The organism is Pseudomonas sp. NPDC090233 (assembly GCF_044772285.1).
Classification (GTDB): Bacteria; Pseudomonadota; Gammaproteobacteria; order Pseudomonadales; family Pseudomonadaceae; genus Aquipseudomonas.
Map to the genome: position 1 here is coordinate 453074 of NZ_JBIVYQ010000002.1, position 230686 is coordinate 683759.

Annotated in this window: 207 protein-coding genes, 1 tRNA gene, 2 pseudogenes and 2 riboswitches (2 of these 212 cut by a window edge); of the genes and pseudogenes, 132 read left to right on the top strand and 78 right to left on the bottom strand. The window is 62.1% G+C overall.

Annotation, left to right across the window (positions count from 1 at the left end; translation table 11 throughout):
* Together cobF and ACIQUF_RS06530 are read right to left on the bottom strand one after the other, a co-directional pair.
* A protein-coding gene (gene cobF, locus ACIQUF_RS06525; RefSeq protein ID WP_403129606.1) for a precorrin-6A synthase (deacetylating) crosses the window boundary here: on the bottom strand, positions 1-574 show its 5' portion. The gene continues 176 nt to the left of window position 1, outside the view; the window shows 574 of its 750 coding nt (coding positions 1-574); it begins with the start codon at positions 572-574; the stop codon falls past the left edge of the window.
* Between the two features lie 20 nt (positions 575-594).
* The gene (locus tag ACIQUF_RS06530; protein WP_403129609.1) at positions 595-1884 is read right to left on the bottom strand and encodes an OprD family porin; all 1290 of its coding nucleotides are present in this window, start codon (positions 1882-1884) and stop codon (positions 595-597) included.
* Positions 1885-2240: 356 nt separating this feature from the next.
* Here ACIQUF_RS06530 and ACIQUF_RS06535 point away from each other — a divergent pair, with 356 nt between their 5' ends.
* The 3 genes from ACIQUF_RS06535 to ACIQUF_RS06545 all read left to right on the top strand — a co-directional run bounded on the left by ACIQUF_RS06535 (position 2241) and on the right by ACIQUF_RS06545 (position 3687).
* Positions 2241-2600, top strand: a complete 360-nt coding sequence (locus ACIQUF_RS06535) for a histone-like nucleoid-structuring protein, MvaT/MvaU family (protein WP_403130307.1) — start codon at positions 2241-2243, stop codon at positions 2598-2600.
* Between the two features lie 222 nt (positions 2601-2822).
* Positions 2823-3350, top strand: a complete 528-nt coding sequence (gene gloA / locus ACIQUF_RS06540; RefSeq protein ID WP_403129611.1) for a lactoylglutathione lyase — start codon at positions 2823-2825, stop codon at positions 3348-3350.
* 94 nt (positions 3351-3444) lie between these two features.
* Positions 3445-3687 (top strand): hypothetical protein, encoded by a 243-nt coding sequence (locus ACIQUF_RS06545; protein ID WP_403129613.1) that lies wholly within the window; start codon positions 3445-3447, stop codon positions 3685-3687.
* Between the two features lie 44 nt (positions 3688-3731).
* Here ACIQUF_RS06545 and ACIQUF_RS06550 read toward each other — a convergent pair whose 3' ends face one another.
* The gene (locus ACIQUF_RS06550) at positions 3732-4553 is read right to left on the bottom strand and encodes a shikimate 5-dehydrogenase (protein WP_403129615.1); all 822 of its coding nucleotides are present in this window, start codon (positions 4551-4553) and stop codon (positions 3732-3734) included.
* Positions 4554-4808: 255 nt separating this feature from the next.
* Here ACIQUF_RS06550 and ACIQUF_RS06555 point away from each other — a divergent pair, with 255 nt between their 5' ends.
* Positions 4809-4991 (top strand): hypothetical protein, encoded by a 183-nt coding sequence (locus ACIQUF_RS06555; protein ID WP_403129618.1) that lies wholly within the window; start codon positions 4809-4811, stop codon positions 4989-4991.
* 242 nt (positions 4992-5233) lie between these two features.
* Positions 5234-6160, top strand: a complete 927-nt coding sequence (gene pbpG, locus ACIQUF_RS06560) for a D-alanyl-D-alanine endopeptidase (RefSeq protein ID WP_403129620.1) — start codon at positions 5234-5236, stop codon at positions 6158-6160.
* A 49-nt stretch (positions 6161-6209) separates the two neighbouring features.
* On the opposite strand, the gene ACIQUF_RS06565 is transcribed toward pbpG, so the two are convergent.
* Complete coding sequence (locus tag ACIQUF_RS06565; protein ID WP_403130309.1) at positions 6210-6656, bottom strand: hypothetical protein; 447 nt, start codon at positions 6654-6656, stop codon at positions 6210-6212.
* Between the two features lie 188 nt (positions 6657-6844).
* On the opposite strand from ACIQUF_RS06565, the gene ACIQUF_RS06570 reads away from it, so the two are divergent.
* The 9 genes from ACIQUF_RS06570 (at position 6845) to ACIQUF_RS06610 (ending at position 14411) form a co-directional block, all read left to right on the top strand.
* Positions 6845-8179, top strand: coding sequence for a lysine N(6)-hydroxylase/L-ornithine N(5)-oxygenase family protein (locus tag ACIQUF_RS06570; protein WP_403129621.1), 1335 nt, complete (start codon positions 6845-6847; stop codon positions 8177-8179).
* Positions 8180-8355: 176 nt separating this feature from the next.
* A complete protein-coding gene (locus ACIQUF_RS06575; protein WP_403129623.1) occupies positions 8356-9549 on the top strand; it encodes a PepSY-associated TM helix domain-containing protein in 1194 nt (397 codons plus the stop codon).
* Positions 9546-10085, top strand: coding sequence for a thiamine pyrophosphate-binding protein (locus tag ACIQUF_RS06580; RefSeq protein ID WP_403129625.1), 540 nt, complete (start codon positions 9546-9548; stop codon positions 10083-10085). The genes ACIQUF_RS06575 and ACIQUF_RS06580 overlap by 4 nt, the downstream gene beginning before the upstream one ends.
* Positions 10082-10402 (top strand): hypothetical protein, encoded by a 321-nt coding sequence (locus tag ACIQUF_RS06585; protein ID WP_403129626.1) that lies wholly within the window; start codon positions 10082-10084, stop codon positions 10400-10402. Before ACIQUF_RS06580 ends, ACIQUF_RS06585 begins: the two co-directional genes overlap by 4 nt.
* On the top strand, positions 10399-10983 hold the full coding sequence (locus ACIQUF_RS06590) for a DUF6162 family protein (RefSeq protein WP_400802212.1): 585 nt from the start codon (positions 10399-10401) through the stop codon (positions 10981-10983). Before ACIQUF_RS06585 ends, ACIQUF_RS06590 begins: the two co-directional genes overlap by 4 nt.
* Positions 10984-11000: 17 nt before the next feature.
* The gene (locus tag ACIQUF_RS06595; RefSeq protein ID WP_400802211.1) at positions 11001-11903 is read left to right on the top strand and encodes a metal ABC transporter substrate-binding protein; all 903 of its coding nucleotides are present in this window, start codon (positions 11001-11003) and stop codon (positions 11901-11903) included.
* The gene (locus tag ACIQUF_RS06600) at positions 11900-12646 is read left to right on the top strand and encodes a metal ABC transporter ATP-binding protein (RefSeq protein WP_403129627.1); all 747 of its coding nucleotides are present in this window, start codon (positions 11900-11902) and stop codon (positions 12644-12646) included. The genes ACIQUF_RS06595 and ACIQUF_RS06600 overlap by 4 nt, the downstream gene beginning before the upstream one ends.
* Positions 12646-13545 carry a metal ABC transporter permease gene (locus tag ACIQUF_RS06605; protein WP_403129628.1) on the top strand — a complete coding sequence of 300 codons (900 nt, stop codon included), beginning with the start codon at positions 12646-12648 and terminating at the stop codon, positions 13543-13545. The genes ACIQUF_RS06600 and ACIQUF_RS06605 overlap by 1 nt, the downstream gene beginning before the upstream one ends.
* Positions 13542-14411, top strand: a complete 870-nt coding sequence (locus ACIQUF_RS06610; protein WP_403129630.1) for a metal ABC transporter substrate-binding protein — start codon at positions 13542-13544, stop codon at positions 14409-14411. The genes ACIQUF_RS06605 and ACIQUF_RS06610 overlap by 4 nt, the downstream gene beginning before the upstream one ends.
* A gap of 105 nt (positions 14412-14516) precedes the next feature.
* Here the strand turns inward: ACIQUF_RS06610 and ACIQUF_RS06615 are convergent, their stop codons facing one another.
* The 5 genes from ACIQUF_RS06615 to ACIQUF_RS06635 all read right to left on the bottom strand — a co-directional run bounded on the left by ACIQUF_RS06615 (position 14517) and on the right by ACIQUF_RS06635 (position 17656).
* Positions 14517-15569 carry a DUF1615 domain-containing protein gene (locus tag ACIQUF_RS06615; RefSeq protein WP_403129632.1) on the bottom strand — a complete coding sequence of 351 codons (1053 nt, stop codon included), beginning with the start codon at positions 15567-15569 and terminating at the stop codon, positions 14517-14519.
* Between the two features lie 26 nt (positions 15570-15595).
* Positions 15596-16147 (bottom strand): hydrolase, encoded by a 552-nt coding sequence (locus ACIQUF_RS06620; RefSeq protein WP_403129634.1) that lies wholly within the window; start codon positions 16145-16147, stop codon positions 15596-15598.
* 57 nt (positions 16148-16204) lie between these two features.
* Positions 16205-16924, bottom strand: coding sequence for a thioesterase II family protein (locus ACIQUF_RS06625; RefSeq protein WP_403129636.1), 720 nt, complete (start codon positions 16922-16924; stop codon positions 16205-16207).
* A complete protein-coding gene (locus ACIQUF_RS06630) occupies positions 16921-17142 on the bottom strand; it encodes an MbtH family protein (protein ID WP_012313972.1) in 222 nt (73 codons plus the stop codon). The genes ACIQUF_RS06625 and ACIQUF_RS06630 overlap by 4 nt, the downstream gene beginning before the upstream one ends.
* A 112-nt stretch (positions 17143-17254) precedes the next feature.
* On the bottom strand, positions 17255-17656 hold the full coding sequence (locus ACIQUF_RS06635) for a hypothetical protein (RefSeq protein WP_403129639.1): 402 nt from the start codon (positions 17654-17656) through the stop codon (positions 17255-17257).
* A 206-nt stretch (positions 17657-17862) separates the two neighbouring features.
* Between ACIQUF_RS06635 and purU the strand changes: the two genes are divergently transcribed.
* The 6 genes from purU to ACIQUF_RS06665 are packed head-to-tail and all read left to right on the top strand — an operon-like array spanning position 17863 to position 24656.
* Entirely contained in the window at positions 17863-18729 is an 867-nt protein-coding gene (gene purU / locus ACIQUF_RS06640) for a formyltetrahydrofolate deformylase (protein WP_403129641.1), read from the top strand.
* Complete coding sequence (gene folD, locus ACIQUF_RS06645) at positions 18726-19637, top strand: bifunctional methylenetetrahydrofolate dehydrogenase/methenyltetrahydrofolate cyclohydrolase FolD (RefSeq protein ID WP_403129652.1); 912 nt, start codon at positions 18726-18728, stop codon at positions 19635-19637. The genes purU and folD overlap by 4 nt, the downstream gene beginning before the upstream one ends.
* Positions 19619-20860: an FAD-dependent oxidoreductase gene (locus ACIQUF_RS06650; protein ID WP_403129654.1), complete on the top strand. Its 1242-nt coding sequence runs from the start codon at positions 19619-19621 to the stop codon at positions 20858-20860. The genes folD and ACIQUF_RS06650 overlap by 19 nt, the downstream gene beginning before the upstream one ends.
* A gap of 11 nt (positions 20861-20871) precedes the next feature.
* Positions 20872-21177, top strand: coding sequence for a sarcosine oxidase subunit delta (locus ACIQUF_RS06655; RefSeq protein ID WP_403129656.1), 306 nt, complete (start codon positions 20872-20874; stop codon positions 21175-21177).
* Complete coding sequence (locus ACIQUF_RS06660) at positions 21174-24077, top strand: 2Fe-2S iron-sulfur cluster-binding protein (protein WP_403129658.1); 2904 nt, start codon at positions 21174-21176, stop codon at positions 24075-24077. The genes ACIQUF_RS06655 and ACIQUF_RS06660 overlap by 4 nt, the downstream gene beginning before the upstream one ends.
* 3 nt (positions 24078-24080) lie before the next feature.
* Positions 24081-24656: a sarcosine oxidase gene (locus ACIQUF_RS06665; RefSeq protein ID WP_403129659.1), complete on the top strand. Its 576-nt coding sequence runs from the start codon at positions 24081-24083 to the stop codon at positions 24654-24656.
* Here ACIQUF_RS06665 and ACIQUF_RS06670 read toward each other — a convergent pair.
* On the bottom strand, positions 24653-25537 hold the full coding sequence (locus ACIQUF_RS06670) for a LysR family transcriptional regulator (protein WP_403129661.1): 885 nt from the start codon (positions 25535-25537) through the stop codon (positions 24653-24655). The genes ACIQUF_RS06665 and ACIQUF_RS06670 overlap by 4 nt on opposite strands.
* 146 nt (positions 25538-25683) lie before the next feature.
* Here ACIQUF_RS06670 and ACIQUF_RS06675 point away from each other — a divergent pair, with 146 nt between their 5' ends.
* Positions 25684-26703 (top strand): alpha/beta hydrolase, encoded by a 1020-nt coding sequence (locus tag ACIQUF_RS06675; protein ID WP_403129663.1) that lies wholly within the window; start codon positions 25684-25686, stop codon positions 26701-26703.
* A gap of 40 nt (positions 26704-26743) precedes the next feature.
* Here the strand turns inward: ACIQUF_RS06675 and ACIQUF_RS06680 are convergent, their stop codons facing one another.
* The gene (locus tag ACIQUF_RS06680; protein ID WP_403129664.1) at positions 26744-27145 is read right to left on the bottom strand and encodes a hypothetical protein; all 402 of its coding nucleotides are present in this window, start codon (positions 27143-27145) and stop codon (positions 26744-26746) included.
* Between the two features lie 313 nt (positions 27146-27458).
* Between ACIQUF_RS06680 and ACIQUF_RS06685 the strand changes: the two genes are divergently transcribed.
* The gene (locus tag ACIQUF_RS06685) at positions 27459-28181 is read left to right on the top strand and encodes a pirin family protein (RefSeq protein ID WP_403129666.1); all 723 of its coding nucleotides are present in this window, start codon (positions 27459-27461) and stop codon (positions 28179-28181) included.
* Between the two features lie 118 nt (positions 28182-28299).
* On the opposite strand, the gene ACIQUF_RS06690 is transcribed toward ACIQUF_RS06685, so the two are convergent.
* The gene (locus tag ACIQUF_RS06690) at positions 28300-28593 is read right to left on the bottom strand and encodes a DUF1330 domain-containing protein (RefSeq protein ID WP_403129668.1); all 294 of its coding nucleotides are present in this window, start codon (positions 28591-28593) and stop codon (positions 28300-28302) included.
* Positions 28594-28671: 78 nt separating this feature from the next.
* Here ACIQUF_RS06690 and ribBA point away from each other — a divergent pair, with 78 nt between their 5' ends.
* From ribBA to ACIQUF_RS06750, 12 genes are all read left to right on the top strand, one after another.
* Positions 28672-29793, top strand: coding sequence for a bifunctional 3,4-dihydroxy-2-butanone-4-phosphate synthase/GTP cyclohydrolase II (ribBA, locus tag ACIQUF_RS06695; RefSeq protein ID WP_403129669.1), 1122 nt, complete (start codon positions 28672-28674; stop codon positions 29791-29793).
* Positions 29794-29986: 193 nt separating this feature from the next.
* Positions 29987-31012: a polyamine ABC transporter substrate-binding protein gene (locus ACIQUF_RS06700; RefSeq protein ID WP_403129671.1), complete on the top strand. Its 1026-nt coding sequence runs from the start codon at positions 29987-29989 to the stop codon at positions 31010-31012.
* A complete protein-coding gene (locus tag ACIQUF_RS06705) occupies positions 31009-31926 on the top strand; it encodes an ABC transporter permease (protein WP_403129673.1) in 918 nt (305 codons plus the stop codon). The genes ACIQUF_RS06700 and ACIQUF_RS06705 overlap by 4 nt, the downstream gene beginning before the upstream one ends.
* A 6-nt stretch (positions 31927-31932) precedes the next feature.
* Positions 31933-32742, top strand: coding sequence for an ABC transporter permease (locus ACIQUF_RS06710; RefSeq protein WP_387528195.1), 810 nt, complete (start codon positions 31933-31935; stop codon positions 32740-32742).
* Positions 32743-32761: 19 nt separating this feature from the next.
* On the top strand, positions 32762-33910 hold the full coding sequence (locus ACIQUF_RS06715; protein ID WP_400802188.1) for an ABC transporter ATP-binding protein: 1149 nt from the start codon (positions 32762-32764) through the stop codon (positions 33908-33910).
* A gap of 45 nt (positions 33911-33955) precedes the next feature.
* Positions 33956-34162: riboswitch (cobalamin riboswitch) on the top strand.
* Between the two features lie 110 nt (positions 34163-34272).
* Positions 34273-36399: a TonB-dependent receptor gene (locus tag ACIQUF_RS06720; RefSeq protein ID WP_403129676.1), complete on the top strand. Its 2127-nt coding sequence runs from the start codon at positions 34273-34275 to the stop codon at positions 36397-36399.
* Positions 36400-36597: 198 nt separating this feature from the next.
* Positions 36598-37764, top strand: coding sequence for a DUF1624 domain-containing protein (locus tag ACIQUF_RS06725; protein WP_403129678.1), 1167 nt, complete (start codon positions 36598-36600; stop codon positions 37762-37764).
* Between the two features lie 28 nt (positions 37765-37792).
* Positions 37793-37990: riboswitch (cobalamin riboswitch) on the top strand.
* Positions 37991-38099: 109 nt separating this feature from the next.
* Positions 38100-39110, top strand: coding sequence for an ABC transporter substrate-binding protein (locus tag ACIQUF_RS06730; RefSeq protein WP_403129680.1), 1011 nt, complete (start codon positions 38100-38102; stop codon positions 39108-39110).
* Positions 39110-40126: a FecCD family ABC transporter permease gene (locus ACIQUF_RS06735; RefSeq protein WP_403129681.1), complete on the top strand. Its 1017-nt coding sequence runs from the start codon at positions 39110-39112 to the stop codon at positions 40124-40126. The genes ACIQUF_RS06730 and ACIQUF_RS06735 overlap by 1 nt, the downstream gene beginning before the upstream one ends.
* Positions 40123-40911, top strand: a complete 789-nt coding sequence (locus ACIQUF_RS06740) for an ABC transporter ATP-binding protein (protein ID WP_403129683.1) — start codon at positions 40123-40125, stop codon at positions 40909-40911. Before ACIQUF_RS06735 ends, ACIQUF_RS06740 begins: the two co-directional genes overlap by 4 nt.
* A gap of 17 nt (positions 40912-40928) precedes the next feature.
* Positions 40929-41363 carry a pseudoazurin gene (locus tag ACIQUF_RS06745; RefSeq protein ID WP_403129685.1) on the top strand — a complete coding sequence of 145 codons (435 nt, stop codon included), beginning with the start codon at positions 40929-40931 and terminating at the stop codon, positions 41361-41363.
* Positions 41360-42697 (top strand): OprD family porin, encoded by a 1338-nt coding sequence (locus tag ACIQUF_RS06750; protein WP_403129687.1) that lies wholly within the window; start codon positions 41360-41362, stop codon positions 42695-42697. The genes ACIQUF_RS06745 and ACIQUF_RS06750 overlap by 4 nt, the downstream gene beginning before the upstream one ends.
* A 126-nt stretch (positions 42698-42823) precedes the next feature.
* Here the strand turns inward: ACIQUF_RS06750 and ACIQUF_RS06755 are convergent, their stop codons facing one another.
* Entirely contained in the window at positions 42824-43126 is a 303-nt protein-coding gene (locus tag ACIQUF_RS06755) for a hypothetical protein (RefSeq protein WP_403129689.1), read from the bottom strand.
* A 105-nt stretch (positions 43127-43231) separates the two neighbouring features.
* Positions 43232-43732 carry a GNAT family N-acetyltransferase gene (locus tag ACIQUF_RS06760; protein ID WP_403129691.1) on the bottom strand — a complete coding sequence of 167 codons (501 nt, stop codon included), beginning with the start codon at positions 43730-43732 and terminating at the stop codon, positions 43232-43234.
* Positions 43733-43863: 131 nt separating this feature from the next.
* Between ACIQUF_RS06760 and ACIQUF_RS06765 the strand changes: the two genes are divergently transcribed.
* The 9 genes from ACIQUF_RS06765 (at position 43864) to ACIQUF_RS06805 (ending at position 55100) form a co-directional block, all read left to right on the top strand.
* Positions 43864-44343: a hypothetical protein gene (locus ACIQUF_RS06765; protein ID WP_403129694.1), complete on the top strand. Its 480-nt coding sequence runs from the start codon at positions 43864-43866 to the stop codon at positions 44341-44343.
* An 87-nt stretch (positions 44344-44430) separates the two neighbouring features.
* A complete protein-coding gene (locus ACIQUF_RS06770) occupies positions 44431-46011 on the top strand; it encodes a diguanylate cyclase (RefSeq protein ID WP_403129696.1) in 1581 nt (526 codons plus the stop codon).
* A 52-nt stretch (positions 46012-46063) separates the two neighbouring features.
* Positions 46064-47086: a UV DNA damage repair endonuclease UvsE gene (gene uvsE, locus ACIQUF_RS06775; RefSeq protein WP_403129698.1), complete on the top strand. Its 1023-nt coding sequence runs from the start codon at positions 46064-46066 to the stop codon at positions 47084-47086.
* 105 nt (positions 47087-47191) lie between these two features.
* Entirely contained in the window at positions 47192-47968 is a 777-nt protein-coding gene (locus ACIQUF_RS06780) for a ParA family protein (protein WP_403129700.1), read from the top strand.
* Positions 47969-48045: 77 nt separating this feature from the next.
* On the top strand, positions 48046-48456 hold the full coding sequence (locus ACIQUF_RS06785; RefSeq protein ID WP_403129702.1) for a DUF2946 family protein: 411 nt from the start codon (positions 48046-48048) through the stop codon (positions 48454-48456).
* Between the two features lie 62 nt (positions 48457-48518).
* Positions 48519-50669, top strand: a complete 2151-nt coding sequence (locus tag ACIQUF_RS06790; RefSeq protein WP_403129704.1) for a TonB-dependent receptor — start codon at positions 48519-48521, stop codon at positions 50667-50669.
* A 158-nt stretch (positions 50670-50827) separates the two neighbouring features.
* The gene (locus ACIQUF_RS06795) at positions 50828-52627 is read left to right on the top strand and encodes a hypothetical protein (RefSeq protein WP_403129706.1); all 1800 of its coding nucleotides are present in this window, start codon (positions 50828-50830) and stop codon (positions 52625-52627) included.
* A gap of 199 nt (positions 52628-52826) precedes the next feature.
* Positions 52827-53585 carry a hypothetical protein gene (locus ACIQUF_RS06800; protein WP_403129708.1) on the top strand — a complete coding sequence of 253 codons (759 nt, stop codon included), beginning with the start codon at positions 52827-52829 and terminating at the stop codon, positions 53583-53585.
* Between the two features lie 177 nt (positions 53586-53762).
* Positions 53763-55100 carry an MFS transporter gene (locus ACIQUF_RS06805; protein WP_403129710.1) on the top strand — a complete coding sequence of 446 codons (1338 nt, stop codon included), beginning with the start codon at positions 53763-53765 and terminating at the stop codon, positions 55098-55100.
* A 32-nt stretch (positions 55101-55132) separates the two neighbouring features.
* Here the strand turns inward: ACIQUF_RS06805 and ACIQUF_RS06810 are convergent, their stop codons facing one another.
* Genes ACIQUF_RS06810 through ACIQUF_RS06820 form a run of 3 tightly spaced genes read right to left on the bottom strand, consistent with a single transcriptional unit; the run spans position 55133 to position 60738 of the window.
* The gene (locus ACIQUF_RS06810) at positions 55133-58279 is read right to left on the bottom strand and encodes an efflux RND transporter permease subunit (protein WP_403129713.1); all 3147 of its coding nucleotides are present in this window, start codon (positions 58277-58279) and stop codon (positions 55133-55135) included.
* 16 nt (positions 58280-58295) lie between these two features.
* Entirely contained in the window at positions 58296-59492 is a 1197-nt protein-coding gene (locus tag ACIQUF_RS06815; RefSeq protein ID WP_403129715.1) for an efflux RND transporter periplasmic adaptor subunit, read from the bottom strand.
* Positions 59485-60738, bottom strand: a complete 1254-nt coding sequence (locus tag ACIQUF_RS06820; protein WP_403129716.1) for a TolC family protein — start codon at positions 60736-60738, stop codon at positions 59485-59487. The genes ACIQUF_RS06815 and ACIQUF_RS06820 overlap by 8 nt, the downstream gene beginning before the upstream one ends.
* A 199-nt stretch (positions 60739-60937) precedes the next feature.
* Between ACIQUF_RS06820 and aroQ the strand changes: the two genes are divergently transcribed.
* Together aroQ and ACIQUF_RS06830 are read left to right on the top strand one after the other, a co-directional pair.
* Complete coding sequence (gene aroQ / locus ACIQUF_RS06825) at positions 60938-61387, top strand: type II 3-dehydroquinate dehydratase (RefSeq protein ID WP_403129718.1); 450 nt, start codon at positions 60938-60940, stop codon at positions 61385-61387.
* Positions 61384-62232: a shikimate dehydrogenase gene (locus ACIQUF_RS06830; protein WP_403129720.1), complete on the top strand. Its 849-nt coding sequence runs from the start codon at positions 61384-61386 to the stop codon at positions 62230-62232. Before aroQ ends, ACIQUF_RS06830 begins: the two co-directional genes overlap by 4 nt.
* A 52-nt stretch (positions 62233-62284) precedes the next feature.
* On the opposite strand, the gene ACIQUF_RS06835 is transcribed toward ACIQUF_RS06830, so the two are convergent.
* Positions 62285-62821, bottom strand: coding sequence for a thioredoxin family protein (locus ACIQUF_RS06835; protein ID WP_403129721.1), 537 nt, complete (start codon positions 62819-62821; stop codon positions 62285-62287).
* On the bottom strand, positions 62811-63086 hold the full coding sequence (locus ACIQUF_RS06840; protein WP_403129723.1) for a DUF2790 domain-containing protein: 276 nt from the start codon (positions 63084-63086) through the stop codon (positions 62811-62813). Before ACIQUF_RS06840 ends, ACIQUF_RS06835 begins: the two co-directional genes overlap by 11 nt.
* A gap of 217 nt (positions 63087-63303) precedes the next feature.
* Here ACIQUF_RS06840 and ACIQUF_RS06845 point away from each other — a divergent pair, with 217 nt between their 5' ends.
* From ACIQUF_RS06845 to ACIQUF_RS06855, 3 genes are all read left to right on the top strand, one after another.
* A complete protein-coding gene (locus ACIQUF_RS06845; protein WP_201207473.1) occupies positions 63304-64044 on the top strand; it encodes a response regulator in 741 nt (246 codons plus the stop codon).
* Complete coding sequence (locus ACIQUF_RS06850) at positions 64041-65327, top strand: sensor histidine kinase (protein ID WP_403129724.1); 1287 nt, start codon at positions 64041-64043, stop codon at positions 65325-65327. Before ACIQUF_RS06845 ends, ACIQUF_RS06850 begins: the two co-directional genes overlap by 4 nt.
* A 158-nt stretch (positions 65328-65485) precedes the next feature.
* Positions 65486-65980 carry a DoxX family protein gene (locus tag ACIQUF_RS06855; RefSeq protein ID WP_403129726.1) on the top strand — a complete coding sequence of 165 codons (495 nt, stop codon included), beginning with the start codon at positions 65486-65488 and terminating at the stop codon, positions 65978-65980.
* A gap of 55 nt (positions 65981-66035) precedes the next feature.
* Here the strand turns inward: ACIQUF_RS06855 and ACIQUF_RS06860 are convergent, their stop codons facing one another.
* The 7 genes and pseudogenes from ACIQUF_RS06860 to ACIQUF_RS06890 form a co-directional block, all read right to left on the bottom strand.
* A complete protein-coding gene (locus ACIQUF_RS06860; protein ID WP_403129728.1) occupies positions 66036-66734 on the bottom strand; it encodes a DUF2063 domain-containing protein in 699 nt (232 codons plus the stop codon).
* Positions 66715-67551 carry a DUF692 domain-containing protein gene (locus ACIQUF_RS06865; protein WP_403129729.1) on the bottom strand — a complete coding sequence of 279 codons (837 nt, stop codon included), beginning with the start codon at positions 67549-67551 and terminating at the stop codon, positions 66715-66717. Before ACIQUF_RS06865 ends, ACIQUF_RS06860 begins: the two co-directional genes overlap by 20 nt.
* Before the next feature lie 159 nt (positions 67552-67710).
* Positions 67711-67926 (bottom strand): annotated as a pseudogene (locus ACIQUF_RS06870) (hypothetical protein); the annotation flags it as partial.
* 155 nt (positions 67927-68081) lie between these two features.
* The gene (locus tag ACIQUF_RS06875) at positions 68082-68633 is read right to left on the bottom strand and encodes a DUF4174 domain-containing protein (RefSeq protein ID WP_403129730.1); all 552 of its coding nucleotides are present in this window, start codon (positions 68631-68633) and stop codon (positions 68082-68084) included.
* Positions 68634-68840: 207 nt separating this feature from the next.
* On the bottom strand, positions 68841-73355 hold the full coding sequence (locus ACIQUF_RS06880) for an NEL-type E3 ubiquitin ligase domain-containing protein (protein WP_403129732.1): 4515 nt from the start codon (positions 73353-73355) through the stop codon (positions 68841-68843).
* A gap of 79 nt (positions 73356-73434) precedes the next feature.
* Positions 73435-75795, bottom strand: coding sequence for a DNA polymerase II (locus ACIQUF_RS06885; protein WP_403129734.1), 2361 nt, complete (start codon positions 75793-75795; stop codon positions 73435-73437).
* Between the two features lie 60 nt (positions 75796-75855).
* Complete coding sequence (locus tag ACIQUF_RS06890) at positions 75856-76776, bottom strand: LysR substrate-binding domain-containing protein (protein WP_403129736.1); 921 nt, start codon at positions 76774-76776, stop codon at positions 75856-75858.
* A 161-nt stretch (positions 76777-76937) separates the two neighbouring features.
* Between ACIQUF_RS06890 and ACIQUF_RS06895 the strand changes: the two genes are divergently transcribed.
* From ACIQUF_RS06895 to ACIQUF_RS06930, 8 genes are all read left to right on the top strand, one after another.
* Entirely contained in the window at positions 76938-77720 is a 783-nt protein-coding gene (locus ACIQUF_RS06895; RefSeq protein WP_403129738.1) for a YqcI/YcgG family protein, read from the top strand.
* Between the two features lie 2 nt (positions 77721-77722).
* Positions 77723-78349, top strand: a complete 627-nt coding sequence (locus ACIQUF_RS06900; RefSeq protein WP_403129740.1) for a LysE family translocator — start codon at positions 77723-77725, stop codon at positions 78347-78349.
* A gap of 46 nt (positions 78350-78395) precedes the next feature.
* Positions 78396-79490: a hypothetical protein gene (locus ACIQUF_RS06905; protein ID WP_403129742.1), complete on the top strand. Its 1095-nt coding sequence runs from the start codon at positions 78396-78398 to the stop codon at positions 79488-79490.
* Positions 79491-79646: 156 nt separating this feature from the next.
* A complete protein-coding gene (locus ACIQUF_RS06910; RefSeq protein WP_403129744.1) occupies positions 79647-80342 on the top strand; it encodes a sel1 repeat family protein in 696 nt (231 codons plus the stop codon).
* 97 nt (positions 80343-80439) lie between these two features.
* Positions 80440-81141 (top strand): AzlC family ABC transporter permease, encoded by a 702-nt coding sequence (locus tag ACIQUF_RS06915; protein WP_403129746.1) that lies wholly within the window; start codon positions 80440-80442, stop codon positions 81139-81141.
* A complete protein-coding gene (locus ACIQUF_RS06920; RefSeq protein ID WP_403129748.1) occupies positions 81138-81452 on the top strand; it encodes an AzlD domain-containing protein in 315 nt (104 codons plus the stop codon). Before ACIQUF_RS06915 ends, ACIQUF_RS06920 begins: the two co-directional genes overlap by 4 nt.
* Positions 81449-82282 carry an AraC family transcriptional regulator gene (locus tag ACIQUF_RS06925; RefSeq protein WP_403129750.1) on the top strand — a complete coding sequence of 278 codons (834 nt, stop codon included), beginning with the start codon at positions 81449-81451 and terminating at the stop codon, positions 82280-82282. Before ACIQUF_RS06920 ends, ACIQUF_RS06925 begins: the two co-directional genes overlap by 4 nt.
* Positions 82283-82340: 58 nt before the next feature.
* On the top strand, positions 82341-82568 hold the full coding sequence (locus tag ACIQUF_RS06930) for a hypothetical protein (protein WP_012313790.1): 228 nt from the start codon (positions 82341-82343) through the stop codon (positions 82566-82568).
* A gap of 46 nt (positions 82569-82614) precedes the next feature.
* Here ACIQUF_RS06930 and ACIQUF_RS06935 read toward each other — a convergent pair whose 3' ends face one another.
* The 5 genes from ACIQUF_RS06935 to ACIQUF_RS06955 all read right to left on the bottom strand — a co-directional run bounded on the left by ACIQUF_RS06935 (position 82615) and on the right by ACIQUF_RS06955 (position 87998).
* The gene (locus ACIQUF_RS06935; protein ID WP_403129752.1) at positions 82615-83103 is read right to left on the bottom strand and encodes a copper chaperone PCu(A)C; all 489 of its coding nucleotides are present in this window, start codon (positions 83101-83103) and stop codon (positions 82615-82617) included.
* The gene (locus ACIQUF_RS06940) at positions 83103-83711 is read right to left on the bottom strand and encodes an SCO family protein (protein ID WP_403129754.1); all 609 of its coding nucleotides are present in this window, start codon (positions 83709-83711) and stop codon (positions 83103-83105) included. Before ACIQUF_RS06940 ends, ACIQUF_RS06935 begins: the two co-directional genes overlap by 1 nt.
* A 199-nt stretch (positions 83712-83910) precedes the next feature.
* Positions 83911-84495 (bottom strand): Fe-S biogenesis protein NfuA, encoded by a 585-nt coding sequence (nfuA, locus tag ACIQUF_RS06945; RefSeq protein ID WP_400687035.1) that lies wholly within the window; start codon positions 84493-84495, stop codon positions 83911-83913.
* Between the two features lie 58 nt (positions 84496-84553).
* Positions 84554-85588 (bottom strand): acyltransferase family protein, encoded by a 1035-nt coding sequence (locus ACIQUF_RS06950; protein WP_403129756.1) that lies wholly within the window; start codon positions 85586-85588, stop codon positions 84554-84556.
* A gap of 109 nt (positions 85589-85697) precedes the next feature.
* Positions 85698-87998, bottom strand: coding sequence for a fatty acid cis/trans isomerase (locus ACIQUF_RS06955; RefSeq protein WP_403130310.1), 2301 nt, complete (start codon positions 87996-87998; stop codon positions 85698-85700).
* A 166-nt stretch (positions 87999-88164) separates the two neighbouring features.
* On the opposite strand from ACIQUF_RS06955, the gene metH reads away from it, so the two are divergent.
* Together metH and ACIQUF_RS06965 are read left to right on the top strand one after the other, a co-directional pair.
* Positions 88165-91872 carry a methionine synthase gene (metH, locus tag ACIQUF_RS06960; RefSeq protein ID WP_403129758.1) on the top strand — a complete coding sequence of 1236 codons (3708 nt, stop codon included), beginning with the start codon at positions 88165-88167 and terminating at the stop codon, positions 91870-91872.
* A gap of 151 nt (positions 91873-92023) precedes the next feature.
* Positions 92024-92242, top strand: a complete 219-nt coding sequence (locus ACIQUF_RS06965) for a DUF2970 domain-containing protein (RefSeq protein ID WP_400802111.1) — start codon at positions 92024-92026, stop codon at positions 92240-92242.
* 269 nt (positions 92243-92511) lie between these two features.
* Here the strand turns inward: ACIQUF_RS06965 and ACIQUF_RS06970 are convergent, their stop codons facing one another.
* On the bottom strand, positions 92512-93588 hold the full coding sequence (locus tag ACIQUF_RS06970) for an ABC transporter substrate-binding protein (protein WP_403129760.1): 1077 nt from the start codon (positions 93586-93588) through the stop codon (positions 92512-92514).
* A gap of 215 nt (positions 93589-93803) precedes the next feature.
* Here ACIQUF_RS06970 and ACIQUF_RS06975 point away from each other — a divergent pair, with 215 nt between their 5' ends.
* From ACIQUF_RS06975 to ACIQUF_RS07005, 7 genes are all read left to right on the top strand, one after another.
* A complete protein-coding gene (locus tag ACIQUF_RS06975) occupies positions 93804-95456 on the top strand; it encodes a nitrite/sulfite reductase (protein ID WP_403129762.1) in 1653 nt (550 codons plus the stop codon).
* Positions 95440-95934, top strand: coding sequence for a DUF934 domain-containing protein (locus ACIQUF_RS06980; protein ID WP_400802107.1), 495 nt, complete (start codon positions 95440-95442; stop codon positions 95932-95934). The genes ACIQUF_RS06975 and ACIQUF_RS06980 overlap by 17 nt, the downstream gene beginning before the upstream one ends.
* A 103-nt stretch (positions 95935-96037) precedes the next feature.
* Entirely contained in the window at positions 96038-97615 is a 1578-nt protein-coding gene (locus tag ACIQUF_RS06985; RefSeq protein WP_403129765.1) for a hypothetical protein, read from the top strand.
* A 184-nt stretch (positions 97616-97799) separates the two neighbouring features.
* Positions 97800-98603, top strand: coding sequence for a 2,5-didehydrogluconate reductase DkgB (gene dkgB / locus ACIQUF_RS06990; RefSeq protein ID WP_403129768.1), 804 nt, complete (start codon positions 97800-97802; stop codon positions 98601-98603).
* Positions 98604-98728: 125 nt separating this feature from the next.
* Entirely contained in the window at positions 98729-99097 is a 369-nt protein-coding gene (locus tag ACIQUF_RS06995; protein ID WP_403129771.1) for a hypothetical protein, read from the top strand.
* On the top strand, positions 99084-99815 hold the full coding sequence (locus ACIQUF_RS07000; RefSeq protein WP_403129773.1) for a zeta toxin family protein: 732 nt from the start codon (positions 99084-99086) through the stop codon (positions 99813-99815). The genes ACIQUF_RS06995 and ACIQUF_RS07000 overlap by 14 nt, the downstream gene beginning before the upstream one ends.
* 135 nt (positions 99816-99950) lie before the next feature.
* On the top strand, positions 99951-100415 hold the full coding sequence (locus ACIQUF_RS07005) for a DUF1348 family protein (RefSeq protein ID WP_403129776.1): 465 nt from the start codon (positions 99951-99953) through the stop codon (positions 100413-100415).
* Here the strand turns inward: ACIQUF_RS07005 and ACIQUF_RS07010 are convergent, their stop codons facing one another.
* Positions 100416-101771, bottom strand: a complete 1356-nt coding sequence (locus tag ACIQUF_RS07010) for an ATP-binding protein (RefSeq protein WP_403129779.1) — start codon at positions 101769-101771, stop codon at positions 100416-100418. It lies immediately after the preceding gene.
* Positions 101768-102478, bottom strand: a complete 711-nt coding sequence (locus tag ACIQUF_RS07015) for a response regulator (RefSeq protein WP_403129782.1) — start codon at positions 102476-102478, stop codon at positions 101768-101770. Before ACIQUF_RS07015 ends, ACIQUF_RS07010 begins: the two co-directional genes overlap by 4 nt.
* A gap of 170 nt (positions 102479-102648) precedes the next feature.
* On the opposite strand from ACIQUF_RS07015, the gene ACIQUF_RS07020 reads away from it, so the two are divergent.
* From ACIQUF_RS07020 to mtlD, 6 genes are all read left to right on the top strand, one after another.
* On the top strand, positions 102649-103428 hold the full coding sequence (locus ACIQUF_RS07020; protein WP_403129785.1) for a VacJ family lipoprotein: 780 nt from the start codon (positions 102649-102651) through the stop codon (positions 103426-103428).
* The gene (locus ACIQUF_RS07025) at positions 103421-103669 is read left to right on the top strand and encodes a hypothetical protein (protein ID WP_403129788.1); all 249 of its coding nucleotides are present in this window, start codon (positions 103421-103423) and stop codon (positions 103667-103669) included. Before ACIQUF_RS07020 ends, ACIQUF_RS07025 begins: the two co-directional genes overlap by 8 nt.
* A gap of 91 nt (positions 103670-103760) precedes the next feature.
* Positions 103761-104996, top strand: a complete 1236-nt coding sequence (locus ACIQUF_RS07030; protein ID WP_403129790.1) for an MFS transporter — start codon at positions 103761-103763, stop codon at positions 104994-104996.
* A 36-nt stretch (positions 104997-105032) separates the two neighbouring features.
* The gene (locus tag ACIQUF_RS07035) at positions 105033-105806 is read left to right on the top strand and encodes an AraC family transcriptional regulator (protein WP_403129792.1); all 774 of its coding nucleotides are present in this window, start codon (positions 105033-105035) and stop codon (positions 105804-105806) included.
* 137 nt (positions 105807-105943) lie between these two features.
* Positions 105944-107857, top strand: a complete 1914-nt coding sequence (locus tag ACIQUF_RS07040; RefSeq protein WP_403129794.1) for a tyrosine-protein phosphatase — start codon at positions 105944-105946, stop codon at positions 107855-107857.
* Between the two features lie 372 nt (positions 107858-108229).
* Complete coding sequence (gene mtlD / locus ACIQUF_RS07045; protein ID WP_403129798.1) at positions 108230-110395, top strand: bifunctional mannitol-1-phosphate dehydrogenase/phosphatase; 2166 nt, start codon at positions 108230-108232, stop codon at positions 110393-110395.
* 25 nt (positions 110396-110420) lie between these two features.
* Here the strand turns inward: mtlD and ACIQUF_RS07050 are convergent, their stop codons facing one another.
* The 4 genes from ACIQUF_RS07050 to vasI form a co-directional block, all read right to left on the bottom strand.
* A complete protein-coding gene (locus tag ACIQUF_RS07050) occupies positions 110421-111395 on the bottom strand; it encodes an AraC family transcriptional regulator (RefSeq protein WP_403129801.1) in 975 nt (324 codons plus the stop codon).
* Between the two features lie 72 nt (positions 111396-111467).
* Positions 111468-115100, bottom strand: coding sequence for a type VI secretion system membrane subunit TssM (tssM, locus tag ACIQUF_RS07055; protein WP_403129803.1), 3633 nt, complete (start codon positions 115098-115100; stop codon positions 111468-111470).
* Positions 115097-116557 carry a type VI secretion system protein TssA gene (tssA, locus tag ACIQUF_RS07060; protein ID WP_403130313.1) on the bottom strand — a complete coding sequence of 487 codons (1461 nt, stop codon included), beginning with the start codon at positions 116555-116557 and terminating at the stop codon, positions 115097-115099. The genes tssM (ACIQUF_RS07055) and tssA (ACIQUF_RS07060) overlap by 4 nt, the downstream gene beginning before the upstream one ends.
* The gene (gene vasI, locus ACIQUF_RS07065; RefSeq protein ID WP_403129806.1) at positions 116545-117195 is read right to left on the bottom strand and encodes a type VI secretion system-associated protein VasI; all 651 of its coding nucleotides are present in this window, start codon (positions 117193-117195) and stop codon (positions 116545-116547) included. The genes tssA (ACIQUF_RS07060) and vasI overlap by 13 nt, the downstream gene beginning before the upstream one ends.
* 289 nt (positions 117196-117484) lie before the next feature.
* On the opposite strand from vasI, the gene tssB (ACIQUF_RS07070) reads away from it, so the two are divergent.
* From tssB (ACIQUF_RS07070) to ACIQUF_RS07150, 17 genes and pseudogenes are all read left to right on the top strand, one after another.
* Complete coding sequence (tssB, locus tag ACIQUF_RS07070; RefSeq protein ID WP_403129809.1) at positions 117485-117988, top strand: type VI secretion system contractile sheath small subunit; 504 nt, start codon at positions 117485-117487, stop codon at positions 117986-117988.
* Positions 117989-118005: 17 nt separating this feature from the next.
* Positions 118006-119496 (top strand): type VI secretion system contractile sheath large subunit, encoded by a 1491-nt coding sequence (tssC, locus tag ACIQUF_RS07075; protein WP_403129811.1) that lies wholly within the window; start codon positions 118006-118008, stop codon positions 119494-119496.
* On the top strand, positions 119493-119903 hold the full coding sequence (tssE, locus tag ACIQUF_RS07080; RefSeq protein ID WP_403129813.1) for a type VI secretion system baseplate subunit TssE: 411 nt from the start codon (positions 119493-119495) through the stop codon (positions 119901-119903). The genes tssC (ACIQUF_RS07075) and tssE (ACIQUF_RS07080) overlap by 4 nt, the downstream gene beginning before the upstream one ends.
* Positions 119904-119906: 3 nt before the next feature.
* Positions 119907-121673: a type VI secretion system baseplate subunit TssF gene (gene tssF, locus ACIQUF_RS07085; protein WP_403129816.1), complete on the top strand. Its 1767-nt coding sequence runs from the start codon at positions 119907-119909 to the stop codon at positions 121671-121673.
* Positions 121637-122653 carry a type VI secretion system baseplate subunit TssG gene (gene tssG, locus ACIQUF_RS07090; protein WP_403129819.1) on the top strand — a complete coding sequence of 339 codons (1017 nt, stop codon included), beginning with the start codon at positions 121637-121639 and terminating at the stop codon, positions 122651-122653. The genes tssF (ACIQUF_RS07085) and tssG (ACIQUF_RS07090) overlap by 37 nt, the downstream gene beginning before the upstream one ends.
* The gene (locus ACIQUF_RS07095; protein ID WP_403129822.1) at positions 122650-123219 is read left to right on the top strand and encodes an FHA domain-containing protein; all 570 of its coding nucleotides are present in this window, start codon (positions 122650-122652) and stop codon (positions 123217-123219) included. The genes tssG (ACIQUF_RS07090) and ACIQUF_RS07095 overlap by 4 nt, the downstream gene beginning before the upstream one ends.
* Positions 123216-124013: a type VI secretion system lipoprotein TssJ gene (gene tssJ, locus ACIQUF_RS07100; RefSeq protein ID WP_403129825.1), complete on the top strand. Its 798-nt coding sequence runs from the start codon at positions 123216-123218 to the stop codon at positions 124011-124013. The genes ACIQUF_RS07095 and tssJ overlap by 4 nt, the downstream gene beginning before the upstream one ends.
* 49 nt (positions 124014-124062) lie before the next feature.
* Positions 124063-125400: a type VI secretion system baseplate subunit TssK gene (gene tssK / locus ACIQUF_RS07105; protein WP_403129827.1), complete on the top strand. Its 1338-nt coding sequence runs from the start codon at positions 124063-124065 to the stop codon at positions 125398-125400.
* A 1-nt stretch (position 125401) separates the two neighbouring features.
* Complete coding sequence (gene icmH, locus ACIQUF_RS07110; RefSeq protein WP_403129830.1) at positions 125402-126262, top strand: type IVB secretion system protein IcmH/DotU; 861 nt, start codon at positions 125402-125404, stop codon at positions 126260-126262.
* A 133-nt stretch (positions 126263-126395) separates the two neighbouring features.
* On the top strand, positions 126396-126911 hold the full coding sequence (locus ACIQUF_RS07115) for an Hcp family type VI secretion system effector (protein ID WP_403129833.1): 516 nt from the start codon (positions 126396-126398) through the stop codon (positions 126909-126911).
* 74 nt (positions 126912-126985) lie between these two features.
* A pseudogene (locus tag ACIQUF_RS07120) lies at positions 126986-129141 on the top strand (type VI secretion system Vgr family protein).
* Positions 129142-129215: 74 nt separating this feature from the next.
* Entirely contained in the window at positions 129216-130070 is an 855-nt protein-coding gene (locus tag ACIQUF_RS07125) for a DUF4123 domain-containing protein (protein ID WP_403130314.1), read from the top strand.
* Complete coding sequence (locus tag ACIQUF_RS07130) at positions 130063-133047, top strand: T6SS effector BTH_I2691 family protein (protein WP_403129835.1); 2985 nt, start codon at positions 130063-130065, stop codon at positions 133045-133047. The genes ACIQUF_RS07125 and ACIQUF_RS07130 overlap by 8 nt, the downstream gene beginning before the upstream one ends.
* A 3-nt stretch (positions 133048-133050) precedes the next feature.
* Positions 133051-133944: a hypothetical protein gene (locus tag ACIQUF_RS07135; RefSeq protein WP_403129838.1), complete on the top strand. Its 894-nt coding sequence runs from the start codon at positions 133051-133053 to the stop codon at positions 133942-133944.
* A 49-nt stretch (positions 133945-133993) separates the two neighbouring features.
* Positions 133994-134179: a hypothetical protein gene (locus ACIQUF_RS07140; RefSeq protein ID WP_403129840.1), complete on the top strand. Its 186-nt coding sequence runs from the start codon at positions 133994-133996 to the stop codon at positions 134177-134179.
* Positions 134180-134247: 68 nt separating this feature from the next.
* Entirely contained in the window at positions 134248-134643 is a 396-nt protein-coding gene (locus ACIQUF_RS07145; RefSeq protein ID WP_403129843.1) for a hypothetical protein, read from the top strand.
* Positions 134644-134722: 79 nt separating this feature from the next.
* Positions 134723-134980 carry a PAAR domain-containing protein gene (locus ACIQUF_RS07150; protein ID WP_403129846.1) on the top strand — a complete coding sequence of 86 codons (258 nt, stop codon included), beginning with the start codon at positions 134723-134725 and terminating at the stop codon, positions 134978-134980.
* Positions 134981-134996: 16 nt separating this feature from the next.
* Here ACIQUF_RS07150 and ACIQUF_RS07155 read toward each other — a convergent pair whose 3' ends face one another.
* Together ACIQUF_RS07155 and ACIQUF_RS07160 are read right to left on the bottom strand one after the other, a co-directional pair.
* Positions 134997-136742 carry an MOSC domain-containing protein gene (locus ACIQUF_RS07155; RefSeq protein ID WP_403129850.1) on the bottom strand — a complete coding sequence of 582 codons (1746 nt, stop codon included), beginning with the start codon at positions 136740-136742 and terminating at the stop codon, positions 134997-134999.
* 128 nt (positions 136743-136870) lie between these two features.
* Positions 136871-138421 carry a sensor histidine kinase gene (locus tag ACIQUF_RS07160; RefSeq protein ID WP_403129853.1) on the bottom strand — a complete coding sequence of 517 codons (1551 nt, stop codon included), beginning with the start codon at positions 138419-138421 and terminating at the stop codon, positions 136871-136873.
* A gap of 185 nt (positions 138422-138606) precedes the next feature.
* Between ACIQUF_RS07160 and ACIQUF_RS07165 the strand changes: the two genes are divergently transcribed.
* Positions 138607-138984, top strand: coding sequence for a response regulator (locus tag ACIQUF_RS07165; RefSeq protein ID WP_403129857.1), 378 nt, complete (start codon positions 138607-138609; stop codon positions 138982-138984).
* 41 nt (positions 138985-139025) lie between these two features.
* On the opposite strand, the gene ACIQUF_RS07170 is transcribed toward ACIQUF_RS07165, so the two are convergent.
* Together ACIQUF_RS07170 and ACIQUF_RS07175 are read right to left on the bottom strand one after the other, a co-directional pair.
* Positions 139026-139595: a S8/S53 family peptidase gene (locus ACIQUF_RS07170; RefSeq protein ID WP_403129862.1), complete on the bottom strand. Its 570-nt coding sequence runs from the start codon at positions 139593-139595 to the stop codon at positions 139026-139028.
* On the bottom strand, positions 139568-140782 hold the full coding sequence (locus tag ACIQUF_RS07175; RefSeq protein ID WP_403129864.1) for a S8/S53 family peptidase: 1215 nt from the start codon (positions 140780-140782) through the stop codon (positions 139568-139570). The genes ACIQUF_RS07170 and ACIQUF_RS07175 overlap by 28 nt, the downstream gene beginning before the upstream one ends.
* A 465-nt stretch (positions 140783-141247) precedes the next feature.
* On the opposite strand from ACIQUF_RS07175, the gene ACIQUF_RS07180 reads away from it, so the two are divergent.
* Positions 141248-141568 carry a hypothetical protein gene (locus ACIQUF_RS07180; protein WP_403129867.1) on the top strand — a complete coding sequence of 107 codons (321 nt, stop codon included), beginning with the start codon at positions 141248-141250 and terminating at the stop codon, positions 141566-141568.
* Positions 141568-142059 carry a hypothetical protein gene (locus ACIQUF_RS07185; protein ID WP_403129869.1) on the top strand — a complete coding sequence of 164 codons (492 nt, stop codon included), beginning with the start codon at positions 141568-141570 and terminating at the stop codon, positions 142057-142059. Before ACIQUF_RS07180 ends, ACIQUF_RS07185 begins: the two co-directional genes overlap by 1 nt.
* Positions 142060-142404: 345 nt before the next feature.
* Here the strand turns inward: ACIQUF_RS07185 and ACIQUF_RS07190 are convergent.
* A tRNA-Ser gene (locus tag ACIQUF_RS07190) sits at positions 142405-142492 on the bottom strand.
* A 134-nt stretch (positions 142493-142626) separates the two neighbouring features.
* On the opposite strand from ACIQUF_RS07190, the gene ACIQUF_RS07195 reads away from it, so the two are divergent.
* The 8 genes from ACIQUF_RS07195 (at position 142627) to ACIQUF_RS07230 (ending at position 148378) form a co-directional block, all read left to right on the top strand.
* Entirely contained in the window at positions 142627-143298 is a 672-nt protein-coding gene (locus ACIQUF_RS07195; RefSeq protein ID WP_176513620.1) for a Bax inhibitor-1/YccA family protein, read from the top strand.
* A gap of 184 nt (positions 143299-143482) precedes the next feature.
* Positions 143483-144862, top strand: a complete 1380-nt coding sequence (locus ACIQUF_RS07200) for a nucleobase:cation symporter-2 family protein (protein WP_403129871.1) — start codon at positions 143483-143485, stop codon at positions 144860-144862.
* 85 nt (positions 144863-144947) lie between these two features.
* Positions 144948-145340 carry a sulfurtransferase complex subunit TusD gene (gene tusD, locus ACIQUF_RS07205; protein WP_403129873.1) on the top strand — a complete coding sequence of 131 codons (393 nt, stop codon included), beginning with the start codon at positions 144948-144950 and terminating at the stop codon, positions 145338-145340.
* On the top strand, positions 145341-145700 hold the full coding sequence (gene tusC, locus ACIQUF_RS07210; protein WP_403129876.1) for a sulfurtransferase complex subunit TusC: 360 nt from the start codon (positions 145341-145343) through the stop codon (positions 145698-145700).
* Positions 145700-145996, top strand: coding sequence for a sulfurtransferase complex subunit TusB (gene tusB, locus ACIQUF_RS07215; RefSeq protein ID WP_403129878.1), 297 nt, complete (start codon positions 145700-145702; stop codon positions 145994-145996). The genes tusC and tusB overlap by 1 nt, the downstream gene beginning before the upstream one ends.
* Positions 145993-146328 carry a TusE/DsrC/DsvC family sulfur relay protein gene (locus ACIQUF_RS07220; protein ID WP_403129881.1) on the top strand — a complete coding sequence of 112 codons (336 nt, stop codon included), beginning with the start codon at positions 145993-145995 and terminating at the stop codon, positions 146326-146328. Before tusB ends, ACIQUF_RS07220 begins: the two co-directional genes overlap by 4 nt.
* A complete protein-coding gene (locus ACIQUF_RS07225; RefSeq protein ID WP_403129883.1) occupies positions 146325-147329 on the top strand; it encodes a glycosyl transferase family protein in 1005 nt (334 codons plus the stop codon). Before ACIQUF_RS07220 ends, ACIQUF_RS07225 begins: the two co-directional genes overlap by 4 nt.
* Positions 147330-147421: 92 nt before the next feature.
* Positions 147422-148378, top strand: coding sequence for a glutathione S-transferase family protein (locus tag ACIQUF_RS07230; protein WP_403129885.1), 957 nt, complete (start codon positions 147422-147424; stop codon positions 148376-148378).
* Between the two features lie 34 nt (positions 148379-148412).
* Here ACIQUF_RS07230 and cysG read toward each other — a convergent pair whose 3' ends face one another.
* From cysG to ACIQUF_RS07260, 6 genes are all read right to left on the bottom strand, one after another.
* A complete protein-coding gene (gene cysG / locus ACIQUF_RS07235) occupies positions 148413-149804 on the bottom strand; it encodes a siroheme synthase CysG (RefSeq protein ID WP_403129887.1) in 1392 nt (463 codons plus the stop codon).
* Positions 149805-151085: a serine--tRNA ligase gene (gene serS / locus ACIQUF_RS07240; protein WP_403129890.1), complete on the bottom strand. Its 1281-nt coding sequence runs from the start codon at positions 151083-151085 to the stop codon at positions 149805-149807.
* Positions 151086-151115: 30 nt separating this feature from the next.
* Entirely contained in the window at positions 151116-151490 is a 375-nt protein-coding gene (crcB, locus tag ACIQUF_RS07245) for a fluoride efflux transporter CrcB (RefSeq protein WP_403129893.1), read from the bottom strand.
* Positions 151487-152812 (bottom strand): replication-associated recombination protein A, encoded by a 1326-nt coding sequence (locus ACIQUF_RS07250; protein ID WP_403129896.1) that lies wholly within the window; start codon positions 152810-152812, stop codon positions 151487-151489. Before ACIQUF_RS07250 ends, crcB begins: the two co-directional genes overlap by 4 nt.
* 12 nt (positions 152813-152824) lie before the next feature.
* Entirely contained in the window at positions 152825-153448 is a 624-nt protein-coding gene (gene lolA / locus ACIQUF_RS07255) for an outer membrane lipoprotein chaperone LolA (RefSeq protein WP_403129899.1), read from the bottom strand.
* Between the two features lie 62 nt (positions 153449-153510).
* Positions 153511-156036, bottom strand: a complete 2526-nt coding sequence (locus ACIQUF_RS07260; RefSeq protein ID WP_403130317.1) for a DNA translocase FtsK — start codon at positions 156034-156036, stop codon at positions 153511-153513.
* 312 nt (positions 156037-156348) lie between these two features.
* Between ACIQUF_RS07260 and aat the strand changes: the two genes are divergently transcribed.
* The 3 genes from aat to infA all read left to right on the top strand — a co-directional run bounded on the left by aat (position 156349) and on the right by infA (position 158114).
* A complete protein-coding gene (gene aat, locus ACIQUF_RS07265; RefSeq protein WP_403129901.1) occupies positions 156349-157029 on the top strand; it encodes a leucyl/phenylalanyl-tRNA--protein transferase in 681 nt (226 codons plus the stop codon).
* A 56-nt stretch (positions 157030-157085) separates the two neighbouring features.
* Positions 157086-157793 (top strand): arginyltransferase, encoded by a 708-nt coding sequence (locus tag ACIQUF_RS07270; RefSeq protein WP_403129904.1) that lies wholly within the window; start codon positions 157086-157088, stop codon positions 157791-157793.
* Positions 157794-157895: 102 nt separating this feature from the next.
* Entirely contained in the window at positions 157896-158114 is a 219-nt protein-coding gene (infA, locus tag ACIQUF_RS07275) for a translation initiation factor IF-1 (protein WP_002553999.1), read from the top strand.
* A gap of 152 nt (positions 158115-158266) precedes the next feature.
* Here infA and clpA read toward each other — a convergent pair whose 3' ends face one another.
* Both clpA and clpS read right to left on the bottom strand, forming a co-directional pair.
* On the bottom strand, positions 158267-160537 hold the full coding sequence (clpA, locus tag ACIQUF_RS07280; protein WP_400794318.1) for an ATP-dependent Clp protease ATP-binding subunit ClpA: 2271 nt from the start codon (positions 160535-160537) through the stop codon (positions 158267-158269).
* A 30-nt stretch (positions 160538-160567) separates the two neighbouring features.
* Entirely contained in the window at positions 160568-160930 is a 363-nt protein-coding gene (gene clpS, locus ACIQUF_RS07285) for an ATP-dependent Clp protease adapter ClpS (RefSeq protein ID WP_012315251.1), read from the bottom strand.
* 230 nt (positions 160931-161160) lie between these two features.
* Between clpS and cspD the strand changes: the two genes are divergently transcribed.
* Complete coding sequence (gene cspD, locus ACIQUF_RS07290) at positions 161161-161427, top strand: cold shock domain-containing protein CspD (protein ID WP_403129907.1); 267 nt, start codon at positions 161161-161163, stop codon at positions 161425-161427.
* Between the two features lie 68 nt (positions 161428-161495).
* Here cspD and icd read toward each other — a convergent pair whose 3' ends face one another.
* Entirely contained in the window at positions 161496-162752 is a 1257-nt protein-coding gene (gene icd / locus ACIQUF_RS07295) for an NADP-dependent isocitrate dehydrogenase (RefSeq protein WP_400794314.1), read from the bottom strand.
* A gap of 415 nt (positions 162753-163167) precedes the next feature.
* Between icd and ACIQUF_RS07300 the strand changes: the two genes are divergently transcribed.
* The 8 genes from ACIQUF_RS07300 (at position 163168) to ACIQUF_RS07335 (ending at position 173094) form a co-directional block, all read left to right on the top strand.
* On the top strand, positions 163168-165393 hold the full coding sequence (locus tag ACIQUF_RS07300; RefSeq protein ID WP_403129909.1) for an NADP-dependent isocitrate dehydrogenase: 2226 nt from the start codon (positions 163168-163170) through the stop codon (positions 165391-165393).
* A gap of 191 nt (positions 165394-165584) precedes the next feature.
* Positions 165585-166025: an NUDIX hydrolase gene (locus tag ACIQUF_RS07305; protein ID WP_403129911.1), complete on the top strand. Its 441-nt coding sequence runs from the start codon at positions 165585-165587 to the stop codon at positions 166023-166025.
* Positions 166026-166084: 59 nt separating this feature from the next.
* Complete coding sequence (mnmA, locus tag ACIQUF_RS07310; protein ID WP_403129914.1) at positions 166085-167209, top strand: tRNA 2-thiouridine(34) synthase MnmA; 1125 nt, start codon at positions 166085-166087, stop codon at positions 167207-167209.
* Positions 167206-167832, top strand: a complete 627-nt coding sequence (gene hflD / locus ACIQUF_RS07315; RefSeq protein ID WP_403129916.1) for a high frequency lysogenization protein HflD — start codon at positions 167206-167208, stop codon at positions 167830-167832. The genes mnmA and hflD overlap by 4 nt, the downstream gene beginning before the upstream one ends.
* Before the next feature lie 119 nt (positions 167833-167951).
* Complete coding sequence (gene purB / locus ACIQUF_RS07320) at positions 167952-169322, top strand: adenylosuccinate lyase (RefSeq protein ID WP_403129918.1); 1371 nt, start codon at positions 167952-167954, stop codon at positions 169320-169322.
* A gap of 81 nt (positions 169323-169403) precedes the next feature.
* Complete coding sequence (locus tag ACIQUF_RS07325) at positions 169404-170570, top strand: JmjC domain-containing protein (protein WP_403129920.1); 1167 nt, start codon at positions 169404-169406, stop codon at positions 170568-170570.
* Positions 170563-170997 carry a GNAT family N-acetyltransferase gene (locus tag ACIQUF_RS07330; RefSeq protein ID WP_403129923.1) on the top strand — a complete coding sequence of 145 codons (435 nt, stop codon included), beginning with the start codon at positions 170563-170565 and terminating at the stop codon, positions 170995-170997. Before ACIQUF_RS07325 ends, ACIQUF_RS07330 begins: the two co-directional genes overlap by 8 nt.
* A gap of 150 nt (positions 170998-171147) precedes the next feature.
* Entirely contained in the window at positions 171148-173094 is a 1947-nt protein-coding gene (locus ACIQUF_RS07335; RefSeq protein ID WP_403129925.1) for a DNA topoisomerase III, read from the top strand.
* 114 nt (positions 173095-173208) lie between these two features.
* On the opposite strand, the gene ACIQUF_RS07340 is transcribed toward ACIQUF_RS07335, so the two are convergent.
* From ACIQUF_RS07340 to ACIQUF_RS07350, 3 genes are all read right to left on the bottom strand, one after another.
* Entirely contained in the window at positions 173209-174306 is a 1098-nt protein-coding gene (locus ACIQUF_RS07340) for an extracellular solute-binding protein (RefSeq protein ID WP_403129927.1), read from the bottom strand.
* Positions 174306-175415 carry an agmatine deiminase gene (gene aguA / locus ACIQUF_RS07345; RefSeq protein WP_403129929.1) on the bottom strand — a complete coding sequence of 370 codons (1110 nt, stop codon included), beginning with the start codon at positions 175413-175415 and terminating at the stop codon, positions 174306-174308. Before aguA ends, ACIQUF_RS07340 begins: the two co-directional genes overlap by 1 nt.
* A gap of 93 nt (positions 175416-175508) precedes the next feature.
* Positions 175509-176396 (bottom strand): LysR substrate-binding domain-containing protein, encoded by an 888-nt coding sequence (locus ACIQUF_RS07350; protein ID WP_403129932.1) that lies wholly within the window; start codon positions 176394-176396, stop codon positions 175509-175511.
* Between the two features lie 123 nt (positions 176397-176519).
* Here ACIQUF_RS07350 and ACIQUF_RS07355 point away from each other — a divergent pair, with 123 nt between their 5' ends.
* The 5 genes from ACIQUF_RS07355 (at position 176520) to ACIQUF_RS07375 (ending at position 181495) form a co-directional block, all read left to right on the top strand.
* The gene (locus tag ACIQUF_RS07355; protein WP_403129934.1) at positions 176520-177809 is read left to right on the top strand and encodes an NAD(P)/FAD-dependent oxidoreductase; all 1290 of its coding nucleotides are present in this window, start codon (positions 176520-176522) and stop codon (positions 177807-177809) included.
* Positions 177802-178353, top strand: a complete 552-nt coding sequence (locus tag ACIQUF_RS07360; RefSeq protein ID WP_403129936.1) for a helix-turn-helix domain-containing protein — start codon at positions 177802-177804, stop codon at positions 178351-178353. Before ACIQUF_RS07355 ends, ACIQUF_RS07360 begins: the two co-directional genes overlap by 8 nt.
* A 9-nt stretch (positions 178354-178362) precedes the next feature.
* Entirely contained in the window at positions 178363-179718 is a 1356-nt protein-coding gene (locus ACIQUF_RS07365; RefSeq protein WP_403129938.1) for a glutamine synthetase family protein, read from the top strand.
* Positions 179719-179790: 72 nt separating this feature from the next.
* Complete coding sequence (locus tag ACIQUF_RS07370; RefSeq protein ID WP_403129941.1) at positions 179791-180621, top strand: alpha/beta fold hydrolase; 831 nt, start codon at positions 179791-179793, stop codon at positions 180619-180621.
* Between the two features lie 94 nt (positions 180622-180715).
* The gene (locus ACIQUF_RS07375) at positions 180716-181495 is read left to right on the top strand and encodes a TSUP family transporter (RefSeq protein WP_403129944.1); all 780 of its coding nucleotides are present in this window, start codon (positions 180716-180718) and stop codon (positions 181493-181495) included.
* Here the strand turns inward: ACIQUF_RS07375 and nudC are convergent.
* Together nudC and ACIQUF_RS07385 are read right to left on the bottom strand one after the other, a co-directional pair.
* Positions 181463-182293 (bottom strand): NAD(+) diphosphatase, encoded by an 831-nt coding sequence (nudC, locus tag ACIQUF_RS07380; RefSeq protein WP_403129947.1) that lies wholly within the window; start codon positions 182291-182293, stop codon positions 181463-181465. The genes ACIQUF_RS07375 and nudC overlap by 33 nt on opposite strands.
* Before the next feature lie 34 nt (positions 182294-182327).
* Entirely contained in the window at positions 182328-183140 is an 813-nt protein-coding gene (locus tag ACIQUF_RS07385) for a crotonase/enoyl-CoA hydratase family protein (protein ID WP_403129949.1), read from the bottom strand.
* A gap of 154 nt (positions 183141-183294) precedes the next feature.
* Here ACIQUF_RS07385 and ACIQUF_RS07390 point away from each other — a divergent pair, with 154 nt between their 5' ends.
* From ACIQUF_RS07390 to ACIQUF_RS07405, 4 genes are all read left to right on the top strand, one after another.
* Positions 183295-183858 (top strand): lipocalin family protein, encoded by a 564-nt coding sequence (locus tag ACIQUF_RS07390; protein ID WP_403129952.1) that lies wholly within the window; start codon positions 183295-183297, stop codon positions 183856-183858.
* Between the two features lie 62 nt (positions 183859-183920).
* Positions 183921-184880 (top strand): ribonuclease Z, encoded by a 960-nt coding sequence (locus ACIQUF_RS07395; protein WP_403129955.1) that lies wholly within the window; start codon positions 183921-183923, stop codon positions 184878-184880.
* A gap of 151 nt (positions 184881-185031) precedes the next feature.
* Positions 185032-185922: a DUF3365 domain-containing protein gene (locus ACIQUF_RS07400; RefSeq protein ID WP_403129958.1), complete on the top strand. Its 891-nt coding sequence runs from the start codon at positions 185032-185034 to the stop codon at positions 185920-185922.
* Positions 185915-187018 (top strand): serine/threonine-protein kinase, encoded by a 1104-nt coding sequence (locus ACIQUF_RS07405; protein ID WP_403129961.1) that lies wholly within the window; start codon positions 185915-185917, stop codon positions 187016-187018. Before ACIQUF_RS07400 ends, ACIQUF_RS07405 begins: the two co-directional genes overlap by 8 nt.
* 33 nt (positions 187019-187051) lie before the next feature.
* On the opposite strand, the gene tssM (ACIQUF_RS07410) is transcribed toward ACIQUF_RS07405, so the two are convergent.
* The 13 genes from tssM (ACIQUF_RS07410) to tssA (ACIQUF_RS07470) form a co-directional block, all read right to left on the bottom strand.
* Positions 187052-190477 (bottom strand): type VI secretion system membrane subunit TssM, encoded by a 3426-nt coding sequence (gene tssM, locus ACIQUF_RS07410; RefSeq protein ID WP_403129964.1) that lies wholly within the window; start codon positions 190475-190477, stop codon positions 187052-187054.
* Between the two features lie 10 nt (positions 190478-190487).
* Positions 190488-191774, bottom strand: a complete 1287-nt coding sequence (gene icmH / locus ACIQUF_RS07415; RefSeq protein WP_403129967.1) for a type IVB secretion system protein IcmH/DotU — start codon at positions 191772-191774, stop codon at positions 190488-190490.
* Between the two features lie 22 nt (positions 191775-191796).
* A complete protein-coding gene (gene tssK / locus ACIQUF_RS07420; RefSeq protein WP_403129970.1) occupies positions 191797-193128 on the bottom strand; it encodes a type VI secretion system baseplate subunit TssK in 1332 nt (443 codons plus the stop codon).
* Between the two features lie 32 nt (positions 193129-193160).
* Complete coding sequence (gene tagH / locus ACIQUF_RS07425) at positions 193161-194522, bottom strand: type VI secretion system-associated FHA domain protein TagH (protein ID WP_403129973.1); 1362 nt, start codon at positions 194520-194522, stop codon at positions 193161-193163.
* 34 nt (positions 194523-194556) lie between these two features.
* A complete protein-coding gene (locus tag ACIQUF_RS07430; RefSeq protein ID WP_403129977.1) occupies positions 194557-196518 on the bottom strand; it encodes a type VI secretion system Vgr family protein in 1962 nt (653 codons plus the stop codon).
* A 93-nt stretch (positions 196519-196611) separates the two neighbouring features.
* Positions 196612-199254: a type VI secretion system ATPase TssH gene (gene tssH, locus ACIQUF_RS07435; RefSeq protein ID WP_403129979.1), complete on the bottom strand. Its 2643-nt coding sequence runs from the start codon at positions 199252-199254 to the stop codon at positions 196612-196614.
* Positions 199247-200290, bottom strand: coding sequence for a type VI secretion system baseplate subunit TssG (tssG, locus tag ACIQUF_RS07440; RefSeq protein ID WP_403129982.1), 1044 nt, complete (start codon positions 200288-200290; stop codon positions 199247-199249). The genes tssH and tssG (ACIQUF_RS07440) overlap by 8 nt, the downstream gene beginning before the upstream one ends.
* The gene (gene tssF / locus ACIQUF_RS07445) at positions 200275-202149 is read right to left on the bottom strand and encodes a type VI secretion system baseplate subunit TssF (RefSeq protein ID WP_403129985.1); all 1875 of its coding nucleotides are present in this window, start codon (positions 202147-202149) and stop codon (positions 200275-200277) included. Before tssF (ACIQUF_RS07445) ends, tssG (ACIQUF_RS07440) begins: the two co-directional genes overlap by 16 nt.
* The gene (tssE, locus tag ACIQUF_RS07450) at positions 202146-202664 is read right to left on the bottom strand and encodes a type VI secretion system baseplate subunit TssE (RefSeq protein WP_403129988.1); all 519 of its coding nucleotides are present in this window, start codon (positions 202662-202664) and stop codon (positions 202146-202148) included. Before tssE (ACIQUF_RS07450) ends, tssF (ACIQUF_RS07445) begins: the two co-directional genes overlap by 4 nt.
* 99 nt (positions 202665-202763) lie before the next feature.
* Positions 202764-203246, bottom strand: a complete 483-nt coding sequence (locus ACIQUF_RS07455) for an Hcp family type VI secretion system effector (RefSeq protein WP_403129991.1) — start codon at positions 203244-203246, stop codon at positions 202764-202766.
* A gap of 49 nt (positions 203247-203295) precedes the next feature.
* A complete protein-coding gene (gene tssC, locus ACIQUF_RS07460) occupies positions 203296-204792 on the bottom strand; it encodes a type VI secretion system contractile sheath large subunit (RefSeq protein ID WP_403129994.1) in 1497 nt (498 codons plus the stop codon).
* Positions 204793-204882: 90 nt separating this feature from the next.
* The gene (gene tssB / locus ACIQUF_RS07465; protein ID WP_403129996.1) at positions 204883-205392 is read right to left on the bottom strand and encodes a type VI secretion system contractile sheath small subunit; all 510 of its coding nucleotides are present in this window, start codon (positions 205390-205392) and stop codon (positions 204883-204885) included.
* Between the two features lie 59 nt (positions 205393-205451).
* Entirely contained in the window at positions 205452-206465 is a 1014-nt protein-coding gene (gene tssA, locus ACIQUF_RS07470) for a type VI secretion system protein TssA (protein ID WP_403130000.1), read from the bottom strand.
* 261 nt (positions 206466-206726) lie between these two features.
* Between tssA (ACIQUF_RS07470) and ACIQUF_RS07475 the strand changes: the two genes are divergently transcribed.
* Positions 206727-207260: an RNA polymerase sigma factor gene (locus tag ACIQUF_RS07475; protein ID WP_403130003.1), complete on the top strand. Its 534-nt coding sequence runs from the start codon at positions 206727-206729 to the stop codon at positions 207258-207260.
* A gap of 35 nt (positions 207261-207295) precedes the next feature.
* On the opposite strand, the gene ACIQUF_RS07480 is transcribed toward ACIQUF_RS07475, so the two are convergent.
* Both ACIQUF_RS07480 and ACIQUF_RS07485 read right to left on the bottom strand, forming a co-directional pair.
* Positions 207296-208579, bottom strand: coding sequence for a Zn-dependent hydrolase (locus ACIQUF_RS07480; RefSeq protein ID WP_403130007.1), 1284 nt, complete (start codon positions 208577-208579; stop codon positions 207296-207298).
* 13 nt (positions 208580-208592) lie between these two features.
* Entirely contained in the window at positions 208593-210095 is a 1503-nt protein-coding gene (locus ACIQUF_RS07485) for an NCS1 family nucleobase:cation symporter-1 (protein ID WP_403130012.1), read from the bottom strand.
* Positions 210096-210445: 350 nt separating this feature from the next.
* On the opposite strand from ACIQUF_RS07485, the gene hydA reads away from it, so the two are divergent.
* The 3 genes from hydA to preA all read left to right on the top strand — a co-directional run bounded on the left by hydA (position 210446) and on the right by preA (position 214623).
* A complete protein-coding gene (hydA, locus tag ACIQUF_RS07490) occupies positions 210446-211885 on the top strand; it encodes a dihydropyrimidinase (RefSeq protein ID WP_403130015.1) in 1440 nt (479 codons plus the stop codon).
* A 95-nt stretch (positions 211886-211980) separates the two neighbouring features.
* Positions 211981-213348, top strand: coding sequence for an NAD(P)-dependent oxidoreductase (locus tag ACIQUF_RS07495; RefSeq protein ID WP_403130017.1), 1368 nt, complete (start codon positions 211981-211983; stop codon positions 213346-213348).
* Positions 213349-214623 (top strand): NAD-dependent dihydropyrimidine dehydrogenase subunit PreA, encoded by a 1275-nt coding sequence (gene preA, locus ACIQUF_RS07500; RefSeq protein ID WP_403130019.1) that lies wholly within the window; start codon positions 213349-213351, stop codon positions 214621-214623. It abuts the gene before it with no gap.
* Positions 214624-214791: 168 nt separating this feature from the next.
* Here preA and ACIQUF_RS07505 read toward each other — a convergent pair whose 3' ends face one another.
* The 6 genes from ACIQUF_RS07505 to gnd form a co-directional block, all read right to left on the bottom strand.
* Entirely contained in the window at positions 214792-215412 is a 621-nt protein-coding gene (locus ACIQUF_RS07505; protein ID WP_403130022.1) for a TetR/AcrR family transcriptional regulator, read from the bottom strand.
* 31 nt (positions 215413-215443) lie between these two features.
* A complete protein-coding gene (locus tag ACIQUF_RS07510) occupies positions 215444-215731 on the bottom strand; it encodes a HigA family addiction module antitoxin (protein ID WP_403130025.1) in 288 nt (95 codons plus the stop codon).
* 15 nt (positions 215732-215746) lie between these two features.
* Positions 215747-216025, bottom strand: a complete 279-nt coding sequence (locus ACIQUF_RS07515; RefSeq protein ID WP_403130028.1) for a type II toxin-antitoxin system RelE/ParE family toxin — start codon at positions 216023-216025, stop codon at positions 215747-215749.
* 107 nt (positions 216026-216132) lie between these two features.
* The gene (locus ACIQUF_RS07520) at positions 216133-217929 is read right to left on the bottom strand and encodes a glycoside hydrolase family 15 protein (RefSeq protein WP_403130031.1); all 1797 of its coding nucleotides are present in this window, start codon (positions 217927-217929) and stop codon (positions 216133-216135) included.
* A gap of 26 nt (positions 217930-217955) precedes the next feature.
* Positions 217956-219461, bottom strand: coding sequence for a glucose-6-phosphate dehydrogenase (gene zwf, locus ACIQUF_RS07525; protein ID WP_403130034.1), 1506 nt, complete (start codon positions 219459-219461; stop codon positions 217956-217958).
* A complete protein-coding gene (gene gnd / locus ACIQUF_RS07530; protein ID WP_403130037.1) occupies positions 219458-220441 on the bottom strand; it encodes a phosphogluconate dehydrogenase (NAD(+)-dependent, decarboxylating) in 984 nt (327 codons plus the stop codon). Before gnd ends, zwf begins: the two co-directional genes overlap by 4 nt.
* A 202-nt stretch (positions 220442-220643) precedes the next feature.
* Between gnd and ACIQUF_RS07535 the strand changes: the two genes are divergently transcribed.
* The 8 genes from ACIQUF_RS07535 to glgX form a co-directional block, all read left to right on the top strand.
* Positions 220644-220811 (top strand): DUF6026 family protein, encoded by a 168-nt coding sequence (locus tag ACIQUF_RS07535; RefSeq protein ID WP_403130040.1) that lies wholly within the window; start codon positions 220644-220646, stop codon positions 220809-220811.
* Positions 220812-220902: 91 nt separating this feature from the next.
* Positions 220903-221361 carry an SgcJ/EcaC family oxidoreductase gene (locus ACIQUF_RS07540; RefSeq protein WP_403130042.1) on the top strand — a complete coding sequence of 153 codons (459 nt, stop codon included), beginning with the start codon at positions 220903-220905 and terminating at the stop codon, positions 221359-221361.
* 476 nt (positions 221362-221837) lie between these two features.
* Entirely contained in the window at positions 221838-223397 is a 1560-nt protein-coding gene (gene glgA / locus ACIQUF_RS07545) for a glycogen synthase GlgA (RefSeq protein WP_403130044.1), read from the top strand.
* 14 nt (positions 223398-223411) lie between these two features.
* The gene (treZ, locus tag ACIQUF_RS07550; RefSeq protein WP_403130047.1) at positions 223412-225154 is read left to right on the top strand and encodes a malto-oligosyltrehalose trehalohydrolase; all 1743 of its coding nucleotides are present in this window, start codon (positions 223412-223414) and stop codon (positions 225152-225154) included.
* Entirely contained in the window at positions 225151-227220 is a 2070-nt protein-coding gene (malQ, locus tag ACIQUF_RS07555) for a 4-alpha-glucanotransferase (protein ID WP_403130049.1), read from the top strand. The genes treZ and malQ overlap by 4 nt, the downstream gene beginning before the upstream one ends.
* Positions 227217-229991 (top strand): malto-oligosyltrehalose synthase, encoded by a 2775-nt coding sequence (locus ACIQUF_RS07560; protein WP_403130052.1) that lies wholly within the window; start codon positions 227217-227219, stop codon positions 229989-229991. The genes malQ and ACIQUF_RS07560 overlap by 4 nt, the downstream gene beginning before the upstream one ends.
* 14 nt (positions 229992-230005) lie before the next feature.
* Positions 230006-230272 carry a DUF2934 domain-containing protein gene (locus ACIQUF_RS07565; RefSeq protein WP_403130055.1) on the top strand — a complete coding sequence of 89 codons (267 nt, stop codon included), beginning with the start codon at positions 230006-230008 and terminating at the stop codon, positions 230270-230272.
* A 134-nt stretch (positions 230273-230406) separates the two neighbouring features.
* Positions 230407-230686, top strand: the 5' end (the start) of a protein-coding gene (gene glgX / locus ACIQUF_RS07570) for a glycogen debranching protein GlgX (RefSeq protein ID WP_403130058.1). Its footprint extends 1874 nt past the window's final position; the window shows 280 of its 2154 coding nt (coding positions 1-280); the start codon lies at positions 230407-230409; the stop codon falls past the right edge of the window.

A 230686-nucleotide genomic window follows, 5' to 3' on the forward strand; every position in this document is an offset into this window, starting at 1 on the left:
CGGCGAATGCGCACTGCCCATCGAGCATTACCACCACGTTGTCTATCCTGCCCTGCTCCGCCAGGCGGCGGCCTGGCAGCACCCGTAGAGGCTCGCCGATGCGGTTGAGTGGCACCTGGTGTCGAGCTGCCAGGGCCTGGACACTGCTGATACCGGGGATGACCTCCAGGTGCAGCGAGACGCCACGCTCGCGGACCAACTGGAGAACGCGCAGGGTGCTGTCATACAGCCCCGGCTCGCCCCACAACAGAAACGCGCCGATGTCCTCGCCGCCCAGCTCATCAAGGATGAACCGGGCATAGAGCGCTGCTCGCTGGCGGTGCCAGTCCTGGACCGCGGCCACATAATCGCTGGCCTCGCCATCGCGCGGCGGGTCCGCTACCTGTACCAGGCGATAGCCGCCTTCGGGCCGGTAGCGGTCAATGATGGCTTTGCGCAGGCGTATCAGCTCATCCTTGCCCGAGCCCTTGTCGAGAACGAAAATCACCGTGGCGCGGCGCAGCGCTTCGACTGCTTCATAGGTGACCTGACGAGGATCACCCGGGCCGATGCCTATCAGCAGCAAATGTTTCATGGCACCGTCCGGCGTGTCGGTTAAAGAATAGAGAAGTTATAGCTGACGATGACCCGGGTCTCGTCCATGTCCCTTGCCCATTTCTCGTAGTTGCTGCGGTACGTGGAATTGCGCAGGCGCACGCTGACATCCTTGAACGTGCCGCTTTGCACCTGGTACTTGAACTCGGTGTCGCGTTCCCATTCCTTGCCTTCAGCGCTGCTGCCTGGAACCTTGACGTGGTCGCCGTTGATGTACCGGGTGAAGAAGGTCAGGCCGGGCAGGCCGAGAGCCTTGAAGTCATAGTCGTAACGCAGTTGCCAGGAGCGTTCCTGGGCGGCGGCAAAGTCGTTGACCTGGGCATAGTTGACCAGGTACGGGTTGCTGCCATCGAGGTACGGCATGGCGCTCTCGCCGTACATGCGCTGCCAGCCGGCGCTGAGCTTGTGGCCAGCCTGGCTGTAGCCAAGCATGCCGCTGAAGGCGCGGTGGTCGATTTCGCCGGCTCGGGCGTTGCCGATGTCGTCACTCTTGATCAGGCGCAAATCGGCCGACAGGCTGCCGACCGACAGGGGCTGGCTGGCTACCAGGCCGAAGAAGTGCTGGCGATAGATGTTTTCCAGCTTGGCCACTTGATACTGGGCACTGAGCCGGTCATTGAAGCGGTAGTCGAGCCCGGCCAGGTCGAAGTGGTCGGCTTCGATATCGCAGGCATAGCGTTTGTTCTTGCAGTGCACGCGAATGTCCTGGCGATCGGTGGAATCGCGCGCGGTGTACTTGTTCAGCCGAGCCAGGGTGAACTTCAGGTCACGCACTTCTTCGGAGGTGAGCATGGCGCCGTGAAACATGGTCGGCAGCAGACGGCCATCGTTGTATTTCACCAAGGGCAGGTCCGGCATCATCGAACCGTACTTGAGCACGGTGCTGGACACCTTGACCTTGGCCGCCACGCCCATCTTGGCGTACTGGTCGGCAGAATGCCGCGGATCATGGCCTGAAGACGGCAGCAAACCGCTGTTGCTGTCTGCTGGGCTGGAGTCGAGTTTGAATCCGAACATGCCGAGCGCATCTACGCCAACACCGACCGGACCCTGAGTAAAACCGGACTGCACATTGAGAATGAAGCCTTGAGCCCACTCTTCTCGCTTGGACGCGCCCTGGCTGGAACTGCTGTGGCCGTCACGAAAATCCCGGTTGAAATAAACATTGCGTGCTTCGACCTTGGCACTGCTGTCTTCAAAAAAACCGGCGGCCTGGACTTGTGCACCGGCGCACAACAGCAACAGGCCGGCAACACGGCGCCCGGGGGCGAGAGGAAAGGGGGCAAACATGCGAGGGAACATCCAAAGAAAGGCGAATAAACAAGGCGTGGCGACTCAATGCCATGCGCAGATGACGCGGCCGAACAACACCCGACCATCATCTGAAATGATCGCTCAAAGGCTCTGGCACAGGCCATAGGACCTTGGTCTAGCGGTGCGGAAATGCGCCACTCAAAACGCTCGAAATTACCGCTCGGAAAACTTGCAAAGTTCCCGTCTTACTTGGAAAAGTTTGCAGTTTACCCGACTGCGACTAATGTCTACACTCGATATCAGCGAACAGTTTCACCCACCCGCGTGGCCGGCGTTATTTGCCTTCAATGTTCGTCACGCCCCGCCACGGATGACGTACAGGAGTGATTACAGTGTCCAGACTTGCAGAGTTTCGTGCTGCCGAAAAAGCGCTCCAGGAACAGATGGCTCAACTGGAGGCGCTGAAAAAGGATGCCGGCCTAAAACGCGAAATCGAATTCGAGCAGAAACTAGTCGGCCTGATGAAAAGCTATGACAAAAGTCTGCGCGATATCATCGCCATTCTCGACCCCAAAGCCGCGACCCGAGGCGCTGCCAGCGCACCGAAACAGCAGCGCCGCCCACGCGTGGTCAAGGTGTACGAGAACCCGCATACCGGCGAGTTGATCGAGACCAAAGGGGGGAACCATCGCGGCCTCAAGGCATGGAAAGAACAGTATGGGGCCGGCACCGTGGAAAGTTGGCTGCGCTGATGAAACGTCAACGCATGCTTCACACTTTTTTCACAAGGGCTGGCTCAGTATCGAGACAGCTAAAGGACTAGCGACCCCATCACGCGCCCGCACATGCGGGCCTCTCTTCCAGCGCCCTGCCTCGTGCAGGGCGCTTTCATTTGCGCAATCGCTTCACTGCCGTATCATGGCTCGCCTGTCTTTTCTGCTGGCCCCGGTGCCAGCCTCGACTCTGGAGTACCCATGAGCCTGCACGATCTGCAAACCCTGCCAGGCGTCACTGCACAGCCTGACGTTGCCACCGCCAATTTCGTCTTCAACCACACCATGCTGCGGGTCAAGGACATCGAGAAATCGCTGGATTTCTACACCCGCGTCCTGGGCTTCCGCCTGGTCGACAAGCGTGATTTCCCGGAAGCGGCCTTCAGCCTGTACTTCCTGGCCCTGGTCGACCCGGCGCAGATTCCCGCGAACGACGCCGAACGCCACCAGTGGATGAAGTCCATCCCGGGCGTGCTGGAGCTGACCCATAACCACGGCACCGAGAAAGACCCGGAATTCGCCTACCACAACGGCAACACTGACCCACGCGGTTTTGGCCATATCTGCATTTCCGTACCGGACGTGCGCGTTGCCTGCGCACGCTTCGAAGAACTGAACGTGCCGTTCCAGAAGCGTCTGGCCGATGGCCGCATGAACCACCTGGCCTTCGTCAAAGACCCGGACGGTTACTGGGTCGAAGTGATCCAGCCGGCTGAACTCAAAGGCTGATTGATCGGCACGCGCTCGTCGGGCCGGGAACTCCCGGCCCCTTGCTGTGGTATATGAAGGTAAGCGCTTCACTAGCCACAGCGAGGTAAGGACGATGCAATCTCTTCACTGTGAATACCGCGACCACACCATCACCGCCAGTGTGATGCCCCATCCCGACTGCCCCCTCCCTTATGCCGCCGGCTGCCTGATCACTGATCCGCAGGGCCACACCAGCAAGCGGATTTCGATGCCGATGAAGTTCTTCTCTGACCTTGAGAATGCGCAGCATGTTTCATTGGCCCATGGCCGCGCCCTGGTGGATGAACAGCTGGACAAGGGGCATAAAGCGTTTTGACGTGTTGTCAGTGCCGGCCTCTTCGCGGGGCCGGTACTATCAGCCTAGATATCGCGTGCGTACGCCACTGCAGCGTCAACCTGCTCTTGCGTAGGCCGCACCCCGGTATAGAGCACGAACTGCTCCAGAGCCTGCAACGCAATCACCTCCAGCCCGGTGATCACCGACTTCTCCAGTGCCTGCGCCCGGCGAATCAGCGGCGTCTGCGCCGGCATCGCCACCACGTCGAATACCCATTCGGCCGCTGCAATGGCGTTTTCCGTGAATGCCAGCTGATCGGCATCTGGCCCTCCCGCCATGCCAATCGGCGTCACGTTCACCAGCATCGGCGGGCACAGGTCTCCCAAATCGTCGACCCAGCGATAACCACATGTATCCGCCAGTTGTCGCCCCGCCTGCTCGTTGCGTGCGACGATGATGCCCTCTCTGAATCCGGCATCGCGCAGCGCACTGGCTACCGCCTTGGCCATGCCGCCACTGCCGCGCAACGCGAAAGCGGTGGCCGGATCGACCTGATGTCGTTCGAGCAACTGCCGTACCGCCAGGTAATCGGTGTTATAGGCCTTCAGATGACCACCACGATTGACCAGCGTGTTGACCGACTCGATGGCAGCAGCTGACGGGTCCACCTCGTCCACCAGCGCCATGCAAGCTTCCTTGTAGGGCATCGATACCCCACACCCGCGAATGCCCAGCGCACGAATCCCCGCCACAGCGGCTGGCAAGTCATCGGTGCTCATCGCCTTGTAGTAGAAATCCAGACCCAACTGCTGGTACAGGTGGTTATGGAAGCGCACGCCGAAGGTCCCTGGCCGGCCGGCCAGGGAAATGCACAGTACCGTGTCTCTGCTGGGAGTTACCAACATAACTTGCTCCTGAACCACAACTGAATCGTTTATTCAGCGTATCAGACCTCTCCGCTTGTCGCCCCTTACACAACCTTTACCCTTTGCCTGCGCTCAGCTGACAGAGACCGGCGTCATAGTAGTTAGGCCCCAAACGCGGGGTACGCCCCACCGCGCTGGTGACCGTTGATAAAGCTAATGAGCACTATTGAGCGAGTTGATTTCAAAGCAAGCTGGCTGCTGCGTAAGGTAGGGCCATGTTTACAGGAGGTCCCCATGGCCACTATCCAGATCATGTCCGTCATCGGCAGCGCTGTTCCCTCTACCCTGCGTGAAAAAGGTTTGCTGGCTTGCTGGTACCTGATGCGCAACGGCGAACCAGTGAGCGGCCCGCTGTCAACCCGAGCCTCTGCCCAGGCACTTGCCGAGCAATTGCAAGATGATCGCCTGATCGCCTGACCGAATTTGTTGTGCGTTGCTCCCTAAGCGTGTTCTGACCCGCCCTTTGGCGGGTCTTTTTTTGCCTGCACCAACCGACGAACGGGGCGGGAATAACCGATACAGCATTAATCTTTTTTCATTTCGAAGGGCATGCACAACGAGCAATCGACAGCCGTTCAGCCATACTCCAGAATGCGAGCGGTTTTAAGGGGGAAACCCTTGCACAGCCAACGACATACCAACTTTTAGTGAGCCTCAACGTGAAAACATCCCTGTCCATCCTCAGCCTGCTGCTGTTGCTCACAGGTACAGCGACCCTACCGTCGACCGCTGCTGCACAACCCCCAGCCCAGATTCAACGCGACCCTTCCAAGCTGCATCTGGCTTCCGGCAGCGCCCTGCTGATCGACCTGAACACCAATCAGGAGCTGTATTCGAGCCACGCCGACCGGGTAGTGCCAATCGCTTCGGTGACCAAGCTGATGACGGCGATGGTCGTGCTCGACGCCAAGCTGCCCATGGACGAGATGCTCACCATGACCATCGCCAACAACCCGGACATGAAGGGCGTGTATTCGCGCGTGCGCCTGGGCAGCGAACTCAACCGCCGCGAGACCTTGCTGATCACTTTGATGTCGTCGGAAAACCGCGCCGCCACCACCCTGGCCAACCACTACCCTGGCGGCTATCCGGCATTCATCAAGGCGATGAACGCCAAGGCCCGCAGCCTGGGCATGGCGCATACCCGCTATGTCGAACCGACTGGCTTGTCGACCCAGAACGTGTCCAACGCTCGCGACCTAGCCAAATTGCTGTTGGCGTCGCGCAAGTACCCGATGCTGAGCGAGCTGTCGACCACCCGCGAAAAAACCGTGGCGTTCCGCAAACCCAACTACACGCTGGGCTTCCGTAATACCGACCACCTGGTGAACAAGAGCAACTGGGACATCAAGCTGACCAAGACCGGGTTCACCAACGAGGCCGGCCATTGCCTGGTGCTGCTGACGCGCATGGACAACCGGCCGGTGGCCATGGTGATCCTCGACGCATTCGGCAAGTACACCCATTTTGCCGATGCCAGCCGCATGCGTCAGTGGCTGGAGACCGGTGCGGCCAAGCCGGCACCGGCCGTGGCGATGCAGTACAAGTCTGACCGGCAGAACAAGAGCCGCCTGGCTTCGGAATAACCTGATCAGCCCCTTCGCGGCTCACCCGCGAAGGGGCCAGGCAGGCAACTCAAGCCTGCGTGCTGACCATCCCGCCAGCGCTGCTACCGCCGGTCTTCTGCAAGGCTTGGAGCAACTCTGCGGTAGCCTGCATGATTTCGCCATTGAGCGTGGCGATGCTCGCCTGCTTGGCACTCACGGCCGCCACCTTGGCCGTTTCTTCCATTTTCTGCGCCATCAGGCTGCTCAGTTGTTTCTGTTCCTCGGCCAACTGCTGCTGCAGCTTCTTGATCATCTCGCGCAGCTGTTGAATGTGCGCAGGCTCTGAACTTTCCTCGCTTTGCTGCGCCCCCTGGGCGCCGCCGCCTGCCCGGGCCTTGCCGGATTCTGTAGCAGCGCTCGACGCCCCGCTCTTCTGCGCCTCGTCGGTCTTTTCCGTTTCGCTGCTGGCAGCCTGTGCGGTGCCCATTGCCTGCGCGGATACGTTGTTGATGGTAATTGCCGCGATACCGGTCATGTTCTTGTCCCTGTCTTGAAAATGGGTCCATGCGTTGACCTGCCTATCGGCCGTCTTGCGCGAAGCTTTAACGCCCAGCACCGAACTTCAGTAAATTCCCCACAACGTGGCTCGTTCCAACCAATGTACTCGCGCAGGAGCCGGAGCACCGGTAGGCGCCCACATTCGACCATTATGGAATCGCAGCCATGAGCCAGTCTTCAAACCCGGAAACCATCAAGGATCTGATCGGCGTGGGCTTCGGCCCATCCAACCTGGCCTTGGCCATCGCCCTGGAAGAACTCGCCCAGACCAACGGCCACGCCCTCGATGCACTGTTCATCGACAAGCAGAAAGACTACCGCTGGCATGGCGAAACCCTGGCCACCCAGAGTGAGCTGCAGATTTCGTTCCTCAAGGACCTGGTCTCGCTGCGCAACCCCACCAGCCCGTACAGCTTCGTCAACTACCTGCACCAGAAACAGCGGCTGGCCGATTTCATCAACCTCGGCACCTTCTACCCCTGCCGTCTGGAGTACAACGATTACCTGCGCTGGGCCGCCGAGCATTTCGCCACTCAGTCCGTTTACGGTGAGGAAGTGCTGCGCATCGAACCTGAGTTGAAAGCCGGCCGTGTCGAGCATCTGCGCCTGGTGTCGCGCGACACCCAGGGCCGTGAATACAGCCGGCGTACCCGCTCGGTCGTGGTCGGCAGCGGCGGTACCCCGAAAATTCCTGAAAAGTTCGGGGCGTTCAAGGATGACCCGCGTGTTTTCCACCATTCCCAGTACCTGAGCAGCCTGAACAAGCTGCCGTGCTCCGAAGGCAAGCCGATGCGCATTGCGGTGATTGGCTCTGGCCAGAGCGCCGCCGAAGCGTTCATCGACCTCAACGACAGCTACCCATCGGTCAAGGTCGACATGGTGCTGCGCGGATCCGCGCTCAAGCCGGCCGACGACAGCCCGTTCGTCAATGAGATCTTCTCGCCGGACTACACCGATCTGGTTTACAACGAGCCGGCCGATCAACGCTCCAAGCTGCTCGGTGAGTACCACAACACCAACTACTCGGTGGTCGACCTCGACCTGATCGAGCGCATTTACGGCATTCTCTATCGCCAGAAGGTCTCGCACCAATTCCGCCACAACGTGCTGTGTCGTCGCCAGGTAGAAGCGGTCGTCGCCACCCGCGACGGTATCGAGCTGACCCTGCGCGACCTGGCCACCGACCAGCACCAGACCCACCGTTACGATGCGATCATCCTCGCCACCGGCTATGAACGCCGCTCGCACCGCGACCTGCTGGCACCGCTCGCCGGCTACCTGGAAGACTTCGCCGTCGACCGCAACTACCGGGTTCTGGCCAGCCCCGAGCTGCAGGCCTCGGTCTATCTGCAAGGCTTCTGCGAAAACAGCCACGGGCTGAGCGACACCCTGCTGTCGGTGTTGCCATCCCGCGCCGCCGAGATTGGCCAGGCGCTCTATCACGACTTGGCCCGCCAACATGGCAACGTGCAACCGGCCGTCGCCTTGACCAGCGCCTGAGCCCTCCCCCACTCCAACCCAAGCCGGCAGGACGCCAAGCGCGCCCTGTCGGCTTTTGGTTTTCTGAAACATTTGCTTGCATTTAAATTGGCAGGATTTCCATTCTCATTCGTCTTTATCAATGCAGCCACCATGGTTGGGCTTATGCTCGACCCTCATTTTCAGAAGACCGACCGATGGCAAAATCACCCAAAAAATCCAAGTCCAAACTGTGGTTCCTCGTACACAGCTGGCTCGCCCTGCCGATCTGGTTCTTCGTGCTGATCGTCTGCTTTACCGGCATGCTCGCTGTGGTCAGCCAGGAAATCGTCTGGCTGGCCAACCCAGATGTGCGCGCCAGCCAGCCCAACGACAGCGCAGAACGCCTGAGTTTCCAGCAAGTGCTGACTGCCCTGAACAAGGCAGAGCCCGAGATGGTCGTGCGCTCCCTGAGCCAACCGGACGGGGACCACTTTGCCCTCAACGCGCGTGTCACCCTGCCAGACGGCACTACCCCGACACTCTTCGTAAACCCTTACACGGGTGCGATACAGGGCAAGGCACCCGACTTCAACTTCGAAGGCTTTACCCGCGCCCTGCACGGTTGGTGGCTGGTACCGTTCACCAGTGGATTCAGCTGGGGCTGGTACCTGGTATCGCTGCTGGGGCTGCCGATGCTGGCGTCGCTGGTCACCGGCCTGGTGGTGTACAAGAAATTCTGGAAAGGCTTTTTCAAACCCATCCGCACAGGCCACGGTTCGCGCATCTTCTGGGGCGATCTGCATCGCCTGGCCGGCGTCTGGTCTATCTGGTTCATCGCCGTCATCTCGATTACCGGCACCTGGTTCCTGATCCAGGCGATCCTGTTCGATAACCACATCACCATCTCCAGCGAGCCCATCGTGCCGGTCATCGCCCGTGAACAGGTGCCGCTGAGCGAAGATGGCAGCCCGGTACCGCGCATCGACCTGGACGAGGCCGCGCGCATCGCCGGGCTGGCCATTCCAGGCCTGGACATCAGCTTCGTGTCGCTGCCGGCCACGGCCTATAGCCACATCGACATGGGCGGGCGCGGCTGGTACCCGCTGATGTTCCAAAGTGCAGCGGTCAACCCCTACACCAGCAAGGTGGACAGCCAGTTCCTGCTCAGCGACCGCAGTGCCCTGGAATTCGTCACCGAATCGATGCGCCCCTTGCATACCGGCGACTTTGGCGGTTTGCCGATCAAGCTGATCTGGTTCTTCTTCGGCCTGGTCCTGACCCTGATGGTATTCAGCGGCTTGCTGATCTGGACCAAACGTACTGCCCAGGCCACCGCGGCGGCACTCAAGCGCAGTGAACGTGCCCCTCGCGTGCGGGCCAGCGAAACCCCTGCGGAGATTCAACCATGAGCCAGGCTCACGCTGTGCCCGCCACCCCGCTCAAGCAGTGGTGGCTAAAGTGGCGCTTCCACCTCAATATCCTGCTGATCCTCATCCCGCTGGGCTTCATGCCCAAGTATTTTGCCGACGCCAAGCTGTTTCGCGGCGACGCCGGGCTGGGCGTGAACCCGATCAGCAATATCCAGGTCGGCCCCTACAGCCTCGACCTGGCCGAAGTCAGGGATCAGGCCCCTCTGGCCGATGGCCCTGCGGGCTACTTCAAGAGCTTTAACGCCGCGCTGTGCAAGGCCTGCGTCAATGAGGTCAAGGCCGTCTACCTGCGGATCGGAAAACCCCGCAGCCTGCGTGCTGCCGGCACCATCTTCTTCGGCGCGCCTTACCGCATGGCCACCAACCTGCCGATTCCGCCGCGCACCGCGCCGGACGCGCAGATCTGGATCACTATCGAAGGCTGGGACGGCAGCATGCACCAGGCATCGGTCCCCCTCGCCAACGCTTCGCCGGCCACCCTGGCCTGGCTCGAGAAACAAGGAGGCAAACAATGAAGCACCTGATGCGCAGGCTCGCCCTGCCTTTACTGGTACTGGCCGCGAGCCCTGCCCTGGCGCATAACCCGATGTGCGAATGTGAAGAAGTCGATGGCGGCCAGGTGAAATGCACCGGTGGCTTTTCGGACGGGAGCGGCGCCCCCGGCGTAACCCTGGACGTGATCGGTTACGACGAGCAGGTCCTGGTCGGTGGCAAGCTTGGCCAGGACTCGACCCTCACCTTCAAGCGCCCAGACGGTGAGTTCTACGTCCTGTTCGACGCAGGCCCCGGCCACGTGGTCGAAGTCGACTACGCCGACATCGCGAAACCATGAGCAGCCAGGCCCACAGCCGCACCCAGGTGGTGCGCCCCGCCGGTGCCGGGCACGAAACCCTCTACGTACTGCTGGTCAGCCTGCTGATCGTCATCGTCGCCGCCACGGTGGTGCTGCTGCGCGGTGAGCGTGAAGACGAACAGACCATCGCCAGCCACCAGATCGACGCCCGTCGCGACCTGACGGCCGCCGAACAGGGCATCTTCACCGACTTGCGCGTAGCGTTCGACGAGATCCAGCTGCTGCGCGAAGAAGCCGCCGCCGTGCCCGACGTGCAAGCCCTGGCCGATGAAGGCCTGCCACCCTTCGTGGTCGATGCCGGCAGCCAGAGCCGTGGCAACCACCAGTGGCAGTGGCTACCGGCCGGCGCCTATCTGGGCCGCAGCCAGGCACCAGAGGTCGCGGGCAGTTTCCTGCTGATCCTGCCAGGCGACAGCAGCGGCGAGGCCGACGTCTGGCTGCGCCGCGACAGCGCCGCCGTAGTGCCGGACGATCTCGGCCAAACCGCCCTGGTCGCCGCCGGTTGGCAGCAAGTGGTCAGCCATTACGACGCCGGGGTTACCCGCGAACACCGTCACTGAATCCAAGGAAATTTTCCATGTTCCGTTCCGCCTTCGCCCTGCTTTTGGCCCTCGCCCTGCCGGCCCTGGCCGTGGCCGACAGCGGCAAACCGCTGCGCATCGGCATCACCCTGCACCCTTATTACAGCTATGTGACCAACATCGTCGGCGACAAGGCCGAAGTGGTGCCGCTGATTCCGGCAGGTTTCAACCCGCATGCCTATGAACCACGCGCCGAGGACATCAAGCGCATCGGCAGCCTGGACGTGGTGGTGCTCAATGGCGTCGGCCATGACGATTTCGCCGACCGCATGATCGCCGCCAGCGAAAAACCCGACATCAAGACCATCGAAGCCAACCAGAACGTGCCACTGCTTGCCGCCACCGGCATCGCGGCGCGCGGCGCCGGCAAGGTGGTCAACCCGCACACGTTCCTGTCGATCAGCACCACCATCGCCCAGGTCAACAACATCGCCCGCGAACTGGGCAAGCTCGACCCGGACAACGCCAAGTTCTACACCCAGAACGCCCGCGCCTATGCCAAGCGCCTGCGCACTTTGCGTGCCGAGGCCCTGGCCAAGGTCACCGAGGCCCCCGGCGCCAACTTCCGTGTCGCGACCATCCACGCCGCCTACGACTACCTGGTCCGCGACTTCGGCCTGGAAGTCACCGCCGTGGTCGAGCCGGCCCACGGCATCGAGCCAAGCCCCGCGCAACTGAAGAAGACCATCGACCAGCTCAAGGCCCTGGACGTCAAGGTGATATTCTCGGAAATGGACTTCCCGTCGGCGTACGTCGAAACCATCCAGCGCGAGTCCGGCGTGCGCCTGTATCCGCTGACCCACATTTCCTATGGCGAATACACCAAGGAAAAATACGAAGTGGAAATGAAGCGCAACCTCGACACCGTGGTCCGCGCCATCCAGGAGAACCGCGCATGACCGCCGCCGCCAACCTCGTGGTGGCCGGCGGCCCGCGCATCGAATTCGCCGGCATCGACCTGACGCTTGGCCGCACACGCATCCTTGAAGGGGTCGAATTCAACGTTGCCGCCGGCAGCGTGCACGCCATCGTCGGGCCCAATGGTGGCGGCAAGAGCTCGCTGATCAAGACCCTGCTGGGGCAGATGCCGCACCAGGGCCAACTGACCCTGCACTGGCCGGGCGAACAGCAGGTGATCGGCTATGTACCGCAGGCGCTGGAGTTTGACCGTGGCCTGCCAATGACCGTGGACGACTTCATGGCCGCGATGTGCCAACGGCGCCCGGCCTTCCTCGGCTTGTCACGCCGCGTGCAGCCGGAAATCGACGCGGCGCTGGCCCGGGTCGGCATGCTCGACAAGCGCAAGCGGCGCATGGGCGCACTCTCCGGCGGTGAACGCCAGCGCGTGCTGCTGGCCCAGGGCTTGATCCCTGAGCCTCAACTGCTGGTGCTCGATGAACCCATGTCGGCACTCGACGAAGCCGGCATCCAGGTGTTCGAGCAACTGCTGCACGGTTGGCGCCAGGCCGGGACCACCGTGCTGTGGATCGAACACGACCTGCAAGCCGTGCTGCGTCTGGCCGACCGGGTCACCGGCCTGAGCCGCCAGGTGCTGTTCGACGCCCCACCGGCCCAGGCCCTGACCCCGGAGCGCCTGCTCAGCCTGTTCTCCGTCCACCCGCGCAGCGAGAGCCTCGCCTGATGAGCTATGAAGCATTCCGCCAACTGGTCCAGGAATGGGCTAGCGCTGGCTATCTGCCGGAGGCGCTGGCCTACGGTTTCGTGATCAATGCGCTGATTGCCGGCCTGATGATCGGCCCGGTGCTCGGCGGCCTGGGCACCCTGGTGGTGGTCAAGCGTTTTGCCTTCTTCTCCGAAGCCGTCGGCCATGCCGCCCTGACCGGTGTAGCCATCGGTATCCTGCTCGGCGAACCCTATACCGGCCCTTATGGCAGCCTGTTCGGCTACTGCCTGTTGTTCGGCATACTGCTCAACTTCCTGCGCAATCGCACCGGGCTGTCACCCGATACCTTGATTGGTGTGTTTCTGTCGGTGTCTTTGGCGCTGGGTGCGAGCCTGTTGCTGATGCTGGCGGGCAAGATCAACGTGCATATTCTCGAAAACGTGCTGTTCGGTTCAGTGCTGACCGTCAGCGCGCATGATCTGGTGGTGCTTGGGGTCGTCGCCACGCTGGTGCTGGCGCTGGCCCTACCGCTTTACAACCGCATCATGCTGGCCAGTTTCAACCCTCAGTTGGCAGCGGTACGAGGCGTTGCGGTGAAGACGCTCGACTACCTGTTCGTCGGGCTCGTGACCTTGGTCACCGTAGCCTCGGTGAAGGTAATCGGGGCCATCCTGGTTGGCGCACTGTTGGTGATTCCAGCCGCTGCCGCACGCCTGGTCAGCCAGTCGCTCAAAGGCTTTTTCTTCATCTCGGTGCTGATCGCCACGCTGAGCACGCTGCTGGGCATTCTGCTGCCGATCGTCTTCGACCTGCCGGTGCCGTCGGGTGCCGCAATCATCCTGGTCGCCGGCATCTGCTTCGCCCTCGCCGCCCTGGCCCGCGCCCTCATCCCACGCCTGCAAGGAAACCCGGCATGAACCTGAAACAGCTGACACTGGCATTGGCTATCGCAGGCCTGCCTTCGCTTTCATCTGCCACCGAAGTGTTGACCACCCTGCCGGTCACCCACAGCCTGGCCACGGCCTTGCTCGACGGCACTTCCGTGCAGCTCAAGCGGGCTGCTCCGGCCAACTTGCCGGCCAGCCGCCAGCCCGCCTATTTCAGCAGCCGAGGCGGCGCCAGCCTGGCGAAAGCCGCGCAACAGGCAGATGCGGTGATCGGTGTGCGCTCGATCTGGCGCGACGACCCGCTGTATCCAATGGCTCGGCGCAGCAATATCCGTATCGTCGAAATCGATGCCGCACGGCCGGTGGACGGCGCGCTGCCGGGTATCGCAGTCAGCGGCGACGACGCCTACGCCGCCTACCCTTGGCTGAACCCGACCAACTTCGGGCGCATGGCCGATGTGCTGGCCAACGACCTGGAGCGCCTGGCGCCTGCCGACAAGGCGAAGATCCAGGGCAACCTGGCGGGGCTCAAGCGCCAGCTGCTGGAATTGACGGCCAACAGCCAGACGCAGCTGGCCAAGGCCGATAATTTGAGCGTGGTCAGCCTGTCCGAGCGCCTGGGCTACCTGGCCAGCGGCCTGAATCTGGATGTTGTGGAGCAGGCGCTTCCAGCCGATGGCAAGTGGGATCAGGCGGCGCTCAAGGCGCTGGGTGAAAACCTCAAGGAGCAGGATGTGGCGCTGGTGCTGGACCATCGCCAGCCGGATGCTGCCGTGGCCGAGGTGATCAAGGCCTCGGGGGCCAAGTTGTTGGTTGTGGAAAGTGACCCTGAAGATGTCGTGGCCGGGCTCAAGGCCAGTGTCGATCAGGTGGTTGGGGCATTGAGCAAAGGGTGATGCTGCCTGTTCCGGCCTCATCGCGGCTGAAGCCGCTCCTACGGGTTGCGCTGTACCCGTAGGAGCGGCTTCAGCCGCGATGAGGCCAGACCAAACAGCAAATTTCTAACGCTTCATGCACCGTTGATACCGCTCATCCACCCGCCCCGCAAACCACGCTGTAGTCAGCTTGCGAGTAATCTTCGGGCTCTTCAGCTCGATCCCCGGCAATCGCGCCCGCGCCACCGGCTTACCCGCCGCCGCATCAGCCAGGGCGAACACCCCGCTATACAGCTTGCTGTCCTCGAACGCCAGGCTGTCGCCCAGCGCCAGTTGGCTGCGGATCTGCGGGTTGCGCAGCCCCAGCTTCACCCCCAACTTGCGCGCCGCCTGTTCGGTAGCGCCGGGCATGATCGCGCCTGGGGCGATCAGGTCGCCATCGAGCGCCAATGCCACCCCCGTTACCTCGCTCAGCGCAGCCTGGAACGCAGCGTTACGGCTGGCGTACCAACCGGCGTTGAAGTCAGCAAAACGGTAGAGCTGGCGCTCGTAATGCGCGGGGTAGCCCAACAGATGGCCAATGCCGAAGTACATGCCACCCCGGCGGCTGAACACTTCCTGGCGAATTGTGCCGTCGTAGGTGTAGGGGTAATCCTTGGCATGTTGCTCGGCGAACTCGACACTGACCTGCATCGGCCCACCGGTATGCACCGGGTTGAGCCCACCGAGCAACGTCTTGCCCAGCGGCAGGCGGGCGATGAACTCGTCGTACAGCGCGCTCAGCTGCCTCTCGCTGCGCACTGCGAGCAGCCGTTGCTGGTAGGTCTGGCCATTGCCCGAGGGCGTGTTCAGCGCGCCATCGACCAGCAAACGCGGAACGTGAAGGCTTGCCGCGCGGCGGTCGATCTCGGCGCGGGCGATGCGCCCCAGGTTGGGCACTTGCGGGTCGGCATTGAAGGTCGACTCCTGCTCGGTCACCGCCAGTACCGCACACAGGTTGCGCTTGCTCGGCGCGATGCGCTGGGCCTCGAACGCTACCTGGATATCCTTGGCCCACCCCGCACGGTCCTTGGCCTGGGCAGGCAACAGCCGCATGAGCTGGGCGCGCACCTTGGCGGGGTCGGCCTCGGGCTCTTCCTCGCGGCGCCCTGCGCAACCTTGCAGCAGTGCCAAGGCCATCAACCCGGTCGCCAATAGCCGAGCGTTCAGGGCTGATCTCCGACGAGGTAGGTTTTGCTGATATGGCGGAACTGCGGATGGCTGGCGCTGCCCATCAGCTCGAACAGGACCATCTCTCGCGTGACGATATGCGCACCGGCCTGGCGCATGCGCGCAAGCCCTGCTGCCTTGTTCGCCGGTGTGCGGCTGTCGCAGGCATCCTCGACCACGAACACCTGCTTGCCCAGGCTCAGCAGGCCGAGCACGGTCTGCAACACGCATACGTGGGTTTCCATGCCGCAGACGATCACCTGCTCGCGGGCCATCAGGCTGGCGGGCAGGCACTGCGCCGCCACGCAGGAAAAATGATTCTTTTCCACCACCTCGGCCGCCGGTGCCGCAGCGATCAGCTCAGGCAGGGTATGGCCCAGGCCTTTGGGGTACTGCTCGGAAATCACCACCGGCAACTCCAGCTCGGCACTGGCGGCCAGCAACCAACGCGCACGGGCGCGAGTGCCCTCGGGGTCGCTCATTGCACCAATGAGTTTTTCCTGGATGTCGACGGCCAGCAGCGTGGCCTTGAGAGGATCGATCAGCATGGTCTGACTCTTGCCTGGGAAAAGGCCTAGCCTCCCCCAGGCAAGCGGAGACGTCAATCAGGCGCAGAGGCGATGGGGCTCCAGCGACTCAGCCAGTGCAGCGAGAACGCGGTCTTCCTGCTCATGGATGAAGAAGTGGCTGCCAGGGAACATGCGCAAGGTGAATGCGTCCTGGGTTTCCTTGCCCCAGGCCAACAGCTGCCCCTCGTTGGCCCGGTCGTCTTCACCCCCGAATACGTGCAGCGGGCACGCCAAGGCTGGCCGTTGGCGATAGGCATAACGGCCACACAGCAGAAAGTCGGCACGCAGAATCGGCAAGGTCAGGCTCATCAGCTCTTCATTGGCCAGCACCTCTTCCGGGGTGCCGTTGAGCTCGCGCAACTCGAGCTTCAGCTCGTGGTCGGTCTTGGGGTCGCGCCAGTTCTTGCCGTCGTAGTCTTCACGCCGGGTGGGCGCTGCGGTACCACAGGCAATCAGCGCCAGCGGAGGCGGGCAGCCCAGCGCCTGCAGCTCGTGGGCGAGCTCGAAGGCCAGCAGCGCGCCCAGGCTATGGCCCAGCAATGCATACGGCGTAGCAGCTGCGAGGCGCTGCTCTGCCGCCAGTTGCCGAGCCAGGGCCTGCATGTCGGTCTGCAGCGGCTCGCCCATGCGCGCGCCGCGCCCCGGCAGCTCGACCGGGCGCACCTGCAGCCAGCCTGGCAGCTTGCGCCGCCAGCGGCTGTAGACCATGGCACTGGCCCCGGAATACGGAAGGCACAGCAGGTTGATTGCGGTCACTGTGCGGCAGCGTCGGCCATCTTCTGACGCAGGCTGAGCGGGCGCATGTCGGTCCAGACCTCATCGATGTAAGCCAGGCAGTCCTTCTTCAGGCCGCTTTTGCCCACGGCGCGCCAGCCGTTGGGGATCGCCTTGTAGTCGGGCCAGATGGAATATTGCTCTTCGTGGTTGACCACTACCTGGAACTGGATATCGTCGCGGTCGAAAACGGAAGTCATTGCCTGTCTCCTTGAATGAGGGATGCCGCTACGCGCTTGGCGCAGGGCGGCTCTCAAGTAGACGTGGGAAACTTCCGAAAAATTAGGGGTCGCTTGCGTGAGACTTAAAGCGTCAGGCATCCCTCAGCAGATCATGCGCATCCAGCAGGCGAAACGCCACCTGCGGATTGCGCTCCAGACCCCGTCGAATAGCCGCTGGGATCGCTTGTCGGGTCTTGCGACATAAACCGGGTTGGGCGTCGAGTTCAATGACGATGCCGCGCATGGTGCGCACCTCGTTGTAACCGGGGGCAACGTGCACGCGGATGCCGAGGTTCTCGAACATCCTTGTTTGCAGACGCTGCAGGTCTTCCAGGTCCTTGAGGTTTTCCAGGCGCTCGAGCAGGCGCTTTTCCTCCTGACGATTTAGCAAGAGGATGCGCTGCGCCGCCGGCGAGTGCTCAGCCAGCTGTTCGCGGCCGCAATCACAAGCGCCAGGGGGGCAAGGTTGGCGAAGGGCAGGTGGTGTGCTCATGGGCCAAGCATAGCCCGAAGCGGGACGTTTGCGGACCCTCCCGCCCCCGCAAGAAAGTTTCCTGACAGGATAAAAAATTTCACAAAACGCTAGACCGTGACCCCGCTCTTCGCCTATAAATCGCCAAAAGGAAATTTATATTCCTAACAAGAAACATCATTTCGCCCTTGTGCCCGACCTGCCCCACTCCATCACGAGGCCCCGACATGCATCCCGCTCCCGATCACTTCATCCTGCGCGTCAGTTGCCCGGCCGTGTCCGGGATCGTCGCTGCGGTGACCACCTACCTGGCCGAGCACGGTTGCTACATCAGCGAGATGGCGCAGTTCGATGACGAGGACAATGGCCGTTTCTTCATGCGTGCAGTGTTCCGCTACAACACCGGCGTCAGCGCTGACACCGCCCAGCTGCAAGCGGGCTTTGACGATGTCGCCCAGCGCTTCGAAATGGACTGGAGCCTGCACAGCAGCGCCCGGCCGATGCGCGTCCTGTTGATGGTCAGCAAGTTCGACCACTGCCTGTCCGACCTCCTCTACCGCCACGCCAAGGGCGAGTTGGACATGCACATCACCGCCGTGGTCTCCAACCACCTGGACCTGCGCCCCATGGCAGAGCGCCAGGGCATCCGCTTCGTCTACCTGCCGGTGACCCAGGACACCAAGGCCGAGCAAGAGGCTGCGTTGATGCGCATCGTCGAGGACAGCGACACCGAACTGGTGGTGCTGGCGCGCTACATGCAGATCCTCTCCGACGACCTGTGCCGCCAGCTGTCAGGCCGGGCGATCAACATCCACCACTCGTTCCTGCCAGGGTTCAAGGGCGCCAAGCCCTATCACCAGGCCTACCAGCGCGGGGTCAAGCTGATCGGCGCCACCGCCCATTACGTCACCAGCGACCTCGACGAGGGGCCGATCATCGAGCAGGAAGTGCAGCGCGTCGATCACGCCTACGCCCCCGAAAACCTGGTGGCGATTGGCCGGGACACGGAAACCATCGCGCTGTCGCGCGCTGTCAAGTACCACCTCGAACACCGGGTGTTCCTCAACCATGACCGCACGGTGATCTTCAAATGAACGCCATCCCAACCATCAAGCTGATCGACGGCAGGGCTGCCGCAGCGCGGGTGCTGGCCGAGGTCCGTGAACAGGTGCAGACCTTGCGCCACGCCGGCGTGCAGCCGGGCCTGGCGGTGGTGCTGGTGGGCGCCGACGCAGCCAGCCAGGTGTATGTGCGCAACAAGGTGCTGCGCGCCGAGGAAGTGGGCATCCGCTCCGTGGTGCATCGCCTCCCCGCCGAGACCAGCCAAGCCCACTTGCTGACCCTGATCGACCGCCTCAACCGCGACAGTGCAGTCAACGGCATCCTCGTGCAGTTGCCGTTGCCGGCGCATATCGACGAACACTGCGTGCTGCAGGCCATCAGCCCGCTCAAGGACGTGGATGGCTTTCACAGCGAAAACGTCGGCGGGCTGGCCCAGGGCCGCGACGTCCTCACCCCGTGCACGCCCAGTGGCTGCATGCGCCTGCTGCGCGATGCCTGCGGCGAGCTGCGCGGCAAGCATGCAGTGGTGATCGGCCGCTCGAACATCGTTGGCAAGCCCATGGCAGCGCTGCTGCTACAAGCCGACTGCACGGTGACCGTGGTGCACTCGCGTAGCCAGGACTTGCCGGCGCTCTGCCGCCAGGCCGACATTCTGGTGGCGGCAGTCGGCAAGCCACGCCTTATCGGTGCCGACTGGCTCAAGCCCGGCGCGGTGGTGATCGATGTCGGCATCAACCGAATCGATGAGGATGGCCGCAGTCGTCTGGTCGGCGACGTCGACTTTACTGCTGCGCTGCCGCAGGTCGCTGCCATCACGCCAGTCCCCGGTGGGGTCGGGCCGATGACCATCGCCTACCTGATGAAAAACACCCTGCTCGCCCTCGACCTGCAGCAGCAGGCCGCCCAACAGGAGCGCACCGCATGCCTTTCGCCCTGCTGAAATACGGCCTGAGCGCCGACTACCCGGTGGACGTCGACCTGCCCCCGCCGTGCGAACTCAAGCCGCGCTATGACGTGGTGATCATCGGCGGCGGCGGCCACGGCCTGGCCATCGCCTACTACCTGGCCAAGTACCACGGCATCACCAACGTCGCGGTGCTGGAAAAGGCCTACCTGGGCGGCGGCAATACCGCACGAAACACGGCGGTGATCCGCTCCAACTACCTCACCAGCGAAGGCGTGCGCTTTTACGCAGAGTCGGTGCGGATGTTCCAGAACCTGTCCAACGAATTCGACTTCAACATCATGTACTCCGAGCGCGGCCAGCTGACCCTGGCGCACACCGACGCCACCGTGCGCGCATTCCGCCAGCGCGCCGAGGTCAACAAGCACTTCGGCGGACGCACCGAGATGCTCGACCGCCAGCAGATTCGCGAGCTGGTACCCAGCCTGAACCTCGACCCCGGCCACCTGCCGGTGCTGGCCGGCCTGTGGCACATCGACGGCGCCACCGCGCGCCACGACGCCGTGGCCTGGGGTTACGCCAAACAGGCGGCCAAGCGCGGTGTGGAAATCCATCAGTTGACCGAGGTGCAGGACCTGCTGATCCGCAATGGCCGCATAGAGGCGGTCAAGACCAACCGTGGCACCGTGCAGTGCGGTTGCGTGGTGCAGGCGGTGGCCGGCGCCAGCTCGCAGCTGTTAGCCAAGGCTGGCATCCGCGCGCCCATCCACACCTACCCGCTGCAGGCCATGGTCACCCAGCCGTTCAAGCCGTTTCTCGATCCACTGGTCAGCTCCTCCGCGCTGCACTGCTACGTGCAGCAGACCAGCCGAGGCGAGATCGTCTTCGGTGGCGGCTCCGACCCCTACCCGCTGTACAACACCCGCTCCACCCTCGACCTCAAGGAAAGCCTGCTGGCCCACGCCATCGAGATGTTCCCGTTCATGGCCAACGCCAAGCTGATGCGCCAGTGGGCCGGGATCACCGACATGACCCCGGATTACAGCCCGATCATGGGCCTGTCGCCAGTCGACAACTATTACCTGGACGCCGGCTGGGGCACCTGGGGCTTCAAGGCTACGCCCATCTGCGGCAAGACCATGGCCGAGCTGGTCGCCAGCGGCGGCAAGGTACCGCCGATGATCGCGCCCTTCGCCCTGGAGCGCTTCAGCCGCTTCCAGCAAGTCAACGAAATGGGCGCCACTGCGGCCAGCCACTAGAGGAACGCACGATGAAGATCCTGACCTGCCCCTTGAACGGCCCGCGCAACATCAGCGAGTTCACCTACGGCGGCGAGTTCAAGCCGATGCCCGACCCGGCCGCCTGCAGCGACGCCGAATGGGCCGACTACGTGTTCAACAGCGACAACCACGCCGGTGTGGTCACCGAGTGGTGGCTGCACAACGCCTCCAGTTACTGGTTTTTGGCCGAGCGTCACACGGTCAGCGACCAGGTGCTGCGCACCTTCGACCCTAAAGCCGTGTTCGACCGCCGGGTCGACTTTACCCCCGCCGCCACCCCGGAGATCGCCGGATGAACAGCCTCACTCGCCTCCCCGCGCCCATGGGCCTGCTGATCGACCGTGAGCGGCCGCTGCGTTTCATCTTCGATGGCCAGGCCTGCCAGGGCTTCGCCGGTGACAGCATCGCCAGTGCCCTGCTCGGCGAAGGCCGCTGGCTGCTGTCGCGCTCGTTCAAGTGCCACCGCCCACGCGGGCCGCTGAGCCTCGCCGGACAGGATGCCAACACCCTGGTGCAACTGCCCGACGAGCCTAACGTGCTGGCCGACATGCATGCCGCCTGCGACGGGCTGGTGGTCGAAGGACAGAACTTCAATGGCAGCCTGGAGCACGACCGGGATGCTTACCTGGGCAAGTTTTCGCGGTTCATGCCGGTCGGCTTCTACTACCGCTCGTTCTATAAGCCCAAAGGAATGTGGAAGGTCTGGGAACCACTGATCCGCAAGAAGGCCGGCCTCGGCGTGCTCGATCAAAGCTTCAAGCCGCAGTATCACGACAAGGCCTATCTGTTCGTTGACCTGGCCGTGATCGGCGGCGGTCCGGCGGGCCTGCGCGCGGCGTTGGACGCCGCCAATGCCGGGGCCAGGGTGCTGCTGATCGAGCAACAACCGGTATTGGGCGGCTCGCTCACCTACGCCCGCTTCGACATCGAAGGTACCCGCGCGGCCAGCCTGCGCCAGGAGCTGCTCGGCGCCGTCGAAGGCCACCCGAACATCCAGGTACTGCTCCAAGCCACCTGCAACGGTTGGTTCACCGACAACTATCTGCCGGTGATCCAGCACCGCCGCATGTACAAGGTTCGCGCCACGCGCTGCCTGGTGGCTGCAGGTTCGTTCGACCAGCCAGTGGTGTTCCGCAACAATGACCTGCCTGGCGTTTTGCTGACCAGCGCCGCGCAGCGGCTGATGAAGCTGTACGCGGTCAAGCCGGGGCAGCGGGCAGTGATTCTCACCGGCCACGACGACGGCTACCTGGCCGCCTTCGACCTGCAGGAGCAAGGCGTGGCCATCGCCGCCCTGGTGGACATGCGCGCCGCGCCCACCGAGGCCGCGCTGGCCAGCGAGCTCAAGCGCCGTGACATTCCCCTGCACCTGGGCAGTACGGTTTATGAAGCCCTGCACGACAAGGGGATGCGCCATGTCAGCGGCGTCGACATCCGCCCGATCACCGGCCTTGGCAAGGTCGGCGAGCATGGTTTACGCCTGGCCTGCGACCTGCTGTGCATGTCGGCCGGCTACATGCCGGTGTATCAACTGCTGTGCCAGGCGGGCGGCAAGCTGGCGTATGACGTCAACCGCGACGAGTTCGCCCTCAGCAACCTGCCGGCTGGGCTGGATATCGCAGGCTCGGTGAACGGCCGACATCGCCTGGAGAATGTGCTGGCCGATGCCACCCGAGGCGCCGCCGAGGCCGTCGCGGCGCTCGGCCTGCAAGCCCCGGCGGCGGTGACGTTCAGCCCCGAGGCCAGGGTCAATTTCCCCTGGCCGATCTTCCCGCACCCAAAGGGCAAGGATTTCGTCGATTTTGACGAGGACCTGCAAGTGCGCGACATCGTCAACGCCACCCGCAGCGGCTATCGCGACGTGCAACTGGTGAAGCGCTTTTCCACGGTCGGCATGGGCCCGTCCCAAGGCCGTCACTCGGCCCTGCCGACTGCACGCCTGGTGGCACAGGCCACGGGGCGCAGCATCAGCGAGACTGGCGTAACCACCGCGCGGCCACCCTTCGTGGCGGAAAAGCTGGCCCATGTGGCAGGCCGCGCCTTCGACCCGTACCGGCAGACGCCGATGCATCGCCGCCATCTGGAAGCGGGCGCGAAAATGATGCCCGCCGGCATTTGGCAGCGCCCTGCTTTTTATGGCAAGCCGGAGCACCGCGACCATTGCATGCAAGAGGAAGCCCGCCATGTGCGCGAGAAAGTCGGGCTGATCGATGTCTCCACCCTGGGCGGCCTGGACGTGCGCGGCCCCGACGCCGCCGAACTGCTCGAACGCCTGTACACCTTCGGCTTCGCCAAGCTGGCCATCGGCCGCACGCGCTATGCGCTGATGACCAACGAGCACGGTGTGGTGATCGACGATGGGGTTTGCGCCCGCCTAGCCGAACAGCACTTCTATGTCACGGCCACCACCAGTGGCGTCGACCGTATCTACCAACAGATGCTCAAGTGGAATGCGCAGTGGCGTCTGGACGTCGACATCACCAACGTCACGGCTGCGCTGGCTGCCGTCAATCTTGCCGGCCCCTTGTCCCGCCAGGTGCTGGCCAATGCTTGCGAGGATGTGGACGTATCGGCCGAAGCGTTCCCCTACCTGGGTGCACGCCTTGGCACGGTGGCCGGCATCCCCGCGCGCATCCTGCGTGTCGGCTTCGTCGGCGAGCTGGGCTTTGAGGTGCATGTGCCGGCACGCCATGCCGAACGCCTGTGGGACGCGTTGATGCAGGCCGGCGCCGGGATGGGTATCCGCCCATTCGGCGTCGAGACCCAGCGCCTGCTGCGCCTGGAAAAAGGCCACGTGATCATCAGCCAGGACACCGACGGCATGACCCACCCGGCCGAGATCGACATGCAATGGGCGATCGGCCGCAAGAAGCCGTTCTTCGTCGGCAAACGTTCGATCGAGATTCTCGAAGCGCAACCGCTCAAGCGCAAGCTGGTCGGTTTCACCCTGCCCAAGGGCAGTCCGCAACCTTTGGAAGGTCATTTGGTGCTGGACGGACCGGACATCAGTGGCAACGTCACTTCCTGCGAGTACTCGCAGACCCTCAGGCAGATCATCGGCCTGGCCTACGCTGGCGCCCACCAAGCCACGCCGGGCATGCATATTCCAATCCGCGTCGAGGGTGGCGTGATGGTCAATGCCAAGGTGGTGCAACTGCCCTTCCATGATCCCGACAACCTGCGCCAGGAGCTTTGAGCCATGACCAGCCTGAAGACACAAGCTTTCCTCACACCCGCCCCTCAGGCCGAGCGCTGCGCGTTGGCCGACCTGACCGACCTGCCGCGGGTGGGTTTCCGGGGCGGCGACAGTGCGGCCTACCTGCAAGCGCGTGGCTACCGTTTGCCCTCACAGCCCAACCAGGCACTGCGCCAGGACGATGGGGGGTGGGTGGCGCGGTTGTCGGCCACCGAATACCTGCTGCTGGGAAGCCTCAGTGACCAAGGCGCGAGGGTTGCCGCCGAAGAAGCAGACTGGACGCAGGACGCCCAGCGCAATTACCTGTTGCCGCGTGAAGACAGCCATGCCTGGCTGCAATTGTCCGGCGAACAGTACAGTGCGGTGATGGCCAAGCTGTGCGGGGTTGACCTGCGCGCCGAGGCGTTCCCGGTCGGGGCCGTGGCGCAAACCTCGGCGGCGCGGATCAATGTGATCGTGGTGAATGTCGGGAGTGGGTTGCAGATCCTGTTTGATCGGCCTTCATTGGCCTATTTCCGAGAAGCCATGCTGGATGCCATGGCGGAATTCGAGGGTGGGATGGTTAGCTTGGATAATTAAAGCTGCGCCAACCGCTCGCGCAAGAACTCGACAAACCCCTGCACCGGCCTGGCCACTTGCCGGTGCTGCGGGTACACCGCCGACAGTTGCAGCGCTGGCGGCGTCCAGTCTTCCAGCACACTCACCAAGCGCCCATCCGCCAAGGCCTGCCCGACAATGAAGGTCGGCAGGTAGGTCACCCCCATCCCGGCAATCGCCGCGTCTCGCAGCAGCTCGCCATTGTTGGCGCGCATCCGCCCGGTCACCGCAATGGCCTGCGCCTTGCCACCTTGCTTGAACTGCCACTGCACCTGCCGTGAATGCCCATAGGGCAGGCAATCATGCTCGGCAAGTAGCTCGGGCCGCTGTGGCACGCCACGCACTTCAAGATACCCAGGGCTGGCGCAATACACCCGTTCGACGCTGGCGATCCGCCGCGCAATCAAGCTGGAATCCTCCAGCGCACCAATGCGCAGGGCCAGGTCATAGCCTTCGCCGATCAGGTCCACGGCGCGGTCGCTGAGGTCCACCTCCACATCCACCTGCGGATGCAGGCGCAGAAACTCGGTCAGCAGACAGCCCAGGTGCGATATGGCGAACGACAACGGCGCACTCAGGCGCAAGGTGCCGCGCAACCCCTGGGTCTGGCCGCTGATGTCGTGCTCTACCTGGTGCACTTCGCCCAGCAGGCGCAGCGCCGACTGGTAGTAATGCTGGCCCAGCGGCGTGGCGTCCAGGCGGCGAGTGGAGCGGTTGAGCAGGCGTACGCCGAGGCGCTCTTCGAGCTGCATCAGGCGCCGGCTGACCGATTGCTTGGACATGCCCAGGCGGTCGGCGGCAGCAGTGAAGCTACCGGCTTCCATGACCTGGGCAAAGATACGCATGTCTTCGTACGGGTTCATTGTCTCGCTCTTGGTGACAGTCAAACGCTTTATAGCCGCTTTTTCCCGCCAGTGCATCTGCTTAATCTACACACAGGTCGCAGCGATGGCCCTGAAGGCCAGGCAAGACGCCCATTACCCACACTTGCACAGAAAAGGATTCGCTCATGAACATTGTCCACAAGACCCTTACCGCTTCCCTCCTCGCCCTGTCCGTGTCCAGCGCCTTCGCCGCTGGCAGCCCAGGCGTCGAACAGCACACCCAGGCCTTCCTCGAAGCCTTGGAAAAAGGCGGCGGCAAACCGCTGGAACAGCTCAGCCCAAAAGACGCCCGCGCCGTGCTGACCGGTGCCCAGGCCTCGGTCAAGGTCGACCTGTCCGGCATCGAGGTGAAGGAACGCACCATCCAGGCCGACGGCCAGTCGATCAAGCTGCAGGTGGTGCGTCCGGCCAACGTCAAAGGTGAATTGCCGGTGTTCATGTTCTTCCACGGCGGCGGCTGGGTGCTGGGCGACTTCCCGACTCACCAGCGGCTGATCCGCGATCTGGTGGTCGGCTCCGGCGCAGTGGCGGTCTACGTGGACTACACCCCATCGCCTGAAGCGCACTACCCCACCGCGATCAACCAGGCCTATGCCGCGACCCGCTGGGTGGCCGAGCATGGCAAGGAAATCGGCGTAGACGGCAAGCGCCTGGCCGTGGCTGGCAACAGCGTCGGCGGCAACATGGCGGCGGTGGTGGCGCTCAAGGCCAAAGAGGCCGGTACGCCGAAGCTGCGCTTCCAGCTGCTGCTGTGGCCGGTGACCGATGCCAACTTCGAGACTGGCTCGTACAAACAGTTCGCCGAGAGACACTTCCTCACCACTGGCATGATGAAGTGGTTCTGGGACAACTACACCACCGATGCCAAGGCACGGGAACAGATCTACGCCTCGCCGCTGCGCGCCAGCAGCGAACAGCTCAAGGGCCTGCCGCCAGCACTGGTACAGACGGCTGAGTTCGATGTGCTGCGGGACGAGGGTGAGGCGTATGCACGCAAGCTGAATGCGGCTGGCGTGACGGTGACGTCGGTGCGCTACAACGGCATGATCCATGACTATGGTTTGCTCAACCCGCTGAGCCAGGTGCCTGAGGTGAAGGCTGCGATGAGGCAGGCGGGCGCCGAACTTAAAGTGCATCTGCAGTAAGTCGATGAGCAGAAGACCCGCCTAGGCGGGTCTTTTGCTTCTATTGCGGAAATGACCCGCAGGCTTCAATGAATCTGCCATCGGTGCGGCTATCTATTGCACCGTCTGCACCGAGGTAGATGTCAATACTTGGCCATCTGGGTTTGACACGGATGCAGTGCGATTTCCCACGGTGGTTCCAATCAAACTCCATGAAAAATTGGTCGTTCGGGAAAATGTGGCCGGCGCCGCCGGTGGCTTCACCCGGGTAGATCTCGCCTTTTGATATGTCGTGCTGGACATTCAAGATGTAGCCGAGTCGTCCTCGGCCTTTGTCAGAAAAATGAAAACTCACCTGAGGTGTGGCGACATACCAAAAGATGATAGGCGAAAGCATTATCAACACTACCCAGCGCCAGATATGCCGTTTCGGTTTATTTGCAGGCGTGATCACGTATGCCATCCCCCCCGCTTGAACGTGGCAAAGCTGACACTTCAGCCATGGGCATTTTTGCTGCCTGTCCTTTGCCATATATCGATATGCGTGTCATGAGCAACTCCCTGTATGGAAATCCCGACGCTATCACCAGCAAAACAGACAGAGACCAGGCGAAGGAAAATTTAGAAGTGTCCTACAAAAACTTGAATCAACTGTCACTCCTGGAAAGACAGTCAATCCATCAAGACACTATTTTTTAAAGTTATTGGTGACAGTAAAGTTATCTCCATCGACAGCACGGCGGCCCTCCCGGCCCCGGCATTCAAGGAGAATCACCATGCTCACTGTCCGTAACGCCCAAGACCGCGGCTTGGCCTTCCATGGCTGGCTGAAATCCTTCCACACCTTTTCCTTCGGCCATTACCGCAACCCCGACGAGCAGGGTTTTTCCGACCTGCTGGTGATCAACGACGACCGGGTCATCGCCGGCAAGGGCTTCGGCGAACACCCGCACCGGGACATGGAAATCTTCTCCTACGTGCTCGAAGGGGCGCTGGAGCACAAGGACACCCTGGGCACGGGTTCGGTGATCCGCCCTGGCGACGTGCAACTGATGAGTGCCGGGCACGGTGTGGCGCACAGCGAGTTCAACCACAGCCAGGCGCAGCCGGTGCATTTTCTGCAGATCTGGATCGTGCCTAACGTGAAAGGCGCTACGCCGCGTTATCAGCAGCAGCACTTCAGTGCCGAGGAGAAGCGCGGGAAGTTACGCCTGATCATTTCTCCGGACGGTGCTGAGGGGTCGTTACAGGTACGGCAGAACGCGCGGGTGTATGCCGGGCTATTCGATGGCGCGGAGCGGGCGAGCCTGACCTTGCCGGACAATCGCCACGGTTATGTGCATGTGGCGCGCGGCAGTATCGAGCTCAATGGGCAGGTGCTGAATGAGGGGGATGGTGTGCGGGTGCGGCAGGAACAGGTGCTTGAGCTGAGCAATGGTCAGGATGCGGAGGTGCTGGTGTTTGACTTGCGGCCGCATGAATTGCCGGGTATGCCATGAGCAGGACCGGCCTCTTCGCGGGGCGAGCCCGCTCCCACAGGTGCACCACTGCTCTTGAAGCCAGCGGGTGTACCTGTGGGAGCGGGCTTGCCCCGCGAAAGGGCCGGCATTGATCAGCTCAAGGCTCGAACCCTTCAACAATGATGACCTCAGCCTTCGCCACACCCTGGCGATGACTGCAGGCCTCCTGATACAGATCGGACCGATAACAGGCCACCGCCTGGTCATACGATTCGAACTCGATCACCACACTGCGCTGCGGGGTCGGCCGCCCCTCCATCGCCTCGCTGCGCCCGCCCCGCGCCAGAACGCGCCCGCCAAATGCCACGAAGGCAGCAGGTGCCCGCTGGGTGTACTGCTGATACTGCTCCGGGTCGGTCACGTCGACGTGGGCGATCCAATACGCTTTCATCCGCTGCTCTCCTGTTGCCGAATTATTTATGTATGATGGTATACCATAATAATCACCCCATCACAGTGAGCGTGCAACATGGCCTTCAACAGCATCGAAGAACTCCTCGAGGACTACCGGCAAGGCAAGATGGTCCTGCTGGTGGACGACGAAGATCGGGAAAACGAAGGCGACCTGCTGATCGCCGCCGAGTGCTGTGACGCCCAGGCCATCAACTTCATGGCCCGCGAAGCGCGCGGCCTGATCTGCCTGACCCTGACCGACGAGCACTGTCAGCGCCTGGGCCTGGAGCAGATGGTACCGTCCAACGGCAGCGTGTTCAGCACCGCCTTCACCGTGTCGATCGAGGCCGCCACCGGCGTCACCACCGGCATTTCCGCCGCCGACCGGGCGCGCACCGTGGCGGCGGCGATGGCGGCTGACGCCCGCCCCGAAGACCTGGTGCAACCCGGCCACATCTTCCCCCTGCGCGCCCGCGAAGGCGGTGTGCTGACCCGCGCCGGCCACACCGAAGCGGGTTGCGACCTGGCGCGCCTGGCTGGCTTCGCCCCGGCCTCGGTGATCGTCGAGGTGCTCAACGACGACGGCACCATGGCCCGCCGCCCGGATCTGGAAGTCTTCGCCGCCGCCCACGGCATCAAGATCGGCACCATCGCCGACCTGATTCACTACCGCCTGAGCACCGAACAGACCATCAAGCGCATCGGTGAGCGCGAGTTGCCGACGGTGCATGGCAGCTTCCGCCTGGTCACCTACGAGGACCGTATCGAAGGCGGTGTGCACATGGCCATGGTCATGGGCGACATCCGCCGCGAGCAACCCACCCTGGTGCGTGTGCATGTGATCGACCCTCTGCGCGACCTGGTCGGCGCCGAATATGCCGGGCCGACCAACTGGACGCTGTGGGCGGCGCTGCAGCGGGTTGCCGATGAAGGCGCCGGGGTGGTGGTGATCCTGGCCAACCACGAATCGTCCCAGGCGCTGCTGGAACGGGTGCCGCAGCTGACTCAGCCCGTGCGGCCTTACCAGCGCGGACAGTCGAAGGTGTACTCGGAGGTCGGTACCGGCGCGCAAATTCTTCAGGACCTGGGCGTGGGCAAGCTGCGTCACCTGGGGCCGCCGCTCAAGTATGCAGGGTTGGCGGGGTATGAGCTGGAGGTGGTGCAAAGCATCCCGTTCGAGTCGGTTGCCACTGAGTGATGGCCGGTCGCCTTATCCTCTTGCCAAAAACTTGGAATACCATAATATGATATCCCGTAGACCTTAAAATCGCAGGCCGGCACCTACACTTAAAAACGGCCACTGACACTTTGTTTTAGCTGCTCCCCGAATACTGTTGGCGGGCGCACCAAAAAGCCCCGCCTCGAATAACAAAAGCAACGAGGGCGTAACCATGCTGTTGAGCAAACGTGTAACCGCAGTGCTGTCCGCCAGCCTGCTGACCCTGGCCTGTCAGGCCGTGCAGGCCGCCGACAGCCTGAATTTCGTCAGCTGGGGTGGGACCACCCAGGACGCCCAGAAAGAAGCATGGGCCGTACCCTTCACCAAATCGACCGTTATAAAAGTCGTCCAGGACGGCCCGACCGACTATGGCAAGCTCAAGGCCATGGTCGAGAGCGGCAACGTGCAGTGGGACGTGGTCGACGTGGAAGCCGACTTTGCCCTGCGTGCCGCCAGCGAAGGCCTGCTCGAACCCCTCGATTTCAATCAGATCAAACGCGACAAGATCGACCCACGCTTCGTCAGCGACCACGGCGTCGGCTCGTTCTTCTTCTCGTTCGTGCTCGGCTACAACGAAGGCAAGCTCGGCGCCAACAAGCCGGTGGACTGGACCGCGTTGTTCGACACCAAGACCTACCCCGGCAAACGCGCCCTGTACAAATGGCCAAGCCCCGGCGTGCTGGAACTGGCCCTGCTGGCCGACGGCGTCGCGCCCGACAAGCTCTACCCGCTGGACCTGGATCGCGCCTTCAAGAAGCTCGACACCATCAAGAAAGACATCGTCTGGTGGGGCGGTGGCGCCCAGTCGCAGCAACTGCTGGCCTCCGGTGAAGCCTCGCTCGGGCAGTTCTGGAACGGCCGCGTCTACGCCCTGCAGCAAGATGGCGCACCGGTGGGCGTGAGCTGGAAGCAGAACCTGGTCATGGCCGACTTCCTGGTCATCCCCAAAGGCGCCAAGAACAAGGACGCGGCCATGAAGTTCCTGGCCAACGCCAGCAGTGCCGAAGGCCAGGCCGAGTTCGCCAACAAGACCGCCTACGCCCCGGTCAACGTCGACAGCGTTGCCAAGCTCGACAAGGACCTGGCGAAGAACCTGCCGACCGCCTACGCCCAGGATCAGGTCACGCTGGACTTCGCCTACTGGGCCAAGAACGGCCAAGCCATCGCCGCGCGCTGGAATGAGTGGTTGGTCAAATGAAAGTCGCCATCAACGCCCTGCACAATGCGCAAGGTGCCCCCACGGGCACCGGCGCCCCGCAAACCGCACCCCAGCGCGAACCCATGAGCCGGCGCTGGAAAGGCAGCCGTAATCTGCTGCCGGCCCTGCTGTTCCTTGGCCTGTTCTTCTTCGCCCCGCTGATCGGCCTGCTGCTGCGCGGGGTGCTGGAGCCGGTGCCGGGGCTGGGCAACTACGAGCAGCTGTTCGCCAACTCGGCCTATGCACGGGTGCTGTTCAACACCTTCTCGGTGGCCGGTGTGGTCACCCTGATCAGCGTGCTGCTGGGCTTCCCGCTGGCCTGGGCGATCACCTTGGTGCCCAACGGTTGGGGCCGCTGGCTGTTGAACATCGTGCTGCTGTCGATGTGGACCAGCCTGCTGGCGCGCACCTACTCGTGGCTGGTACTGCTGCAGAGCTCGGGGGTGATCAACAAGGCGTTGATGGCGATGGGCATCATCGATGCGCCGCTGGAAATGGTGCACAACCTGACCGGCGTGGTGATCGGCATGAGCTACATCATGATCCCGTTCATCGTGCTGCCGCTGCAGGCGACCATGCACGCCATCGACCCGATGGTGTTGCAGGCCGGCTCGATCTGCGGCGCCAGCCCCTGGACCAACTTCTGGAAGGTGTTCCTGCCACTGTGCCGCTCGGGCCTGTTCTCCGGTGCGCTGATGGTGTTCGTGATGTCGCTCGGTTACTACGTCACCCCGGCCCTGCTCGGCGGTGCGCAGAACATGATGCTGCCCGAATTCATCATCCAGCAGGTGCAGTCGTTCCTCAACTGGGGCCTGGCCAGCGCCGCCGCCGCACTGCTGGTGGTGATCACCCTGGTGCTCTTCTACCTGTACCTGAAGCTGCAGCCGGAATCCCCGGTCGGCAACGCGAGGTAATCCGCCATGCTTCTGTCTCCCAATGCCATGGGCCGCCCGCTGCGCACGGGCCTGTACCTGACCACCGGGGTCATCGCGGCGTTCCTGCTGCTGCCGGTGGTGTTCATCATCCTGTTGTCGTTCGGTTCGTCGCAGTGGCTGGTGTTCCCGCCTCCGGGCTGGACCTTCAAGTGGTATGTGCAGTTCTTCGCCAACCCGGAGTGGATGGATGCTGCGCTGGCCAGCCTCAAGGTGGCCGTGCTGACGACCATCGCCGCCGTGCTGCTGGGCCTGCCCACCGCGTTTGCCCTGGTACGTGGACGTTTCCCCGGCCGCGAGATGCTCTACGGGCTGTTCACCATGCCGATGATCGTGCCGCTGGTGATTATCGCCGTGGCGGTGTACGCGCTGTTTCTCAAGCTGGGCTACACCGGCACGCTGTTCGCCTTCGTGGTCAGCCATGTGATCGTCGCCCTGCCCTTCACCATCATCTCGATCATCAACTCGCTGAAGCTGTTCGACCAATCGATCGAGGATGCCGCCGTGATTTGCGGGGCCTCGCGCCTGCAGGCGATCTTCAAGGTGACCTTCCCGGCGATTCGCCCCGGGATGATCGCCGGCGGTCTGTTCGCCTTCCTGGTGTCATGGGACGAGGTGGTGCTCAGCGTGATGATGGCCAGCCCCGACCTGCAGACGTTGCCCGTGAAAATGTGGACCACCTTGCGCCAGGACCTGAGCCCGGTGATCGCCGTCGCCTCGACGCTGCTGATCGGCCTGTCGCTGCTGGTCATGGTCATCGCCGCCGCCTTGCGCCGGCGCACCGAAGTCAACGCTTGATTGCGCGGAGAAAACAACAATGAGTGCAGTGATCAAAGACAACGCGCACAACAAGACCCTGGTCAGCCTGCGCGGCCTGAACAAGCATTACGGCGACTTCACCGCCGTGGACAATTTGGACCTTGAAATCCAGGACGGCGAGTTCCTCACCTTCCTTGGTTCCAGTGGCTCGGGCAAGTCCACCACCCTGTCGATGCTGGCCGGTTTTGAAACCCCCAGCAGCGGCGAGATCCTGGTCGACGGCCAGTCGCTGGTGAACGTGCCACCGCACAAGCGCGACATCGGCATGGTGTTCCAGCGCTACTCGCTGTTCCCGCACCTGAACGTACGCGACAACATCGCCTTCCCGCTGGCCATCCGCAAGCTCGGCGCTGCCGAGATCAACAAGCGGGTCGACGCCATGCTCAAGCTGGTGCAACTGGAGAAGTTCGCCCACCGCAAGCCTTCGCAGATGTCCGGTGGCCAACAGCAGCGCGTGGCGATTGCCCGGGCGCTGGTGTACGAGCCGCGCATCCTGTTGATGGACGAGCCGCTCGGCGCGCTGGACAAGAAGCTGCGCGAAGACCTACAGGACGAACTGCGCCAGCTGCACCGCCGGCTGGGCATCACCATCGTCTACGTGACCCACGACCAGGAAGAAGCCATGCGCCTGTCCCAGCGCATCGCGATCTTCAGCCACGGCAAGATCGTTGGCCTGGGCACCGGTTACGATCTGTACCAGAACCCACCGAATGCCTTCGTCGCCTCGTTCCTGGGCAACTCGAACTTCCTGCGCATCAAGGCCAGCAGTCATGGTGCCGGCAGCTTCGAAGGCCAACCGGTGGCGATCCGCCTGACCCCTGGCCTGGCGGCCGGGCAGGACGCGCTGATCATGGTGCGTCCGGAAAAAGCCCTGGCCCTGACCACCGAGCAGGCTGCGCGCGAACCGTTGCCCGCAGGCTGGAACGAGGTCGATGCAAAAGTCGGCGAAGTACTGTTCCTCGGCGAAAGCCAGACCTGCCATGTGATGACACCGGGCGGCACAGAACTGACGGTAAAGGCCCTGTCGGCTGCCGGCATGCCAATGCAACCGGGCGATACCGTGAAGGTGCGCTGGGCGGTGGCCGATGCCTGCATCTACACCGAATGGGCCGAAAGCGACCTGAGCAAGTCGGCCGGCGCACACTGACCGCCTTGGCAGGTAAATGATTGACGCGCGCCCCGACCAGTGGTCAGATGCGCGCCAGTTTCAGGTGTCCTGCGCCGCCGTGCGCAGGGTGAAACGGGAAGCCGGTGCGTCGTGGTCCACGACAAGTCCGGCGCTGCCCCCGCAACGGTAAGCGAGTGAGGCCTTCGACACACCACTGTGCGCATGCATGGGAAGGTGAAGGCGTCATGACCCTCGCAAGCCCGGAGACCGGCCTGAAGCTTCACTTGGCAACCCGCGGTGGGCGGGCGCAGGCCGGTATCCGCGTGTGCGCCTGCGTGCGCGGTTGTGCCTTTGCGTGTTTTCCACCGGGATCCATTCATTCCTGCAGTCAGTGGAAAGACATGTCCCGTTTCTTCAAGCTTCAGCCGCTGGCGGCCTGCCTGGCCGTCGCCCTGCCAGCCCTGGCCGATGACCACGACAACGCCGTCCTGGCGCTACCCTCCACAGCCATCACCGACACCCGCGACGAACAGCACGTCGACCTTGCCACGCCGACCCAGGCCGGCTCACGGCTGAACCTCAGCGCCCTGGAAACCCCGGCCAGCACCAGCACCCTCACCGCCGAAGAGATCCAGCAACGCAACAACCTCACCGTGCAGGACGCCGTGACCCGCTCGCCGGGCATCACCTTCGTCGGCAGCCCCGGCGATGGCGGCACCGGCCTCTCGGCCCGTGGCTTTACCGGCCACGGCTCGGTGATGACGCTGTTCGACGGCGCGCGCTTGTATACCGGTGCCGGCACCCAGACCTTCCCGGTCGACCCGTGGATGGTCGAGCGCATCGACGTGATTCGGGGCCCGGCCTCGGTGCTGTATGGCGAAGGCGCCACCGGTGCGGTAATCAACGTGATCCCGAAAAAGCCCTTCAGCGGCGACATCCGCAACCACCTGCGCCTGGGCTACGGCTCCTGGGACCGCCAGCAACTGGGCCTGGACAGCGGCGGCAGCCTCAGCGAACGCCTGAGCTATCGCCTTACCCTCAACCAGCAGTCCGGCAACGGCTGGGTCGACCGCACCGACTCGCGCAGCCTGGCCCTCAGCGCCGCGCTGCGTTTCGACGCCAGCGACGACCTGAGCTTCACCCTGGCCCATGAGCGTGGCGACGCCGAGCCTGCCAACTACTACGGCACGCCGCTGATCGACGGCCACTATCGCAGCAGCCTGCGCAAGAAGAACTACAACATCCAGAATGACCAGCAGCGCTACCACGACGAGTGGACCCGCTTCACCACCGACTGGACCATCAACGACCAGCTCAGCGCCAGCAACCAGCTCTACTACATCAAGAGCCGCCGCCACTGGCGCAACGCCGAGGACTACAGCTGGGACGCCGACCGCGAGCAGCTGCTGCGCCAGAGCTACCTGGAGATCAAACACAACCAGGAGCAGATCGGCGACCGCCAGACCTTCACCTTCGACCATTCGCTGTTCGGCCTGGCGAGCAAGACCGTGGTCGGCACCGAGTACAACAAGGTGCGCTTCAACGTCGACAGCAACTCGCCGTACAACGATGTGGGTGGCGACTACGTCGACCCGTGGCAGCCGGCGCCCGGGTATTTCCACAGCGACTCGCCCACACGCCCACAAACCCTGTCCACCACCCACACCTTCGCCCTGTTCGCCGAAAACCGCCTGCAACTGACCGAGCGCCTGTCGTTGGTGACCGGCGTGCGTCGCGACCAGAACCACATCGACCGCGACAACCTCACCAACGACACCCGCAGTGACCGCAGCCTGAACGGCGGCAACTGGCGCGCCGGGCTGGTGTTCGCGGCCACCGACAACCTGTCGCTGTACGGCCAGTATTCGACGAGCGAGGACGGGGTGAACAACCTGATCAGCCTCAGCCCGACGCAGATGAACTATGACCTGACCGAGTCGAAACAGACCGAGCTGGGCCTCAAGCAGCGATTCTGGGACGGTCGCGGCGAGTGGACACTGGCCGCCTTCCATATCGTCAAGAAAAAACTGCTGGTGGATGACCCGCTGACCCACGAAAAACAGCAAGCCGGGCAGCAGACTTCCGATGGCCTGGAAGCGACCCTGGAGCTGGACTTGCCGCAACAGTGGCAGGTGTCGGCCAATGCCTCGCTGGTGCGCGCCAAGTATGACGACTTCGACGAACTGGTCGGCGGCGTGCCCCAGGACCGCGCCGGCAACCGCCCGGCCAACGTACCACGGCGTACGGCCAACCTGTGGTTGAGCAAGGACTTTGGCCAGCAGGTCGAGGCTGGCATGGGCGCGCGCTATGTGGACGAGCGTTATGCCAACACCGCCAACACCCAGAGTGCACCGGGATACACCGTGGTCGATGCCAATATCGGCTGGCAGGCGCTGCCGGATGTGCGCTTGGGGTTGCAGGTGAACAACTTGTTCGACCGCGAGTATGTGGCGTCGGCGTTCAGTGGTACGCAGTGGATCATGGGCGTGCCGCGGTCGTATTTTGCGACGGTGGATTACAGCTTCTGATCTGAGTAGGCAGGTCTGGCCTCTTCGCGGCTAAAGCCGCTCCCACGGGTTCTCCAAAATCGGTGGTGTACCTGTGGGAGCGGCTTTAGCCGCGAAGAGGCCAGCAAGGACACCCAAAAAATCACTTCCAGGCTTGAATGAAATAGTTATAAGATAACGTTTCATTTGACATCCATTCCTGCCTGCGACCCACCTCCAATGACAAGCGCCGCCGCCACCCCAACCCTGCTCACCCAGCGCCTGCAGAGCATCGACGCCCTGCGCGGCCTGGTAATCCTCTTCATGCTGCTCGACCACGTCCGCGAGACGTTCTTCCTGCACCGCCAGGTCGGCGACCCGATGGCCATCGACGCCACCGACCCAACACTGTTCGCCAGCCGCACCCTGGCCCACCTGTGCGCGCCGGTGTTCGTGCTGCTGACCGGCCTGTCGGCCTGGCTGTACGGCGAGAAGTACCAGGGCCGCAGCGATGTCTCGGCGTTCCTGTTCAAGCGCGGCCTGTTCCTGGTGGTGCTGGAGTTCACCCTGGTCAACTTCGCCTGGACCTTCCAGCTGCCGCCCAGCGTGATCTACCTGCAAGTGATCTGGGCCATCGGCGTGAGCATGATCGCCCTGTCGCTGCTGGTGTGGCTGCCGCGCCCTGTCCTGCTGGCCGTCGGGGCCGTGATCATCGCGGGCCACAACCTGCTTGATGGCCTGCACTTCGGCGTGGAGTCGGCCATGCATGTGCCATGGGCGATCCTGCATGATCGGGGCTGGCTGGAATTCTCCGATAGCCTGCGCCTGCGTACTTCCTACCCGGTGCTGCCTTGGATCGGCGTGATCGCCCTGGGCTATGGCCTTGGCCCGTGGTTTGCCCGTGGCACGGATGCGCAAAAACGCCAAAATCGACTGCTGCTGGCCGGCGTGATCGCGTTGCTGGGCTTCGTCGTGCTGCGCATGCTCAACGGCTATGGCGAAGCGCCGTGGAGCGGCTACCCGACCTTCACGCAGACGCTGATGAGCTTCTTCAACATCACCAAATACCCGCCTTCGCTGCTGTTCCTCACCCTGACTCTGGGCTGCGGTCTGCTGTTGCTGCGCGCCTTCGAGCGCGCCGTGCAGGCCCGCTGGATCAGCGCCTTGGCGGTATTCGGCGCGGCGCCGATGTTCTTCTACTTGCTGCACCTGTACGTGTTGAAACTGCTGTACCTGGCCAGCGTCGCCTTGTTCGGCCTGAACCACGGTGCCTACTTCGGCTTCGATGGCATCGGCGCGGTGTGGCTGAGCGCGGTGCTGCTGGCGCTGGCGCTGTACCTGCCGGTGCAATGGTTCGCCCGGCTCAAGGCCCGCCGTCGCGACATCACCTGGCTCAAGTACTTCTGATTTAGCGTTTTCACCCGGCGCCTGATGGTCTACCATGCGGGCCGCCGGTTTCCACCACGGAAATAATAGGGAATCCCAGGCCGCCCAGGCGCGCCAAAGGGAACTGCCCCCGCAACTGTAGGTGCCGAGTTCGCTCCATCGATGCCACTGGACCATAGGTCCGGGAAGGCCGGAGCCGAACGACGACGCACCAGTCAGGAGACCTGCCGGCCTACATTCACCAACCGGCGGGGTGTCCGGGATTGGCCATCAGTGTTGCCCCTGCCAGCTGCAGGGGCTCGGCGATGCCTGTCCGTGCGTTCTTCCGTGAACTGTCCGATAGGAGATCGCCCCGCATGCTGCCTCGTTTCGCCACCCTGCTCGCCGGCCTGAGCCTCACCGGTGTGGCCCATGCCGCCGCCACCCACTACCCGCTCACCGTGGACAACTGCGGCGCGCCGCAAACCTTCGCCCACGCCCCCGAGCGCGCGGTGACCATCGGCCAGGCCGGTACCGAAATGCTTTATGCGCTGGGTCTTGGCGAAAAGCTGGCCGGTACCTCGTTGTGGTTCAACAACGTGTTGCCCGAGTACAAGGCGCTGAACGACCAGGTGCCGCGCCTTGCCGACAACGACCCAAGCTTCGAAGCGGTGGTCGGCAAGCGTCCGCAGTTGGTGGCCGTGCAGTTCGAATGGATGGTCGGCGCCCAGGGCGTGGTCGCCACCCGCGAACAATTCAACGAACTGAAAATTCCCACCTACCTGCTGCCCTCGGACTGCGAAGGCAAGGACAACCTGGTCGGTGCCGACGGCACGCGCCTGCAGGCCTTCCAGGTCGACAGCATCTATAAAAGCGTCAGCCAGCTGGCTGAAATCTTCGACGTGCAGGACCGTGGCGCAGCACTGAACGCCGACCTCAAAGCTCGTCTGGACGCTGCCAAGCAGCAACTGGACGGCAAGGACCTGAGCACTACCTCAGCGCTGTTCTGGTTCTCCAGCGCCGACCTGGACATCGACCCCTACGTCGCCGGCCAACAGGGTGTCGCCGATTTCATGCTGCGCACCCTGGGCGTGCGCAACGTGGTCGAGTCCACCGAAGAATGGCCGACCGTGGGCTGGGAAACCCTCGCCAAGGCCAATCCGACCTGGCTGATCATCGCCCGTATGGACCGCCGCCGCTTCCCGGCCGACGACTACCAGAAGAAACTCGAATTCCTCCACAACGACCCGGTCACCCAACACATGGATGCGGTGAAGAACAACCGCATCATCATCCTCGACGCCGACGCCATGCAGGCGGGCATCCGCTTGTTCCGTGGCCTGCAGACCCTGTCGACGGCCTTCGCCAGCGGTAAAGCGGCCCAGTGATGAAGCGTCTGCTGCCCTGCACCGCCCTGGCCCTGGTCGCCCTGCTCGCCGCCTTGCTGGCAGGCACGGCGATTGGCGAAACCACGGTGTCGCTGCGCGTTGTTTACCAGGTGCTGGCCAATCATCTTTGGCAGGCCGGTTACCCGGTCGACCCGATCGACGCCGGCATCATCTGGAACTACCGCCTGACCCGCACCCTGGTCGCTGCGGCCTGTGGCGCAGGGCTGGCGACCTGTGGAGTGATCCTGCAGGCGTTACTGCGCAACCCACTGGCTGAACCCTACTTGCTGGGCTTGTCGGCCGGGGCTTCGACCGGCGCCGTGCTGGTCGGTCTGCTGGGCCTGGGCAGCGCGGCGCTGAGCATGTCCGGTGGCGCGTTCGTTGGCGCTGTGGCGGCCTTCGGCCTGGTGCTGCTGCTGGCCCGGGCGGCTGGCCCGAGCAGCAACAACGCCCAGGTGATTCTGGCTGGCATCGCCGGTTCGCAACTGTTCAATGCCCTGACCGCCTTCCTTATCACCAAGTCGGCCACCGCCGAGCAGGCGCGCGGCATTATGTTCTGGCTGCTCGGCAACCTCAGCGGCGTGCGTTGGCCGTCGGTGTGGCTGGCAGTGCCGGTGGCGCTGTTCGGGCTGGTGGTGTGCTTGCTGCATCGCCGTACGCTGGACGCCTTCACCTTCGGCGCCGATTCGGCGGCATCGCTGGGCATCGCGGTGCGCCGCAGCCAGTTGCTGCTGATCAGCTGCGCGGCGTTGGTGACGGCGGTGATGGTGTCCATCGTTGGCGCCATTGGTTTTGTCGGGCTGGTGATTCCGCATGCCCTGCGCCTGCTGCTGGGTCCCGGCCATAGCCGCCTGCTGCCGGCCAGCGCCCTGGGCGGTGCGTTGTTCCTGATCGCTGCCGACATGCTGTCGCGCACGCTGATACCCGGCCAGGTGATCCCGGTGGGCGTGGTCACTGCATTGATCGGCGCACCGGTGTTCGCCTTGATTCTGGTAAGCCGCAGGGGGCGGACATGACGGTCATGGCTTCCCTGCACGTCGCCCCACTCGCCTGCCAGGGTTTGAGCCTGAAACTGTCGGGCAGTAGCGTGCTGTGCGATATCGACCTGTCCGTCGTTGCCGGTGAAACCCTTGGCATCGTCGGCCCGAACGGCTCGGGCAAATCCTCCCTGCTCAAGCTGCTGGCTGGTTTGCGCACGCCGCACAGCGGCAGCGTACAGCTGCTTGGCGAACCCCTCGCTCGCCTGCCACGTCGACGTATTGCCCAGGCTTTGGCGCTGGTCGAACAACAGGCCGACACCCTCGACGCGATCAGCGTATTCGACGCGGTAGCCCTCGGCCGCACGCCGTGGTTGTCGGCCCTGGCACCGTTTTGCAAAGACGACCACGCCATCGTCGAGCAGGCCCTGGCCGACCTCGATGCCGCGCACCTGCGCACGCGCATCTGGAGTTCGCTGTCCGGCGGAGAACGCCAGCGTGTACACATCGCCCGCGCCCTGGCCCAACGCCCGCAAGTATTGCTGCTGGACGAGCCGACCAACCACCTCGACATCCAGCACCAGCTGAGCCTGCTGCAGCAAGTGCAGGCGCTGCCGGTGACCACCCTGGTGGCCTTGCACGACCTGAACCAGGCGCTGACCTGCGACCGCGTGGCGGTGCTCGATCAAGGCCGCCTGGTGGCGCTCGGCAAGCCCCTGGAAGTCCTCACTCCCGAACGCCTGCTAAGCACCTTCGGCGTGCACGCCCGCTACCTCACCGACCCCTTCGACGGCGCGCGCATCCTGCGCTTTCGCGCCCCTTGAAACTGGAAGTCACCGCCATGCTGTTGCGCTCCACCGCCCTGCTGCTCGCCAGCACCCTGCTGCCCTTCGCCGCCCAGGCCGAAGTGCATGAAGTGAAGATGCTCAACCGCGGAACGGCCGGCGCCATGGTCTATGAGCCGGACCACCTGCGCATCGCAGCGGGCGACACCGTTCGCTTCCTGCCGACCCAGAGCGGCCATAACGCGGCCAGCGTGCCTGGGTTGCTGCCAACCGGCGCCGAGGCGTTCAAGAGCAAGCTGAACCAGCCGTTCGAGCAGACCTTCACGGTGCCAGGGCTGTACGGCATCCAGTGCATTCCGCACCTGGCGATGGGCATGGTGATGCTGATTCAGGTAGGCGATACCGATTCGACCGCACTACCTGCGGGGTTGCCGGCACGTGCACAGGCGCGCTTCGCGACCCAGCTGCAGCAGCTGGAGGCCGGACAATGAGTCGCTTTCTGCTGGCCCTGCCGTTGCTTAGCCTCGCACCCTTGGCGCTCGCCGAATCGGCACAATCACAAAGCAATGGCCTGATCGAAGACAGCACCTGGAGCATCCTCAACCGCACGGTGTTCGACCAGCGCGATTACAAGCATGGCGGGCGCAACAGCGCTGCGCGCAATGCCTACAAACCGCGCAGCGAACGCAACGGCCTGGCGGAAGAATGGGCCTACGGCTTGATGGGCACCTTCCAGTCGGGATTTACCCAGGGCCTGATCGGAGTGGGTGTGGATGCCCACGCCTACCTTGGCGTACAGCTCGACAGTGGCGGCGGCCGCGCAGGCAAGGCGCGCTTGCTCGGCGTGGACAACGACGGCCACCCGAAGAACGAATACAGCCGCGGTGGCGCGGCGTTGAAGCTGCGCCTGTCCAACACTGTGCTGTCTTATGGTGAGCAGCGGGTGAAGACACCGGTGTTCAGCTCGTCCGACAGCCGCCTGCTACCTGAAACCGCGACGGGGTTCTTCCTCACCAGCAACGAAATCGACAAGCTCAAACTGGTGGTCGGGCACTTCAACGAAAGCACCGACCGCAACGCTTCGAGCCACGACCAAGGCTTCGTGGTCAACTACTCCAACGGCCGTCAGGGCAACACCTTCGACCTCGCCGGCGTGGTATGGAACCCCAGCGCCGCCTTCAGTGGCAGCCTGTACACCTCGCGCTACGAAGACACCTGGAACCAGCACTACCTCGGCAGCACGATTACCCACGCCCTCGACGACCGCCGCAGCCTGAGCCTGGACCTTAACCTGTACCGCACCACCGACACCGGCAAGGCCCTGTCAGGGCGCATCGACAACACCACCTGGAGCCTGGTATCGCGCTACAGCCAAGGCCCGCACAGTTTCAGCCTCGGCTGGCAGCAGGTGAATGGCAACACGCCGTTCGACTACGTGACGCGTGGCGCGATCTTCATTGGTAACGCGGTGCAGATGTCCGACTTCAACGCGCCGAACGAGAAGTCCTGGCAGGCGCGGTATGATCTGAACATGGGCGCGTACGGTGTGCCTGGCCTGAACCTGACGGCGCTGTATGTGCGCGGGTTCGATATCGATGGGACGCATGTGGACCCCACTGGCGGGTATGCGTACCTGGGGTACGGCAAGGATGGCAAGCACTGGGAGCGGGACCTTGAGGCAAGGTATGTGGTGCAGAGTGGCAAGGCCAAGGGGACCACGTTCTCGATGAGGCATAACGTGCATCGCGGGGATACGGCGCAGGCGGAACTGGATGGGGATCAGATTCGATTGGCGGTGGAGTGGCCGTTGACGGGCGGTTTCTAAGGCGAAGAAAAACCCGTAGGAGCGGCTTCAGCCGCGATCACCGGCAAAGCCGGTGCCAATCACCGCGTCGCTCGCTTCGCGGCTGAAGACGCTCCCACAGGTCAAGTCAGGCCAGGCATTTAAGTACTAAGCCACCCCCCACTCCCGCCGCTCCTGATCACTCATCGCCGCCACCACATCAGCAAAGGTATCGTTGAACTCCGAGCTGACATTCCCATGCACTTGATAGTTGGTCAGCAGGTACCGCTTAACCGTCTTCGGCCACTGACCCTCGTTGTGCGCCGCATTGATGATGCCCTTGGCATCGTGGTAAGAGGACTTGGGCCATAACTCGCTCAGTCGCTGTTCGAAATCGCCGAAGCTCCAGCTGTCGGTTCGGCGCTCGAACTCCTCGAGCAGTTGCACTTTGTACTGCGCCAGATGGGCCATGTGGTTTCCTTCTTCGTCATCGTCAGAGACCCGAAGGTAAGGAAATGGCTGGCTGTTGGAAATGAACCGTGTGTCCACGCCAGCGGCTGAAAACCAGGAAAAATCCTACGCAACCATCCAATGTTCCATGTGCGTAGTCCGCCACACCGGATCATCCTCAACATCGGTCACCACGAACCCCTGCCGCTCCCAAAACCGGATAGCCCCAGGCAGAAATGGGTGCGTGTGCAGGTACAGGCATTCGATGCCGGCCTCGATCGCATGCTCACGCAACGCCGCAAACAGTGCAGCGGCCAAGCCGTGGCGACGGAACTCGGGAAGCACGAACAGACGCACGATTTCGACTACGCGCTTGCCGTGGTAATCGAGTTGGCCAAAGCGATGGTCGTACGGCAGGTATCCGATGGCAGCCACCAACCGGCCTTGAACACGGGCTTCGAGAAAGTGCCCTTCGCCATCCAGATAGGTTGCCTCGAAATGGCTCAAATCTTTGGGTAACGCCGAGTTGGCGAGCAAGGGGAAAAGCACTCGGCGGGCGCTGTCGACGAAGTTTACGACTTCGGTTACGGCCTCACGGTGGGGCGATTGGATGATCCAGTTCGGCATGGAGCTGTCAGCATGGCGTAGGCAAAGGGGCCCCTACCCTACAGCACATTCCTCAGTGCTGGTATGGCTCGCGGGCATCGGCTCGACCTCGCTATAATCCCCCACCTGAACCGCGCGCCCAAGGCCACCCCATGCCCCGCATCCCGAAGTTGCTGCTGCCCCTGCTGTTCACCGCCGCCCTCACCGCCTGCGACCAGAAACCCACCCGCGAAGAGCAGATCCTGGCCAACCTGCCCTTGCAGGAAGCCTACGAGCACAACATCGAACGCATGGCGTCACTGCTCACCCGCACCCACCCGCAACTGTCCGAGGACACCATCCGCAGCATGCTGCGCAAGCACCTCACGGTCGAGGACCAGCGCCAGGACCTGTTCAAGCTCTATAGCGAAAAGAACTTCAGCGACACCGAGTTCGCCACCATTGTCGAGGTCACCCGCGACCCGGCCAAGGCCAAGGCGCTGGAAGAGACCGAAGACGGACAACGCTTGAGTGAGAAACTCACCCGTCTGATGCGCGAGACCGCGCGTGATGAAAAGGCCCAGGCATTGGCCAAGCAGCGCCTGCAGCAGGTGGAAGACGAACTGAACGCGCTGGAAGACGCCGGTTCCTGACGCTTTGCGACAGCAACAGACGCCGCCCGTAGCCGTGCATACCCATAGAGAGTAAGGTTATTCCCTTTTGCGCCAGTGAGGTCAGGATTGCCACACGCCAAGCATGGATTGCGCATGGATCTGCGCACGCTGATCTTGATCCTCTGCGCGCTCACCGCCTTGGTGATGCTCTGCGCCAGCTACTTCGCCAGCTACCGCGTGCAACGCCAGCTTTTGATCGACCACGCCCTTGAAGCCAACCGGGTGTACGCCGCGAAGCTGGCGTCGATCACCGAGACCTTCATCAGCAATGCCTTGCAACAGCTGTCGTTCAGCGCGGGCGTGCAGGGCCGGCAACTGACGGACGCCATTGCCCTGGCAGCAGAAACCGACCGGCTGCTGCAGCAAAGCATGGCGTTCAATTCCACCTTCGTGGTCGATGCCGACGGCATACTGCGGGCGGCTTCACCTGCGCAATTGCGTCATTACATCGGCAACAAGGTGCAAACACCCGGTACGCTGGAAGCCCTGCGCGAAAAACGCACGCAGGTCTCAACGCCCTACCTGTCGGCGGCCAACAACCTGGTGGTGGTGCTGTCACAGCCGATCTTCGACAGCAGTGGCCGATACCTGGGCTATGCCGGGGGCAGCCTGTACCTGCGCGAACGCAATATCCTCAACAGCCTGCTGGGCGAACATTACTACCAGGATGGCTCGTACCTCTACGTGGTCGATCGCAATCGCCGCCTGCTCTATCACCCTGACAGCGAGCGGGTCGGCTCCGTGGTTGAAGGTAATCCCTTGATCGACCAGCTGGCCGGACTTCAAAGCGGGACACGCCAGTTGGTCAACAGCCAGGGCGTGCCGATGCTCGCGGGTTACGCGACAGTACCCAGCACCGGCTGGGGCGTGGTAGCGCAGCAGCCGCTGGCACAGACGACGGCACCGTTAAACCACCTGATCCTCAATGTGGTGGGCATCTCGGCGCCGCTGGCGCTGTTCGGCAGCCTGGTGCTGTGGTGGCTGGCGCTGATCATCGCCAGGCCGCTCTGGCAACTGGCTGCCGGTGCTCGCTCGATGGATCGCGCAGGCACTGCCGAACGCCTGCACCAGGTGCGCGCCTGGTACTTCGAAGCGGCCGAGCTGAAACGGGCGCTATTGTTTGGCCTGAACTTGCTGCAGGAGCGCATTGGCCGCCTCAACCGCGATGCCCAGACCGACCCGCTGACCGGGCTGGGTAACCGCCGCAGCCTGGACTTCAAACTCTCGCTGCTGGAAGCCGAGGGGCAGGCATTTTCGGCAATCGTGCTCGATATAGACCATTTCAAACGAATTAACGATGGTCACGGCCATGACGGCGGGGACCAGGTGCTGCAGCGTCTGGCCAACTTGATGCGCGGGTGTTGTCGGGAGGGTGACCTGTTGTGCCGAACCGGTGGCGAGGAATTCCTGATGCTATTGCCGGGTGCCAGCCTGGCCGTGGCGATCGCAGTGGCCGAACGGCTGCGGCTGACGGTGCAGAACACGCCTGTGGAGCCGGTGGGTGCTGTGACCGTTTCGCTGGGTGTAGCGCATTGGCAAACCGACATGGGCATCGAGCCAGGCGATGCCTTGAGCCAGGCGGATCGGGCCTTGTACCGGGCCAAGCAGGCCGGGCGCAATCGGGTATGCGTGGCAGGCATTGATTGATCGTTCTGTAGCCCGCGTAGTCCAACGCTCATACCCGCACCTGGAGACCACCATGCCCCGCCTGGGCTTTGCCTGCATGTACCGCCACCCGCACCGTAGCCTGTCGATCAAGGCGCTGGAAAACATCGAGCGCACGTTCAACCCGCGCACCACGACGCTGCGCTGGTTGACCGGAGCAAGCCCGGAAGCCGCCCGCGCCAAGCTGTTCGAACTGGTACAGCACAACCTTGATGCCCAACTGCGCCTGCTGGAATATGTTGCCGAGCTTCCCGCCATGTTGTGCATGGTGCGCCTGAGCAGCGACCTGCTGCCGCTGTACAGCCACCCCAGCATCGCGCCTGTCTATCGCGACAGCGAATTTCAAGCGCTGATGATCAAAGGCTTTGCTGCCATCGGCGACCTGGCCCGCAGCGCGGACATCCGCCTGTCGATGCACCCGGGCCAATACTGTGTACTCGGCTCAGACCGCCCTGTGGTCGTGGAAAACAGCCTGGCCGAGTTCGAATACCACGCCGACATGATCCGCATGATGGGCTTCGGCCAACGCTTCCAGGACTTCAAGTGCAACATCCACATCGCCGGGCGCCTGGGCGCGCAAGGTATTCGCCATGTGTGGCCACGGCTGTCGCAGGTGGCGCGCAATGTGATCACCTTTGAAAACGACGAAAAGACCTATGGCGTCGATGACTGCCTGGCCTTGGCGGACCTGGCGCCGGTAGTGCTGGATATCCACCACTGCTGGATTCACGAAGGTGACTACATCGACCCGAACGACCCTCGCGTAGCCAGGGTCATCGACAGTTGGCGCGGTATACGCCCGACCATGCACTACTCGCAGCCACCGGAGCACCTGCAGGCACTGGGCTTCGAGGCCGAAACCAAGCTGACCATCCCCGCCCTGCTGGAGAAAGTGAACAAGTGCGACCTGTACGCGCACAGCGCGCAGATGTGGAACGACTGGACCAACCGCTATGCGCTACAGTTCACCGACCGCTTCGACATCATGTTCGAGGCCAAGGACAAGAACCTCGCCACGCTGGATTTCTACGAGCGCTACATCAAACAGCCGTGCTAGAGGGCCAAAAAGCAGTTTGTAACAAGCCTTGTCATAAAACTGTCGTCTTTCGGTCATAGGATTGACCCCAACCTGACATTTCCCTTCTTCATGGATGAGCGTCTCATGCGTCGTGTGGTTTTCAATCAGAAAGGTGGCGTCGGCAAATCGAGCATCGCTTGCAACCTGGCCGCCGCCAGTGCCGCCGAGGGCTATCGCACGCTGCTGGTCGACCTCGACCCGCAAGCCAATGCCACTTATTACCTCACCGGCCTGACCCACGACGCCATTCCCGCCGGCATCGCCGACTTCTTCCGCCAGACACTGTCGCCGGTCACCGCCTCAGGCAAGAAACACCGCGTGGCCATCACCGAAACCCGCTACAGCAACCTGCACCTGATCACCGCCAGCCCCGACCTCAGCGACCTGCAGAGCAAGCTGGAAAGCAAGTTCAAGATCAACAAGCTGCGCAAGCTGCTGGTGGAGCTGGAAGAGGACTACGAGCGGATCTACATCGACACGCCGCCTGCGCTCAATTTCTACACTTTCAGCGCACTGGTGGCCGCGCAGCGCCTGCTGATCCCGTTCGACTGCGACAGCTTCTCGCGCCAGGCACTGCACAGCGTGATGGCCGAAGTCGAGGAGCTGCGCCAAGACCACAACCCGACGCTGCAGGTGGAAGGCGTGGTGGTGAATCAGTTCGCCGGGCGCACGGCGTTGCACCAGACTCTGGTCGATCAGTTGCGCGTCGAGGGCATGCCGGTGCTGCCGGTGTACCTGAGCAGCTCGATCAAGATGCGCGAATCGCACCAGGCGTCGGTTCCCTTGGTGCACCTGGCGCCAAAGCACAAACTGGCCCTGGAATTCGTCGACCTGCTGGACGTGCTGGAACGCGCCGCCTGACCTGCGACAACCTGTCGCGGAGCAGGTAATCAGAGAGCGACTACCCGACCGTCCATCCGGGTGGTAGATTCGCCGCCATGAAAATCACCCGGCACACTCGCTCGCTGACTGCCTGGACGCTCTATGCCAGCGTTCTGTTCAGCCTGTTGCTGTGCGGTTTGCACCATGGCCAGATGGGCGGCCTGCGCCTGGCCGGCCTGGAAGGTGGTTTTTGCTCGATCAACAGCGAGCACGGCGTGGCCATCGACCTGGATGGCGCCGGCGGCGACCAGCACATGGCCCAGCTCGACTGCCCGGTGTGTTCATCGTTTGGCATGGCGGTGCCGCTGAGCAGCGGCGGCTGGTCGTTCGCACCCGTTCAAACCATCGCCACTTCGCCCATCGTCGTGCGCAGCTGGGCGCAACCGCCCCCACGCTATCAACGCCCTGCCCTCAACCCCCGCGCCTCCCCCGCCACCCTCCCCGCAGTTGCCGATCATTTCGCCTGACCCGTCGCGCCTGCCTGCGTGCGCGTGGTCAGCCATGACCTTTGCGTGGAAGACACAACAACATGCTTCGCAATACCTCCCTGGTGCTCCTGATGAGCACCTGCACTTACGCCTGGGCGGACGACACCGCCGTTGAACTCACCGCCACCACCATTGATGGCCAGCGCGAGGCGCCCTCCGGCGTGCAGCTGGACGAGCCGATCCGCACCGGTTCGCGCCTGGGCCTGAGCGCCCGCGAAACACCCGCGTCGGTGAGCGTTTCCGACCGCCGCGTCATCGAAGAACGCGGCGCCAAGGACAGCCAGGACGTGATCAATGCCATGACGGGCGTGAACGCCTCGGCCAACCCCGGCTACGGCGGCTTCGTCAGCTACCGCGGCTTTACCCAGAACCAGGTGACCCAGCTGTACAACGGCATCAACCTTGGCTACAGCAGCGCCACCCGGCCCATCGACGCCTGGGTGCTGGACCGGGTCGAGCTGATCGGCGGGCCGTCCTCGTTCCTGTATGGCGCAGGCGCGGTCGGTGGCTCGATCAACTACATCACCAAGCTCGCCAGCCGCGATCAGCAGATCATCGATGGGCGCATTCGCTATGGCAGCTTCGACGATTCGGAAGTGGCCTTCGGCATCAACCAGGCCCTGGCCAGCAACCCGGCCGATGCTCGCCATTTCATGCGCCTGGATTACAGCCACGGCCAGGGCAACGGCTACATCGACCGCAATGAACGCCAAACCGACAGCCTGGCGTTTTCTATCCTCAGCGACCTGACGCCAGACCTCACCCACACCGTGGCGCTGGAGTACCAGGAAGACAGCGAAGACAGCCCCTACTGGGGCTCGCCGATCCTGCCGGGGCGCAGCACCATGAAGATCGACAACAGCCGCCGCTTCGAAAACTACAACGTCGCCGACGGCCGATACGAGCAGCGCGTGCGCTGGTTGCGCTCGATCCTCGACTACCGGATCAGCGACAGCACCAGCGTGCAGAACACCCTCTACCACTACAACGCCCAGCGCGATTACCGCAACGTCGAGCGCTACAGCTACACCAGCGACGGCAATGTGCTGCGCGCCAGCCCCTACCTGCAGCGCCACGACCAGAACGTGCTGGGCGACCGCATCGAACTGCGCCACGACAATCAGCTGTTCGGCCTGGCCAGCCAGTGGTCGCTGGGCCTGGACTACTCGCGCATGCGCCAGACGCTGTATCCGACGTCAGGCAGCTGGAGTGACGTGGTCGACCCTGACCACTTCGACCCCGGCAGCTTCGATGACATTCCGGGTGTGAACGCTGGTCTTACCAAGCAGCGCCGCCATGAAGTGACCAATCGCGCCGTATTCGCCGAGAACCGCCTTCAGCTTACCGATCGACTGGCCTTGCTCACGGCCCTGCGTTACGACTACCTGGACATGCAAGTGACCAATTACGGCACGGTCACGCCTACTTCACCGGCCTATTTCGAACGGCGCTGGGAGCCGCTGTCAGGGCGTATCGGCCTGACCTATGAGTTGACGCCGTCGGCCAGCATCTATGCACAGTACAGCAACTCCGCCGACTTGCCCGCCGGCTCCCTGGCCGCGGCGACCTACTCCAACGTGGGTCTGTTCGACCTGTCCAAGGGCGAGCAATGGGAGGTCGGCAGCAAGTTCGACTTCCTCGATGGCCGCGGCGCCGCGACTCTGGCGCTGTACCAGATCGTGCGCAAGGACTTTGCCGTGCGCGATTCGAACAACCCCAACCTGACGGTACAGGCCGGCCAGCAGACCTCGCGTGGTATCGAACTGTCAGGGCGCCTGCAGGTCACTTCGAAGCTGCTGGCCGAGGTCAATTATGCGTATGTCGATGCCGAGTACGATGAGTTCAACGAGGCGGTCAACGGCGTGTCGGTGTCGCGCAAAGGCAACGCGCCGGTCAACGTGCCCGCCAATGTCGGCAACCTGTGGCTGACTTACAGCTTTACCCCGGCGTGGTCGGCGGGGGTGGATGGGCGCTATGTGGGGTCGGTGTACGCGGATAACGCCAACACGCTGAAAGCGCCGGCCTATACCCTGTTCGGTGCTTTTGCCCGTTACCGCCTGGATGAACACACCACGGTCACCGGGCGGGTGCGCAATTTGACGGACGAGGTGTATGCCAAGCAGGCGTATGGGTTGCAGTACTACATGGGGGCGCCGAGGACATTCGAAGTGGCAGTGGATATGCGCTTCTGATAACGCCCCTTAAGACGGTGTTGCACCTGCATAGATCAGAACTACCGTCCTCAGTCTGAACCGCTTCGGCTTGCGTCGCTACTGATAAAACTGTCAGTAGCTGGCGCTTCGCTGGATATTCGATAATTGCTGATATCTCCCCGCTCCGGATGATGATCATGCAAAATAACCCACTTAGAACCCTGCTTTGTTTCACGCTGGTGTTCACGCTTCAAGGCCTTGAGGCGTTGGCTTCGACCGAAGTTCTGCAAGCTGGCGAACGTCAGGAGCAGGGACAAGATAACCCGATCGAACCCGCAAAAGCTGTGATATTCGATGCGGTTACCCATGAGCAAGTAGAGGCACTCAAAAAAATCCCCGACTTGGTCCAGAGGCTAAACGAACGCTACAAGAGCGTCGTCGAAGACTGTGGAGAAGGAATATCTGCATTGGGATGTTCTGGATTACGCCTGCGCCGCGTCAAATCCGGCAGCACATTCCCGTTCTGGTCTTACAGACCAGCGGCAAAGGCAATCGAGTCAGTTACCTTCTCTTACCTTCGAGCCGACTCACTCAACAACAGCGCTGACATTAGTAGTGGCTACATCCTCATGGACGATGCAACGGCGATAAGCAAGGGCAAATCCATGCCACCGGCACGTTGCATTTACCCGTTCATGGCCGGCACCCAGAACCAGGGACGCAGTTTGCACGGTTGCGGCTTCCCACAGAGCAAGGCGCAGGCTCGGGACGATGAAAGCACGTGCATGACACCCGAGATGAACATCACTGATAAAGAAGCATGGGTCAACCATTTCAAGGCCGCCAAACAAGATAGGTTGAAGCAGTGCTCTTTCAGCACCAAAGTTCCTGAGCAACTGATCGCTGCTTTACAGGCACGAAAAATGGTGCCGGCCGTTGCAGCGAGCTTTGGCAATGAGCTATTGCTCAAGGCCTGGGATGAAGACAATCCCTCTGCTCTGCCCATTGAAACACTTTTCTTCAATGCGGCGAACGCTGGGTCATTCGACACTGCATTGGAAATGCGCAAAGCCTACTATGCGAAGACCAATGTGCTGCTGCCCATTGTCCGTTTGGATTTCTCTGCGCCAGAGAACAACATTGTCACTGCCTTGAGCCAAGATGAATCACGCCAACTGCATAGAGATGAAGAGGGCCGACAGGTCAGCGATGCGCTGAACCTGCGCTATGCCAATGTCAGTAAACAAAGCTGTGACGGCAAGGCAGCCCTTTATTGCTCTGGCGTGATTCTTCGAACCACAACTTACGGGTCGAACTACCACGTCTGGGACCCAAGTGACAGATCCGTGCAAAGCAAAACGGTTTCGTTCTCTTATGTGCGGCAAGATACCGGTATTAAGGAATTGGCGTGGGATACACTTTACCAAGGGCTGATTTTCAAGCAGCTGGATAGCGTCAGCGCACCTGGGATGTACCCCCTCAAGCCTTTGTGCATCTACCCCACCGATGCCGCCACCTGGCTACGCAAGAGCCAAGGTTGCGGAGCGCATCAGGATTTTGCCAGCCAAAGCGGACCGTGTCAGGTACAGAACATCACCACACTGGCTGAATTCAAGCATCACTTCAGGTTAGTGGCTGATAACAACGCCCAATTCACCAATCGCAACAAGCACCAGTGCAGCTTGGCCATGACACCCGAGGCATTCGAACAGAGTTTGCTGGCACGCAGCCTCGACACCCTCAACCCGGCACAACGCGCTCATCACAACGAACTGATGATTGAGGCTTGGCCACAGAACATACCCAAGCAACTTCCGCTTGAAGCGTTTTTCTGGCAGAACCCTGGCAACAACACATCAGGGCGCGATCAGGCGAAATTGATGCAGCGCGACTTGCTGAACACTGCTGGCATGTGGATTCCGGTGATACGGCTTAACCTCAAGGCTGCCAATGCTGCTGAAGTTTTCACCTATGCCCCTGAAGACCAAGCAAACTGACGCCAAGTGCAATTGAACGCCGCAAGCACCCACAGGTAGCCCCTGTGGGTGCCGGCTCGTCGGCAATATGGGCAGCATCGTCTACAGAAACTTCCTATGTACTGATCGCCCAAATCCTAAACTGTTTTCAGTGATAATCTGCGCTCACACATCTGCCGGCACATGACGCTCCGGCTATAGCTTTATCAAGGAAGTCAACGTGTTCAAATCGCTGTCCCCCGCACTATTTGCCACTGCTTTCATCACCCTGGCCGGCTGCCAGTCAGCGCCTGTATCCAAGGAGGATGAACAAGCGCGTCAAACCTTCATCAACGACATGCAACGAACGCTGATGCACAGCATGGCAACGGCCGATACGGGCGAGCAGATCGGTGCGGTGCTGCTCGAAGTGAAACTGGATCGGCAATCTGCTCCAACCCGTTGCAAGGCCGTACGCGCGCCCGTCAAATACCAGATGGCGCTGCCGACCGGCGTCATGGCAACCGACATCAATGCCTTGACCCGCATGGTCGAAGCGCAATGCTGGAAAACCATCTATCCCGTAGCGCCCGCCGCCATGCGCGAAGAAGATGGCACCGTGGATGTGCTCGCACCGCTGTACATCGTGCTGCCGGGTGCAGAGCAGGCGCCCGATACCCTGCGGCGCAAGGCGTATGCTCAACGCGACTTTTTCTGGCAGCACCTGCTGCGCGATCAGCCTGTGACCAGCATTGGCACCGCGTCGCTGTACTATCAGGCCGACGCCCAGGGCAAGGTCGAAGGCTGCCTGGTACAGTTGTACCCACATCCGCTGCGCAAGGATGCCTTCAAACTTGATGGCAACCTGCAAGCGCAATTGAACAGCCGCTGCATGGCACTGGATCTGAGCAAGCTGCCCGGCTTCGAGCTAGACGAGCAGGGACTGGCAACGGGTTACAGCGAAATGAACTATGCGCCGTGGCGGGTCAACCGCCCCTGAACAACTGTATCTGCCCCACAGGGTAGGCACAGCGGTCGAAACAGATATCCCGATGTCGCCCACGTAGAAGCGCGGAGTTCTACCTGCCGGTCTACTGCCTGGAACAAAAAATGATGACGCGGCATGGACCGCGTCACATTCCCTCCAGGCTGCCTATGGAAACCGGAGCGTTCCCACATGTCCGCAACTCATGAGGTATCCCCCGCCACCCTGCGTCGGGTCATCGCCGCCTCGGCCATCGGCAACTTCGTCGAATGGTTCGACTTTGCCGTCTACGGCTTTCTCGCCACGCTCATCGCCAGCCAGTTCTTTGCCAGCGGTGATCCCAGCGTAGCCTTGCTAAAGACATTTGCGGTGTTCGCCGTGGCCTTCGCCTTGCGGCCGCTGGGCGGGATCGTGTTCGGTGCGCTGGGTGACCGGCTCGGGCGCAAACGCATCCTGTCGCTGACCATCCTGTTGATGGCCGGCTCCACCACGCTGATCGGCCTGCTGCCGACCTACGCCAGCATCGGCCTTGCCGCGCCTGCGCTGCTGACCCTGGCGCGCTGCCTGCAGGGCTTCTCGGCCGGTGGGGAATATGCCGGGGCCTGTGCGTATCTGATGGAACACGCACCATACAACAAGCGCGCGTTCTACGGCAGCTTCGTGCCGGTTTCGACCTTCTCGGCCTTCGCCTGCGCAGCGGTGATCGCCTATAGCCTGGAAGCGAGCCTGTCCGCCGAAGCGATGGCGGCCTGGGGCTGGCGCATCCCGTTCCTGATCGCGGCGCCGCTAGGCCTGGTGGGGCTGTACCTGCGCTGGCGCATGGAGGAAACACCGGCATTCCGTGAAGCCATTGCCCAAGGCAAAGTGCATGAACACTCACCGCTCAAGGACACTCTGCGCAATCATGGCCGGGCCATTCGCAACCTGGGGGCATTCATTTCGCTCACGGCGCTGTCGTTCTATATGTTCACCACCTACTTCGCCACCTACCTGCAAATGGTGGGCAACCTGACCCGCGCCCAGTCGTTGCTGGTGACCACCGTGGCGCTGCTGTTCGCCGCCATCGGTTGTCCCCTGGCGGGGGCATTTTCAGATCGGGTCGGGCGGCGCAAAACCATTGGCTTTACCTGCCTGTGGGTGATGATCTGCGTATTCCCGGCGTACTGGCTGGCCAGTTCCGGCTCGATGTCCGGCGCGCTGTTGGGGGTGATTCTGTTGGCGGTAGGGGCGCTGTGCAGTGGCGTGGTGACGGCCGCGTTGCTGTCTGAGAGTTTCCCGACCCGCACGCGCTATACCGCATCGGCGATTACCTACAACGTGGCCTACACCCTGTTCGGCGGTACCGCGCCGTTGGTGGCGACCTGGCTGATCGGGCAGACCGGCAGCAGCCTGGCGCCGGCGTTTTACCTGGTGGTGATTGCCTTGGTGGCGTTGGTCGGGGGGTTGGCGTTGCCGGAAACTTCGCGGATTTCGTTGCATGAAGAGCCGGCTGTGGATGCTGAGGGGCAAGCAGTCCGCAGCGTGGGCTAGGTTGATGGGGCCGCAAAGCGGCCCCGGCAATCTCAACCTTCCTCAGCCTCTTCCCGCCGGTACGCCCACTGATACAGCGCCGGCAACACCAGCAACGTCAGCGCCGTCGACGATAGAATCCCGCCAATCACCACGGTCGCCAGCGGCCGTTGCACCTCAGCCCCGGTCCCGGTGGCCAGCGCCATCGGGATAAACCCGAGCGACGCCACCAACGCCGTCATCAGCACCGGCCGCAAGCGCGTCAAGGCACCCTCCTCGACCGCCACGCGCAAACTGCGACCCTCTTCGCGCAGGCTGCGGATGAAGGCGATCATCACCAACCCGTTGAGCACCGCAACGCCGGACAACGCGATAAAGCCTACCCCCGCCGAAATCGACAAGGGAATGTCACGCAGCCACAGCGCCAGCACGCCGCCGGTCAAGGCAAAGGGAATGCCGGTGAACACCAGCAGGCCATCCCTGAGGTTGTTGAACATCATCAGCAGCAAGCCCATCACCAGCAGCAACGCCACCGGCACCACCACTTGCAGGCGCTCGGCCGCCGATTGCAACTGCTCGAACTGGCCACCCCAGCGGGTCCAGTAGCCTGGCGGAACCTGCACTTGCTGCAGCAGGGTCTGCTCGGCCTCCTTGACGAACGAGCCCAGGTCACGCCCGCGCACGTTGGCGCTGACCACCACCACGCGCTTGCCATCCTCGCGGCTGACCTGGTTTGGCCCCAGTTGCAAGTTCAGTGTCGCGACTTGCGAAAGGGGGATGAAGCCGATCTGGGCTGCGCCGTCTGCCGCGTTCGCCGGCACCGGAATCAGCAGGCTGGACAAGCCGTCGACATCGGTGCGCAGGGTTTCGGCAAGGCGCACCACCATGTCGAAGCGGCGATCGCCTTCGTACAGCGTACCCGCCGTGCGCCCGCCCACGGCAATGGCAATGGCGTCCTGCACATCGCCCACGTTCAAGCCATGGCGGGCGGCCTTGTCGCGGTCGATATCGATGGTCAGCACCGGCAGGCCGGTGGTCTGCTCAACCTTCACTTCCGAGGCGCCCGGCACCTGCTGCAGGCTGCTGGCGATTTGCGCGGCGGTGCGGTTGAGCACGTCCATGTCGTCACCGAACACTTTCACTGCCACATCGCTGCGCACACCGGAAATCAGCTCGTTGAAACGCAGTTGAATCGGTTGCGACATCTCGTAGTTGCTGCCCGGCACGCTGGCGGCGGCCCGCTGCACCTCGGCGATCAGTGCCTCGCGGGGCTTGCTCGGGTCAGCCCATTGCTCGCGTGGGTGCAGCATCACGTAGGCGTCGGAAATATTCGGCGGCATCGGGTCGGAAGCAATCTCGGCAGTGCCAGTGCGGGCAAAAACCCGCTGCACTTCCGGCACCTTGGCGATGATCGCCTTCTCCAGGCGCTGCTGCATGTCCACCGATTGCGACAGGCTGGTACCCGGCACGCGCAAGGCCTGCAAGGCAAAGTCACCCTCGCTGAGGCTGGGGATGAACTCGCTGCCCATGCGGCTGGCCATACCTGCCGACAACAGCACCAGCAGCGTAGCGCCAGCAAAGGCCAGCTTGCGGCGGCGCAGTACCCAGGCCAGCACCGGGGCATAGCGCTTGCGTGCGGCACGCATCACCACTCCCTCTTCCTCCTTGACCTTGCCGGTGACGAACAGCGCGATGGCTGCCGGCACGAAGGTCACCGAAAGGATCATGGCACCGAGCAACGCCATCACCACGGTAAAGGCCATGGGGTGGAACATCTTGCCCTCAACTCCGGTCAGGGCAAAGATCGGCAGGTACACCACCATGATGATCAGCTGCCCGTAGATCAGCGGCCGACGCGCTTCGCGGGCGGCAGCGAACACTTCGTGGAAGCGCTCGGCGCGGGTCAGCATGCGGCCATGCCGCTGTTGGGCGTGGGCCAGGCGGCGGATGGCGTTCTCGACGATCACCACGGCGCCGTCGACGATGATGCCGAAATCCAGGGCACCGAGGCTCATGAGGTTGGCACTGACCTTGTTGCTGAACATGCCGGTGAAGGTGAACAGCATCGACAGCGGGATGACCATGGCCGTGATCAGCGCCGCGCGGATATTGCCCAGGAACAGGAAGAGAACAGCGATCACCAGGATTGCGCCCTCGATGAGGTTCTTCTTGACCGTGGCGATGGCCTTCTCGACCAGGTTGGTGCGGTCATACACCGTCACCGCGACTACCCCCTTGGGCAGGTTGCGGTTGATCTCGACGAGCTTGGCGGCCACGGCCTGGGAAACCGTGCGACTGTTTTCGCCAATCAGCATGAACACTGTGCCCAGCACCACTTCACGGCCGTTTTCGGTAGCCGCGCCAGAGCGCAGTTCCTGGCCAAGGCCGACCTGGGCGACATGGCTGACGCGGATCGGCGCGCCATCGGCGCTGGAGATGACGATATTGGCGATGTCCTCGGCCGAGGCCAGCTGCCCCGGTGCGCGGATCAACAACTGCTCGCCGTTGCGCTCGACATAGCCTGCGCCGACGTTGGCGTTATTGCGTTCCAGGGCCGCGATCAGGTCGTTGAGGGTGAGCTTGTAGGCCGCCAGGCGCTTGGGCTCGGGGGCGATCAGGTATTGCTTGGCATGGCCGCCGATGCTGTTGACCTCAGCCACCCCCGGCACATTGCGCAACTGCGGCTTGATGATCCAGTCCTGGATTACCCGCAAGTCGGTGGCGGTGTACGGCGTGCCGTCGTCCTTGAGCGCGCCCTCCTCGGCTTCGACCGTCCACAGGAAGATTTCACCAAGGCCCGTGGAAATCGGCCCCATGCCGGCCTCGATACCGGCCGGCAATTGCGCGCGGGCCACCTGCAGGCGCTCGTTGACCAGCTGCCGGGCAAAGAAGATGTCGGTGCCATCGTCGAAGATCACCGTCACCTGTGACAGTCCCGAGCGCGACAGCGAGCGAGTCTGCTTGAGCCCAGGCAGGCCGGCCATGGCCGTTTCGATGGCGAAGGTGATGCGCTGCTCGGTTTCCAGCGGTGAGTAGCCGGGGGCAGCGGTGTTGATCTGCACCTGGACATTGGTGATGTCGGGTACCGCGTCGATGGGCAGCTTCTGGTAGCTGTGGATACCCACAGCGGCCATCAGTACCACGGCGAGCATCACCACCAGGCGCTGCTCGATGGCAAATTGGATCAGGCGTTCAAACATGCAAGCGTCCCCGTGATCAATGACTGTGCTCGGCGGAGCCCTTGCCGAGCTCCGATTTGAGGACGAAACTGCCGGCGGCAGCCACCTGGGTTCCGGCGGTCAGGCCGTCGGTGATTTCCACTTGCCCCGCATCGCGCCGGCCAGCCTTCACCGGGCGTGCCTCGAAACCTTCTTCGGTGCGGGCGAACACCACGGCCTGGTCTTCCCAGGTCTGCAGGGCGCTTTCGGGCACTACCACGGCGGCGTTGAAGCGCTCGACACTGACTGCGATATTGACGAACAGCCCGGGGCGCCAGGCGCCGTTGGGGTTGGCCAGGGTGGCGCGGACGGTGGCGGCGCGGTTCTGCTCGCCAAGCAAGCTGCCGACATAATTGACCTTGCCCTCGACCTCGGCGCCCAGGTCCGGAGCGCTGACGGTAACGCTGCGGCCAGTGGTGACTTTGGTCAGATCGCGTGGGGCCACGGCGAACGTGGCCCACACCCGGCTCAGGTCCGAGAGGGTGAAGGCATTGCTGGTCTCACCCACCACCTCGCCCACAGTCAGGTGTTTCTCCACCACCACCGCGTCGAACGGCGCTCGCAGCTCGTAACGGTTGCCCGCACCGGCCGGGCCGACGGCGGCGACCTTCTGCCGGGCATTGGCCAAGGCGATCTCGGCCTCTTGCAAGGCCTGACGGGCCAGCTGGTAGTCCTGCTCGGCACTGATGCGTTCCTGCCACAGCTGCTGCTCGCGCTGGAAGGTCAGGCGCGCCAGTTCGAGGCGGCGCTGGGCGGCCTGCTGCTCGCTGCGCAGGTCGGAAATCTGCTGGCTGGCGATCACCGCCAGGACCTGGCCACGCTTGACCGCCTGGCCGAGGTCGGCGTGCACCGCCTCGACCACGCCCGGTACGCGCGGCACCACGTGCGCGGTGCGGTCTTCGTCGAAGCGGATCTCGCCGGGAAAGCTGATGGCGGTGCCCAGCTCGCGCGGCGCGGCGGTGGCCAGCTGGATGCCGGCGGCCTTGATCTGCTCAGCGCTCAGGTGCAACTGCCCTTCTTCTTCCTCGTGCGCCTCGCCGCCTTCTTCACCGTGGCCGTGGCTGTCTTCACCATGCTCGTCGTGATGGGCCTCACCACTGCTGGCCTGGCCGAGGTTGCCGGTCCAGGCCAGGCCGCCGAGGCCGAGCACGGCGATGGCGGCAGCCAGGAGGGCTAGCTTGCGGGGGTTATTCATGGGTGCTCCTGCTGCTCGATTGTGTGTTCAAACCGTCAAGGTCGCCGTAGAGGCGCTCGACCTGCGCGCGGGCATTGGTTGCCGTGGCCAGTGCGTCGAGGTACAGCCCGCGCGCCTCGATCAACGTGCGCTGGGCATCGAGCACATCGAGAAAAGCGAACTTGCCCATCTCGAAGCCACGGGTGGCGGTATCCACGGCCTGCTGCGCCGACGGCAGGATGGCGCGGTCATAGGCGTCCACCTCCTGCATTGCCGTGCGCCACTGGCTGACGGCGCTGCGGGTTTCGCTGCGCAGGCGCAATTCGACGGCGTTGCGCAGGTCGCGTGCCTGGTCGGCGCGGCGGGCCGCGGCCAGCACGTTGCCCTGGTTGCGGTCGAACAGCGGCAAGGGCATGGACAAGCCCACCACGTTGACCCGCTCGCGGTCCTCGCGGCTGTACTGGCTGCCGACGCTGACGGTCAGATTAGGGATGCGCTGGGCTTTCTCCGAGCCCAGGGAGGCCTCGCCGCGCTCGATCTGGGCGGCTGCCAGGCGCCAGTCGGCAGTCTGTTCAACCTTGTCGAGCAGGCTGTCGGTATCGGGCGCCGCGCCGGGTGACAACTCGGTAGCAGGCAGCTGGTTGAAGGTCGCCAACGGGCTGCCGGTCAACCGTGCCAATGCCTGGTAGGCCACCGTCTGCTGGGTTTGCGCGCGACGCACTTCGGCTTGCGCCTGGGCCAGTTGCACCTGGGCACGGGTCGCTTCCACTGGCGACGACTGCCCCGCGCTGACGCGCCCCTGGGCCACGCGCAGGCCGCGCTCGGTCAGCGCCTGCGACTGCTGCGCCAGCTCCACTGCGGTCTGCGCGCGCAGGGCGGCGTGGAATGCCTGAACCACGTCAGCGCGCAAGGCATTGCGTTGGCGCTCCAGTTCAAGCTGGGCGATGGCCTGGCCACTGCCTGCCACGGCAATGCGTGCACCACGCTTGCCGCCCAACTCCAAGGGTTGGCTGAGGGTGACGGTGGTGGTGCTGGTGTCGCGGCGGGTGTCTTCGACTTCCCAGGACAGTTCGGGGTTGGGGATCAGTCCAGCCTGGCGGCGCTCGCCCTCGGCAATGCCGATCTCGCGGCCGGCGGCGGCCAGTTCGGGGTTGTTGGCAAAGGCAGCGGCGAGCGCTTCGGGCAGGCTCGGGCCCTGCTCAGCCTGGGCACTGACGCTGGCCGCCAGCAACAGGCAGAGCATGACGATCTTGCGGGGGGTGGGCACTTCGGAAGTCCTCGTCGGCAAGCGGTGGCGAGGGACTGTAGGGAGGGCTGGATATCGAGGCGGTGGCGTCAACATTACAATTTTGTAATCAGGTTCGATAATCGCCCACTATCCCCCGTGCGGCGGCTTGTCCAATTGACTAAACTAACCAGGCGGTACAAACATAAGCGCATCCAACAACAACAAAGCGATGCCCGCCATGAAGCCCCTCATCCTTGTGCTCAACGGCCCTAACCTGAATATGCTGGGCACCCGCGAGCCCACCCAATACGGTCACGAAACCCTTGCCGACCTGGCCCAGAGCTGCGCCGACACCGCACACGCCCTCGGCCTTGAAATCGAATTCCGCCAGACCAACCATGAAGGCGAACTGATCGACTGGATCCACGCCGCCCGTGGCCGCTGCAGCGGTGTAGTCATCAACCCGGGTGCCTGGACCCACACCTCGGTGGCCATTCGCGACGCGCTTGTGGCCTGCGAACTACCGGTGATCGAAGTCCACCTGTCCAACGTGCACAAGCGTGAGCCGTTCCGCCACCTGTCGTTCGTCTCATCGATCGCCGTAGGTGTGATCTGCGGCCTCGGCAGCCAGGGTTACCGCATGGCCCTGAGCCACTTCGCCGAACGGTTCCAGGAGCAGGCCGCATGACTCAGCCAGCCATTCTCGCCGGCCTGATCGGCCGCGGCATCCAACTGTCGCGCACCCCAGCCCTGCATGAACACGAAGGCGATGCCCAGGCACTGCGCTACCTCTATCGCCTGATCGATGCCGACCAGTTGCAACTGGACGACAGCGCCTTGGCGCAGCTGCTCGACGCCGCCCAGCACACCGGCTTTACCGGGCTCAACATCACCTACCCGTTCAAGCAGGCAATTCTGCCGCTGCTTGACGAACTTTCCGATGAGGCCAGAGGGATTGGCGCCGTGAACACGGTGGTGCTCAAGGACGGCAAGCGCGTGGGCCATAACACCGACTGCCTCGGTTTTGCCGAGGGCTTGCGCCGAGGCCTGCCGGATGTGGCACGGCGCCAAGTGGTGCAGATGGGTGCGGGTGGCGCCGGCTCGGCAGTGGCCCATGCGCTGTTGGGCGAAGGGGTCGAGCGGTTGGTGCTGTTCGAAGTGGATGCGACGCGGGCGCAGACGCTGGTCGACAACCTCAACGGCCATTTTGGCGCGGGTCGTGCGGTAGTCGGCACGGACTTGGCGGGGGAGCTTGCCGAAGCAGACGGATTGGTCAACACCACGCCGGTCGGCATGGCCAAACTGCCAGGAACGCCACTGCCAGTAGAACTGCTGCATGCACGGCTGTGGGTGGCAGAGATCATCTACTTCCCGCTGCAGACCGAACTGCTGCGGGCCGCGCGGGCGTTGGGTTGCCGGACGCTGGATGGCAGCAACATGGCGGTTTTCCAGGCGGTGAAAGCGTTTGAGCTGTTCAGTGGGCGCGAGGCGGATGCAGCGCGGATGCAGGCGCATTTCGCCAGTTTCAGTTGAGCCAGAAACGGCCTCTTCGCGGGCTCGCCCGCGAAAGGGCCAGTCTGACACCTCAACCTTCTTCATCCAGCAACGCCTTTATCACCTGCTCCTGCCCGTCATAATCGCCTTCACCAAAGTGCACATGCCGCACTTGTCCCTGGCGATCGACGAAGTAGTGGGCGGGCCAGAACTGATTGCCCCAGGCATTCCACACCTGGTGATCGTTATCCACCGCCACCGGATACCCAATGCCCAGGCTGGCCACTTTGCTTTTCAGCACCCCGACATCGTGTTCATAGTCGTACTCCGGTGTATGCACCCCCACCACCACCAGCCCCTGGTCGGCATAGCGCCGAGCCCAGTCGTTCACATGCGGCATACTGCGCTGGCAGTTGATGCAATCCCAGGTCCAGAAGTCCACCAGCACCACCTTGCCCTTTAGCGCCGGGGCATCCAGTGGCGGCGAGTTGAGCCAGGCGTTGGCCCCCGACAGCGAGGGCATGGCGCCGTAGCTGTCGCGGGCCATCAGATGGCCGGCCAGGCCCAGGCCGAGCAGTGCCAGGGCCACGCCACCCACTTTCAACAACACGCGGCGATCAGTTGTCATGGCAACCGCTCGTGGCGTAGGTACGGTATTGGACGCTTTCTGGCTGGCCCTTGGAGTTGAGGTAGTCCATGCGGGTATTGACCAGGCCACAACCGTTGCTCTGGTCATCCTTCACCGACAAGACTTTCTTCACATCCAGGTGATCGCCGTAGTGGTACTGCATGACGCCGGCATCGGTCATGGGCATCGTCGACGCCTGGGCGGCCAGGGTGCCGAGGCTGAGCACGGCGAACAGGCTGGCGCTGGCGAGGGTTTTGACGTTCATGGTGTGGCTCCTGTGCATCTTCGAAGGGTGGGGAGTGTTGCTCCCCGGTCGAGAGCCATTTCACCCTTGCCAGGTATCGGGCATGTGTCGCAGAACCTGTGATGTGCTTCCTGCTGTATCTGTACAGCGGCCAGATACACTGCAATACAAACCCCTGCAGGCAAGCCCTCGCCTGCTCGGTACACTGCGCCCACTCCCCTTGCACAGGACTCCAGCGATGGAACATGTCGATCACATCCTGATCGTCGACGACGACCGCGAAATCCGCGAACTGGTCGGCAACTACCTGAAAAAGAACGGCTTGCGCACGAGCATCGTTGCCGATGGTCGGCAGATGCGCGCCTTCCTCGAAGCCAACAGCGTCGACCTGATCGTCCTCGACATCATGATGCCGGGCGATGACGGCCTGCTGCTGTGCCGCGAACTGCGCGCCGGCAAGCACCGCAACACACCGGTGCTGATGCTGACCGCACGCAACGACGAGACCGACCGCATCATCGGCCTGGAGATGGGCGCCGACGACTACCTGACCAAGCCGTTCTCCGCCCGCGAACTGCTGGCCCGCATCAACGCCGTGCTGCGCCGCACGCGCATGCTGCCGCCCAACCTGACCATCAGCGAAAGTAGCCGCCTTCTCGCCTTCGGCCAATGGCGCCTGGACACCACCGCGCGCCATCTGCTGGACAGCGAAGGTACCCTGGTGGCGCTCAGCGGCGCCGAATACCGACTGTTGCGGGTATTCCTCGACCACCCGCAACGGGTGCTCAGCCGCGAACAGCTGCTCAACCTGACCCAGGGGCGCGAGGCCGACATTTTCGACCGTTCCATCGACCTGCTGGTCAGCCGCTTGCGCCAGCGCCTGGGAGACGATGCCCGCGAACCCAGTTGCATCAAGACTGTACGCAGTGAAGGGTATGTGTTCTCGTTGCCAGTACAGCTGCTCGAGTCACCGTCATGAAGTGGCCCCGTACCCTGGCCTCGCGCCTGGCGCTCATATTCTTCACCGGCCTGGTGCTGGCCTATGGGCTGTCATTCAGCCTGCAGGCCTATGAACGCTACATCAGCAGCCGCTCGATGATGCTCAGCAACCTGGAACTGGACGTCGTCACCTCGGTGGCCATTCTCGACCGCCTGCCTGCGTCCGAACGCGCCGCCTGGTTGCCACGCCTGGAGCGGCGCACCTACCGCTATCGGCTGGATGAGGGCCTGGCAGGTCAGGCAATGCCAAGCAGCGATCCACCGATGGCGGCCGAATCGATCGTCAAGGCCATCGGTAACCAATACGCCCTCACCTTCCAGGACATTCCCGGGCCGAACGCACACTTCCAGGTCCACTTGCGCCTGGCGGACGGTGCTCCACTGACCATCGATGTCACTCCGGCGCCGGTACCTGTGGCCAAATGGTTGCCGCTGGTGCTGTTGATCCAGCTTGCCGTGCTGTTGTTCTGTACCTGGCTGGCCGTGCGCCTGGCCATCGGCCCGCTGACCCGCCTGATCCAGGCCTTGGACGACCTCGACCCGGACAAGCCTGGTATGTTCCTGGACGAGAGCGGCCCGCGCGAAGTGAAGTACGCCGCCGTCGCCTTCAACGCCCTGCAAGCGCGTATCGCCGCGTACCTGAAAGAGCGCATGCAGTTGCTGGCGGCAATTTCCCATGACCTGCAAACCCCCATCACGCGCATGAAACTGCGCGTCGAGGTGATGGACGAAAGCGTCGAAAAGGAAAAGCTGTGGCATGACCTGGATGCCATGGAGCACCTGGTTCGCGAAGGCGTGGCCTATGCCCGCAGCATGGATATCAACACCGAGCCGCCCTGCCGGATCAACCTCGACGCGTTTCTCGACAGCGTCGTGTTCGACTACCAGGACAGTGGCGCCCAGGTCGAACGCTGCGGGCGGACCGACAGCTTGCTCGAAACCCGCCCACACGCATTGCGCAGGGTGCTGGTGAACCTGTTGGACAACGCCTTAAAGTTCGCCGGCAAGGCGCAGCTGGAAGTCAGCCGGGAACAAGGCCGAACGCTGATCCGTGTGCTGGACGAAGGCCCCGGGATCCCGGAAAAAGAACTCAATGAAGTGCTCAAACCCTTCTATCGCGTGGAAAGCTCGCGCAACCGCAGCACCGGCGGCACCGGGCTGGGGCTGGCCATTGCTCAGCAGCTGACACAGGCCATGGGGGGGCGCTTGACCCTCAGCAACCGTCCGAGCGGTGGGCTGTGCGCCCAGATCGAGTTGAAGTGAACATGCACCTTACGCGACCGCGGCACGGTTATCCCACCCCTTGGCCTACACAAGCGGTCGCTACAGTCCGATACACAAAGCAGCCTGTGCTGACACACTGCAGATAACACTTCCCTCCACACTCCCGATCACATAACGACATTACGGGAGAAATTCCTATGCAACCCTTAGCTCGCACCCTCACCACCGTCGACCGCTTCGGCAACTGGAGCGCCGACTTGCCATTGCGGCTGTTCCTGGCCTGGGAGTTCTTCGAATCCGGCCTGGAGAAATTCAATGGCAGCAATTGGTTCGCCGATATACAAGGGAGCTTCCCATTTCCCTTCAACGTGTTGCCGCCCGACTTGAATTGGCAGCTGTCGATGTGGGCCGAATTGCTGCTGCCACTGCTGCTGTTGCTGGGGCTTGGTACCCGGCTGGCATCAGCAGGCTTGATGGTGATCACCGTGGTGGCAATAGCAGCAGTTCACTGGCCGTCGCAATGGTCCGGCCTGGCAGAGCTGGCACAGGGATACACCATCACTGACCGTGGCTTTGGCAATTTCAAGTTGCCGCTGATCTACCTGGTGGCCTTGCTGCCACTGCTGCTCAAAGGTGCCGGCCGCCTGAGCCTTGACCACTGGATCAAAGCACGCATCGCTGCACGCGCCTGATCATCTCGCACACGTGAACGGGCTCGATGCCAGTTGGCACAAGCCCGCCTTCAACTCACCGGGTACCAATGACAATGCCTTGCGCGCGCAGGCTCTCCAGCATCGCCAGGCCCTCGTCCCGGTCAGCCCCCAACCTCTCCAAGCGTTCACGACCATTACCACGCATCTCTGCCAGCAAGCGATAGGCCAAGGGGGCAAGGCGCGCAAAACGCACCTGCAATTCGGCATCGCGATACACCAGCAGCAACGTAGGCCGCTCAGGCGGCTGCTCGGGCTGGTAATCGGGGCCAATACACTCGACCGGCCAACGGTAAGCCAGCACTCTCGCGCTACACGACAACAGAGGCTCACCCTGCAACAGATCACCCTGGGGATCATGGGGCGGGTCTTGGGCATCGCTCAGATAGAGCTGCGCCTCGATCCACTCGTAGTGGGCAAGCTCCAACTGCCACGGTGCATCGGCTTCGATGTCGTGAAGATAATCGATGAATGCCTCGGCGATCTCGGTGAACAGCGGCGTCTGGCTACGGTAATTGGCATAGAAATCGCGGACCCGCGCCTGCCAGCGCCGCTCACCCAGCGTTTGGCACATCACAGGAAAGCTACTGGCCAGCAAGCCCTCGATGCCACTGTAGAACAGCTCGCGGTAGATTTTCAGGCGGCGTTCTTCTATGCCGGGCGGCGGGGCATGCCGGGCCGGATCTCGCACATACCGGGCCAGCCGGAACTGCTGTTCACGCAACGTCTGGCACATGCGATACCTCCTGCTGGACCGCACGAATGCGGGCGGTCTCATCAAGCAACTCGGCCAACGGTGGGTAGTTGAAATCCCGTTCGAGCACCGTCGGCTGCGCGCCGAAGCGTTCGCAGGCCAGGGCGAACAAAGCCCAGACATCCTCGTTCACCGAAGCACCGTGGGTATCGATCTTGAGATCAGGCGCTTCATCGTAGTGCCCGGCTACATGCATGCCGACCACCCGTGCGACCGGCAGCCCCTGGAGAAAGGCTTGCGCGTGGTAACCGTGATTGCAGGCATTGACGAATACATTGTTGACGTCCAGCAGCAGATCGCAGTCGGCCTCGTCGAGCACTGCGCGGATGAAATCCAGCTCACTCAGCGCCTGGTAGGGCGCGGCGTAGTAGCTGATGTTCTCCACCGCGATGCGACGCTGCAAATGATCCTGGGCCTGGCGGATCCTGCCAGCTACGTGATGCACGGCTTCGTCTGTGAAGGGGATTGGCATCAAGTCGTAGAGATGGCCGTCATCGCTGCAGTAGCTCAGGTGTTCGCTATACAGCGGTACCCGATGATGATCGAGAAACTGCCGGGTCTGGTCCAGAAAGGCCCGATCCAACGGCTCGCTGCCACCCAGCGACAAGGACAAGCCATGACAGGTCAGCGCAAAGCGCTCCGTCAACTGCGACAGGCCTTTGCCAAAGGCGCCACCGACGCCGATCCAGTTTTCCGGCGCACATTCGAGGAAGTCCACCCTGCCCTCTTCGAGGGTCAGCAGTTCGGACATCAGGCCGCGGCGCAGGCCGAGCCCTGCGAACATGTGGGGTGTGTTCATCGTTAGGTCTCCACAGCACGCAAAACGCCCCGCCTGACCAGCAGGAGGGGCGTTTCGCAACTTCAAAAGTCAAAGTCAAAGCTTGGCTCAGGCCTTGGGTTTCTCACCGCATTTGCCTTCACCGCACTTGCCTTCGGCTTTTTTGGCCTTGTCATCGCCGCCACATTTGCCTTCACCACACTTGCCTTCAGCTTTCTTGGCCTTGGCATCACCGCCGCACTTGCCTTCGCCACACTTGCCCTCGCCTTCCGCCTTGGCGGCGGCGAGGTGATAGCCCTGTGAAAGGGGCTCGACAGCAAAGGCGCTGGTGCTGAAAGCTACGCTACCGACAAGGGCGGCGCCGAGCAGGCTGAGTTTTTTACGTGCATGAGTCATGATGATGTAGCTCCACTGCGGTTGATAGTGGAGCCATTAGGCCTTGGGCAAGCAACTTGGAAACATCACCGCAGTCGGCACTCCTTGTAGGAGGCGACCCTTGAATGCGTTCAGAATTCTAACCCGCCCCTACAAGCAGAAGCGGGTCAGCACGGTCAGTCTTCCAGCGGCTTGGGGGGCGCCGCGGGCTTGGCCGGTTTGACGGGCTTGCTGTCCTTGGCCTTGGGTTCCGGTACTGCCGCAACGGGCTCTGGTGCAGCGACTGCCTTCTCGCTCGCCGGCAGTTCATCGACCGCCTTGAGGATGGCCTGCGGGTCGATCTTCTCGCCCGACTCGTCATCCTTGAGCATATGCCGCTCGCCATCCTTGCCCACCAGGATCACCTTGGTCCCCTTGCTTGCGCCAAGCTTGAGTTCACGGATCAGGGCCATGGTGGTCTGCTGCTCGAGGTTCTTGTCCTCGCGTTTGCCCATCATGTTGGCGACGCTGTACACCACCAGGCCGCGCTCTTTGAAGGCCGCCTGAGTGGCGGGGTCCTTCAGCGCCTCGTTCAAGCCGCGCAATGTCGGGTCGGCCGAACTCGGGGCGATGATCACCAAAGGTCGTGCCTTGCCCACTTCCTTTGCCAGCGGCGCGTCGCTGTCGGCGGCGAACGAAGGTGCAGTGAAGGCGAACAAGGTGGCGAGGGTCAGTGACCGGACGAGCATACGCATCTCCTTATATTCCGATAAACCAAAGACTACAGATCACGGAGAAAAATCCGACCCGGAGCCTAAACTACTTCGCGCATCAAAGGGCCAGGGAAAAGTAACTGGCAGTTTCCGGTGCTGCGTCAGCTTGGCATGACAACCTTGAAGCAAACGGCCGTCACCCTGACTGAGCATAGTCCAAAGCCATTGGCGGCAACGCCGGTATCAACGTACGTCGATAGACTGATCTGCAGGCCCGGTTTCCAGGGCTTCCAGGGTCAAGTCGAGCATCAGCCCACGCCGCGCTGCACGCTGCTCGCCGAGGATGGCATCCGAGTGCGCCGAGCGGACCTGGTCACTCAGTGACTGATCATCCAGCACTGCACTGAGCCTGCGCTGAAATGGCCCATCCACCTGCGAGAAGCGGCTGGGATGGGTGCGCTCAAGATAGGCCTGCCAAAACGACCGATCCACCAGCGAGCGGGCCACTGTTTCCTGGATTTCCGCCCTTCTGACAGCCGCTTCTGCGCGCTCCAGGCTCAGTTCATTGACCCCGGCGAGCGGACGAAAACTCATGCTGCCTACCGCGATGGGCAGGTCCAGACGCACACGTAACCCCAGCCGATAGGCCAGCCCTACCTCACTTTCGTCCGGATTGCCGCCGCGATCGAGGATATCCCGCAAGGCAATACGGTCGACTTCATCCAGGCGCCACAAGCGCCGCCCCAGCCTGAGCAGCGCCTGCTCAGAGTTGGCCTGGCCTTCGGCACGTGCCCGCCAGACCAGGACATTCACTTCAAGGTTGCTCAAACACCAGGTAGCGCCATCCTGGCATCCCCACTCATCATTGGCCACGCTCAGCAATTGCTCGCGCAAGGCTGGCTCTTCACCCATCGCTTGCAGCAAGGCCAGCACCCGAGAGGCCAGGGCTTCAGCGTTGATGCGAAAATCCGCCGACAACAGCAGTTGTCGCAAGACCCGGAAAAAACGATTGGACGACTCGCCTACATCCACCGTTTCCCACGTCGCAATCAGCAGGCCACGATTGCGCGGCCCCACTGCATCTCCCCAAACCTCCCGGACATGACCGAGCCGCTCCCTCATCAAGGCCTCATGCACCATCTCGGGAGGCCGCATCAAGGACGCGTGCAACCTCAGGCGCTCATCCCCCGGCAAAGGATTTCCGGCCAGCCGGACTCGCCGGCGGAAACCGACGGGCGCTTGATAGAACCACTGTGGAACCTGGTGGATCCGGTTCTCGCGCATATCCATGTAGAGCAACCCCAGGCGGTCGTTCAGGCCATGGGGAAAGTTGTCGATGCCTGTATTACGCAGGCTTAACCAGCGTAACGAAGTCAACCCGCTTAGCGTGAAGGTGCGCCCCAACGGGTTGTGGGACAGATCGATGTACTCAAGGGAAGCGGCACTTGCCAGCGTGGCGGCCTGGCTGGTAGTCAGCACGATTTCGTTGCTGGTCAAGGTGAGTTGACGTAGCTGGGGCATCTGCAGCAAGGGCTCAGGTAACCGGGTGAGCCTATTACCCCCCAGGTCCAGTACCCGCAAACGCGGGAAGGCAAGGAGAAAGCTTTGGGGAATGCTCGACAACCCCATACGCAAGAATGACAGGTCGGAGACATGGGTGAAGCTCACCTGCGCAGGCAGCTCAGGCAGCGTTTGCGGCCGAGTGTTGTAGATGACCAGGCGGTAGTTTTCTTCCGTACTGGCAAGCTGGTCCCCCGCACTGGTTACCCGCTGCCAACAGTCGAGCAATGTCCGGCGCACGCTGCTTCGGTCTTCCCGCAACTCGCCCCTGGCCTCGCCCACCCAGGCATTGAGCCGGGCACGCAATGCGGTGAGCTGTTCATTCAGCGCCGAGAGTACCGCGTCGACCCGCTGCCCCGAGCCCACGACGTTTTCCGTCCACGCAGCCAATTGCCCGTCGCTGAAAGACGGATAGAGGTCTCTCAGGGTGGCTGGCAGCGATTGAGTGGAGCGCCTGAATCCGCCTGTGTTCTGACCGCCCAGGGGATAGCCGAGCCTGCCATCGGGAAGGCGCTGCGGCGGGCGAAAAGCACCAGGCTGCCGCAGGCCGAGCAGTTGGTCGAGCTCGGAACGACGCTGCCGGGCTTCGCGTGCGAGCAGTACTCGGAGGTTGTGCGCGAAGGGATCGCCAACCGCCATGGCTTCACGCTGATCCGGTGCATAGACCGCAGCCATCGCTTCAAACAACTCCCCCGCTTCACCCTGCTGAGCACCCTGGGCATCGAGCACCTGGAAGCTGCCGTCCCTATGCACCAGATCGAAAACCTGCGCGCCCTCCTCCAGGGATACCAATAACGGCCCGTTGATATTCCCTTCAAACAGCCGCCAGCGCACGCCTTGGTCAGCACCCGGCAGATGCTTGAGCAAACCCAGTACGACACGCGCCAGGTCGGCATTTTGTGGCGTGTCCAAGTACATCGCCTCAAGCACCCGCGCCTTGCGAATAGCCATGCTACTGTGCCTGGCGGCTTCGGCCAGGCTCAACGGCACCCGCCCGTGTTGCAGCAGGCGCAGTCGGTCGTCAGCACTGGCTGCCTCCAGCAAGGCGCGTGCGGCACGCTGGTGCAAGCCAGGGAACACCCTCCTCAGCATGCGGCTTCCAGGACTGTCGCTTGGCTGCAACGCGTCATACAGCTGCCCAAGCAACACTCGCCGCTGCGTCCATGCCAGTTCGGCCAGTGCTGGGTCTGACAAACCGACTGCACCGGGTAGCCGCTGGGCACACTCAAGCGCAGCAAGGTCCTCGACCGGTTCACCACTGCGCAAGCGGCTGATCATCTGGCGAATACGTCGATCCAGCCTGGAGCGTTCGGCGCTGTCGAGCATCCCGGGCTCCGGCGCGCGGGCATAGACATGCAACGCACGCAGGTGGTCTGCGTCGAGGCCGTGGAAACCCAATACGTCATCGATCTGCTCGTCGCTCATGCCCTGCAAAGGTTCCCCGAGACGGCGGAACATGCGCTGGGTGTCGTCCCAGTCTGCGGGTTGCTCGCTCCACAGGCGCCATGCGCCGGCCCCGTTGTTACGCAGCGCAGGGCCATGCCCGTCACGTGGACGGAGCTGCCACTGGCCGACGCCGGCCGGCTCGACCACCGCATAGTGGTGGCCGTCCATTTCGACCCAAGCGTCTTCATTCAGGCGCCGGACCCCTGATGCATCCGGCGGTGCCGCTGCGTCGGGGACCCGGCTGCGATAGAGTGCAAGGTCTTGCTGCCAGAGTTTGTTGCTGCCGTCCTCCAGCCGCGCCGGCAGCATGTCATCGACCACAGCGGAGCGCGTCCAGAAACGCCGTGCCACCGTGGCGCCCGCCGCCGTGGCTGCGAGCACGGCAAGGTCGGTGGCGACATGGGTCAAGTGATCGAGCGCCTCCTGATGATCGCCGTCCCGCCAAGCCTCTATGCCGTGGTAGACCTCGTCCAGCAACTCCCACGCGGCCACCGCCAGCAGCGCCAGCCCAATGCCCGGTACAAACAGGCCGGCAAGATTGAGCAGCGTCCAGCCCTCGGCGGCAAGCCGCTGGTCATGGGCGCGCTGCAGGTCACGGTCGAGCCGCGCCACCGGCATCACGACCATCACCGCGTCCTCCTTGATCTGGCGGATGCGCGCCTGTGCAAGGCTGTCGAACAGCGGCTCGGGATAGCGTTTCAAGTGCGGCTTGAGTTCGTAGAACGCCCACTTCGGAAGGTCGTCGAATACCGGTACCACCGTGGAAAAGAATGCCTGGCTGTCTTTGCGCAGCACGAACCGGCTGAAGAAGCGTTGGTAGGTCTTGATGCGCAGGCGATGACCCAGCGCACGGTCGAGGTCGCTTAGGCTCTGGAACGCACTCCAGGGCTCCACCGGGTCACCGGGCACGTACAGCAACAGGCGCCGCGTGTTATCGAACAAGGTGCCCTGCTCGATCACCTCGAATACCACCACCTGCTCAATCGTGTACCCCAGCAGGGTCATGCCCTTGGCCACCACTCGATCACCCGCCAGCGGCAGTAGTTGACCTTCCACGCACAGGGCTCTGATAAATGCCAGCTCGCTGGCGTCCAGCTTGTTGCTCACGCTGGCCTTGTAGGCATCCACGAGCATGGCGTAGCGGTAGCCGTCAGCCAGCAGAGCGGCCACGCGCGACGCATCGTGTGCAGGGAGCAGAATCGCATCGAGATGGCGCTGGTAGCCCTCCCCAAGGTCCAGCGTTCGGCACAACTGGGCAAATTCGATGGCGGTCGGCGGCTTGACCGACCCCTGCCGTGGCAGCAGCAGGCGATTGCCTGCCGGCTGCCCACCTGGCCTGGCTTCATCGGCGGTAAAGTTGCGCAGCACCACATCGAGCAGCGGCTTTTCGGTGTACACCACTTCCGTGAGGTGAGCTCCCACGGGTTGGCCGTTGATGACCGGCTCGCGGTGGCCATCGAGAAACTTCACTCGCCGCACGTTACCGCTGAGGCCGTAACGCTGTGCCAGTGCATCCTCCAGTGCCCGCGTCACGAAGTCTTCGATACCTTCGATGCGCGCCAACAACGCGGCCAGGTGCAGGCGAAACTCAAGGTTCTTGGCCAGTGCATGACTCAGCGCAGGCATCTGCGCGACGGGGACCTTGCGCAGCCATTGCGGCAAGCGCTCGGCAATGATGCCATCCTGAAATGCCTCGCTGGCCAGCCGCAATTTCTGGTGGCGGTGTTGCGCCGACGATAGTTCATTACCCATGCTCGATGCCTCTTGAAATCAAAGAGGCCAGCGTAGGCAGGGCACGGTTGTTAAGGCGCTAGATAGCTAACGCCCGCGCTCAGAACAAGAGCAGTTGGCGGTCGGTCAACGCCGCGAAGTCATCACCGACGAAGGGCAGAATGGCATCGGCCACCGGCTGCAGCTGGCGGCTGAGGTAATGTTCGTAGTCGATGGGCGACTGCAGGTTTTCCAGCGGTTCCGGGCCGGCCGTGGTGATGACGTAGCTGATCCAACCGCCATTCTGGTACTGCCGCGCGCGCCCCAGGCGGGTGTTGAATTCATCGGCCAGGCGTGCAGCGCGTACATGGGGCGGAACGTTGCGTTGGTATTCGGCCAACGGACGGCGCAGGCGCTTGCGGTAAACAAGCAGTTCGTCCAGCTCACCGGCCAGCGTCTGCTGCACGAAACCGCGCACATAGTCACGGTACGGCTGGCCGCGAAAAACGCGACCGTACAACGCCTGTTGGAACTGCCGGGCTAACGGCGACCAGTCCGTTCGCACCGATTCCAGGCCCTTGTAGACCATGTCCTCGCTGCCATCGGCGCGCTGCACCAGGCCGGCATAGCGCTTCTTGCTGCCTTCGTCGGCTCCCCGAATGGTCGGCATCAGGAAGCGTCGGTAATGGGTTTCGAATTGCAGCTCCAGGGCGCTTTCCAGGCCCACGGTTTCGCGCAGATGCTCACGCCACCACTGGTTGACCTCAAGCACCAGCTCGCGGCCGATGCGCGCAGCAGCCTCTTCGCCATGTGCGCCCTTGAGCCAGACAAAGGTGGAGTCGGTGTCACCGTAGATCACGTCGTAACCCCGCGCCTCGATCAGCGCGCGGGTCTGGCGCATGATCTGATGACCGCGCATGGTGATCGAGGATGCCAGACGCGGGTCGAAGAAGCGGCAACCGCTGGAACCGAGCACGCCGTAGAAGGCATTCATGATGATCTTCAGCGCTTGCGACAACGGCGCATTGCCCTCACGTTTGGCGGCTTCCCGGCCCTGCCACACGCGCTCGACGATGGCCGGCAGGCAATGCACGCGGCGCGAGAAGCGGCCACCACGAAAGCCCTCGACCGAGTGCGCGTCTTCCGGCTGGCGCAAACCTTCGACCAGGCCCACAGGGTCAATGAGAAAGGTGCGAATGATCGAGGGGTACAGGCTTTTGTAGTCAAGCACCAGCACCGAGTCATACAGGCCCGGGCGCGAGTCCATGACAAAACCTCCGGGGCTGGCCTCATCCGGGCGGCTGCCCAGATTAGGGGCGACGAAGCCCAGCCGATGCATCTGCGGCATGTACAGGTGACAGAACGCGGCCACCGAACCGCCGCTGCGATCCACCGCCAACCCGGTAACGGATGAACGTTCGAGCAGAAACTCCAGCAGCCGGGTATGGGCGAAGATCCGCGTCACCAGCTCGCAGTCTTTGAGGTTATAACGGGCCAGCGCGGGCTTGTCCTCGGCGAACATGCGGTTGATCTCGTCCATGCGCTGGTACGGCGTGTCGATCGCCTTGCCCTCCCCCAGCAGCGTCTGGGCAACGTTCTCCAGGCTGAACGAGGAGAAACTCCAGGTCGCCGAACGCAACGCCTCGATGCCGTCGATCAGCAGCCGGCCGGGCGCATCGGCGAACACATGCCCACGGCTGGCCTGGGCACGCAGGGTCATGGCGGCGCCGTTACGCCCCAAGGCTAACGGAACCTGCAATTGCTTGGCGTGTTCATGCAGCAGGCGCAGGTCGAACTGCACCAGGTTCCAGCCGATGATCGCATCGGGGTCGTGTTCGGCCATCCACTGGTTGAGGCAGTGCAACAACTCCGCGCGATCGTTGCAGTACTGCAGGTCGAAATCCACGTCGGCGGCCTGGCCATCGGCAGCGCCGAGCATGAACACCTGGCGCTGGCCACAGCCCTCAAGGGCAATGCTGTAGAGTTCACCCCGCTCGCTGGTCTCGATATCCAGTGACACCAGGCGCAGCGGTGGACGGTAGTGCGGCGAAGGTTTGAGCTGGGCAGCGCAGATCACCCCTTGAGCATCCGGCTGGCCGACGAACTGCACCCCTGCGGTGATGAACCGCTCCATCAGGTAGCGTTCCGGCGGGCGGACATCGGCTTCGAACACTTCGACGCCGGCACTGCGCAGACGCTGCTCCAGTTGCATCAGTTGGCGGTGCTGACGGCAATAGACGCCCAGCACCGGTCGATGCTCGAAATCGCGCAGGCGCAGGGGCTTGAGTTCGACGCCGGCTTCCCCAGCCAGTAAAAGCCGCGCGTGTTCCGCCTGCGCCTGCAGGATGAACATCACCGAGTCTTGCGCGGCCAGGCGTACCAGACGCGGCCCGTGATCGGTGGCCAGCCAGAACTCCACGCAGGTGCCTTCGGGCGTGTCATGCCAATGTCGGGTCAGGACAAAGCCCTGCTGCAACTCCACTGCGTTGTCCTCGGTATGGCCGATGGTTCGGATGGGCCAATTCTACCGCTGTGCGGGCCATCAACCGTACAGGTAGTTGATGTCCTTGTAAGCCAGGGGCGGCACCTGGCCGACCAGGAAGTCACGCAGCTTCTGCATCTGCCGTGCCTTGGGGCTGGACTTGAGCCAGGTCATGTAATACCCGTCGCCGGTCGCCACCGCATGTTTGAACGGCGTCACCAGGCGCCCTGCGCCCAGGTCGGCGCTGGCCAGCACCAGATCCACCACCGAGATGCCCAGGCCTTGCTGGGCCGCAGAAATCCCCTGATCAAGGGTATCGAACACCTGGCCCTGGTCGATGCTGATGTCCTGTGCGTCCATGCGCGCCAACCAACGCCGCCAGTCGCGCCGGTCCGCCGAAGGGTGCAGCAGTTCACACTGGCGCAAATCGCCCAGCGCTGGCTGCTCATGCTTCATGTAGTCGGGATGGCACACCGGTATCAGCCACTCATCGAACAGCTTGAAGCTCTCGACATCGGTGGCAAAGCGGCCATTGGACAGAAGAAAGGCGCAATCGTAGGGCTCGGAGTAAAAATCCACCGAATCAATGTCCATCCACACGCTCGACAGCTGAACGCTGCAGCTGTCGTCGATCTTCTTGAACGCATCCAGTGCCCGCAGCAGCCAACGCACGGTGAGCGTCGAGGGCGCCTTGAGGCGTAGCCCGTAACGGTCCTGACGCAGGAGCGCGCAGGCGTTTTCGATAATTTTGAAACCGACCTTGAGCTCCTGGGACAGCAGCCGACCGTGCTCGGTGAGGCTCAGCTTGGGGCCGCGGCGTTCGAACAGGTCGCAGCCGAACAGGCCTTCCAGGGTCTTGATGTGGTGGCTGACTGCGCCTTGTGTCAGCGCCAGCTCTTCGGCCGCACGGGTGAACGACCCGTAACGCGAGGCGACTTCGAAGGCACGTAGCGCGTGCAAGGCCTGAATCCGTTCTGACATGAAGCCCCCGAAGCATGAGTGAGGCTAATAGTAGGTCATAGTTCCACGCGTTTTACAACGTTAACTGCGTCTCAGAAAATGCAGGTAAATAACAACGATATGTCAAAAACCTGCCTGCATGTGCCTGCATCTTTCTGCTGAATAAACGCCTGGGGAAATACATGTTTACGGGTTATGGAAACTGCTATCGCCTGGATGCGCTAGAGCTGGCCGCTGGACATGAGCGAAATACGCAACATTGGACGCACACCACCCTACAACATTTTCGCAACATCCTCGCCAATCCCGACTTTCCGTGCCTGTTCGGGCGCAAGGCGGTGGCCGGCGAATCCTGCCATATCCTCTTCGCCCGTGCCGAGCAGTTGGCCGATGACATCGCCCAAGGGCTGGCCGACTACATCCGCACCATCACACCCATTCCGATCAAGCAACGCATCGGCAGCCCGCTGGTCGTGTTTCTCGAAACCATTGCCGGTAGCACCCTCGCCGAACAGCAGGCACTGGCCTGGAAAGTATTGCGCGGCGTACATGCCCGCGACCCGCATCCGTGGCCCCAGGCGATCCCGAGTGACCCTCAGGACAGCGGTTGGTCGTTCTGCTATGCCGGCATGCCGCTGTTCATCAACATGAACTTCCCCGGCCACCAGCAGATGAAAAGCCGCAACCTGGGCAACCACATCACCTTCGTCATCAACCCACGGGAAAACTTCGACGAAGTGGCCAACGCTGCCACCGAAAGCGGCCAACGTATCCGCGCGCGCATCCGCGAACGGGTGCGCCACTACAACGACGGCGTGATGCCCGACACCCTGGGCTTCTTCGGCCAGGACGACAACTTCGAATGGAAGCAATACCAACTGCAGGAAGCAGGCTCGCTGCAACCGTCGCGCTGCCCCTTTCATGCCAACGTCCACGCCACACCCGACACACTGATCGAGAACTGACCGTGAATACCGCACTGACTGCTACCTATGCACTGACCGTCCTGCTGTTGATAGCCACGCCCGGGCCCGTGGTGGCATTGATCGTCAACACCGCCGCCGCGTCTGGCTCACGCAAGGCCATGTTCACCGCCGTCGGCACCAACTGGGCATCGCTGGTGCTGATCGGCGCCGCTGCCTGGGTCATCCTCACCAGCGCGGCCATCGACAAGGCCTGGCTCAGTGGCATGAGCCTGCTTGGTTGCCTGTTCATCGGCTATATCGCCGTTGGCACCCTGCGCGAGAGCCTGCAGGCGCCTGCCGCTCACGCCGAGGTACAACCACCGAAAGCCGGGCGCGGTGGCTTGTGGCAAGGCTTCATGGTGGGTATTTCCAACCCCAAGGACATCATTTTCTTCATCGCCTTCTTCCCACAGTTCATCCAGATCACCGAGTCGTTCGGCAAAAGCATGGTAGTGCTGTCGCTGCTGTGGGTGGTCATCGATTTCGCCGTGCTCAGCCTGTACATCTTCGCCATCGGCAAGATCGCCTCGCAACGCAGCAATCGCATGATTTCCTTGGCCTCGGGAGCCGCCCTATTGCTGATCGCGGTTGGCGGGCTGGCTTACAACTTCAAGGAGCTGGCGGGCTGACGCCGGCTTCTGCTACGACTCGCCAGGCCAGACGACAAGGAGCACCATGACGCCGTCCACCACCGCAACGCTAGGCCAGGGCTTGCCATCGCCACTGCCACAGGACTACCAGCACTTTCTGCAACTGGGCAGCCGCCGTGCCCCCCATACGCTGCATGTCCACGAGCGTGGCTACCGCTCCGGCACCATCAACACCGATGCACTCGGCCTGCGATACAGTCATAGCGCTGGCAAGCGCTTCTCGGCCGGCGAACGGGGCAGTGGGCAGCGGGTCAACCTGCTGGTCGGCGGCTCGACCGCGTTGGGTATCGGTGCCAGTTGCGATGAGCATACCGTGGCCTCGCACCTGTCGACGCTGACCGGGGAGGTGTGGTTGAACCTCGCGGGGTGCGGACTCAATGCAAGCCAGGAGTTATTGTTGTTCCTCACCCACCAGCATCGCCTCGGCGAGATCGGCCATGTGGTGGTTCTCAGCGGCATCAACACCGTGGCCCACCAGGCCCTCGGCGATGTACTGGCCGGCGCGCAGGGCCAGGAGCAGTTTCAGGTACAGCAAGATTTTCTCAACAGCTTCAACGAGGGTATGCCACCCACCCGCCCAGTGCGCCGAAAATCTTTGTGGCAACGGCTAAGCCAGGCGTTGGCCCCACGTCGCCAGGCACCCGCACCCGCCTGGCCGCTGCCCCCGGCCGAGAAGCGCCTGGCCGGGGCTGCCGATAACATCGGCCGAACCTTGCTGCAGTGGGAGCGCATGCTGGCTGACAGCCATGCCACCCTCACCTTCATCCTGCAACCGCTGTTGCCTTGGTGCCGCGAGTCCCTGCCTGCTGGCGAACAGGCCATGTTGGCGGCACTGGAGCGACAACCGGCAAACTTCGACCGCCTGCTCGATGGTGTATTCGACAGCCAGCTGCACACAGCGTTTTTCAGGCGCATCAAGAACCAGGCAGACCCTGTGCCTTGCTACGACATGAACAGCATGCTCAGCAGCTCTCCGGTGTTCGGCGCCGACCTGTTCATCGACCGCCTGCACCTTAACGACCTGGGCAACAATGCACTGGCCAAGGTGATCACCGCCAAACTTGGCTTGGCACAGGAAAAACACGCCCAGCGCAAGGTCACGCCGATCAAGCTCGTCTGAAGGTTGGGCGCCGCCCTTTCGGTAGCCCCCCACGCTTGGCTAGAATAGGGCGTCGTTCCGATTCGCCTGAGGCGCACGCGTACCTGTGATGAACATTCCTGCCGTCCTCCCGTACTTGGCTGCCAGCCCTGCACGCGTCGCTTGCGAGGCGCGCCCATGAGTCGCGCTGCCCTTGTGCCTGTGCTGCTCGCCACGCTGGCTCCATTTGCCGCGCAAGCACTCGAGGTGCGCATCGACCCACACGCCGACCTGCTCTACCGCCAAGCCCTGCCGCTGCTGGAGCAGGCCGATAATCAGGACGATAGCGGCAGCACGCTGCGTACGGCCATTGGTGACGATCCAGAGCTCAACCGCCAGGGGCAAGCCATGGCCCGCACTCTGCCAACAGCGGTGGCCTTGCTGAAAAAATCGGTGGAGCTCGGCCACCCCGTCGCCCAATATCGCCTGGCGCTGTACTACACGACCTACCTGCCCGCAGCGCAAATTCCCGCCGCTGCTTGCCCATTGCTGGAGGCAAGCCTGCAACAAGGCTTCGCCCCGCCTGCTACGGCGATTGCCACCTGGTGCTCGCCTTACAATGCCAGCCGTCGTTATCGCGAAGCGCTCGAAGCGATTCCCGGCATGGCGACGCTGTACGCGCCCTACTACCCGCAGCCCGCCGCACGCCTGGCCTGCGCCCGCAGTCAGCCACAAGGGTTGCAGATGCAGTGGGGGCGTCAACGCGACTATCAGGCTGAGGTGTACCGGTTGCTGGGCGACCTAGACCCGCAACGCCGCCAGGACCTGCTGCACAAAGCCGTGGAAATCAATGGTTGCGTCGCCGCGCAACAAAGGCTGACCAGCCAGCGCTGACAGTGATAGCGCCTGCGGCAAACCAGCAAGATCGTTCAAGCCAGCCGCCTGCGCCGTCTGGCATGCTGCTCTACCAAACAACAGTGTCGCAGCCATCATGTCCACCAGCCCTGCCATTGCCCGCCAAGCGTTTCTGCACGGCGCCGTCGCCATCGTTCCGTTGTCCCTGGCCGTAGCGCCCTGGGGCCTGCTCGCAGGCTCAATGGCCATCGAGGCCAATCTCAGCCCCTGGGAGGGCCAGGGCTTGTCGGCGATCGTCTTTGCTGGCGCAGCGCAACTGGTGGCCATCGGCATGCTCAAGGGTGGTGCCAACCTGATGTCGATCCTGCTGACCACCCTGCTGCTGACGTCACAGCACTTGCTCTACGGGCTGTCCATGCGCCCCGTGCTGTCGAATCAGCCGCTGCGCTGGCGGCTTGGCCTGGGCTTCCTGTTGACCGATGAGTTCTTCGCCCTGACCAGCCATTACGACCAACAGCAGTTCAACCGCTGGTACGCACTGGGGGTCGGCCTGACGTTCTACGTCGCCTGGAACCTGTTCACCTTGGCCGGCATCGTGCTGGGTCAGAACATCCCGCACCTGGACCAACTGGGTCTGGACTTTTCCATCGTCGCCACCTTTGTCGCGCTGATCGCGCCGCTGGTACGCAACCTCCCTACCGTGGTGTGCGTGGCGGTCTCGCTGTTCTGCTCCGTGCTGTTCAGCTACTGGCACTGGGAAACCGCGCTGGTGGCTGCCGGCCTGCTGGGCATGGCTGCCGGCTTCATCTGCCAGAAATTTTCCGGAGCACGCACATGACCTGGTTGCTGATCTTCGCCATGGGCGCTGTGGTGTTCCTCAACCGCTACGCCTTCCTGGAACCGCGCCTGCCTCTGCGCCTGAGCTCCAATGCTCGGCAGTTCCTCGGCTTCGCCGTGCCGGGCATGCTGACCGCGATCTGCGGGCCGATCATCTTCCTGCCTGGCCACCAGCTCGACCTCAGCCCGCTAAACCCCTACCTGCTTGGCGCCGTGGTGGCCATCGCCCTGGTGCTGTTGACCCGCAGCGTATTGCTGAGCATGCTGGTGAGCATGTTGATCTTCTTCCTGCTGCGCAGCTGGCTGGCATGAGCACGCCCCTGCGCGAACAGACCCACCTTTGGCAGGCGCCCGCCCTCGGCGACGTCGAGATGCTGCATGCACGTTATTTCCAGCAACGCTTTGCCCCGCACGTGCATGAGGGCTATGTGTTCACCGTGATCGAGTCCGGCGCCCAGCGCTTCTGGCACCGTGGTAGCGAGCACCTGGCGCCGGTCGGCAGCATGGTGCTGATCAACCCGGATGAACTGCATACGGGGGCTACTGCGCATGAGGCAGGCTGGCGCTACCGCGGTTTCTACCCAGAGCATGAGCGGGTGACCGGGGTGCTGGATGAATTGGAGCTGGGGCATCACGGCATGCCGCTGTTCAAGGACAGTGTCATCAACGACCCCGCCCTGGCGCAGGCCTTCAGCCAGTTGCACCAGCTATCGGAGGCCGGCGCCAGCGCCCTGGAGCAACAGACCGCCTGGCGCCAGGCTGTGCTGGCGTTGGTCCAACGCCACGGCCACTGCCGCGCACCCAGCGCCCCCGGCAACGAGCCACTGGCCGTGGCTCGCGCCCGAGAGTTGCTTGAAAGCACGTTGACGGATCCACCCTCGCTGGAAGCGCTGGCGTCGGCGGTCAACCTCTCGCCGTTCCACTTCGCTCGCGTGTTCCGCCAGGCCACTGGCCTGCCGCCCCACGCCTGGCTCAAGCAGCGCCGCCTGGTCCGCGCCCGGGAGCTGCTGAAGAGCGGCCAGGCGGCAACCGACGTCGCGTTCAACCTGGGGTTCGCAGACCAGAGCCACCTCAGCCGGCAGTTCAAGCAAGCCTATGGCGTTACGCCAGGCGCTTACCGCACCGCCTGCCTGCACGGCTAGCCTCAGGCAATTACGCCGGCCACTGCTACACTGAGGGGGCTAAACGGAGGATCCTGCCATGTCTGAAAGAGAGCTCACCACCCTCATATCGCTGATGAACCAGCGTCAGGCCTGCCTGAGCAGCGCCTGCAAGGAGATTGCCGACTGGATCGACCGGCAGGGCGATGTGCCCGCCGCCGGCAAGATCCGCGCAAGCCTCAAGGCCCTGGAGGCCGACGAAGCCCAGGTACGCAAGACCTTGACCTCGCTGACCCTCGAAAGGCCGCTGCCCCGCTTCCGTAGCTGAAGCATCGCAGCATGAAAAAGGGCCGCTGATGCGGCCCTTTCGTCGGTCAGTGGTTCATGTGCATGTGGTCATGCCCGCCGCCAGCCTCGGCGTTGAGCGCTCGGACCTCTGCCTGCACTTGCAGGGTTTCCTTTGCGCCCTTGGCATCTTCAACGGTAAGGGTCAGTGGCACTTTCTCGCCTTCCTTCACCTGCTGAGTAAGCCCCATCAGCATCACGTGATAGCCGTTCGGGTCCAGGCTCACCGGCTTGCCGGCAGGCAGCGCGACGGCCTCGACTTGCTTCATGCCCATCACATCACCGTTCATGGTCATCTCGTGCACTTGCACACTCTTGGCCACGGGCGTTGCCACGCCTACCAGCTTGCTGTCGCTGCTGGCGGTCAGGGTCATGAACGCGCCGGTCGACTGCTGGTGCGGGACGCTGGCACGCACCCAGGCATCGCTCACGGTGGTCTGTGCCAGGGCTGGCAAGGCCAGGCCCAACAGGGCGACGGCGGCCAGGCCACGCTTGATCGGTTGCAGTGATACAGCCATTAGCAGATCTCCATCAGTGTAAGCAGGTCTTCCGCGCATTCCTTGGCATTCAGCGAATGGCCCAGGCTCAGGCGCAGGGTGCCACGTGTATCGTAGACGTAGCTGGTGGACGAGTGAGAGATGGTGTAGGTGTCACCGGCCGAGACTTTCTCGTAGAACACCTTGAATTCCCGGGCCACCTCGGCAATTTCTTCCGGTGTACCGGTCAGCGCCTCGAACGTCGGGTCGAAAGCCTTGACGTAGGCGTCGAGCACTTCGGGGGTGTCGCGTTCCGGGTCGAGGGTGATAAACACCACGCGGAACAACTCGCGGTCACGGCCTTTGAGCAATTTCCTGATTTGCGCCGCCCGCGCCAGCGTGGTCGGGCAGACCGCCGGGCACTGGGTGAAGCCGAAGAAGATCATCGGCATGCTGCCGTAGAAGCTCGACAGGGTGACGTCGTTGCCCTGGGTATCCTTGAGGCGGAACTTGCGCCCGAGGATTTCGTTGCTCATGTTCTTGCCGTACTTGAACTCAAGCCCCCGGGCCGGGTTGCAGCCTGCCAGCAGGCCAAGCCCGAGAACGCCCATCCCGGCGACAACTGCGCGCCGGGTCAACAGATCATTCATGGAACCATCCTTTACAGGGAAGGTGCCGGCCCTCGGGACGGGCCGGCCGAAAAACCGGGGCATTCTGGCATGACACCCCCGGTGCTTCTACCCAACGAAGGCGATGATGGCCTGCAGCCCTTTAAACACGGGCTGCGGCCTGTTGTCGCAGGGGTTGAATCCGTAACAGTTTGTTGCTAGGAGCGCGAACTGCAACCGATCAGTAGTAGGCGTTTTCTTTCTGAGTGTGGTCGGTCACGTCACGCACACCCTTGAGTTCCGGAATGCGCTCGAGCAGGGTGCGCTCGATACCTTCCTTCAAGGTGACGTCGGCCTGGCCACAGCCCTGGCAACCGCCACCGAACTGCAGCACGGCAATGCCGTCGTCGACCACGTCGACCAGGCTCACCTGGCCGCCGTGGCTGGCCAGGCCCGGGTTGATCTCGGTCTGCAGGTAATAGTTGATGCGCTCGTTGATCGGGCTGTCTTCGTTGACCATCGGCACTTTGGCGTTAGGTGCCTTGATGGTCAGCTGGCCGCCCATGCGGTCGGTGGCGTAGTCGACCAGCGCGTCTTCCAGGAAGGGTACACTGACCGCATCCAGGTAGGCGGTGAAGCTTTTCAGGCCGACCGGTTCGTCGTCGGGCTTCTCTTCACCCGGTTTGCAGTAGGCGATGCACGTCTCGGCGTACTGGGTGCCCGGCTGGGTGATGAAAACGCGGATGCCAATGCCAGGCGTGTTCTGCTTGGAGAGCAGATCGGCCAGGTAATCATGGGCGGCGTCAGTAATGGTTATAGCGCTCATGGAAGTTCCTCACAGACTTGCGGCCAAGTGTACGCCAACCTGGCCTTTGAACAAAGTCCTAGCATTTGACTCGGGAAAGCGCAAATGCCGGTGTTTGCTCCCGCGATGCCGCCACCCAGGCCTGCATGCGCCGGTACAGGCCGCGCTCCAGCCACTGGTAGCTGAACCACGACATTAGTCCAATGGACGGCACGCACAGGGCGAAGACCAGGTACGGATTCAGGTGCAGGCGCTGGCTGGCGAACCAGCCGGCATACAGCACCAGCACGTGGATCAGGTAGACCGAATACGAACAATCGCCCAGCGCCTTGAGGATCCGGTTGCCCTGGAAGTACGGCTCCAGGGAAACGAACGCGAGCACTACCAGGGCACTCGGCACGCCCCAGTGCAGCAGCCGGTTGGACGCGTCCAGGTGATAGATCGCATAGCCCGCCAAGCCCAGCACCACCAACGGCAACCACAGGCCCTCACGCACCAGACCACGGCGGTACAGCACGCCGATACCGATACCCAGCAGAAACTCGTAGATGATGTCGTTGTTGTAGAAGCGGCTGAGCACACCCAAACGGCCCAGCACTTCGCTGACCAGCAACAACGCCGCCGTCACCAGCAGCAGGTGATGGCGCTGGCGAACTAGGAATGCCAGGCCGAAAAGCAGGTAGAAGAACATCTCGAAGTTCAACGTCCAGCCCACGTTCAACGTTGGGTACAGGCCATAGCCGCCGGGGTTCTCGGCCGGGATGAACAGCAGTGACAGGAGCAAATGACGCCAGTCGAATTCCTGGTGCGGCATCCATTGGCTGAACGCAAGCAACAGCGCCGCCATGAGCGCGGTATAGAACCAATAGGCAGGGACGATACGCAGCGCGCGATTAAGCAGAAATTGCCGTGGTTCGATGGCTTTGTCACGGGTCGACAGGTAGATCACCAACCCGCTGATGACGAAGAAGATGTCGACACCCACGGCGCCGCGATCGGTAAGAAATTGGCCAATGGGCCCGGTGGCATGGAAGTCGAAGAAGATCTGCATGAAGTGGTGACAAACCACCACCCAGGCGGCGAACGCCCGCAGTGCCTGAAGCGAATACAGCATGAAATACCCTGCGCTTGCCGGTGCATTGAGGCCCTTGCCAGCGCAGTTGCTGGCAAGGGCCACCCACCGATTCCGACCGCAGGTGTGCCGGAAAGGTCAGCTCAACCGATCAGAGGTTCTCGTAGCGGTTCATGTCCAGCACCCCCGCCTCCACCGGATCAGTTTCCTGGATGAAGGTGGTCAGGTCATGGAAGTAGCGCCAGAACTCCGGGTGGCTGCGGCGCACGCCCCAGCGCATGACAATGCGTTCGAACTTGGCCGCATCGTCACGTGCGTACTCCATGTCCTCGACAAACTCCGGCACATCCGCCGCTGGAATGTTGAAGATGAAGTTGGGATAGCTGCTGAGCACCCCTGGGTACAAGGTCAGGGTATCCAGCCCCGGCTGGTAGCGTGATGCCTCGCCCAGCAGGAACGCGACGTTGCTGTGCGCACGGTTGCGCAGCAGGCTGTAGACCTGGCGCTGGCCGCCCTGCCCTTCGATGCGCAGCATGGTCGCCTCGGGCAGTTGATTGATCACTTTCAGACCCGCGGCCGGGCGAGAGACCAGGCGGCTCAGCGACTGCTCGACGTTGCGGAATTCCTCGTTCATCTGCGGCCGTGAGCAGTAGGCGCCCTGGCAGCGGTTGATCGGGTCGGGCGCGGCATTCAGGCTACCGGTGCGCTGCAGCAGTTTGAGGCCGAAGTCGCGTTTGGCATCGCGTGGGTCGAGCTTGATGCCGCTGGGCGTGTCGGTGTCGATGTCTTCGTAATCGAGCCACATCTTCACCTTGCCGCCGCTCTGGTACCAGTCGCTGAGGATTGCGCCGCGCTGGTCGGCCGGCATCAGGCGCAGGAAATTGACCTCGGCGCCATTGCGGATCAGGTCGAAGTACAGGCGCGTCTGCAACTGGTGCGAGACATTGCCGAACACGTCGAAGTTGACTGCCAGCTGGTAATAGGTGCGCTCGAAGAGTGGGTAGTCGAACAGCCACATGGTCAGCGGCACGTCGCCGACCAGGCCCTTGGTCACCGCCGCACTGTCGAAGTGGCGGAAGATGCTCAGCAGCGCGTTGTCGTTGCCGGCCCACAGGGTCGCCCAGCCCGGTGCCGGCATGTCGGCGTAGGCTTCGCGACGCAGTTTTTCATATTCGTTGCGCTTGTCGCGGTAGGCGTGCCACAACGACAACACACTGCCGACGTCGTCGATCTGCCCCGGCATTGCCAGCAGCGGCGTGGCTTCACCCCGGTATTTGGCATCGGTGATGTAGCGGTCGTGGGCCGGCTCCTGGAACAACGCCCAGAAGTTGTCGCGGATCACGTCGGTGGCGATCTGCCCCCGGCACACCGGGCCACGGATGAAGGTGCGCACGAAGTATTCGGCGTTATCCAGCATGAACTGGTAGCGCGCCACGGCCGGGATCGCCTCGAAGGTCTCGAACGGGTTGGCCCGGTGCCGTGGGCCATAGCCCGGCAGCGCGGCGGCATGCCAGTCGCCGGCGTAGAACAGCTGCTTCACCCGCTTGAGCTTCTGCGGCCCCATCGGGTAAGTGATGTGGGTCTTGTGCACGATCACGCCCTGCACCGGGATCAGCCGGTAATAAAAGTCGGTACCAGGCGGGTCGTTGGGGCGGCGCGTGGCGATGATGTCGGCCGGCTGCCCACTGGGCGTGCGCGAGCGTACCCATTGGAAGAAGTGACCTTGCTCGCCGCCAACGAAATAGATGTGCGCCAGGAACAGGTGCTCGTACAGCCAACGGCCGACCAGTGCCTCGGTGGAACCCGGGCGGTTGAGCAGCTCTTCCCAATCGGCGATCTGCCTGGCTTCGGCCGCACTTGGCTGAACCGGCTGGTACTCGACCGGCGCGCCGGCTGCCAGCCAACGCTGCATCGTGGCGTATTCCTTGTCGGTCAACCCGGTGACCGCCAGCGGCATGCCCTCCTTGGGGTGAGCACCGGCGTAGGCGTCGAACTCATGGGGCAGCGGGCACATGTTGTTGCGGTTCAGCCCCAGGACGATCTCTTCGGGCAACTTGGCATTAGGGGTGAGCGGCGTCTTGTGCCCCAGTTCGAGCATGCGCGCCATCAGCGCGGCCTGGCTGCCCTGGTTGTCGAGAACCGAATAGAAGCCCTTCCTGCGCCACGCCTCTTCGCTGTGGGCGTCGTAGAACAGCCGCGTGGTGGGCACCGCCTTGCTCCGCTCGCCCTGGTACACCGGCACCTTGGTGGCGCCGCGTACCGCGCCTTCCGGGCTTTCCAGCTTGAGCTGGCAGGCAGCGTCGTTGCAGGCGTGGCAGGCCACGCACTTCTCGGTGAAGATCGGCTGGATATCCCGGGTGTAGGAAATTGCCGGGCTCGATTGGGGGGCTTGCCCGAATGCCACGCCGCTGATCAGCAGGGCGAAGGCGGCAGCCATAAAGCGATGCACCATGTGCCGAAAGTCCTGGTTCTTGAAAGCCATCACGATTGCCTGGTCGTCCTTGGGTGCTCTGTGGCTCAACATGAATAGAATTCATGAAAATGGCCGATGCGCCTAAAAACCGCGCAGTTTGATAAGATTGCGCACCTTCTGATATTTGCCCGACCAGGTAGTTCCTATGTCTGACCGCAGCGCTCGTCTCCAAGCACTCCAGCACGCACTCAAAGAGCGCATTCTGATCCTCGACGGCGGCATGGGTACTATGATCCAAAGTTACCGCCTTGAGGAACACGACTATCGTGGCACGCGCTTCGCCGATTGGCCAAGCGACGTCAAGGGTAACAACGATTTACTGCTGCTCAGCCGCCCCGATGTCATCGCCGCCATCGAGAAGGCGTACCTGGACGCCGGTGCCGATATCCTCGAAACCAACACTTTCAACGCCACGCAGATTTCCCAGGCCGACTACGGCATGGAGTCGCTGGTTTACGAGCTGAACGTCGAGGGCGCGCGCATCGCCCGCCAGGTAGCCGATGCCAAGACCCTGGAAACCCCGGACAAGCCGCGTTTCGTCGCTGGCGTGCTCGGCCCGACCAGCCGCACCTGCTCGATTTCCCCGGACGTCAACGACCCCGGCTACCGCAACGTCACCTTCGACGAGCTGGTGGAAAACTACATCGAGGCCACTCGCGGCCTGATCGAGGGCGGCGCCGATCTGATCCTGATCGAAACCATTTTCGACACCCTCAACGCCAAGGCAGCGATCTTCGCCGTTCAGCAAGTGTTCGAGGACGACGGCATCGAACTGCCGATCATGATCTCCGGCACCATCACCGACGCCTCGGGCCGCACCCTGTCGGGCCAGACCACCGAAGCCTTCTGGAACTCGGTGCGCCATGCCAAGCCGATTTCCGTGGGTCTGAACTGCGCCCTCGGCGCCAAGGACCTGCGCCCTTACCTCGAAGAGCTGTCGACCAAGGCCGACACCCACGTTTCGGCGCACCCCAACGCCGGCCTGCCGAACGCCTTCGGTGAATATGACGAGACCCCTGCCGAAATGGCCGCTGTGGTCGAGGAATTTGCCGCCAGCGGCTTCCTCAACATCATTGGCGGTTGCTGCGGCACAACCCCAGGCCACATCCAGGCCATCGCCGAAGCCGTGGCCAAGTACAAGCCACGGGAAATCCCGGAAATCGCCAAGGCCTGCCGCCTCTCGGGCCTGGAGCCGTTCACCATCGACCGCCAGTCGTTGTTCGTCAACGTCGGCGAGCGCACCAACATCACCGGCTCCGCCAAGTTCGCCCGGCTGATCCGCGAAGAGAACTACACCGAAGCGCTGGAAGTCGCCCTGCAGCAGGTCGAAGCCGGCGCCCAGGTCATCGACATCAACATGGACGAAGGGATGCTCGACTCCCAGGCTGCCATGGTCCGCTTCCTCAACATGATTGCTGGCGAGCCGGATATCTCCCGCGTGCCGATCATGATCGACTCCTCCAAATGGGAAGTAATCGAGGCTGGCCTCAAGTGCATCCAGGGCAAGGGCATCGTCAACTCGATCTCGATGAAGGAAGGCGTCGAGCAGTTCAAGCACCACGCGCGCCTGTGCAAGCGCTATGGCGCCGCCGTCGTGGTGATGGCCTTCGACGAGGTCGGCCAGGCCGACACCGCCGCTCGCAAGAAAGAAATTTGCCAGCGCAGCTACGACATCCTGGTCAACGAAGTGGGCTTCCCGCCGGAAGACATCATCTTCGACCCGAACATCTTCGCCGTCGCCACTGGCATCGAAGAGCACAACAACTACGCCGTCGACTTTATCGAGGCCTGTGCCTACATCCGTGATCACCTTCCCCATGCGCTGAGCTCGGGCGGTGTGTCCAACGTGTCGTTCTCGTTCCGCGGCAACAACCCGGTGCGTGAAGCCATCCACTCGGTGTTCCTGTTCCACGCCATCCGCAATGGCCTGACTATGGGTATCGTCAACGCCGGCCAACTGGAGATCTACGACGAGATCCCGGCCGAGCTGCGCGAGAAGGTCGAGGACGTGGTGCTCAACCGCACGCCGGAAGGTACCGACGCCCTGCTGGCCATCGCCGACGACTACAAGGGCGGCGGTGCCACCAAGGAAGTCGAGAACGAAGCCTGGCGTTCGCTGCCGGTCGGCAAGCGCCTGGAGCATGCCCTGGTCAAGGGCATCACCGCGCACATCGTCGAAGACACCGAGGAGTGTCGCCAGCAATGTGCGCGCCCCATCGAGGTCATCGAAGGCCCGCTGATGAGCGGCATGAACGTAGTCGGCGACCTGTTCGGTGCCGGCAAGATGTTCCTGCCCCAGGTGGTCAAGTCGGCGCGCGTGATGAAACAGGCCGTTGCCCACCTGATCCCGTTCATCGAAGCCGAGAAAGGCGACAAGCCGGAAGCCAAGGGCAAGATCCTGATGGCCACGGTCAAAGGCGACGTGCACGACATTGGCAAGAACATCGTCGGCGTGGTGCTGGGCTGCAACGGCTATGACATCGTCGACCTCGGCGTGATGGTGCCGGCGGAGAAGATCCTGCAGACCGCCCGCGACGAGAAATGCGACATCATCGGCCTGTCCGGCCTGATCACCCCGTCGCTCGACGAGATGGTCCACGTCGCCCGCGAGATGCAGCGCCAAGGCTTCGAGCTACCGCTGATGATCGGTGGTGCCACTACCTCCAAGGCACACACTGCGGTCAAGATCGAACCGAAGTACAACAACGACGCAGTGATCTACGTCACCGACGCTTCGCGTGCCGTGGGTGTGGCCACCCAGTTGCTGTCCAAGGAACTCAAGCCAGGCTTCGTCGAAAAGACCCGCCAGGACTATGTCGAAGTGCGCGAGCGCACCGCCAACCGCAGTGCCCGCACCGAACGCCTGAGCTACGCGCAGGCCGTGGCGGCCAAGCCCAAATACGACTGGGCCGGCTACCAGCCAGCCGTGCCTTCCTTTACCGGCGTCAAGGTGCTGGACGATATCGACCTGCGCACGCTGGCCGAATACATCGACTGGACCCCGTTCTTCATTTCCTGGGACCTGGCCGGCAAATTCCCACGCATCCTCACCGACGAAGTGGTCGGCGAAGCGGCCACGTCGCTGTACAACGACGCCCGCGAAATGCTCGACAAGCTGATCGACGAGAAGCTGATCAGCGCCCGTGCAGTATTCGGCTTCTGGCCGGCCAACCAGGTGGGCGATGACGACATCGAGGTCTACGGCGACAATGGCCAGCCCCTGGCCACCCTGCACCACCTGCGCCAGCAGACCATCAAGCCGGATGGCAAGCCGAATTTCTCGTTGGCTGACTTCGTCGCGCCGAAAGAAAGCGGTGTCACCGACTACGTGGGCGGCTTCATCACCACCGCTGGCATCGGCGCCGAGGAAGTGGCCAAGGCCTATCAGGACAAAGGTGACGACTACAGCTCGATCATGGTCAAGGCCCTGGCCGATCGCCTGGCCGAAGCCTGCGCCGAGTGGCTGCACGAGCAGGTTCGCAAGGAGCACTGGGGTTATGCCCGTGATGAGCACCTGGACAACGAGGCGCTGATCAAGGAGCAATACAGCGGTATTCGCCCTGCCCCAGGATATCCGGCCTGCCCGGACCACACCGAAAAGGAAACCCTGTTCCGCCTGCTCGATGGCACGGCGATTGGCGAAACCGGCCCGAGCGGCGTGTTCCTGACCGAGCACTTTGCGATGTTCCCGGCGGCGGCGGTCAGTGGCTGGTACTTTGCCCACCCGCAGGCGCAGTATTTTGCCGTGGGCAAGGTCGACAAGGACCAGATCGACAGCTACAGCGTGCGCAAGGGCCAGGACGTCAGTGTGAGTGAGCGTTGGTTGGCGCCGAATCTCGGGTACGACAGCTAAACGGTTCTGGCCTCATCGCGGCTGAAGCCGCTCCTACAGGAATCCCATAACCTCTGTAGGAGCGGCTTCAGCCGCGATGAGGCCGGCACAGGCAACATCTATCCCATTGCCTACACTGTCCCTGATTGCCTCCGATTACCCAGGAGCCAGCATGGACGACTCAAGCCAAGGCAAGCCCCCCACCTTCTGGCAGATGCTGCACAGCATCCTCGCCGCCGCCTTTGGCGTGCAGAGCGGAAAAAACCGCGCGCGCGACTTCACCCATGGCAAGGCCAGCCACTTCATTGCCCTGGGTACGCTGTTCACCCTGGTGTTCATCCTGGTGCTGGTGGGCCTGGTACAACTGGCCATGCACCTGACTGCCCGCTGAAACGCAAGCCGCCCGCGCAATTCCCTTGCGCGGGCGGTTCAGGTTGCTTCACGGTCTGCAGGTAATGGCCCTACTGATGGCTGACCCAATACACGGCGGTGACCACCACCAGGACGATCAGGCAGAGGATCGCCCAGGCATCGACACTGCTGTCAGCTTTGCGGACCTTGGTAGAGTTTCCCATTGCATTGCCTCTTGTAGTGGTTATGGGAATGCACTTCACACTCAGCAGTTAAGACGAGCAATGCCCTTTCCTCAAGCAGGGTCTTTCAATAATCCACAGGTGCCGTCAGAAAGGGGTAGCGGTAAGCCGCCGGCTGTCCTTCAGCGCTGTAACGCCGAAAATCGACACCATGATCGTCCTGTTCGATCAGCTTGAGCCAACGCTTGGCCTTTGCCTGGTCGACGGACTGGAGCACAGGCACTACATGTTCGCTCAAACCATCACGTTCAATCTGAACGCCACGGGCATCGTCATGCAGCATGACCATAGCCCAGCCCCCCAGGCTGAAGTGCCCGCCCATCAACACCCCGAGTCGCCCATCAATTCGGGCGCGCAATGCTTCAGGTGAACTGTTGACCGCACTGAACACCACATCCCGCCCCGGCTTGCGCCCAGCCGCCTCGAACGCCTGCATGGCGCCAAAAGCCATTTCATCGTTGGCCGACCACACCAGTTTGGTCTGCGGGTAACGCTCCAACAGCTGCTGCGCCTGCTCGAAGGCGCGCTGTCGATTCCACCCGCCGTAGACCACCTGGCGCAAGCGTACCTGTGGGAAATCGGCCAGGGCCCGGCGCATGCCCTGCTCGCGCAATTGCGAAGCCGGCGTGGTCTTGACCCCGGCAAATGCCACCAGGTCGACCGGCTCGTTGCTGCGCGGCAACAAGGCAACCATCTGGTGCAGCATGAGGTAACCGGCCTGCTCGTCATTGCCGGTCAAGGTACCCAGCAACTGGGCATACTTGCCCGGTTGCGCCTGGATGCTGCTTTGCTGGCTTGGCGTCAGGCCGTTATTGACCATGAACAGTTTGACCCCGGTCCCCTTCGACAGGCGGATGATTTCCGGCGCTACGTACTGCTCATTGACCAGCACCAGGTAATCCGGCCGCTGCGGCGCTTTGAGGATGGCCCGCGCCTGGGTAAGCGCCAACTCGGCGTTGCGTCCGCTGTACTCCACGCGCAAGGTCATGCCCAGATCATCCGCAGCCGCCTGCATGAACCGCGAATAGTCGGCCCAGAAAGTCTCATTGGTTTGGCCCGGGTTGAGAAATACCACCGAAGCGGCCTGCGCCGTCGCTGCCAATGGCAGGCTCAGGCACAAGCTTTGGCACAGTGCCTTGAGCATGCGGTCACAACCCTCGCGATAAACCGGCGAGTATAAACCTGCGCCAGCACATCCCAAACAAATGCCAGTCAGTCTCACTTAGTTCGTTTGGTTCTTTTCATATGCAAAAACATCACTTTAGCGCATAAACCCAACCTGATATCGTTCCCCGGCTCCGAACCGGAGTGCGCGGCCGTGCGCGCGAATAGCTGCATGCAGCCTGAGACAGGACTTTTATGTACGTATACGACGAGTACGATCAGCGGATCATCGAGGACCGCGTCAAGCAGTTCCGTGATCAGACCCGCCGCTACCTGGCCGGTGAGCTGAGCGAAGAAGAATTCCGCCCTCTGCGCCTGCAGAACGGCCTCTATATCCAACGTTTCGCGCCGATGCTGCGTGTCGCCGTGCCGTACGGCCAGCTGAACGCCCGCCAGGTCCGCACACTGGCCAAGATCGCGCGCGACTACGACAAGGGCTACGCCCACATTTCCACCCGCCAGAACGTGCAGTACAACTGGCCGGCGCTGGAAGACATCCCGGACATCCTCGCTGAACTGGCCACCGTGCAGATGCACGCCATCCAGACCAGCGGCAACTGCCTGCGCAACACCACCACCGACCAGTTCGCCGGTGTCGCCGCCGATGAAATCATCGACCCGCGCCCCTGGTGCGAGATCGTCCGCCAGTGGACCACCTTCCACCCGGAATTCGCCTACCTGCCACGCAAGTTCAAGATTGCGATCAACGGCTCGAAGGAAGACCGCGCGGCCATCGAAGTGCACGATATCGGCCTGGAGCCGGTGCGCAACGCAGCCGGCGAGCTGGGCTTCCGCGTGCTGGTCGGCGGTGGCCTGGGCCGCACCCCGGTGGTCGGCTCGTTCATCAACGAGTTCCTGCCCTGGCAGGACCTGATCAGCTACCTGGACGCCATCCTGCGCGTGTATAACCGTTACGGTCGCCGTGACAACAAGTACAAGGCGCGGATCAAGATCCTGGTCAAGGCGCTGACCCCGGAAGTGTTCGCCGAGAAGGTCGAGGCCGAAATGGCCCACCTGCGTGGCGGCAGCACCACCCTGACCGAGGACGAAGTGCAGCGCGTTTCGCGCCACTTCGTCGACCCCGAGTACCTGGCTCTCGACAACGTCGACTACAGCGCCCAGGACGCCGAAGCCCCAGGCTTCGCCCGCTGGCGTTCGCGCAACACCCGCGCCCACAAGCGCCCTGGCTACGTCGCCGTGACCCTGTCGCTCAAGCCCACCGGCGTTGCCCCCGGCGACCTGACCGACAAGCAGCTGGACGCCGTGGCAGACCTGGCCGAGCGCTACAGCTTCGGCTTCCTGCGCACCTCGCACGAGCAGAACATCATCCTCGCCGACGTCGAGCAGCGCCAGCTGCAGGCCCTGTGGCTGGAACTGCGCGAATGTGGCTTCGCCACGCCGAACATCGGCCTGCTGACCGACATCATCTGCTGCCCGGGTGGTGACTACTGCTCGCTGGCCAACGCCAAGTCGATCCCGATCGCCGAATCCATCCAGCGCCGTTTCGACGACCTGGACTACCTGTTCGATATCGGCGAAATCGACCTGAACATCTCCGGTTGCATGAACGCCTGCGGCCACCACCACGTCGGCCACATCGGCATCCTCGGCGTGGACAAGAAGGGCGAAGAGTTCTACCAGGTGTCCCTGGGCGGCAATGCCGCGCGCGACGCGAGCCTGGGCAAGATCCTCGGCCCGTCCTTCGCCCAGGAGGCCATGGCCGACGTGATCGAAAAGCTGATCGCCGTGTACGTGGAACAACGTACCGAGGAAGAACGCTTCATCGACACCTACCAGCGTATCGGCATCGACCCCTTCAAGGAACGCGTCTATGCAGCGAATCATTAAGAACAACCAGATCGTCGACGAAACCTGGCACCTGCTGCCCAAGGAAACCACCCTCGACGAGCTTACCAACTGCGACGATTACATCGTCCCGCTGCACCTGTGGCGCGACCACGCCCACGTGCTCAAGGCCCGCGACGGCGGCCTGGGCGTGTGGCTGGACAGCGACGAAGAAGCGGAAGAAATCGGTGAAGACGTGCAGCACTTCCAGGTCATCGCCCTGAACTTCCCAGCCTTCACCGACGGGCGCAACTACTCCAATGCGCGCCTGCTACGCGACCGCTACCAGTACAAGGGCGAGCTGCGCGCCATTGGCGACGTGTTGCGCGACCAGCTGTTCTACCTGGCCCGCTGCGGTTTCGATGCCTTCGCCATCCGTGCCGACAAAGATCCGGAAGACGCCCTGCAAGGGCTGAAGGACTTCTCGGTGACCTACCAGGCCGCCACTGACGAACCGCTGCCGCTGTTCCGCCGCCGCTGATCGTTGCCAGCAAGGGCAAGCGCAAACCTGAACCGACATTCAGGTTTGCGTCTGCCCTGCCGATAACCTGGACTACTCCTGCAGTCCAGTAAGGAAGCTGGCAATGACCACAATTACTTCAGCGGTACGCCTGACGCCAGTCGCTCACATCAGTACCCATGTGCCTAAGGTCGCAACCGCCAGCGCGCCCCAGGCCTCCTCTTCGCGCCCCAGCACCGTGGTCAGCCTCGGCCAGCCAATCGCCAGTGTCGATACCCGGACCTATACCGCCAAGGGCACCACCAACCCGACGCAAAGCCAGTATGTGTGGGAACGCAACGGCCTCGACAAGCTCAGCATGTACATGGCGAGCGCGGTCCAGTCGTCCTCCGCCAGTGCGCGCTTCCAAGGGCTTGGCGCGGCGCTGTTGGAACAATTGTCCGCCAATGGCGGCCAACGCATCTCTCAGTCAGGCCTGATGATCAGCGACAGCACCACGACCGATCCGCTGTTGCTGAGCCTGCAACAAGCACGGTTGCGCGAACATGCAACCAATACCGTAACCTTCAACCTCACCAGCGCATCAGGGGCCACCGTGACCCTGGGCTTGTACAGCAGCGCCGCAGGCCTGGCAGTAGACGCCGACGTGCAGGGGGGGACGTTGACCAGCCAGGAGCTCCAGGGCCTGGCAGCGCTGGCGGACAGTTTCCAGTCCGCCCTCAACGGCTTGACCCAGGAACCGCCCCGCCTGCAGCTGGGCGCGCTGGTCAAGCTCGACCCGAGCCTGTTCACCGGTCTGCAATTGAATGCCAGGCTGGACACCGCCAGCGGCGTACAGCAAACCTTCGACCTGCAACTGGACCAAGATACCCGCAGCCTCAAACTGCAAGGCCCAAGCGGCGAAGTGAAAATGAACCTGGACACCCAGGGCGGCGCCTTGCTCGGCAGCCAGGCACAGCGCCAGGCTGCGGTTGCCAACTATCTGACCCAGTTCGATGCCGCCCAGAAGCGCGGTCAGGGGGATGAGCAACTGATGGCACTGTTCAAGGATGCCTTCAGACAACTCAACAGTGTTGACGACATCAGCCCCCGCCCTGCCACCCATGACACCGCGCAAAACACAATCAGCCGCCTGCTGCTGAGCGGCCTGGCGGATTTCGATGCCTCGATCACCCAGGTCGTGCAGAAGATCAATCCGCTGCGGCCCGAGGAAGTCGACCACTTCGATTACAAGGTTTCCCAGTCGACAACCCGCAAGGGCAGCGCCGCGAATCTGACGCTGCAACAGGACCAGCAGGCCAACCTGAAGGCAGCCTGGCACAAGGGCCCCAACCCCCTGGTCGACTTGGTGCTGACCCGTGACAGTGAATCGCAGAACTACCGCTATCACGAGGTCGAGGACTATTCACGCAGCACCACCCGCCTGGGGTTCTCCAACCACGCACTGGTGGAAGCAAGCGCCACCCAGGAAGCCAGCCAGCAGGAACGCGTGCGGACCTATCAGAAGGGTGTGCTGCAAACGGATGTGACCAACCGCGCATCAGCGGACCAGTCGCGCGACCTGCTGAACATGCTCGAAGCCTTGCTTGACCAGGATCGGGCGGCACGCCGCGCAGGCGCGGCGTCCACGCTGGACAACCAACTGCAGGGGTTGCGCCACCTGTGGCTGCTGCAATCGGTTCCAGGGCAAATTACGGCGTAACCTGCGTTGCTGTGCCTGAAATCACGAGCCAACCCTTGACTCGTGATTCCAGGTCAAAGGACATTGGCCTCACTCGCCCTTAATCAAAGCCTGAGAAACCCTCACACTGCTCCGCACTCGAACGAGTCTGGACCAAGCGCACCTAAGTGTTTGTTCCCCTCAATCATTCAGCAGGAGCATCCCCATGAGCATTCCATCCTTCGGCCTCGGCACCTTCCGCCTTACCGGCCAGGTCGTCATCGACTCGGTCAAGTCCGCCCTGGCCCTGGGCTACCGGGTCATCGATACTGCGCAGATCTACAAGAACGAAGCCGACGTCGGCCAAGCCATCGCCGAAAGCGGCATCCCGCGCAGCGAGCTGTTCATCACCACCAAGATCTGGGTCGACAACTACGCTGCTGACAAATTGATCCCCAGCCTGCGCGAGAGCCTGGTCAAACTGCGCACCGACCATGTCGACCTGCTGCTGATTCACTGGCCGGCGCCGGGCAATGGCATTGAGCTCAGCGAATACATGACAGCCTTGGCTGAAGCCAAAAAACTCGGCCTGACCCGCCAGATCGGCGTGTCCAACTTCAACATCGAGTTGACCCGCCAAGCCATCGACGTAGTCGGCAAAGGTGAGATCGCCACCAACCAGATCGAACTCAGCCCCTATCTGCAGAACGCCAAACTGGCATCCTTCCTCAAGGAACAAGGCATCACCGTCACCTCCTACATGACCCTGGCCTACGGCAAAGTGCTGAAGGACCCGCTGCTGGCCGAGATCGCCGCCAAGCACAAGGCCACGGTTGCCCAGGTGGCGCTGGCCTGGGCCATGCAATTGGGCTACGCAGTGATCCCGTCCTCGACCCAGCGCGAGAATCTGGCCAGCAACCTGCTCGCCCGCGACCTGCACCTGGATGCCGACGACATGGCGCGAATCGCCACACTCGAGCGCAATGGCCGTGAAGTCAGCCCGGATGGCCTGGCGCCGGTTTGGGACTGAAGATCCAGCGCCGCACTCTCCATCCTGGGGGGGAGCAAGGTCAGAAATGGACTACAAGCCATGGTGAAACCACGCCAGGGCCTTTGTGCCAGACTGTTCTGCAACCCCCTCAGCGGATGACCTCGATGGACCTCACTGATGTCTTTTTACCCTGCCGGCGCTATGATGCCTCCAATGCCTGTAACTTGTTACAGGTTGTGCGGAGATATTCACCCATGGCTAAAAAGGTCAAGAGCAGCGCGGAAAGTGACATCGATGCGCTGGAACAAGAAGTCCCTCGCTGGGCAAGCGAGGCCACTCACTCCGCCTACCTGCGCGCATTGCTGGTGAGCCAAATGGGCGTACTTCATACTGATGACGGCAATCTCGTTCGCGTCTCTCCTGACGGCGTCAAGACCATCGTAGCCAGGGCCAAGCCACGCCGTAAGGTCAAGGTTGGCGAAGTGATTACCGTGCGCAAGGCCAAGGAGAAGCCGGCCGGTGAAGGTGCCTAGGCTCCGTGTTTTCGCAGGCCCGAATGGTTCCGGCAAAAGCACCATCAAAGCAGACATTCCACCGGCGTTGACCAGAGTGTTCGTCAACGCCGACGAACTGGAGAAAGAGGCTAAGGCTACGGGTTTCATAGATCTGTCGCCCTTCGGCATCGAAGTCACGCTGCCCGAGCTGGTCGATTTCCACGTCGAGCACTACCTGATCAGACAAAAAAATCTGACCGAATCCGTCAGAAAACTGGGGCTGCAAGGCACCAGAGTCGATTACCGGGCCATCGACATCGACTCCTATTTGGCTTCGGTCGTTTCAGACTTTATTCGACAGCACCTGTTGGACAAGTGCGTCAGCTTCAGTTTTGAAACCGTAATGTCACACCCGAGCAAAGTTGCATTCATGCAGCAAGCTCAAGCCCGCGGCTACCGTACCTACCTGTACTTCGTGTCGACTGAAAATCCGACGATCAATATCGACCGCGTGGCGATCCGTGTTCGGGAAGGTGGGCACCCGGTGAGGGCTGATCTGGTGCGCCAGCGTTATGCCAGAGCACTGGATCTCTTGCCAGACGCCATTGCTGTCAGCAACCGCGCTTATGTCTTCGACAACTCGGGGAAGAGTGCCGTCTGGCTAGCAGAGATCACCGAAGGGACACAGCTTGAGTACCGTACTGAGGAGATCCCAGACTGGTTCTTCGACGCCTATGTCGATGAAGTAGAGCCCTGAGCACTACTACTCGCCTGTGGTATTGCGCCGGCATTGTTCCGCTGGCCGCAACTATGAAGTGTCGCGCACATCCATTCTCAACGCACCGTCGCAGTACTACTCTCCTTCTTGCCCACTAAGCCTGAGGAGTTACCCATGCCCCGCCCCCCTTTGCCACCCTTCACCCGCGAAAGCGCCATCGAGAAAGTCCGCCTGGCCGAAGATGGCTGGAACAGCCGCGACGCTGCCAAGGTGGCGCTTGCCTACACCGCCGATACCGTCTGGCGCAACCGCGTGGAGTTTCCCCGTGGTCGTGAGGAAGTGCAGGCGTTTCTGAGCCGCAAATGGGACCATGAACTGGAATACCGGCTGATCAAGGAGCTCTGGGCATTCACCGGCAACCGCATTGCCGTGCGCTATGCCTACGAGTACCACGACGACAGCGGTCAGTGGTTCCGCGCCTATGGCAACGAGAACTGGGAATTTGCCGAAGACGGCCTGATGCAGAACCGCCATTCGAGCATCAACGAGCACCCCATCGCCGAGGCAGACCGCAAGTTCCACTGGCCCCTGGGCCGCCGCCCGGACGACCATCCTGGGCTAAGTGAACTGGGGCTCTGATCAACCGACAGGCAGCGTGACCTTGACCTCCAGCCCGCCTCCCTGGCGATTGCGCAAGGTCACGCTACCGCCCTGCTCCAAGACGATGGCCCGCGCCGCAGGCAGGCCTAGCCCGACCCCGCCGGTGTCCCTGTTGCGCGAGCCTTCGATGCGGTAGAACGGCTCGAAAACACGCTCCTGCAGTGGCTCCGGGATACCCGGACCACGGTCCAGGACACGCATGACGAGCTGTTCGGCAGCGACCTCCAGCTGCACCGTTGGCTCAGCGCCATACTTGACCGCATTCTCGATCAGGTTGACCACCACCCGCTTGATACCAACGGGCCGACCTACATAGACACAGCGGTGTGGCCCACTGAGGCGGATGGTTACCCCCGCATCCTTGAAGTCATCAACCACGGTCAACAACAACTCGCCCAAGTCGAACGCCGTGGTCGGCTCCAGCCGCGCGTCATCGCGGAAGAACTGCAAGGCCGCATCGACCATTGCCTGCATTTCGTCCACGTCCTTGAACAGCTTGGCCTGAAGTTCAGCATCTTCGATGAATTCGCCTCGCAAACGCATACGCGTCAACGGCGCACGCAGGTCATGGGAGATCGCCGCCAGCATCTGCGTGCGGTCTTCGAGGAAGTGCTTGAGCTGGGCCTGGGTGGCGTTGAACGCAAGAATTGCCTGACGAAGATCGTAAGGGCCGACCACCGGAATCGGTGGTGCATTGAAGTCCTTGCCAAACCGCCGCGCCCCCTCGGCGAAGCGCTCCAGTGGGCGGGCGAGATAGCGTGTGGCGAACAGCGCAACGGCCAGGCTGGAAATGATCATCAGCACCAGGATGATCAGGTTGCGCGCCAACTCGTCCAACCCCCAACTGCGGTCGGTGGCGCGATACAGCAGCCACGACTTGTCCGTCAATTCGACCAGCAGGGCGTAACCGCGGTCCTGCGCCTGGGCAGCCAGATCGGCAGGCTCGAACACCTCGATTTGCGCATCCGGACGATTCAACAAAGCGCGCATCCTAAGCGCGCCCTCGCTAAATTCGCTATCGATCAGCCGTGGCAAACCCGAGTCCTCATGCCGGTGCAGCCATTGCACGCTGTACGATGCGTCCCCTGCCGCACTGGCGAGGCTTGGTCGCTGCGCCACGGGGGCGGCATCGAGGATGCGAGCGACCGCAGCGGTTTTCTCGATCAGGCCACTCTCCAGCAAGGGCGGCTGCGCCCACACGCTCAGCAACGAACTGAACAGCCATTTGAGCAGCAATAGACTAAGCATGGCCGCGAGGGTGGTGAGCGCGATCCACCGGGCGAGGGTGACGCGGGGCCGTGGCAAGGCCTTGCGCGCCCAGGCGAGCAGGCTCATCGCCGGTTCACGGTGGCGGTGAACAGATAACCGATATTGCGCAAGGTGCGGATCAGCGGTTCAGTGCCGTCATCGGCTTCCAGTTTGCGACGCAACCGGCTCACCTGCACATCGATACTGCGGTCATAGGCTTCGTGCGCTTCGCCACGCGCCAGGTCCAGCAGCTGCTGGCGGCTGAGCACACGCCGGGGGTGCTCGGCAAATACCAGCAGCAGCTCGAATTCGCCGTTGGACAAGGGGATCATCACACCTTCGGGAGAACGCAATTCACGCCGTGCCACTTCCAATTGCCAACCCGAGAATTCAAGGATCGACCGAGGGCTGGCGACCTCGGCACTTGCCGCCTCGCCAGCCCGCCGCAGCACCGCACGCACCCGGGCCAGCAGCTCACGGGCGGCGAAGGGTTTGGTGAGGTAGTCGTCCGCACCCAACTCCAGCCCGACCACACGGTCGCTCAGTTCACCCATCGCCGTCAGCATGATCACCGCCACCGAGAACTCGGCGCGCAAGCGCTGGCAGAGCACCAGGCCGCTGTCGCCGGGCAGCATCACGTCAAGGATCACCAGGTCCGGCACGCGCCGTTCAAGGGCCTGCCAAAGCCCTTTTCCGTCACTGGCCACATCGACTTCGTAGCCGTGCTGACGGAGAAATTTCTGCAACAGGTCAAGGACTTCGACATCATCGTCGACGATCAGCAAATGGCTCACACCGGGATACCGCGTACTAAGGCTCAATTAGCGCTAACTGTAAGTCTATTCCTAGGTTGCAGTCATATATTTCAACCCGGAAACAAAGTGTCAGCCGCGAAGCAAACCGGACATTTCCAGGCAAACAAGCACCGGCACCATCGGCGCCAGTTCTTGTCAGGAATGTGCCCATGTCCACCCCACCCTTTGCCTGGTGCTCCGCCCGCAACGCACTGCTCGCCCTCTCATTGCTCGCGGCCGGAGGTTGCAGCCAGCGGCCACCTGCCAGCGCCTGTGGCCCAGTGGCTTATCAGGTCAGCGACCCGGCCGAACCCGCCAACCGCGCCGTGTTCGCCTTCAACCGCAGCGTCGACGACTACTTGCTCGCGCCGGTCGCGCGGGGCTATAGCGCATTGCCTGATTTCGCGCGCCAAGGTGTACACAATTTCGCCGCCAACTTCGACGAACCGAAAGTCTTCGTCAACGACGTGCTGCAGGGCAATGGCGAGCGGGCGATGACCAGCCTGACGCGCTTTATGTTCAACACGACCCTGGGGGTGGCAGGGCTGTTCGATGTTTCCGGGAAGATGGGCCTGGCCCGGCACACCTCGGACTTCGGCCAGACCTTCGCCGTGTGGAACGTTGCCGATGGCCCGATCGTCGAGCTGCCGCTACTGGGCAGCCACAACCTGCGCGATGCCGGTGGCACGCTGCTGGGCATGGCGCTCAACCCGTTCGGCGACAACAGCGATACCGTCGACACCCTGGGCAACGTGGCCACCGCCGGCGGCGTGGTGGATAGCCGAGCCGAAGCGCTGCCGATCACCGACAGGCTGCGCACACAGCCCGATTACTACCGGGCCGTGCGCAACTTCACTGCGCAGCAGCGTGCGGAGCGGGTAGCCGAGGGCGAGGCTGGCGCGCCAGGCAAGCGGCCGACAAGCTGCCCGGGAGCGCACGCGAATGAATGACGCCCAAGCCCCGGTCGTGCTGTTCAGGCGGTTGGTGCGTGACGCGCGTGAACAGTTGCTGCACGAACTTGAGGCCCGTGTCTCGGAAGATGGCCAGCACCTGATCGTCAGCCGGTATCGTGAAAGGTCTGGCGACGGCAATCGCCGGCAGCGTCACGAAGTGCACCGCCGGGTCCCCATCGCAATGCTGCTGAAGTGGATGGCAAGGGAAAGTACGCGACGAATGTCCGAATCGCGCTAGTGGGTGCCTGTTCGACGTGAGACAGGCAAAAGCACCGCTGGATATCCTCCAGCGGCAATGCCTTGCTACCACTCGAAAAAGAGCCTCGCTTATGACGACTTCTGCCGCCACCTTGGCCACGCCCACCACGCCCGCCGATCAACCCCAGGGGTTCCTGGTCCGCATCGTCGGCGCCGCTGCTTTCGCTCACCTGCTCAACGACCTGATCCAGGCCGTGCTGCCGTCGATCTATCCGATGCTGAAAAGCGACTTTTCGCTCAGCTTCGCCCAGATCGGCTGGATCGCTCTGATCTACCAGGTGACCGCCTCCCTGCTGCAGCCGTGGGTAGGCATGTACACCGACAAACACCCTCAACCTTATCTGCTGCCCGCTGGCATGCTGGTGACGCTGGTCGGTATCGCGTTGCTCGCCTTTGCCGGCAGCTACGAAATGCTGCTGGTTGCTGCGGCAGTGGTGGGTGTCGGCTCCGCCACCTTCCACCCCGAAGCCTCACGGGTGGCGCGGATGGCCTCCGGCGGGCGTTTCGGCACCGCGCAATCGACTTTCCAGGTGGGTGGTAACACCGGCTCGGCTATCGGCCCCTTGTTGACCGCGGCCATCGTCATCCCCCACGGCCAGTCGGCGATCGCCTGGTTCATGCTGGTAGCGGCGCTTGCGGTCTGCGTACTGCTGCGTGTGACTGGCTGGACCGTCCGGCATGGCCATACCCAGCTCAAGGGGTTTGCCGGGCAACAGGCACCGGGTCTGTCCAAAAAAGCGATGTGGCGGGCGGTGGGCGTCATTTCCGTGCTGATGTTCGCCAAGTTCGTCTATATCGCATCGTTCACCAATTACTTCACCTTCTACCTGATCGAGCATTTCGGCCTGAGCGTGCAGCAAAGCCAGCTGTACCTGTTCGTGTTCCTCGCCGCCGTGGCGCTGGGCACCTTCGCCGGCGGACCGGTGGGCGACCGTATTGGGCGCAAGGCGGTGATCTGGGTCTCCTTTCTCGGCGTCGCGCCCTTCGCCCTCGCCCTGCCCTACGCTGATCTGTTCTGGACGGCGGTGCTGGCGGTGGCCATCGGCCTGGTGATGTCTTCGGCGTTCGCCGCGCTGGTTGTGTATGCCCAGGAAGCTGTGCCAGGCCGCGTCGGCATGGTCTCCGGGGTGATGTTCGGGCTGATGTTCGGCATCAGCGGCATCGGCGCCGCTGGGTTGGGCGAGCTGGCCGACCTGCACGGCATCGAATGGGTGTACCAGGTGATTTCGTTCCTGCCGCTGCTCGGGCTGGCCACCGCGCTGCTGCCCGCAACCCGCTCGAACGCACGCCCAGCCACCTGCTGCTAAGATGGCCGCGCTGGAATGCAGCGACACGAGGGCACCATGTTCAAGCCACTGAACGACATGCTGATGGAGGTTGATGAATGGCCTTGGGAGGTCGGTAGCCGCGCCACCGACTACCCGCCCGACTGGTTCATCGCCCCGCACTCGCATGCCAAACATCAGCTGATCTACGCCATCAAGGGGCTGATGATCGTCGAGTCCCAGGCCGAGCGCTGGACGGTGCCGACCAGCCGCGGCATCTGGATGCCATGCGGCCAAGTGCACGCCATTCGTTGCGTCGGCGACGTGAAGATGCGCAGCGTGTTCGTGCGCCCGGATGCCACCGCAAACCTGCCGCAACAGAGCAAGGCGATCAGCATTTCGCCGCTGCTCAGCGAACTGATCAAGGCCTCGGTAGACTTCACCGGGCCGTTCGCCAATGACTCGCGCGAGGCGCGCATCATGCGCCTGATCCTCGACGAAATCAGCGTGCTGCCGACCTTGCCGCTGAAGCTGCTGCACCCCAACGACCCGCGACTGCTGGCCATCTGTTCCGCCCTGCAGCAACGGCCGGACGACCCCTCCACCGTTGCCGATTGGGGCCAGCACCTGGGCATCGACGAGAAGACCATCCAGCGCCTGTTCCGTCGGGAAACCGGCATGACCTTCGGCCAGTGGCGTCAGCAGGCGCGGCTGATGCAGGCGCTCGAACGTATCGCCATGGGTGAGCGCATCATCGATGTGGCCGGCACGCTGGGATACGACAGCCCCAGCGCCTTTGCCAGCATGTTCAAGCGCCAGTTCGGCACCACGCCGAGCCAATTCTTCAAATAGCGTCTTTGCAGGAGACAGAAAACGCAGCCAGCGGACAATTCCCGCTGGCTTTTGAGCCGCACCTGGATTTGTAACATTCAGTTTCATATTGCCCTTGGAGAGTAGCCAGACCAACGCACTTCACCGAGGCCATTTCCGTGCTGCAACGTCTGTTCTGCTCCCTGCCCCTGCTCACCCTCGCCATCTCCGCCGCCCATGCCGCCGACGCGCTCGACACCCCGCGCCTGGCCGGGATGGATAACTTCCGCGACATCGCCGGCACCACCACCGTCTACACCACCCGCCACGACGGCGTGATGCGTGCTGGGGTGTTCTATCGCGCCAATGCCCTGACCCCGACGGCCAACGACCTGGCCGTGCTCAACGGCCTAGGCATCAGCGATGTCTACGACCTGCGCACGCCAAGCGAGATCGCCGCGACGCCCGACACCCTGCCAGCCGGTGCCAGCTACAGCAACATCGACATCATCGGCAGCACCACCTCGGGCTCGAACATCACCAGCATCTCGTTCTCCAGCGCCGCCCAGGCGCGGGCCATGATGCAGGAAACCAACCGCGCCTTCGTCAGCGATGCCGGCATGCGCGGGCAGTTTTCGCTATTGTTCAACGAGCTGGCCAGCGCCGACGGCGCCGCCCTGTTCCACTGCACCGCCGGCAAGGACCGCACCGGCTGGACGGCCGCCGTGCTGCTGAGCATCGCCGGCGTCGACGACGCGACGATCATGAGCAACTACCTGGCCACCAACGACTACACCGCCGCCCGCGTGGCCGCGACTCTGGCCGCCATGCCGGCGAGCATGGCCGAGGTTTACGCCCCGCTGCTGGGCGTGGAAGCGAGCTACCTGCAGGCCGGCCTGGACGAGGTCACAGCCGAATATGGCAGCATGGACAACTACCTCAAGCAAGGCCTGGGGCTGAGCCAGGAAACGATCTACGTGCTGCGTGGAAAGATGGTGCGCTACGCTACGCTGCCAGGCGAATCCGGCCTCGTGGGCAACGCCGCCGGCGGTGCACAACTGCTGCGGCAATTGCAGGACACTTCGCTGTCGGGCACCTACAGCGCCTACAACTACTACCTGCAATCGGCCATCGACGCCGGCACCTTGGGTGGCTTGGAGTCGACCGTCGGCGGCCAGGTGCATGCCGACGCCGCCAGCTATCTGCTGCGCCAGGGCGAGATGATCGAACGCGCTGCCGCCCCCTTCACCGACGGCAGCGACCTCAAGGTCGGCCAGTCGCGCGTGTGGAGCACCGCGTTGGCCGGCTACCTGGGCACCGATGGCTCGCCCCACGCCGCCAGCAGCAACGAGCACAGCCAAGGTTTGATGATCGGCATGACCCAGCGCTTATCCGAACAGTTCAGCGCCCATGCCGGCATCGGTTACAGCAACGGCAACGTCGGTGGCGCAGGCGGCGAAGCAGACACCGACCTGACCTTCCTTAGCCTCGGCGCCCGCTTCGCCCCCGGCAGCCTGGAACAGGGCCTGTTCATCGATGCCGATGCCAGTGCCGGTTACCTCGACTACAGCAGTAAACGCGAACTCGGTGGTGGGCTGGGCACCGCAAAGGGCGACAGCCACGGCACCCTGGCCGGTGCCAGCCTGGCGCTAGGCTATCGCCTGAACACAAGGGGTGTCGTGGTTGAGCCGAGCCTAGGCGTGCGGGTCAGCCGTGTCGACCTGTCCGGGTTCACCGAAAAAGGCAGCGAATTGGCGCTGCAGGTGGACGACCTTCAGGAAACCCGGCGCAGCGCGGTGGCCAACCTCAAGGCCTCGTTCGCCCCGCTCGCCATGGGCAGTTGGCAGCTGGTGCCGGGTGTCGAAGTGGGCTACGAGCATACCCTGGGCGACCATCAGGTCGACAGCGAGGGCCACTTGCTGGGGCTGGACGTCGAACAGCGCGCGGCCTTCGACAACCGCGACCAGTTCAATGCCGGCGTGAACCTGATGGCCAACCTCGGCGCGCTGAGTGTCGGCGCTGAAGTGGCCGCCTTGAGTGGCGGCGACAGCCATGGCGTGAGCGGCAGCCTCAAGGCCAGCTACGCCTTCTGATCCATAACAGGGCCTTGCATGTCATCACGCATACATGCAAGGCTGAAAAAGAACTACCCGTTACTGAACAGGAAGCACTTCACCTCATGCCAGGAATCACACGTATCCATCGCTACTTGCGCTCACTGCCTGCAAATCGAACTGCAGCCAGTGGGCGTGAAATCAAAGCCAAAGCCCGCCTCGCAGCAAAGCTTGCTGCCCTCCTCTGTAAACCCCGCTCCGTCCCGCCCTACCTCTGCGTCACCCCTGAGCGCCCCCCTGTCGATCGTGTCCCTCCCACCTGACGGACCTCACTGCAGTTTTCCGTAGTCATTGCTTGTGCCCATTGGCAAAGCGGCAGGGTTCACACGATAAAAGGGACAACCACACCTCATGATTTTCTTTCAGGGCAAACGTATTTTCAGTGCCATCTTCGACATGGACGGCACCCTGTTCGACACCGAACGCTTACGTTTCAAAACGCTGAAACAAGCCTCCACGGAAATTTTCGGCAAAACGTTGAGCGAAGAGACGTTGATAGGCTCGCTGGGCCTCAGCGCGAAAAAGGCCGAGGCACTGGCCAAGGCGCACAACGGTGAAGACTTCCCCTATGCGCAAATTCGCCAGCGTGCAGACCAGCTTGAGCTGGAGTACGTACGCAATCACGGCGTCCCGATCAAGGCCGGTTTATTGGAGGTGCTGGAGCGCCTGCGCAAGTCGGGCCTGACGATGGCTGTCGCCACCTCCAGCCGCCGAGCCATTGCCGAGGAATACCTGATCAACGCCAACGTGCTCAAATACTTCGACGTCACTGTCTGTGGCGACGAAGTCAGCCAAGGCAAACCCCACCCCGAAATATTCCTGCGTGCGGCCAATGCGCTCAATACCGAGCCGAGCAAATGCTTCATGGTCGAAGACTCGGAGAACGGCCTGCTCTCGGCGATACGTGCCGAAGGGCAAGCAATTCTGATCGAAGACATCAAGCCGCCCGCAGCTGAGGTCAAGGCGGATGCGTTCAAGGCCTACCGCAGCATGAACGAATTCCTCGCCGATTTGAGCGAATGCGTTCCGCACCTGGGCACTCCAGCGGTGAATGAGCCTTTCCCTGCCTCACTCAATCAGTTCCGCGTCGGTATCCATGGGTTCGGGGCCATTGGTGGAGGTTACCTGACCCAGGTGTTCTCCCACTGGGATGGTTACACCCGGCCTTGCGAGATTATCGCCGCCACCCGCTCGCGCATGCTCAGGGAAACCGTCAGTGCCTTTGGCAGCTACAGCGTGCGCTACGGGGCCACCTCGTTCGACCAGACCATCGAAAATGTGCGCATGATCGACATGGACGACGACGATGCGCTGATCGAGATGTACACCGCCGCTGAAATCATCGGGTTGAGCTTGCCTGAGCAGGCCATCCGCAAACAGGCCAAGGTCATCGCCATGGGGCTGCTGCGCCGCTTTGAACGCCGTGGCCGCGCACTGACCATTCTGACTGTGCTGAACAAGATCGGCGGCGCCGCGTTCGTGCGCCTGCACGTGCAAGCGGAGCTTGAATTGCTGTGCCCGCAGGCGATCAGCCAACAGATTCTGGAAAAGACCCACTTCGCTGAAACCGTGGTCAGCCGGATCGTTTCTAAGATCAGCCACGACGCGTTGCTCAGGCAGCTGCGCATCAAGTCGCAGATGTTCCGGAACAGCCTTGAAGGCGAACTTGAAAATGCCAACAAGCCCGCTGCACCGGTGCCGGAATACGAACGACTGATCGGGCGATTCAGGCCCTTTGCGCAATCCAGTAACGCGATGAACCAATTGCACCTGATCCTGTTCAACAGCGAGCCCGACATGCCGCTGTACGTCGAGCGCGGCAGTGACCTGCTGGAACGCCTGCGCCAGGTGAAAACCGTCGCCGACATCGCGCTGATCCAGCAGATCAAGAACCGGCTGTGGAATGGCCCGCACGCTATCATCGCCTGGTACGCGAGCCTGTTGGGGTACGCCTATGTAGGCCAGGGCATGGGCGATACCCGGGTGGCTGCGTTGGCCGAGCGCTTGATCAACCAGGAGGTCGCGCCGGCCCTGACGGCGGAAAACCCACAAATGACGGATGTCATCAACGGGTTTGCAGCAACCTTTCTGGAACGCTGCAAAACCTCGTTCAAGGACCCGTGCACCCGAGTGGGGCGCGACCCGCTGCGCAAGCTTCAGCGCAACGAGCGTATCTTCAGCAGCATCGACCTGGCGCGCAGGCATGGCATTCAAACGCCTGCCCTGGCGTTCGGCGCAGCCCTTGCCGTTCACTACGCGCTTGCTTGCGCTGACGGCAAGGACCTGGAAGCGCAGCGGATAAAGCGGCTGTACAACGACAGCGAAGGCAGTGTCGAAGCGGTGCTGACCTATTCGGGCGACTACAACGGCAAGCCTTACCCCGGCATGGACTCGACGGCTGACGCAGCACTGCTCGAAGCGGTCTCCACGCATTTCCGCCAATTGCAGCAATTGGCGTCGCGCGATTGGGCATTAGCGCCTGCAAAACGCGAAGCCAGCGTGGTGGTTGCCTGCTAGTTGCACAGGGTTGTTTGTTTAAACGTTAACGGGGGCCCCGCCGCACATCGGCGGGGTTCAACCCAAATGCGTGCTGAAAGTACTGAGCAAATCGCCCGGCATTGCTGAACCCATGCTGCAAAGCCACTTCGGCCACCGAGCCACCCTCACCATTGGCCAGCACCTGCCGCGCCTGCTCCAGGCGTACCTGGCGCTGATACCCGACAATCGAAGTACCGGCAAACCGCCGAAAGCCGTCCTGCAGCGCACGCAAGCTGACATTCACCCGCTCGGCCAGCTCGCTGCCACTGATCACGCTGAGGGGCTGGTCACGAATGTGAGCCATCGCCGCCTTGACATGCCTCGGTGCAATCGAAGGTACGGGGCTGCGCAAGGCCTCGCTGTAATTGTGCGGCCAGGTTTCCAGTACGGCGTCGACCAACATCTCCTGCAGCCGCACTGGCATCAGCACGCCGCTATTGATCAGTTGGTCGAACTCGGCGCCGGTGGCCATTTCGAGCAGGGCGCGGATACCTTGAAAGGCCGCCACATTGAGGTCCACCACCGGGGCAAAGCGGATCGGCGCTGCCAACGGTCGCCCCAGCAATGCCGACAGACGCTCGGCAAACAATCCCCGTCGGATCGACATGCCGCATTGGGCATGGCCCTCGGCAAAGCGCACCGAGCGGACGTCCAGCTTGTCGACCGCCAGTCCGACCTGCGCCCCACCAACCGACTCGCCACGGTGATCGAAGATGATCTTGCCCGCCGTGGGCAGCACGAAGGTGATTTCATCCTGTGGCGTGGGCAAGGCGATGGTGAAATCGCCCTGATAATGCATGCGCCGTACGCTCATGCCATCGAAACGGCCGTAGACACCGCCAATGACGATGCCCTCGCCCAGCTTCGGCATGTCGGCGTAGAGGTTGCCGTGCAGTTGGGTGAACAACGCAGCGAAATCGTCGCTGCGCATGTTGTCGGAACGGAGCATGAAGGGTTTGCGGGTGGGGCTGGGGTACACCTTATTGCACACCTTGTGCGGGGAAATGGAGCACGGACGGTAGCAGCTGGGCGTGACAGACGCGTGACGTCATCAACGAACAGAAGATGCGTGCGAGGTCAGATGCCCGGCGTGATCAATATTGAATGAATGCTGTAACAAACCTCGCGGTAACCGGAAGCCTTTGAACGGTTGTTGAGTAATGGGGTTGAAGGCCTTTTCCGCGTTCAGCCGGTAACGCATCACACCGTCACCGGCCCGGAAGCTCAGGTCTACGCTGGTGGCCGTTCGGCCATTGAGCGCCCCGCGACTAAGCAGGCGGAACATCGACCACGGACCTCGGTACTCCAGGCTGCTGCTGTTGCCGTTCTGCCTGAGCAGGGTGAGGTTGCTGCGCACGTGCTGTCCCAAGGTATTGGGCCAGACGATGCCGATGATCTGGCTGGGGCCGTGAGTGTAGGAAATCAGCTGGCCGTCCAAGTCCAACAAGCTGGTGCGTTGATTGGCACTGAGCCCTAACGGCTCGATGCTGAACTGCACACTGAGGTTGCCGCGCTGGTCGAAAAAGGTTTCGCGAATGCGGTCTGCCAGCTCCAACTGCTCGATCACATCGCTTCGGATCAACGAACGCCCCTGCGAACCCGACTGCAAAGCTTCCAGGTTGTCCTGCAGGAAGAGCTTCAGGTATTGATCCTGAAATTGCTGCAGTCGTCCTTTTGGTCCGAAGAACGCTTCAAAGTCTTCCAGCGAAGCATCAGGTGCTCTGACTACAAATGGGTAGCGCCCGGCCAGACGTTGCTGGAAGAAGCTGTAGACTTCAGCATCCCAGCGTCGCTCCAGCTCGCGCAGCGCCTCAACGTTCAGTACTTGCGCTGTTTGATCTGCAACCTTTCTGACCTGATGATTGATCGGCTCCGGCAAGCCTGTGGCTACGCGCTGCAAGGTTCCGATGGGGTCGTCCCCGGTCATTGAAAAGCGCTGATGCACCGCGTGCAATGCGGCTTTGCCTCGATCAGGACTGTCTTGCACCGCCTTGGCATAGTCATGTACTGCAGCTATGGCGGCGTGCGTTTCATGGTAGTAACTCGGCTTTTCACCAGCGGCGTGCAGCATGGCGCTCAGGCCTGCGAACGCCCGCTGGATCGCCAGCGCCTGTTGTTGCTCGGGCTTGCTGGTGAGCGAAGCAAGCGAGGCGGCCTCATCCGCGCCAACGCTCACCGATGATGACAGCGAACTGTTGTCGCGGACCGTCTCCAACAAGCGGTGCAACGGCGCCGCTGGCCCCGTCAACTGTTCCAGGATCGTAACGCCGTGATCCAAATCTCGGAAATCCGCCACGGAAAATGCATTCAAGGCACGGCGCCAACTGTCGATGTAGTCTGCGCTGTACAGGTTGCGCAGGCGGTCGGTCAACGCCGCCTGGTCGGCATCTGAGTAATCCAGCTGAGCACGCTCGCCAAGTGCCCACTGGTCGATCATTGCCATTTCGGCGAAGCGCTGACTGCGCGGTTCAAAGTATTCCTTGAATCCTTTGGCGGTCAGCATCGGGGCCAACAGGATGCCACTGTCTCCTTGGTTTGATTCGGAAGACGTCTGGTATACGACATCGAAAGCAGGGCCGACCTGGTGACGTAGATCCAAGCCCGTGTGCAGTTGTTCCTCGGCCTGCTGCTTGAGGCCCGCATACACCCGCTGTGGCAACGGCACCTCGCGCAGCGTCTGCTGCACATCGCTGACACGCTGGCGGTACTGCGGCAGATCGGCATCGGCATAGGCCAAGGCGTATTTCAGGTGCTGCATGAGGTCCCGCTGCAGCCGCCCTTGGCCGGGAAACGCCTGCTGCCACTGCCGCGCCATCCACTCCTCGACCCATTCCGGGCGGCGGTTCTGGCGATCTTCAAGCATTCGGTAAACCCGCAGCGCTGCCATTTGCTGCTCGCTGCCCGCAGGTGCCGCATTCATGGCATCGACTAAGCCGCTGGCCAGGGCGGGCAAGAAGCGCTTTGACAACAAGCTCAGGTACGCTTGATCCACCGTTGGGCCGATGGCGCGCCCCTGGTACAGGCCCAGATCAGCAACACCCGGCCAGGCGGCGCGGTAGTCGCCAAACACTGCGACCGCATCGCGGATCTGGTCCAGCGGCTCTAGCAAGTTGCGCCCGGTCGGGTCCAGACGTTGGTCCACTTCGTGATGGCTGTACTCCCGGCTCTTGGCAAGCACGCCGGCTGACTTGACGCCATTGATGTCGAAGTAACGATGCCAACTGGCGATGGCCACGCAGAAGGCCAGGACGCCGACAGAAGAGCCTACCCACAGCAATTGGCGCTTGCTACGGGCGACCCTGACATTGTCACCCGCAAGGCCGGCCTCTTTGTAGATGACCCGCCCAAAGACTTGCTGACTGAAATAGGCCAACGCCTTGCCTTGCGCCTTGCCTTCAAGCAAGGGAGGTTTGGTCTTGTAAGGTTGTGCAGCCTCGCGGACAAAAGCATTGCGCATGTCACCTTGCTGTAGGACTGACGACCAATACACGCCGCGCATAAGCGCCGGGGTGGTGAAAGGGTCACTTGCCAAGGTCTCACGCAGGAAGTTAAGCAGTATCGGACGCAACCCGAGCAACTGCCCATGCAGTGAGCAGAGACGCGAACGCGGCGCATGGCTACTCTGCCCGCTTAACTGATCGATCACCTGCTCGAATAAATGATTCAGCAACCGATCGTAATGTTCACCGTACTCGTCTAGCCAAGCGTCGAAGGTGTCGACCGCATCCAGCTTGAACGTGAATCCCAACAGGCTGTCACGCTTGGCGGGTGAGAGCTTGGCGTAGAACTGGTCGAAGCCATCCAGCAGATCGAATTTGCTCAACACGACATACAGCGGCAAGCGCGAGCCCAGTTGGCGGCTCGCCTCGTAAAGACGTGTCCGCAGCACATGGGCAAGTGCTGTGCGTTGCTCAACGGTACCGTGCAGCAGCGCAGGCAGGTCGACAACCAGCAACAGCCCATTGAGGGTTCGCTGACCTCGATTGCGCTCTAGCCAATTCAACAGATGCTGCCACAGTTTGCCATGGGTTCCGGGTGGTAGGCAGGGTTCAGCATCAGGTGAGTGACTGGTTGGCGAGCCTTCCGGGGCGTCTTGGCTGATAAAGGCACCGGGCGTGTCGATGATCACCGCATCATTGCTGATCCACCACCCCACTGGGTAGGCAAGCGCCAGGGCTTGCCTACCTCGTGTCTGGACCTTGTCGATACGGGTCAGGGAAAAGCTTTGATCGGTGCAGTCGACAAAGCTGCTCTTGCCGGCCTGCTTATCGCCCACCACCAGATACCATGGCAGTCGGTACAAAGCCCGACGTCCACCAGCATGGTCGAGATACCGTGCGAGCCCTTGGTTCAATGCCTTCTCTTGTGCATGAACGAACGGCAGCGCGGGGTCCATCTCGGCGGCCGCTGCCTGCTGACGTTCCGCTTGCAAGCGACGAAAGCGCGCTCGCAAAACAACCAGCCAGCACAACAGCGGCATCAGCACGAGCACCAGGCTCACTACACTGCGATGCGCCACACTGGCCAGTGGCTGCTGCCCGCGCCACGTCCACTGCGGGCCGAGCCACCAGATGGCAACCAGCATCAGCACAGCACCTAGCCCGAGCAGCAGTGGCATCGCCAGACCGATACGGGTCATCAGCGGCCAACCCCAATGTTTGAGGTACTTCCAGAGTTGATTCATCGAGGCTCCTGCTCCTTGTTCCGATCAGCCAGTGCATGGGATGACGCGTATTGCTGAAGCCGCTGAAATACCTCGGGCTCCCAGTCGCTGGCGGTGGTTTGCTGCATCGTTCGCGCGACTCCAGCGCACAGGTCCTGGGCTAACCAGGAAACGCCCCGTGCAGCCAGCAGGTCAGCCGCGATGACTGTGGTATGGCAGCGCTCGCGGGGAGCACGAAAGTCCGCCTGCATCCCTTGCAGCCTTAGCAAAACCGGTTCTACGCCGCCGGTTTCCAGTTGGCTGACCAGCTCTTCGCGCAGGCTGGCAAACTCCTGGGAAGCTGCGCTTTGTTCGGATTGCCCGTCAGCCCCTTTGAGCCAGGCCAGGCATTGGTCGTCGACAAACACCCTGCCGTCGCTGAAACACAACTGCTGCAGCGCTGGCATGCGCTGCACGAACCGAGCAGTCGCCGCACGTATGGCTTCAGCCACTTCGCCCATCGCCAACCGCGAGGCGGCAGTGGCTGCGAGGAAGCTGCCGCGAATCCAGTAGGGGCAGGCGGTCACACTTTTTTCGATACGCTGGAGCAGCGCCGCATCAATCACCGTGCCGGCGATGGCGTCCTCGTAGTCAGAGGCAATATCCCGTGGCACCGCCATCAATTCTGTACGGTTGCCCTGCTGGGTTTGCGGTGCGGCTTGAATGTGGGCCCACAAACCGAAGCGACGTAGTTGATAACCGGTCGGGTCGTAGGGATCCTGCTGGTTGATCAGTTCGGCCATGCTCATTACGGCCCGACGCGTCTCGCGTTCGTTACCGATTAAAACGTGCGGCTTGGGCGAGGCGATGACATCCGCCAGCGGCGCAGGCTTGATGGTCGTTTCTTTAGGTGAGGAAGGCTCGCCAACGCCATTGGCAAGATCTGTGTGTTTGCGCAGCAGACGCTCAAGTTCATTCAGAACTGCCGCGTCAAGCTGGGCGGCTTCCTGCTGATGTGCCAAACGAACTAACGCACTTTGCGCCGCTACGGCATGTGCGGGTGTATACGTGAAACGATCAAGACGTGGCAGCGCATCGATCAAGCGATTGAGCACCAGGCCAACGAGCTTGCGCTTGGCCAGGAAGCCTTTCGGGCCAGGCTTGGGATGAGCGGCTTCCCAATAGCCTTCGATCATTCCGCCCAGCAGCGCCAAGGTGAACCCCCAACGCTCCCAGCAATCACTGCGCAGCCACGCGACACTCAGGTGCGCGACGATTCGCAAGTGCTTGCACTGCTGGCCCAGGTACTGGCGAGACGCTTCTTCGATATAGCTCCAGTCGATTGAAGCCTCCTGCAACCCACCCAGCTTGACCATCTCCTGGTCAATGGCCTGGTAGGTTTCGTCCTCGACGTCGAACAGGCCGGCAGGAGCCGCCGGGTCAATCGGTGCGAGCAGCCGATTGATTTCTTCCCCTGACACCTGCGCTACCACCGGCAGGTACCTCGTGCCTGGCGGATCAACAGGTCCAGGCCCTGGGCATCGAACGTCAGGCCATCAACCTCGGGGCTGTCGCTGACCACCTGTATGCGCTGAGCGCCGATCAGTTTCTTGATTTGCTCGATCGCTGGCAGGCCGCGCCCAGCGTCCAGTACTTGGCCGTTCTCCATCACCTGCCAGGGAGTTTGGCTGGTAGAACCGCCCTCCCCCGTCAACCGTACGTTAACCCAGCTCGCGTCGATGGGCCGACTGGCAATCAATTGCAAGCGAGAGATGTTCTGTATGCAACTGATTGCCAGGTAGGCACGATCGTCGACTGAAGCGATGGCGGGTGCCGAAATCACAAGGTCATGTGTAGCTGCACTGCCGTCACCTCGACTGCCGATGCGAAAGGTCAGATCATCAGCCGCCCGTGCGGCCTCATTGGACATTACGCGCAGCACTGTTGGCGCGTCCTGCTCCTGCGCTGACCACTGACGTCTCTTCGCATGCGCTGGAGTGCCCGCAGCCTGATCGAAGCATGCCAAGCGCACTAGATTCGACTCAATTTTCGAGCAGTCCTGGCCAGCGTTCGCGGATATCGGCAGACAGCAGAACATCAGCGATAGTCCTACGCAATACGTATTTCTACCCATCATCGCTTGTAAGTTTCCATTCAATATTCCACAGACTTTCAATACCAACAGGCATCTGATCGCCGAAATCCGGCAAGAGACTAGTCCATTAAAATCAAAAATAACAAATAAATATTTTATTACACTTTCGCACTCGACTATTTAACACCACTCAATGCATGGTTTTTAGGAAACCCCAAGCAGACCAACAACTTGTAATAAGTCGCACACACTTTAGAGAAAAGTCCTACAAGTGCAACTTACAAACTAGATCAACCAATGGATATTTCCTACAACAGGGAGACATTTTTCGATGTCAAAGAGCACAGGTTCTGTCGCGCCAAAAGAGCGTATAAACATCAAATATGTGCCCGCCACCGGTGACGAGCAGGCCGAAGTAGAGCTGCCGCACAAGATGCTGGTGTTGGGCGACTTTGGCCTTGATGACAGCCGCTCCCTCGAAGACCGCCAAGTCATGCGCATTGATAAACACACCTTCAACAACGTGTTGAACGACGCCGATGTCAGCCTGGGCATGTCGGTGCCTTCCGCGCTAAGCGCGACCCCGGATGCCGAGCTGGCAGTCAACCTGCAATTCAAGTCCATCCAGGATTTCGGGCCGGATCGCATCGCCCGTCAGGTGCCCGAGCTGAACAAGCTACTGGAGCTGCGTGAGGCGCTGGTCGCCCTGAAAGGCCCGCTGGGCAACGTGCCCGCCTTCCGCAAGCAGCTACAACATCTCTTGAACGACGAGCATACCCGCAAGCAACTCGCCCAAGAGCTGGACTTGGTGCTTGAAGCGCCCAAAGAAGACTGAGACAACGGAGCGTCCCCATGCCAAAGCCAAGCAGCACAACCGTTACTGTCGAAACAACGTCCCAAAAATTGAGCAATGCCACCTTGCTCGATCAGATCATGGCGGAAACCAAATTGGTTCCCGCACAAGAGGGTTACCAAGTTGCTCGGCAGGGGGTATCCGCCTTCATTGCCGAAATTCTCAAAAGCAATGATCCAGATCAACTCATCAATAAGCACCGCGTCGATCAGATGATCGCCGAGCTGGATCGGGTACTGAGCAAACAGATGGATGCGATCCTGCATCAACCCGAATTCCAGCAACTCGAATCTTCGTGGCGCAGCCTCAAACTTCTGGTCGACCGCACGGACTTTCGCGAGAACATCAAGCTTGAAGTCTTGCATGTCAGCAAAGAAGATTTGCTCGACGACTTCGAGAACGCGGCAGATATCACGTGCAGCGGAATTTACAAACATGTCTACACCGCCGGTTACGGCCAATTTGGTGGCGAGCCCGTTGCCGCCATGGTTGGCAACTACAACTTCGGGCCCTCGTCGCCTGATATAAAACTGTTGAGCTACATGGCATCTGTGGGCGCCATGTCACATGCCCCGTTCATTGCGGCACCTTCCCCGGAGTTCTTCAACCTGAGCAGCTTTGAAGAGCTGCCCAATCTGAAAGAAATCAAAGACATTTTTGCAGGCCCCCGGCATGCCAAGTGGCGCGCGTTCCGCGAGAGCGAAGATTCCCGCCACACCGCGCTGACCGGGCCGCGCTTCATGCTGCGCTCCGCCTACCACCACCAGGAACAGCCGATCAGCAGCTTCAATTACGATGAGAACATCGACGGTCGGCACGACAACTACTTGTGGGGTAGCTCCGCCTTCCTGTTGGCCAGCTGCATCAACGAGAGCTTTGCCCGCTACCGCTGGTGCCCGAACATCATCGGCCCGCAATCCGGTGGTGCCGTTGAAGACCTGCCGGTGCATCTGTACGAATCCCTGGGCCAACTGCAGGCCAAGATTCCTACCGAGGTGCTGATTTCCGACCGCAAGGAGTTCGAGCTGGCCGAAGAGGGCTTCATTGCCCTGACCATGCGAAAGGACAGCGACAACGCGGCGTTCTTCTCCGCCAACTCGGTACAAAAGCCAAAGAACTTCCCCAAGACCCCCGAAGGCCTGCAAGCACAGACCAACTACAAGCTAGGCACCCAGCTGCCTTACCTGTTCATCGTCAACCGCCTGGCCCACTACATCAAGGTGCTGCAGCGCGAGCAGATCGGCAGCTGGAAGGAACGACGCGACCTTGAGTCCGAACTCAACAAATGGATCAAGCAATACGTCGCCGATCAGGAAAACCCCTCAGCCGATGTCCGCAGCCGTCGGCCGCTGCGTGCTGCCAAGGTTGAGGTCTCGGACGTTGCCGGTGATCCGGGCTGGTACCAGGTCTCGCTCGCCGTGCGCCCGCACTTCAAGTACATGGGCGCGAACTTCGAGATCTCGCTGGTAGGTCGGCTCGATACGCAATGAGTGGTTTCTTTGATCGCTTGATGGCGGACCAGTCCGTCATCCGGGAACCGTCTCGTCAAGAGAACGCTTCGCACAAGTTCGCCGCCATCAAGCGCCACCTCGAAACGTTGCTGAACGCCCGCCAAGGTTGCTCCCAGAGCAGCCCTGAGCTGGGCCTGCGCGACTTCAACGGGCATGACGTGAGCAGCGGCGAGCTGCTGCAGCAAGTGAGCGCCGATATCCGCCGCACCCTTCAGCGCTTCGAGCCACGCATCCACGTGCGTGCGCTCAAAGCGGTACCCGATAGCCACGCTCCGCTGGAGTTGCATTTCCATCTGGACTGCCACGTGCAGGTCAACAACCACGCGGAGCAGTTGCAGCTGGATCTGCTGGTCAACGGGCACAACCGCTATACCCGAGTGAGATGAACCATGTCACTAAAGGACAGATTCAGCGAAGAACTGCGTTACCTGCACGAGTTGGGAAACGACTTCGCCAAGGACAACCCACAACTTGCCCGACTGCTGGGCAAAGGGGGAAGCGATCCCGATGTCGAGCGGCTGATGGAAGCCTTTGCGTTTCTGACGGCCAAGCTTCGGCTGAAACTGGAAGATGACCTGCCGGAACTGACGCACCCCATGTTGCAGATACTGTGGCCCAACTACCTGCGGCCGCTTCCCAGTGCCACGATCATACAGTTCACGCCACGCCAACAATCGCTCAGCCAATCACAGCGCATCCCCCAAGGTTCAAGGTTGTTCTCCAAACCCGTGGACGGTGTGCCCTGCGAGTTTCGCACCTGCACAGCAGTGAACATTCATCCGTTCGAAATCGAAGCCGTGAGTGCAACCCAGACACTTGACAGTTCGGTGGTTCGCATCGGCTTGCAAACTTTGGTCGAGCGGCCACTGAACACCTTGGGGTGCTCCAGCCTGGACTTTCACCTGAGCGGCGATAACCGCACCGCTCGCACGCTTTATCTATGGATTTCCCAGTACCTCAAACACATCAGCGTGACTATAGAGGGTGAGGTGCGCCGGCTACCGGCCAGCAGCGTCGCCTTCCCAGGTTTCAGCCCTGACGAAGCCTTGCTCCCCTACCCGCAGAACGTCTTTGATGGCTACCGGATTCTGCAGGAATACTTCGTGTTCCCGAAGCGCTTTCACTTCTTCAGCGTTACGGGCCTGGAAAAGCTCTGGCCGGCAAAAGACTGCCAGCAAGTGGGCATCGAACTCCATTTCACGCGCCAATTGCCAGAACCGCTGCGCGTTGGCACGGAAGATTTCAGCCTTTTCTGCACCCCGGCCGTCAACCTGTTCAAGCACAGTGCCGAGCCCATCGACCTGGCCAGCGAGGCTGCGCAGGTAGAGCTCAAGCCCAGAAGCGAAGAGCAGTTCGCCTACGAAATCTTCAGTGTCGATGAAGTGATCAGCACCCGAACGACCACGGACGGAAGTACCGGGGAGCACCTGCGAACTTTCCGCCCGTTTGAGTCATTCGCCCACGAAATCGAGCATGTCCAGGGCCGCACGGCACTCTACTACCGTTACCAGCTCGAAGAGTCCTTGCGCGGCGATGGCGTCACCCACCGCATCGCCTTCGTGCGCGCCGATGCCAACAGCTACATAGGCGAGCTGGAAACAGCGTCCATCGAACTGACCTGCACCAATAGGGACCTGCCGCTGGCGTTGGGGGTGGATGACATCAACATCCTCACTGAAGTCACCCCACCCCTGGCGACCTATACCAACATCTGTGCGCCTACTCGCCCCTATCGCCCCGTGCTGGACGGCCAGTTGCAGTGGGCCCTGATCTCCAACATGTCGCTCAACTACCTGTCGCTGCTTTCGATCGAGCCGCTCAAGGCGGTGATTCGCGCTTACGACTTCGCCGCCTTGCACGACATCCAGCAAGCGCGCACCACCCGCAAACGCCTCGACGGTATCCGCGAGCTACAGACACAACCCATGGACTGGCTCATTAAGGGGCAACCCATTCGTGGCCTGCACACCCAGCTGAAGCTGGATCAGACGGCCTTCCTCTGCGAGGGCGACCTGTACCTGTTCGGCTGCGTGCTCGCGCACTTCTTCGCCCTGTACGCCAGCATCAATTCCTTCCATCAACTGGAAGTGATCAACACCACCAACAACGAGCATTACACATGGCCCATCCAGACCGGCAAGCAACCGCTGATCTAGCCGACAAGCTGATGGCCAACGCCCACCAGTACAACTTCTTCCAGTTGCTGGAGCGGCTGCATGGCCTACATGGCGATGACCTGGAACCGCGCTGGCCGGATGAGGCCACCCGGCTGCGCGTGCGGCTGGCAAGCGACCCGCGGCTGACCTTTCCCGTCTCGGATGTGTACAAAGCCGAGCGTATGCCTGGGGAGGACGAGCGCTATCGCGTGTGCACCACATTCATGGGCTTGCACGGCACCGACTCGCCATTGCCCACCTACTACCTGGAGCAGGTGGCTTATGAGCATGCCCAGGGGGTTGGCGTGCGGCCAGCCTTCTTCGATTTCTTCAACCATTACGTGCTCAGCCTGCTGCACCGGATCTGGCGCAAGTACCGCTACTACATCCGCTTTCAATCGGGTGCAAGCGATGGCTTCTCCCAGTACATGTTTGGCCTGCTCGGGCTGAACGACAAGCAGCTGCGCGGCGACACGACACTGCCCTGGAGCCGACTGCTCAGCTTCGCCGGCGTTATCGCCAGCCGCAGCCGCGCGCCGGGTACCGTCGCCGGCATCATCGCCCACTGCTTCGACCTGACGCACGTGCGGATCCGCGAATTCGAAACGCGCTCGGTGCCCACTAAAGGCAAACAGCTGGTAAGCCTTGGGCGCAGCAACGGCGAGCTGGGCAGCACCTTCATGGTCGGCAGCCGCACCCGTACCCGCAGCAGCAAGTTCACCATCGTCATCAGCGAACTTGACCAGGTGCAACTGCGTGACTTGCTGCCCAGTGGCATCAACTTTGGCCGCTTGCGGGCGTTAATCAACTTTCTGCTGCGCGATGGCCTGGCCTACGACCTGAAACTGCACCTGAAACAAAACGCGCTGTCGCCGTTCTGCCTGCACCGCAGCCAAGGCGCCTACCTGGGCTGGACCAGCTTTATCGATGACCGGCATGGCGAGATCAGTCCGGTCGTTCGGTTCAGGGGGCGTTCATGAGCACATTGACCTTGAGCATCATCAATCTGGACCAGGTGCAGCACTCCGTCACCCTGCGTCATTGTTTTGATCGCACGGGCGGCACCATCGGCAGCGAGGACGCCAGTTGGGTGATCAATGACCGGGATCATAGCGTTGCGCCAGTCCACTGCGAAATTCGCTGGATCGAGGGCAGCTACTGCGTGATCGATCACTGTCACCGTACCTTTGTAAACGATGGGGTTGATTGCCTGGGGTCGCTACCACCTCGGCGTCTGTTGGAAGGCGACCGACTGAGCATCGGTGCGTATCGACTGCTGGCCCAATACGCGCATGAGCACGCTGACCTGCGTTCACTGGAAGACCTGTTCAACCCAGACAACAGGGTACTCGACCGCCTGATCGCCGATGTGCCGGCACAGGCTTGGCAGCACAGTTCGTCTGGATCCGAACCTGCTACCGAAATCTGCTCGATCTTCGAGCCGGGCATGGGCAAAGACCCTCTGGCGGTCTTCGATGCACTGGCTGATGCAGCGCCATCAACTGCGGATCCGCTGCAACAGCTGACGGCGGGAGAACGGCTATGAAGCGTCTAACTTTCTTGATTGCTCCACTGCTGATCATGCTGCTTGGGCTTTCCGGCTGTACCTCTTGGAACAGAGCCAGCCAAGTGATCAGAGATCACTCGTTACCGATCGGGCCGCCGAAGGATCATCCGACTCAGGTCGCTTTCAGCATCAATGTCAGCCCGACGCTCAACGGTAATCCGAACAGTGTCGACGTAGCGGCCATTCCTGAGAGCACCCTGGAACCCAGCCCTTACGCGGTCACCTTGAGCGCTGGCGACCCGCACGCGCTGACCGACAAAGTCGGAACGCTCTTCGAATACCTGCAAGCGCAATTCCCCGCGATGTCCAACGTGGAAACAGGCGAAGAAGACGAAAGTGAATGGGCTCGCTCCCCGATGGAAGAAAGCTCGCCCGGCAGCTATGACGACCCCACGGTGGTACTCACGCTGCCGGGCAGCACGACGGTAGCCAGCGGTGCTACGGCAACACCGATTGCGATCAAGATCCTGCAGCTGCGCGATGACTCGCTGCTGCGCAGCAGCGTGTACCAAATGCTTGACGCTGACCCCGCCACGGCCCTGCGCAGTACCTATATCCGCGATGACGATTACCTGCTGAACCCAGGCCAGTTCAAGTTCATTCCGCTTGAGCCCATCGAGCCCGAAACCCGCTTCGTCGCGGTGATTGGCGATTACAGAAACCAGCAAAACGCGACCTGGCAGCAGGTGCTGCGAATTCCGCCACGCGGCCACCAGATCATTCTTTCAGTGCTGGTCAACGACGCGCAGATCCTGCTCAAGGAGGAGGAATGACAGCGCCTCTGCACCCTTCCCCACTTACTCACGCTGACACGGAGCGCTCATGAGTTCACGTAATCCCGTCCTGTGGCCCGAAGGCCTGTTCGTCAAGCCTCAGCATTTTCAACAAGCTGCGCGGGCCAGTGAAGCGGCCTTGCATCAACGCCTTGGCAGCCTCAACGCGGCGTTCTACGGCTTCAGCGAGCTGCAGTTGAACGATGAATACCTGAGCCTGGGCAAGATCGCCATCACCAAAGCGCGCGGCATCATGCCCGATGGCACGGTGTTCGATATTCCCGCCGATCTGCCACCACCACCGCCACTGGAAATCGAGGACGACGGTTCGAAAGACAGCGAGGTGTTCCTGTGCCTGCCGCTGCGTACCGAGGGGGGCCGAGAAGTCAGCTGGCCCGACAATGCCGCCAACTTCCGCTACAACGCCCAGGCGGAGGAAATCAAGGATACCCACAGCGCCGACGGCGATCTGGTGCAGGTTGACCTGGCCGTACCCAACTTGCAGCTCAAACGCAAAACCGAGGACAGCAGCGCCTACACCCGCCTGGCCCTGGCACGCATCCTGGAACGACGCCCCGACGGCAGCCTGCAACTGGACGAAACGTTCTACCCCACCAGCGTCTCGGTGCGAGCGGTGCCCGCCCTGCAGCGTTTCCTTGAAGAAATAACCAACACCCTGCGCGAGCGGGCGCGCAATCTTGCCGCACGCATTGGCGCATCGAACCAGTCCGGTATCGCCGACATCCGCGACTTCAACCTGCTGCAGGCCATGAACCGCTGGTGGCCTTGCTTCAACCACCTGGCCAGGCAAGGGCAAACGCATCCTGAGCAGCTGTACCTGTCCATGAGCCAGGCCTGCGGTGAATTCGTCACCTTTACCGACGAGAACCGACTGCCGCAGGAGTACCCGGCCTATCACCACACTGCCCTGCGTACCTCGTTCAAGCCCCTGGAAGACACCCTGCGCCGGGCACTGAGCACGGTCCTGCAACCACGCGCGGTGTCGTTGCCGCTGGAGACGCTGGACTACGGCGTGATGAAGACCACGCTGGATGACCGCCGCCTGATCGACGAAGCCGACTTCATCGTCGCCGTGCGTGCCAACCTTCCGCCGCAGACGTTGCGTCAGATGTTCATTCAGAAAGCCAAGGTCACCTCACTTGAGTCATTGAATGACCTGGTGCCATTGCAACTGCCTGGTATCCCGCTGTTGCCCCTGCCTGTCGCACCCCGCGACCTGCCCTTCCATGCGGGCTTCAGCTATTTCGAGCTGGACAAGCGCGATCCGGCCTGGGGGTGCATGAAGTCGGCCAACGGCTTCGGCTTCCATGTTGCGGGTGAATTCCCAGGGCTTGAACTGCAGTTCTGGGCGATCAGGGGTGAGTGATATGGATCAGAACAAAACAGGGCTAACCGATGCTCAGAGTGCTGGGACCCGACCGTTGAACTCGACGCTTCGTGGAAAAGCACCCAACGCGGCCGCACCGTCTGGAGAGCCCGCAGATAAGTCAGAGCCTGCGCCCCTGTATGAAGGTTACCCAGCTGATCCAGAATTCCAAATGCGAGGCGGCTACGCCAACCTGATGCTGGATGCTGCAATGCCGCTTTTCGGTTTGGTCATGCGCCTGCGCACATTGGATGCGCTGCCCAACATCAAGGACGTGCATCAGCAAGTACGTATTCAGATCGACAACATCCGCGAAGAAATACGCCAACACGGTTATGAGCCCGCTCAATTTTTGGCGTACTCCTACGGCCTGTGCCTGTACATCGATGAAGCGGTCATGGAACGGCCCTGGGGCAAGAACAGTTGCTGGAGCCATGAACCCCTGCTCAGCACCTTCCACGATGAAACCTGGGGTGGTGAGAAATTCTTCACCGTGCTTTCTCGGCTGATGCAGGAGCCCAAGCGGTACCAGGACGTGCTGGAATTCATGTACTTCGCGCTGTGCCTGGGCTTGAAGGGCAAGTACGCCATAGCCCCCAAGGGCGAAGAGTCCCTGAATGCACTGATCCACCAGCTTCACGGGATCATCCGTGAACTTCGCGGCCCCACGCCCGAAGAAGTCTGCGACCCCTATACCAACGTCGCCCCGCGCAACTACCGCGTGACTCGGATATGGCCTTGGTGGAGCCCGTTAGTCATATCAGCCATCGCCATGGCGGTTGCCTACGGGATCTACAGCTACCGCCTGCACCTGCTTACCACCGAGGTGCTGGAGTCGCTCAACGTCATCTTGCAGCAATAAACAGCCCACACCGGGTACCACTGGATTCAACGAATTATCGAGGTTAACGCCTCGCTAACAAGCCCATCGCTTCCGATGGCCACGCCACCTGTGGTGCGCGTGTTTTTCCCACATGGACGCAGGAGTAACTGCAATGCCAACACCCGCTTACATCAAGATCGAAGGCCAGACCCAAGGCAACATCACCGCTGGTGCCTTCACCTCCGACTCGGTCGGCAACGTGTTTGTCGAAGGCCATGAAGACGAAATCCTGGTGCAGGAAGTCAAGCACCAGGTCACCGTCCCGACCGACCCGCAAAGCGGCCAACCGGCCGGGCAACGGGTGCACAAGCCCTTCATTTTCACCAGCTCGCTGAACAAGGCCACGCCGCTGATGTACCAAGCGCTGGCCAGCGGCGAAATGTTGCCGACCGTTGAAGTCAACTGGTATCGCACCTCGGTAGAGGGCAAGCAAGAGCACTTCTTCACCACCAAGCTCGAAGACGCCACCATCGTCGATATCAACACCGTCCTGCCCCACGCTCAGAATGCGAAGAACGCGAACTACACGCAACTGGTCGAGGTGGCAATGTCGTACCGCAAGATCTCCTGGACCCACGTGACTGCGGGTACCGAGGGCTCTGACGACTGGCGTAAACCGATCGCCTGATCTAACTGAAATGCCCAGGCAGGCGTGCTCTGCCTGGGCTTTTCGAATATCCAGGCGGCGGACAGGGATCTTTTATGCCTAGCCAATCTGATCTGCGTTACAGCTTTCAACCGCTCGTGGGCAACGCTCAGTTTGAAGTCGTGTCGTTCACGCTCAAGGAAGGGATCAGCACACCTTTCGAACTGGACCTGAAGCTGATCAGCTTCGAGAACAATGTCGACTTCGGCCATCTGCTCGACAAACCTGTGCTGTTCACCCTCTGGGAGGGCGAGCGTCCGGTGCGTTATGTACACGGCTTGGTCAGCAGCTTCAGCCAAGCCGAAAGCGGCTTCTACCGCACCTATTACCACGCCGTGGTCGAACCACAACTGGCCCGCGCAAAGCTGCGTTCGAACTGGCGCATCTTCCAGCACAAGACCGTGCCGCAAATAATCGAGCTGATGCTCAAGCGCCAAGGCATCACCCAGTTTGAACTGCGCGCCAGCATGGACCACCAGGTCCGCGAGTTCTGCGTGCAAGCCGGCGAGACAGACCTGGAATTCATCTCCCGTCTGGCTGCCGAAGAGGGTTTCATCTACCGCTTCGAACACAATGAAAAGCGCCACAAACTGATCATCACTGACCGACTGCAATCTTTCGGCCTGATCAGCCAAGGTGCTATCAAAACCGAGGATGAAGACGAGGTATTTTTCGATGCTGACGAGCTGATCGGCCCCAACAACGTCCTATATCAGGCCAACAGCGGAGGCGACCAGGCCAGATGCTGCTTGTGGCGTTTGCGCTACAGCGAGCAGGTGCGTACTGCATGGCAAGTTCAGCGCGACCATACCTTCACCAACCCGGCTTACCGCCAGGAGCACAGAGCCTCGGGTCCGCATTTAGAGCACCAATCCAAAGACTACGAACGCTTCGACTACCCTGGCCGCTACAAACGTGATGCCGTGGGCAAGCCGTTCACCGAAAACCGAATTACCGCTCTGCGCCATGATGCGCGTATCGCCGAGGTCAAGGGGGATGATATCCGTCTGCAACCTGGGCTCAGCTTCACGCTTGTAGGTCACCCTAGAGATGACCTCAATGTGCATTGGCGAGTGAATACGGTTACTCACGAAGGCAGCCAATTCACCAGCCTGCAAGAGGAAGCCGCTGGCGTCGACCAGAGCACTCGTTACACCCAGACCTCACAACTCGTACCCGGCAGAATGGAGTGGCGCCCTGCGCCTTTGGCAAAGCCACGCGTCGATGGGCCGCACATGGCTACCGTTGTCGGCCCACCGGGTGAAGAGATTTATTGCGACGAGTGGGGCAGGGTCAAGGTCAGTTTCCCCTGGGACCGCGAGAGCCAGAACAACGAGTTCAGCTCTTGCTGGTTGCGGGTATCGCAGGGCTGGGCAGGTGGAAGCTGGGGCTCGATGGCCATCCCTCGTATTGGTCAGGACGTGATCATCCAGTATGTCAACGGTGACCCCGATCAACCGATGATTACCGGGCGCACCTATTGCGGCAACCAACTGCCGCCCTACGACCTGCCTGAGCACAAGACGCGGATGACTATCAAGAGCCAGACCCACAAGGGCAATGGTTTCAATGAGCTGCGTTTTGAGGATGAACTGGGCAGGCAGGAGGTGTTTATCCACGCCGAGCGAGACCAGAACAATGTGGTCAAGCACGATGAGACCACACAGGTTGGCAATGATCGCAGTGAAAACGTCGATCATGACGAGACGATCACCATCGGTCACGACCGCACGGAAACGGTCGGCAACGATGAACGGGTCACTATCGGCCAGGACGCATTTCTCAACGTGGGGCGTAACCAGACACTCCACATAGCCAAGGACCGCGTCGAGACGGTAGGCAACCATCGCCAGGATCAGATTACCGCCAATCACTCGATAACGATTGGCGGAAACCTGGAACAGCAAGTCGAAGGCCACGCAACGCTGGAAGCTCGCGCACAGATCCGCAGGCGCATCTTCGCGTCGCAGACGCGCTGGTCATCCAAGGGCCTGGAGGATCCATCCGCATCGATAAGACCGGCATCACCCTTGACGGCTCGACTATCCGCATCAATGGCGACTTGCTCAAGAATGCGGACGGAGCAGGCAACCCCTTCACTATCAATAGCGCACCTATCTGCGGCGAACCATTGGATCGTCTCTGCGGACGCCGTTCCGATGGCACCTGCGCCTTGGCTGATTGTCGCTGCCTGCGAGGGCGTGAGTCATGAATGTGGACGGATCGACACCTGCCAGCCAACACTGGCCGCCCAGTGCGTTGTACCAGACTCGCTTTCTCTTGCTGATGGCCCGCGAAATCGAACACTGGGCATTCCGACCGATACCACAGGGAGGTCATCCGGTACCCGCCTATGCCCCTTCTCTGCTTGAACTCATGGATGAGGTTACTGGCAGGATTGAACATGCGTGGGTGTGGAAAGACACAGCCATGGATGGCGACTATGAGTTCGGTCCCTTGCTGGTAGATGTCAGCAACGCTCCCGATCTTCAGCGCCACGCCCTGACGAATTGGGCGCCCATCGGAGCGGTCATTGCGCTGGATGCCGATGTCAGCCTTGCAGCGCTATCCGAGCACTTCACCAGCTTGTTGGAAGTCACCCTAGAGGATCAACAGCCAGCGACCCATCAGCTCAAACCTGATCACCTTGGCGCGTGGCTGGACGCACTCGATGAAGCCCATCGCACAGCCTGGCTTGGGCCGGTGTCGCGGCTGATATGGCGTGTCAATTGGGGGCCTGCCCATGAGTGGCAGCAGCTTGAGCGCAGCCCGACCGTGCTTCGTTCAAGGTCGGACGCACCACTCGCTCTTCAACAGGATGAAATTAGCCGGCTGCAAGTCGGCATACATGAGCACTTCGTACTCAGGCTAACCCATGAGGTGTTGGCCATGCCCCAACATAACGGACGGAATCTGGCTGAAATCCGTCAATGGATCGAGGAACTACTGCCCCAACTGAAAACGCTCAACTTCCATGACGAAGAGGTCGCAGGGCAATTCATTCTGCTGGCGGCAGAACACATGTGGCTGATGAGCAGTGAGGAGGCGGGGACTATCTACACCAACCTCCAAACTTCGCCACAAAGCAGACTTCGTGATTTGCAAGCACTGATCGACAGCAAGGAATTCTCCCATGACTGACGCCTCCGTGAGCCGCGCCACCTCCATCCCTGCCTGCAGTGCCCGCGTACCCATCCTGCCGATCCGCTACGCCATCGTGCCGCGCCTGGCCGATGCGCCGGCCTGCCGCTACGCCGACTCGGGCTTCGACCTGGAACAAGGCTTCTCCCCGCTGCAGCACTCGTCCTACACCTTGCGTGCCCTGCGCCCAGGTTACGTCTACGTGTTCATGCAAGGCACCCACGGTGAAAAGCTGGTCATTCACGAGCACGACGGCGAAGGCCGCTACAAGCAATTGCGCTACCGGGGGCTTGAGAACTACCAGCAGCGCGACGGCTACCTGTCCGGCCCGTCGATGGGCTGGGTCTGGGCCGACACCTGCGCGGACACTGCCCAGGAAGTCTGGATCGGCTACAGCCCGCATTTGTGGACCAATGCCATGACCGCCCGCATCACCGCCTCCGCCGCGCTGCGCCAGCGGCATATGCGCCGGCTCGACATGGCCGAACTGGTGGCCGGCAACCAGGCACCCTCCTCCCAGCCCCATGTACTGCCGGTCAGCGCCTTGAAGACCTGGGTCGAGGACTTCAAACCGGAACATCAGCGCATGTCGCTGGCCTGGAGTAGCCAGCCGCGTACCGAGATATTGCCAATCGGCAGGCTTGGCGCCATGGCGCGGCATTACCCCAGCACCCAGCCGAAAATCCCTGCCGTGGTGGTGCTCAGCGACGCCGAAGGCATGGCCCTGGACCTCAGCCTGTCGGTCTCGGCTTACCAGCATCAGCTGCGCGACCTGATACCCGCCGAGCAACTGGAACACACCAAGCCGCTGCAAAGTACCGAGCAGGCCGAGGTGCCCATGTGCTACGGGCTGGATGTGCAACAACTGAGCCCCAAGAGCCGCGATTTCCACCACCGCAACCTGGTGGCCATGCTGATCAACAAAACCTTGGAAAGCCTCTATCCCACGGACGCTCGCCCATTGGGCCAGGCGGCGCAACGCCTGAGCATGCCTACTGGCAGCCCGATGCTGTCCCCGGCTGCGGCACGCTTCCGAGCACTCACCCATGAATACTATTCCCCCAACGGCGCACGCCTGGGGCAGCGGCTCGATAAGGCCAAGTACTTACAGTTTCTCGAGGAGCGCGAGGCGCTGGAAAAACGCATCGCCGCCCTGCGCGTGCTTGCTCTGCAAGCCAGCAACGATCACGACGCCTGGCTGGCCACTGCCGAAAACCAGCACATCGATGACCCCTACAGCCTGGCGGCAGCGCTGGCCTGCTATGACCGTGACGACTGCACCTCGGCCCGTGGCCTGGAAATATCCCTGGCCCTGCTTATTCACCCCATGGGCCAGCCGGCGCCCGGCACCGAAGACGACGACCACCGCCTCCAGCGCCTGGAACAGTGGCTGGACCAGCACGACAGCCCGCTGTACGTGGCTCTGGCGCCGTTCAATCCGTTCAAGGACAAGGCCGATGCGGTCGGCACACTCTTGGGCGGCACCGATAACGTCATTGAGGGGCTGTACGGGCGCTTCCCGGCGATCGCCGACATCACTGACCTCACCGCCCAGTCGGTCAACACCGTGGTGCTCAAACGCATGCGTGGGCATACGCGTTGGGATGCCAGTCATAACCTGCGTCAGCAAGTGCTGCTGGCCGCGCAGGAAGCCAATGCAGAGAAAGCGCTCGGGCTGTTGGCGGCGCGTTACCAGATCACCGATCAGAGCGTGCGGGGGAATCCGTTTAGCCAGGAGGTGGAGCATTACTTGAAGACCGGGATGGCGCAGGTCGAGGAGATGAAACAGCTGAGGGTTACCGGGAGCCGAACGGTGTCGGTCGAGTTGACCACTACCACTCGGGTGATGCCCAAGCTCAAAGCATTGCTCACCTCAGGCGGCGGGACGGGTCTGAATGCCGGGATGCTGTGGTTCAACGTGATTGCGCTCAAATCGGCTTACAACAATTTGCAAAAGAGCCAAGCGCCGGAATACACGGCGGGATTTGCCGCCTCGATATTTGGCGTAATTGGGGCTTCGGCGGCGACGTTGGTGGGGGTGCGGGCTACGCAGAAGGCGGTGATGTTGCGGTTGAGTTCAACGGCGCCTGGGATGGCGTTTGGGAATGGCTTTATAAAGTTCCTAAGTAGTAATTTATTTGCGCGACTATCAGGTTACCCTGCAATAACGTTAAGTTTTTATTCAGATCTCAAAAAATCGAAAAGACAAGAACAATCTGGCGACATTACAGCTGCAAAGTACACGATTCGAGGAGGCTACGCCATTCTAATCGGATCTGTCCTTGCCCTAGAAGGAAGCCTCGCCCTTGGCGGTGTCGCGAGAGTCATATCACCCGCCGGACTGAGTAAAGCAGCAATCGTTTTCGTAGGCATAGCCTTTATCGTCGGCGGAGTTTACCTTCATTCAAAAGCCCACGACCGAATACACCTCCCAATAGAACTGTGGGCTGCTAGAAGCGTATTCGGAAACCGTGTCAATGACGGCGAGATACGTACTGAAATCAGTCTAGATTTTGAAGGCTACCTGCCTGTTTACAAAAGTGCGGGAGAAGAGATTGAAGCCTGGCATACTGAATTCTACTCGCCTGTCATGCTATCGAACGAGCAGGCGTTATCACTTGGCATCAGAGATCTCGGTAGCCAATGGAAAACCAACGACGCCTGGTTGGCGCCTAACTGGACTGCGATTGTACATAATGATGTTCCTCCACGACCTCCCATTGCGGCATTCACTATTCTTTTACGGGAATTCGCTCTTGGTCGGAGCGTATGGTCGGCCACTTTAGTTTATCGAAACAATGAAAAGTCGATACACCAACTCGCACCACGCAGCTACATGACCGACGCAGGATTGGTTATACACATCGAAAGCAATATTACTCAGTCAACCGAAGCGACTCTAGCGGTCACTTACCAACCTAATACAGGACTTCAGGAGAGTATTGAGTCCGTCGCACACTTCAAGCTTGAGGCGTGAACAATGCCAATATTGTGGCTATTCAATCCGTCCAACGAGACCAATATAAAGCCTAAGGCATCGCATCAAATATATGACATATCAAATCATGTAATCAGCATACGCAACCCCTGGGTGACCGACTCTGTCTTCATGGGAAAACTTTACACAGCAATGACAATCACACTGTCGCTCCTCATTTACGGCGACCTATCTACATCGGACTTGCAGCAGACCCTCAACAGGGATGTCGAATTACTATTAATGTACGTTTTAGCACCACTTATCCTCACCCCCTTCATAGCCTATAGAATATATTTCATAAGGAATTTATCAAACATCTATCTAAACAGAGCAACTAAACAAATTCACTACAAGCGTGACAGCAAACATTTTCTTTTCCAGTGGAATAGCATTGCTGGCGGCTTACTTAGACGCAGAGAGTTTGGTGGTGCATCGTTCAGCACTAGCTACGCACTCGCACTCGCACCCCGCCGGGAAGACGGCACCCTCCACCAAAAAGATTGCTTCTGGATCGACAGCAACGAACCCACCGAACCCGATATCCAGTACGTCGCCGAAGTCTGGGAATACCTCCGTCACTTCATGGACCACGGCCCGGACAAGCTACCGCCCCCAGGCGAGCCCAACTGGCTCTACCGCCCCCTCCACGAAATCTGCCTGACCCCAGCACAAGCCTGGCGCCACTACGCCCCTTGGCGCACCGGCGAACCCGGTGAAATGCAGGGCAAGAAGAACTGGCAACTTCCGTTCTGGGCAGTGCTGTTCCCTTACAACATCACCCTCGCCATCGCATGGTATGGCATCTGCCGACTGTTCAACGTCCGAGCCGCGGCTGCGCCTCCAGAAGCCTTTGAAGAAGCACCCGTTCAACCTAATAGAAAGAAAAGAAAATGAGACTAACTGTACATATCAATTATTACCTCTGAGTTCGGAACTGTACTTTATGAACAATCACACCCCCACTAAAACTGCCGACAACACCAACGCAGCACCCAATGTCATCATCATTACTCGCAAGCGCCAGATCGCGTCATTCGCAGCACTGATATTACCTTTTCCGACCTTGCTTGGCTTATTAGCATTACTGCCCCTGGATAAATTCACCTGGAAGCAACCTTTGCGCTCCTAGTCGCATGTAGCGCCCTCCCCTTAATTCTGGTGCACTGGGTCTACCCAGCCGACAAAGACTCCGTGCACTTGACGCCTGACGGCCTGTCATTCAAACAACACGGCGAAGTTCCATTCAGCAGTATCAAAGCCTATACATTAGAAGGCGGCATACGACTGACGCGTCATGACAATCCACCCTTGACACTCATTGGGAACAAGAAAACGCCGGGGTACGAAGATTTTCGAAAAGCGTTCCGAGCTGCCATGGCCGCTTGGAGCGAAGACGCTACGTCGGATCAGGTCAAGCAGCAGCATTTCTTTGGAACCGCCCTTGCCAAGGTGATGGGCGCACTCATCGTTATAATCTGTGGAGGACTTATCATCGCGACAATGATATTGAAGATGGGGATGTCTGCATTACCTGCATTAGCGATAGCCACCTTTACAGGCGTTCGTTTGCTCTTCAGTCGCCGACAGGAATAAGCCACAAGAAACACCCAGCCGCAGGCAGATCATTAGGCGGGCAAAAAGATCCCGTTCAATCAAACAAAAGGAAACATAAATGAAACCCATCGTACTCGTAGGCCATCGCCATTACTGCCCGATCCATGGCGAAGGAACAGTAGAAACTGGCTCCGGCGCCACACGCATCGATGACAGGGCGGTCGCCCGTGTCGGCGACCGGATCAGTTGCGGCGCGGTTATCGAAACTGGCGCAGAGTGCACGATCATCGAAGGGCAACCGGCGGCCAGGGAGGGAGACACGACAAGCCACGGCGGCATCCTTCTGGAAGGCGATCCGGGATGGCTTATCGAGTAATACCCAGCAGAGCTTCTCAACAATCCAGCACAACATCACTAGCCGGCACCATGCAGCACAACAAGGCATGCTCCGCCCGTGCACGGCCCGCTTCGGACAAAGACAGCACCTCCCCTTCAAGCACCCGGCACTCACAGGTCTGGCACAGGCCGGCGCGACAGTGGGCGGCCATCACCAAGCCTTTGGCCTCCGCAAACTGGAGCAGCGGCCCCTCCTGTGGCTGCCACTGGACAGTGATGCCCGATCGCTTGAAGGTCACCGCGAAGGGGCCACTGTCTGGAATTGGACGCATCTCCACAGCGCTGTCAGGCGTGACGAAACTGTCCATGTGCAGGCGCGCCGCGATGCCCGCTTCAGTCGCCATCGCCAGCACGCCGGACTGGAATGTCTCGGGGCCGCACAGATGGATGTCTGCCGACAGTTGAGCGGCTTCGAGTATCAGCGCGGCAAGATCGGGGCGGCCGGGCAAAGCATCGCGAACAGGCTGTCCCACGCCCGTGACGTGCAGTGCGGACATACAGCAAGACAGGCGGGCCGCAAGGTGTTTCACCTCATCCCACAACGCCAGTTCTTGCCCGCCCCTGATCGTGTGAATGACGCGCACCGGCTTGTCATAACCGGCGTCCACCAGCGCCTGCAGTTTGGTGATTGTCGGGGTAATGCCAATACCTGCACTGAGCATGAAAATGGCAGGGCTGCTGGTATCTACCGTGTCCGGGCCAAAAGGGCCTGTGATCTGGATGAGTTGTCCAACGAACTGCTCATGCAACGACCGTGAGCCGACGCCCGTGTCGCGCTTCACGGTAATGCGCAGCCGATCGCCCTGTTGTCCGGAGACGGTATAGCGGCGCCAGTCACCGTCCTCAGTCAACCCATGCACCGCGATGTGCTGCCCAGGCTTGATGGAGCCCAGCGAGCCTACATGGGCCAAGGGGTCCTGCAGCCACAACGAGCGGATACCTGGCGCCTCCTCTATGACCTCGACGATACGCGCCGGTCGCGGCCAGTTAGCTACCGGTGGCGCCTTGGGTACCCCCACCGCAATGGCCAGACGTGCAGGATAATACTGCCCGTTCAAGTAAATCGGATCGTGTGGTCGGACTTGTCCGCCCGCTTCAACATGGGCGTAGACGCCGCAATAGATGTGGCCGAAATGCCGGTTCAATTGAGCGGGTGTGTTGATATCACGCTCGCCGGTCTGCGGGTTCACCGACGTGGCACTGCAGCGCTTGATCGGCCGGATGATCGACAGACACGCGCCACCCAGCTGCACACCCTGCCCCAGCCAGCTGAACTCGACGAAAGGTTCAGCTTCGATGTAAATATTGCCGCGAAAGCGCATCGGGTCGACCGGGACGCCGAGCCGATCAGAAAGGGCAGCCACCGTGGCCACATTGATGATCGATAGCATCGAGTCATCGAAGTCCCAATGCCCAAGCCGGTCCTCTCGATGGATGATTTTCGCCTGCTCGCCAAAGGCCTGCCTTAGAAGAAGCGGGTCGTCGAACAGGTTTACCTTTTCGCCCGACGTCGCCTCCACCAACCCCAACATGTCAGCGTGCCTTTCAGGCCAGTAGTGGACAAGGTCCGCGTTGGTGGTCAATTGATGAAAGGGCGCGCTGCCTGCAGTGGCAACACCTCTGGTAATACCAATGATTCGATCACCCGGTACACCCTCTCCCTTGCGCAGAGTCACCTGATCGAGTGTTTCACCTCGAAAGCCTTTTATGGGATAACGGTAAAGTGAAACTACACGGGCCATGAATGGCTCTCCTTGTTATATAAGGTTCGGATCGGCGTAGCCTGAACCTACCCCATCAACAACCCGTACAACACCACTGAATCCGACGCAATATTGACCTGACGCGACGATGATTCGAACATCAAAGCTCAAAGCTTGAAGCGAACATGGATACAGCTTTTTCCTTCCAGTCGATCAATGGACACCGCTGCGCTTCCATAGCCCGAGTAACTTTTCACCAAACGCATGCCAAGGCCGGTACCTGTGGGTTTTGGATAAGTGTCGGGGAAGCCATCGCCCTCGTCCTTCACTGTCAGCAGCACATGGTCCCCTGCATGATTCACTAGAACTTCAACAGTGCCTTTGCCATATTTCAACGCATTGGTGATGAGTTCAGAAATCACTAACCCCAAGGGCGCCATCCGCTCAGGGGGAAGCACAAAATCGTCAGTCTCCAGGACAATTTTTCGCTCAGCCAGAGCTTTGCCCAAGTCGCTTAGCAATGCGTTCAAATAATCGGCGGCCTGCACATTCTTATCGTCGTCGGTGTGGTAGAGCCGCTCATGCACGCTGGCAATGGTCACAACCCGGCCTGCGGCAGTCTCCAACTGCAGTTTCACCGCCTTATCCGAAGTAAGATTCGCCTGCAGGAGCAACAATGTGTTCACGAGATGAAGGCTGTTCTTGACCCGATGATGGATTTCTTCCAGGTGCAGGTCGCTTCTGCTCTGCCGGGAGTTCTGCGCTTCGATCAGCGATAGCAGTTGCGCTTCGTATTGATGCCGCTCGGTAATGTCCCTGGATACGGCCATGACACGTTCGAGCTTGCCGTCTGCGCCAAGAATCGGCGCGACTGTCACATCCCACCATTTAGGTTCATCGGGTGCGGTAGGGAAATAGGCCTCAAACCTGGCCGTTTCACCGACAGTCACCTTGCTTAGGGCCTCTATAACCAGAGGTTTGGACTCCTCGGGCCAAAACTCGGTCCAGCGCTGCCCTTTGACCTCATGCAAGGCGGCCAGGTGCATGAGCTCAATGCCCTTTTCATTCATGAACTCAATCTCGCCACCGGGTGACAGGATCTTCACGCAGTCGGGGCTGGCATTCAGGAAGCTTTCTGAATAGGGATCAGGGTGAGGCGCCTCGACACCGGCGGCAATGCGCTCGACCGCCATGGAGATGACATTGGAAATGCCTTCCAAAAAGACCAGATCGCTTTCGACGAAATCATCGCCATTGCTACTGTCGGCTTCAAGCACGCCAAATGGCCCCAACGGGCCGCGAATCGGTACGTTGATGGCACGCTCGATCCCGTATCTTTTCAACAGTTCGGGGGTGCGAAAGCGCTCCTCCAAACCCAGGTGGTTGGACAGTACAGGCCGATTGGTCGCCAACGCAAAGCCAGCAGGGCTGGCAATGTCAGCGCCAACGGTGGCATGCCCGATGTCCGACTTGGCCCACCCTACACCGTGCGAGAGCACATAGTCATCGCTGTCGGGCAGTGGCTGGAGCACCTTGGAAAAACGCGTTTGCATACCTTCGGCCACGACGGTGCACGCTTGCGTGAGCAGCGTATCCAGATCATCGACCTTCAATGACAGCACGCCAAATTCTACAACCAGCTCATGCTGTCGATGAAGCCGAGCGTGAGACTTTCTCAGGGCGGCCCGGATGGTTTCGTCCGGCGGTAACTGTTGCATACGCTCTCCATTCAGATGCCGAAAAGAAATGCGCTGTTTCCTCTGTTCTACCGACGCCGTTTCGCTCACGGCCCTGAAACCATAGCCGCTATTGAGCGCAAGCGCGTGCAGTACCACTCATCGCCCGGCGGCAACCAAGAAAAACGCGTGAGACCCTAATCGGTATGAGACGTGAGTATTCCCCTATGGCCCGAAATATTCTGGTAGTTGAAGATGATGAGTTGCTCGGCGCGCTGACCGCCGAGAGCCTCTCGTCACTGTACGCCGATCAGGTTCTGAGATGCGCAAATGCTGACGAGGCGTTGGCGCTGATGAGCGCAGGGGTAAATGTCTCGCTGGTCTTCACGGATATTCATATGCCTGGGGAGATGGATGGACTGGGGCTGGCCCGGGAGATCTGGCGCACTTGGCCCGAGGTGCCCATGTTGCTCACTTCAGGCGATGCCGTCGTGCCGCTTGAGACGCTGCCCGCTAACGCGTCGTTTCTGTCCAAGCCCTGGACGCTTGATGAACTGGTTGAGTGCATTGACAGGCTCACCCATCTGCCACGGCGACCAGCCTGATGGACCAGAAACTCGGTGTTCTGCTCCTTACACCTTCCATGCTAATCGGATGCATCCCCACGGCGACCTTCAACGAAGAGCGGCTTACCTCGACTCTTGATTGCAAGCTTAAAAGCCTGAAGCATGTCCATCCGGGCGAACTGCACCATGGAAGCGCCAGCCTCTGGCCGCCCCCTGACCTTAATGGGGCCAGTCGATCCTGCACGATCAACTTCAGCAGCCATCGGCAGTGCGCTCTGGCGCAACAGACTTTTGATCTGCTTCGGCGTGAGACCTGGGTTTATGGAAACCATCGCCGCCACCACGCTGGTCACCAGCGCCGCCGCATACGAGGTGCCACAGCCACCACCACGGCCGGTCCGCGACAGGGTAGAACGAGGTGGATTCGGACACGCGGCCGCGCTGATGTCGATCCGGGCCCCCACATTCGAACTGCTCCGTGGCGTTGCAAAGCGTGGGTCAGCCACGTCCACCTGGCGTTGACTACGTTGATGTCCACCGACCACTAACAGTTGATCAAACACCAACGATGCCGGAAGGTGGTCGTCTGTAGTTGAAGCGGTGTTTCCGGCTGAGTTGACGACTAGAACATTCGGATGCCGGCGTTCCAACCAAAGAAAAAACGTTCAAGCAATAGCGCATAACCGTCCATGGCCAAGGCCGAACGCACATTCACATCAATAGGTTCGCCTTTGAGATTCAGCGTACCCATCCGATGTACGCCCCAGCTCCAATTGAGCACTCGTACTCCATCTTCCACCAGGTTCACTGAGGCGGCGATACGCGCCGTAACCCCAGCAGCGGCGCCACGATCGACAATGATGTCAAAGCGCCCGCCTGCCGCCCCCAAACGGCTGAGCAGTGCCAGATTGCCGCTCCGATAGAGACGCGCGGCGAGGATGCCCGACACGACTGAACCATGCGCATTAGGAGCGAGGCTGTGGCGAGCGTAGAGGCAGGCCCCGACACCGTCACAGGGTCGTGCAAGCATCGAAAAGTCGGTCGAGTCAAAATTCACTCCCTTCTCGATCACCCTAACCCTGACAATGTCGGACTTATGACTGCGGCCGCTGAAGTGCTGCTCATAAATATCCATCGCCGGTTGAAAGTTGTTGGCGACCCACCCTTCATGGTCAGGAGGTTCGATCTCTCGCTCGGGATCTTCCGGTGCCTGCAGGTTATCGTCCTCCACCACGACACCCATGACGGCGCTGTCAGTCCGCAATCTGCTCACGATTTCATTACGCTGCGCCAATGACCTTGCTTGCAGGCGAAACTGAAAGACGTTCAAGGCAGGGATCGCACCGACGACTTCTAGGTCGTAATGACGAGCAATACGCCTCGCCTGCTCAAGCCCATCACTGTCTTCAGGCAGGATCAAACTGACCAGGTCAACAGCTGTCACAACACGATCCGCAATCTTCACATGATGTCCTTCGGCCGATGCACGTACCAAACTTCGCTGCGTGGTAAACCAAACCGAGTTGCTGGTATGACCCGCCTGCCGTACCCAGATCGGACCACTGGGGCTGCCCTTTCTCAAGCTGAAACACAAGCTACGAGCGTGTCGCTCGACGCGATATTCAGGAAGGTCGCTCCCGTTGACAACCACGGTCGGCAGAGACTCACCCATGCCCTGCACCTGCATGCATTGCTGATACACATCGTGCACGTATCCGTGTCCCTTGGGCGCCAAGCTATCAATTCGTAGCGACCCTCGTGCTTCGACGCCGCTCAAGGCTGTCGACGCCAAGAGCAGCACGCACAAACCCCATCGGCTCATGTCCGCCACTTCCATGTCGGTGTCAGGAGTTACTGAGCCGTCCACTTGAAGCAGCTCAGCTCTGCTCCTCGTTCGCTATGACCCTAAAGGGGTTGGCGTGACATGCCTACTGGCAAAAATGTCAGGTCTGACGCGTGCGGGCTTCGCTGCCTATCACTACCCGCGCCGAACTGTCGGTGGATGACCCACCGACGCTGACTTGCATGCCGTGGATCGGAAGAATATTTCTTAACTCGCTTGGATTTGCATGGAGCCAGACAACATACAGCCCATATGTTGCATTCCCTGACCGCAAAATTGTGCTACCCGCTCGATAGTTGGCTCAGTACTCATCTTGCGAAGCGCCTCCTCGTCCAGTCACAAGTATAGGATGCACAGTCCGACCTGACATTTTTACCAGTTTCGCCTTTCGCCGCACTTGCTCATCATTTATGGCGACACGCCAATCACTGATGTCAGCATTATTTGCAAGGAGGCTGTATGAAATTCGCATGTATCACAATGATCGCCATCTCGTCATTGGGCTCAGCGGCGAGTGCATTTGGCTTGAGTGAATCGCAGCACGGCACATCAATACAACGAGCAATTATTGAACCAGCGATGGTGCATCAGGCCATCGATTTGGAAAAAAAATCACTTCCCAAGAAGATGAAGAGACGCCTCAGGGTGAGTCGCCGCTGGTCATTCTCCAGAGCAAGAATAAAACCAATATCATCGTCACCGCACCTCACGTCACCAAGCCTTTCCGTGAGGGTACGTATCGTTTCTCTGACGGTGCGGGTGCTGCTGCCCTTGCAGTAATGCTAAACAGGCTCGCCTGCACAACCGTTATTTATAACCAGTACCTTACGACATCCGATCCAAACTTCTACGACAACAACCCCTTCAAGGAAAAACTCGCTGATCTGATCAAAACCCTCAAACCGGTGCTCGTACTGGATATTCACGGCAGCCATGATTTCAGACCCTATGACGTTGATGTTGGCACGATGAACGGTAAGGCGCTGCTAGGTAATCAGCGGCTCCAGACTTCCTTGATCGAACACCTACGTCAAGAAGGCATCTTCAACATTTCAGACAACTACTTCGCCGCAGAGAAAAACCAAACAATTGCTCGATTTGCTTCCGATAGAAATGTTCCGACAATACAGCTGGAGATCAGCAGTACTTTGTTACGACCTTCAGAGGAGGGAATAATGGCTCACCGCTTCGCTCAGTTGCTGCAGGCGCTGACCCGCTACGTACGGAGCACCACAAACAATCCGACAGGTGTGTGTGAGTCTACCTTGTAGCGCACTCAGGGACAGTGTACCGAATGATGCAACTGAACCGCGAAGGAGCAGGCTTCGGGCGCGATCTCAAGAGAATACCCTGGCGCTGCCGCCATACCAGAGTGGATCGCAGATCAGATGGGGCACACGTCGACGGCGATGATCTTCAAGCACCACGCGAGTGGATCAGCGAGGACGGCCTGGATGTGGTGGGTTTGTTAAACCAGGCGCTCAGGTTGGCCTGAACGCACAAAAAAAGGGGCCGCAAGGGCCCCTTTCTTCTGCCTGTCATTCCCAAAGTGTTCCCAAAACGCTCCCATCTGCGGGTCAAGCGGTGGCGAACATCAATGAAATCAAGCACTTGTATGGCGGAAGCGTAGAGATTCGAACTCTAGGATAGTTGCCCATCGACGGTTTTCAAGACCGTTGCCTTAAACCACTCGGCCACGCTTCCAGCTCGTTTTGCGGCCGCCATAATACCGTAATGAAACACGCTGTCAAACTCTCTATGTCGCCGGTTGCAGGAGCTCTGATAGACTCCTAGCATCTGAACGTTCCAAAACCACAGGTTTACCAAGGAGTGTCGCCATGCGCGAACAGGATTACGCCGTACATAACGGCCAGCAGGTCGAGCAGCGCGAGGTCAGCAAAGTCCTGCGCAATACCTACAGCCTGCTGGCACTCACCCTCGCCTTCAGTGGTGTCATGGCTTTCGTAGCGCAGCAGATGCGTGTCGGCTACCCGAACGTGTTCGTCGTGCTGATTGGCTTCTACGGCCTGTTCTTCCTCACCGCCAAACTGCGTGATTCGGTTTGGGGTCTGGTGTCCACTTTCGCCCTCACCGGCTTCATGGGCTTCATTCTTGGCCCGATCCTCAACCGTTACCTGGGCATGAGCGGCGGCGCCGAAGTCGTCAGCTCGGCCTTCGCCATGACTGCCCTGGTGTTTGGTGGCTTGTCGGCCTACGTACTCATCTCGCGCAAGGACATGAGCTTCCTCAGCGGCTTCATCACCGCCGGCTTCTTTGTTCTGCTGGGTGCGGTCGTGGCCAGCTTCTTCTTCCAGATCAGCGGCCTGCAACTGGCGATCAGCGCTGGTTTCGTGCTGTTCTCGTCGGTCTGCATCCTGTTCCAGACCAGCGCGATCATTCACGGTGGTGAGCGTAACTACATCATGGCGACGATCAGCCTGTATGTATCGATCTACAACCTGTTCATCAGCCTGCTGCAGCTTTTCGGCATCATGGGTCGCGACGACTGATCCTGATTGGTTGCCTGCACCACGAAAGCCCGCTTCGGCGGGCTTTTTTGTGCCTGCAGGCTGACTTAAAAGTCAGCTTATTCAGCGATAAACCCGCGATCGTGCGGGTATCGTGCTTGCCACTACCCCTCTTGCGCTCCACCCCGTAGAATGCGCTCCTTTTTCTTCCGGGGCAGCTTCACCGATGAGCTCACACGAACACAGCCCGGGCGCGGATGCGCCTGCCAACGAACTGGTGCTTGGCCTTGAGGACAAGCCACGGCTGCTGATCGGCCTACTGGCGGCGCTGCAGCACTTGCTGGCGATCATCGTGCCTATCGTCACCCCAGGTTTGCTGATCTGCCAGGCGCTGGGCGTTTCGGCGCGGGACACCAACCTGATCGTGTCGATGTCGCTGGTCATCTCGGGCATTGCCACCTTCGTGCAGTGCAAACGGTTCGGGCCGTTTGGCGCGGGATTGCTGATCGTGCAGGGCACCAGTTTCAACTTCGTGGGGCCGCTGATTGCCGGTGGCGCGTTGATGGTCAAGCAGGGCACGCCGGTTGAAAGCGTGATGGCAGCGATCTTCGGCGTAGTGATCGCCGGCTCGTTCGTCGAGATGGGCGTGTCGCGCATCCTGCCGTTCGTCAAACGTCTGATTACGCCGCTAGTAACCGGCATCGTGGTGCTGATGATTGGCCTGACCTTGATCAAGGTCGGCCTGATCAGCATGGGCGGCGGCTTCGGCGCGATGGCCAATGGCACCTTCGCCAATGGCGAGAACCTGCTGCTGTCGGGCGTGGTGCTGGCAATCATCGTGATCCTCAACCGCATCCCGGTAGTGTGGATGCGCAGTTGCGCTATCGTCATCGCCCTGGCGGTGGGTTACGCCCTGGCGGGTTACCTCGGCCGCCTGGACTTTACCGGCATGCATGAAGCCGCGCTGTTCCAAATCCCGACACCACTGCACTTCGGCCTTGGCTTCTCCTGGGCGCTGTTCATCCCGATGCTGGTGATCTATCTGGTTACCTCGCTGGAAGCCATCGGCGATGTCACCGCCACCAGCAAGGTCTCGCGCCAGCCGGTCGAAGGGCCGGTGTGGATGCAGCGGATCAAGGGCGGCGTCCTGGTCAATGGCGCCAACTCGCTGCTGGCCGGTCTGTTCAATACCTTCCCAAGCTCGATCTTCGCCCAGAACAACGGTGTGATTCAGCTGACCGGCATCGCCAGCCGCCATATCGGTATCTGGATTGCCGTAATGCTGGTGGTCCTGGGCCTTTTCCCGAGCGTTGCTGGCGTGATTCAGGCGGTGCCTGAGCCGGTACTGGGGGGTGCGGCCATGGTCATGTTCGGTGCGGTCGCCGCCTCGGGCATCAACATTCTGGCCAGCACCCGCCTGGATCGGCGTGCGCTGCTGATCATTGCGGTGTCGCTCGCACTGGGCCTGGGTGTAGCCCAGGTGCCGGAGTTCCTCGCCCACATGCCGGCGGCCATTCGCAATGTGCTGGAGTCCGGTGTTGCCACCGGCGGCATCTGCGCTCTGGTGCTGAACTGGTTCCTGCCGGAGAGCAAGGAACACGCCTGACGGCCCTGCCCCGACCAATAAGCCCGCGCCCACCCGCGCGGGCTTTTTGCTTTATCATGGCCGCATTCCTTTGCACGAGTTGTCCATGAAATTCGCACTCGCGGTTTTTTCCCCGGCCCATGCGCCCTCCTCGCGGCGCGCCCTGCGCTTCGCCGAGGCGGCACTGGCCGACGGGCATGAGATTGCCCGGCTGTTCTTCTATCAGGACGGTGTTCACAGCGCCTCGGCCAACGTGGTCGCGCCCCAGGATGAACAGGATATCGCCGCCCAGTGGCGCGCCTTTATCGAGAGCCACCAACTCGACGCCGTGGTCTGCATCGCCGCTGCCCTGCGCCGCGGCGTGCTCGACGAAGCCGAAGCCAATCGCTACCAGCGCCCAGCGGTAAACCTGCCCAAGCCGTGGGAGCTGTCTGGCCTGGGCCAACTGCATGAAGCGGCACAGCTGGCCGACCGCCTGGTCTGCTTTGGAGGCGATTGAATGGCCAAATCTCTGTTGATTATCAGCCGCCAGGCGCCCTGGAACGGCCCATCGGCCCGCGAGGCGCTGGACATCGCCCTGGCTGGCGGCGCCTTCGACCTGCCATTGGGCATGCTGTTTCTCGATGACGGCGTATTCCAGCTTGCGCCAGGCCAGCAACCTGCTGCCGTGCAGCAAAAGAACCTTGCCGCCAACCTGCAGGCCCTGCCGATGTTCGGTGTCGAGGAACTGTTCGTCTGCCAGCACAGCCTGTCTATCCGAGGGCTCGCTGCAGACACGCTGGAATTGCCGGTAGACGTGCTGGACGATGCCGCACTCAAGGCACTAATTGCTCGTTTTGACCAGGTGGTGACCCTCTGATGCCAACCTTGCATGTGATATCCCACTCCCCCTTTGGCGACGACCGCCTGAACAGCTGCCTGCGCCTGCTCGGCAGCGAAGATGCCTTGCTCCTGTGCGGCGATGCGGTATATGCCCTGCGCGACGGCAGCGAGACGCAGCGCCTATTGCAATCGGCCGGGCTGGAGCAGCGCCTGTTCGCGCTCGACGAAGACCTGCAGGCACGCGCCATCACCAGCGAACTGGCCAAGGCCGTGGACTATCAGGCGTTCGTCACGTTGTCGCTGCACTACGACAAGGTCAACAGCTGGCTATGACCACCCTTACGGTAGACAACCAGGCGATCGCCCTGGATAAAGACGGTTTTCTGGTCGACCTGCAAGACTGGTCCCACGCCGTCGCCGAAGCGCTGGCCGAGCGCGAAAGCATCCCGCTGACCGCCGACCACTGGGAGATCCTCGAACTGCTGCGCCAGTTCTACGAGGAGTACCAACTGTCCCCGGCCACGCGCCCGCTGATCAAGTACACCGCGCTCAAACTGGGTCCGGAAAAGGGCAACAGCCCGCACCTGAACCGCCTGTTCAACGGCACCCCCGCCAAACTTGCCGCCAAGCTGGCGGGCCTGCCCAAACCGACCAATTGCATATGACCGACGCTCGCCCGCTGACCCTGGAAACCCCGGCCGAACACCCGTTCGCCGAATTCGTGCGCATCCTTGGCAAAGGCAAGCGCGGTGCCCGCGGCCTGACCCGCGAAGAAGCCCGCGCAGCCATGACGCTGCTGCTGGAAGGCAAGGTCGAAGACACCCAGCTGGGTGCCTTCCTCATGCTGCTGCGCCACAAGGAAGAGAGCGCCGAGGAATTGGCCGGTTTCACCGAAGCCCTGCGTGCCCATCTGCAAGCCCCGCATATCGCCGTCGACCTGGACTGGCCGAGCTACGCCGGCAAGAAGCGCCATCTGCCCTGGTACTTGCTAGCCGCGAAGTGCCTGGCAAACAACGGCGTGCGCATCCTGCTGCACGGCGGCGGCGCCCACACCGCAGGACGCCTGTACACCGAACAACTGCTGGCGCTGCTGGAGATTCCACTGTGCCGCAACTGGGATGCCGTCGAGCAGGCCCTGGATCACGAGCGTCTGGCGTTCTTCCCACTGCAGGACTGGGCACCGCAACTGCAGCGGATGATCGACCTGCGCAACACCCTCGGCCTGCGCTCGCCGATCCACTCGTTGGCCCGCGTGCTCAACCCTCTGAGCGCACGTTGCGGCCTGCAAAGCATCTTTCACCCTGGCTACCAGGCCGTGCACCGCGAAGCCAGCCGTCTGCTCGGCGACCATGCAGTGGTGATCAAGGGCGATGGCGGCGAAATCGAAGTCAACCCGGATGTGATCAGCCACCTGTATGGCACCAGCGCCGGTGAAGCCTGGGACGAGGAATGGCCGGCTTTGAGCGAAAGGCGACATGTGAAGCCTGCGAGCTTGCAGCCCGAGCAACTGTTGTCGGTTTGGCGTGGTGAAGCTGAAGACAGCTACGGTGAGATGGCCGTGGTCGCGACCATGGCCCTGGCACTGCGGGGCTTGGGGCAAGAGCGCGATCAGGCATTCGCGACCGCCCGCACCTACTGGGGCGCTCGTAACCAATCGAATAAGTAGATTATTACCCCGCAGTCTTTGCGCTATTTATTCGAACGCTTTTCCCTAGACTGAGCTCCAACGACAAACAACTTTGTTCCGAGGAGCTCACTATGGGCCTTTTGATCGACGGCCGCTGGCATGACCAGTGGTACGAAAACGGCAAGGATGGCGCCTTCAAGCGCGAGAACGCCCAACGCCGCAATCAGCTGCCCGCCCCTGAAGCCGGTCGCTACCACCTGTATGTGTCGTTGGCCTGCCCTTGGGCACACCGCACTTTGATCGTCCGCGCCCTCAAAGGCCTGGAGCCGCTGATCGACGTATCGGTGGTGAGCTGGCTGATGCAGGAAAACGGCTGGACTTTCGACCAGCAGCAGGGCTCCACCGGCGACCACCTCGACGCCCTCGAATTCATGCACCAGCGCTACACCCAGGACGACCCGCACTACACCGGCCGCGTGACCGTGCCCGTGTTGTGGGACAAGAAAGAGAAGCGCATCGTCAACAATGAATCGTCAGAGATCATCCGCATCTTCAACAGCGCGTTCGATGAGCTGACGGGTGATGCATTGGACTTGTACCCCGAGCCGCTGCGCCCAACCATCGAGGCACTCAACGCCCGCATCTACCCGGCCGTGAATAACGGCGTATACCGCGCAGGCTTCGCCACCACTCAGGAAGCCTACGAGGCTGCGTTCGACGACGTGTTCAACGAGCTCGATTACCTGGAAGACCTGCTGAGCCGCAACCGCTATCTGGCGGGCGAGTACTTGACCGAGGCCGATGTGCGCCTGTTCACCACGTTGGTGCGCTTCGACGCCGTGTATCACGGCCACTTCAAGTGCAACCTGCGCCGCCTGAGCGACTACCCCAACCTGTCCAACTGGCTGCGCGAACTGTACCAGTGGCCGGGCGTGGCGCAGACCGTGAACATGGAGCACATCCAGAAGCACTATTACATGAGCCACAAAACCATCAACCCGACCGGTATCGTGCCCAAAGGGCCGCTGCAGGACTTCAGCCTGCCGCATGATCGGGAGCGGTTGGCGGGCAAAGGGATCTGGAGCTGAACATGAACAGGGCCGCTAAGCGGCCCTGTTCAATTCAGTCTTGCTGCGAGCCTTCGAACCAGGCCAGCTTCTCGCGCAACTGCACCACTTCTCCGACAATCACCAGGGTCGGCGCATGCACTTCATGCTGGGCCACCAGGGCCGGCAGGTCCGCCAATGTGCCGGTGAACACCCGCTGATTGCGGGTAGTACCCTGCTGCACCAACGCCGCCGGGGTAGTCGCCGCTCGGCCATGGCGAATCAGCTCGGCGCAGATGGTCGGCAACCCCACCAGGCCCATGTAGAACACCAGGGTCTGGGCCGGTGCCACCAAGTCATCCCACGGCAGGTTGCTGGTACCGTCCTTGAGGTGGCCGGTAACGAAACGCACCGACTGGGCATAGTCGCGGTGGGTCAGCGGAATGCCGCCGTAGGCGGAGCAGCCACTGGCGGCGGTAATGCCAGGCACCACCTGGAACGGGATGCCCTGCTCGGCCAGCTCTTCGATCTCTTCGCCACCCCGGCCGAAGATGAACGGGTCACCGCCCTTCAGGCGCAATACCCGCTTGCCCTGACGAGCGAGGTCGACCAGCAGGCGGTTGATCTGATCCTGCGGCACTGCATGATCAGCACGGCGCTTGCCTACGTAGATGCGCTCGGCATCACGGCGGCACATCTCGATGATCGCTGGTGCTACCAGGCGGTCGTACAGCACCACGTCAGCCTGCTGCATCAGGCGCAAGGCGCGGAAGGTCAGCAAGTCCGGATCGCCCGGCCCCGCCCCAACCAGATACACCTCGCCGCCCTGCTGGACCGGGGCACCGTCGACCATCGCCTGCAACAGCCGCTCGGCCTCGGCACCCTGCCCGGCCAGCTGGCGCTCGGCGATTGGGCCTTGGAACACGGTTTCCCAGAAGCCACGACGCTGATTGACGTCCGGGTACAACGCCTTGACCTTGTGACGGAATTTCGCTGCCAGGCCGGCCAACTCACCATACGTGGACGGAATCCAGGCTTCCAGCTTGGCGCGAATCAGGCGCGCCAGCACCGGCGCGTCGCCGCCACTGGACACGGCCACCACCAAGGGGGAACGGTCGACGATCGCCGGGAAGATCACCGTGCACAAGGCAGGAGCATCCACCACATTGACCGGCAGGCTGCGCGCCTGCGCATCGGCCGACACCTGGGCATTGAGCTCAGGGTCATCGGTGGCCGCAATCACCAGGCGGCAGCCAAGCAGATCGGCCGCCTGATAGCCGCGCACCAGCACTTCACCGCCACCTTCACGGGCCAGCGCAGCCAGCTGGCCGTCGACATCCGGCGCCACCACCCGCAGCGCGGCGCCGGCATCGGCCAGCAGGCGCGCCTTGCGCAAGGCGATCTCACCGCCGCCGACGACCAGCACCCGGCCGCCCTGCAGCTTGTGGAACAGCGGCAGGTAATCCATTTAGCGGATGACCTCGACGCCGCCCATGTACGGCTTCAGCACGTCCGGCACGCGGATCGAACCGTCGGCCTGCTGGTAGTTCTCCAGCACGGCCACCAGGGTGCGGCCCACGGCCAGGCCGGAACCGTTGAGGGTGTGCACCAGCTCTGGTTTGCCGGTTTCCGGGTTGCGCCAGCGGGCCTGCATGCGACGCGCCTGGAAGTCACCGCAGTTGGAGCAGGAGCTGATCTCGCGGTATTTGTCCTGGCTCGGCACCCACACTTCCAGGTCGTAGGTCTTCACGGCGCCGAAGCCCATGTCGCCGGTGCATAGGGCCAGCACGCGATAAGGCAATTCCAGCAACTGCAGAACGCGCTCGGCGTTGGCGGTCAAGCCTTCCAGGGCTTCCATGGACTTCGATGGCTCAACCACCTGGACCATCTCGACCTTGTCGAACTGGTGCTGACGGATCATGCCACGGGTATCACGACCCGAAGCGCCTGCCTCACTGCGGAAGCATGGCGTGTGGGCAACCAGCTTGAGCGGCAGCTGCTTGGCGTCGATGATTTCGCCGGCCACCAGGTTGGTCAACGACACTTCGGCGGTCGGGATCAGGTAGAAGTCGGCTTCGCCTTCGCGGGTGATCTTGAAGAGATCTTCCTCGAATTTCGGCAGCTGACCGGTACCCTGCAACGCCGGAGCCTGTACCAGGTACGGCGTGTAGTGCTCTTCGTAACCGTGCTCGCCGGTGTGCAGGTTGATCATGAACTGCGCCAGGGCGCGATGCAGACGGGCAATCGGGCCACGCAGCACGGCGAAACGGGCACCGGACAACTTGGCTGCGGCCTCGAAGTCCAGGCCACCGCTGACTTCGCCCAGGGCGACGTGGTCTTTGATCTCGAAATCGAACGCTTTCGGCGTACCCCAACGGCGCACTTCGACGTTGTCGTCTTCGCTGGCACCGACCGGAACGCTGGCATCCGGCAGGTTGGGAATGGTCAGGACGATACCGTCCAGTTCAGCCTGGATCTCGTCCAGCTCGACCTTGCCAGCGGCCAGCTCCCCGGCCATGCGCTCGACGTCGGCCATCAGCGGCGCGATATCTTCGCCCTTGGCCTTGGCCTGGCCGATCGACTTGGAGCGGGCGTTGCGTTCGGCCTGCAGTTGCTCGGTGCGAGTCTGTACCGCCTTGCGGCGCTCTTCCAGCGATTCGATGCGCGCGACATCCAGGCTGAAGCCACGGGAGGCGAGGCGGTCAGCCACTTCCTGAAGTTGGCCGCGTAACAGTTTGGAATCGAGCATGTCGTTCTCTCGTTATGTGTGTAGGTTGGTTCAGAGTCGGGTCAGGGACAGGCCGGCCCACGTGGCCAATAGCCCGCCCATCACGCTAATACCGGTATAGCCCACGGCCAGGGGCACTTGCCCACTTTCCATCAGGCGCACGGTATCGAGCGAAAAGGAGGAAAACGTCGTCAGCCCGCCAAGAAAGCCGACGATCAGGCCGGCGCGCAGTTCGACCGGCGCCAGTGGCTTGTGCAGAAACAGGCCGTAGAGCAGGCCGATCAGCAGGCAGCCGACCAGGTTGACCGCCAGCGTACCGAGGTAGAAGTGCCGGGGCCAGTGGGCCGTGACCCAGTTCGCGGTGGCGAAGCGCAACAAGGTACCGACAATACCGCCCGCACTGACGGCGGTAATGAGTGCAATCACGGTTTTCTCCGCTGGCGGGGGCTGTTACGGTCAAGGTCGGCCAGGTGACGCAGTTTTTCGCCGATCTTCAGCTCCAGCCCGCGCGGCACTGGCTGGTAATATTGGCGTGGTTCGAGCTGGTCGGGGAAATAGTCTTCGCCCGCGGCGTAGGCATCGGGTTCATCATGGGCATAACGGTATTCGTCACCATAGCCCAGCTGTTTCATCAGCTTGGTCGGTGCGTTGCGCAGGTGCAGCGGCACTTCCAGCGAGCCATGCTCGGCGGCTTCGCGCAGGGCAGTCTTGAAGCCCATGTACACAGCGTTACTTTTCGGTGCGCAGGCAATGTAGGTGATGGCCTGGGCCACCGCCAGTTCGCCTTCGGGGCTGCCGAGGCGTTCCTGCACGTCCCACGCCGCCAGGCACAGGCTCAAGGCGCGCGGGTCGGCATTGCCGATATCTTCACTGGCCATGCGCACTACGCGACGGGCGATGTACAGCGGGTCGCAGCCGCCATCGAGCATGCGTGCGAACCAGTACAGCGCGGCGTCAGGGTTGGAGCCGCGGACTGACTTGTGCAGGGCGGAAATCTGGTCGTAGAACGCCTCGCCACCCTTGTCGAAACGCCGGCGGCTGTCACCGAGCAGGCTTTGCAGCATTTCGACGTCGATTTCACTGCCATCTTCAGCCAGGTCAGAGGCATTTTCGAGGAAGTTGAGCATGCGTCGGCCATCGCCATCGGCGGCGGCCATGAGCATCTTGAAGGCATCGTCACCGACGCTCAGGTTGCGTTTGCCCAAGCCGCGCTCTTCGGTCAAGGCGCGGTTGACCAACTTGCGCAGTGCAGGCTCGTCGAGGCTCTTGAGCACATAGACGCGCGCACGCGACAGCAATGCGTTGTTCAGCTCGAAAGACGGGTTTTCGGTAGTGGCACCAATGAACAGCAGCGTGCCATCTTCCACGTAAGGCAGAAACGCATCCTGCTGGGACTTGTTGAAGCGGTGCACCTCGTCGACGAACAGAATGGTGCGCCGCCCATACTGGCCGGCCTGCTGTTTGGCGACCTCGACGGCCTGGCGGATCTCCTTGACCCCAGCCAGCACCGCTGAAACCGTTTCGAAGTGCGCATCGCAGAACTGCGCCAACAGCCGCGCGAGGGTGGTCTTGCCCACGCCCGGCGGCCCCCAGAAGATCATCGAGTGCAGCGCACCCTGCTCCAGCGCCTCACGCAGCGGCTTGCCGCGCGCCAGCAGGTGCTCCTGGCCAACGTACTCGTCCAGGTTGGACGGGCGCAGGCGAGCGGCCAGGGGCTGGGCAACGGGTTCGCTTCGAAACAGGTCCATGGTGAGCTCTGCTTACTCCTTGATGACGTCCGCGCCTTTGGGGATGTCGAACTTGAACGTGCTGTCCGGCACCGCCTGGTTGGCCTTGACGCCATTGAACAGGATGTTGGTGCGCTGGCCGACGCTGTCGATCAGCTGCATGTCATTGATCAAGCCCTTGCGGAACGACACACGCAGCGAGTCGAACAGGGTGTCCTTGGTCTTCGGCTTGAGAGTAAAATCCATCACTTCGCCCTGCTCCTTGGAGCTGATGTCGAAGCTCTGGCTGATCTTCGACACATCGCCAGACAGCAGCAACGCTGGGGTCTGGTTCAGGCGCACGTCAAGCTTCTTGACCGTGGCTTGTTCCAGGTCCGGGTCCCACAGGGTGACCATCTTGCCATCCGATACCACGACCTGCTCCTGCGGCGCATTGGTGTGCCAGTAGAACAGGCCCGGGCGCTTGACGGTCATCTTGCCAGACGTTTCCTGCAGGCTGGTGCCGTCGGCGCCCAACGTCAGTTGAGAGAAATTGGCCTCGATGGTTTGCGACTTTTCCAGCAACTGAGTCAGGCGCTGCACGTCCTGCTCACCAGCATAAACCGACACGGAACCCAGCGTCAGGGCAGAAACCAACAGCATGCGAATCGCGCGCATGTTAATCCTCATTGAGCGTTTAAGAAGCCGGGGGCCACCGTTGGCACCCGGCAAGGTGTTCTTCAGTCGCGCGGGCCGCCTGGGGCAATCACTTCCCGCGACCCGTTGCTGTTCATCGGGGTGACCACACCGGCCATCTCCATCGCCTCGATCATGCGGGCGGCACGGTTATAGCCGATCTTGAGCTTGCGCTGCACGGCCGAGATCGATGCACGACGGCTTTCGAGGACGAACTGCACCGCCTCATCATACAGCGCGTCGCTTTCCGAATCTTCGTCACCGCCGCCTCCGCCGCCACCCTCGAAGCCGCTGCCAGCCTCCTCGACGCCATTGAGAATGTCGTCGTTGTAGTCCGGCGCACCGCGCAGCTTCCACGCCTCCACCACCCGGTGCACTTCATCGTCGGAGACGAACGCACCGTGCACACGGATCGGCAGGCTGGTGCCCGGTGGCATGTACAGCATGTCGCCGTGACCGAGCAGCTGCTCGGCGCCGCCCTGGTCGATGATGGTCCGCGAGTCGATCTTGCTCGATACCTGGAACGCCATGCGGGTCGGAATGTTGGCCTTGATCAGGCCGGTGATCACGTCCACCGAGGGGCGCTGGGTGGCGAGGATCAAGTGGATGCCGGCGGCCCGCGCCTTCTGGGCGATACGGGCGATCAGCTCTTCGACTTTCTTGCCGACGATCATCATCATGTCGGCGAATTCATCGACCACCACCACGATAGTCGGCAGTGTTTTCAGTGCTGGCGGCTCGTCGTCCATGCTCTCGCGGCGGTACAGCGGATCGTGAATGATCTCGCCGGCTTCCTGGGCGTCCTTGATCTTGCGGTTGAAACCGGCCAGGTTACGTACGCCCATGGCCGCCATCAGCTTGTAGCGCCGCTCCATCTCGGCCACGCTCCAACGCAGCGCGTTGGCGGCGTCCTTCATGTCAGTGACCACCGGGCACAGCAGGTGCGGGATGCCTTCGTAGATCGACAGTTCGAGCATTTTCGGGTCGATCATGATCAGCCGCGCGTCTTCCGGGCCGGACTTGAACAGGATCGAGAGGATCATCGCGTTCACACCCACCGACTTACCGGAACCGGTGGTACCGGCTACCAGCAAGTGCGGCATCTTGGCCAGGTCGGTGATCACCGGCTTGCCGCCGATGTCGTGGCCCAGGGCCAAAGTGACCGGCGATTTCTGCTCGTCGTACTGAGGCGTGGCGAGCACTTCGGAGAAGCGCACCATCTGCCGGTTTTCGTTGGGGATCTCGATACCCACAGTGGTCTTGCCGGGGATCACCTCGACCACCCGCACGCTGGTCACCGCCAGCGAACGCGCCAGGTCTTTGGCCAGGTTGGCAATGCGGCTGACCTTCACACCGGCGGCCGGCTGGATTTCGTAGCGGGTAATGACCGGGCCTGGGTGGATCGAATCCACCGACACCTCGACGCCGAACTCCTTGAGCTTGATCTCCAGCAACTGACCGACACCCGCCAGGGATTCCGGCGAATACTCGATCTTCTTGACCTCGGCCGGGTCGAGGATGGAAATCGATGGCAAAGTGCCTTCGACAGCGCTGTCGACGAACAACGGCGCCTGTTTCTCCTTCATGACCCGCTTGCTTGGCTCTACTGCCTTGGCAGGCGTTGGCGGGATGATCACCGGCGCTGCGGATGACTCACGGCTTACCACCGGCTCGCGGAGCACCTCACGCGGCACCACAGGCTCACGCGGGGCGGCTGGCCGGGCAGGCGCTTCTTCGCGCTCAACCAGGCGTTCGCGCAGCTGGGGCTTGCTCGGTTCGCGCTTTTCGGCGGCTTTGGCGCCCAGATCGAAGACTGGCTCGTCGACCTCACGCAACTGGGCCTCCAGGCGTTTGCGCTCGTTGCGCGCTTCCCACCAGCGGTTGGCCGCGCCCTGCACCAGTTCGAACAGGTCAAGGGTGATCTTGCCGGTCATGTCCATCACCTTGAACCACGACAGGTCGGTGAACACGGTCAGGCCGAACAGGAACAGGGCAATGAACATCAGCGTGCTGCCCTGCACATTGAGCAGGTTGCGCGCCAGGTCGCCGAGGCTTTCGCCCAGGGCGCCGCCTGCGGAGAACGGCAGGCTGGCCGGCGGATGGAAGTGGATATGCGCCAGCGCGGCACCCGACAGCACCAGGAACACCAGGCCGATCAGACGCCAGGAGAACAGCCAGCCGCTCCACTGCCAGGGCTGATGGCGCTCACGGAAGATCTGCCAGGTCTTGATCGCCAGCAGCAGCGGGAAGATATAGGCGAAGTAGCCGAGCACCATGAACAGGATATCGGAGAAGTACGCGCCGGCACGCCCGGCGGCATTCTGCACCTGGTCGACGTTGCTGGTGTGGCTGAAGCCAGGGTCCGAGGTGTCGTAGGTCAGCAGCGCCATCCACAAGTACAGGCACAGGGCGCCGACAGCGATCAACGCACCTTCCTTGAGGCGGTAATGCAGCTGCTGCCGCCACAGAGGCACTGGCAAAGGAGCTGGAGTTGCGGTGGATTTCTTCAAAACGCGTCTATTCCTGCGCGTGCTGCGCGTCCAGTGGTGATCGGCCGGCGCCCGGCCAATGAACCACCACTTTTAACATTACTGCCCGCCGGCCGCCATTGCGGCACGCCGTATGGAGCCTGGCTGGGGGCGACTTTCGTATAGCTGCAATTTGAGCATGCATTTTCTTTTGTGACAAAGGCTTATGCTGTGTTTTTGCACAGGTGTGACCGCAAATGTACCAGATGGTGCCTGCAGCCTCACGAATGCGTAGGAAAATGCCTATTGTTTCATCTGAACTAGCTCATTCTCCGGCAAACCCACGCACAGCATTGACCCCGCCAGCCCGCCTTGCCATGCTGGCCTCTCCCCTCCCCCACCGCACGATAGACCATGCTCACCTGGCTGACCCGCGACTCACTGACCTTCCCGCCCCTGGAAAAGGCCCTGCATGACCCCAACGGCCTGCTCGCCGCTGGCGGTGACCTGAGCCCCGAACGCCTGGTGCAGGCCTATCGCCATGGTTGCTTCCCCTGGTATCAGGACGGCCAGCCGATCCTCTGGTGGTCACCCGACCCGCGCACCGTGCTGCTGCCGGACGAACTGCACGTGTCGCGCTCGCTGGCCAAGCTGATGCGCCAGGGCCGCTACCAGGTCAGCTTCGACACCGACTTCCCAGCCGTGATCGACGCCTGCGCCGCACCCCGCGACTACGCCGACGGCACCTGGATCACCGACACCATGCGCAATGCCTACTGCGAACTGCACAAACGCGGCATCGCCCATTCGGTGGAGGTTCGCCAGGACGGCGAACTGGTCGGCGGCCTGTACGGCCTGGCCATGGGTCGGTTGTTTTTCGGCGAATCGATGTTCAGCCGCGCCGACAATGCCTCCAAGGTCGGCTTCGTGACCCTGGTCAACCACCTGCGCGAGGCCGGCTTCGTATTGATCGACTGCCAGATGCCCACCAATCACCTGCACAGCCTGGGCGCCCGCGCCATCAGCCGCGCCCACTTCGCAGAATATCTGGATCGCTACCTGGATCAGCCGAACAGTGCCACCTGGCTCAACTAGGCGAGTTTCTGGAGCTGGCTTACACTTAAATCAAAGTCTCACCGAAGGGGTCGATCATGACAGAGTTGGCGCGGTTGAAGTTCTATGCCACTCAGCCCCACTCCTGCAGCTACCTGCCGGACGAGCAGGCGACCACGCTGTTCCTTGACCCCAGCCAGCCGATGGACGTGTACGTGTACGCCGACCTCTCGGAAATGGGTTTTCGACGCAGCGGCGACCACCTGTACCGACCGCATTGCCAGAACTGCAATGCCTGCGTACCGGCGCGTATCCCTGCCGCGCGCTTCATCCCCAACCGCCAGCAGCGACGTATCCTCAAGCGCAATGCCGACCTCACCGTGTCTGCGGCGAGGCCGGCCTTCAAGGAAGAATATTTCGACCTGTACCGGCGCTACATCGAGACCCGCCACGCCGATGGCGACATGTACCCGCCCAGCCGCGATCAGTTTTCTACCTTCCTGGTGCGCGACTTGCCGTTCTGCTGGTTCTACGAATTCCGTCTTGATGGCCGGCTGCTGGCAGTAGCCGTGTGCGATTTGCTGCCTAATGGCCTGTCGGCGGTGTACACCTTCTATGAGCCCGATGAAGAACGGCGCAGCCTGGGGCGCTTTGCCATCCTCTGGCAGATCACCGAAGCCCTGCGCCAAAACCTTGAAGCGGTGTACCTCGGCTACTGGATCAAGAACTGCAAGAAGATGAACTACAAGACCCAGTACCGCCCGATCGAACTGCTGATCAACCAGCGTTGGGTCACCCTCAACTGAAAGCATTGGCTTGACACACTATTTTCCGGCATAATCCACGCCACTTTTTTGCCCGGTGCGGTTATGCGTCGGGCCAACACTGGACACCGAGGGCTCAACTGCATGTCGAAAGAAGACAGCTTCGAAATGGAAGGTACTGTCGTCGACACCCTGCCCAACACCATGTTCCGCGTGGAGTTGGAAAACGGGCACGTCGTAACCGCGCACATCTCCGGAAAGATGCGCAAGAACTACATCCGTATTCTCACTGGCGACAAGGTCCGCGTCGAGCTGACGCCGTACGACCTGAGCAAGGGCCGCATCACTTACCGTGCGCGCTAAGCTCAAGCCATGAAAAAGCCCGGCCATGTGCCGGGCTTTTTTGTGCCTTCATAACCGCGTCGCGGCCATCGCGGCTGAAGCCGCTCCTACAGGCAATCGCAAACCCTGTAGGAGCGGCTTCAGCCGCGAAGGGCCACAAAGCGGCCCCGCTGTCACGCAACCTCGGCCGTAGTCTCGAAGTCGAACACCAGTTCGCCATCACGCAGGTCGATGTGCACCACACCGCCATGCTCGGCCAGCTCGCCAAACAGGATCTCCTCAGCCAGCGGCCGCTTGATCTTGTCCTGGATAAGCCGCGCCATCGGCCGCGCGCCCATTTGCACATCGTAGCCAGAGGCCGCCAACCATCCGCGGGCATCATCACTGACTTCCAGCAGCACACGCTTGTCTTCCAGCTGCGCCTGCAGTTCGATGAGGAACTTGTCGACGATGCTCTTGATCGTTTCGTGGCTCAGGCGACCGAACTGGATGATGGTGTCCAGACGGTTGCGGAACTCCGGCGTGAAGCTCTTGCGAATGACTTCCATGGCATCGGACGCATGGTCCTGATGGGTGAAGCCAATCGAAGCCCGCGCCGCGGTTTCCGCGCCAGCGTTGGTGGTCATGATCACGATGACGTTGCGGAAGTCCGCCTTGCGCCCGTTGTTGTCGGTCAGGGTGCCGTGATCCATCACCTGCAGCAGCAGGTTGAAGACTTCCGGGTGAGCCTTCTCAATCTCGTCGAGCAGCAACACGCAGTGTGGCTGCTTGGTGATGGCTTCGGTCAGCAGACCACCCTGATCGAAACCCACATAGCCAGGCGGCGCACCGATCAAGCGCGACACGGTGTGCCGCTCCATGTACTCGGACATGTCGAAGCGCACCAGCTCGACACCCAGCGCCTTGGCCAGCTGCCGCGCCGCTTCGGTCTTGCCGACGCCGGTAGGGCCGGCGAACAGGAACGAACCGACCGGCTTGTCAGGCGACTTGAGGCCAGCACGGGACAGCTTGATCGCGGTCGCCAGCGAATCGATCGCCGCATCCTGACCAAACACGGTCAGCTTCAGGTCACGTTCCAGGTTACGCAGCAACTCCTTGTCGGAGCTGGTGACGTGCTTAGGCGGAATGCGCGCGATTTTGGCGACGATATCCTCGACCTGCGGTACATCGATGCGCTTGACCCGGTTCGCTTCAGGCTGCAGGCGCTGGTAGGCACCCGCCTCGTCGATCACATCGATGGCTTTGTCCGGCATGTGGCGATCGTTGATGTAGCGCGATGCCAGCTCGGCGGCGGCACGCAAGGCCTCATCGCTGTACTCGATGTTGTGGTGGCTCTCGAAGCGCCCTTTCAGGCCGCGCAGGATGCCGACGGTGTCTTCGACCGAAGGCTCGCTGACATCGACCTTCTGGAAACGCCGTGCCAGGGCACGATCTTTCTCGAAGATGCCACGAAACTCCTGGAAGGTCGTCGAACCAATGCAGCGGATCTCACCAGACGAGAGTAGCGGCTTGAGCAGGTTGGAGGCATCCATCACCCCGCCCGACGCGGCACCCGCACCAATGATGGTGTGGATCTCGTCGATGAACAGAATCGCCTGCGGGCGCTTGCGCAGCTCGCCGAGCAACGCCTTGAAGCGCTTCTCGAAGTCACCACGGTACTTGGTGCCTGCCAGCAGCGCGCCAAGGTCGAGGGAATACACCACGCTCTGCGACAGCAGGTCGGGCACCTGGCCGTCGACGATACGCTTGGCCAAGCCTTCGGCGATAGCGGTCTTGCCCACGCCGGCCTCACCGACCAGCAGCGGATTGTTCTTGCGGCGACGGGCGAGAATCTGCGCGACCCGTTCGACTTCCTGCTCGCGGCCGACCAGCGGGTCGATACGCCCGGCACGGGCCAGTTCGTTCAAATTGCTGGCGTAAGCATCCAGCGGGTTGCTCGAGGAAGAGGTTTCGCCACCTTCCTCGTCCTGCATTTCCTGGTCGCTCTCGGCATGCGAGCCGTGGCCTGGCACCTTGGAAATGCCGTGGGCAATGTAGTTGACCACGTCGATACGGGCCACGCTCTGCTGCTTGAGCAGGAACACGGCCTGGCTTTCCTGTTCGCTGAAGATCGCCACCAGCACATTGGCGCCGGTCACTTCGCGCTTGCCGGAGCTTTGCACGTGGAACACGGCACGCTGCAGCACACGCTGGAAGCCCAGGGTAGGCTGGGTTTCACGGTCTTCGTCATTGACGGGGATCAGGGGTGTAGTGGAATCGATGAACTCTTGCAGGTCGTGCTTGAGTTTGTCGAGATTGGCGCCACAGGCGCGCAGAACGGTCGCAGCAGCCTCATTGTCAAGGAGTGCCAGCAGCAGATGTTCGACGGTCATGAACTCATGACGCTTCGAACGTGCCTCCTTGAAGGCAAGATTGAGGGTGACTTCGAGCTCGCGGTTTAACATAGCTTCACCTCATACCCAAGTGGTCGGCGATTAACCGTCCTTCTCGATTTCACAGAGTAGCGGATGCTGGCTTTCCCTGGCGTATTGGTTGACCTGCATGGCCTTTGTTTCGGCGATGTCACGGGTAAACAATCCGCACACTGCCCGCCCCTCGGTATGGACGGTCAGCATGATCTTGGTCGCCAGCTCGCGGTTCAAACTGAAGAACGTTTCGAGCACTTCGACGACGAAATCCATCGGCGTGTAGTCATCGTTGAACAAAACCACCTTGTACATCGGTGGCGCCTGCAGGATCGGCTTGGCTTCCTGTACCGCAAGACCTGAGCCGTCGTCCTCATTCGATTGCGGGCGATCCTGATTGAATGTTAGTCGAATCTCGCTACGTGCATGCATGGAAAGAATTTCATCATGATCGTCAGGTTAAGGTTGTGGGTTGACCGCACAGGCCGCCCCCGGCGCACGCGCCGGGCGACCTTGACTATCGGCAAAACGGTGTTACAACCAATAAGAACCCACCGTGGTCGATAAAGATCCGCGCAGTCAACCAGATTTTTCGCAAGGTTCGTATGCGGATGAAGTGGATGATACTCCAGTGATGGAGTCCTTTGCAGAGGGACATAGGGATGGCAAGCGGTAAAGTCAAGTGGTTCAACAATGCCAAGGGCTACGGATTCATCAATGAGGAAGGTAAATCCGATGACCTGTTCGCTCATTATTCGGCCATCAAAATGGAAGGATACAAGACCCTGAAGGCTGGCCAAGGGGTGGTATTCGAGATTGTCCAAGGCCCAAAGGGCCTGCACGCAGTCGAGATCAAGGATGCGGCATTGGCAGCATCAGACGCCTCCAAAGCCCAAGTCCAGCCCCAGAGCGAAACCGCCAAAGCCTGACCGTGCTCTGTGCCGGTATACGAAAAAACCGGCCGACTCTTTAGGGAGACGGCCGGTTTTATATTGCCTCACATATGCTTGATCATTTCATCGCCAAAGCCTGAACTGCCCACCAGCTTCGCCCCTTCCATCAGCCGCTCGAAATCATAAGTCACAGTTTTGGCCCCAATCGCGCCATTGGTGCCCTTGATGATCAGATCGGCCGCTTCGGTCCAGCCCATGTGGCGCAGCATCATTTCCGCCGAAAGAATCACCGACCCCGGGTTGACCTTGTCCTGGCCCGCATACTTGGGCGCAGTGCCGTGGGTAGCCTCGAACATGGCCACGGTATCGGACAGGTTAGCCCCCGGCGCGATACCGATACCTCCCACTTCCGCCGCCAGCGCATCAGAGAGGTAGTCGCCGTTGAGGTTGAGCGTGGCAATCACGTCGTATTCAGCCGGGCGCAACAGAATCTGCTGAAGCATGGCGTCGGCAATGGCGTCCTTGACGATCACTTCGCGGCCGGTCCTGGGGTTCTTGAACTTCATCCATGGGCCGCCATCGAGCAGTTCGGCGCCAAATTCGTCTCTGGCCACCTCATACCCCCAGTCCTTGAATGCGCCCTCGGTGAATTTCATGATGTTGCCCTTGTGCACCAGGGTCAGCGACTCGCGGTCGTTGTCCACCACGTACTGCAGGGCCTTGCGCACCAGGCGCTTGGTGCCCTCTTTCGATACCGGCTTGACGCCGATCCCGCAGTCCTGGTCGAAACGGATCTTGGTAACGCCCATTTCCTCCTTGAGAAACTTGATCACCTTGTTCGCCTCGGGCGAGCCGGCCTTCCATTCGATGCCGGCATAGATGTCTTCGGAGTTCTCGCGGAAGATCACCATGTCGACATCGCCCGGCTTCTTGACCGGGCTCGGCACGCCCTCGAACCACAGCACCGGGCGCAGGCACACATACAGGTCCAGCTGCTGGCGCAGGGCCACGTTGAGCGAGCGGATGCCACCGCCCACCGGTGTGGTCAGCGGCCCCTTGATCGAGACGACATAGTCGCGCACCGCATCCAGGGTTTCCTGCGGCAGCCAGGTGTCCTGGTCATAAACCTGGGTGGCCTTTTCCCCGGCATACACCTCCATCCAGGCGATCTTGCGCTTGCCGCCGTAGGCCTTTTGCACGGCGGCATCGACCACCTTGATCATCACCGGCGAGACATCGACGCCAATCCCGTCGCCTTCGATATAAGGAATGATGGGGTTGTCGGGCACATTGAGCGAATGGTCTGCATTGACGGTGATCTTGGTGCCGTCGGTCGGAACCTTGATTTTCTGGTATCCCATGCTTGCACTACTCCGCTTTCGGGTGTGATTGGACTTCATGCGATCCCACTGAGCCTAAACCACATCCGCCGACCTGCAAGCACTGCGACAACGCACCACATTGCCCCTACGTCTTTGGTCTTATAAATGGCGCCAATGTCACTTGGCCTTGCTGAATAGCCCGAATGGTTTGATATACTGCGCCGCGACCGAAGGGTCATCGGGGCGAAACCCAGGAAAATGCGGCTCGCCCTCGGCCAGCGATGGCCATTAAGCCTGCGCTGTTACCGCAGCCCAGCACTTGACGCTCGACTGATGCATCCACCATCACCGCTCGCAGCCTCTCGACTTTCCGCTCATGGCGTCGCCAGGGCGAAGCGCCTACCCTGCGCACCTCGAGACTCGAGTACGCTCAGCACATAGAGAGTTAACCCGCATGCCCACCCGTTCCAAGATCATCTATACCTTCACCGACGAAGCCCCTGCCCTCGCCACCTATTCGCTGCTGCCGATCGTCGAAGCCTTCACCGCTTCCGCTGACATCGCCGTCGAAACCCGCGATATCTCGCTGGCAGGCCGTATCCTCTCGGCATTCCCGGAGCAACTCGGCGCCGAAAAACAGGTAGCCGATCATCTGGCGGAACTGGGCCAGCTGGCCACCACCCCTGAAGCCAACATCATCAAGCTGCCGAACATCTCGGCCTCGGTCCCGCAATTGAAAGCGGCGATCAAAGAGCTGCAGGGCAAGGGCTACAACATCCCGGACTACGCCGACGAGCCGGCCACCGCCGAAGAAAAAGAATCCCGCGCCCGCTACGACCGCATCAAGGGCAGCGCCGTGAACCCGGTACTGCGCGAAGGCAACTCCGACCGCCGCGCGCCGCTGTCGGTCAAGAACTACGCCCGCAAGCACCCACACAAAATGGGGGCCTGGGCTGCCGACTCCAAGTCGCACGTTGCCCACATGACCAAAGGCGACTTCTACGGCAGCGAAAAGGCAGCACTGATCGAAGCTGACGACAGCCTGCGCATCGAGCTGGTCGGCAAAGACGGCAACACCACCGTCCTGAAAGAAAAGACCGCCGTCAAAGCCGCTGAAATCATCGATTGCGCCACCATGAGCCGCAAGGCCCTGAAAGCCTTCATCGTCGAGCAGATCGCCGATGCCAAGGCCGCTGGCGTGCTGCTGTCGGTGCACCTGAAAGCCACCATGATGAAAGTCTCCGACCCGATCATGTTCGGCGTCATCGTCGAAGCGTTCTACGGCGAAGTACTGGCCAAGCACGCTGCTGCGCTGAGCCAGGTTGGCTTCAACGCCAACAACGGTATCGGCGACCTGTACGCCCGCATCAAGGACCTGCCAGCCGAGCAGCAGGCCGAGATCGAAGCCGACATCCAGGCCCTGTACGCCGAGCGTCCGGCCCTGGCCATGGTCAACTCCGACAAGGGCATCACCAACCTGCACGTGCCGAGCGACGTCATCGTCGACGCCTCGATGCCGGCCATGATCCGTGACTCGGGCAAGATGTGGAACACCGCCGGTGAACTGCAGGACGCCAAGGCGATCATCCCGGACCGCTGCTACGCCGGCATCTACCAGGCGACCATCGAAGACTGCAAGGTCAACGGTGCCTTCGACCCAACCACCATGGGCAGCGTACCGAACGTCGGCCTGATGGCGCAGAAAGCCGAAGAGTACGGTTCCCACGACAAAACCTTCCAGATCCAGGCCGACGGCGTCGTGCGCGTGGTCGATGGCAAGGGCAAGGTCGTGCTGGAGCAGAACGTCGAAGCCGGTGACATCTTCCGCATGTGCCAGACCAAGGACGCGCCGATCCAGGATTGGGTCAAGCTGGCCGTCAACCGCGCCCGCCTGAGCAACACCCCTGCGGTGTTCTGGCTGGACCCGGCCCGCGCCCACGACGGCGTGATGATCGAGAAGGTGCAGGCCTACCTGAAGGACCACGACACCGCTGGCCTGGACATCCGTGTCCTGGCACCGGTCGATGCCATCAAGTTCTCCCTGGCCCGCATCCGCGAAGGCAAGGACACCATCTCGGTGACCGGCAACGTGCTGCGTGACTACCTGACCGACCTGTTCCCGATCATGGAGCTGGGCACCAGCGCCAAGATGCTGTCGATCGTGCCGCTGATGAACGGCGGTGGCCTGTTCGAAACCGGCGCCGGTGGTTCGGCACCGAAGCACGTACAGCAGCTGGTCGAAGAGAACTTCCTGCGTTGGGATTCGCTGGGTGAATTCCTGGCCCTGGCCGCTTCCCTGGAGCACCTGGGCAACACCTACGACAACCCGCGCGCCAAGGTCCTGGCCAACACCCTGGACCAGGCCACCGGCAAGTTCCTCGACACCAACAAGTCGCCCTCGCGCAAAGTCGGTGGTATCGACAACCGCGGCAGCCACTTCTACCTGACCCTGTATTGGGCGCAAGCCCTGGCCGCTCAGACTGACGACGCTGCCCTGCAGGCGCGTTTCGCTCCGCTGGCAAAAACCCTGGCCGAAAACGAAGCGACCATCGTCGCCGAGCTTAACGCCGTCCAGGGCAAGCCGGCCGACATCGGCGGCTACTACGCCCCGGATGCCGAGCTGACCGCCAAAGTGATGCGCCCAAGCCAGACCCTGAACAGCGCCATCGCGGCACTGTAAGGTTCACTTGAAGTAACACCACAAACCCCGGCCACGCACCGGGGTTTGTGCTTTCTGGACAAATGATTTCCAGCGGCGAACGCGAACCCTGTGGGAGCGGGTTTACCCGCGAATGCGATGTTGAATACACCGACGCATTCGCGGGTAAACCCGCTCCCACAGGGTCCGTGCAAGCCCTTAAGGAGCTTTTCATGACCTGGCAACCCCACATTACCGTCGCCACCGTCGTCGAACACGACGGCAAGTTCCTCTTCGTCGAAGAATTCAAAGCCGGCCAGCACGTCTTCAATCAACCCGCCGGCCACCTCGAACCCAACGAAACCCTGCCCCAGGCCGCCCTGCGCGAGACCCTGGAAGAGACCGCCTGGGAAGTCGAGCTGACCGGCGTGGTCGGCATCTACCTCTACACCGCCCCCAGCAATGGCGTGACCTACCAGCGCATCTGCTTCGCCGCCCGCCCGCTGCGCCACCACGCCGACCTGGCCCTGGACAGCGACATCGTCCGCGCCGTCTGGCTGACCCGCGAAGAGCTGCTGGCCGACCCCACCCGCTGGCGCAGCGAACTGGTGCCCCGCTGCCTCGACGACTACCTCGCAGGCCCGCTACATAGCCTCGACCTGCTGCGCGACTGACGCGCCGCCTCGGGTTTGATAGAATCGGCGCTTTTCCCCCTTGATACACATCGGTAGCCATGACCAGCCCAGCACTCAAAGACCCCGCCAAGACCCGCGTCATCGTCGGCATGTCCGGCGGCGTGGACTCCTCCGTCTCCGCCCTTCTGCTCATCGAGCAGGGGTACCAGGTGGAAGGTCTGTTCATGAAAAACTGGGAAGAAGACGACGGCACCGAATACTGCACCGCCCGTGAAGACCTGGCCGACGCCCAGGCTGTGTGCGACCGCATCGGCATCAAGCTGCACACGGCCAACTTCGCCGCCGAATACTGGGACAACGTCTTCGAACACTTCCTCGAAGAGTACAAGGCCGGTCGCACGCCCAACCCGGACATCCTCTGCAACCGCGAGATCAAGTTCAAGGCATTCCTCGACTACGCCCTGTCGCTGGGCGCCGACCTGATTGCCACCGGCCACTATGTGCGCCGCCGTGACACCGGTGAGCTCACCGAACTACTCAAGGGCCTGGACCCGAACAAGGACCAGAGCTACTTCCTGCACGCCGTGGGCGGCAAGGAAATCGCCCGCACGCTGTTCCCGGTCGGCGAGCTGGAGAAGCCCGAAGTGCGTGCCATCGCCGAAAAACACGGCCTGGCCACTGCCAAGAAGAAGGACTCCACCGGTATCTGCTTCATCGGCGAGCGCCGTTTCAGCGACTTCCTCAAGCAGTACCTGCCAGCCCAGCCAGGTGAAATCCAGACCACCGAGGGTGAAGTGATCGGCCGCCACCACGGCTTGATGTACCACACCATTGGCCAGCGCCAGGGCTTGGGCATTGGCGGCCTTAAAGACGCAGGCGACGAGCCGTGGTACGTGCTGCACAAGGACCTCGCGCGCAACGTGCTGGTGGTCGGCCAGGGCAACGAACACCCGTGGCTGTTCTCCCGCGCCCTGCTCGCTTCGGAGATTTTCTGGGTCAACCCGATCGACCTCAGCACCCCGCGCAGGCTCACCGCCAAGGTGCGCTACCGCCAGAGCGACCAGCAATGCACCCTGGAGTTGACCGAGAGCGGCTACCGCGCCGTGTTCGATGAGCCTCAGCGTGCCGTTACACCGGGCCAATCGGTGGTGTTCTACGACGGTGAAGTGTGCCTGGGCGGCGGCGTGATCGAAACCGCCGAGCCGTGGAGCCCACGCGCATGAGCAACCTGCAGGAGCAATTGATTGCCCTGGGCGGCGTGTTCCAGGCTGCCGTGCTGGTCGACCGCATCGCCCGCACCGGCCAGGCCAGCGAAGCCAATATCGGCTGTATGCTCGGCAGCCTGCTGGTGCGTGACCCCAAAGACACCCTGGAGGTGTTCGGCGGCGATGACATCAACCTGCGCGACGGCTACCGTGCACTGGTTGGCGCACTTGAGCGCGACCCCAGCAGCCTGCAGCGCGAGCCGCTGCGCTACGCCCTGTCGATGCTGGGCCTGGAGCGCCAGCTGAACAAACGCGGCGACCTGCTCGACACCATCGGCAACCGCCTGCCGCAAATTCAGTCCCAGGCTGACCATTTCGGCCTGGTTCACGAAAACGTCATCGCTTCCAGTGGAGCCTTGTACCAGGACACCCTGAGCACCCTGCGCCAGCGTATTCAGGTGCATGGCGACATGCGCTTCCTGCAGCAGTCCAGCAACGCGTCGAAAATCCGCGCCCTGCTGCTCGCCGGCATCCGCGCCGCACGCCTGTGGCGACAGTTGGGCGGGCATCGCTGGCAACTGGTGTTCAGCCGGCGCAAGCTGCTCAACGAGCTGTACGACATGATGCGTACCTCGTCCTGATCCTGCAGGAACGCCTCACGCTTTTTATAGGCCCGACCTTTGGTCAGCCACCCGACCTCGGCGCATTTTTCATGTATGATATGCGCCCTTCCAAAAGCCTGACTGTCCGAGAACACCCCATGCAGCTTTCTTCGCTCACTGCGGTTTCCCCTGTAGACGGCCGTTACGCCGGCAAAACCCAGGCCTTGCGCCCCATCTTCAGCGAATTCGGCCTGATCCGTTTCCGCGCCCTGGTCGAAGTACGCTGGCTGCAGCGTCTGGCCGCCCACCCGCAGATTGGCGAAGTGCCGGCGTTCTCCGCCGAAGCCAATGCCCTGCTGGACGGCCTGGCCACCGACTTCAAGCTCGAGCACGCCGAACGCGTCAAGGATATCGAGCGCACCACCAACCACGACGTCAAGGCGATCGAGTACCTGCTCAAGGAGCAGGCTGCCCAACTGCCTGAGCTGGCCAAGGTCAGCGAGTTCATCCACTTCGCCTGCACCAGCGAGGACATCAACAACCTGTCCCACGCGCTGATGCTGCGCGCTGGCCGTGACGACGTGCTGCTGCCGCTGATGCGCCAGATCGCCGAGGCCATCCGTGCCCTGGCCCACGCCCACGCCGATGTGCCGATGCTTTCGCGCACCCACGGTCAGCCGGCTTCGCCGACCACCCTGGGCAAAGAGCTGGCCAACGTCGTGTACCGCCTGGAGCGCCAGATCGCCCAGGTCGCTGCCGTGCCGCTGCTGGGCAAGATCAACGGTGCCGTGGGCAACTACAACGCCCACCTGTCGGCCTATTCGCAGATCGACTGGGAAGAAAACGCCCGCGCCTTCATCGAAGACGAGTTGGGCCTGCAGTTCAACCCGTACACCACCCAAATCGAGCCGCACGACTACATCGCCGAGCTGTTCGACGCCATCGCCCGCTTCAACACCATCCTCATCGACTTCGACCGCGACGTCTGGGGCTACATCTCGCTGGGCTACTTCAAGCAGAAGACCGTTGCCGGCGAAATCGGCTCGTCGACCATGCCGCACAAGGTCAACCCGATCGACTTCGAGAACTCCGAAGGCAACCTGGGTATCGCCAACGCACTGTTCCAGCACCTGGCCAGCAAGCTGCCGATTTCGCGCTGGCAGCGTGACCTGACCGACTCCACCGTGCTGCGCAACCTGGGCGTGGGTTTCGCCCACAGCGTTATCGCCTACGAGGCCAGCCTCAAGGGCATCGGCAAGCTGGAAGTCAACCAAGCCCGCATCGCCGCCGACCTGGACGCCTGCTGGGAAGTCCTCGCCGAGCCGATCCAGACCGTGATGCGCCGCTTCAACATCGAGAACCCCTACGAGAAGCTCAAGGAGCTGACCCGTGGCAAGGGCATCACGCCAGAAGCGCTGCTGACCTTCATCGACGGCCTCGACATGCCCGCCGAAGCCAAGGCCGAACTCAAGCTGCTGACCCCCGCTACCTACATCGGTAACGCGGCAGCACAGGCCAAACGCATCTAAGCTGACCGTCGCGTATAACGCCCGGCCTCGCCGGGCGTTTTTATTCCCGTATCAAAATTACGTTTTTTCAATAGGTTGAACATGAATCCTGATACTCCACTGCAGCTGCTCGGCGGCATCTCGGCCCGCGAATTCATGCGCGACTACTGGCAGAAGAAGCCGCTGCTGGTGCGCCAGGCATTCCCGGACTTCGAAAGCCCGATCGACCCCGACGAGCTGGCCGGCCTGGCCCTGGAAGAGGAAGTCGAGTCGCGTATCGTGCTCGAACACGGCGCCCACCCTTGGGAGCTGCGCCGCGGCCCGTTCAACGAAGACACTTTCGCCGACCTGCCGGAAAAGGACTGGACCCTGCTGGTACAGGCCGTCGACCAGTTCGTGCCGGAAGTCGCCGAACTGCTGGAGCACTTCCGCTTCCTGCCGAGCTGGCGTATCGATGACGTGATGATCAGCTTCGCCACCCCGGGCGGCAGCGTTGGCCCGCACTTCGACAACTACGACGTGTTCCTGCTGCAGGGCCACGGCCAGCGCAACTGGAAGATCGGCCAGATGTGCGACAGCGAGAGCCCGCTGCTGGAGCACGCCGACCTGCGCATCCTCGCTGAATTCGAACAGAGCGGCGAATGGACCCTGGAACCCGGCGACATGCTCTACCTGCCACCGCGCCTGGCTCACTACGGCGTGGCAGTAGACGACTGCCTGACCTACTCGGTCGGCTTCCGCGCACCGAGCGCCGCCGAAGTGCTGACCCACTTCACCGACTTCCTCGGCCAGTTCCTGCCGGACGAAGAGCGCTACAGCGACGCCGATGCCCAACCGGCCAGCGACCCGCACCAGATCCAGCATGACGCCCTCGACCGCCTCAAGGCGCTGATCGACAAGCACACCAACGACAAGGACCTGCTGCTGACCTGGTTCGGCCAGTTCATGACCGAGCCACGCTACCCAGAGCAGGTCGTCGGTGAAGAGCTGGACGAGCAGGAGCTGATCGAGGCCCTTGAAGATGGCGCGATCCTGATCCGTAACCCAAGCGCACGCATGGCCTGGTCGGAGCTGGGCGACGACCTGATGCTGTTCGCCAGCGGCCGCAGCTGCCCGCTGCCGGCCAAGCTGCGGGAGCTGCTGAAGCTGGTGTGCTCCGCCGATGCGTTACATATCGACAACCTTGAGGCGTGGCTGCAGGACGAAGATGGCCTTATGTTGGTACAGCAATTGATCAAACAAGGAAGCTTGGGATTCGCCAATGAATAAGATTCGTGTGCGCCTCGCCGACTGGCACAAGGACAACGCCGATATCCGCCGTATCCGGGAAGCTGTATTTGTCGCCGAACAGCACATTCCACCGGAACTGGAGTTCGACTCGGAAGACCAGGACGCCCTGCATTTCCTGGCGCTGGAAGGTGATTACCCGATCGGTACCGCCCGCCTGCTGGCGGACGGCACCATCGGGCGCATCTCGGTGCTCAAGGACTGGCGCGGGCTGAAAGTAGGCGATGCGCTGATGCATGCGGTGATCGCCGAAGCGCAGAACCGCGACCTGAAGCAGCAGATGCTCAGCGCCCAAGTGCACGCCACGCCGTTTTACGAGCGTTTGGGTTTCCGGGTAGTCAGCGAGGAATTCCTCGAAGCCGGCATCCCGCATGTGGACATGGTGCGCGATTCACGCGAGATCGCCTGATCCACAGTTGTCTTCACCGGCCGCCTAGAGGCCGGTGAAGACAATACACCTCCACTGACAAAAACCTGTACATCCATCCAGATAAAACTTGCCTCCGCGCCCGCGCTTGCGCATCCTAGTGCCCATCACCACGATGAAGCGTATCCGGCCATGCGCCTGTTCCTCTGCGAAAAACCCTCCCAGGCAAAAGACATTGCCAAGGTCCTTGGCGCTACCCGCAAGGCCGACGGCTGCTGGCAAGGCACCGACGTCTGCGTGACCTGGTGCATCGGCCACCTGCTCGAAACCGCCCCACCTGACAGCTACGACGAGCGCTACAAACGCTGGAATCTCGCCGACCTGCCCATCATTCCAGAAAAGTGGAAAATGCTGGTCAAGCCCAAGACCGCCAGTCAGTTCAAGGCCGTCAAACGCCTGCTCGGCGAAGCGCGTGAGCTTGTGATCGCCACCGACGCCGACCGCGAAGGCGAAATGATCGCCCGCGAGCTGGTCGAACACTGTCGCTACCGTGGCCCGATTCAACGCCTGTGGCTATCGGCCCTGGACGACGCGTCCATTCGCAAGGCCCTGGCGCGACTGCTGCCCGGCCAGGAAACCTTCAACCTCTACCACTCGGCACTGGGCCGCTCGCGCGCCGACTGGCTGATCGGCATGAACATGAGCCGGTTGTTCACCCTGCTCGGCAGGCAATCCGGTTACCAGGGCGTGCTGCCCGTGGGCCGGGTGCAAACCCCGACCCTGCGGCTGGTGGTCGACCGCGACCGCAGCATCGCCGATTTCGTGCCCGTACCGTTCTGGGCCATCGACGTGCAGCTGGAGCATGCTGGCCAGGCTTTCAACGCCCAATGGCGCGCGCCGGAAGACACCTGCGACGACCAGGGCCGCTGCCTCAACCAAGCCCTGGCACAACAGGCCGCCGCCGCTATGGGTAACGCCGGCACAGCGAGGGTGCTCAAAGTTGCCACCGAGCGTGTGCGCGAGGCAGCCCCGCTGCCCTTCGACCTTGGCACCCTGCAAGAACTTTGCTCGAAAAAATTCGGCCTCGGCGCTCAGGAAACCCTCGACATCGCCCAGGCCTTGTACGAAACCCACAAACTGATCACTTACCCGCGCAGTGACTGCGGCTACCTGCCCGTCAGCCAGCACAGTGAAGCACCCGCAATCCTCAACGCCCTGCAACGCGCCGACGCCAGCCTGGCGCCGCTGCAGGCACACCTTGAGCACCAGCGCCGCTCGCGGGCGTGGAATGACGCCAAGGTCAGTGCTCACCACGGCATCATCCCCACGGCCGCCGCCAGCGACCCGTCACGCCTGCCGGCCAAGCACAAGGCGGTCTACACTCTGATCCGCGCTCGATACCTGGCGCAGTTCCTGCCCAACCACGAATACGATCGCACCCAGGCCGAATTCGACTGCGCAGGCCACGCCCTGCGCGCCGTCGGCAAACAGATCGTCGAGCCAGGCTGGCGCCGCGCGCTGCCCGAAGCATTGACACCGGCCAAGGGCCGCGAGGCAGCCCCGGCACAGGTACTGCCGGTTTTGCGCGAAGGCCAGGACTGCAACGTCCAGGGTCTTCAACTGAAAGACCTGTGGACCCAGCCACCCAAGCCGTTCACTGAAGGCGACCTGATCAAGGCCATGAAGAACGTCGCCAAGCTGGTAGACGATCCGCGGCTCAAGCAGAAACTCAAGGAAACCACCGGCATCGGCACCGAGGCGACCCGCGCCAGCATCATCCAGGGCCTGCTGGACCGAGGTTACCTGACCAAGAATGGCAAGGCCCTGGCCGCCACTGCGGCCGCCTTCAGCCTGATCGACGCCGTGCCCCGCGCCATCGCCGACCCTGGGACCACGGCCATTTGGGAGCAGGCGTTAGACATGGTGCAGAGTGGCGAGATGAGCCTGGAAGAATTCGTCGCCCGGCAATCGGCGTGGATGGGCAAGCTGGTGGAGCGCTGCAGCGGCATGCGCATGACCATCAGCGGGCCACCGGTGGGCAAGGCGGCGCCGTGGAAGAAGAAAGGCCGGAGCAAGGGCAAGGCGACTGCAGGCAAGCCAAGGCAACCTCGGCGCAAGGCACCTGCAACGTCCAGCTGAATGGTTGGCAGTGATGGCCTCTTCGCGGATGAATCCGCGCCTACAGGTTCTGCGTTATCTGTAGGAGCGGATTCATCCGCGAAGAGGCCAGTTCCAGCACCCCATCACTCAAGCCTAGGTACCACTTTTCAACCGACTGAACGCCCGCGTCAGCTCCCGGTTAAACGCCTTGCCATTGTCATTCTTGCCATATAGCCGCGCCCTCACTTGCGCCGGCGGGTACGTCCCCGGCGCGTTGCGAATACTCGCCTCCACCAACCCATCCGCTGCCGTGATCGCATTGGCGTAATGAATGGTATCGGAGATCGGCGCGATCACCTCCGGCCGCATCAGGTAGTCCAGCAGCTTCCAGGCCGCCTGCGGATGCGGCGCATCCTTGGGCACCACCAGCGCGTCCAGCCAGATCAGCGTGCCTTCCTCGGGAATGCTGTAATCCAGCTCGAACGACTTACCCGCCTGCTGCGCCTGCCCCTGGGCAATTGCCACATTGCCGTTCCACGACATCGCCACGCAGGTTTCGCCATTGGCCAGATCGTTGATGTTGCGGTCATTGTCGAAGTAGCGGATGTACGGGCGGATCTTGCGCAGCTGTACTTCAGCCGCCTTCAGGTCCTCGATGCGTTGCTGGTTGATGTCCAGGCCCATGTAGCGCATCACGGCGGCGAACACCTCGTTGGGGTCGTTGAGCAGGCTCACTCCGCAATCGGCAAATTTCGCCACCACCTGCGGGTCGAACAGCATCGCCCAGCTGCCCACCGGCGCCCCGGCCATGCGCGCCGTCACCGCCTGCTGCTGGTAGCCCACGCCTGTCGTGCCCCAGGCGTAAGTCCCGGCGTAGCGGTTGCCGGGGTCGAACATCGCCATGTGCTGGCGAAACTCTTCGCCAACGCCCGCCAGGTGCGGTAACTGCGCCTTGTCCAGCGGCTGCAGCGCGCCGCTGGCGATGGCCCGGCTCAGGTGCTGGCCGGCACTGAGCACCACGTCATAGCCACTGCCACCGGTCAGCAGTTTGGTTTCGGCGGTTTCCAGCGAGTCGAAGTGGTCGGCGACTACACGGATGCCGGTTTCCTTCTCGAAATTGCTCAGGGTGTCCGGGGCGAGGTACTCGCCCCAGATGTACAGGTTGACGGTCGGCTGCTGTGCGTCGGCTGCCAGGGCCACCGACGTGGCGCAGCCCAAGACGGCTGCTGCCGCCAGCATCGGATAGTTCATCAGCGACGGCCTCCGGCGTATTGCGGCATGGTGATGCAGGCGACGTTGCCGCCCCCCAGCAGGATCTCACGGGAATTGTCGATGCCGATGATGCGGTGCTCGGGAAACAGCTCGGCCAGGGTCGCCTGGGCGATGCTGTCGTTGCGATCTCCGAACAGCGGCACGACGATCGCCGAGTTGCCGGCGTAGTAATTGATGTAGGAAGCGCAGATGCGAGTTCCGGCCTCGCGCAGATGCGTGCCCTCGACCTGATCGAGCCCTGCAGCCTCCTCGGCGGTCCATTGCAAGACCTCGGGCTGGGGCAGCTTGTGCACCTTGAGTTCACGGCCGCGCGCGTCGCGGGTGCTGCGCAGGATGTCGTAGGCCTCCTGGTAGATCTCCCATTGCGGGTCGTCGCGGTTGTCGGTCCATTGCAGCACCACCTCACCTGGGCGTACGAAGCACGCCAGATCGTCAACGTGGCCATCGGTTTCGTCGAACTTGCAGCCGCGGGGCAGCCAGATCACCTGGTCGGCGCCGAGGTAGTCCTGCAGCCTGCTGGTCACTTCGTGCTTGCCCAGGTGGGCATTGCGATTGCGGTTGAGCAGGCACTGCTCTGTGGTCAGCAAGCTGCCCTGGCCGTCGCTCTGGATGCCTCCCAGTTCGGCAATCAGCGGTGCACGGTAGCGGTCCAGGTTTTCGATTTCGAGGATTTTCTGGGCAATCTGGTCGTCCTTGTCCCACGGGTAATAGAGGCCGCCATCCAAGCCACCGTAAGCATTGAATTCAAAGTCCACACCGCGCACCTCACCGCTGCTGTCGTTGACCACGAAGCAGGCGCCGCTGTCGCGGAACCAGGTGTCGTTGCAGGTCATTTCCACCACTCGCACCTGTGGCGGTAGCAGGCGCCGGGCGTTGGCATACTGCGCAGCCGACGCGCAGACGGTGACCGGCTCGCTGGAGGCGATCGCAGTGGCAATCTCGACCCAGACCTTCTGCGCAGGCTTGGCGCCATTGCGCCACACATCAGGCCGCTCGGGCCAGCCGAGCCAGCAGCCGGCCTTGCGCTCGAATTCGCCAGGCAGGCGGAAACCATCGGCCTTGGGAGTGGTGGTGAGCGAACGTGCCATGGGTCAACCTCGTGTCAGTGAGTGATGACTGCACGCTACGCCGGCCCGCTTCAGGCATCCAACGATGAAAACTCAGCGATAGTTGAATTCATTTCAGCTATCGCCCAGCTGTTCGATGAACCATTCGATGAATTGTGCGACCGCAACTCGCTCCAGTCGCAACCGTTCGCACACCAGCGCGTACTGCCCCTGAGCGGTCACGCTGGCATTGAAGGGCCGTACCAGCCTGCCACTCTGCAAATCGGCCTGGCAGGTCAGGTTGTCGCCCATGGCGACCCCTTGCCCGAGCAGCGCCGCCTCCAGCGCCAATGCCGCGTGCGGAAAATACAGCTGCCGGGTAGGCAAGGCATCGTCGGCGTGGGTGGCCAGCCAGCTGGTCCAGGTCCGGCCATCCTGGTCGTCATGCAGTAGGCAATGGCGCACCAGGTCGCGGGGGCGCTTGAGGCCGCCCTGGTTGAACAGGCCTGGGCTGCACACTGGGAAGAATTGCAGCAGCGGCAAGGGGCGGACGAAGTGGGTACTGGCGTCGAGGCTACTGGTGCCGTAGGTGACGGCCAGGTCCACATCCAGCGCTGGCGAGCCAGCATCGATGGGCTGCTCGTGCAGGTGCAGGGTGATGTGCGGGTAACGGCTGCTGAAGTCGGCGAGCCTTGCCACCAGCCATTTCTGCGCCAGTTCCGCCGTCACTGCAACCCGCAGGACCGCTTGCGAAGCCGGGTCGCGCAGTTCGTCACAGGCCTTGCCGATCAATTCGAAGGCTTGTTGCAGGTGATGCAGCAGGCGTTCGGCCTCGGCACTGGGGCGCACCTGGCGGCCTACCCGTTCGAACAGGCTGACCCCCAGCTGTTCCTCCAACTGGCGGATCTGGTGGCTCACGGCGCTGTCGGTGACACACAGCTCGGCGGCGGCGCGCCCGAAGTGGCCGTGGCGTGCCGCACACTCGAACGTGCGCAGGGCGGTCAGGGACGGCAGGCGGCGCATAAGCGGTTCCATTGAAAGATGACGTCTGCCGATCATATCGCCAACCGCCAGCAACTGGCGCGATGAAAATTACCTGCTAGATTTTCATGAAAATAAGCACAATAAATTTCACGAGGATCCGGCATGTTCAAGCAATCCGCCCAGCACGTCGCCACTTACTACGCTCAGACCTACCCGACGAGCATTCCCCTGCGCCCTACTCTGCAAGGCCGGCTCGACACCGAGGTACTGATCATCGGTGCAGGCTTCAGCGGTCTGCACACCGCCCTGCGCCTGGCCCTGGCCGGCAAGCGCGTGACCCTGCTGGAAGCCAGCCGGGTGGCCTGGGCCGCTTCCGGGCGCAATGGCGGACAGGCACTGCTGGGCTGGTCCTGCGACATGCCGCCCATGGAAAAGGCGTTGGGCGTGGAGCGAACTCGGCGCCTGTGGGAGAGCATGTGCTGGGCCGCCGATGAAATGCGTGAGCTGCCAGAGCGTCATGGCTTCGACATCGACTATCGGGTCGGCAGCCTGTGGACATCGGTTTTGCCGCGTCGGGTGAAGCTGCTGCAGGAAGCGTTGCAAGACGCCGAGCAGAAGTGGAGCTATGACGCCTTGCGCCTGATCGGCCGGGACGAGCTGCCACAATGGATCGACAGCCCGCGCTACCAGGCCGCACTGTACGACGCCAGGGGCGCACACCTTAACCCGCTGAAGCTGGCCCAGGGCGTGGCCACCACCCTTGAAGCCGCTGGCGGGCAGATTTTCGAGCAGAGCCAGGTTCTTGATTACCAACAGACCACCAACGGCTACGTCGCCCGCACTGCGCAGGGCGAAGTGCACTGTGACGTGCTGGTACTGGCCTGCAACGCCTACATCGACCGCCTCGACCGCACCCTGTCACGCCGCTTGCTGCCGGTCGGCTCGTACCAGGTGGCCACCGCGCCCCTCGAAGCGGATGTCGCCCGCTCGCTGCTGCCGCGCAACAGTTGCGTGATCGACAACCAGTTCGTGCCCGACTATTTCCGCCTCACCCCGGACCACCGCCTGCTGTTCGGCGGTGGATGCACCTACCTGGGCGGCATTCCCAAGGATGTCGCCAGCGCCACCCGCCCCTACCTGGAGCGGGTATTCCCGCAACTGACCGGTGTGGCCATCGACTATGCCTGGGGCGGGCACATCGACTGCAGCATTCAGCGCACCCCGGACATCGGCCGCGAGGGCCAGCGCTATTGGCTGCAGGGTTTCTCAGGCCATGGCGTGCTGCCGACCCTGGCCGGCGCTCGGGCGGTGAGCGATGCGATCCTCGGCGACGACGACCTGCTGGCGTTGTACCAGGGCATCGACAATGGCCACTTCCCCGGCGGCGATCTGCTGGCCGCCCCGTTGGAGGCTGCTGCCAAGGCCTGGTACAGGATGCGCGATCATGTCTGAAGACGCTCAAGGCCTGGCTCAGTTGATCCGCGACCTGCGCAAGCACCGGGGGCTGACGCTCGGCGAGCTGGCGACACAGGTCAAGCGTTCGCTGGGCTTTCTGTCCCAGGTCGAACGTGGCCTGTCGCAACCCACCGTGGCCGACCTGACCGCCATCAGCGAAGCGCTGCACGTCCCTACCACCTTTTTCTACCAGGCCAGCCAGCCGCGCGAACTGGACTGGGTCACCCGCCCAGGCGAACGGCGCACGATCTACTACGCCGAAGGCATCAGCGACGTGCTGGTGTCGCCCACGCTCAACGGCAGCTTCGCCATGCTCGAAAGCCACCTGGCGCCCGGTGCCAGCAGCGGCGAGGGGCACCTGAACGACAGCTCCGAGCAAGGTGGTTTCGTGCTGGAGGGCGAGCTGACGGTTTGGCTGGCGGGCCGCGAAGACGCGGTGACGCTCGGCCCCAACGACAGCTTTCAGCTGCCCCCGCACAGCCAGTTCCGTTACGCCAATCTGACCGACCAGACGACCCGCGTCCTCTGGGTATTCCGATGAGAGCACAGCATGACAACCACAACGACAAGCTTTGCCGATCTGCTCAGTGAAGTACGCGCCTTCCGCGCCCGTTACCCCGAAGTTACCCATGTCGACCTGCTGAGCCTGGACATCCCGGGGCACTTCTACGGCAAGCGCTACCCTATCGACATGCTGGAGAAGGTCGCCAGCGGCAGCCCGCTGAAGCTGCCGCAGAACTGCGTGCTGCTGGGCGTGCAAGGTGGGCTGTTCCCGATTGGCGACTACTGCTTCAACGACGGCGACCCGGATGCGCTGCGGCGCCTGGTGCCGGGTACGCTAAAGCCGGTCAGCTGGGAGCGCGAACCGCTGGGCCAGATGCTGATCAGCTCCGACGGCACCGCCTCCCCCATCGAGTTCGAGCCCCGCGAAGTGCTGGCCCGCGTGCTGCAGCGCCTGGAACGTCGCGGCATTCGCCCGGTGGTGGCATTCGAGCTGGAGTTCTACCTGTTCGACCGGGCGCTCAAGCAAGGCATGCCACAGTTTCCGCGCGACCCGTTCAGCGATGACCCGGATGACCAGCCGAACATGCACATCGAACGCTTGTCGCGGTTCAGCGATGTGCTCCGTGACATGGTGCACACCGCCAACGCCCAGGGGGTCGATGCCAACGTCATCACCGCCGAGCTCGGCCCTGGCCAGTTCGAGATCAACTTCGGCCACTGCGACGACGGCCTGCGCGCCGCCGACTGGGCCGCCCTGTTCTGCCGCAGCACGCGCGGCGTAGCGCTCAAGCACGGGCTGCGCGCTTCGTTCATGAGCAAACCCTACCTGCAGGCGCCAGGCAGCGGCATGCACGTGCACGTCAGCCTATACGACAAGGCAGGCAACAACCTGCTGGCGGCCGACCAGCAACGTCCGCTGCGCCATGCGGTGGCCGGCTGCCTGGCCTTGCTGCCCCATTGCATGCCGATCTTTGCTGCCAACCACAACGCGTTTCGCCGTTACGGCGCGATGGTCAATGCCGCCAGCCGTGCCAGCTGGGGTTTTGAAGACCGTGACGCGTGCATCCGCATTCCCGATTCGGACGCACGCAACCTGCGCATCGAGCACCGCTTGGCAGGGGCGGACGCCAACCCCTACCTGGTGCTGGCAGCCATATTGTGCGGCATGGAGCACGGGCTGGAGGCCGGGCAGGAGCCGATCGCGCCGCTGAACGAAGACCGCACCAGCGGGGTCGATTTCCCCAAGGATATGCCAAGCGCGGTCGCAAGCATGCGCGGGCACCCAGCGGTGAATGAAGGGCTGGGGGAAGAGTTCGTGATGGTGTACTGCGAGAACAAGCGTCAGGATCACCTGGCATTCATGCACGAAGTCAGCGCCCGCGAGTACCGGTGGTTTCTGTGAACGACAAAAACCAAATCTCTCCTATTCTCAATAGCTCATTCGGCAATCCCCCTGCACAGAGGAGACGCGACCATGAGCTACGTGACCACGAAGGATGGCGTTCAAATCTTCTACAAGGACTGGGGCCCGCGCGATGCGCCGGTCATCCACTTTCACCACGGTTGGCCGCTCAGTGCCGACGACTGGGACGCGCAAATGCTGTTCTTTCTCGGCAAAGGCTTTCGCGTAGTGGCCCACGATCGTCGCGGCCACGGGCGCTCCAGCCAGGTCTGGGATGGCCACGACATGGACCATTACGCCGATGACGTGGCCGCGGTGGTCGAGCATCTGGGCATCCAGGGTGCGGTGCATGTCGGCCATTCCACCGGTGGCGGCGAGGTGGTGCGCTACATGGCCCGCCACCCCGGCGACAAGGTGGCCAAAGCCGTGTTGATTGCGGCCGTGCCGCCGTTGATGGTGCAAACCCCAGGCAACCCCGGCGGCCTGCCCAAGTCGGTGTTCGATGGCTTCCAGGCGCAGGTGGCGAGCAACCGCGCCCAGTTCTACCGGGATGTGCCGGCCGGTCCGTTCTACGGTTACAACCGTGCTGGCGCGCAAGCGGCCGAAGGGGTCATCGCCAATTGGTGGCGCCAGGGCATGATCGGCAGTGCCAAGGCACACTACGACGGCATCGTGGCGTTCTCCCAGACCGACTTTACCGAGGACCTCAAGGGTATCAGCCAGCCGGTGCTGGTGATGCACGGCGATGATGACCAGATCGTGCCGTACGAGAACTCAGGGCCGCTGTCGGCCAAGCTGCTGCCCAATGGCACGCTGAAGACCTACAAAGGCTTCCCGCATGGCATGCCGACCACCCATGCCGATGTGATCAATGCAGACTTGCTGGCGTTCATCCAGAGCTGATGCAGTGCCAGTGCCGGCCTGTTCGCCGGCACTGGCAACTCATTACCCCCAGGTTTACCATGCGCCCCCTGCCTAACCTGCCAGCCAGACCCCAATGCCCTTCGAACTCACCGTAGAACCCCTCACCCTGCTGATCCTCGCCCTGGTCGCCTTCGTCGCCGGTTTCATCGACGCCATTGCCGGCGGTGGCGGCCTGCTTACCACCCCGGCACTGCTCACCGCCGGCATGCCGCCGCACCTGGTGCTGGGCACCAACAAGCTCAGCTCGACCTTCGGCTCGGCCACCGCCGGCTTCACCTACTACAAACGCAAGCTGTTCCACCCCGCGCAGTGGCGTCCGGCGTTGCTCGCGACGTTGGTCGGTGCCTCGATCGGTGCGGTCGTCGCCCACTACATGCCGGCCGAATGGCTGAACAGGATGCTGCCGGTGATCGTCTTCGCGTGCGGCATCTACTTGCTGTTCGGCGGCACGCCCAAGGCACCGCTGGATGCCGATGCGCCGATCAAGAAGAAGTGGCAGTTCCCGCAAGGCTTCACCCTGGGCTTCTATGACGGCGTGGCCGGCCCCGGCACCGGTGCATTCTGGACCGTGAGCACGCTGCTGCTCTACCCCATCGACCTGGTCCGCGCCAGTGGCGTGGCACGCAGCATGAACTTCGTCAGCAACATCGCGGCGCTGACGGTGTTCGTGATTTCCGGGCAGGTGGATTACGTGGTTGGCCTGTGCATGGGTCTGTCGGTGATGGTCGGCGCGTTCTTCGGCGCACGCACGGCGATCAGCGGCGGCAGCAAGTTCATCCGCCCGGTATTCATCACCGTGGTGCTGGCCTTGACCGTACGCCTAGCGTGGCAGCACTGGTTCGGCCAGGCCTAAGCGGCGCGCCACATACAGATCGATCAGGTAACGGGCGATGGAACGCCCGGCCGGCAGCGGCGGCAGGTCGTGCACGTTGAACCACTGGGCATCCTCGATTTCGTCCGGCTGCATGACGATGTCGCCACCCGCATACTCGGCGTGGAAGCCCAGCATCATCGAATGCGGGAATGGCCAGCACTGGCTGCCGACGTACTGGATGTTGCGCACCTCGACCGCCACCTCTTCGCGCACCTCGCGCACCAGGCAGTCCTCGGCCGATTCGCCCGGCTCGGCGAACCCCGCCAAGGTGCTGTAGACGCCGGTGACGAAACGCGGTGAACGGGCCAGCAGGATTTCGTCACCACGGGTCACCAGCACGATCATGCTCGGCGAAATGCGTGGGTAGCTGCGCAGATCGCAGGGCTGGCAGTACATCGCGCGCTCCCAGCGAATCTGCGTCATCGCCTGGCCACAGCTGCCACAGAAGCGATGTTCGCGGGCCCAGGTGCCGATCTGTGCGGCGTAGCCCAGCACTTTATAAAGGTCGAAATCGCCTTCCAGCATGAACGCCCGCAGGCCGCGCCAGCCGCAACCGGGCACTTCGGCGGCGCTGCGCAGTTCCAGCAGGAACACCGGCTCGCCATCGAAATGGCCGATACCATGCTCGGCCAGCACGTCGAGGTCCTGGCGTTTGAGCCAGTCGCGAGGGAACAGCGCGCCGTTGGCGTCCACCAGGAACCCTTCCGGGCTGCGGGCGACGGCCAAGCCCCCGGTGATCTGCGGGTCGAGTACTGCGGTAGTCCAGCGTGCTGACATGTCGGGGGTTCCTGTGCTGCGTCCCCCGGCTTGGTCAGTCGGCGAACGTCGGTTTCTGTTTGCTCATGTGCGCCGCCACCGCCACGCGCAGGTCTTCGGACTGCAGCATCGCGGCATTCCAGGTGGCGATGTATTCCAGGCCATCGTCGATGCGATGGTCGCGCATGTAGCTGAGCATTTCCTTGGTGCCGGCCACGGCGATCGGCGATTTTGCGGCAATCTCGCGGGCGATGGCAAAGACCCCGTCGAGCAGCGCGGCCTGATCATCATAGACCCGGTTCACCAGGCCGATACGCAGCGCTTCGGCAGCCTCGACATTTCGCCCGGTGAAGGCCAGTTCACGCATCATGCCGTCGCCGATGATACGTGGCAAACGTTGCAGGGTGCCGACATCGGCGGCCATGCCCATGTCGATTTCCTTGATCGAGAACTGCGCCTCCGCGCTGCAGTAGCGCATGTCGCAGGCCGACACCAGGTCGATGGCGCCGCCGATGCAATAACCCTGGATCGCTGCCAGCACTGGCTTGCGGCAATTGTCCACGGCGTTGAATGAAGACTGCAGGCGCAGGATGGTGCGGCGCAGCAACCGCGCATTACGCCCAACGTCCTTGCCCATCTGTCCGGCCAGCGAAGCCAGCATCATCAGGTCGATGCCTGAAGAGAAATGCTTGCCTGCACCGCTGATAACCACCGCGCGTACCGCATCGGTGTCGTCGACCCACTGGAAGATATCGACGATTTCCTCCCAGAAGGCCGCGTTCATCGCATTGATCTTTTCCGGACGGTTGATTTGGACATGAGCGATGTTGTCGGTCAGTTCGACCTTGAATGCGCTGTACTCGGTCACGGGCTGCACTCCTGTGGGGAAAGGGTTCACGTTGCCGGATGGTAACTCAGCCGGGTTGCCGCGCTTGTGCCAAAAGCGGGACCTCAATACAACTTTTAGCCCGCGCCCGCATCGAAAACAGGTAGGTATCACAACCGCTTCCAGGAGGTATGCCATGGCGATGCGTACGGCCCTTATCCTTTCCTGCATGACGCTGGCCCTGGCGGGCTGCGCCGGCTCCAGCGACGAACACCGCGTCCCGCCCACCACCCAGCAGGTCGACCTGCAGCGCTATCAGGGCACGTGGTACGAACTGGCACGCTTGCCGATGTTCTTCCAACGCAACTGCGTGCAGTCCGAAGCTCACTATGGTCTGCGCGAGGACGGGCGCATCGACGTGACCAACCGCTGCAAAGAAAAGGACGGTGAATGGAACGAGGCCAAAGGCATTGCCGAGGCCCAGCAACCCGGCAAGACCGACAAGCTCTGGGTGCAGTTCGACAACTGGTTCAGCCGCCTGGCTCCGGGGCTGACCAAAGGCGAGTACTGGGTGCTGTATCACGACAAGGACTACCGCGTGGCGCTGGTCGGGCACCCGAATCGCGAATACCTGTGGCTGCTGTCGCGCACACCGGCCATTACCGACCAGGCCCGCGCGCAATTGTTGGCGATCGCGCAGAAACAAGGCTATGACACCCGCAAACTGATCTGGCGCCAAGCTGATCCCGCCACCCCCTGACCCATCGACGGCTCGGCTCAGCCGGGCTAAGGTAGGCCCACGGCACATAGGGAGTCAGACAAGTGGACCTGCAGTTTCTGGGCACCTCGGCCGGGGTGCCCACCCGCATGCGCAATGTCAGCGCCACCGCAGTGATCGAGCCCATTGGTAACCGTTGGTACCTGGTCGATTGCGGCGAGGGCACTCAGCATCAATTGCTACGCACGTCATTATCCATGCGCGACTTGCGCGCCATCTTCATCACCCACGTGCACGGCGACCACTGTTTCGGCCTGCCTGGCCTGCTGGCCAGTGCCGCGATGAGCGGGCGCACAGCGCCACTGGATGTGATTCTGCCGGATGCGCTATGCGACTGGGTACGTTTGAGCCTGGCGGCCAGCGACAGTTTCCTGCCTTTCGAGCTGAGCCTGTTGCCAGTCGAAGGCTTGACGGATTGGGACAGTGAAACGCTCCGCGTCAGCACGGTCCAACTCTCGCATCGGGTACCGAGTGTCGGCTATGTATTCACCGAGCTCAATCCCGAACCGCGCCTGGATGTAGCGCGCCTGGATGCCGAAGGGATCCCGCGCGGCCCATTGTGGGGCGACCTGGCCAAGGGGCTTTCGGTCGATCTCGGCGGGCAGCGGCTGGAAGCTCGCGACTACCTGCTGGCCTCACGGCCATCGCGGCGCGTGATCGTCTGCGGTGACAACGACAACCCGACACTGTTGGCCGATGTCGCCCAGGGCGCTGATGTACTGGTGCACGAAGCAACATTCACCCAACCCATCCTCGAGCGCAACGGGAACAGCTTCGGCCACAGCACAGCGGCAGCCGTCGCACAATTTGCCGAGAGGGCAAAGGTGCGTAACCTGGTGCTCACGCATTTCAGCGCCCGGTATCAGAACGACCCACGACGCAGCCCGTGTATCGATGATGTGCGTGATGAAGCCCTTGCCCACTACACCGGGCAGCTGACGCTGGCGCAGGATCTGCAGCGCTACCACCTGGGCCGTGATGGATGCCTGCTGCCTGCCAGCTGAACACCTGTTGACGCCCGTTTATTCCATGATTTCATTCAATCCCTTCACCTGAAAGGCATAGAGAGAATTGCCGTTCCCAATCCTCGTGGAATCGTTACGCTGCCTGCCGTTTCAGCGGTGTCTGCAATGACGCCTTGCAGGGGAAGACACCATGAGATCGTCACTGTTCATCACCTTCAACGTCGTGCTGCTTGCGGCGCTGAGCATCGCTTTTGGCGCTGCCAGCGTGCTTGCCGACTACTGCCTCAAGCAGAGTGCCCGTGAGCAAGCCTTGGACAAAGCGCGCGTACTCCTGGGCGCCGCGTCTGCCAGCAGCGACTATTCCGTCAAGCATATCGCGCCGCTACTGGGAAACCGCCTGGAGGTCGAATTCCTGCCCCAGTTGAGCCCATCGCTGGCCACCACCGAGCAGATGCGCGAGATGCTCAAGGCCTACCCGGACTACCGCTACAGACAAGCCGCCGTGAACCCACCCAACCCCAGCAACAAAGCGACCGGTTGGGAAGTCGAGGTCATCGAACAGTTGCGTGAAAAACCGGAACTGGTCGGCGAACGCGAGCAGGGTAATGACTCGATGCTCTTCGTCGCCCGGCCGATTCAGGTCAGCGACCCGGCCTGCCTGGCCTGTCATGGCTCGCCGGACACCGCGCCCCAGTCCATGACACATCTATACGGCCCGCACAATGGCTTTGGCTGGAAACCCGACGAAATCGTCGGCGTGCGTTTTTCCTCGGTCCCGCTTGCCGTGCCGATGCAGCAAGCCCGCGATCGCCTGTACGGCGTCATGCTGTGGCTGCTGGGTATTTTCACTGTCCTGTTCTGCACATTGAGCCTTACGTTTCACACGCTCGTCACCCGGCGCCTGAAGGCGATGGCCGACATTGCCGAGCGTGTCAGCCTCGGCGAGCCAAACCTGCCCTCGTTAACCCTCGGCAACCCCGACGACCTGGCGCGCATGGGCCAGTCGTTCACGCGCATGCGCACGAGCCTGGCCTGTGCCCTGAACCTGCTCGAAGCGCAACCGGGCACCGACCATGCTTGAGCGAATGGGCAAGTATCACATCGTCAGTGCGCTGGGGGCAGGCGCCATGGGGACCGTCTATAAGGCGTTCGACCCCCAAATTGCGCGGATGGTGGCGCTCAAGACGATACGCAAGGAGCTGCTCGGCGACAGTGATCAAGGCGCATTGCCCCGCCGCTTTCAGCATGAGGCGCAAGCCGCTGGCAGGCTGAACCACGCGAACATTGTCACCGTCTACGACTACGGTGAGGCTGAGGGTTTCGCCTACATCGCGATGGAGTTAATCAATGGCGTCACTCTCGACACCCTCCTGCAAAACCAGCAGAGCCGACCGTTACCTCAGGTTGTGTACTGGATGCGTCAGCTGCTACTTGCCTTGCATCATGCCCATTGCAAAGGGGTCGTTCATCGCGACATCAAACCCGCCAACCTGATCATCACTGTGGATGATCAGCTGAAGGTCACTGACTTCGGCGTTGCGCACCTGGGCAATACAGTGATGACGCAGGCCGGTGTGATTTTCGGCACGCCTTGCTACATGTCACCCGAACAGTTCCGTGGTGAACGGGTAGACGGCCGTTCAGACATCTTCTCCACCGGCATTCTGCTCTACCAACTGCTAACCGGGGAACGGCCGTTTTCCGGGTCGGCGGTCATGATCATGCATCAAATCCTTGACCAGTCCCCGGTGCCGCCATCGAGCCTCAACCCGGCATTGGACAGGCAGTACGATCAGCTGATCGCCAAGGCGCTGGCAAAGTCTGCGGAAGATCGCTTCGCCTCGACATTGGAGTTTCTGGAGGCACTTCTATCCCTGCCCACACCACCGGTGCCAAGCTGCCCGCTGCAGGACGAGGAACGTACTCTGCCGAGGATGCCAGTGGGGTGTTTGGGCAGTTACCAACAGCCGATACCCGCCTCCCACCCGACCGGCCTGGACCCCGCCTTCACGCAGCGTTGCGAACAGCGCCTGACTTACCTGATCGGCCCGATCGCACGCATCCTGGTGCGCCAGGCCCTGAATCACTGCGGTACCCAGCAGGCCTTGCTGAAGGCGCTGGCCGAGCATATCGACGATGACACTCAGCGCAGTGCGTTTCTCCACGATAATCCGTGATGACGTAACCGCTGGCGGTACATTCCGATCACGCTAAAAGGGCGCCGGGCAGCGGAACTGTTCGAGGGTGTCCCGCTGAAACGGGTTGACCACGCTGCTGGGTTGCAGCAGAAAGCGCACCTTGCGTCCGGCAAGGTCGAAGGTCAGCACGAAGCGCTCGCCCTCCTCGGCGCTGAGCTGGCCTTGGTCTAGCAGACGCAGCCAAGCCCACGGCCCTTCGCTACGCATCCCATCGCCTGCCAGTAGTTGCACCAGATCCTTGCCCTTGCCACTTGGCAGCGTGATGGGCGTGAATCCTGGGGCCGTATCGGCCTCGAAGGCCACAGGCTGGCCGGCGATATCCAGGCTCACCTCGCCCAGCGTGGGGTCCGCTTCAAGGGGTTTGAGGGCAAAGCGCAAGGATGGCTGGCGTGCATCGCTGGCAAAGTACATATCGCGTATGCGTGCGCCACGCTGGAACTGGTCGAGTACCGCCTGGGGGCTGTTCATCGATACAGTGCCGGCGGTACGCCAGCGCCAGCGGCTGGTGCTTGTATCGACGTACGGCGCCAGATGTTTGTTGAAGAATTCGTCCATCTGCCCGCCAGGGCTGAAGAACTTGCCGAAATCGTCGGCAGTGACTTCACGCTTGGCGCTACGTACCAACGGGTAGCGGCCAGCGATAGCATCACGACAGAATGCCGCACCGCTTGCACGCCACAAGGCACTGAGCCGTTCGCGCTCATTACCGAGCGCCAGCGCGCCGCCCTGGTTGGCAATGGCAAGCAAGATCGTGGACAAGGGAACCGGCAGCTGTGCGGCTTGCCGCCTGATGAGACCAAGGACCTCTGCGCTCGGTGCAGAGGTACCTGCATGACGAGCTTGCTCGGCACTGTCGAAGAACTGCGCAGCCTCCTTCAGCAGCGCCAGGCTTTCATCAAGCGGCGTAGCGTCACCCCGACCGAACAAGGCGTGCAAACTGGAAAAATGTTGGCCCACTGGATTGCTGACCGGCTCCACGACCCGGCCTGGGGCACTCTCATCCAGCGCGCTGTCCAAACGTTCACGGGCGCTTGCGAGGCGTGTGCCATTCTGGCGGTGCAGCGGATGGTCATTTTTCCCCGCGAAAGCGTCTTCGAGCGTGGTCTCACGCGCAGCGGCCATCAGGACAGCGCGCAACGGCGAATCTGCCGCGGAAAGTGCCTTGCTGACTCTCGCTGCTTCGCCCAGAGAACCTAACGGTACCAACTGCAGATCCATCAGGTAGTTTTCCCACTGGCTGATGTACTCGGCGTAATACAGGCCAAGCACCGAAGCCTTCAAACCCTCAGTGTTGCTTTCGGCCAGCGCCGCCTCATGACGATCGAGAATCCAGCTTTCCCTGGCCATATTAACGACCGCGTGTTCATGCATCGCCAGCAACGCACGATAGCCGGCCACGGTGAACAGCCCATTTACGCCACGAGACAAGGGCGTTCCGCTACCACGACTCAACAGTGACGTCGCATTCTCCCCAGCAGCGGCATTGGCGCTGAACGCGGGTAGTTGCTGATGCAGAACCTGACGCTTGAGCCGGTTGTAGATACGTTGTGACAGTGTCAGGGAGGCGAGCGTCAGACGGGTTTGCGCGATCAGGTCGGCGTCAAGAGACTCAGGGCTTGCCTTCTGATCGGCGAGCAAGGTGGCCAAATGCGACGACAATGCCTGGCGCTGCATTTCGCTGGCCTGGGGCAGCTCGCGAAACCAGGCGATATCGGCCCAAGCCTGCACGGAATGGGCATCGAAGTATTGCCGCTCGCCGAGCATGAGATAAACTCGCAGGGTTTCGAACAAGAAGCCCTGATTAGTGGTATCGCCGCGGCGCAAGACAGTTTCCAGATGAGCGATGAACGGTGCCATCAAGGTGCTGTGCAATAGTCGCCGATACAGGCTCAACGCATCGGCCTCGAGAGGGCCGTTCTGATTCACCCCGAACCATTGGAGCAAACTCGATCGCTCCTCTCGCCGGATGGCGTTCCCTGACAACTGCCGTGCTTCATCGAGCAATGGTAGGGCGGCAAGGACATTGCCGTCATTGGGCAACGCCTGGGCCAGCCTGGCAACCTCGGTCGTGCGTTGCTGCGACCACTCGACCACGGCTTGGTTGCGGTGATAGTTGAAAGCGACACCCAGTACCAGCAGCCCCGTCAAGACTGCCAACCGTAACGTTCCTGCTCGTAGCCAGCGACGCTTCTGGGGCCTGAAACTGGCGTCAACCAATCCCATTTCCTTGCAGATCACTGCTTGCATCAGACGGGTGATGAAGTAACTACGCCCGCTGCCCCGTTGGCCAGCGCTGGTGAAGTAGACCCCTCGTAACAACGTCGGCGACTGATAACGGTTGGGCGCGAAAACGTGGGTCATGAAGCGCCCCAGCTCATCCTTGATACTGGCAAATCGGCGAGGGAAGTTGTACAGCAAGTCCCCCCGGTCAAGGTCGCGCTCTCGCTGCATGAGCTGGAGCACCCGTACCTGTAACTGGCGCTCCAACGCATCGAACTCCATTGGGAAACTCGCCAGCGCCGCGTCCAACTGCGGGGCATGAGGCAAGGGGAATGTCATCCCCCAAACCTGGCTACGCTGTTCTCGGCCAAGGTGCTCGAAGAACTCGGTGAAGCCCGGCAGCAAATCACACTGGGTGACCACAACATAAACCGGGAGGACTACACCCAGACGCTTGTACAACTCATCGATACGCAGGCGCAATGCTTTGAACTGCAGAGCCTGTACATCCCCGGGCTGTAGCAGGTCGCTCACACTGAGGGTTACGATCACGCCATTCACCGGGCGACGTGGACGGTGCCTGCGCAAGAGGTCGAGCAAGGCGTGCCAGGCTGTTGAGTCCGCAGGGTGATCCTGACGGGTGTAGCGCCCAGCCGTGTCGAGCAACACCGCCTCGTTGCTGAACCACCAGTCGCAATCATGCGTTTCACCTCTATGCTCAACGGCCGAATCACCACGTGCTTCGCTCAGTGGAAATTGCAGGCCGGAGTTGGCAATTGCGCTGGTCTTGCCACTGCCAGGGGCGCCAATGACGAGATACCACGGCAATTTATACCGGTATCGCTTGCCTAGCCACGCTCGGCCAGACCTGCCTTTGCGCAGCAGCTCCATTGCTGCTCGCATGCCCCGCGCCAAGCGCTCCAGCTCGTCCTGCAGTGGGCGCTCTTCGCTGCTCATCCGTGGCAAGTGGCTCGTGCGCCAGGCACGGTATGCCCGCCAACCGAAGTACATGAACCATGCGAGCAGCAGCAGGATGATCGCGCCCCAGCGCCGCTGCTCCGACGCCAGCGGTGTATAACCATCGAATGTGAAAAGTGGGCCCTGGTACCACAGCACCACAGCGACCAACAGCACACAGACCAATGACAGCATCCAGGCGCTGGTGAGCCATTGCAGTAAGCGCCCGAGCACTTCGAAGAACGGAACCCGAAAAGACAACGCCTACCCCTTACTGTAGCTGTACAGGATTGATCAAGATGATATCCACGCGTCGATTGCGCGCACGATTGGCCGGCGAATCGTTGAGCACTAGCGGTTCGGTTTCGCCGCGGCCCTCACTGCGGAAACGCGTAATCGGCCCTGCACGGCTGGCCAATAGCGCCAACACGGCGCTGGCACGTGCCTCGGAAAGCTCAGTGTTATTTGCTAATCGCGCGCGAGGCGACAACGGTTGGTTGTCGGTGTGGCCGACAACCAACACCTCCCCGGATACACTGTTCAGCGCATCACCGATTCGTCCCAGCAACGCCTCTGCGCTGTGTAAAACCACGGTGCTGCCCGAGCTGAAAATGCCTTGCCCACTGAGGGTAATGACCGAATGCTCGGGCGTTTCGCGCACGCTCAACTGGCCTTGCTCAAGCTCATTGGCCAGTAGGAACGAAATGCCATTGGGTGAAGGTGGGGTCGGGGCCTTCACGGGCGCTGTCAGGTGGATACCGGCCATTTGCGTGCGCAGCGACGTCGAGGTACGGTCGAGCAGCCAGTGGCAGGTAACCACTAGCCCACCTACCAGCACTGCGGCCCCAATTACCATTCCCCATCGGGGCATACCCCGCCGCCTTGGTTTAACCGATGTGGCGACACCACTCCAGTGAGGCGACAGGTCCTGCTCTATCGCTCCACGTTGCAACTGGATCAGCCCATACAAGCGCTCGCGCAGCACTGCCAACTGATCGGAACCGCGGTCAATCACTCGATAGCGCCCCTCCAGACCCAGGGCCAGGCACAGGTACATCAGTTCCAGAAGGTCGAGATGGCTACGCGCATCCACGCTCAGACGCTTAAGCACTCGAAAGAAGCGCTCTCCGCCCCCCGCTTCATTGTGAAATGTCACCAACAAACTGCGGCTGTTCCACACACCCGCGCCCCAAGCGGTGCAGGAAATGGTTTCATCGATCAGAGTACACAGGGCATAGCGGGCAACGGCAATGGTCTGCGCCTCGGCTCCGCAGGCCCGCGCCTGGCCATCGAACTGGCGGATTGCCCGCATCAGACGCTGGCGCAGATCTGCCATGTCCGGGGCGTGCTTCAGGCCGCGCAAGGGCATCACCAGCGCGAACAACGGGTGGGCGGCACGGACCAGGGAATTGAGGCCTATTCCGCACGGCGTAAGCGCCTCGGTTGCAATACTTTGCCAATGCGACAGACCTGGGACCAGCAGGCGACCGTTGGTTGCGGGCAGCAGCACGGTGCGCTCAGGGTCCAGCCCAGCGGCCAAGGGATCGTTGACGTTCACGTTTCTACACCTGCGCTGTTGATCAACCGTTACGAATGGCCCAGAACTGCATCTCAAGCCCCGGGAAATTGCCCGCCACATGCAGGGCGAAACCCGCAGACTGGGTCATTTGCTGCCACTGCAGGCTATTGCGGTCGAGTTCGAAATAGGTGAAGCCAGCGTGGAAAGGCACCTGACGCGGCGCAACCGGCAATGCATTCAGGCCGATACCAGGCAGTTGCAGGTTGACCATGTCGCGGATGCTCTCAACAGAGCCCAGCTTGGCCTGCCGTGGAAAAACAGTGCGCACGGCTTCGCTCGGCATCTGCGCATGCACCGCCAGGACAAACGTTGCACAGCTGAGCAATGCCCGGTCCGACAATACCGCCACGCGGATACCGAACTGGCGCTCCTCCAGGTGAATCTGGATGGCGCGTGCGTCAATGACCGTGGCCAGGGCCCGACGCAAATCGAGCATCAAGGGCGAGAACGTCTCGGCCAAGGCATCGTGACGGTAGGCCGGATAGCGGGCAGCGCGCTTCTCGGTGTGGGTGAAGGTCGCCAGCTCACCTGCCAACTGGGTCAACTCACGGTACAACGCTTCAGGATGCAGGCCAGCCATGCCCGCCAAGTGGCGAACCAACGGTTCGCTGCGGTTGAGCAGTTGCAACAACAGAAAGTCGGCGATCTCCGACACACCGCTGGTGGCCGGCTGGTTAAGTCGTTTGGCAATGGTATCGGCGCGCTGTTGCAGCAAGCCGAGCAACTCCTCGACGAATTGCCCTAATCGCGGAGCGGCCCGCAAAGCGATGCTCGGCGGGCAGAACTCGGGGTCCAGTTGCACCCGCTGATCGGCGCGGCGCTCCAGCACCCGCGCCACGCCTAACGTGGCATAGCCATCGGCAACGTCGCCAGCGCGTGCCAGGCGCAGGCGCAGCTTGCCCACGCTCAACAGCGCGCTGTTATCCAGGCCGTTACTGTCCCACGCTTCGTACTCGACGCTGCGAAAGCGCGCGAAATTTTCGACACTGGCGGTGTCATCAGTGTCAGCCACGCCATGGCGTGCTGTGGGAAGCGCCAGTACGACGAGCAGGTCGCGAGTGTCAGCGGGAATTTCAAGTGGCAGCGGCATCTCGTCAAAAGGCAGGCCGACCGGTGTGCCGTCAGGCAGTACGCCGCTGTAGGCCTTCAGCGCCAGTTTGCCGAAGGCCAGGTGCTGCTCGTCGATCTCCAAGTGAGAGAAACCCCAGGCATGAGGCAAAAAGGCACCCACCCGAGCCTCAAGCCGAGCACTCAAATAGCGATCGTGTTGTTGCAGATGCTGTGGCTGCAGAAGCATGCCTTCCGACCAGACGATCTTACTGTTCCATGACATGGGGCTGGCCTCGCAGCAGGTGAAGGAGCGAATTACCGACGGGCGCGTAGCTGACGGGCCTGAGATGAGCAGGCACTGGCGCGATTTTCAGCGCCTCCACCTTGCACGTTCTTGTCACCATCCCCTGTCAGCTCGGCATACCGCTGGGTGAAACAAGCCCACAGGCGCGCCTTGTGCACCGAGGGGCGCAGGCGCCTTAGCAAGCCTGGCGCCGCCACACCCCGGGCAATGCCTGCGGGCTCCAGGTGCAGCAACACCTCACTCAGCGCTTCTCGCATGCCGTCTTCAACGGCTCGTTCATGAGCCTTTAGATCGTCGAAAGCAGCCTGTAGCGCCTGCCTGCCGGGCAGATAGGCGGGTGAATCCGTAGCAAGCATCTGCTGCAGGGCGCTGTTGGTATCGGGGAAAAACTTGAGCGGGTTATTCGCTATGGCGCCGATCATGGTCATCTCGATGGAGCGTTCACGCTTGACCGAGGCCCGTTCCCTGAGCATATCCATGGTGCCACCGGTGGCTTCACGCAGCATGAGCCCTACCAATCGGGCCAGCGCCTCGGGGCTCCTTGCGTTGTACGACGGTGGCAACCCCAGTCCTTCCAGCAGGGCCTTGAACACGGGACCTTCGGCGGATAGAGGTTCAGCATGGGTTGCGACCTCAGGCTTTACTTGTTGGTGCGCGACTGCCGGGGCCATGAGGTCGGCCAAGGGATCGTAATCCTTGGGAATCAGCCCTGCTTCTACGATGACCGGAGCAGGCCCGACGGACATCTGCAAGGCGTGCAGCTCAGGCGACAAATGATCGCTGTGCGCGCCCCTGTAGCGTGCGGGCGCAGACACATCAAATAGCGATGCCTGGGCACTGCCAGCAAGCAGGTTGAACCCCAGTGGTTCGGCAAGCATGGCCGAGTGATCGAATACCGGTTCGTGCAGCATGCTCTGTGCGGCCAGTGCGTCGACGTCCGCCCTTGGCTGCACGATTGCCGGTTCGACGCACGGCAGCGCTGCAGGTGCTACAGGCGCCCCGAACACAGCCAGCGTCTGGGTTACACCGACGCTGGCCGGGTCGCCGCTTGGCGTCGCTGGGGGCAACAAGTCAACATCGATTTGGTAGTCGCCGATCATCAATACATCACCCGCCTGCAACAGCGTTTCGCAACCCTGGCCGACCAGGCGCTGGTTGACCACGCTGGGGTTGCTGCCAATGTCGACCAGGTAGTACTGCGCTTCGCGTCGTTCGATGCTTGCATGTTTACGGGAGATGTACCGATCTGGGTCGTCCAGTACCAGATCATTGCCCGATGCCCGCCCCAGAGATCCAGTGGCATCGATCAAACAGCAAAGGTCAGTCTCCGGCGGCTGTCCGCGGTAACTTTTGACCCTTAATTTCATGGGCATATCAGGCTCCTTGACGTGCCAGGTTGACGAAATTTCAGTGCTGGCCATCATCCGCTTCCTTGGGCTCCAGCGGCTCACCGGCAGGCCCTGGCCGCAGGGCCTGCGCCAAGGCATTCGCGGCAGCGGCCGCCTGGGGCAATGGCAGTGGCGGCGCCGAGGTGATGATGGACGGGCCAATGGTCAGGAACGAACCACCGGCCTTTAGGGTGATGCTCGCGCCGGCTTCGATCATCACGTTCGTGCCGCCCTTGATGTGGACATCCATACCACCGCCGAGGCTGGCTTTCTTGCCGCCCTGCAGCAGCAAGTCACCGCCGCACGCCTGCGCCACGTTACCCGCGGCCTTCTCGGTGCGGTCACCCAGCACCTGCTGATGGCGGTCGCCACCGATGCGTTCGCGCACGTCTCCGGCAACACGGGAATGGCGATCACCGCCCACCCAGTCCAGGGCATCGTGCTTGATGCGCTGTTCCAGATTCTTTTCGGCATGAATGAACACTTGCTCAGCGCCCTTGCGATCATCGAAGCGCAGCTCGTTGTAGCCGCCTCCACCTTGGGCTGTGCAGCTTCTGAGCGTCGATCGGGTGGCCTGCTCGGGCAATGTGCAGGGCGGCATGGTTTCAGCGTTGTAGACACAACCGGTGACCAACGGGCGATCTGGGTCACCTTCCAGAAAGCTCACGATCACTTCCTGGCCGATGCGTGGCAGGTACAGGCTGCCCCAGCGCTTACCCGCCCAGCCCTGGGCGACGCGGATCCAGCATGAGCTGTTTTCATCGTGCGCGCCTTCACGGTCCCAGTGGAACTGGACCTTGATTCGGCCGTAACTGTCGGTCCAGATCTCTTCACCCTGCTTACCCACGACCTTGGCGGTCTGCGGGCCGTGAACCATTGGCCGGGGCGTGAGGCACTGTGGCCGAAACTCTTGTTGGCTAGGCATGGCGGTGAATCGGCAGGTCAGCAGCGGCTCCATCGCACCGGAACGGGTTGGCTCGCAGGCATCGGACGACAGCACGTAGTCAGCGGACAGCACCAGCATCTGCTGATTCTGATCGTCACGAGGATGTTCGGCGAGGGTGAACAGGGCGCCAGGGACCAGCCCTCGGGCATGCGTGGCCCCCTCGACGCGCCGATAACTGGCTTGACGCGCCTCGATACGGTGACGGGCCAGGGTTTCGCCCTGCTGGCGTTCACGATATTTGCCAGGGTAGTCATAGCGTTCGTGGCGAGACTGGCCGTAGTCGCGCGCCAGGGCCGACTTGACCAGCAAATTCGCCGACGGATTTTCGAAATCGTAATCTTGCAAGACCCACGCGCCGGGCTCGACCTCGGCGCTCATGCGCCAATCGTGGATCACCTCATGCTCGCACCTGGTAGGGTCTTGCACCGGCAGATAGCTCAGCTGCTCGTAACCCTCTACCGGCGAGTGCGCGATATAGCCGTCAGCCAGCAGCAGCGTGTGTCGCCCTGCGGTACTCTTGAAAAAATAGTAGATGCCGGAATGTTCCAACAGACGGCTGACGAAATCGAAATCGGTTTCGCGGTATTGCACACAGTATTCCAGTGCAGGGTAATTACCACTGAGCCCGGAAGTGTCGAGGTCCACGACGGAGTAAGCGGCGCAGACCGATTTGACGATATCCAGCACGCTTTGCTGCTGGAAGATCCGGCAATCGCTACTGTGGGTGAGCAGCCACAACCAGGGACGCACGACCGCACGGTAAGTGGCAAACCGGCCCTGATGGCCGGTGTAGGCAAAAGAGGCGACCACGCCACTGAAATGGCGCTGACCGCCCCTGGGCAGTTCCACGGCAACCGTCAGCGGGGTGGCCAGTAAATCATCCGGGTTCAGGTCGGCGCGTTCGCTGTATAGGTCGAGTCGGTACTCGCTCAGCCTCGACAGGCCTTCGCTGGCCGTCATACGCCGGAGCAACAGTGTGTCTGCGCCGATCGCGCAGGTAACAGCGATTTGGCGATGGGCTTGAGTCACAGGCATCGTGCACTCCTTGGCGACTGTTGGGCTGATAGGGAATACAACAGTCGACCGTCTCGGTTTATTCCCTGTCGCCCAGCAAAAAAGGCGCGCGTTTTACGCGGCGCGAGGGGACGAAGGGCTGAACACGAATGAACCGCTGTGCACACTGATATGCAGCCCACTCAGCGCTTCTGCACGCAGCCTATGTTCGAGACAGATCCGGCTGATGCTGGGCAGAATCGACTGAGTCAGGATCGCATCGATCATCCGCCCACCACTCTCGAACTCGGTGCAGCGGCTGGCGACCAGTGCCACCACCTCGTCGTCGAAGGTCAAGGGCACGGCATGGCTGGCCTGCAGGCGCTGCTGAATGCGCCCCAGCTGCAGGAGGATGATGCTGGCGAGCAGGTCGTCGCTCAGCGGGTAGTAAGGCACCACCACCACGCGTCCCAACAGCGCCGGTGCAAACACCTGCAGCAACGGCGCCCGCAGCGCCTGGGCAAGGGAGTCGGGTTCTGGTACCACACCTGGCTGCCGGCACAAGCGCTCGATGGTTGCGGTACCGACATTGCTGGTCAGCAAGATCAGGGTGTTGCGAAAATCGATGACTCGGCCCTCTCCATCCTCCATCCAGCCTTTGTCGAACACTTGGTAGAACAGTTCGTGCACGTCGCTGTGAGCTTTCTCGATTTCGTCCAGCAATACCACACTGTAAGGCCGCAAGCGCACCGCCTCGGTCAGCACGCCGCCCTCCCCGTAACCAACATAGCCAGGCGGTGCGCCCTTTAACGAGGAGACCGTATGGGCCTCCTGGTATTCACTCATGTTGAGCGTGATGAGGTTCTGCTCACCCCCGTACAAGGTTTCGGCAAGCGCCAGGGCAGTCTCGGTCTTGCCGACCCCTGAGGTGCCTGCGAGGAGGAACACGCCCACCGGTTTGTCGGGGTTGTCCAGGCCCGCACGCGCTGTCTGGATGCGCCGGGCGATGGCTTCCAAGGCATGGTGTTGGCCAAGGATGCGCTGCGACAAAGTGTCGGCCAGGTTGAGCACGCGACCGATCTCGTTGCCCACCATCTGGCCAACCGGAATGCCGGTCCAATCTTGCACAACGGAGGCGACTGCCTGTTCATCCACAGTGAGCAGGATCATCGGCGACTCGCACTGGGCATCGGCTAGGGCCTGCTGCTGGGTGCGCAGCGCGTGCAGGGTGTCGTGGTCGTCTGGCTGGTCCCGCACTTGCTCGCGCAAATCGAGAATGGCCTTCGCCTGACGTTGCTCGCCTTGCCATCGCGCCTCCAGGCCAGCAAAGCGCTGCTGCTCGCCTGCCATGCGCTCGTCAAGCGCGTACTCGCGCGCTTCAGTGTCGCCCCCCACGGCGCGCTCACGGGCAATGATCGCCCGCTCGGTTTCCAGCGCCTCGATGCGTCGCTGGCTGTCCTCCACGGCCGCCGGAGTAGCGTGCTGGCTGATGGCTACGCGCGCGCAAGCGGTATCCAGCAGGCTGATGGCCTTGTCAGGCAGTTGACGCGCGGGGATGTAGCGCTGGGATAGCTGCACTGCCGCCACCAGCGCTGCGTCGAGCAGTTGCACCTGGTGATGGCGTGCCATGCCATCGGCAAGCCCCCTCAGCATCAATAGCGCGCGAGCGGCGTCGGGTTCATCGACCTTGACGGTCTGGAAGCGTCGCGTCAGCGCCGGGTCCTTCTCGATATGCTTGCGATATTCGCCGAAGGTGGTGGCGCCGATGGTGCGCAAGGTGCCGCGGGCCAGCGCAGGTTTGAGCAGGTTGGCCGCATCGCCCGTGCCGGCCGCGCCACCCGCGCCGATCAAGGTGTGGGTTTCGTCGATGAACAACACCACCGGTACAGGGCTGGCCTGCACCTCGTCGATCACCGACCGCAGGCGTTGTTCGAAATCACCCTTCATGCTCGCGCCAGCCTGCAGCAGGCCAATGTCCAGCATGCGCAATCGCACTTCGCGCAACGCCGGTGGCACGTCACCTCGGGCGATACGCTGGGCCAGGCCCTCGACCACGGCTGTCTTGCCGACGCCAGCCTCGCCGACCAGCATCGGGTTGTTCTGACGCCGACGCATGAGGATATCGATTACCTGACGGATTTCATCGTCGCGCCCGACAATGGGATCTGGCGCAGTTTCGTGCGCCAGGGCGGTAAGGTCGACGGTGAACCTGGCGAGCGCCATCTCGCCGCCATCCGCACTCTGCCCTGCACTGACCTCGCCCGACGCCAGCGTGAATCCATCCGTGGCTCGCTGGCGGGCTTCGGGCGAGTCGGCCAGGATCTGAGTGAAATGATCGGCCAGATCTTCGACTTTGACCTTGGCAAACTCGGCGGACATGGCCAGCACCGAGTTACGCAACGTCCGGTCCTTGAGCAGACTGAACAGCAGATGCCCTGAGCGCACCTGAGTGTCGCCAAACAACAACGTGGCCTGCACCCAGGCTCGCTCCACGCTCTCTTCCAACAGCGACGACAGGTCGGTGATCGAGGTCGAGCCGCGTGGCAAACGGTCAAGGGCCGCGGTCAGGTCACTGTGCAGCCGTGCGCTGTCCACCCCGTAATGGCGCACGATACGCACCAGGTCACTGTCAGCAGCCTGCAGCAGTTGGTGCAACCAGTGCACCATTTCCACATAAGGATTGCCGCGCAACTTGCAAAATTGCGTACTGCTTTCGATGGCGCGATAACACAGGCTGTTGAGCTTCCCGAACAGGGCCACCCGGCTGATCTCAGACATGAACGGTTCCTTGCGATGAAGGTGAAAAAGCAGGAGAAATACGAGGTTTGATTAATAACTGGCGGTCGTCATCGGTCGCCGGCGCACTAAGCAGCCAACTGTTCCAGCCAAGCCGTGTACCTTGACCCAGACGCGCAGCCGGCAGGTGCTCCCGGGCAACGATCAAGTTGACGTCCCACTCCAGCGTCAGCCCCGCGTAATGGCGAACCCAGTCGGTAAGACGGCGCATCCCCAGGCTGCCTGGAAGCAAGCTGCACAGCTGTGGCATGTCCAGCGGGCCAATCAGCAAGCGGAACTTGCCTTGGGCATCCCAGACCCGGCTTCCCACTACCGTGTCCATACCGAGGCGCGCGGCATCCGGCCCGCTGCGCAGGGCGCACAAGCCATCGGCCGGCAACGGCATCCAATGGCCAACGAATTGCGCCACCCGCACCGTCACCCGCAGGTCATCACTGAGCACAGCGGCAAGGCCTTGTGCATTGCGTGCGTGGGGCGCCAGGCGCCCGGCATAGTGCAGCTTGGCCAGATGTGGGACAGCATCGCGCCCTTGTAGCGAGGGCATGCCCAGGCCAATCAGCGAGGCGACATAATCGGAAAAGCGATCCGCCGCAGGGCGGTCAAGGCTCACCGTCGGCTGCGCACTGGCCCAGGCGCGATAGAACAGGCTGACCATGCGGTGGTTGAACATGTCCAGAAAGCGCGCCAAGGTTGGGTCATTCAGGTTGCGCTGGCGGTCACGCACGTATTCGGTCAGGTGCAATGGCAACGGCCCATTGGCCCCCAGCACACCGAAGAAATTGAGCAGCAGACGCGGCGCCTTGCCTGCCCCTTCGTGCTCCAACCCTGCCAGCATCGCCGGCTCGAACGCCAGCGATGGGAGTTGGCCAAAGCGTACCGGTTCGTGGACCGGATGGCTGGCCTGACCGATCCGTGGGTGCTCGGCGAAGGCACATTCCAATTGACGCAATGCGGCATTGAAGTCGTAGCCGGCAGGCTCACGTCCCAGGCGTTGCAACAGGGCTACAGGATCGCGCATCGCCCGACTCTCGCTGGCCATTGCATGATCAACCCACGCGTGACGCCAAGTAGCTGGGTTTCGGTAAACGCGTTGATCGAGACGTACTTGGCGAAAAATTGCTCCAGCACTGCACCGAAAATGAACAGGCTGGCGCCTTCAAAAGCGCTTTCGTCGACCGTTACGCAAATCTGCAAACCCCTGCCATAGGCAATTCGACCGGGAATCGGCAGGCGCCGTACGATCGAATGAGCACTCACCGAGCGCACCCCTTCGACCTGCCTGTGCGCCGACGCATCGTTGGGGCCACAGTACAATCGCAGCAGGTCGCGCAGCGCCGTCGCACCTTGCTCCGGGCTCTGATCGAACAGCGACAGATAATTGAGCGACAGGTGGCTGACCAGTCGCCACGCCGTTTCGCCTTCTGCGAACGAGGCCTTTGGCGCGGTGGGCCCCTCCAGGCAGCGCACCGCTTGAACGGGAGCACCGGAAACGACGGTGAAGTCGGTTTTACCAGTGCCCACAGGCATGCCCAACACCAAGTCACGGTTGGTACACAGGGCGTGGATGCTCAGCTGCCGCAAATCAGTGCGGTAGGGCGCTTCATGGCTGTCCACCAGGCTCAGAAACAGCTCGCTGCCGACGTAACTCGATCGCGGCCCTTGGCTGCGTTGGCGCTCGGACAGCACCCGGGTATCGCGGCGAACGTGGTACCAGGCGCCCTGCCCTGTCAGGTGCATATCGTTGGCCTGGTAGAACGATGAGAACGCTTGCTCGGCCTGGGCGCCACTGCCATGGCCAGTAACACGGGTAACCTGATACACCTCGAAATCCATCGGCCGCGTGCGGTCCGGCACTACGTGGTAATCCACCTGGTGTTCAGACAGGTGCACACGGTCTGTACTTTTGGGGAACAGGTTGATCGCTGGTGTGCAGTGCAGCGCGAACTGTGCAGGTGATACATGCTCTTCCAGCATCGGTTCAAATGTCTTGAACAACACCGTGATATCAAGCTGCGCGGCATCGCAACGCTTGATGCCAGCGTCCAGGCCGCCCAGTTCGATGAATTGGAAGCGCTGCGGCAAGCTGAAATATTCCTGCAGCATCCGGTAGCCCTGGAAGCTGCGCGGCCCGGCCGGTAACAGGGCCTGGTCGTCGGCAAAGCCTTGGGCGCGAAGTTGGCCGGGGTCAATGAACACATGCCAGCGGTTGTCGTCCTGCACCGGCTGGAGCAGCACACCCGCGGCTTGCGCCAGCAGTTGTTCGAACATCAGCCCCGCGAGCCCTGCCGCACCCCGCAAGTGTAGGGTCAGCGTGTCCAGGGCGAGGCTGTCGAAGGTCAAGCCCGCGCCTACGGCCAGACGCAAGCGCAACGCTGCCTTGACTGGCCCCAGCCGCGCCAGATCCACACCGCCGACTCGCCCGGAGCAGGCGAAATAGCATGCCTCGGTGAGCGCCAGCGGCCACAGCGTGACGTCATGCGCGGTGCGAAACTCGCAAGCGGTTTGGTCACCCTTGCCCAGTTGACTGTGCAGCGAGCTACCGCGAGGTACCGTGAAACCCTGGCTCAGGCTGCCCTCGTTAAGGTCCGGCTGTAACTGCACAACCGCCATGGACGGCGTCGGGGCGAGATAATGCGGCAGCACCAATTCCAATAGGTGGTGAGTGAAGCGGGGAAACTCGGCATCGATCTTCAACTGCACCCGCGCGGCGAGAAAGCTGAAGCCCTCCAGCAGGCGCTCGACATAAGGGTCTGCACAGGCATGGCTTTCCAGTCCCAGGCGGCCGGCAATCTTGGGGAAATCGCGGGCAAATTCACCGCCCATCTCCCGTAGATGCTGTAACTCGCGTTCGTAGTAGCGCAGCAGCTTGGCGTTCATCGGGCACCAACCGATTCACTGGCGTAGAGCCTCACATCGCCAGAATCAAGGTCAAGCTCAGTCTTCACGTACAGGCGCTCGGACAAAGGCTGACCCCACAGTTCACCGTGAATCTCGAATGCCACCCGGTGCAGGCCCGCCTGCTCTCCTTGCCGGGCCAATGCCGTGACGCGCACGCTGCCGGGCAGGATACGGGGCTCGAAATCTTCAATTGCCCGCTGAATGTGTCGGCTCAGGGCCTGAGCATCGAGTCCGGTTGCGGTTTTGCCGGACAGGTCCGGCAAGCCAAAATTGAGCACCGAACGCGCGGCCAGCGGGTAGGCGGAAAGCTCGCGCACAGTGCTTAGGGATGTGCTGTTGAGCAGCCAGCTCAGGTCGCGCAATACGGCCTTGCGCAGCGTGCGCATCGACATGACGCGTTGCTCGCGCGACTCACGTAATTGTTCGCGGGCATCGTCGCTGAGGCGGTCCAGCAACGATGGCTGCAGACGCTCCCGGTTGGTCAGTTCAACCATGATCGGGCTCGCTGCAAACACATGAGGGTGTACATCATTATTACTCCTCAACACAAAGCTGGCCGACGCTTCGCACGTCGACCAGCCCCAAGCTGCAAGTCAGAGCTTGGCGTTAGCCTGCAGGTCCCACTTCTTCGCGGTGCCGACGGTCACTTTGTCACCGCTGAAGGAGTCGTACTGGTAGCTGATCTTGGTGAAGTTGATGGAGAAGGTTTCGCTTGGCCGCTCGCCGTTGCTGCTGGCCGAGTACGAGCTGACGATTGCATCCTCCAGTTCGAGCTTGAAGAACACCTGGTCCTTGGCGTCGACGCCTCCGGTCTGGACGAAATGGATTTCGGCCTTGCCCAGGCTCTTGCCGCACACCGCCTCCATGAACAGATCGGCCGAGGCCAGGTCGGTGGACTTGGTCAGGATGATTTCCGAGAACGACGGGTTGCTGGTATCACGATCAAGACCGCCACCGGTGGTGGAAATGGAGCGGCCGACGCCCATTTGCAGTGCGTCGATGGTGATCCAGTCGGTGTGGCCGGAAACGGTCGCAGTACCTTTGATTTTCTTGCCGTTGAAGTTGAGCAGTATCATGGTCTAAACCTTCTCAGTCAGGTTGGTGGGGTGCAGCGAAACACCGCCGTCAGCTTTTGGCCGAAGGCAGTTTGGAAACCAGGCGCAACGACACCGTCAGCCCTTCGAGCTGATAGTGCGGACGCAAGTAGAATTTGGAGTTGTAGTAACCGGGGTTGCCCTCGACCTCCTCAATGACTACCTCGGCGCCAGCCAGTGGCTTGCGCGCCTTGTCCGATTCGGAAGCGGTAGCAGGGTTGATCTCGACGTAGCGGCCAATCCAGTTGTTGAGCCACACCTGCATGTCGGCGCGCTCCTTGAAGGAGCCGACCTTGTCGCGCACGATGCACTTGAGGTAGTGGGCGAAGCGGCATGTGGCGAACAGATACGGCAGACGCGCCGCCAGGTTGGCATTGGCGGTGGCGTCAGGGTCGTCGTACTCGGCAGGCTTGTGCAGCGACTGGGCGGCAATGAACGCTGCCAGGTTGCTGTTCTTCTTGTGCACCAGGGGCATGAAGCCGTTTTTGGACAGTTCTGCCTCGCGGCGGTCGCTGATGGCGATCTCGGTCGGGCAGGTCATGTCGACGCCGCCATCGTCGGTCGGGAAGGTGTGCACCGGCAGGCCCTCTACCGCACCGCCAGACTCGATGCCGCGAATCTGCGAACACCAGCCGTAGTGCTTGAACGAGCGATTGATGTTCACTGCCATGGCGTAGGCGGCGTTGGCCCAGGTGAAATCCTTGCAGCCTGCGGCGCTGGTGGTCTCTTCGAAATCGAATTCCTCCACCGGATTGGTCTTCGCTCCGTACGGCGCACGGGCCAGGAAGCGCGGCATGGCCAGGCCAACGTAGCGCGAGTCTTCCGAGCTGCGGAAACTGCGCCACGCGGCATGTTCCGGGGTTTGGAAAATCTTGGTCAGGTCGCGCGGATTGGCCAGTTCCTGCCACGAGTCCATCAGCATCACGCTGGGGTCGGCGGCTGCGATCAGTGGGCAATGGGTGGCGGCGCTGATCTTGGCCATCTGGCTCAGCAATTCGACGTCCGGCGCACTGTTGTTGAAGTAGTAATCGGCTACGAACGTGCCATAAGGCTCGCCACCGAACTGGCCGTACTCCTCCTCGTAGAGCTTCTTGAAGACCGGGCTCTGGTCCCAGGCGACGCCCTTGAATTTGCGCAGGGTCTTGTGCACCTCCTGCTTGGATATGTTCATCACACGGATCTTCAGTGTTTCGTCCGTTTCGGTGTTGCTGACCAGGTAGTGCAGGCCACGCCAGGCGCTTTCCACCGACTGGAACGCTTCCTGGTGAAGGATGAGATTGACCTGTTCGGACAGCTTGCGATCGAGTTCCGCGATCATGCCGCTGATGGTCACAAGCACATCCCCGGCGACCGGCGGCGTATGCTGCAGGGCTTGTTCAGCTAGCGTGCGCACAGCACTCTCAACGGCATCACGCGCCCGGTCGGTCTTGGGTTTGAACGCTTTATTCAAAAGGCTGGCGAAATCGCCTTGTTCGCCATCCTCGGTCGCCGTCGGTTCCAGCGGCTCGTGCGCTTGGGCGGTGGACATTGCTGCATCCCTCGTTTCTTGGGCATATAGGGCTACCTGCTGGAAACGCGAAGTCCCAGCCAGGTCAAGTTCGGTAATTGGGCCGGACTATCAGTCGGCGGCTGGATCGGTCGGCTTGGGCGCGCTGCCCAGGGCCTGTAGCAACGCAGGGTCACTGAGCACGCGTGCCAGTAATTGCTCGGCGTCGGTCTTGCCGTCCATGTAGGTCAGCAGGTTCGATAGCTGATTGCGCGCAGCCAGCAGCGCTTCGAGCGCGGGCACATTGCGCGCCACGGCACCTGGGCTGAAGTCGTCCATGCTTTGGAAGGTGATGTCCACCGGCAGGTTGCCTTCGCCGGTCAGGGTGTTGGGCACCTGCGCGACCACGCGGGGTTTCATCGACTTGAGGCGGTCGTCGAAGTTGTCGATGTCGATTTCGAGAAACCGGCGCTCGGCTACCGGCGGCAAGGGTTCCTCCGGGGTGCCGGAAAGATCGGAAAAAACCCCCATGACGAATGGCAGTTGCACGGTCTTCTCTGCGCCGTAGATCTCCACGTCATACTCGATCTGCACCCGCGGCGCTCGGTTACGGGCAATGAACTTCTGGCTGCTTTCTGTCATGTGGCTACAACTCCTGTGAGTGGTATCGATGGGGTGTACAGGCCTGGCCTGAGTTGGGGTCAGTGATCGTCGTAGCGGATGCCGCTGACCTTGGCCATCTGGTCCAAGCCATCAGGCGCCAAGTCCTGCAGCAGTTCGATGAAGTTCAAGTCCAGCAACTTGCACGCTCGCTGCAATAGCAGGGGAACAGGGCTTGTGGGTTCGTGTACGGCGAAGTAGGTACAAATGGCCAATAGTCCCTGGCGCACGTCCTCGCGGCAGGTGATATCACCCTGCATCCGCAGGCCTCCCGTCGCGCTTTGCGGTGCCTGATGCGGCTGCTCGCCCGGTGCTTGCGGCAAGCGCTGGCGCAGTGCTTCGGCGGCGCGCAGCAGCATCGCCGGCAGGGCTCCCATATCGATGGCGCAGGTAAAGCCGACGCGCTCGGTCAACAGCGCCTCGATGTGCTGGCTGCTCTTCAGGGCCTGTTCCAGATGCTCGAGTACAGCCTGCAAATGCTCATGCCCGGCTTGCCGAAACACAGCATCGATCATCGCCCGGGAGGCAAATGCGGGGTCGGCATCACTCGCATCGCCATTGGCCAAATCGATGTCGCGCAGGCTGACCCGCCCCAAGGACGCCGCCTCCACCAGCGGTGCCGCGCGCAGCTCCTGCAGCAGGCCTGCCTCATCACACAGGCTGGCGAGGATGTTGACGCGCTGTTGTGGATCGTTGTCGTCGTCCGGATCCAGTTGCGGGTGCACATGTTGCCAGTGGTCGACCAGCAAGCCCTCGATCAGCACCAGGCCGGCAGCCAGACCGGCGAAGCCGTGCAGATGCAGTTCGGCCCGGGCGAGATGCACGGCCAGACGCAAGTCTCGGCTACGACTGGTCAAGGCCAGGGTGAGCGGGTGGACACGCTTCCAGTCCGGCGCGATGGCCTCGGTGAGCGTACTGCCGTACTCGACTTCCGGCCTGCCCTGCACTTCAACCTCCAGCACGAGGTAGTCCGCGTCGTACTCAAGGCTTTCGCCGCAAGGGCAGTCAGTGCTCAGAGGTTCGGCCAGGTGAGCCAGGTGACTGGGAAGGTGCATGGGTGTACCCCGTCGCAATGTAGGTTCTGAGGGAAGAACACATGGACGAGGGAGTTTATTCCCCGGCGGACGGCGTAACGCCCGCGGGCATTCAGGGGGGAAATCTTTACTAGTGCCGCCGGTCGATGACTCGGTTCTTAACTTACCGGGTGTGAACAACCGGTTCGATGACAGTGACGTCCAAGGGCATGCGAGGGGGCTCCGCCGACCGGCAAACAAGGCATCTGCTTGCCAGCCCACCTCATCCTGGAACAACGAACCATGTCCAACGACGGCGTCTGCCTGCCCACCTTGCTTCCCACCCTGTTACCCCAGCTTTGGGCATTCGCACTGCGCCTTTCAGGCGATCACCATGATGCTGAAGACCTGGTGCAATTCGCTTGCTTGCGAGCGCTGGAGCGCGCCCACCAGCTAAAGCCAGGCTCCTCTCCCTTGAGCTGGGCCTTCGCCATCGTCCACTCCAGCTGGATCAACGAAGTGCGCTCACGGCGGATACGCAGCCGCTCGCGTACAGAGTGGGATGACACCGCCATCGAGTCGGTCAGCGACCCCAGCGCGCCCACCCCTGAAACCGAGCTGATGCACCAGCAGATACTCGCTGCGCTGAGCAACCTGCCCGACGGCCAGCGCGACGTCATGTTGCTGGTTGCAGTCGAACGCTTCAGCTACCGGGAAGCCGCGCAGATCCTCGGTATCCCCATCGGCACGGTGATGAGCCGAATATCCCGTGCCAGGCAGGCGATCGGCACGCAGCTTGAGGAGCATCGTCAGCAGCCCCGCCTGCTGCAGGCTTGAACAGGCGGGTGCTGAGCCGGTACTGCGCCGAAGTATCAGGCGGCCAGCCGACCACTGGCAATCGCCTCCGATGCCGCCAGCATCGCCCGCAGGAGCACCGCACAGCCCGCGGCAAGGTCCTCGGGCGTGGCGTTCTCGATCTCGTTGTGGCTGATGCCATTCTCGCAAGGCACGAAGATCATCCCGGCTGGCCCCAGCTCTGCCAGGAAAATGGCGTCGTGCCCTGCCCCGCTGACGATGTCCATGTGCGGCAAGCCTAGGGTATGCGCCGAAGTACGCACGGCATCGACGCAACCACGATCGAAGTACAACGCCGGGAAGTCGGCCGTGGGGGTCAGTTCATGGCTCAGGCTGTGCTTGGCACAGGTGGCGTCGATCACCGCGCGCACGTCGGCGATCATCGAATCCAGACGCTCGCCTTCAAGATGACGGAAGTCCAGGGTCATGCGCACTTCGCCGGGGATCACGTTGCGTGAACCGGGGTAAGCCTGCAGGCAACCGACCGTGCCGCAGGCATGTGGCTGATGAGTCAGTGCTGCGCGGTTGACGGCCTCGACCACCGCAGCGGCGCCGACCAGGGCATCCTTGCGCAGGTGCATCGGCGTCGGGCCGGCGTGGGCTTCTACGCCGCGCAGGGTCAGGTCGAACCACTTCTGCCCGAGGGCGCCAAGCACCACACCGATCGTCTTGGCCTGGTCTTCGAGAATCGGCCCCTGCTCGATGTGTGCCTCGAAGTAGGCACCTACTGGATGCCCCAATACGGCCCGTTCGCCAGCGTAGCCGATGCCATCCAGCGCCTCGCCCACGGTCACATCCTGGGCGTCGCGCTTGGCCAGGGTTTCCTGCAGGGTGAACTTGCCGGCAAACACCCCCGAGCCCATCATGCACGGCGGGAAGCGCGAGCCTTCCTCGTTGGTCCACACCACCACTTCCAACGGTGCCTCGGTTTCGATGCCGAGGTCATTAAGGGTGCGGATGACCTCAAGGCCCGCCATTACCCCGAAGCAGCCATCGAACTTGCCGCCGGTGGGTTGGGTGTCGATGTGGCTGCCGGTCATCACCGGTGGCAGCTTGGGATTGCGCCCGGGGCGGCGGGCGAAGATGTTGCCGATCCCATCGACAGTGACGCTGCAGCCAGCGGCCTCGCACCATTGGACGAACAAGTCGCGCGCCTGGCGGTCGAGGTCGGTCAACGCCAGGCGGCAGACGCCGCCCTTGGGCGTGGCGCCAAGGCGTGCGAGGTCCATCAGGGATTGCCACAGGCGATCTGTTTTGACGTGGCGTTCGGTAGATTGCAGGACATGCTGGGCTGGGGTCATCGGTCGTGTCTCCTCAGGCGTTGTTATTATCGGCATTGATCACAGGCGGCACTGGCCCACGCACCGCTACCCCACCAAGCGCGTAGTACAGCGCCCCGCCAAGCAGCGATCCGGTAAACCAGCCATAGTCGTAAAACCAGCTGAAACTGCTGTTGCCGATGGCCATCACGGTCAGCGCCACCGGTAGCGCGAAGGCGGCGAAGCCTGCCCAGTTCCAGGCCGGATAGATGTCATCGCGGTAGAGCCCGGCCAGGTCCAGCTTCTGCCGACGAATCAGGAAGTAATCCACCACCATGATCCCGGCAATCGGCCCCAGCAGGCTGGAATAACCGAGCAACCAGTTGGAATAGACGCTCTCCAGGCTCAGGTCGGAAACGATCCAGCCGAGCTTCTTCAGTAGCTCATGGCCCATCAGCGCCAGGCCGATGAAGCCGGTCAGCCACACAGCGCGGCTGCGCCCGATCAGGCGCGGGGCGATGTTCTGGAAGTCGTTGGTCGGCGAGACGATATTGGCTGCGGTGTTGGTCGACAGCGTGGCGATCACGATCAGCGCCATCGACAGCGCCACCCAGCCCGGACTGTGGATCTTGCCGATCAGGCTTACCGGGTCGGACACCGTTTCACCCACCAGCGACGCCGACGCTGCGGTCATCACCACGCCCAATGCGGCGAACAGGAACATGGTCAGCGGCAGGCCGAAAATCTGCCCGAGAATCTGGTCTTTCTGGCTTTTGGCATAGCGGCTGAAGTCCGGAATGTTCAGCGACAGCGTGGCCCAGAAACCGACCATCGCGGTAAGGCCGGCGCAGAAGTAACTCACCACGCTCGCCCCCTCAGGGCGTTTGGGTGGCTGGGCCAGCAGCTCGCTCATCGACATGTGCGGCAATGCCCAGAACAACAGCCCAAAGCCCACCGCCACCAGCAGCGGTGCCGACAAGGTTTCCAGCCACTTGATCGACTCCGCGCCGCGCAACACCACCCACAGGTTGAGCGCCCAGAACATCATGAAACCAATCACTTCGCCTGTTCCGCCCAAGGCCTTCCACTCGGGGAAGACCGAGCCCAGGAACAGGTGGATGGCCAGCCCGCCGAACATCGTCTGGATACCGAACCAGCCGCACGCCACCACCGCGCGGATCAGGCACGGCACATTGGAGCCGAGGATGCCGAACGATGAACGCAACAACACCGGAAACGGAATGCCGTATTTGGTGCCAGGGAAAGCGTTGAGGGTCAGAGGGATCAACACGATCAGGTTGGCCAGCAGAATCGCCAGCAACGCCTCGCCTACGCTGAGGCCGAAGTAGGCCGTGAGCACGCCGCCGAGGGTGTAGGTGGGCACGCAGATGGACATGCCCACCCACAGCGCAGTGATGTGCCATTTGTTCCAGGTGCGCTGGTGCACCTTGGTCGGGGCGATGTCATGGTTGTAGCGCGGGCTGTCGAGCACGTCACTGCCCGCCGACAGCTCGAACAGGCCGTCCTGCTCGACCACTTGCGATCTGCTCTGTTGCATGGGGCCTTCTCCAGATTCTTTTAATTTTTTGCTCATCGGGCTAATGCGATGGCCGGAGTACACGCGGACCGAAAAATGCTGGATTCGCGTAGAAAATCTTGCCCATTTCCTGATCCTGTCAAGCGCGACAGCAAGTCGCCCGATCCGTAAATCCCCCCTAACCGATTAATTTATTCATGCTTATCAGCACGTTAATGACCACAGGTTTTATCAGGAATATTTTCTTGCTCAAATTCAAACCAGCAACTAGCCTCGATTCTTGTCAGGCCTGACAGGATTGAATCCAATCCCAGGCCAAGGCAACAATTCCAAGAACCGGCCCAGACCGGTCTGCCTGCGAGGAAGACGGCATGTCCCTGTTGATCCGTGGCGCCACCGTGGTAACCCATGAAGAGAGCTTTCCCGCCGATGTCCTGTGCGTCGATGGCCAGATACGCGCCATCGGCAAAGACCTCGAACCGCCCACCGACTGCGAAATCCTCGATGGCAGCGGCCAGTACCTGATGCCCGGCGGCATCGACCCGCACACCCACATGCAGCTGCCGTTCATGGGCACTGTCGCCAGTGAGGATTTCTTCAGCGGCACAGCAGCGGGGCTGGCGGGTGGCACCACCTCGATCATCGATTTCGTCATCCCCAACCCACAGCAGTCGCTGCTGGAGGCCTTTCACACCTGGCGCGGCTGGGCGCAGAAAAGCGCATCCGACTATGGCTTCCACGTCGCCATCACCTGGTGGAGCGAGCAGGTCGCCGAGGAGATGGGCGAACTGGTCAACCAGCATGGGGTGAACAGCTTCAAGCACTTCATGGCCTACAAGAACGCCATCATGGCGGCCGACGACACCCTGGTCGCCAGCTTCGAGCGCTGCCTGCAGCTGGGCGCGGTGCCCACTGTTCACGCCGAAAACGGCGAACTGGTGTTTCACCTGCAAAAGAAACTGCTCGCCCAGGGGCTGACCGGCCCGGAGGCGCACCCGCTGTCGCGCCCTTCGCAAGTCGAAGGCGAAGCGGCCAGTCGCGCCATCCGCATAGCCGAAACCATTGGTACGCCCTTGTACGTGGTGCATATTTCCAGCCGTGAAGCGCTGGACGAAATCACCTATGCCCGCGCCAAGGGCCAGCCGGTGTACGGTGAAGTGCTGCCCGGTCACCTGCTGATCGACGACAGCGTCTACCGCAACCCGGACTGGGCCACTGCCGCCGGCTACGTGATGAGCCCGCCGTTCCGCCCGCGCGAGCACCAGGAGGCGCTGTGGCGCGGCCTGCAATCGGGCAACCTGCACACCACCGCCACCGACCACTGCTGCTTCTGCGCCGAGCAGAAAGCCATGGGCCGCAACGACTTCAGCCGCATCCCCAACGGCACTGCCGGCATCGAAGACCGCATGGCCGTATTGTGGGACGCCGGGGTCAACAGCGGGCGCCTGTCGATGCACGAATTCGTCGCACTGACCTCCACCAACACCGCGAAGATCTTCAACCTGTTCCCGCGCAAGGGCGCCATCCGCGTCGGAGCAGACGCCGACCTGGTGCTGTGGGACCCACAGGGCACGCGCACCATCTCCGCGCAGACCCACCATCAGCGTGTCGACTTCAACATCTTCGAAGGCCGCACCGTACGCGGCATCCCTAGCCATACCATCAGCCAGGGCCGGGTGGTCTGGGCCGATGGCGACCTGCGCGCCGAGCCTGGCGCCGGTCGTTACGTGGAACGCCCGGCCTATCCCTCGGTGTACGAGGTACTGGGCCGCCGCGCCGAGCAACAGCGCCCGACGCCCGTTCAGCGCTGAAGCCACCCCGCAATGCCGCACCGGCCCACAGAGGCCGGGCGGCGCCGTATTGCCGTTGACTGCCAAAACCAAAAAAGAAAAGAGAGGCTACAACCGTGATCGATGCCCTGAACCATTTGCCGCGCCCCAGGGCCGGCGCCGACCAACTGGCCGAGCAATTCACTGATCTCGCGCCGCCCCTCACCGCCCGCCAGGCCGCCGTGGAGAGCGCGCGCTGCCTGTACTGCTACGACGCCCCTTGTGTGAACGCCTGCCCGAGCGAGATCGACATTCCCTCGTTCATCCACCGCATCAGCGACGAAAACCTGCAAGGCGCCGCCGAGCGCATTCTCTCGGCGAACATCCTCGGCGGCAGCTGCGCCCGCGTGTGCCCCACCGAAATCCTTTGCCAGCAAGCGTGCGTGCGCAACAACGCCCAGGAGTGCGCGCCGGTATTGATCGGTCAATTGCAGCGTTATGCCGTGGACAATGCCGGCTTCAGCGAACACCCGTTCAAGCGCTCACCCAGCACCGGCAAACGCATCGCCGTGGTCGGCGCCGGCCCGGCCGGGTTGTCCTGCGCTCATCGTCTGGCCATGCACGGCCATGACGTGATTATTTTCGAGGCCAGCAACAAAGCAGGCGGCCTTAACGAATACGGCATCGCCCGCTACAAGCTGGTGGACGACTATGCCCAGCGCGAAGTTGATTTTTTGCTCGGCATCGGCGGCATCGAGATCCGTCATGGCCAGCGCCTGGGCGGTAATCTGAGCCTGGCCGAGCTGCGCGATCAGTACGACGCCGTGTTCCTCGGCCTTGGCCTCAACGCCGTGCGCCAGCTGGGCCTGGCAGACGAAGAAGCGCCCGGCCTGCTCGCCGCCACCGAATACATCCGTGAACTTCGCCAGGCGGAAGACCTTTCGCAACTGCCCTTGGCCGAGCGCTGCCTGGTCATCGGCGCGGGCAACACCGCCATCGACATGGCCGTGCAGATGAGCCGCCTCGGCGCCCGCGACGTCAACCTGGTGTACCGCCGTGGCTACGCCGACATGGGCGCCACCGGCCATGAGCAGGACATCGCCAAGGCCAACCAGGTACGCCTGCACACCTGGGCCCGTCCCGACGCCGTGCTGCTCGACGACAACGGCCGCGTACGCGGCATGCGCTTCGCCCGCACCGAACTGGCAGACGGCGGCCTGCGCGATACCGGTGAAACCTTCGAACTGGCCGCCGACGCCATCTTCAAGGCCGTCGGCCAACGCTTCGACGAACAAAGCCTGAGCGACCCGCTAGCCGCGCAACTGGCCCGCGATGGCGAACGCATCCGCGTCGACGAGGGTATGCGCACCAGCCTGCCGGGCGTTTACGCCGGCGGCGACTGCACTGCGCAGGGCCAGGACCTCACCGTCCAGGCCGTGCAACACGGCAAGCTGGCCGCCGAAGCCATCCATGCCCAACTCATGCTCAACGTGGAGGCTGCATAAATGGCCGACCTGTCTATCGTGTTCGCCGGCATCAAGTCGCCCAACCCCTTCTGGCTGGCTTCCGCGCCGCCCACCGACAAGGCCTACAACGTGGTCCGCGCCTTCGAGGCCGGCTGGGGTGGCGTGGTCTGGAAAACCCTAGGCGAGGATCCTGCGGCGGTCAACGTGTCGTCGCGTTACTCCGCGCATTACGGTGCCAATCGCCAGGTGCAGGGCATCAACAACATCGAGTTGATCACCGACCGCTCGCTGGAGATCAACCTGCGCGAAATTACCCAGGTGAAAAAGGACTGGCCTGACCGTGCACTGATCGTGTCGTTGATGGTGCCGTGCGTCGAAGAGTCATGGAAGTTCATCCTGCCACTGGTGGAAGCCACCGGCGCCGACGGCATCGAGCTCAACTTCGGCTGCCCCCACGGCATGCCCGAGCGCGGCATGGGGGCTGCAGTCGGCCAGGTGCCGGAGTACGTGGAGCTGGTTACCCGCTGGTGCAAGACGCATTGTTCGCTGCCGGTGATCGTCAAGCTTACCCCCAATATCACCGACATCCGCCAGTCGGCCCGGGCCGCCCACCGAGGCGGTGCGGATGCCGTGTCGCTGATCAACACCATCAACTCGATCACCAGCGTCGATCTGGACCGCATGGTCGCCCACCCGATCGTCGGCGACCAGAGCACCCATGGAGGCTACTGCGGTTCGGCGGTCAAGCCGATCGCACTGAACATGGTCGCCGAAATCGCCCGCGACCCTGAGACACGCGGCCTGCCGATCTGCGGCATCGGCGGTATTAGCAACTGGCGGGATGCCGCCGAGTTCGTGGCCCTGGGCAGTGGCGCCGTGCAGGTGTGCACGGCGGCGATGTTGCATGGCTTTCGCATCGTCGAAGATATGCAAGATGGCCTGGCGCGCTGGATGGACCAGCACGGCCACCAAAGCCTGGAAGCCTTCCGCGGCCAGGCCGTAGGGCATACCACCGACTGGAAATACCTCGACATCAACTACAAATCGGTGGCACACATCGACCAGGAGGCCTGCATTGGCTGCGGGCGCTGCCATATAGCCTGCGAAGATACATCGCACCAGGCCATTGCCAGCACGCTGAAGGCTGACGGGAGCCATGCCTACAGCGTGATCGAGGACGAGTGCGTGGGCTGCAACCTGTGCCAGATCACCTGCCCGGTAGAAAACTGCATCGATATGGTGGCGCAGGATACCGGCAAGCCCTACCTGAACTGGACCCAGGACCCGCGCAACCCCTACCGCGAAGCGAGCTGACCTCGGTTGGGGCCTGTGGGAGCGGCTTCAGCCGCGAAGCAAACGACGCGATGGATGGCACCGGCTTTGCCGGTGTTCGCGGCTAAAGCCGCTCCCACTGTGTGGCCTGCAAAATCTATGAGTCAGCATAGAATTTCCCGCGAATGGGCTGCACAGTAGCCCCAACAATCAAGGTTCCAGCCCGATACCGCGAAGAATCACACCGGTCACCGTCTGCACTGCACTCTCGAATGCCAGCTCCGACAGCGGCTCCCCTCCATTGAGCACCGCCACCTGGTAGCCGAAGTCGGCGTAGTGCTGTGTGGAGGCCCAGATCATGTACAACAGCGCTGAAGGCTCCACCGGCAAGATCCGCCCATCCTCGACCCAGCGACGAATCTTGTCTTCCTTCATCTTCGCCCAGGGCACCAGGCTGTCCTCCAGGCTCACCCCAAGCAGCGGCGCACCGTGCAACATCTCTTCGGCCCAGATCTTCGACCCCAGCGGCCGTGAACGCGAATGGCCCATCTTCGCCCGGATGTAGCTGGTGAGCACCACCCGCGGGTCGTCGAAGTTCTCGAAGCACAGGGCGTCCTGCTTCCACACATCCAGCAAGTCCTGCAGCACGGCACGGAACAGCTCATCCTTGGTGCTGAAGTAATAGTGCAGGTTGGAGCGCGGCAGCTCGGCCTGTTCGGCGATATCGCCCATTGAGGTGGCGCCGTAGCCTTTCTCGGCAAACACCCTTTCTGCAGCCACGAGGATCTTCTCGATGTTGCGCCTGCGGATTTCTATCTTGTGGTTGGCCATACCCTTCCTGGTAAGCTGCTAGCCGCGCTGATCAGGCGGCCTGAAACAATCGGGTAATGACTGGCTGCTGACGGTGACGCGCCTGCCAGATATCGTAATCGGCCTGTATGGCCAGCCAGAGTCGGGCGGTGCTGATACCTGCCATCTCAAGACGCAGTGCCAGGTCCGGGGACATGGCTGCGCGACCGTGCAAGACCCGCGAAAGCGCTTCACGCGAAAAACCCAGATGCGTCGCAAACGCTTTCACCGTCAGGCCCAGCGCAGGCAAAACATCCTCACGCAAGGTTTCGCCCGGGTGTGGCGGATTGTGCAAAGGCATGAACTGCCCTCCTGTTCAGTGATAATCAAGGTAATCGACAAGCTCGACGTCCGAACCCACGAAACGAAAGATCAACCGCCAGTTGCCAGAAACACTGACTGACCAGAAGCCCGTCAGCTCACCCTTGAGACAGTGCAACTGCCAACCTGGCAAGCTCATCTCCTGCGCCACGATGGCGCGTTCGAGAAATTGAAGTTGTCGCTTCAAGCGCCCCGTGTGAGCCACCTGAATGCCACGCGTGTTTCCCGTTTCATGAAAGATTCGCAGTCCCTTGTGTCGAAAACTGATGATCATGGATAGCTCGCCGCGTCCGTTTGGGAGACCGGCACAGTGTGACCCCATGCATCACACCTGGCAACGTATCATGTGTGACCCAATGAGTCACACATTTATTTACGACCCTATCCACAGCGGGCACGGTCCCGCACCGGGCACTGTGCCCGGTGCAGGTTCAGCGCAGTATTGATGATGCCGATATGGCTGAACGCCTGCGGGAAGTTGCCCAGCATGCGCTTGCCTGCCGGATCGTACTGTTCGGCCAGCAGGCCGACGTCATTGCACAGCCCGGTCAGTTGCTCGTACAGCGCCCGCGCCTCGTCCTGGCGCCCCAGCAGCACGTACACGTCCGCCAGCCAGAACGAGCAGACCAAAAACGTCCCCTCCCCTGGCGTCAGCCCGTCACTGCAGCTGTCGCTGTCATAGCGCAACAGCAGGCCATTCTTGAGCAGGCGCTGTTCGATCTGCGCCAGGGTGCACAGGAAGCGTTGATCTTCCGCCGGCAGGAAGCCGGTCAGGGCAATTTGCAGGAGGCTGGCGTCCATCTCCGTCGAGCCATAGGCCTGAACGAAATGCTGGCCCTGAGCATCCAGCCCGTGCTCGCACACTTCACGGCGGATCTCGTCCGCCACCTGGCGGTAGTGCTGACCGCGCTCGCGGCCTTCCTCGGTGGTGTCGGCCAGCCCCGCCGCGCGGTCGAAGGCGACCCAGGCCATGACTTTGGAATGCACGAAATGCTGGCGGCCGCCGCGTACTTCCCAGATGCCTTCGTCGGGCTCGCGCCAGATGCGTTCCAGGTACGGCAAGATCAAGCGGGAGATCGCCGCGCTGCGCGGGTGCCGGGGCAGCCCGCCCTTGATGGCCTGGGTCATGGCATCGGCCAGTTCACCGTAGATATCCAGCTGCACCTGCTGTGCGGCGGCATTGCCCACACGCACCGGTTGCGAGTGCTCGTAGCCGGCCAGCCAGGGCAAGGTATATTCCTGCAGGTCGCGCTCGCCGGCCAGGCCGTACATGATCTGCATCTGCTCAGGGTTGCCGGCCACCGAGCGCAGCAACCACTCGCGCCAGGCCTGGGCTTCGTCGAAGTAGCCAAGGTTCATGAATGCCAGCAAGGTCATGGTGGCATCGCGCAGCCAGCAGAAGCGGTAATCCCAGTTGCGTTCGTGGCCGAGGCTTTCGGGCAGCGAGGTGGTGACAGCGGCGACGATACCGCCGGTGGGCGCGTAGGTCATGGCCTTGAGCGTGAGCAGCGAGCGGCGCACCTGGGCGCTGTAGGGGCCGACCTCAGGGCAGCGTGCAGCAAAGGCCTGCCAATGATTGACGGTATGTTCCAGCGCCTGATCGATGTCGCAATCCGGCTGTACCGCCAGGTGCGAGGGCTGGTGGCGCAGGCTGAACACCTGGCGCTCACCTGCGCTTACCCTGAAGCGTGCGACCGTGTGGTGGTCGCGCGCGTGCGTGGGTACGCTGCTGCACAGGATCAGTCGGTCAGGGCCGGCGACGGCGCTGAGCGTCAGTGGATCGAGCTTCTCCACCCAAGGTACGCTGCGGCCGTAATCGAAGCGCAGCACCAGGTCCATTTCGAAATTGGTTTCACCCGCAATGCCCTCGACGATGCGCACCACCGAGTTGACCTCGTCCAGCGGCATGAAGTCGAGCACCCGGGCGCGACCGCTGGCAGTGACCCAGGTGGTTTCAAGGACCAGGGTATCTTCCAGGTAAACGCGTTTTGTGTGCTCGATGGGCTCGCTGGGGGCCAGGCGCCAGCGGCCGTTTTCTTCATTGCCCAGGAGCGCGGCGAATACGGCAGGGGCGTCGAAACGCGGCAGGCAGAGCCAGTCGATGGAGCCATCACGGCTGACCAGGGCGGCGCTGCGGCAGTTGCCGAGCAGGGCGTAGTCTTCGATATGGGCGGGCATTGAATCTCCTTAATAGGCCGGCACAGTCACCCCAATTTGTGCCACTCTCGCTTGTCGCGGGTCAGCAATTCATTTCCAGCCTCAGGCCCATCTTCACCGGCTGCATACTCGTGAACCTCGCCATCCTGCGCCCAGGCATCCAGAAACGGCTGCACCGCACGCCAGCCGTTCTCGATGTTGTCGGCCCGCTGGAACAGGGTCTGGTCACCCGTGAGGCAGTCGTAGATCAAGGTTTCATAGCCGGTTGCCGGAGTCATCTTGAAGAAGTCCTTGTAGGCGAAGCCAAGCTCGACGTTCTCCATCACCAGCTCAGGCCCTGGGCGCTTGGCCTGCAGGTCGAACCACATGCCTTCGTTGGGCTGGATCTGGATCTTCAGGTAATTGGGCTTGGGCCGCTCCAGTTCCGACTCGCGAAACTGCGCATAAGGTGCGGGCTTGAAACAGATGGCGATTTCGGTGTCGCGCACGCTCATGCGCTTGCCGGTGCGCAGGTAGAAGGGCACCCCGGCCCAGCGCCAGTTGTCGATCATCACCTTGAGGGCCACGTAGGTTTCGGTCTGGCTGTCAGCGGCCACCCGTTCCTCCTGACGATAACCGGCCAGCGGTTTGCGGCCGTGCTTGCCAGCGATGTACTGGCCACGCACGGAGTTCTTCAGCGCCATCTTCGCCGACCATGGGCGGATGGCGCCGATCACCTTGGCCTTTTCGCCACGCACGGCATCGGCGCCAAAGGCCGCGGGCGGTTCCATGGCGACCATCGCCAGCAACTGGAACAGGTGGTTGGGCACCATGTCGCGCAGGGCACCGGTGGTGTCGTAGAACCCGCCGCGGGTCTCGACGCCCACGGTCTCGGCAGCGGTGATCTGCACGTGGTCGATGTAGTGGTTGTTCCAGAACGACTCGAACAGGCCGTTGGAAAAACGGCTGACCAGGATGTTCTGCACCGTCTCTTTGCCCAGGTAATGGTCGATACGGTAGATCTGCCGTTCGCTCATCACCTTCAACAGGCAGGCATTGAGCGCCTCGGCGCTGGCCAGGTCGGTGCCGAACGGTTTTTCCACAACCACCCGGCGAAAGCCCCCAGCGGACTCATCGAGCAAACCCGCTTCGCCCAAGCGCTGGGCCACTTCGGGGAAGAAGCGCGGTGAGGTGGCCAGGTAGAAGATCGCGTTGCCATGGCTGGTCTTGTCGATACGTTTGGCCAACGCCGCGTAAGTGGCTGGGTCCAGGAAGTCGCCGGTCTGGTAGTCCAGGCGCTTGGCCAGACGCGCCCAGAGTTTTTCGTCCAGGCACTTGGCCGCCCCCTCGCCGCCTTTGTCCCGCTCGCGCATGAAATCATGCAGACGCTCGGCGAATTCCTCGGCAGTGGCGGCGTTATGGTCGACGCCGACGATGCGCAGGTTGCGATCGAGCAGACCGTCACGGCTGAGGTTGTACAGCGCCGGCGTCAGCAGGCGCTTGACCAGATCACCGTTGGCGCCGAACAGGAACAAGGTGCAAGGCGGAGCAGCAGGTATGGTCGGTTTGCTCATTGGCCTTTCTTCTCGACGTGGCCACCGAAGCCCAGGCGCATGGCCGACAGGACCTTGTCACCATAGGTGCCCTGTTGCTGGCGCGAGCGGAAGCGGGCGAACAGCGCGCTGGACAGCACCGGTACCGGCACCGCCTGTTCGACGGCGGCGTCGATGGTCCAGCGGCCTTCGCCACTGTCGGACACCGAGCCGCTGAACTGCGCCAGTTGCGGGTCGGCCACCAGGGCATCGGCGGTGAGGTCGAGCAGCCACGAGGTGACCACGCTGCCGCGGCGCCAGACTTCGGCGATCTCGGCCACGTTCAGGTCGAAGCGCTGTTCTTCAGGCAATTCGTTGCCGCCTTTGCTGCGCAGCAGGTCGAAGCCCTCGGCGTAGGCCTGCATCAGGCCGTATTCGATGCCGTTGTGCACCATCTTCACGTAGTGCCCCGCACCAGGCGGGCCGGCGTGGATGTAGCCGTGTTCGGCACGCGCGTGCTCACCTTCGCGACCCTGGGTGCGCGGAATGTCGCCGACGCCAGGTGCCAGGGCCTTGAACAGCGGCTCAAGGCGCTCGAAAACTTCCTTCTCGCCGCCGATCATCATGCAGTAGCCCCGATCCAGGCCCCACACCCCGCCAGACGTGCCGACGTCCAGATAATGCAGCCCACGCTTTGCCAGGTCGGCAGCGCGGCGCATGTCGTCTTTATAGAAGGTGTTGCCGCCGTCGATGATCGCATCACCCGGCTCCAGCAGTTCGGCCAGTTGCGCGATGGTCTGCTCGGTGGGCTCACCCGCCGGCAGCATCACCCACACCGCGCGCGGGGCTTTCAGTTTTTGCACCAACGCGCCGAGGTCATGCGCCCCTTGCGCGCCCTCGCCTTCCAGCCCAGTGATGGCTTCACGGTTGCGGTCGTTGACCACCGTGCGGTGACCGGCGCGCATCAGGCGCCTTGCAATATTGCCGCCCATGCGGCCCAGCCCGACGATTCCCAGTTGCATGAGCCGATGCTCCCCTTGAAAAAATGAATGACAACAATCCAACGTTTCAGATTAGTCCAGCACACCGCCCGAGGGTTCAGCGACGAACGGCGAGACAACGTTAAACAAAAAAGTTCCCATAGGCTGCGAAAGAATTCAGAATGCGCGCCGCGTGAAGCGACTACGCTTTAACTGTCACCAGCCAAAACCGCGAGGTGTATACATGGGTACCTTGATGCCTGCCACCCCCACCCAGACCCTCTATGTCTCAGTGCGCCGTGATGAACTGCGTAAGCTCAAAGACGAGCGAGACCAGCTGCAACAGCAGGTTGCCCGCCTCACCCTGATGCTCAAGCAAGCCAACACCGGCGAAAAGTCCGTCAGCCTCTGACCGATCTTCCCACTCGTTTGCGAGCGGCGCCTTCCCTACTTTGGATTGCGCCGCAGGCCTACCCTGGCGCCTGCATCACGAGGATGCCCGCATGAGTCCCAGCCAATACCTCGCTACCGCCGCCCTGCTCGCCATCGGCATGCACGCCCACGCAGCGGCGCCGGAGCAATGCCAGTCATTGAACGAGCGCGATGCGCTTGGCTTGTTTGCGAAGTGGAATACCACCCTTCAGACAGGTGATCCCGCGCAAGTGGCCGACCTTTATCACGAGCAAGCGGTACTGCTGCCCACCGTATCGAAAACACCCCGGCTGACACGCGACGAGCGAATCGACTACTTCCGCCACTTCCTCGCCGACCGCCCGAGCGGCAAGCTCGACAGCCATCACCTGCAGATCGGATGCAACACGGCCACCCTGGCCGGGTTATACACGTTCGATTTCGCATCGACCGGCAAGCAGGTCGCTGCACGTTACACCTACACCTACCGTTGGGATGGCCAAAACTGGCTGATCAAGCACCATCATTCTTCAGAGTTGCCCCAAGGCTGACCTCTGACGCACCACAACAGTGCAGCCAATTTGTCGTCGCCACAGGAATGTGCATCACAAATTGGCTGGCGCACCTCTCTGAAACTCCCTCTTCACCTCCGATTACACACGCCAACGTTTGCGTCTATTTCGCCTCATAACGAAAGTGACCAGTGGGTCACCTTTTTATCTCCAGCTCTCCTACACTCAGCTTTCGGCCCGCCATTTGCTCATGGGAAGAGCGACGTAAAAAAGTCGAACTTTTGCAAACGCTGGCGGGTCAGCAACTAAGTAGGCCAATTGTAACGGGACTTTCCGCGCTACGGCCTGCCACCCCAACCAGTTCATTCGCCTTCGGCCGGAATGCCGATCGCGCCGTGCCCGTGCGCACGACCCTGGGGCAAGGACCGCACTACCAAGTGACGTATCAGAGAAAGCCAACACGATAGAGAGCAACGGGTGCCAGCACCCGGCCACACATAGGGACGGAGAGAAGTATGATCAGTGCCGCTGTCGAACCTCACGTAGATTCATTCAAACCGGAAAACCGCGAACCGCTCACCCCGGAGTTCGCAACGACAGCCAAGGCACCCGGCGCTCAGCGCCAGCACAACCCGAACAAGCGCAAGATCCTGTTCGTCACCTCGGAAATCGCCGACCTGGTCAAGACCGGCGGCTTGGGCGACGTATCTGCCGCGCTGCCAAGGGCGCTGGCGCACCTGCACGATGTTCGCGTGCTGATCCCCGGCTACAGCCAGGTAATGGAAAGCGACAACCCCATTCACATCGTCGGCGAACTCGGTGGCCACGCCGCCCTGCCGCCATGCAAGATCGGCCGCATGGACATGGCCGACGGCCTGGTCATCTATGTTCTGATCTGCCCCGAGCTGTACCAGCGCGATGGCACTCCCTATGGTGCCAACAACGGGCGCGACTGGCCTGACAACCACATCCGCTTCGCTCGCCTGGGCCTGGCCGCCGCCGAAATTGCAGCGGGCGAAGGCAAGATTCACTGGAAACCCGAAGTGGTCCACGCGCACGACTGGCCGGCCGGCCTGGCGCCTGCCTACATGCACTGGCGCGGTTTGAATACGCCGACCTTATTCACCATCCACAACCTGGCCTATCAGGGCGTTTACAGCCGTGCCTGCAGCCCGGAACTGGCGATCCCTGACCATGCCATGCAACAGGAAGGCATGGAGTTCTACGGCAAGCTGTCGTTCCTCAAGGCAGGCTTGGCCTACTCCAGCCATATCACCACGGTCAGCGCCACCTACGCCCGCGAAATCACCACCCCGGAATTCGGCTGCGGCCTGGATGGTTTTCTCGCCAGCAAGGCTCAGCAAGGCCTGCTCGGTGGCATCCCCAATGGCATCGACGAAAGCTGGGACTCGGCCACCGACCAGCACTTGCAGCACAACTTCAGCATCAATGACTGGGACGGCAAGGCACGCAATGCCGAGGAAGTCCGCCGCCTGTTCGAGCTGGAGCCGTCTGAAGGCCCCCTGTTCGCGGTTGTTTCGCGGCTGGTCTTCCAGAAAGGCCTGGACCTGACCCTGGCCGTGGCCGACTACATCGTCGAACAGGGTGGGCAGATCGCAATCATCGGCCGTGGCGAGCCTGAAGAAGAACAGGCCATGAGCGAGCTGGCGGTGCGCCACCCCGGCCGCATCGGTGTACGCATCGGCTTCAACGAAACCGACGCCCGACGCATGTTCGCTGGTAGCGACTTCCTGCTGATGCCGTCGCGCTACGAGCCCTGCGGCCTGAGCCAGATGTACGCGCAGCGCTTCGGTTCGCTGCCCGTGGCGCGCAACACCGGCGGGCTGGCCGACACCATCGAGAACGGCGTTACGGGCTTCCTGTTCGACGAGTCCACGGCAGACAGCTACCGCGAGGCGCTCAGCCGAGCCTTCTATGTCTACGGCAAGAAGAATCTGCTCAACGCCATGCGCTGCCTGTCGATGACCCAGCCGTTCAACTGGTGCCAGGCGGTCGAGCCCTATGCGCGCCTTTATGAGGACTTGGTCAAGCAGGCACAACTCAGCCACTACTGAGCAGGGGGTGGAAGATGCACAGACATGGCGCACACCTGCTGGACGCCACGTCGGCGCGCTTCGCCCTGTGGGCGCCGGATGCGCGCAACGTGAGCCTGGAACTGGAGCAGCAGCCGCCAATCGAGCTGCTGCCCGACGACAACGGTTGGTACACGGGGGTTGCCCCGTGCCAGGCCGGTGACCGTTATCGCTACCATATCGACGGCGAGCTGCGAGTGGCCGACCCGGCCTCGCGCTTTCAGCCCGAAGGGGTGCAGGGCCCGAGCCAGGTGGTGGACACCCAGGCCTATGCCTGGCAGCACCCCTGGCAAGGCCGCCCCTGGCACGAAGCGGTCATTCAGGAGATGCACGTCGGCGTGCTCGAAGGCTACCCCGGGGTTGCCCGACACCTGCCGCGCCTGGCAGAGCTTGGCATCAGCGCCATCGAGCTGATGCCCCTCGGGCAATTCCCCGGCGAACGCAACTGGGGCTACGACGGCGTGCTGCCCTACGCACCGCAGCACAACTACGGCAGCCCCGAACAACTGTGCGCGCTGGTCGACAACGCCCACGGCCAGGGGCTGATGGTGCTGGTGGATGTGGTCTACAACCACTTTGGCCCGGACGGCAACTACCTGCACCAATACGCCAGCCCGTTCTTTCGCCAGGACCGGCAGACCCCCTGGGGCGCCGCCATCGACTTTCGCCGTGCCGAAGTGCGCGAATACTTCATCCAGAACGCCCTGATGTGGCTATGCGACTACCGCTGCGACGGCCTGCGCCTGGATGCCGTGCACGCCATCGACCAGCCCGATTTCCTGATCGAACTGGCACAGCGAGTACGCGCTGCGGTGGAGCCTGGCAGGCAGGTTTGGTTGGTGCTGGAAAACGAACACAACCAGGCCTCGTTGCTCGAACAGGGCTTCGACGCGCAATGGAACGATGACGGCCACAACGCCCTGCACGTGCTGCTCACCGGTGAAACCGAGGGTTACTATGCCGACTACCAGGCGCAGCCCATCGACAAGCTGGCCCGCTGCCTGTCGGAGGGCTTCGTGTTCCAGGGCCAGGCCAACCGCCACGGCACGCCACGCGGCGAACCCAGCGGACACCTTGAACCCAGCGCGTTTGTGCTGTTCCTGCAGAACCACGACCAGATCGGCAACCGCGCGCTGGGTGAGCGCTTGACCCGGCTCTGCCCGCCCGCAGCCCTGCGCGCGGCGACCGGCCTGTTGCTGCTGTCGCCGATGATCCCGCTGCTGTTCATGGGCGACGACGATGGCAGTTGCCGACCCTTTCTGTTCTTCACCGATTTCCACGACGAGCTGGCCGACGCTGTGCGCGAAGGCCGGCGCGGCGAGTTCGCCCACTTCACCGCGTTCGCCGACCCCGAACAGCGCGCACACATTCCCGACCCCAACGCCGAACAGACCTTCGAGGCTTCTCGACCGCAGCGCCAGGAAGTCATCGCCGGCTGGCACGGCCTCTACCAGCAACTGCTCGACCTGCGCCAGCGCCATGTCATCCCGCACCTGCCCGGCAGCCGCGCGCTCGGCGCACAGGTGCTTGGCGAAAAAGCTTTGACCGCACGCTGGCGCCTGGGCGACGGCAACACCTTGCGCATCGACCTGAACCTCGCGGCCACGCCGCAGCCGGTCGAACTGCCCGCTGCCGAACACCGCCTGTTCGACTGCAGCGACACCACGCACCCCGACACCGCGCTGTCTGCCTACAGCTGCGTGGTCAGCCTGCTTGCACCCGGCCAGGAGAGCCCATGAGCGAAACCGCACTGCACCGACTGGCCGCCCGCGTCGGGCTGGCCCGCGACTGGATCGACGCCAACAATCGTCCACAGCAGGTAAGCGATGAAGTACTGCGCAAAGTCCTCGAAGGCCTGGGCCATCCGGCCGCCGATGACAGCGCCATCGACAGCAGCCTGCGCGCCGTAGAGCGAGCGGATGACAGTGAGCACCTGCCGCCGCTGCTGACCGCTGACCTCGGCGAACCCTTGCCCCTCGCGCGCTACTTCACGGCAGGCAACACCGCGCACTGCACGCTGGAAGACAACACTAAGCTCACGCTGACGCTTGACTCCCAGGCGCGTCTGCCCGGTGAGATACCCATCGGCTACCATCAGGTCAACGTCGACGGCCGCACCTTCACCCTGGCCGTGGCCCCCGCGCGCTGCCATAGCCTGGAGGACGCAGTCGAACAACCACCACCACGCTGCTGGGGCCTTGCGATACAGCTCTACAGCCTGCGCCGCCCAGGCGATGGTGGCTACGGCGATTGCCTGGCCCTTGAGCAGTTGGCCCGCATCGCCGCCGAACGCGGCGCCGATGCCCTGGCGATCAGCCCGATCCACGCACTTTCAGCTATCGACCAGCAACACTACAGCCCCTATTCACCCTCCAGCCGCCTGCTGCTCAACACCCTGTACGCCAGCCCTGCTGCCCTGCTCGGCGAGCGCGCGGTGCGTATGGCCATTGAAACCTGCGGACTGGAGCAGGCGCTTGAAGACCTGGAACAACGCTCACTGGTCGACTGGCCACGGGCCGCCGATACCCGCCTGCGCCTGCTCGAAGCGCTGTACCAGGACTTCAGCCAGGGCGATCACCCGCTGCGCAAGGATTTCGACAGCTTCCGCCAGGCCGGTGGCCAGGCCCTGGAACACCACTGTCGCTTCGAAGTGCTGCAAGCCCAAGCCGTGGAGCATGGTCTGGGTGCCGACTGGCGCACCTGGCCAAGCGCCTGGCACGACCCTTACCACCCGGAAGTCGAAGCCTTTGCCAGCGCCTATCCAGCCAAGGTCGAGTTCCACGCCTTTTGCCAGTGGCTCACCGAGCGCGGCCTGCAGCGCGCCCAGGAAGCCGCACGCGGCAATGGCATGGCGGTCGGCCTGATCGCCGACCTGGCCGTCGGCGCCGACGGTGCCGGCAGCCAGGCCTGGAGCCGCCAGGACGAACTGCTGGCCGACCTCAAAGTCGGCGCCCCGCCCGATATCCTCAACCGCTCAGGCCAGGACTGGGGCATCTGCGCCTTTTCCCCCGAAGGCCTCAAGCGCAACGGTTACCGCGCCTTCATCGAAATGCTGCGGGCGAACCTGGCGCACGCCGGCGGCCTGCGCATCGACCATGTCATGGGCCTGCGTCGGCTTTGGCTGATCCCCCGCGGCAGCAAGCCCAGCGAAGGCGCCTACCTGCACTACCCGCTGGAGGACCTGCTGCGCCTGTTGGCCCTGGAGTCGGTGCGCCACCAGGCGATCATTCTTGGCGAAGACCTCGGCACCGTGCCCGAAGGCCTGCGCGAACAGCTGGCCGACAAGGCCGTGCTGGGCATGCGCGTGCTGCCCTTCGAACAGACCCAGCCCGGCCATTTCAAGCCGATCCTCGACTGGCCGGACAACGCCCTGGCCACCACCGGCACCCACGATCTGGCGCCCCTGGCCGGTTGGCTGCAGAGCCGCGACATCGACTGGAGCCAGCGCCTGCAGTTGATCGACGCCGACGCCGAAAAGCATTGGCGCCAGACCCGCCTGCAAGAAAGTGCCGGTCTGCGCCGCATTCTTGAAGCCAACTACGGCCCGCAGAAGGATAACGACCACGTGATCGATGCCGCCATTCGCTACGTCGGCCACACCCGCGCACCGCTGGTGCTGATCCCGCTCGAAGACCTGCTTGGCAGCGACGAGCAACCCAACCTGCCCGGTACCACCGAAGGCCACCCGAACTGGCGTCGGCGCTTCGCCACCCCGGTGCGCGACCTGCTCGACGACGAGGACGCCGCACGCCGCCTGGAGCTGTTGGCCCAGGCCCGCGAACAAGCCTGGGAGCGTGACCGATGAAGCCGTTGACCGCGACCCTGCGCCTGCAATTTCACAGCGACTTCACCCTCGATCACGCTGTGCCACTGGTGCCCTACTTCGCCCAATTGGGCATCAGCCACTTGTATGCCTCACCGATCCTCAAGGCCCGCGCCGGCTCACGTCATGGTTACGATGTAGTCGACCCGACCCAGGTCAACCCGGAACTTGGGGGCGAAGCGGCGCTGGAACGGCTTGTCGCCGCGTTGCGTCAGCATGGCATGGGCATGATTCTCGACACCGTGTCCAACCACATGGCGGTCGGTGGCGCCGACAACCCCTGGTGGCAAAGCCTGCTGGCGTGGGGGCGACGTAGCCCGTACGCGGAGTTCTTCGACATCCAGTGGCATTCCAGCGACCCGCTGCTGGCCGGTCAACTGTTGCTGCCTTTCCTCGGCAGCGACTACGGCGCCGCCCTGAAAAACGGCGACATCCCGTTGCAGTTCGACAAGCAGCACGGCGTATTGCAGGTTGCCCACTACGATCATCGCTTTCCGATCTGCCCGATCGACTACGGCTGGATCCTGTCCTTCAGCACCGAGCCGGCCCTGAAGTACCTGGCCGAGCACTTCACGGCGCTGAGCGATGCGGCTGATCCATTGGCCGCCGCCGTCGAACTACAGCGCGAACTGGCGCGACTGGTGACCGATGGCGCCGATCTGCAGTCGGCACTGGTGGCCTTCGACAGCCGCAGCGAAAACGGCTTCAAACGCCTGCACCTGCTGCTCGAACGCCAGACCTACCGCCTGGCCAGTTGGCGTACCGCCGCCGACGACATCAACTGGCGGCGCTTTTTCGACATCAACGAGCTGGGCGGCCTGCGGGTGGAACGCTCGGTGGTGTTCGAGGCTACCCACGCCAAGCTGTTCGAGCTGATCGAGCGTGGCCTGGTGGACGGCCTGCGCATCGACCATATCGACGGCCTGGCGGATCCACGCGGCTACTGCCGCAAGCTACGCCGACGGGTTGAAAGCCTGCTCGCCAAGCGGCCGCTGAATGCCGCCTTGGAGCACTTCCCCATCTATGTGGAGAAGATCCTTGGCCTCGACGAGCACCTGCATCGCGATTGGCTTACGGACGGCACCACCGGCTACGAGTTCATGAACCAGGTCTCGCTGTTGCAGCACGATCCGGCCGGCGAAGCGCCGCTCACCGAGTTGTGGGCCAACGTCAGCGAGCGCCCCGACTTCCCCGAGGAGGTGCGCCAGGCCCGCCACCTGGTGCTCAATGCCAGCCTGGCGGGTGATTGCGAGTCGGTGGCCCAGGCGCTGCTGCAGGTCGCCCGCGACGACCTGATGACCCGCGACCTGACCCTCGGCGCGATCCGCCGGGCCTTGCAGGCATTGGTTGCGCACTACCCGGTGTACCGCACTTACTTCAACGCCTGCGGGCGCCCGGCCGAGGATGAGACATTCTTCCAGCAGGCCCTGGCCAATGCTCGCCAGGACCTTGGCGAAGCCGACTGGCCGCTGCTCGACCAGCTGGGACAATGGCTCGGCGGCCAACCTTGGCGCACGCTGCCGCCCGGCCGGCCACGCAAGCACCTGCGCCATGCCTGCGTACGCTTCCAGCAGCTCACCGCACCCAGCGCCGCCAAAGCCGTGGAAGATACCGCGTTCTACCGCTCGGCGCGGCTGCTGTCGCGCAACGACGTCGGCTTCGAGGCAGAGCGTTTCAGTGCCGGCCCCGAGCACTTCCATAACGAATCCCAGCGTCGCCTGCGCGACTTCCCCGACAACCTGCTCGCCACTGCCACCCACGACCACAAGCGCGGCGAGGATACCCGCGCTCGGCTGGCCGTGCTGAGCGAGCGCGGCCCTTGGTTCTCCAGCCGCGTGGAGCATTGGCGCGAGTTGGCCGCCCCCTTGCGCGAGCAACTGGACGATGGCCCAGCGCCCAGCCCAGGCGACGAGATGCTGCTGTTGCAGACGCTGTTGGGCAGCTGGCCGCTGGCGCTTGACCTGCATGACGACAATGCGCTGCAACGGTACGCCGAACGCATCCGCCAGTGGCAACAAAAAGCCCTTCGCGAAGCCAAGCTGCGCAGCAGCTGGAGCGCGCCGAACGAGGCCTACGAGGCCGCCTGCGCCGCCTATGTCGATGGCCTGCTGCTTGATCGAGAAAACCAACAGTTGCGCCAGTCACTGGCCGATGCCGCGCAGCTGATCGCCTGCCCCGGCGCACTCAACGGCCTGGTTCAGACCCTGCTGCGCTGTACCGTACCCGGCGTTCCCGACCTGTACCAGGGCAACGAGTACTGGGATTTCAGCCTGGTCGACCCGGACAACCGCTGCGCCGTGGACTACGCTTGCAGGCGTCGCACCTTGGACGACGCAACGCCCGCCGCAGAGCTGCTCGCGCATTGGCGCGACGGCCGCATCAAGCAAGCCTTGCTGGCTCGAGTGCTGGACTGCCGCCAGGCTCACGCCGAGCTGTTCCGGCGCGGCGCCTACCTGCCACTGACCGTGCAGGGCAAGCATGCCGACAAGGTGCTGGCGTTCGCCCGGCTGGGTGAAGAACACCGCGCCATCGTCGTCGCCCCACGCCTGGCCAGCGGCCTGCTGGGCGGCGCTGCCATACCGTTGATCCCGGCACAGAACTGGGACGACACCCGGGTAATTCTGCCGTTTGCCGTGTCACCTGCCAACGCGATGGGACTTTTCCCCAGTGCGGTGGTCAGCCCTTCAAAGGAGCTGATGTTGAGCGCCGTGCTGGCAGAGTTTCCGGTCAATGTGTTGATACAACAATCTTGAGCATCAGGAGCGTCATGATGAGTGTCGATGAGAAGCGTATTCGCGAATTTGCCTACCAGATCTGGGAGTCGGAGGGTAAGCCTGCTGGAGAGGAGGAACGCCATTGGGACATGGCCCGCAAGCTGGCAGAAGCCGAAGCGCTGGCTCCCAAAGCCGCACCGCGCAAGAAGGCTACTGCCAAGCCAAAGGCTCCTGCTGAGCCCAAGGCGGCAGCGTTGCCGGGGGTAAAACCGGCGGCGGCGAAGAAGCCCAAGGCAGTGAAAAAGCCTGCTGCAGGTTGAGCCTGTTCCGGCCTCTTCGCGGGCAAGCCCGCTCCCACAAGTCCTCCACCGGTCCCTGTGGGAGCGGGCTTGCCCGCGAAGAGGCCATTCCAGTCACACCGCTTCCCCTTCCCCAAGGCCATCCGAGGACCGCCATGAGCCCCCGCACCCCTAAGAAAACCCGCTCCATCGCCCCATCCCGCCTGCGCGAGGGCATGCCCTTCCCGCTCGGCGCCACCTGGGATGGCCTGGGGGTCAACTTCGCCCTGTTCTCGGCCAACGCCACCAAAGTCGAGCTGTGTCTGTTCGACTCCACCGGCGAGCAGGAACTCGAACGCATCGAGCTGCCCGAATACACCGACGAGATCTACCACGGCTACCTGCCCGACGCCCATCCCGGGCTGGTCTACGGCTACCGCGTCTACGGCCCCTACG

Excerpts from the sequence above, each read along its gene's own strand:
- ACIQUF_RS06530 (WP_403129609.1), bottom strand. The coding sequence starts at position 1,884 with ATGTTTGCCCCCTTTCCTCTCGCCCCCGGGCGCCGTGTTGCCGGCCTG.
- gloA (WP_403129611.1), top strand. The coding sequence starts at position 2,823 with ATGAGCCTGCACGATCTGCAAACCCTGCCAGGCGTCACTGCACAGCCT.
- ACIQUF_RS06545 (WP_403129613.1), top strand. The coding sequence starts at position 3,445 with ATGCAATCTCTTCACTGTGAATACCGCGACCACACCATCACCGCCAGT.
- ACIQUF_RS06550 (WP_403129615.1), bottom strand. The coding sequence starts at position 4,553 with ATGTTGGTAACTCCCAGCAGAGACACGGTACTGTGCATTTCCCTGGCC.
- ACIQUF_RS06555 (WP_403129618.1), top strand. The coding sequence starts at position 4,809 with ATGGCCACTATCCAGATCATGTCCGTCATCGGCAGCGCTGTTCCCTCT.
- ACIQUF_RS06565 (WP_403130309.1), bottom strand. The coding sequence starts at position 6,656 with ATGACCGGTATCGCGGCAATTACCATCAACAACGTATCCGCGCAGGCA.
- ACIQUF_RS06570 (WP_403129621.1), top strand. The coding sequence starts at position 6,845 with ATGAGCCAGTCTTCAAACCCGGAAACCATCAAGGATCTGATCGGCGTG.
- ACIQUF_RS06575 (WP_403129623.1), top strand. The coding sequence starts at position 8,356 with ATGGCAAAATCACCCAAAAAATCCAAGTCCAAACTGTGGTTCCTCGTA.
- ACIQUF_RS06580 (WP_403129625.1), top strand. The coding sequence starts at position 9,546 with ATGAGCCAGGCTCACGCTGTGCCCGCCACCCCGCTCAAGCAGTGGTGG.
- ACIQUF_RS06585 (WP_403129626.1), top strand. The coding sequence starts at position 10,082 with ATGAAGCACCTGATGCGCAGGCTCGCCCTGCCTTTACTGGTACTGGCC.
- ACIQUF_RS06590 (WP_400802212.1), top strand. The coding sequence starts at position 10,399 with ATGAGCAGCCAGGCCCACAGCCGCACCCAGGTGGTGCGCCCCGCCGGT.
- ACIQUF_RS06595 (WP_400802211.1), top strand. The coding sequence starts at position 11,001 with ATGTTCCGTTCCGCCTTCGCCCTGCTTTTGGCCCTCGCCCTGCCGGCC.
- ACIQUF_RS06600 (WP_403129627.1), top strand. The coding sequence starts at position 11,900 with ATGACCGCCGCCGCCAACCTCGTGGTGGCCGGCGGCCCGCGCATCGAA.
- ACIQUF_RS06605 (WP_403129628.1), top strand. The coding sequence starts at position 12,646 with ATGAGCTATGAAGCATTCCGCCAACTGGTCCAGGAATGGGCTAGCGCT.
- ACIQUF_RS06610 (WP_403129630.1), top strand. The coding sequence starts at position 13,542 with ATGAACCTGAAACAGCTGACACTGGCATTGGCTATCGCAGGCCTGCCT.
- ACIQUF_RS06615 (WP_403129632.1), bottom strand. The coding sequence starts at position 15,569 with ATGGCCTTGGCACTGCTGCAAGGTTGCGCAGGGCGCCGCGAGGAAGAG.
- ACIQUF_RS06620 (WP_403129634.1), bottom strand. The coding sequence starts at position 16,147 with ATGCTGATCGATCCTCTCAAGGCCACGCTGCTGGCCGTCGACATCCAG.
- ACIQUF_RS06630 (WP_012313972.1), bottom strand. The coding sequence starts at position 17,142 with ATGACTTCCGTTTTCGACCGCGACGATATCCAGTTCCAGGTAGTGGTC.
- ACIQUF_RS06635 (WP_403129639.1), bottom strand. The coding sequence starts at position 17,656 with ATGAGCACACCACCTGCCCTTCGCCAACCTTGCCCCCCTGGCGCTTGT.
- purU (WP_403129641.1), top strand. The coding sequence starts at position 17,863 with ATGCATCCCGCTCCCGATCACTTCATCCTGCGCGTCAGTTGCCCGGCC.
- folD (WP_403129652.1), top strand. The coding sequence starts at position 18,726 with ATGAACGCCATCCCAACCATCAAGCTGATCGACGGCAGGGCTGCCGCA.
- ACIQUF_RS06650 (WP_403129654.1), top strand. The coding sequence starts at position 19,619 with ATGCCTTTCGCCCTGCTGAAATACGGCCTGAGCGCCGACTACCCGGTG.
- ACIQUF_RS06655 (WP_403129656.1), top strand. The coding sequence starts at position 20,872 with ATGAAGATCCTGACCTGCCCCTTGAACGGCCCGCGCAACATCAGCGAG.
- ACIQUF_RS06660 (WP_403129658.1), top strand. The coding sequence starts at position 21,174 with ATGAACAGCCTCACTCGCCTCCCCGCGCCCATGGGCCTGCTGATCGAC.
- ACIQUF_RS06665 (WP_403129659.1), top strand. The coding sequence starts at position 24,081 with ATGACCAGCCTGAAGACACAAGCTTTCCTCACACCCGCCCCTCAGGCC.
- ACIQUF_RS06670 (WP_403129661.1), bottom strand. The coding sequence starts at position 25,537 with ATGAACCCGTACGAAGACATGCGTATCTTTGCCCAGGTCATGGAAGCC.
- ACIQUF_RS06675 (WP_403129663.1), top strand. The coding sequence starts at position 25,684 with ATGAACATTGTCCACAAGACCCTTACCGCTTCCCTCCTCGCCCTGTCC.
- ACIQUF_RS06680 (WP_403129664.1), bottom strand. The coding sequence starts at position 27,145 with ATGGCATACGTGATCACGCCTGCAAATAAACCGAAACGGCATATCTGG.
- ACIQUF_RS06685 (WP_403129666.1), top strand. The coding sequence starts at position 27,459 with ATGCTCACTGTCCGTAACGCCCAAGACCGCGGCTTGGCCTTCCATGGC.
- ACIQUF_RS06690 (WP_403129668.1), bottom strand. The coding sequence starts at position 28,593 with ATGAAAGCGTATTGGATCGCCCACGTCGACGTGACCGACCCGGAGCAG.
- ribBA (WP_403129669.1), top strand. The coding sequence starts at position 28,672 with ATGGCCTTCAACAGCATCGAAGAACTCCTCGAGGACTACCGGCAAGGC.
- ACIQUF_RS06700 (WP_403129671.1), top strand. The coding sequence starts at position 29,987 with ATGCTGTTGAGCAAACGTGTAACCGCAGTGCTGTCCGCCAGCCTGCTG.
- ACIQUF_RS06705 (WP_403129673.1), top strand. The coding sequence starts at position 31,009 with ATGAAAGTCGCCATCAACGCCCTGCACAATGCGCAAGGTGCCCCCACG.
- ACIQUF_RS06710 (WP_387528195.1), top strand. The coding sequence starts at position 31,933 with ATGCTTCTGTCTCCCAATGCCATGGGCCGCCCGCTGCGCACGGGCCTG.
- ACIQUF_RS06715 (WP_400802188.1), top strand. The coding sequence starts at position 32,762 with ATGAGTGCAGTGATCAAAGACAACGCGCACAACAAGACCCTGGTCAGC.
- ACIQUF_RS06720 (WP_403129676.1), top strand. The coding sequence starts at position 34,273 with ATGTCCCGTTTCTTCAAGCTTCAGCCGCTGGCGGCCTGCCTGGCCGTC.
- ACIQUF_RS06725 (WP_403129678.1), top strand. The coding sequence starts at position 36,598 with ATGACAAGCGCCGCCGCCACCCCAACCCTGCTCACCCAGCGCCTGCAG.
- ACIQUF_RS06730 (WP_403129680.1), top strand. The coding sequence starts at position 38,100 with ATGCTGCCTCGTTTCGCCACCCTGCTCGCCGGCCTGAGCCTCACCGGT.
- ACIQUF_RS06735 (WP_403129681.1), top strand. The coding sequence starts at position 39,110 with ATGAAGCGTCTGCTGCCCTGCACCGCCCTGGCCCTGGTCGCCCTGCTC.
- ACIQUF_RS06740 (WP_403129683.1), top strand. The coding sequence starts at position 40,123 with ATGACGGTCATGGCTTCCCTGCACGTCGCCCCACTCGCCTGCCAGGGT.
- ACIQUF_RS06745 (WP_403129685.1), top strand. The coding sequence starts at position 40,929 with ATGCTGTTGCGCTCCACCGCCCTGCTGCTCGCCAGCACCCTGCTGCCC.
- ACIQUF_RS06750 (WP_403129687.1), top strand. The coding sequence starts at position 41,360 with ATGAGTCGCTTTCTGCTGGCCCTGCCGTTGCTTAGCCTCGCACCCTTG.
- ACIQUF_RS06755 (WP_403129689.1), bottom strand. The coding sequence starts at position 43,126 with ATGGCCCATCTGGCGCAGTACAAAGTGCAACTGCTCGAGGAGTTCGAG.
- ACIQUF_RS06760 (WP_403129691.1), bottom strand. The coding sequence starts at position 43,732 with ATGCCGAACTGGATCATCCAATCGCCCCACCGTGAGGCCGTAACCGAA.
- ACIQUF_RS06765 (WP_403129694.1), top strand. The coding sequence starts at position 43,864 with ATGCCCCGCATCCCGAAGTTGCTGCTGCCCCTGCTGTTCACCGCCGCC.
- uvsE (WP_403129698.1), top strand. The coding sequence starts at position 46,064 with ATGCCCCGCCTGGGCTTTGCCTGCATGTACCGCCACCCGCACCGTAGC.
- ACIQUF_RS06780 (WP_403129700.1), top strand. The coding sequence starts at position 47,192 with ATGCGTCGTGTGGTTTTCAATCAGAAAGGTGGCGTCGGCAAATCGAGC.
- ACIQUF_RS06785 (WP_403129702.1), top strand. The coding sequence starts at position 48,046 with ATGAAAATCACCCGGCACACTCGCTCGCTGACTGCCTGGACGCTCTAT.
- ACIQUF_RS06790 (WP_403129704.1), top strand. The coding sequence starts at position 48,519 with ATGCTTCGCAATACCTCCCTGGTGCTCCTGATGAGCACCTGCACTTAC.
- ACIQUF_RS06795 (WP_403129706.1), top strand. The coding sequence starts at position 50,828 with ATGCAAAATAACCCACTTAGAACCCTGCTTTGTTTCACGCTGGTGTTC.
- ACIQUF_RS06805 (WP_403129710.1), top strand. The coding sequence starts at position 53,763 with ATGTCCGCAACTCATGAGGTATCCCCCGCCACCCTGCGTCGGGTCATC.
- ACIQUF_RS06810 (WP_403129713.1), bottom strand. The coding sequence starts at position 58,279 with ATGTTTGAACGCCTGATCCAATTTGCCATCGAGCAGCGCCTGGTGGTG.
- ACIQUF_RS06815 (WP_403129715.1), bottom strand. The coding sequence starts at position 59,492 with ATGAATAACCCCCGCAAGCTAGCCCTCCTGGCTGCCGCCATCGCCGTG.
- aroQ (WP_403129718.1), top strand. The coding sequence starts at position 60,938 with ATGAAGCCCCTCATCCTTGTGCTCAACGGCCCTAACCTGAATATGCTG.
- ACIQUF_RS06830 (WP_403129720.1), top strand. The coding sequence starts at position 61,384 with ATGACTCAGCCAGCCATTCTCGCCGGCCTGATCGGCCGCGGCATCCAA.
- ACIQUF_RS06835 (WP_403129721.1), bottom strand. The coding sequence starts at position 62,821 with ATGACAACTGATCGCCGCGTGTTGTTGAAAGTGGGTGGCGTGGCCCTG.
- ACIQUF_RS06840 (WP_403129723.1), bottom strand. The coding sequence starts at position 63,086 with ATGAACGTCAAAACCCTCGCCAGCGCCAGCCTGTTCGCCGTGCTCAGC.
- ACIQUF_RS06845 (WP_201207473.1), top strand. The coding sequence starts at position 63,304 with ATGGAACATGTCGATCACATCCTGATCGTCGACGACGACCGCGAAATC.
- ACIQUF_RS06850 (WP_403129724.1), top strand. The coding sequence starts at position 64,041 with ATGAAGTGGCCCCGTACCCTGGCCTCGCGCCTGGCGCTCATATTCTTC.
- ACIQUF_RS06855 (WP_403129726.1), top strand. The coding sequence starts at position 65,486 with ATGCAACCCTTAGCTCGCACCCTCACCACCGTCGACCGCTTCGGCAAC.
- ACIQUF_RS06860 (WP_403129728.1), bottom strand. The coding sequence starts at position 66,734 with ATGTGCCAGACGTTGCGTGAACAGCAGTTCCGGCTGGCCCGGTATGTG.
- ACIQUF_RS06865 (WP_403129729.1), bottom strand. The coding sequence starts at position 67,551 with ATGAACACACCCCACATGTTCGCAGGGCTCGGCCTGCGCCGCGGCCTG.
- ACIQUF_RS06875 (WP_403129730.1), bottom strand. The coding sequence starts at position 68,633 with ATGCTCGTCCGGTCACTGACCCTCGCCACCTTGTTCGCCTTCACTGCA.
- ACIQUF_RS06880 (WP_403129732.1), bottom strand. The coding sequence starts at position 73,355 with ATGGGTAATGAACTATCGTCGGCGCAACACCGCCACCAGAAATTGCGG.
- ACIQUF_RS06890 (WP_403129736.1), bottom strand. The coding sequence starts at position 76,776 with ATGTCAGAACGGATTCAGGCCTTGCACGCGCTACGTGCCTTCGAAGTC.
- ACIQUF_RS06895 (WP_403129738.1), top strand. The coding sequence starts at position 76,938 with ATGTTTACGGGTTATGGAAACTGCTATCGCCTGGATGCGCTAGAGCTG.
- ACIQUF_RS06905 (WP_403129742.1), top strand. The coding sequence starts at position 78,396 with ATGACGCCGTCCACCACCGCAACGCTAGGCCAGGGCTTGCCATCGCCA.
- ACIQUF_RS06910 (WP_403129744.1), top strand. The coding sequence starts at position 79,647 with ATGAGTCGCGCTGCCCTTGTGCCTGTGCTGCTCGCCACGCTGGCTCCA.
- ACIQUF_RS06915 (WP_403129746.1), top strand. The coding sequence starts at position 80,440 with ATGTCCACCAGCCCTGCCATTGCCCGCCAAGCGTTTCTGCACGGCGCC.
- ACIQUF_RS06920 (WP_403129748.1), top strand. The coding sequence starts at position 81,138 with ATGACCTGGTTGCTGATCTTCGCCATGGGCGCTGTGGTGTTCCTCAAC.
- ACIQUF_RS06925 (WP_403129750.1), top strand. The coding sequence starts at position 81,449 with ATGAGCACGCCCCTGCGCGAACAGACCCACCTTTGGCAGGCGCCCGCC.
- ACIQUF_RS06930 (WP_012313790.1), top strand. The coding sequence starts at position 82,341 with ATGTCTGAAAGAGAGCTCACCACCCTCATATCGCTGATGAACCAGCGT.
- ACIQUF_RS06935 (WP_403129752.1), bottom strand. The coding sequence starts at position 83,103 with ATGGCTGTATCACTGCAACCGATCAAGCGTGGCCTGGCCGCCGTCGCC.
- ACIQUF_RS06940 (WP_403129754.1), bottom strand. The coding sequence starts at position 83,711 with ATGAATGATCTGTTGACCCGGCGCGCAGTTGTCGCCGGGATGGGCGTT.
- nfuA (WP_400687035.1), bottom strand. The coding sequence starts at position 84,495 with ATGAGCGCTATAACCATTACTGACGCCGCCCATGATTACCTGGCCGAT.
- ACIQUF_RS06950 (WP_403129756.1), bottom strand. The coding sequence starts at position 85,588 with ATGCTGTATTCGCTTCAGGCACTGCGGGCGTTCGCCGCCTGGGTGGTG.
- ACIQUF_RS06955 (WP_403130310.1), bottom strand. The coding sequence starts at position 87,998 with ATGGTGCATCGCTTTATGGCTGCCGCCTTCGCCCTGCTGATCAGCGGC.
- metH (WP_403129758.1), top strand. The coding sequence starts at position 88,165 with ATGTCTGACCGCAGCGCTCGTCTCCAAGCACTCCAGCACGCACTCAAA.
- ACIQUF_RS06965 (WP_400802111.1), top strand. The coding sequence starts at position 92,024 with ATGGACGACTCAAGCCAAGGCAAGCCCCCCACCTTCTGGCAGATGCTG.
- ACIQUF_RS06970 (WP_403129760.1), bottom strand. The coding sequence starts at position 93,588 with ATGCTCAAGGCACTGTGCCAAAGCTTGTGCCTGAGCCTGCCATTGGCA.
- ACIQUF_RS06975 (WP_403129762.1), top strand. The coding sequence starts at position 93,804 with ATGTACGTATACGACGAGTACGATCAGCGGATCATCGAGGACCGCGTC.
- ACIQUF_RS06980 (WP_400802107.1), top strand. The coding sequence starts at position 95,440 with ATGCAGCGAATCATTAAGAACAACCAGATCGTCGACGAAACCTGGCAC.
- ACIQUF_RS06985 (WP_403129765.1), top strand. The coding sequence starts at position 96,038 with ATGACCACAATTACTTCAGCGGTACGCCTGACGCCAGTCGCTCACATC.
- dkgB (WP_403129768.1), top strand. The coding sequence starts at position 97,800 with ATGAGCATTCCATCCTTCGGCCTCGGCACCTTCCGCCTTACCGGCCAG.
- ACIQUF_RS06995 (WP_403129771.1), top strand. The coding sequence starts at position 98,729 with ATGGACCTCACTGATGTCTTTTTACCCTGCCGGCGCTATGATGCCTCC.
- ACIQUF_RS07005 (WP_403129776.1), top strand. The coding sequence starts at position 99,951 with ATGCCCCGCCCCCCTTTGCCACCCTTCACCCGCGAAAGCGCCATCGAG.
- ACIQUF_RS07010 (WP_403129779.1), bottom strand. The coding sequence starts at position 101,771 with ATGAGCCTGCTCGCCTGGGCGCGCAAGGCCTTGCCACGGCCCCGCGTC.
- ACIQUF_RS07020 (WP_403129785.1), top strand. The coding sequence starts at position 102,649 with ATGTCCACCCCACCCTTTGCCTGGTGCTCCGCCCGCAACGCACTGCTC.
- ACIQUF_RS07025 (WP_403129788.1), top strand. The coding sequence starts at position 103,421 with ATGAATGACGCCCAAGCCCCGGTCGTGCTGTTCAGGCGGTTGGTGCGT.
- ACIQUF_RS07030 (WP_403129790.1), top strand. The coding sequence starts at position 103,761 with ATGACGACTTCTGCCGCCACCTTGGCCACGCCCACCACGCCCGCCGAT.
- ACIQUF_RS07035 (WP_403129792.1), top strand. The coding sequence starts at position 105,033 with ATGTTCAAGCCACTGAACGACATGCTGATGGAGGTTGATGAATGGCCT.
- mtlD (WP_403129798.1), top strand. The coding sequence starts at position 108,230 with ATGATTTTCTTTCAGGGCAAACGTATTTTCAGTGCCATCTTCGACATG.
- tssM (WP_403129803.1), bottom strand. The coding sequence starts at position 115,100 with ATGAATCAACTCTGGAAGTACCTCAAACATTGGGGTTGGCCGCTGATG.
- vasI (WP_403129806.1), bottom strand. The coding sequence starts at position 117,195 with ATGATGGGTAGAAATACGTATTGCGTAGGACTATCGCTGATGTTCTGC.
- tssB (WP_403129809.1), top strand. The coding sequence starts at position 117,485 with ATGTCAAAGAGCACAGGTTCTGTCGCGCCAAAAGAGCGTATAAACATC.
- tssC (WP_403129811.1), top strand. The coding sequence starts at position 118,006 with ATGCCAAAGCCAAGCAGCACAACCGTTACTGTCGAAACAACGTCCCAA.
- tssE (WP_403129813.1), top strand. The coding sequence starts at position 119,493 with ATGAGTGGTTTCTTTGATCGCTTGATGGCGGACCAGTCCGTCATCCGG.
- tssF (WP_403129816.1), top strand. The coding sequence starts at position 119,907 with ATGTCACTAAAGGACAGATTCAGCGAAGAACTGCGTTACCTGCACGAG.
- tssG (WP_403129819.1), top strand. The coding sequence starts at position 121,637 with ATGGCCCATCCAGACCGGCAAGCAACCGCTGATCTAGCCGACAAGCTG.
- ACIQUF_RS07095 (WP_403129822.1), top strand. The coding sequence starts at position 122,650 with ATGAGCACATTGACCTTGAGCATCATCAATCTGGACCAGGTGCAGCAC.
- tssJ (WP_403129825.1), top strand. The coding sequence starts at position 123,216 with ATGAAGCGTCTAACTTTCTTGATTGCTCCACTGCTGATCATGCTGCTT.
- tssK (WP_403129827.1), top strand. The coding sequence starts at position 124,063 with ATGAGTTCACGTAATCCCGTCCTGTGGCCCGAAGGCCTGTTCGTCAAG.
- icmH (WP_403129830.1), top strand. The coding sequence starts at position 125,402 with ATGGATCAGAACAAAACAGGGCTAACCGATGCTCAGAGTGCTGGGACC.
- ACIQUF_RS07115 (WP_403129833.1), top strand. The coding sequence starts at position 126,396 with ATGCCAACACCCGCTTACATCAAGATCGAAGGCCAGACCCAAGGCAAC.
- ACIQUF_RS07125 (WP_403130314.1), top strand. The coding sequence starts at position 129,216 with ATGGCCCGCGAAATCGAACACTGGGCATTCCGACCGATACCACAGGGA.
- ACIQUF_RS07130 (WP_403129835.1), top strand. The coding sequence starts at position 130,063 with ATGACTGACGCCTCCGTGAGCCGCGCCACCTCCATCCCTGCCTGCAGT.
- ACIQUF_RS07135 (WP_403129838.1), top strand. The coding sequence starts at position 133,051 with ATGCCAATATTGTGGCTATTCAATCCGTCCAACGAGACCAATATAAAG.
- ACIQUF_RS07140 (WP_403129840.1), top strand. The coding sequence starts at position 133,994 with ATGAACAATCACACCCCCACTAAAACTGCCGACAACACCAACGCAGCA.
- ACIQUF_RS07150 (WP_403129846.1), top strand. The coding sequence starts at position 134,723 with ATGAAACCCATCGTACTCGTAGGCCATCGCCATTACTGCCCGATCCAT.
- ACIQUF_RS07155 (WP_403129850.1), bottom strand. The coding sequence starts at position 136,742 with ATGGCCCGTGTAGTTTCACTTTACCGTTATCCCATAAAAGGCTTTCGA.
- ACIQUF_RS07160 (WP_403129853.1), bottom strand. The coding sequence starts at position 138,421 with ATGCAACAGTTACCGCCGGACGAAACCATCCGGGCCGCCCTGAGAAAG.
- ACIQUF_RS07165 (WP_403129857.1), top strand. The coding sequence starts at position 138,607 with ATGGCCCGAAATATTCTGGTAGTTGAAGATGATGAGTTGCTCGGCGCG.
- ACIQUF_RS07175 (WP_403129864.1), bottom strand. The coding sequence starts at position 140,782 with ATGGAAGTGGCGGACATGAGCCGATGGGGTTTGTGCGTGCTGCTCTTG.
- ACIQUF_RS07180 (WP_403129867.1), top strand. The coding sequence starts at position 141,248 with ATGAAATTCGCATGTATCACAATGATCGCCATCTCGTCATTGGGCTCA.
- ACIQUF_RS07185 (WP_403129869.1), top strand. The coding sequence starts at position 141,568 with ATGCTAAACAGGCTCGCCTGCACAACCGTTATTTATAACCAGTACCTT.
- ACIQUF_RS07195 (WP_176513620.1), top strand. The coding sequence starts at position 142,627 with ATGCGCGAACAGGATTACGCCGTACATAACGGCCAGCAGGTCGAGCAG.
- ACIQUF_RS07200 (WP_403129871.1), top strand. The coding sequence starts at position 143,483 with ATGAGCTCACACGAACACAGCCCGGGCGCGGATGCGCCTGCCAACGAA.
- tusD (WP_403129873.1), top strand. The coding sequence starts at position 144,948 with ATGAAATTCGCACTCGCGGTTTTTTCCCCGGCCCATGCGCCCTCCTCG.
- tusC (WP_403129876.1), top strand. The coding sequence starts at position 145,341 with ATGGCCAAATCTCTGTTGATTATCAGCCGCCAGGCGCCCTGGAACGGC.
- tusB (WP_403129878.1), top strand. The coding sequence starts at position 145,700 with ATGCCAACCTTGCATGTGATATCCCACTCCCCCTTTGGCGACGACCGC.
- ACIQUF_RS07220 (WP_403129881.1), top strand. The coding sequence starts at position 145,993 with ATGACCACCCTTACGGTAGACAACCAGGCGATCGCCCTGGATAAAGAC.
- ACIQUF_RS07225 (WP_403129883.1), top strand. The coding sequence starts at position 146,325 with ATGACCGACGCTCGCCCGCTGACCCTGGAAACCCCGGCCGAACACCCG.
- ACIQUF_RS07230 (WP_403129885.1), top strand. The coding sequence starts at position 147,422 with ATGGGCCTTTTGATCGACGGCCGCTGGCATGACCAGTGGTACGAAAAC.
- cysG (WP_403129887.1), bottom strand. The coding sequence starts at position 149,804 with ATGGATTACCTGCCGCTGTTCCACAAGCTGCAGGGCGGCCGGGTGCTG.
- serS (WP_403129890.1), bottom strand. The coding sequence starts at position 151,085 with ATGCTCGATTCCAAACTGTTACGCGGCCAACTTCAGGAAGTGGCTGAC.
- ACIQUF_RS07250 (WP_403129896.1), bottom strand. The coding sequence starts at position 152,812 with ATGGACCTGTTTCGAAGCGAACCCGTTGCCCAGCCCCTGGCCGCTCGC.
- lolA (WP_403129899.1), bottom strand. The coding sequence starts at position 153,448 with ATGCGCGCGATTCGCATGCTGTTGGTTTCTGCCCTGACGCTGGGTTCC.
- aat (WP_403129901.1), top strand. The coding sequence starts at position 156,349 with ATGCTCACCTGGCTGACCCGCGACTCACTGACCTTCCCGCCCCTGGAA.
- ACIQUF_RS07270 (WP_403129904.1), top strand. The coding sequence starts at position 157,086 with ATGACAGAGTTGGCGCGGTTGAAGTTCTATGCCACTCAGCCCCACTCC.
- infA (WP_002553999.1), top strand. The coding sequence starts at position 157,896 with ATGTCGAAAGAAGACAGCTTCGAAATGGAAGGTACTGTCGTCGACACC.
- clpA (WP_400794318.1), bottom strand. The coding sequence starts at position 160,537 with ATGTTAAACCGCGAGCTCGAAGTCACCCTCAATCTTGCCTTCAAGGAG.
- clpS (WP_012315251.1), bottom strand. The coding sequence starts at position 160,930 with ATGCATGCACGTAGCGAGATTCGACTAACATTCAATCAGGATCGCCCG.
- cspD (WP_403129907.1), top strand. The coding sequence starts at position 161,161 with ATGGCAAGCGGTAAAGTCAAGTGGTTCAACAATGCCAAGGGCTACGGA.
- icd (WP_400794314.1), bottom strand. The coding sequence starts at position 162,752 with ATGGGATACCAGAAAATCAAGGTTCCGACCGACGGCACCAAGATCACC.
- ACIQUF_RS07300 (WP_403129909.1), top strand. The coding sequence starts at position 163,168 with ATGCCCACCCGTTCCAAGATCATCTATACCTTCACCGACGAAGCCCCT.
- ACIQUF_RS07305 (WP_403129911.1), top strand. The coding sequence starts at position 165,585 with ATGACCTGGCAACCCCACATTACCGTCGCCACCGTCGTCGAACACGAC.
- mnmA (WP_403129914.1), top strand. The coding sequence starts at position 166,085 with ATGACCAGCCCAGCACTCAAAGACCCCGCCAAGACCCGCGTCATCGTC.
- hflD (WP_403129916.1), top strand. The coding sequence starts at position 167,206 with ATGAGCAACCTGCAGGAGCAATTGATTGCCCTGGGCGGCGTGTTCCAG.
- purB (WP_403129918.1), top strand. The coding sequence starts at position 167,952 with ATGCAGCTTTCTTCGCTCACTGCGGTTTCCCCTGTAGACGGCCGTTAC.
- ACIQUF_RS07325 (WP_403129920.1), top strand. The coding sequence starts at position 169,404 with ATGAATCCTGATACTCCACTGCAGCTGCTCGGCGGCATCTCGGCCCGC.
- ACIQUF_RS07330 (WP_403129923.1), top strand. The coding sequence starts at position 170,563 with ATGAATAAGATTCGTGTGCGCCTCGCCGACTGGCACAAGGACAACGCC.
- ACIQUF_RS07335 (WP_403129925.1), top strand. The coding sequence starts at position 171,148 with ATGCGCCTGTTCCTCTGCGAAAAACCCTCCCAGGCAAAAGACATTGCC.
- ACIQUF_RS07340 (WP_403129927.1), bottom strand. The coding sequence starts at position 174,306 with ATGAACTATCCGATGCTGGCGGCAGCAGCCGTCTTGGGCTGCGCCACG.
- aguA (WP_403129929.1), bottom strand. The coding sequence starts at position 175,415 with ATGGCACGTTCGCTCACCACCACTCCCAAGGCCGATGGTTTCCGCCTG.
- ACIQUF_RS07350 (WP_403129932.1), bottom strand. The coding sequence starts at position 176,396 with ATGCGCCGCCTGCCGTCCCTGACCGCCCTGCGCACGTTCGAGTGTGCG.
- ACIQUF_RS07355 (WP_403129934.1), top strand. The coding sequence starts at position 176,520 with ATGTTCAAGCAATCCGCCCAGCACGTCGCCACTTACTACGCTCAGACC.
- ACIQUF_RS07360 (WP_403129936.1), top strand. The coding sequence starts at position 177,802 with ATGTCTGAAGACGCTCAAGGCCTGGCTCAGTTGATCCGCGACCTGCGC.
- ACIQUF_RS07365 (WP_403129938.1), top strand. The coding sequence starts at position 178,363 with ATGACAACCACAACGACAAGCTTTGCCGATCTGCTCAGTGAAGTACGC.
- ACIQUF_RS07370 (WP_403129941.1), top strand. The coding sequence starts at position 179,791 with ATGAGCTACGTGACCACGAAGGATGGCGTTCAAATCTTCTACAAGGAC.
- ACIQUF_RS07375 (WP_403129944.1), top strand. The coding sequence starts at position 180,716 with ATGCCCTTCGAACTCACCGTAGAACCCCTCACCCTGCTGATCCTCGCC.
- nudC (WP_403129947.1), bottom strand. The coding sequence starts at position 182,293 with ATGTCAGCACGCTGGACTACCGCAGTACTCGACCCGCAGATCACCGGG.
- ACIQUF_RS07390 (WP_403129952.1), top strand. The coding sequence starts at position 183,295 with ATGGCGATGCGTACGGCCCTTATCCTTTCCTGCATGACGCTGGCCCTG.
- ACIQUF_RS07400 (WP_403129958.1), top strand. The coding sequence starts at position 185,032 with ATGAGATCGTCACTGTTCATCACCTTCAACGTCGTGCTGCTTGCGGCG.
- ACIQUF_RS07405 (WP_403129961.1), top strand. The coding sequence starts at position 185,915 with ATGCTTGAGCGAATGGGCAAGTATCACATCGTCAGTGCGCTGGGGGCA.
- tssK (WP_403129970.1), bottom strand. The coding sequence starts at position 193,128 with ATGTCATGGAACAGTAAGATCGTCTGGTCGGAAGGCATGCTTCTGCAG.
- tagH (WP_403129973.1), bottom strand. The coding sequence starts at position 194,522 with ATGCCCATGAAATTAAGGGTCAAAAGTTACCGCGGACAGCCGCCGGAG.
- ACIQUF_RS07430 (WP_403129977.1), bottom strand. The coding sequence starts at position 196,518 with ATGCCTGTGACTCAAGCCCATCGCCAAATCGCTGTTACCTGCGCGATC.
- tssH (WP_403129979.1), bottom strand. The coding sequence starts at position 199,254 with ATGTCTGAGATCAGCCGGGTGGCCCTGTTCGGGAAGCTCAACAGCCTG.
- tssG (WP_403129982.1), bottom strand. The coding sequence starts at position 200,290 with ATGCGCGATCCTGTAGCCCTGTTGCAACGCCTGGGACGTGAGCCTGCC.
- tssF (WP_403129985.1), bottom strand. The coding sequence starts at position 202,149 with ATGAACGCCAAGCTGCTGCGCTACTACGAACGCGAGTTACAGCATCTA.
- tssE (WP_403129988.1), bottom strand. The coding sequence starts at position 202,664 with ATGGTTGAACTGACCAACCGGGAGCGTCTGCAGCCATCGTTGCTGGAC.
- ACIQUF_RS07455 (WP_403129991.1), bottom strand. The coding sequence starts at position 203,246 with ATGATACTGCTCAACTTCAACGGCAAGAAAATCAAAGGTACTGCGACC.
- tssC (WP_403129994.1), bottom strand. The coding sequence starts at position 204,792 with ATGTCCACCGCCCAAGCGCACGAGCCGCTGGAACCGACGGCGACCGAG.
- tssB (WP_403129996.1), bottom strand. The coding sequence starts at position 205,392 with ATGACAGAAAGCAGCCAGAAGTTCATTGCCCGTAACCGAGCGCCGCGG.
- tssA (WP_403130000.1), bottom strand. The coding sequence starts at position 206,465 with ATGCACCTTCCCAGTCACCTGGCTCACCTGGCCGAACCTCTGAGCACT.
- ACIQUF_RS07475 (WP_403130003.1), top strand. The coding sequence starts at position 206,727 with ATGTCCAACGACGGCGTCTGCCTGCCCACCTTGCTTCCCACCCTGTTA.
- ACIQUF_RS07480 (WP_403130007.1), bottom strand. The coding sequence starts at position 208,579 with ATGACCCCAGCCCAGCATGTCCTGCAATCTACCGAACGCCACGTCAAA.
- ACIQUF_RS07485 (WP_403130012.1), bottom strand. The coding sequence starts at position 210,095 with ATGCAACAGAGCAGATCGCAAGTGGTCGAGCAGGACGGCCTGTTCGAG.
- hydA (WP_403130015.1), top strand. The coding sequence starts at position 210,446 with ATGTCCCTGTTGATCCGTGGCGCCACCGTGGTAACCCATGAAGAGAGC.
- preA (WP_403130019.1), top strand. The coding sequence starts at position 213,349 with ATGGCCGACCTGTCTATCGTGTTCGCCGGCATCAAGTCGCCCAACCCC.
- ACIQUF_RS07505 (WP_403130022.1), bottom strand. The coding sequence starts at position 215,412 with ATGGCCAACCACAAGATAGAAATCCGCAGGCGCAACATCGAGAAGATC.
- ACIQUF_RS07510 (WP_403130025.1), bottom strand. The coding sequence starts at position 215,731 with ATGCCTTTGCACAATCCGCCACACCCGGGCGAAACCTTGCGTGAGGAT.
- ACIQUF_RS07515 (WP_403130028.1), bottom strand. The coding sequence starts at position 216,025 with ATGATCATCAGTTTTCGACACAAGGGACTGCGAATCTTTCATGAAACG.
- ACIQUF_RS07520 (WP_403130031.1), bottom strand. The coding sequence starts at position 217,929 with ATGCCCGCCCATATCGAAGACTACGCCCTGCTCGGCAACTGCCGCAGC.
- zwf (WP_403130034.1), bottom strand. The coding sequence starts at position 219,461 with ATGAGCAAACCGACCATACCTGCTGCTCCGCCTTGCACCTTGTTCCTG.
- gnd (WP_403130037.1), bottom strand. The coding sequence starts at position 220,441 with ATGCAACTGGGAATCGTCGGGCTGGGCCGCATGGGCGGCAATATTGCA.
- ACIQUF_RS07535 (WP_403130040.1), top strand. The coding sequence starts at position 220,644 with ATGGGTACCTTGATGCCTGCCACCCCCACCCAGACCCTCTATGTCTCA.
- ACIQUF_RS07540 (WP_403130042.1), top strand. The coding sequence starts at position 220,903 with ATGAGTCCCAGCCAATACCTCGCTACCGCCGCCCTGCTCGCCATCGGC.
- glgA (WP_403130044.1), top strand. The coding sequence starts at position 221,838 with ATGATCAGTGCCGCTGTCGAACCTCACGTAGATTCATTCAAACCGGAA.
- treZ (WP_403130047.1), top strand. The coding sequence starts at position 223,412 with ATGCACAGACATGGCGCACACCTGCTGGACGCCACGTCGGCGCGCTTC.
- malQ (WP_403130049.1), top strand. The coding sequence starts at position 225,151 with ATGAGCGAAACCGCACTGCACCGACTGGCCGCCCGCGTCGGGCTGGCC.
- ACIQUF_RS07560 (WP_403130052.1), top strand. The coding sequence starts at position 227,217 with ATGAAGCCGTTGACCGCGACCCTGCGCCTGCAATTTCACAGCGACTTC.
- ACIQUF_RS07565 (WP_403130055.1), top strand. The coding sequence starts at position 230,006 with ATGATGAGTGTCGATGAGAAGCGTATTCGCGAATTTGCCTACCAGATC.